We start from the raw sequence: 220137 nt of genomic DNA, 5'->3' as shown, positions 1-220137 counted from the left end.
TGCGAGATTGGCCGTTGCCGTTGGCCTGCTGCTGCGGCGCGCGCGCCGGGCGGTCGCCTTGCGGCTTGGCGCCGTCGCCGCGCTTGCCGCGGCCACCACCGGCGTTGTCGCCCTTGTTCTCGCGGATGCGCTGCATCATTTCCTGGCGCGCGGCCTTGGCAGCGGCGGCCATCACGTCGCGGCTCGGCGGCTTGCCCGCGCCGCCCCACAGCGTCTGGCGGCCCATCGCGATGGGCTCCGCGCGCTCGCCGGGCTCGGGGCCGAAGCCCTCGATCGTCTCGACGCGGATCTCCTGCTTGGTGAAGCGCTCGATTTCCTGCATGAAGCCTTCCTCGTCCAGCGAGACGAGGCTGACGGCCTGGCCTTCCTTGCCCGCGCGGCCGGTGCGGCCGATGCGGTGCACGTAGTCCTCGGGCACGTTCGGGATCTCGTAGTTCACCACGTGCGGCAGGTCGTCGATGTCGATGCCGCGCGCGGCGATGTCGGTGGCGACCAGCGCGCGGATCTCGCCGGTCTTGAAGCCGGCCAGCGCCTGCGTGCGTGCGCCCTGGCTCTTGTTGCCGTGCAGGGCCATCGCGGTGACGCCGTTCTTGTTCAGGAATTCGGCGACGTTGTTGGCGCCGAACTTGGTGCGCGTGAACACCAGCACCTGGCTCCAGTCGTGCTGCTGGATGATGTGCGCCAGCAGCTGCTTCTTCTTGCCGCGGCCGACCGGGTGCACGTGCTGGGTGATGCGCTGCACCGTCGTGTTGCGCGGTGTGACCTGGATGCTACGGGGATCCCGCAACAGGTTGTTAGCAAGGTCACGAATCTCATCCGAGAACGTGGCCGAGAACAGCAGGCTCTGCTTCTCTTTCGGCACCAGCGCCAGGATCTTCTTCACGTCGTGGATGAAGCCCATGTCCAGCATGCGATCGGCTTCGTCCAGCACGAGCATCTCGACGGTGGACAGGTCCAGGTTGCCGTGCTGCTGCAGGTCCAGCAGGCGGCCCGGCGTCGCGACGAGGATGTCGACGCCCTTGCGGATGCGGTCGATCTGCGGGTTCATGCCCACGCCGCCGAAGATCACGGCCGACGTCAGCGGCAGGTACTTGCCGTAGGTGCGCACGGACTCTTCCACCTGGGCGGCGAGTTCGCGCGTGGGCGTCAGCACGAGGGCGGCGATGCCGTCCTTGCCGAACTTGTTGGTCTTGCCCTGGCCCTTGGAGAGCTTGTGCAGCAGAGGCAGCGTGAAGGCCGCGGTCTTGCCGGTGCCGGTCTGTGCGCCGGCAAGCAGGTCATGGCCCTGGAGCACGGCGGGGATCGCCTGGGCCTGGATGGGCGTGGGGGTTTCGTACCCTTGTTCCCGCACGGCCTTGAGGATGGCGGGGGCCAGATTCAGTTCGTCAAAAGTCATCGTAGAGCGCCTGGCTTGGCGCAAAGCATCGGCCCGGTGGCATGACGCGACGGTCAGTGCCAAGTCAGTCGGGAGCAGATGAGTTGGGATCGGGAGGTGGCCGGGCCTGTGCTGGCCGGCGCTCCCCAGCGGATTCGCTGAGCCCCGGGGACGACTGCAGCCCGCGGGGAAGACGCATTGTCTCATGCTTCTCACCGACGAGCTCGGTGGCCATAATCGGCCCACCATGGCGAAGGCACTCAAGCTCAAACTCGGTGTCGCCGACGACCCGACGGCCCTGCAACCGTCGCTGAACGATTGCCTCTCGACGGTCCTGCAGCAGGCCGAGCACCTGATGGCCGAAGTGCTGCAGGGGCTCGTCAAGGGCACCGCCCCGGTCGGCCCGCAAAGCGTCGCCGCCTTCCAGCATCCCGCCACCAAGGTCGCCGTGCTCGAACTCGAGCGCGCGGCGCCGGCGGTGAAAGCCACCTTCCGCAAGGAACTCACGCGCATCGTCTACGAAGGCGGCGGCAAGGACCAGGTGCAGACCGAAGTGCTGCGCTACGAGGACCTGCAGCTGTTCGGCGACGACGAACTGGACCAGAGCATCGAGGTCGCTCGCGCGCAGCAGGAGGTCTCGCTGGCCGTCGACGACGTGCTGCCCACGGTCGATGCGCTGGTCAGCACGCTCATGGGCTGGCGCACCATCCAGCCCGGCCTGAACCCGATCCGCCCCGAGGTGTTCGTGCGCGCGATGCAGGCGACGCTGGCCGGGCACGTGAAGGACACGCAGTCGCGCGAAGTGATCATCGCGCCCGCCGGCGGCCTGCTCGGCGCGAACCTTCGCCGCCTGTACCGCGAGGTCGGCGACTGGCTGCTGTCCACCGGCGTGGAACCCGGGGTGCCGCTGGGCGGCCCCAAGCTGCACGGCCCCGGCGGCACCACGCCGGCGATCGGCGCGATGGCCAAGACCATGCTCAACCTGGACCGGCTGCGCAAGCTGCTGGCCGGCGACTTCGACGCGCCCAAGGGCAAGCAGGAGTTCCTGCACACGGTGCCCGCGTCGTTGTCGATGCTGCAGGAACTCAAGCAGGTCGACGCGCTGGTCAAGCGCCTCGAGCAGCGGCCCAAGCCGACCACCGCGCCGCAGCCGCCGGTCGACATGCTGGCGGAGGCGCCCAAACACGAAGCGGCACCCACCGCGCGCCTGGGCCATCAGCTGGGCGAGGAAGTGCTGCGGCTGATGTTCGACACGCTCGCGCAGGACCAGCGCCTGCTGCCCGCGCTGAAGGAACAACTGCGCGTCTTCGAGCCGGTGGTGGCGAAACTCGCCCAGCAGGACTCGCGGTTCTTCGCCGACCGCACGCATCCGGCGCGCCAGTTCCTGGACAAGATCACCCAGCGCAGCCTCGCGTTCAAGAGCGAATCCGACGAAGGCTGGCGCCGCTTCATGCAGACGGTGCAGTACGCCGCCCACTGGCTCACGACCAGCAAGGTCGTCGACGGCGACACCTTCGGCGAACTGCTGGACCATGTGCAGTCGGTGTGGAGCGGCCACGACAGCACCGTGCGCCAGCGCCGCGAGGAAGCGGCCCGCGCGCTGCTGCACGCCGAGCAGCGCAACCTGCTGGCGCAGAAGCTCGCGCAGGACTTCGAGCAGGCCTGCCACGGCCTGGACGTGGCGCCCTTCGTGCAGGACTTCCTGCGCGGCTCGTGGGCGCAGGTCGTCGCCGAGGCGCAGCTCACCTGCACCGACGGCTCGGATGATCCGTTCGGCTACCGCGCGCTGGTCGAGGACCTCGTGTGGAGCGTGCAGAAGGCCACCGCGCAGCGCCATCGCGCGCGCCGCCTGACGCAGATGGTGCCGGGCCTGGTCGACCAGCTGCGCGAAGGCCTGCAGCGCATCCACTATCCGGCCGAGCTGAGCCAGCGCTTCTTCGACAGCCTCGCCACCGTGCACGCCGCCGCGATGCAGGGAGCGGAGGACGAGGACGCGCAGCGCGCGGCGCAGGTCGTCGAACGCCAGCCCGCGCAGGCGCCCGTGGAGGAGCCCTGGCTCGCGGACGACGAGGCGCAGGAATCGGGCTGGCATTCGGTGCTGCCCGAGGACCTGCTCGAAGCGGTGGTCGAAGCGGCGCCGGCCTCGCCCGAGCCGCATCCGGCCGGCGAGCTGCGCACCGGCACCTGGGCCGAACTGATGGTGGAAGGGCAGTGGACCCGCGTGCAGCTCACCTGGGCCAGCCCGCACGGCACGCTGTTCATGTTCACCGCGCTCGCGGGCACCGCGCACTCGATGTCGCGCCGCACGCTGGACCGCCTGCGCTCGCAGGGGCTGCTGCGCGTGGTCGCCGAGCGCAACGTGGTCGACGACGCGCTCGACCAGGTCGCCAAGGCGGCGCTCAAGAACAGCCTGGACGGCAAGCAGGGCTGACCGGCCGATGGCCGCGCGTCCGCTGCGCCTGGTCTTCGCCACCGTCGGTTCGCGCGGCGACGTGCAGCCGATGCTCGCGCTGGCTCTGCATGCGCAGGCCCGCGGCCACCACGTCACGCTGGCGGCGCCGCCCGACTTCGGCGACGGGGTCCGTGGCCGCGGCGTCGCGTTCCAGGAGCTCGGGCGCGACATGCAGTCGTTCCTGGCCTCCCATCCCGAGGTGATGACCGGCAACTCGCGGCAGATGCTGCGCGTCGTCGAACGCTACTTCGCGGAGGAGGTGCCCAGGCAGGTGCGGCAGCTGGTCCCGGTGGCGCAGGTGTCCGACGCCGTCGTGTGGGCAGGACTGGCGGGATCTGCCGTCACCGTCGCCGAGAAGCTGCGCATTCCCGCCATCGGCATCCTGTACACCAGCAGCGTGCTGCCCTCGGGCGACCACCCGCCGCCGTCGATGCCGCTGTATGGCGCGCCGCGCTGGGTGAACCGGCTGCTGTGGGCGATCGACCGGCGCGTGGGCGAACGTGCGTTCGGCACGCCACTGCACGCGGTGCGCGCGGAGCTCGGGCTACCCAGGCGCAGCGTGCGCGAGCAGCTGTTCGACAACTCCGACTTCATCCTCGCGGCCGACGAGGGACTGTTCCCGCTGCCTTCGGACTGGTCCCGGCCGATCACGCGCAGCACGTCGATCTTCCTGGACGACCCGCGCGAGCTCGATGCCGACCTGCTGGCGTGGCTCGATGCGGGCGAGCCGCCCGTCTTCGCCGGCTTCGGCAGCATGAGCGGCCCGGGTCCGCAACGCGCCGCTCGCGCATTCGTCGAGGCGCTCGCCGCCGGCGGACGGCGCGGCCTGGTCGGCTCGGGCTGGGCGGGTGTCGGCGCCGACCTGCCCACGGGCTGGCGCCGCGTCGGCGACGTGCCACATGCCAAGCTGTTCCCGCGACTGGCGGCCGTGGTCCACCACGGTGGGGCCGGCACGACGGCGGCGGCCTTGCGCGCGGGTGTGCCGCAGGTCGTGCTGCCGCTGTTCCTGGACCAGCACCACCATGGCCATGCCGTGCACCGGGCGGGGCTGGGGCCGAAGCCGATGCGCATGGAACGCGTCACGGCGCCGCAGCTCCGGGCGATGGTGGAGACCGCGCTGCGCGTGCCGACGGCAGCGCTGCAGGCCGCCGCCCGGCGGCTGGCGCAGCGTGACGCACGGGCCGAGATCGTCGACGCGATCGAGCGCCGCGCCGGCTGAGCCGGCCCCGATCCGCCACGCGGCGGATAATGGCCGGTTTCGCTGAGCAAAGAACAGTTCCCGCACACCATGGCCCAGTACGTCTACACCATGAACCGCGTCGGCAAGATCGTGCCGCCGAAGCGGCAGATCCTGAAGGACATCTCGCTGTCCTTCTTCCCCGGCGCCAAGATCGGCGTGCTCGGCCTCAACGGCTCGGGCAAGTCGACCCTCCTAAAGATCATGGCCGGCATCGACACCGAGATCGAGGGCGAAGCCACGCCGATGCCGGGCCTGAAGATCGGATACCTCCCCCAGGAGCCGCAGCTCGAGCCCGGGCAGACCGTGCGCGAAGCCGTCGAGGGCGGCATGGGCGAGGTCGCGTCGGCCAAGCAGCGGCTGGAGGAGATCTACGCCGCCTACGCCGAGCCGGACGCCGACTTCGACAAGCTGTCGGAAGAGCAGCAGAAGCTGGAAGCGGTGATCGCCGCCGCCGGCGCCGAGGGTGATTCCGAGCACATGCTCGAGATCGCCGCCGACGCGCTGCGCCTGCCGCCGTGGGACGCCGTCATCAAGAACCTGTCGGGTGGCGAGAAGCGCCGCGTCGCGCTGTGCCGCCTGCTGCTGTCCAAGCCGGACATGCTGCTGCTCGACGAGCCCACCAACCACCTGGACGCCGAGTCCGTGGAATGGCTGGAGCAGTTCCTCGCGCGCTTCCCGGGCACCGTGGTGGGCATCACCCACGACCGCTACTTCCTGGACAACGCCGCCGAGTGGATCCTGGAACTCGACCGCGGCCGCGGCATCCCGTGGAAGGGCAACTACAGCACCTGGCTGGAGCAGAAGGAAGCGCGCCTGGAAGCCGAGCAGAAGGGCGAGGAAGCGCACGCCAAGGCGATGAAGCGCGAGCTGGAATGGGTGCGCAAGAACGCCAAGGGCCGCCAGTCCAAGAGCAAGGCGCGCCTGGCGCGCTTCGAGGAACTGAGCGACATCGACTACCAGCGCCGCAACGAGACCAACGAGATCTTCATCCCGGTCGCCGAGCGCCTAGGCAACGAAGTGATCGAGTTCGAGAACGTCTCGAAGTCCTTCGGTGATCGCCTCCTGATCGACAACCTGAGCTTCAAGGTGCCCGCGGGTGCCATCGTCGGCATCATCGGCCCCAACGGTGCCGGCAAGTCGACGCTGTTCAAGATGATCGCTGGCCGCGAGCAGCCCGATTCGGGCACCGTGAAGATCGGCAAGACGGTGCAGATGTCGTTCGTCGACCAGAGCCGCGACGACCTTTCCGCGGAGAAGACGGTGTGGGAAGACGTCTCCGGCGGCCTCGACATCATCAACGTCGGCAAGTTCCAGATGGCCAGCCGCGCGTACTGCGGCCGCTTCAACTTCAACGGCGGCGACCAGCAGAAGAAGGTCGGCACGCTGTCGGGGGGCGAGCGCGGCCGCCTGCACCTGGCCAAGACGCTGCTGCAGGGCGCCAACGTGCTGCTGCTGGACGAACCCTCGAACGACCTCGACGTCGAGACGCTGCGCGCGCTGGAAGACGCGCTGCTGGAGTTCGCGGGCAGCGTGATGGTCATCAGCCACGACCGCTGGTTCCTCGACCGCATCGCGACGCACATCCTGGCGGCCGAAGGCGACTCGCAGTGGGTGTTCTTCGACGGCAACTACCAGGAGTACGAAGCCGACAAGAAGAAGCGCCTGGGCGAGGAAGGTGCCAAGCCCAAGCGCGTGCGGTTCAAGGCGCTGAAGTAAAGCCAGGAAGCGATGGATTCCCGCCTGCGCGGGAATGACGCCTGGCCGTCGTCCCCGCGGAGGCCGGGACCCACCGCTTCCTTCCGGTGCTCAGCAGGGCGCCGCGGCGCTGCCCACCGTGGTGCCGCCGCTGCTGGGCGTGCCGGCGCCGGCGCCCATCGAACCGCCGCTCGCGCCAAGCGTGCTGCCGCTGCCGGAACTGCCGGTCGTGCCGGCGCTGCTGCCCATCGTGGTGCTGCCGGGGGTGGAACTGCTGCCGCTCGCGCCCATTGTCGAGCTCGCGCCGGGGCTGCTGTCCGCGCTTCCGGTGCTGCCGCCGCCCACGCCGGCCGTGGTGCTGCTGCCGGTGCTCGCGCCCGGCAGGTTCGACGAGCTGCCGGCACTGGCGCTGGCGCCCGGGGTCGCATTCGATCCGGTGCTGCCCGAGGCGCCCATCGTCGAGCCCGTCGTGCTGCCCGCGCTGGCCGTGTTCGCGCACCCGGTGTTGCCCATCGTGCTGCCGGTCGCCATGCCGCTGCTCGCGCCGGGCGACGTGCCCGTGCTGGGGCTCGTGCTGCTGGTGTCGCCCGAAGCGCCCGTCGTCCCGCCGGTGCCCGCGCTGCCCGTGGAGCCGCTGGTCTGCGCCACGGCCGCCGTGCACAGCGCCGCCGCGGCGGCGAGGATGCTGAGGTGCTTGCCCAAGGTCATCTGGAGTCCTTTCGAGGTTGCGAAGCCTTGAAGGCGGCAATCCGCATGCCTGCTGGGCGTCTGGAACGCTGCGCTATAACGGTCGGAAGAGTTCGCCGCCATGGCGACCGACAGCGTCACCACCGCCAACTCCACTTACCGCGCCTGCATCAAGGAAGCGGGTGCCGAAGGCCGCGAGCTGATGCTCGCCGCGATCCGCCGCGCGCGCGAGTCGCTGGGCCTGCGCTCCGGGCGCGCCCGTGATGCGGCCGGGCGGCAGCGGCTGCACGAAGCCGTCGCCCTGCTGGACCGGCACGAAGTCGCGCTGGCCGCCGCCTACCCGCAAGCCTTGCTGATCGAATTCGCGGGCGCGATCGCCGATGCCGGTGCGCGCGGCAAGGGCGGCGCGCTGAGCTTCGCGGACCTGGAGCTGGTCGACGACGACCAGGTGCAGGAATCGGTCGAAGTCGTGCGCACGCAGCAGGCCGTGGCTCTGGAGCGTGCTGCCGCACACGACACCCGCCGCCGCTGCACGGCTGGCGCGCCGCCTGCCGGCGCTGCTCGAGACCTTGCAGGCCGGGCTGAAGTCTGCCGGCTATGCGCAGGTGCAGGTGCGCCGGTTCCTGGACCGCCTGGGCGACCTGCACCAGCGTGCGCTGAAGGGCCAGGCCGCGGTGCCGTCCGAAGGCGACGTGCGTTCGCGCGGCCGCACCGCGGTGGAGCAGTTGCTCGGCCCGATGCTGGACCCGGACGCGTGGATCGCGCCGGCGGAGGCGCAGGACTCCGGCTTCATGGATCCGTCCACGCGCGCGCCGCTGTTCCAGGCGACGCAGGCCGGCTTCGCGACCACGTCGGCCGCCGCCACCGCCGGCGCCGTGTTGCCGCTGGCGCTCTCGGTCGGGCACTGGGTCGAACTGCAGCAGGAGGGCGGGCACGTGCTGCGATGGCAGTTCACGTGGGCCAGCCCGCACGGCACGCTGATGCTGTTCACCGATGCCGCCGGCAAGACGCACTCGATGACGCCGCGGCTTGCGCAGGCGATGGCCGAGGCGGGAACGATGCGGCTGGTCGCTTCGGGTGCGGTGGTGGACGGCGCGCTGGACGCCGTGGCCGACGCCGCGCTGCGCAACTCGCTGGATACCTTCAGGCCCTGACGGTGTTCGCCAGCCGCGAGCGCACCAGGTCGATGTTCGACCGCAACGCGTACAGCTCGTCGGCATAGGACAGCGGCACGTTCACCCGCGCGACGCGATGCTCGAGCGCGTCGAGTTCGCGCGCGAGCTCGGGTGCGTTCTCGGGCTCCTGCGCGCGCCGCTCCTCGATGTCGCGCAGCTGCGCGTACCAGCGGAACACGCGCCGGCGGATGCGGAACGTGTACAGCGGCGGCACGATGCGCGACAGCGGCAGCAGCACCGCGATGATGATGCCCAGCGCCAACCACATGCGCTCGACCAGGTTGGCCAGCCAGAACGGAAGGTAGCGCTGCAGGAAAGGCATGCCGCCCTGGATGGCGCGCTCGGCCTCGCGGGCCACCGGGAATTCGGACTGCTCGATCGACGGGAACGCGCGCGCCCGGTTGAACCAGCCGGCCGACCCGTGCAGGTTGCGCGCCGCCTGCGCGAACAGCTGTACCAGCGCCGGGTGCGTCGTGTCGCGGGAGAGGAGCGCGGTCGTCGTGGCGACCAGCCGCACGTCCTGCGGCGGCAGGTCGCGCGCCAGGTCGACGATGCCGCGCGGCAGCACCACCGGCGCCAGGAACGGCAGCCGGCGCGAATAGGCCTCGTTCTGGGCGAAGTCCATCAGCTTGACGCCCGGCGTCAGCAGCAGCATCTGCACCATGGCCGATTCCGGCGCGGAGGCGAACACGATGGCGTCGATCTCGTGGTTGACGAAGGCGACGGTGGCCGGCGTTTCCTCCAGTTGCGACACGGTGATCGCCGACAGGTCGATGCGGTTGGCCTCGAACAGCTGCCGCATCAGGCGGGGCACGCCGCTGCCGCGGCCGCCGGTGTTCACGCGCAGGCCCGCCAGGTCGCTCAGGGTATGCAGCGTGCCGTCCTGCGCCTTCTTCTTCGCGGCGTCTTCCCAGTAGAACAGCCACACCGGCTCGAGGAACAGGCTGCCCAGCGACTGCAGGCCGGCCGTGCGCTTGGCCACTTCCTCCTCGCTGCGGCCCGACGTCGTGCCGCCCTGCACGAAGCCCAGGTCGACCTTGCCCTCGCGCAGCATGCGTGCGTTCTCCGAGGAGCCCGCGGTGGGCACCAGGTCGACCTGGATGCGGTAGCGCGCCAGTTCGGCCTGGTAGCGCTTGCCGAACTCGTCGTACGCGCTCTGCGCAGGGCCGGTCGCCAGTCGCACGCGCTTGGGCGGATTCGGGTCGAGCCACAGGTACGCGAGCACCAGCAGGGCGATGGCCAGCACCGCCACCGGCCCGGCGGAGATCAGCAGGTCGCGCACCGACACGACCGTGTCGCGCACGGCCTGGGTCATCTTGCGGCGGGCAGGTCGCATGCGGCAGGAAGGTGTAGCGAGCCGAGGGTGAGGCTGCGCGCCGTGAGCACGGCGCGCACCGTGGCGCGCGCGACGGCTTCCGCAGCCAGTGTCGCCAGCAGCAGCATGTCGGGGGGGCGTCCGCTGGTGCCGGTGCCGAGGGCGAACAGCGTGTCGCCGTCGAGCATGGTGTGGGCCGGGCGGATCGCGCGGGCGAAGCCGTCGTGGCCCGCCATCGCGAGGCGCTGCGCCTGCGCCTTGGTGAGCACGGCGTCGGTGGCGACGACGCCGATCGTGGTGTTGGTGCCGGCCAGCAGCCGCCGCGGCGCTTCGCCGGCGAGCAGGGCGGTGCGCGTGTCGCGCAGCGCGCGGCCATCGGGCGTGCGCGCGCCGGCGAGCAGCGTGCCGGTCTCGGGATCCAGCACGTCGCCGACCGCATTGCACGCGACCAGCGCGCCGACCGTGAAGCCGCCGGCGCGAACCGAGGCGGTGCCGATGCCGCCCTTCATCGCGAGGTCGAGGCCGAACACCTTGCCGACGACGGCGCCCGTGCCCGCGCCGACGCAGCCTTCGGCGGGTGGCTGCGCGGACGCTGCTTCGCAGGCCGCTTCGCCGGCGGCCGCATCGGGCCGGATCGACGCATCGCCGACGTGCAGGTCGAACAGGACCGCGGCCGGCACGATGGGGACGCGCGCGACGCCGACGTCGAGGCCGATGCCCTGGCGATCGAGCCAGAGCATCACGCCGCCGGCGGCGTCGAGGCCCCAGGCGGAGCCGCCGGACAGCAGCACCGCATGCACGCGGTCGACGAGGTTGGCGGGAGCGAGCAGGTCGGTTTCGCGCGTTCCCGGCGCGGCGCCGCGGACATCGACGCCGCCGACGGCGCCGGCCCGCGCGAGCACCACGGTGCAGCCGGTGGGGCGCTGCGTGGCGGTCCAGTGGCCGACCTCCAGTCCCGCGACGTCGGTGATCGCGCCAGCGGGCGGGGAAGCGGAAGTCATGCTTGGCATGGCGCAGCCCATCATAGCCGTCAGGTCGGGTGCAGGACGTGTCCCACAGATCCAGCGCGTCGGCACCGACATTCGCCCAACGCTGGGCTTCCTACAGTGGGCGGAGTACCGGCGGCCGCCGGCCCACCACGAACACCACGGAGCAAGCGATGAACAGCGAGACCAGCAACCAGAATCCCTTCCCGACCAGCGCCAGCCAGGGTGGCGGCGCCGACTCGGGCAAAGTGCAGCGCGTGGCGCAGAAGGCTCACGAGGCGATCGACCGCCTGCAGGAGTCCATCGGCACGGGCAGCGACAAGATGATGGGCTGGCAGCAGGAGTACGGCGACATGGCGCGCGAGCAGGTCCGCGCCAGCCCGATCGCCGCCCTCGGCGTCGCGTTCGCCGTCGGCATCGTGTTCTCCAAGCTCTTCATGCGCTGAGCTCAGCTGGCGCATGAAAAAAGGCCGGGCGATGCCCGGCCTTTTCGTTGGGAGTGCGCGCTGGTCAGTCGCGCACGCGGATCTTGCCTTCGCGCACGAAGCGGTCGAACTCGTCGCGCGTGATCGCGGCGGAGTTGGGTTCCCCGTCCTCGACCCAGCCCAACGTGGCGCTGTCGTCCGCCAGCTCGATGTCGACCGGGCCGTCCGGGATCGGCAGCAACATGCCGTCGCCTGCGCGAAAGCTGACGTCGCCGTGGATGAGGGCTTGCTGGGACATGGCGTGCTCCTTTCGTCTGTCCGTGTGGCCCCATTGAGCCAGCAGGACAAGCCGATTTCTGTCAGCGGATGCCTCCAGGCGGTGCGAGCGGCGGTTGGGTTCGCGCGTGCGCCGGGATGGAATCGGGAGGAAGCTCAACGCAGAGGTCGCAGGGCAAGCGCAGAGACCGCGGAGCAGCGACCGTCGTCCCCGCGGAGGCGGGGACCCATCGCTTCCACGAGTGGGCCGTGAAGTCGGAAGCGATGGATTCCCGCCTCCGCGGGAATGACGACGTTCGGCAGCGCCGCCCGCGCTAGCGCGAGTAGCCGCCGTCGTCCTTCGTGCCCTTGCGGCCGCTCTCCTGCCACGCAGTGCGTTGGCCCACCAGCGCCGCGAGTGCTTCCAGTTCCTCGTCGGTGTGGTTGATCGCCTTGGCCGGCGTGAGCACACGGCCGTCCCTGGGTTGCACCTCGCCCCAGAACGCCTGGTGGTAGGTCGACCGCGACACGAGGCGGTCGGGGCCGGCGGCCATGTCGACCACGCCGTAGCAGTTGCAGAAGTAGCTGCGCATCTGCTGCTCGGGGAACACCTCGGTGTAGACGCCCGTGCCGCGGATGCCCGCGGTGAGCGTCGGCGTGACGATGCGGCGCGGTTCGCCCTTGCCCCAGACGCTGGCCACCGCGCCGGTCACCAGCCGCAGCAGGCTCACGGCGTTGAGCGTGTTGCCGCGCTCGACCTGCAACCGCGTGTTCTGCCGCACCTGGAAGGCCGCACTGCCGATGACGAACACCAGCGTGCTGCCCGGGCCGGTCTGCAGCTCGTCGCCGGTCTGGATGACGGTGTCGCGCGTGACCGGGAGGCCATTGAGCGTGGCGTCGCCACGCAATTCAACGATGTTGCTGCGCCGCTGCGCGAACGCGCTGCCGAACCCACCTGCGGCGGTCCAGGCGGCGGCGGCTTGCAGGAAGCCGCGGCGCTGGAACCAGAGGACTTCCGCTTCGGTGCGTCCTTGCAGGTGGTGCTGGGTCATGGCGATGCTCCGTCGAGGGGCTGGGAAGTCCCTGGGGCTGGGTCCGCGGTGAAGCTGTCGCGGAAGGTGAAGTAGGTCGACGCCATCATCATCGACGCGACGGCGATCAGCAGCGGCCCGGCGACGAACGCGCCGCCCAGCGGACCGACGGCCTTCGCCAGCACCAGCAGCACCCCCATCGCCAGGGCGACGACCGCGGACCAGGCCAGGCCGAAGGTGACGAAGGCGCCCAGGTTGCGCCACAGCGCGACGACGCTGAAGAACAGCGCCTTGGTCGCCGGCACCCCGTGCCAGTGCGACAGCGCCGGCGCATAGCAAAAGAGGATGCTGACAGGCAGCTGCACCAGCGTGGCCACCAGCCGCGCCGGCGTGAACAGCAGCAGCGGGTCGTCCTCCGGCGCCTGCGCCGGCATCGGGAACAGCAGCGACACGCCCAGCACCAGCACCAGGATGATCAGCGCGTGCGCCACCCCCAGTTGCAGCAGCACGCGCGTGCGCTCGCGCCCCTGGCGAAAGCCTGCGAACAGGCGGCTGGGCAAGGCGATGCGGCCTTCGGCGGCGTCACGCGTGGCCACCATGAAGCCCAGCGCGCCCGCGGGCACCAGCACCAGCGCGAACCCGAGGCCGACGACCGGGACCATGGCCAGCAGGACGATGCTGAACCAGTACATGAAGAACAGGCCCGAGAACGCGAGCGGCTGGCGCGCGAAGGTCTGGATGCCGAGACGGACCCAGGCGATGCCGGTGCGCGGCGGGACGACGAGGAGTTTCATGGAGGGACGCTGGGCAGGGGCCCCGCAGCGCGGAGCCTGGCCAATTTAACGCATCGACCGGTCCGCGCTCTCAGGCGGCGACCGGGTGCTCGACGCGGTGGCGCAGGACGCGCTCGAAATGCGAAGGGTCGTGCGGCTGCAGCAGCGAGGCCTCGCGCGGCAGGTGCAGGTCCCACAGGCGCGAGATCCAGAAGCGCAGCGCGCCGGCGCGCAGCATCGCCGGCAGCAGGCGCCGCTCGGCGGCCTGCAGCGGACGCACGCGGTCGTACGCGTCCAGCAGCGCGCGAGCACGCACGTCGTCGTGCGCGCCCGTGGCCAGGTCGATGCACCAGTCGTTCAGGCACACGGCCAGGTCGAACAGCCAGGTGTCGACGCCGGCGAAGTAGAAGTCGAACAGGCCGGTGAGCGCGCCCTCCTGGAACATCACGTTGTCGCGGAACAGGTCCGCGTGCACGGCGCCGCGCGGCAATGCGGTGGCCGCGGACGAGGCCGCAATGTGGTTCTGGTAGGCCAGTTCGCTGCGCAACAGCGCGGCCTGCGCCTCGTCGACGAAGGGCAGCACCACGGGCACGGTCTCGTTCCACCAGGGCAGCGCGCGCAGGTTGGGCTGCGTCAGCGGGAAGTCGCGCGCGGCCAGGTGCATGCGCGCGAGCATCTCGCCGACGGCGGCGCAATGGGCGGCGGTGGGCTGCAGCTCGCTGCGGCCGGCCAGCCTGTCGACGATGGCCGCGGGCTTGCCGCACAGCAGGTGCACCAGGTCGCCGGCAGCGTCGGCCTGCGGGTCGGGCACCGGGATGCCGTGCTGCGCCAGGTGCTTCATCAGGCGCAGGTAGAACGGCAGCTGCTGCGCGGTGAGCCGCTCGAACAGCGTCAGCACCCACTCGGTGCGCTGGCCGTCCTGCTCCGTCGTGGCGAAGTAGTTGGTGTTCTCGATGCCGCCCTGGATGCCGCGCAGCTCGACGAGGTCGCCCAGGCCCAGCCGTGCGAACAGGCTGCGTGCGTCGTCCTCCGGAACCTCGGTGTAGACCGCCATCGCGCGCGGCGGCTCAGAACTTCAGGACGGTCCAGGAACGCGTGCCGCCCGTTTCCGAGCTGCCACTGCGGTCCTGGCGATCGCGCTGCCGGCCCGGCTTCGTGGGCTCGACCTGGTACTCGGGCACGTCGGCCTTGGGCTGGACGGTGATGGTCTGCGTCTGCCCGCCCACGCGCAGTTCCTCGATGCGGCTGCCGGCGTCCTCGTGGACGATGCGCTCGATCTTCTGGTTGCGCCGCCCCGGCGCGGCCGGGTCGTCCTGGGCATGGACGGCCGCTGCTGCGGCGATCAGGGCGAAGGCAAGGGCGGAGCGCATGGGCTTCATTGTAGGCCCGGCACAATCAGGGCATGAGCGACAACGAAGCGACCGGCCACCCCAAGACGCTGCTGCTGGTGGACGGATCGAGCTACCTGTACCGCGCGTTCCATGCGATGCCCGACCTGCGGGCGGTGCCCGGGGATCCCACGAGCCCGGCCACGGGGGCGATCCGCGGGATGATCAACATGATGCAGAAGCTGCGCAAGGACGTGCGCGCCGACTATGCGGCGTGCGTGTTCGACGCGCCGGGAAAGACCTTCCGCGACGACCTGTACCCGGACTACAAGGCCAACCGCTCGCCGATGCCGCCCGAGCTGCGCACGCAGATCGAGCCGATCCACGAAGTGGTGCGCCTCCTCGGCTGGAAGGTGCTGAACGTGCCCGGCGTGGAAGCCGACGACGTGATCGGCACGCTGTCGTGCATGGCGACCGCGCGCGGACTGCGCACCGTCATCTCGTCGGGCGACAAGGACCTGTCGCAGCTGGTGAACGAGCACGTGATGGTGATCGACACCATGAACGACAAGGTGCGCGACCTGGCTGGCGTCGAGGCCGAGTTCGGCGTGCCGCCGCGGCTGATGGTCGACTACCAGGCGCTGGTGGGCGACAGCGTGGACAACGTGCCGGGCGTCGACAAGGTCGGGCCGAAGACGGCGGTCAAGCTGCTGACCGAATTCGGTTCGCTCGACGCGCTGATCGAACGCGCGGCGGACGTGAAGGGGGCCGTCGGCGAGAACCTGCGCAAGGCGCTCGGCTGGCTGCCCACCGGCCGCGAGCTGCTGCGCATCAAGCAGGACTGCGACCTACAGGACCACATCCCCGGCCTGCCGGAGCTGGAGGACATCCGCATCGGCGGGCAGGACGTCGAGAAGCTCAAGGTCTTCTACGAGAAGTACGGCCTGCGTGGCCTGGTCAAGCAGCTGGAGGCGCACGACGTCCCGCCGGAACTGCTGGAGGAGCACCGCTCGCAGAAGAAGGTCGGCGCGGGGCCCGGCCCCGGCGGCCTGTTCGAGGAGCCGGACCTGTCGGGGCTGTCGCGGGCGACCAACCTCCAGTACGAAACCATCATCGCCTGGGAGCAGTTCGACGCCTGGCTGCCCAAGCTGCTGGCAGCCGACCTGGTGGCGTTGGACACCGAGACCAATTCGCTGGACGAGATGCAGGCCGAGATCATCGGCCTGTCGTTCTCGACCGAGCCCGGCGTGGCCGCGTACATCCCGCTGGCGCACAGCTACGCGGGCGCGCCCGACCAGCTGCCGCGCGACGAGGTGCTCGCGCGCCTGAAGCCCTGGCTGGAAGACGCCTCGCGCGCCAAGCTGGGCCAGCACGTGAAGTACGACCGCCACGTGTTCGCCAACCACGGCATCGAGGTGCGGGGCTACGTGCACGACACCATGCTGCAAAGCTACGTGCTGGAAGTGCACAAGCCGCACTCGCTGGCGTCGCTGGCCGAGCGGCACCTGGGCCGCAGCGGCATCGACTTCGAGACCATCGCCGGCAAGGGCGCGCACCAGATCCCGTTCCAGCAGGTGCCGATCGACAAGGCGGCCGAGTACTCGTGCGAGGACTCCGACCAGTGCCTGGACGTGCACCAGTGCCTGTGGCCGAAGCTGGAACGCGACCCGAAGCTGAAGTTCATCTACGACCTGGAGATGAAGAGCAGCGAGACGCTGTTCCGCATCGAGCGGCACGGCGTGCTGATCGACGCCGGGCTGCTGGCGCGCCAGAGCCACGAGATGGGGCAGCGCATCCTGCAACTGGAAAAGGAAGCGCACGACCTCGCCGGCCAGCCATTCAACCTTGGCAGCCCCAAGCAGATCGGCGAGATCTTCTTCACCAAGCTGGGCCTGCCGGTGGTGAAGAAGACCGCGAGCGGCGCGCCGAGCACGGACGAGGAAGTGCTGGAGAAGCTGGCCGAGGACTACCCGCTGCCCGCGAAGATCCTCGAGCACCGCGGCCTCTCCAAGCTGAAGGGCACGTACACGGACAAGCTGCCGCAGATGGTGCATCCGCGGACCGGGCGAGTGCACACGCACTATGCGCAGGCCGTCGCGGTGACGGGCCGGCTGTCGTCCAACGATCCCAACCTGCAGAACATCCCGGTGAAGACGGCCGAGGGCCGCCGCATCCGCGAGGCCTTCATCGCGCCGGCCGGGCACCGCATCGCCAGCGCCGACTACAGCCAGATCGAGCTGCGCATCATGGCCCACCTGTCGGAGGACCCGGCGCTGCTGCGCGCGTTCAACGAAGGCCTGGACGTGCACCGCGCCACGGCCAGCGAGGTGTTCGGCGTCGAACCTGCCCAGGTGTCGAGCGAGCAGCGCCGCTATGCGAAGGTCATCAACTTCGGCCTGATCTACGGCATGAGCAGCTTCGGGCTGGCGCGCAACCTCGGCATCGAGACCAAGGCCGCGGCCGCGTACATCGACCGCTACTTCCAACGCTATCCCGGCGTCAAGCAGTACATGGACGAGACGCGCGCGTCGGCCAAGGAGCGCGGCTACGTCGAGACCGTGTTCGGCCGCCGGCTGTACCTGCCCGAGATCAACTCGCCCAACGGCCCGCGTCGCGGCGGCGCCGAGCGGCAGGCGATCAACGCACCGATGCAGGGCACCGCCGCCGACCTGATCAAGCTGTCGATGGTTCGCATCCAGGACCTGCTCGACCAGCAGGGCAAGGGCACGAAGATGATCATGCAGGTGCACGACGAACTGGTGTTCGAGGTGCCCGAGGACGAGGTCGAGTGGGTGCGTGCCGAGGTGCCGCGCCACATGGCCGGCGTGGCCGAACTGCGCGTGCCCCTGCTCGCGGAGATCGGGATCGGCGAGAACTGGGAGAAGGCGCACTGACGCGCGTGCGGCCGCGCACGTGAAGGAGTTGGCACCGCCGAGCCCTGTGCCCGGCCGCTGGCGCTTTCGACAGCGCCGTGACAGCCCCCGACCGTATGATCCGCGCGTCCATGGCGAAGCCTCCCACTCCCAACCCGTTCGTTCCCTTCTTCCCGGGGGATCGCGCGACCGCGCCGATGGCGCTGGAGGAGGAGAGCGAGTCGGCCTGGCAGCGGTTCCAGGAGTTGCACGACGCGCACCAGCAGCCGTTCGCGCCCACCGAGCCGGCCCAGGCGCCCACATCGGCGCGCAGCTTCATGGCGACGCAGCCGCTCGACCGCGCATCGACGCTTCCCGCCAAGCCGGCCCCCGTGTCGCGCAGGACGCTCACGCTCGACCAGGTGATGGTGCTCGCGCGGCGCAACAACCGCGCCTGCCCGATGCCCGGTGCGTGGGCCCAACTGGTCACGCTGTTGCCGTCGCGCGAACAGCGCGGCAGCACCATCGCGCCGCCGCCGCCCATCGACGGCCCGGCATGGGGCGCGGTCTCACCGATGCAGAAGCGCCTGCGCCTGCGCGACCAGATCGAATGGGCCGAGCAGGCCGGCGTGCTGGCGGTCGTGCACGACTTCCTGGCCGCCCTGCCCGAGGAGCAGTGGCTGCACATGTGACGCTGCGCGGCCTTCGCCGCGGCTTCGTCTCAATGTGTGTAGCGTGCTTGTGGCCCCTGCGGCCCACGCCTATAACGGGGCGCGTGTTCAGGGTGTCTGCGACGCCACCACCGACAGGTCCAGCGGCGTGGCCCACGGGTCGCCTGCCATGCCGGCGATGACCCCGTAGAACAGCGAGCACGTCACGACGACCGCTGCCAGTGCGGCGGTCGCCCGCAGCAACGACGAAAGCGGGGACTCTGGGTCATGGTGCATGGTGGAACTCCTTGTCGGTGGCCAGCAAGCGTGGGCGGCACCCGCTGAAGGCGCATGAAGGCGTGCTGAATGGAGCTGAATCGTCCTGAGCCCGTGCATGCGTGGCGGTGCGGCGACCTCGTGATCGACCCGCACCGGCGCGCGGTGCTCCGCGGCGGCCATCCGTGTCCCCTTGGTGCCCGCGCGTTCGACGTGCTGGTGGCGCTGGTCGAGCGCAGCGACCGCGTCGTCGGCAAGCACGAACTGCTCGACCTGATCTGGCCCGACAGCGTGGTCGAGGAGAACAACCTGCAGGTCCACATCAGTGCGCTGCGCAAGCTGATGGGACCGGGGGCGATCGCCACGGTGCCCGGCCGCGGCTACCGCTTCACCGCACCGGTGCAGCCGTCGCACGCCGCCGGCTTCGCGTGGCACCAGCGTGCCGGGTCGCCGGTGCTGGCGCTGCGCCCCCGCTTCTGCGCGTTCGTCGTCGCCAGCCTCGATGGCTTCGTCGCGCGCGAGGATGGCGGGCTGGACTGGTTGCAGGAGGCCAGCACCCGCATGCCGCCCGGCGAGGATTGCGGCTACGGCGCTTTCCTCGACGGCGTCGACATGCTCGTGATGGGCCGCCGCACGTTCGAGCGCGTGCGCTCGACGCCGCCGTGGCCGTACCCGGCCAAGCCGGTGCATGTCCTCAGTCGCAGCCTGGACGGCGTGCCGGCCGGGCCCGCGGGCGACGTGACGATCAGCGCGGAGCCGCCGGGCAACCTCGCGAAGCGCCTGCAGCAGCAAGGCATGGGGCGGGTGTCGGTCGACGGCGGCAAGACGCTGCTGGCCTTCCTGCGCGAGGGCCTGCTGGACGAACTGGTGGTGACGACGATCCCCGTGCTGCTTGGGCGCGGCCGCCCGCTGTTCGGGCCGGTGGAACGCGACACCGCGTACACGCACGCCGGCACGCGCACCTGGCCGTTCGGGTTCGTGCAGTCGACGTGGCGGCGGGCTTGATCGGCGGAAGGGATTTCGCAAGACGCGCACACCGGCGCCTTCGCGCCGCCGTCGTCCCCGCGGAGGCGGGGACCCATCGCTTCCCCGATCAACGAGGATGGAAGCGATGGATTCCCGCCTTCGCGGGAATGACGGGCGTGAGCGCTGACCCTAGAGCAGCCCGCGCGCCAGCACGGCCGCGCGCACGTCCGCCGGCCCGCGCACGAGCACGGCGTCGATGCCGAGCGCCTTCGCTGCGTCGACGTTGTCCTGCAGGTCGTCGAAGAACAGCACCTCGCCCGGCGCCAGCGAGAGCACGTCCAGCACGTGGCGGAAGCTCTCGGGCGACGGCTTGCGGTGGCCGATCTCGTGCGAGACGAACACGCGGTCGAAGCGCGGCAGCAGCGCCGGGAACACGCGGCCGATCGCGTCGACGTGCGTCGCGTTGGTGTTCGACAGGGCATGGCACGGCACGCCGCGGGCACGCAGCGCGTCGATGACGTCCAGCGTCTCCGCGATCTCGTGCAGCAGGATCGCGTTCCAGCCCGCCTCGACGTGCGCGTCGTCGCACTGCAGGCCGAGCGTCTCGCGCAGATGCCCGAAGTAGCCCGCAGCGGGCAGGTGCCCGGTCTCGTGGCGGCGGAACGGCTCGTCGACGACGAAGCGTCGGCGCACCTCGGCTGGGGGATGCACCGAGCGCGCGGCCCAGTGCGCGAGGGCGGGTTCCCAGTCGACGTGGAGGACGACGTTGCCGAGGTCGAAGAGGGTGGCGTGGAGGGGCATGGGCCGACTCTACAGGGCCAGGAACGCCGCACGATGGACAGTTCCAGCGAGGAACGGAGCTCAGCGCCGCTGGTAGAACGTGAATCTTCCAATCTTGCGGACCGGATGCAAGGACGCCAACTCCCGTCCGAAGGCAGGATCCTGCGAGAGGTAGTCCAGGAAATCGAAGTCGTCCGGCATCTCCCGGGGATGGTTTTCGACGATGACGATATCGGGGCGATTCCTGACGAAATCCTCCACGAGAGTGGCACGCAGACGCTTCTCGGTTCCGTGTTCGTGCTGCAAGATCGACGCGGAGAGCAACTGCATGACCGGCAGCCGCGATGCATTGCTGTTTCCCGGCAGCGTGACGAGCGGGTAGATGGTGCGGACCGTGTTCGATAGGACAACGATCTTCCCTCCGCCCAGCTCCTCGACCAGGGGCCGGAACGCAGGAAGAAAGGGGTTCGCCCTCAAGGCGAGGAAGGGCGTGGCGGCGAGCAAGGCCGCGTTGGCAAGGACGACGACCGTCGTCAGGGTGCCGGTGGCCGTCAAGCGCGACACGGCCGCTCCGAGTGCGAGCAGCGAGATCGCGAAGAACGGGTACCAGTGGTAGCTCCAACCCTTCGCTTGGGTCGCTGCGGAGAGCGCGAAGCCCAGTGCCGCGCAAGAGAGCACCGAGGCCGATGCTGGACGGGCGTTCCGCGCGATCAGCGACGCGAGCAGGCACCCGCATCCCAGTTGGAAGTTGAACTCGTGCAGGAATGCCCACGGGGAAATGCCGAGGAAATTGAACGCGTAGATCTTCGCCAGCATTCCCGCCATCGCGATGTATTGGGGGGCGATCAGGGCGACAGCTGCACCGTAGACCGCAAGAGATCCGGCGAACGCGATGATGGTGGCCTTGCATGGCCGCTTGTTCAGGAGCAGCCATCCTTCCACAAGCATCGGGACGAGCAGGAAATGAGGTTTGATGAGAAGTCCCATGGCTGCCGGCAGCGCGACGCCGAGACGCACGCCCCGCGCGGGCGGGGTGCCCTGGAAGCGCAGCATGGCGGTCGCGATGTACGGGAGCGATGCCAGCAGGGCGAGGTGTTCACGCTGGCCGAAGTCGTACGCCGCCGCCGGAGCCGCCGCTAGCCAGACCACGAGGCGCAGGGACGAACCTGCCCGCAGGAGGCGTGCGGTGGCGACCACCGAGCCGGCCGCAGCCAGGATCACCACGACCCGGAACAGGTCGCCGATGTTCAGCCGGAGCAGGTCGGCGGCTGCTGCGAAGGGAATCCCGATCCAGGCGATCAGCGGTGGGCTCACGTCGATGACGTCGACGTAATGGCGGGCGCCGAGCCGAATCTGGTCGCTGACGGACAGTAGCCATGCGACATCGTGGTTGATCGGATACATGAACACCGATACGGCACCCATGCAGATGCAAGCGACGAAGAGCGCATCGGCTTCGATGCTGTAGTTCACGGGGCGGGCGAGGCTCGCGCTGGATTCCATGGCGAGTCCATTACACCGCCGACCGGCAGGCGAATGGATGGGTGAAATGTCCTGCGTCGAGCGACCCGCCGCTGGTGTCGTGCGGGCTGGGGACATCTGTCATTGGTCGGGCATGACATGTCTGCGATGCAACTCGCGGCTGGGTCATGCGCAATGCAGGAATGAAGCGACTCTTCGCCGTGCCCGGTGACACCGTTCCAAAGTCTTCCTCGGCGGAGGGCAGGTCACCGGGGACGCGAGAATTGGTCGACGCCTACAGATGCGCCATCGGGCGGGACGCCGCATTCCATGCGTTCGTGGCTGCCTATGCCGCGGCTGCGTTCCTGTTCGCCGGCACTCTGGGTGTTGCCCAGAAGCTCGCCCCGCTGACTTATGTGCGGCCGATTGCAGCGCTGCTGCCGTTCGGTCTGTGGTTGATCGTGGTCCTGCAGGCGTTGCGAGCGTTGCGCTCGCCAACACCCTTGCTGGACTGGCGCAACAAGCTCCTGGCCATCTTCAACCCGGAGGTCTCCGCCGGCCTGCTGCTCTTCGGCAGCCTTTCGGTTTTCATCGGTGTCTTCTCCTCGGTGAAGACGATGCTGCCGGATGTCACGCCCTTCTTTGCGGACCCGTTCCTGGCGGGTGTCGACCGTGCCCTGCATTTCGGGCGGGATCCGTGGACGTTGACGCTAGCCGTCCCGATGCTGACGAATGCCCTCGAACTCCTGTATGCAGTCGTGTGGGGGGTGGTCCTCACAGGCTCGATGCTGGCGGTGCTTCTGCTGCCTCAATTGAGGCAGGCCCGCAGGCAGTACGTGTGGACTTTCCTCCTGACCTGGCCATTGCTGGGGAACGTGCTGGCCTGTGCGTTGCTTTCGGCTGGCCCGACCTTCTATCAGCGGGTGACCGGCGGGCACCAGTTCGCGAGCATGGTGGACTATCTCCAGCAGCACTCGATCCTGCAAAAGCATGCCCGCGAGTTCCTGTGGAACATGTACGTGAGCGGCGATGTCGTGGCCGGCGCGGGGATCTCGGCATTCCCTTCGATGCACGTTGCCACGACAACCTTGTTCCTGCTGCTGGCGACCCATGTCAGCCGCACCTGGATGTGGGTGGCGGGAACGTTCCTCCTGCTGATCCTTGTCGGCTCGGTGCACCTGGGCTGGCACTACGCCGTGGACGGCTACTTCTCGATCGCCGCGACGGTCCTGGTCTGGTGGATGGTTGGCCGGACGCTCGCCTCCAAGTCGTGAGGTCGGCGAAGGAATCCGCGGCACGAGAGGCGACGGGATCACCCGCCTGCAGCGTCAAGCCGCCTGGCGGGTTGATCATTTCGGTCCCGCCAGCGTGTCGGCGACGGTCTCCGGAAGCCATCGCCGGTGGTCGATGCGGATCGGGCGCGCGCCATGCGGACGCGACTTGCGCTTCGCCGCCCCTGCCCGCCGCTGCAAGCCTTCCGGCTTGGCCACGGTCTCGATCAGGTAGCGCGGCCGCTTCTTGCTCTCCATGTAGATCTTGCCGATGTACTCCCCCAGCATGCCGACGCAGAACAGTTGCACGCCGCCCAGGAAGAAGATCGGGAGGATCGTGGATGCCCAGCCGGGGACGGCCTCGGCCAACGTCAGGCGGACGGCCAATGCCCAGCCCGCCAGCCCGACGCATGCCAGCGACAGTCCCATGCCCACCACGGTGATGGCCCGCAACGGCGCGATCGAGAAGGACGTGATGCCGTCCAGCGCGAACTCGATCATCCGGCGCAGCGGGTACTTGGACACCCCGGCCCGGCGCGGGCGCCGGTCGTAATGCACGGCGCAGCTGCGCAAGCCCAGGAGGGGAACCACGCCTCGCAGGAACAGGTTGATCTCGCCGAAGCGCTGCAGGTAGTCGATGGCTCGCCGGCCGAGAAGGCGGTAATCGGCGTGGTCGAAGACGGTCGGCACCCCGAGTGCGGACAGGAGCCGGTAGAACCCGCGGGCCGTCACGCGCTTGAACCAGCTGTCGCTGTCACGCCGCGCCCTCACGCCGTACACGACCTCGCAGCCCTGGAGATAGGCGTCGACCATCCGTTCGATCGCGGTTTCGTCGTCCTGCAGGTCGGCATCGATGGTTACCACCGCGTCCGCACGCGAGCAAGACATTCCCGCCAGCAGCGCGTTCTGGTGGCCGCAATTGCGGCTCAGCTTCACGCCGGTCACGGGCGAGCCGCCCTGCACCCAGGCCTCGATCAGCTGCCAGGTGGAATCGCGGCTGCCGTCGTCGACAAACACGATGTGGCTCCGAGGAGAGATCTTCGCCTTGGCGACCAGCGCGGCTCGCACGGCGAGGAGGCGGCTGCATGTCTCGCACAGCACGTCCTGTTCGTTGAAGCAGGGAACCACGATCGACAGGATCGTCGATGCTGCTGGCATGGGTGCAACCTGCATGGCCGGACTCAGGCGGCGACGAGGAACAGCCCGAGCAGCACTAGGCCGGTGCCGGCTGCACTGCGGGGGGACAGTTGTTCGCCCAGGAGCGCCAAGGCGAGGAGATTGACCAGGACGTACGTCAGGGCGGTGAACGGGTACAGCGCGGTCAGCGGGACCTCGGCCAACGCGCGGATCCAGGACAGCGTGCCGGCCGCGTACAGCAACAGCCCGAGCAGGATGCCGGCATTGAGGAAGTCGGCGACACCGCTCCGGCCCGCCGCGCCCCACTTGAGGCTGACCTGGCCGAGTGCTGCCAGCACGGCCCCGAGCACCGCCAACGCGAGCATCGGCGCCTTCATCGGTGCTGCTCCTGGATGACGGCGCGGACCCCGTTCAGCAGTGCATGCTTGGCGCGCGCGAGGCGGGTCACGAGCATCGGCGACAGCATCGAGAGCAGCCGTTTGCGGGCGCGGTACGGGAGCGGCGAAACGTCCGGCAGCGGGGTCCCGGCGGGCACACGCTTCGCCCGCACCGCATCCGGCAGGCCGCCGATCGCGTCATGGCGGACGAACAGGAGAAGGTTGTAGCGGTACCAGGGTTCCACCGTCGCGGCGCTGTCGCGCAGCCAGGGACGCAAGCAGTCGAACACGGCATAGCCGCGAGACTGGAACAGGCCGCGCCATTCCTCGGCAGGGCGCTCGTTGATGTGGTTTTCGCCCCCCTGTCCCGGCGCGGCCGCTGAGAACAGGACCATCGGCGAGTGCGCCACGAGGTTGTCGACGAGCGTTCCGCTGGCGGCAGGCGGCAAGTGCTCGGCGACTTCCAGGCATTGCACCAGCCCGAACTGGCGTCCGAGACGGAAGGGGCTTGCGACGTCCAGCGGACGGAAGTCGCCCGGGTCGAACAGCAGCTGGCTCGCGGGCACGTAGTCCCCGTCCACGCCGACGCAGTCCCTCACGCCATTCTCGCGCCACGCCGCCACCCACGCGCCGGCGCCGCAGCCCACGTCCAGAACGCTGGCCGGTCGCAGGTGGTCCAGGGCGAGCGGCACGACGACCGAGGCCGACGAGGACGACCCCACCTGCTGGTAGGCGTAGAAGCTGGCCGGGTATTGGTAGCGATGTATCACGGCTGGTTCCCCTGTCGCTCGTCGCGGGCGTGGACGACTGCGGTGCTGTCGGCGTAGACGCGGCGCCATCCCGGCATCCGGTCGAGCGCTGCCACGGCCGGCTGGCCCACGGGAAAGATCGTCCACGAGATTGCGTACTTCTCCAGCAGGGAAGGCAATGCGTCGCTCGTCGCGAGATCGGCGGCATCGGCGTACTGCCGGATGAACTGGTCGCGAAACAGGTCCGAACGGCCGTCGATGAAGTCCGGAATGCCCGAATAGATCAGGAACCCGCCCCAGGCATAGGAGTTGAAGACCGGTCCGGCGATGCCGGCTTCCTTGACGGCTTTCAGCGCCCCCACCGGCGCCGCGGATAGCGGCAACTGGACGGGCCGGGCGCGGGCCAGCGCGGCCGAGGCGCCAGCCACGACCACGGCCGCGACGGCCGCAGCCCAGATCCCGGCGGGCTGCGCTAGGCGTGCCAGCAGCGCATCCGCGCGAGCCGGCCGGCCCGGCGTGGGACTCGCCTGCCGCCATTGGGCGCCGAAAGGACCGGCGACGATCAGCGGGCTGATCAGCCCGAGCAACTCGATGCTGCGCAGATGCTTCAAGGCCAGGTGCACGAAGCCAAGAAGCAGGACCAGTCGCAGCGCTGGAAGGCGAAGGCCCTGGTGCAGGACCAGTGCAAGCCCTCCGAGCAACCAGAGTTCCAGCGCCTGGTACTGGTGGAAGTTGGGCGACGCCCATTCCGCCACGCGGTCCAGGGCGTACGCATCTTCGGCCAGGACTTGCCACGTGAACAGGAACCCGGCGGGCCCGTTCGGGGTCAGCGAGGCGCAGCCCACCGCCGCGAGCAGGAAGGCACCCCAGGAGAGCGCAACCTGCCGCCGGCCCCGGGCGCCTGGCGCTTCGAGCACTGCCTCGACGGCGAGGAACGCGGCGACCGCGATCCCCAATGTGAACCCGCCATGGGCATTGGCCCAGACCCACATGACGGGCAGCAGCCACGGGGACGGGGCCCGCCTGAGGTCGCGTGCATGGAAGATCCCGACCATCCAGGCGACCAGCAGAGGCATCGCGACGATGTGCGGCCGGGCCAGCAGGTGGCCCGCGACCATCAGGAGGGCCACGAACGAGAAGAGCAGAGCGCGCAGCGGTTCGACGTTCCTCAGGAGGGCGCGCGTGAGAAGCGCGATGCTGGTCCCGAAGCAGAGTGCGGTTACGGCGATGACCCCGTCCCATCCCGCGGCATCGTGGGCGGCGGCAAGGACCACCTGGGACAGCCATTCCTGCGCCGTCCATGGCGCGCCGGGCATGCTGTGCGAGAACGGGTCCTGCAAGGGAACGGCCAGGTGCCGCAGGATCCATTGCCCGGTCGCGACGTGGGAGAAGGTGTCCCCGTCGAGCAGGAGCTTCTGGTTGACATGGCCTTGGTACAGCGCGAAGAGGCTGGCGTAGGCCCCGGTCAGCAAAGTCCACGACGGGAGCCACGCGGGGCGGGAGGGAAGCCCGGCATGCACGCCGGCGGGCACGGGGACCTCGAGGTGCTCCATGCCGCTCACCGGCCACGAGTCAGCATCGGCAGGACCGTCCGGATGATGGTGATCAGGGCCGGCCCCAGGACGACCATGATCACGGACGGGAAGATGAACAGCACCAGCGGGACCAGCATCTTGGTCGGGATCTTGGCTGCCCGCTCCTCCGCGGCCACCTGCCTCTTGTAGCGCAGGTCGTCCGAGAACACGCGCAGCGAGTCGGCGACGCTGGTGCCGAACTTGTCCGCCTGCGTGAGCATCGTGGCGAAGGTGCCGATCTCCTCGATGCCGGTGCGCAGGGCCAGGTTGCGCAGCGCCTGCTCGCGCGTGCCGCCGGCGCGCATCTCGAGGTTGGTCAGGTGCAGCTCCTCCGCCAGCGCCACGCTCTTGCGCCGGATCTCCTCGGCGACCTTGACGAGGCCCGCGTCCAGCCCCAGCCCCGCCTCGACGCAGACGAGCATCAGGTCGGCGGCGTCCGGGAAGGTTTCGAAGATCTCGCGCTGGCGTTCCTTGCGCTTGAAGTGGACGACGAGGTTCGGCAGGTAGCAGCCGAACAGGGCGCTGACCAGAACCACCAGCAGGAGGGTCAGTCCGGAGGCGGTGCCGAAGGTGCGCAGCAGCACGAAGGTCAGGCCGGCGAAGAGCAGGGGCAGGGCGGCCTTCGCACCGAAGTACAGCATCCGCGCGTCGTCGCGGCGGAAGCCGGCGTTGAGGAATCTCTGGCGTAGTGGCGAGTTGGCCCAGTCACCGCGCGGGGCCGCGAGCCTCGCGAACGGGCCGGCCACCCTGACGAAGGTCTCGGTCCAGGTCGAGTCGGGCGCGGCCGGCGCGAACCCGCTGAGGCGCCGCTGGGTGCGCGTCGGCGTGTAGTACGCGACGGCGGCCGCCGCGGCGAGGACCACGCAAAGGAAGACGAGCGCGGAGATGACGATCATGGCTGGCCTCCTAGACCCGGATGCGGACGATCTTGCGCATGAGCACCGCGCCCAGCGCCATCAGGACCAGCATGTACTTGACGATCGTGATGCCGAGTGGATCGGTCCACAGCACGCTCATGAACTTGGGGTTGGCCAGGTTCAGGACGAACGCGAGGGCGAACGGCATCAGTCCGAGGATCCAGGCGGACAGCCGGCCTTCCGACGAGAGCACCTTGACCTTGGCCAGCAGCTTGGCGCGCTGGCGGATCAGGCTGCTCAGGCCGGTGAGGATCTCGGTCAGGTTGCCACCGGACTCGCGCTGGATCAGCACCGCGACGACGAAGTAGCGCAGGTCGGTGATCTGGACGCGTTCGCTCAGGTTCGTCAGCGCCTGGTGCATGGAGACGCCGAAATTCATCTGGTCGTGCACGGTGCGGAACTCGCCCGCGATGGGCTCCGCCGTCTCCTCCCCGGCCATCTTCAGCGCCGCGGTGAATGCATGGCCGGCGCGCAGCGCGCGCGTCATGAGGTCCAAGGTGTCGGGGAGCTGCCGCTCGATGGTGGCCAGCCGGCGCGACCGCGCACGCAGCACGTACAGCAGCGGCAACGAGCCGGCAACGGCGGCCATGGCGGGCTTGAGGAATCCCGAGAAGTTGATCAGCTGGTCGGCCAGCGTCCACCCGACGACGGTGCACCCCACCATCGCCAGCAGCACGCCGGAGACCGTCCAGCTCAGCCCCGACTGCTGCAGCATGCGATCAAGGTGCCGCATCCGCGGCATGCGCTGCAGTGTCCGCTCGAAGGCGGGCAGCTCGCTCAGCATGCGCTGTTTGAGGAGCTGGCTCTGCCCGCTGCGGTCCCTGGTCGCGGCCAGCGACGCCAGGCGTCGCTTCAGGCGGGTGGCCTCCGCGCCCCTGGACGATCTCCAGAGCAGGTACAGGCTCTCGATCAGGAGCAAGGTGGCCGTGAAGGCGAGCACCACCAGCACCAGGAACTCGTTGTTGCCGAGGTTCTGCATGGCGCCTCCCTCACTGCAGCCGCCGCTGCGGGTCGAACATCCCGTCGGGCAGCACCACCCCGAACGCGCGCAGGCGGTCGCTGAACTTGGGCCGCACGCCCGTGGCCTGGAAGAAGCCCTCCACCAGGCTGTCCTTGCCGATGCCGGTCTGCCGGAACGTGAAGATCTCCTGCATCGTGATCACCTCGCCTTCCATGCCGGTGATCTCCTGGATGCTGGTCACCTTGCGCCGGCCGTCGATCAGGCGGAGCACCTGCACGACCACCGTGATCGCCGAGGCAATCTGCTGCCGCGCTGCCTTGTGCGGCAGGTTCAGGTTCGCCATGCCAATCATGTTCTCCAGTCGCGCGATGGCGTCGCGTGGCGTGTTGGCGTGGATCGTGGTGAGCGAGCCCTCGTGGCCGGTGTTCATGGCCTGCAGCATGTCGAAGGCTTCCGCTCCGCGCACCTCGCCAATGATGATGCGGTCGGGGCGCATTCGCAGCGCGTTGCGCACGAGGGCGCGCTGGGTCACCTCGCCCTTGCCCTCGATGTTCATCGGCCGGGTTTCCATGCGGACCACGTGCGGCTGCTGCATCTGCAGTTCCGCCGCGTCCTCGATGGTCACCACCCGCTCCACCTCCGGGATGTAGCCGGACAGGATGTTCAGCAGCGTGGTCTTGCCGGCCCCCGTGCCGCCGGAGATCAGCATGTTGACCTTGGACTTGATCAGCCCCTCGAGCATCAGCGCCATGTCCGGCGTCATCGTCTTGAGCGAGTCGCCGATGAGGTTCTCCATCTTCAGCGGCGTGCGCCCGAAGCGGCGGATCGACATCATCGGCCCGTCCAGCGCGATCGGCGGGATGACGGCGTTGACGCGCGAGCCGTCGGGCAGGCGGGCGTCGACCATGGGGCTGGATTCGTCGATGCGGCGGCCGACCAGCGACACGATCTTGTCGATGATCCGCAGCAGGTGCTTCTCGTCGGTGAACGTGACGTTCGTCAGCTCCAGCCGGCCGCGGCGCTCGACGTAGATCCGGCTGTACGAATTGACCAAGATGTCCGAGACGGTGGGGTCGGCCATCAGCAGTTCCAACGGGCCGAAACCGAGCATCTCGTGCTGGATGTCGCGGATCAGGGTCCCGCGCTCGGCGTCGTTGACGACGGCCTGCTCCTCCTGCAGCAGGCGCTCGACCATCGTCGCGATTTCCTGGCGCAGCGCGTCCGGCGACAGCATCTCCAGCGCCGACAGGTCGAACTTGTCCAGCAGTTTCAGGTGGATGCGTCCCTTGATGGCCTTGTACGAATCCGCCGCGGGCGCGGGCGAGCCGGCCGGCGTCGGCAGCACGGGCTCGGCGGCGGCGCTTCCGCCATTGAGCTTGGCGCGAAGGGTCAGCATGCCGGCGTTGCCCGAGGACGTGGTGGCGATGGGCGGGATGGACGACATCAGGCTCTCCGGAAGAGGCGCCCGAGGAGGCCGCGAGCGTCCTCCTGGCGCGGGCTCAGGGATTGCGCGAAGTCCACGAGCGCCTTGGCTACGCTGCTGGAACGCGCGGACGTGGCGATCGGGTCGGCGTGGTTGATGGACGCGCTGACGTCCTTGTACGCGTTGGGCACGGTCCGCACGGTGAGCCCGCCGAGGGCCCGCTGGATCTCCTCGACCCCGATCTCGGCGGAACGCTCGAAGCGGTTGACGACCAGTTCGGAGCGTTCGGCCGGGTAGCCGAGGGCCCGGAACGCGTCCAGCATCCTGCGCGCGTTGCGCAGGTCCGCGAGGGACGACTGCATGACGCCGAAGATGCGCCAGGCGTGGTCGAAGGCCCGGATCGCGATCGTGTCCAGGTTCCGGGCCACGTCGACCACGACGAAGTCGTAGTTCGCGACCGCGACGTCCAGGATCGCCTCGACGTGCTCGGGCTTGACCTCCACGCCCTGCGCCATGTCTTCGGGCGCGGAGAGGACGCTGTAGTTGGGGGCGACCTTCACCGTGCTCGCGGCGAGCAGCGAAGCGTCGAGGCGCCCGATGTCGCGCGCGACGTTCGCGATCGTCGACGTGGCCGAGCCGTCGTGCACGAAGGACAGCGCGTCGCCGAACTGCAGGTTCAGGTCGACGAGCAGCACGCTGCCGCGCTCGGCGAGCTGCCAGGCGAGGTTGGTCGCCAGGAAGGTCGCGCCGCTGCCGCCCTTGCACGGCACGAAGGCGAGGACGCGGCCGGTCTTCTGCGGCGAACTGGCGGCCAGCTTGCTCTCGATCCGGTCGAGCGCGGCCTCGAGCGCCTCGCGCGGTGCGGGCGACGGCAATACTTCGCGCACGCCCGCCCGCATGGAGTTGATCAGGAACTCCGGCGTGTGGATGGAGCACATCAGGAGGACGACCGTGCCGGGATGGCGGGCGGTGACGTCCTCGACGTGCGACAGCTCGGCGACGTCGCAGCAGATGCCGTCGACCAGCATCACGTCCGGCCGGTCGCGGTCGGCGATGTCGCGCATTCGGCTCTTGCCGCCTTCGTGGAGCACGACGGCGTGGCCCCGGCCCTCGGCGACCTGGCGGATGTCCTGCAGGTGGCCGGGGTGGGGCGAGATGGCTGCGATCTTCATGGGATTTCCTTGCTCACGGGCAGTACGTGTCGGCGTTGGGATCCTGGCGCATGTCCTCGCGCGTCAGGTAGGTGGCGAAGTCCGGCATCGGGATCGCTCCGACGCGGGCCAGGCCGGCGATGGGTGACATGAAGTTGTAGTTCATGCCGGTGACGCTCACTCGCACGCCGACGCACGTGGTGGGGCTGCAGCCCGGCGGGTCCCACGCGACGTTGGCGGTGGTGATCTGGGGGACGAGTGCCTGCATCCTCGCGACGACCGCGGGCGCATTGCCGGTGTTGCCGCAGACGGCGGCGTAACGCGCCCCCGCGCGCGTCGCCTCGCTGGCCGAGCTCCAGGCGAACATCATCCGCGCGAAGTCGAGGATGGCCAGCATGACCGCGAGGAAGGCGATGAGCACCAGCGCGAATTCGACCGCGGTGGCACCGTGCTGCCTGATCTTCATGGTGCGCTCCTCAGGGGGCGGGCGCCGGCGGCGGTCCGAACGCGCTGCGCATCGTGGCCGTGATGTCGGAAAACACGATGGGGGGAAATATCACGCCGAAGGCGGTCGTGAACATGGAGCGGAACTGGTAGCCGGTCACGCCGACGCGCACCGTGTTGATGATCGGCGTGGCGCCGGCCTGGTCCCACTGCGGCGCCATGACGTTGGCCATCGTCAGGTTGCGCAGCAAGGGCCTCGCTCCCTGCCCCGGCTGGATCGTCCCGTAGACGATGAGGTTCGCGGCTTCGGCCTGGTGCGTGCCCACGTTCTGCGTCGCGAGGTAGCGCGCGGCCACGCGCACCGACTTGGAGATCGCCTGGTACTCGTACAGCGCGCGGCCGAACTCCGTTGTGGTGAACGTCAGGACCAGCAGGAAGGGCAGGATGAGCGCGAATTCGACAAGCGCCACGCCACCTTGCTTGTTCTTGCGCATTGGAGCCTCCTAGCGGACGAGGACGGGAACGAGGGGCCCCGCGGCGCCGCCGGGCAGGCCCGCGGTGGTGCAGGGGCTGGAGGGGCTCCCGGCCGACCCGATGATTTCCAGGCGCACGTCGTCATTCGGCCCGCTCATGGGGTGCAGCAGCAGGATGCACAGGTAGTCCCTCACCCTGTTGGCGTCGTCGAGGACGGGCACCGTCGCAATGCGGCGGTCGGAGGACCCGTAGCGGGCGTACTCGCCGTTCGCGCCCGGCGTCGCCACCACCTGGAAGCTGTTCAGCTGGTTCTGCGTGTTGTAGACGATCGTGCTGCCGTGCCGGATGTCGGTGCCGATGTCGTCGTACGAGGCGTTGACGCTTCGCTTGGTGGCGAAGTTCTGCGCGGAGGCATGCGAGGCCGCGGGATTCGGCGTCCCGTTCCAGGCGCAACAGTAGACGGTCGTGCTGCCGTCCGCCAGCGTGATGGGCGTCGCGTTGGTCCAGTTGCCGGCCGGTGACGCGTTGCGCGGCCTGTAGGAATAGCCGGAGTAGTCCGGGCGATGCAGCTGGTGGTCGACGTTGTTCTTGTAGATGCCGAACCGGTAGTTCCAGACCGTGTCGACGCCGGTCTTCGCGCCCGGCGTGCCCAGCTGGTCGCCGATGCGCGTGTTGCACACGCCGCCTTCGAGCTGGTCCTTGGTCGCGCGCGCATTGGTGCTGCCGTCCAGGTTGTACCAGCCGAACTCGCCGCTGCCGGGGTTGCGGGTGCCCCAGACGATCACCCACTGGCCCGGCACGAAGCCGTACAGCGGTGGCGAGCCCGCGCCGGCCTTTACGGCCACGGGGATCGGGCAGGCGGTCTGCGAACTTCCGCGTTTCGCGATCGCCCGAGCGCCGACGTCGTGCGTGGCCGGGAACGTGGCGAAGTCGCCGGAGAACGCGGCCATCGCGCGAAGGAGCCACAGGCGCACGTCCGGCTGCACGTGGGAGCACTCCGCATACGTCGCGGCCGCGTCGCTCGTCGTCAGCGTGAACGAGGTGTTGTAGAACGTGATCTCGGCGTCCGTGACCTTGCCTTTGCCGTCCCACGTGGGCGACTGCAGGTTCACCGAGTTCAGGTTGGCGGCCGTGATGCCTGCGCTGCGTGCGCGGTTGACGGCATTGGGCTGCAGGTCCAGTTCCTGCGCCGCCGACAGGGCGCAGCTGTCGAGGGCCGTCTGCAGTTCCGTCTTGACGATGAACAGCCGCCCGAAGTCGAGGGCGAATCCCATGAAGCCAAGCAGGAACAGCAGCATCAGGGCCATCGTGATGATGGTGGCCCCGCGTTGCTGGTGGCGACGGGCTTTGCGGTGCATGGCTGCCCCCACGTGGTGGAGGGTCCCCGGCGGTGCCGGGGCCCTCGACCGGTGTGGCCTTACGCGCAGGCCGAGCCGTTCGTGAGGCAGGTGCCGACCCGGGTGATGAAGTCGGCGAAGTTGCTGCCGGTCAGGTCGCGCAGTGCGACAACCAGTGTGATCGAGACGACCGCGATGATCAGCGCGTACTCGATGACCTGGGCGCCTTCTTCGTCCTTGCCGAAGGCCTGCACGGTTTGAATGAGCTTGTCCATGAAACACCTCTTGAAAGTTGAATGGAAGGGAAAAAGAATGGATGGAAGTTCAGGTTCGTCGTTGGCATGGCTTGTCGTGCGGCGTCCTCCTTTCCGACGGAATCCGTCCCGGTGGTTGTCGATGCGGCGCGATCAGCGCGCCGCGCCCGTGGCGATGCTTCCGCCGATGTTGATGACGTTGACGGGCGGTGGCGGCCTCTTGAAGGAGTCCTGGTAGCGGTCGCCCGCGTTCTTCGCCGCCGCCCCATCCATGCCCTGCACGTCGTTGGTGCTGGGCTGCGGGTTGAGCGTCTGCGCCAGCCTCGCGTTGCGTACCGCATCGCCGAAGCGCAGGTCGTAGTTGGGCGTCGGCGAGATCGCGCAGCCGGCGAGGAGCGCGGCTGCGGCGAGGATCAGGGGAGGGCGGGTCATGGGGTCTCCAGTTCAAGGACGGGTGGGCGCGGGCGCGGCTGCGGGCGGCTGCGGGGCGACGGGTTGCGGCGCGGGCGCCGGGGCCTTGCCTTCGCCGGAGCCATTCCAGACCGCGTCGCCGTAGGTCGGCGCCACGTGGTTGTCGGTCGGCAGGGCGACCGGCGCGGTCAGCGGCTTCACCAGGTGCGGCGTGACGACGAACATCAGCTCGGTCTGGTCGGTCTGGAACTCCGTCGAGCGGAACAGCGCGCCCACGACCGGCGCTTCGCCCAGACCGGGGAATTTGTCCAGTGCCGCGGTCATGTTGTTCTTGATCAGGCCCGCGACCGCGAAGCTCTGGCCGTCGGCGAGCTGCACGGTGGTGTCGACCTGCCGTGCGGTGAGGCTGGGCAGCACGGAAGTCACTCCGCCCACCGTCGTGAACGGGCTGCCGGTCTGGGACAGCTCGGACACCTCGGAGACGACCTTCAGGTTGATGCGGCCGTCCAGCACGGTCGGCGTGAAGCGCAGGCTCACCCCGAAGTTCTTCTCCTCCAGCGTGATCACGGGCGCGCCGTTCGCGCCCGTCGACTGCGCGACGGGGATGAAGATGCGGCCGCCGGAGAGGAAGCTGGCCGGCTGCCCGCTGATGGCCATGATGTTCGGCTCCGCCAGCACGCGCACGATCCCGTCGTTCTTGACCGCGTCGAACCCGGTGACGGAGGCGTTCTTGCTGATCGTGGAGGGCTTGAAGGAGATGAGGCCGTCCGAGTCGATGGCGATGCCACCCGCCGTCGCGGTTGCCGATCCCGCCGAGTTGGCCGCGCCAGCGGTCGCCGTGCCGCCGATCGCGGTCGCGGCCAAGGCCCCGCCGAAACGGGCTGCGAGGCCCGGGGCCCCGCCGATGATCCCGGACAGCAGGCTGATGCTGCCGTCCTGCGAACGCACGGCCCGCGTGAAATCGAGCCCGAAACGGCTCAGCAGGGTCTTGCTGACTTCGGCGATCTTCACCTCGAGCATCACCTGCTGCGGCGCCGTGACGCGCATCATGTTCACGACCTTCTTGCCGTCGCCGTAGGCGCCCGCGAGGCTCAGCACGTGCTCAAGCTTGATGGCGTCGCTCACGGCTCCGGTCAGCACGATCGCGTTGTCGGCGCCGCGGACTTTCACGCCCGACTCCTCTGGCATCAGCTCGGACAACTTCGCCTGCAGCGTGCCGGGGTCGATCGTGACGACCAGGTCCTTCACGATGCAGCGGCCGTCGTTGGCCTGGAGGATCACGTTCATCGAGCCGGTGCGGCGGCCGAGGAAGAACAACTCGGTGGGGCTGAGGAGCGTGACGTCCGATTCGGCGACGCCGTCGGATCCGCCACCCGTCTGCGAGCCTTGCGCCGGTGCGCCGGGGGCCGGTGCGCCGGGTGCCGGCGCGCCAGGGCCCGCGGTGCCCGGCCGGGTGGGCGCGCCATCAGGCCGACCTGCACGGCTGCCCGCGGTGCCGCCGACGATCAGCCGCGCCACCGGGAAGGGAAGGCGCACCACTTGCGACTTGCCCAGCATCAGCGACATCGGTGGGTCCACGACGACGTTGGTGCAGGGGCGCACCCTCGCGTCACCCGCGCCTGCATTGGTCCGCGCGGCGCGGGCGGGCGCCGCGCGCGCGGCGGGACGCTCGGCGGTGTCTGCCTGGGCCACCACCACCGGCCGGAGTTTTTCTTGCTGCGCACCCTGCCTGGACTGCGCGACGTCCGGAGCCGCCGGCGGTGCGGCTGCTTCCACCTGGGCAGGACCCGCGGCCACCAGCACGACGTCCGCCGCCTTGGGTCGCTCCGGTTCCAGTACCGGCCCAGCCGTCGCGCGGCGGATGAACGGGGGCTGCCGACCACCGTCCGTGGGGGCCTCGGCCTGGGCCGGAGCGAAGCCGGCGGCGAGCGTTGCGGCCAGCAAGGCCGGAGGTGCGTAGCGCATGTGGATCTCCCTGAGCGTGTGTTCGTGTTGTTGCGATCCGTGCGCAGGCCTAGAAGCACTGCGTGGCGCTCGCCGCGTTGCGGATCACCTCGACGCAATCGCGTGGCGCCGGCGCCGGCGCCGGCCGCGGACGCGGGGCCGGGGCGGGCGGCGCCTTGGCGACGACTTCCTTCATGCCGAGGAGCTGCGCGCGCGTGACACCGGCGGTGGCCAGCTTCGCGCCATCGAGCTGGTTGCGCAGGACGAGCGACAGCGTGCCGACGCTGCGCGCCAGGTCCAGCTTCTCCGCATCAGCCGGGCTCAGCTCGAGCGTGACGGCATTCACGACCTTGGGCTTCAGGTCGTCGCGGCTCGCCTCTTGCGCGACGGCGAGGACCAGCACCTTCTCCAGGACCAGCCGGCTGATCGAGTCCTGCCGGTTGCTGGCGTGCTCCTGCTGCATGTTGACCATCACGTCGACGTAGTTGCCCGGCAGCGCGAAGCCGGCGACGCCCACCACGTCATTGACCCGCACCGTCATGGCCCGCTTCCCCTCCGCGATGACGGCCGAGAGCCCGCCCTTCGTGCCGACCGGCGCCAACTTGCGTTCGACGATCGCGTCACCGCGGAGCACGCCAACCTTGACGACGCGGTCCTCGAGCGCCTTCAGGTCGCTGAACGCGCCGGGCGGCATCGAGCCGCTCGGCCAGTCGACCAGGTTGACCATCTGCGAGTTGATCCGGCTGCCCAGCTCGATGTCGACCGCGGCGACCGCGACCTTGGACGAGAGGTTCCCGCGCTGCGCGACCCAGCGCGCGGCGTAGAGCGCGGCGCCCAGCCCGAACAGGACGGCCAGGACCAGCAGGACGAGGGCTTTGGCATTTCGCATGGGACGCTCCTGGAGGTGAAGGGGATCTCAGGTCAGGCCGAACTGGCGGGCGAGCAGGAAGGCGGAGGTGCCGATGCAGATGCACAGCCCGTAGGGCAGCTTGCCCACGGAGGCGGCCGGCGATGCCAGGGGCTGGCGCACGGTGCCGGCCGGCGTCCGAAGCACGCCGACGATGAAGTACACGTTCTGCAGGAGCCGCCCGAGCGAGCCTTGCCAGGCCGCGACCAGCAATGCGGCAACGCCGCCCGCCATCGCGACATAGGCGAGCGCATGCAGCGTCGGCAGCGGACCCAGGAACGCGCCGACAGCGGCCATCAACTTGACGTCGCCAGCGCCCAGCACGCGAACCAACCAGAGCGGCAGCAGGAGCACCAGGCCGACAAGCGCGCCGACGACCGAATCGCCCACCCCTTGCGTGATTCGCGGCGCGATGCTCGCGCTCACCAGCAACCCGCAGACCATCCCGCTGACCGTCAACCAGTTCGGGATCCGCATCGTGCGCACGTCGATCACCGCCGCCGCCACGAGAAGCGCAATCAGCAACCCCGTGCGCGGGTCCAGCACCAGCATCGCCAGCAAGTCCAGGAAAGCTCGGAGTTCGTCCATCGGGTGGGTCTTTCGTTGCGACCCACTCTAGGCAGCGGCCCTAGCCGCCGCATGGCTTCCATGTCCCGGGACGGGTGGTACAGGTGCCCCGCGCTCGGCAGGTGCTCAGTCCAGTTCGGACAGGCGGGCGTGGTGGAGGCGCAGCGCGACGCCGTCGGTGTCCGGGTCGATGGCGCGCTCGACGCGTACCACCTCGCCGGCGGCGGTGAACTTCAGGCCGACGGGCGGCACGGCGAATTCGAGCCGCACCCAGTCATCGAACGGGGTGCCTGCCGGCACGATGAGGTACAGGCCGCCCCGGCTCACGTCACGGGTCTGCGCGGGCGTGCCATCGGCCAGGACGACCGGCAGCTGGATCGCCTCGCGGGGGGTGAGTCGGCGCTCTGTGGCCATCATCCGGATTGTTGATGGTGGACCTGCGCCGGTCATGGGCGGTTCCCACGCCGCGGGCCAGCGAAATGTCCTGCCCCTGCGCATCCGTGGCGCAGCGGTTTGTCATGCGCGGCGCATCTCGACAGCAACATTTCGCATGCGCTACGTCTGCAACGCAATGCAAATGGGTTACGCGAAAGCCGATGTTGTTCGTAGGATGGCTCCGACTTCAACGCACGAGACAGCCATGCACATCGATTCCAGCTTGCATGTGATTCAGGTGATGGTCGTCGCCCCCGCGATGCTCGCGTGGGGATTGGAACGGTTGATCCAGTCGGGCCGGCCGCAATTCGAGGTCGCAGGCGTCGCGTGCGGACGCGAAGAGGCGGAAGACCTGTTGCGACGGCAGAAGCCGGACGTCGTCGCGCTGGACCTCGACGCCGGCTACGGCAACGAAGCGCTGGCGGAGTTGAAGGCGATGAGTTCCGCGTCCTTCGTCGCGCTCACCTCATCGAGCGACACCGCGATGCTGGACCAGGCGGTCGTCGCCGGCGTGCGCGGCATCGTGCGCAAGAGCGACCCGCCCGGGGCGCTGCTCAAGGCGATCGAGCGCGTGCAGGCGGGCGAGCTGTGGATCGACCGCGGCGCGGCCGGCCGCATCTTCATGGAGCTGGCCCGGCGCAACACGCGGCATGCCAACGACCCCGAGCAGATCAAGATGGCGACCCTCACGACGCGCGAGCGCCAGCTGATCGCCGCCGTCACCAGCGACGCGTCGGCACCGGGCAAGACGATCGCGCGGCGGCTGTCGATCAGCGAGCACACGCTGCGCAACCACCTGAGCTCGATCTACGGCAAGCTGGGGCTGTGCAACCGCGTCGACCTGTACGCGTACGCCACCCGGCACGGGCTGAACCAGCACTGAGCTGCGCACAAGCGGAGTGGTCGTCATTGCCGCGGAGGCGGGAATCCACCGCTTCCGCGTCCTGCCGTCGCGTTCAATGGAAGCGATGGATCCCCGCCTTCGCGGGGATGACGGAAGAACCTATTTCCGCTCCGACCACTGGACACCGCCGGTGGCCCAGTCGTGGCGCTTGATGTCGAACAGCAGGATGTCGACCGCCTCGGGCTTGCTGCCCAGGGTGTCGACCACGGCCTGCGTCAGCGCCTGCACCAGCGCCTTCTTCTGTTCGAGGGTGCGGCCTTCCAGCAGTTCGACGCGCAGCGTGGGCATGGGGATTCTCCTTCTCGTGGCAAAGTGGCGATCGTAGCGGCCCGTATAGTCGCGCCTGCCGTTGACCCAGGAGGAGAGCGTGGCGCGCGAGGAACCGAGGACCGATCTGCCGGCGTGGCCGGAGGGCGCGCGCGCATGACGCTGCTGGCCATCCTGCTCGCCACCCTGGCCGCCGGCATCGGCAGCGTGTGGATCGCCGCCGGCCTCATGCGCCTGCCCGCCGATCTCGCGCACGCGCAGGACAGCGGGGCGCAGCACCTGCTCAGCCTGGCGGCCGGCGCCTTGCTCGCGACCGCGTTCATGCACCTGCTGCCGGAGGCGTTCGAGCACGGCACGGGCGCGCAGCCACTGTTCGCCACGCTGCTGGTGGGCGTCGTGTTCTTCTTCCTGCTGGACAAGGCCGAGCTCTGGCACCACGGGCATGAGCACCACCACGGCCATGACCATGACCATGCGCACCACCACGCGCACGACCACGAGGGCGCGCGCCACGGCCACGCGGCGCCGCGCTCCGGCGGCTGGGCCGTGCTGGCGGGCGACAGCGTGCATTGCTTCGGCGACGGCGTCCTGATCGCGTCGGCTTGCATGGCGGACCTGCGGCTGGGCCTGGTGGCCGCCGTCGCCGTCCTCGCGCACGAGGTGCCGCACCACATCGGCGACCTCGCCGTCGTGCGCCAGAGCACCGGCCGTTCGGCGCTGGTGAAGGTCTCGCTCGCCGGTGCCGTGACGCCGCTGGGCGGCCTCGTCGGCTGGTGGCTCGTCGGCCGCCTCGACGGCCTGCTGCCGTACCTGCTCGTCGTCGCCGCCAGCAGCTTCATCTACGTGGCGCTCGCGGACCTGGTGCCGCAACTGCAGCGGCGCCTCGGTGCGCGCGAGACGATCACGCAAGTGCTGTGGCTCGGCGGCGGCATCGTGCTGGTCGCCCTCGTGGGCCAGCTCGTGCACGCGCACTGAGCGCCCACCGCTTCCTACAGCTTTCGGTCCGCCGTCCGACACCCGTCGGGACGGCACGGTCCTACTGTCGTCCATTGGGGCGTGGCGCCATCGCGCCCGCACGCACGACAGGAGAACCGACATGGCATCACGGGACTGGGACGACGCCGAGCGCCGCCAGGGGCGCTGGCAGCAGCAGGACGACAACCGCAACTCGCAACGCGACGAAGGCCGCGGCGGCGCGCAGCGCGGGCAGGGCGGCCAGGGCAACCAGGGCGGTGGCTGGGAGTCCGCACGCGGCTACGGCGACATGGGCTCCCAGCAGTCGGGCGGCTACGGCGGCTACGGCGGTGAGCAGCACGGCCCGGCGCGCGAAGGCGGCGCGGGCGGCCAGCACGGCTACGCGCGAGGCGGCGCCGAGTACGGTGGCGAGTTCAGCGGTGGTTGGGGCCGCGGTGGACAAGGCGGTTACGGCGGCCAGGGCGGCTACGGCGGGCAAGGTGGCTATGGTGGCCAGGGTGGCTACATGGGCGGCCAGAGCGGTGGCGGCGGCTGGGGTCCGGCGCAGCAGCACCAGCAGGGGCGCCCGGGCCACGAAGAAGGCATGCGCCACGAGCAGGGCTACGGGCAGCAGTACGGCCAGCCTTACGGGGGCATGGGCGCGCAGTACGGGCAGGGTGGCACCGGCAGCAGCTACGGCCAGGGCGGCTACGGCAGCCAGGGCGGGCAGTGGGGCGGCCAGCAAGGCCAGTCGGCTGGGCCACAGCACCAGCAGGGCATGCACTCGCAAGGCCACTGGGGCCAGGGCGAGATGGGCGGCCAGCACTTCCAGGGCGGCTACCCGCAGGGCACCGGCTGGCAGGCCGGCCAGCAGCCGTACCAGCGCGGTGGCGCGCAGGGCTACGACCCGATGCAGCAGCACCACCACGACCCGGACTACCACCAGTGGCGCGAGGAGCAGATCCGCAACCTCGACAACGATTACCACACGTGGCGCCAGGACCGGTACCGCAAGTTCTCCGACGAATTCAACAGCTGGCGTGCCAGCCGCAGCGGCGGTCAAGGGCAGAACACCGGCGTGCCGGAGCGCGGTTCCACCGGCGGCAACTTCGGGCCCACCGGCGGCGCGACGGGCTCGCAGCAGGGCCAGGGCTACGGCGGCGGCTCGCAGCAGCACGGCGGCGCGACCTCGCACCAGGGCAGCGGGGCCAGTGGGGCCGGCGGCTCGGGCGGCGGCGACCTGCGCGGCTCCAGCGGCACGGGCTCGGCGGGCAGCACGATGAGCGGATCGTCGTCCGCATCGACGGGCCAGCAATCACAACCCGGCGCCAGCACCGCCAGCGGCAGCAGCAACCCGGGCACGCCGGGCGCGGGCGGCCGCAAGTGACGAACGACAACCGATTCCAGACCGGCGGTGGAACCACCGCCATCCACAACCAAGGGAGCTTCTCCATGCGCATCCACCACCCCCTCTCCGCCGTCGCCATCGCGATGGCCCTGTCCGTCGGCGCCGCCCAGGCGCAATCGCAGCCCGCGGCGCCGCAGGCCCAGTCGTCCGGCAGCGGCGGCGCCGGCAGCTCGATGACCGGCGGCCGCTCGGCGCCCGCCGCCCAGAAGGGCGAAGGCACGCAGCAGCGCGAGACCAGGAAGGACGACAAGCTGGCCAGCAGCGACCGCAAGTTCGTCGAGAAGGCCGCCGGCAGCGGCATGTTCGAGGTCCAGGTGTCGCAGCTGGCGACCTCGCGCGCCGGCAGCCCGGACGTCAAGAGCTTCGCCGGCATGCTGGTCGACCACCACACCAAGGCCAACGACGAACTCGTGCAGCTGGCCAACGCCAAGGGCGTCGAACTGCCCGCCGCGCCGCCGCGCGCCATGCGCAACGAGATCGACAAGCTGGGCAAGAAGAACGGCCAGGAGTTCGACAAGGACTACGTCCAGAACGTCGGCATCAAGGCCCACGAGAAGGACATCAAGGAGTTCGAGAAGGCCAGCAAGGACCTGAAGGATCCCGAGCTGAAGGCCTGGGCGACCAAGACGCTGCCCCAGCTGAAGGAGCACCTGGCCGCCGCCCAGAAGCTGAAGGCCGGCGGCGACAACGCCGCCATGGGCGCCGGCAAGGCGCACGACACCGGCAACCACAGCGGCGCGTCGACCAAGACCGGCGGCGGGAACGGCGCGAACAAGTCGGGCAGTTGAGATGCGAGCGCGGCGGAGCCGCGCAGCGCGTGTCATCCCGGCGAACGCCGGGATCCATCCATGACCAGGAAGTGATTTGTCATTCCGGCGCAAGCCGGAATCCATGCCGGATCGAGCATGGATTGCGGGTCAAGCCCGCAATGACAAACTCGTCCTCCGTGTTTTCTCTGCGTCCTCTGCGTTGAGCCGCGCGCAGCGCTCCACACGTGATGCGCGCAGCATCCCAGCAACGCGACAGCGTGAAGGGTCACGCCCGCCAATCCCCCGAACGCACAAGGTCAGCCGTGCCGTCCAACAATGGCGGTGCGGCAGTCGCAAGTGGCAGGAGCAGGTCGTGGGCAAGCGTGCAGTGGGCGTGGTGGTGGCGGGTCTCGCGGTCGGGGCCTTGCTGGTGGCGCGTGCGGTTCGCGCACAGGAGCCCGCGCCGGAGCCGGTCGCGCCGCTGGCCGATCCGCCCAAGCCGGCCGTCGCAGGCCGCGCCCTGGCGGCCGCGTCGGTGCCGGCGGTGCGCCGCGTCCCCGTGATCTCCTATGCGCCCGAAGCGGCGGCCAGCGCGTCGCGCCTGCCGCCGGAAGAGCGCGCGGCGCGCGTGTTCCTGCGCAGCGTGGCGCTCGCGGCCACCATCGAAGCCGAAGCCAGCCGGATGGCCATCGTGCGTGCAAATGCGCCCGCGGTGCGTTCGTTCGCCATCGACCTGCTGCAGGCGCACCAGGCCGCCGAGCCCGAGTTGCTGCGGCTGCTGCACTCGCGCGAGATGGCACCGCCGCTGATGGACATCGGCCAGCGCAAGGCGCTTCAGCGGCTGGCCAAGGCGAGCGGCGCGAAGTTCGACCGTGAGTACCTCGACCTCGTGCTGCCGCGCCAGGCCCGTGACGAGGTGGAGCAGTACGAGCGCGCGCTTCACGCCATCACCGACCCGGTGCTGCGCGCGTGGATCGAACGCCAGCTGCCGCTGCTGCGCGAGCAGCTCGCGATGGGTGACCGGCTGGGGCCCGTGAAGCGGACCGAAGCGGTCGCGCGGCGCTGAGCGTCAGCGCGCCGAGTAGCCGGCGACGCGCCAGCGGCCGTCCGGCTCGTGGACGGTGGTCACCACTTCCTCCACCGCCCGGTTGTCGAAGCGGGTGACGAACAGCACGGTGACGTACTCGCCCTTGGGCTTGCCGGGCAGCTCGGTCTTCGACACCACGTTGCTGGGCGTGCGCTCGACCATCGTGCCGACGTCGCCGCGCACCTTCGGGATGCCGTCCATCCACTTGTCCAGCGGCACCGCGTTGCGGAACATGCTGGCCGACGTTTCCCAGGCACGCCCCCAGTCGCGCCGGTCCAGCAGCGTGAGCCAGCCAGCAGCGGCGGCGCTGGCCAGGGCCTCCTGCTCCGACGTCGCCGCGGCCTGCGCCGCGGCGCTGGCCGCGGCCGCGGGCGCCGCCGCAGGGGCGGGCGCCGGTTCGGCCGTCGCGGGGGCGACCTGGATGCTGGGGCGCAGGCCCGTGCCCGACATGGCGGTCAAGCCGGACGGGGCGCTGGCCGCAGCGCGGGGCAGCTTGGCCTGCGCATGCGCGCCGGCGGCGAGCAGCAGGGCGAGGGCGGCGACGGGACCGCGGAGCCAGGAACGACGGATCACTTGCATCCGACCGAGTCTAGCGGGCGCGGTTCCCGGCCCCGCTCAGCCTTGGCCGAAACCGCCGCCACCGGGCGTGTGGATCTCGAACACGTCGCCGGGTTGCATCTCGGCCGAACCGATGTGGTCCAGCGGCTCGACGCTCCCGTCCGCGCGCACGACGCGGTTGATGCCGACCTGGCCCGGCTGGCCGCCGGCCATGCCGAACGCGCCGTGGTGGCGGCCGTTGGACAGGATGCTGGCGGTCATCGGCTCGAGGAACCGCACGCGGCGCACGCCGCCGTCGCCGCCGTGCCAGCGGCCCGCGCCACCCGAGCCGGCGCGAATCGCGTAGCTCTCCAGCCTGACCGGGAAGCGGAACTCCAGCACTTCGGGGTCGGTGAGCCGGGAGTTGGTCATGTGCGTCTGGACCACGCTGGTGCCGTCGAAGCCGTCCACCAGCGCACCGCCCGGGTCGTACACGCCGCCCGCGCCGGAGCCGCCGGAGATCGTCTCGTAGTACTGGTGGCGGGCGTTGCCGAAGGTGAAGTTGTTCATCGTGCACTGGCCGGCGGCCATCACGCCCAGCGCGCCGAACAGCGTGTTGGTGATGCAGGTCGAGGTCTCGACGTTGCCCGCCACCACCGAGGCCGGCGGGTTCGGGTTGAGCATCGAGCCGGGCGGGATGATCACCTTCAGCGGCTTCAGGCAGCCGGCGTTCAGCGGGATGTCGTCATCGACCAGCGTGCGGAACACGTACAGCACCGCCGCCATGCAGACCGCGGTCGGCGCGTTGAAGTTGTTCTGCTGCTGCGGCGAGGTGCCGGTGAAGTCGATCGTCGCGCTGCGCTCCTGGGTGTCCACGCGGATCGCGACGTGGATCCGCGCGCCGTTGTCCAGCGGCAGCGTGAACTCGCCGTCCTTCAGCCGCGTGATCACGCGACGCACCGATTCCTCCGCGTTGTCCTGCACGTGGCGCATGTAGGCCTGCACGACGTCCAGCCCGAACTGGCCGACCATGCGCCGCAGTTCCTGCACGCCCTTCTCGTTGGCGGCGATCTGCGCCTTCAGGTCGGCCAGGTTCTGCTGCGGGTTGCGGCTGGGGTATTTGCCGGACGCGAGCAGCTCCAGGATCTCCTTCTCGCGCAGCGTGCCGCGGTCGACCAGCTTGACGTTGTCCAGCTGCACGCCTTCTTCCTCGATGCGGGTGGAGAACGGCGGCATGGAGCCGGGCGTGGTGCCACCGATGTCGGCGTGGTGGCCGCGCGAGCCGACGTAGAAGGTGGGCCGTTCCTCGGCGTCCAGGTACACCGGCGTGATCACCGTGATGTCCGGCAAGTGCGTGCCCCCGTGGTACGGGTCGTTGAGCACGTACACGTCCCCCGGCTGCATCGTTCCCGCGTTCTCGCGGATCACGGTCTTGATGCTTTCGCCCATGGACCCCAGGTGCACCGGCATGTGCGGCGCGTTGGCGATCAGGTTGCCTTCGGCGTCGAACAGCGCGCACGAAAAATCCAGCCGCTCCTTGATGTTCACCGAGTAGGCGGTGTTCTGCAGCTGCAGCCCCATCTGCTCGGCGATGTTCATGAACAGGTTGTTGAACACCTCCAGCAGCACCGGGTCGACGTGGGTGCCGGCGGCGTAGCGCGCTTCGCGCGGCACCTTGCGCTCGAGCACCAGGTGGTCCAGCTCGGTCAGGCGCGCGGACCAGCCCGGCTCGACGACGGTCGTCGCGTTCTTCTCCGCGATGATCGCCGGCCCGTCCAGGCTGTCGCCCGGCCGCATGTCTTCGCGCACGACCAGCGCGGCTTCGTGCCAGCCCTCGCCGGAATGCATCCGCACCGTCTCGCGCCGCGGCACGTCGCGCGGCGGCTGCAATGCATGGCGCTGCTCCTGCGGTGCGTCTCCGGGCAGCACGGCTTCGACCGACACCGCCTCGACGATGAGACGCTTGCCCTGCATCAGGAACGCGAACCGGCGCCGGTACGCCGATTCGAAGGCGGCGGTGATCTCGCTCGCGTCGCCGAAGGGCACGACCAGCGCGGAGTCCGTGCCTTCGTAGCGCACATGCACTCGCCGGTTGACGGTGATGCCATGGCCGTCGCCGTGTTGCGCCGCCAGTTCGGCGCGCGCGGCATCGGCCAGCGCGTCGAGCTTGCCCGCGACGCTGCCCAGCGAGTCGCCGGCCAGCGGCAACTCCACCGCCTGCTCGCGGATCACGTTCTGGTCCGCCAGCCCCATGCCGTACGCGGACAGCACGCCGGCCAGCGGGTGCACGAACACGCGCGACATGCCCAGCGCATCCGCCACCAGGCAGGCGTGCTGGCCGCCGGCGCCGCCGAAGCACTGCAGCGTGTAGCGGGTGACGTCGTAGCCGCGCGCGACCGAGATCTTCTTGATGGCGTTGGCCATCTGCTGCACGGCGATGGCGATAAAGCCTTCGGCGACGTCCTCGCGCGAGCGGCCGGTGCGCTGCGCGATCTCGTCGAACTTCGTTGCCGCCGCTTCCAGGCTCAGCGCCTCGTCGCCACGCGGGCCGAACACTTTCGGGAAGTGGTGCGGCTGGATCTTGCCGAGCACCAGGTTCGCGTCGGTGACCGCGAGCGGGCCGCCGCGCCGGTAACACGCGGGTCCCGGGTTGGCGCCGGCGCTCTGCGGCCCGACGCGGAAGCGCGAACCGTCGAACTCCAGGATCGAGCCGCCGCCGGCCGCGACGGTGTGGATGCTCATCATCGGCGCGCGCATCCGCACGCCGGCCACCTGCGTCTCGAACTCGCGTTCGAACTCGCCCGCGAAGTGCGACACGTCGGTCGACGTGCCGCCCATGTCGAAGCCGATCACCTTCTCCTGCCCACCCAACTGGGCCGTGCGGGCCATGCCGACGATGCCGCCGGCGGGGCCGGACAGGATCGCGTCCTTGCCCTGGAACGCATGCGCGTCGGCCAGGCCGCCGGACGACTGCATGAAGTAAAGCGGGACGCCCGGCATTTCCGCCGCGACCTGGTCGACGTAGCGACGCAGGATCGGCGACAGGTACGCATCGACCACTGTCGTGTCGCCGCGGCTGACGAATTTCATCATCGGGCTGGTCGTGTGCGACGCGCTCACCTGCGTGAAGCCGATCTCGCGCGCGATGCGCGCGGCAGCCTCCTCGTGCGCGATGTAGCGGTAGCCGTGCATGAACACGATGGCCGTGCTGCGCAGGCCGTCCGCATGGGCGGCCTGGAGTTGCTTGCGCAAGTCGTCCTCGTCCAATGGCTGCACGACGTCACCGTGCGCGCCGATGCGCTCCTGCGCCTCGACGACGCGTGCGTACAGCAGCTCGGGCAGGACGATGTGGCGGTCGAACAGGCGCGGGCGGTTCTGGTACGCGATGCGCAGCGCGTCGCGGAAGCCGCGCGTCGTGACCAGCAGCGTCGGCTCGCCCTTGCGTTCGAGCAGCGCGTTGGTGGCGACGGTGGTGCCCATCTTCACGCACTCGACCTGCTGCGACGGGATCGTCTCGCCGTCGCGCAGGCCCAGCAGGTGGCGGATGCCGGCGACGGCCGCATCGCGGTACTGCTCGGGGTTCTCGGACAGCAGCTTGTGGGTGACCAGCGTGCCGTCGGGCTTCCTGGCGACGATGTCGGTGAAGGTGCCGCCGCGGTCGATCCAGAACTGCCAGCGGGAGGAAGAGGGGGCTTCGGCCATGCGGCCGACTTTAACGCGCGCTGTTCAGGCGAGGGCCTGCAGCAGGCGCCGGTTCACCTCGGCCGGCTCCTCGTGGTGCAGCCAGTGCGTGGCGTTCGGGAACGGCACGAGCTCGCCGTGGCGGCACAGCGCCAAGCCGGCATCCGCGAGCCCGCGGTCGAGGAACCGGTCGCGCTCGCCCCACAGCACGGTCACGGGGACGTCGATCGGCAGCGCCGGCGTCGGTGCTTCCCACGGGATCGCCCGGTACCAGTTCAGCATCGAGGCCAGCGCGCCCGGTTGCGACCACTGCGCTTCGTAGGTGCGCAGCAGGTCCTCGTCGAAAGCGCCCGTGTTGGCCGATGCCGTCAACGCGTGCCGCAACCACGCGTGGTCGCCGGCGCGCAGCAGCAGTTCCGGCACGAAGGGCACCTGGAATGCGCCGATGTACCAGCTGCGCAGCAATTGCGTCGGCCGCCGCAGCGCGTGCAGGCCCACCGTGCCCGGGTGCGGGCCGTTCATCACGACCACGTGGCGCAGCCGGTCTGCATGCGTGGTTGCGAGCCGCCACGCGATCGCCGCGCCCCAGTCGTGGCCGACCACGGACCACTTCGTCGCGCCGACGGCATCGGCCAGCGCGATCGCGTCGCGTGCCAGCAGGCCGAGCCGGTACTCGAACAGGCTGGCCGGCTTGGACGAGCCCGCGTAGCCGCGCTGGTGCGGCGCGATCACGTGGTAGCCCGCACCGGCCAGTGCCGCGATCTGCCGCCGCCACGCATCGCCCGATTCGGGAAAACCGTGCAGCAGCAGGACGAGTTCGCCGCTGTCCGGACCGCCCACCAGCGCCTCGAGACGCTGCCCGTTGACGTCGTACGTGCGCGTGCGCATGCACCAATTGTGGTCGTCGACGCTGCGTGACGGGTGCGGTCGCCACGGTCGCGTTGCGCGGGAGCTAGAGTCGCGTCATGCCTTCGTCGCCCTCCGCCGCCACCGCCGTGCGTGCCGTCGCCGGCCGCACGCCGCTGGTGTTCGACTCGCCCCACAGCGGTACGCATTACCCGGACGATTTCCGCTGCAATTGCCCGCTCGATGAGTTGCGCCGCGCCGAGGACACGCACGTCGAGAAGCTCTACGACTTCGCGCCCGGCCTGGGCATCGCCTGGATTGAGGCGCTGTTCCCGCGCAGCTACCTGGACCCCAACCGCAGCGAGCGCGACATCGACCCGAGCCTGCTCGACGGCCCCTGGACCGGCCCGATCGAAACCGACCCGTCGCAGCTGGCCAAGATCCGCCTGGGCAAGGGCCTGGTGTGGAAGAACACCGACGATGGCCGGCCGCTGTACGACCGCCTGCTGGCGCCCGCCGAGGTGCAGCGGCGCATCGACACCTGCTGGACGCCGTACCACCAGGCCGTGGCGGCCGCGATCGACGCGGCCCATGCGCGGCACGGCTACAGCATCCACCTGGACTGCCACTCGATGCCGTCGGTGGCCGGGCCGTACGCGACGGAGCACCCGGGCGTGGCGCATGCCGACATCGTGCTCGGTGACCGCGATGGCTCGACGGCGGACCCGCAGCTGACCGAGCGCCTGGCGGCGTTCCTGCGCGAGCGCGGCTACGACGTCGCGGTGAACTTCCCCTACAAGGGCGTGGAACTGATCCGCCGCTACGCCGACCCGGCGCGCCACCGGCACGGCATCCAGGTCGAGATCAACCGCAAGCTGTACATGGACGAGCAGAGCCTGGAGCTGTTGCCCTCATGGACGAAGCTGCAGGGCGACCTGCGCGCGATGTCCGAGTGGCTGTTGAAGGTGGACCCCCGAACGCTGTCATTGCGGGCTTGACCCGCAATCCAGGTCCACGAAGCTTGTCATTGCGGGCCTGACCCGCAATCCATCGTCGGGGTCGCACGGCGATGGATCCTGGCTTTCGCCGGGATGACAGCCACCGCGCTCACGCGCTCAGGCCGTCACTTCTTCTCTTTCGGCACCCGCCCCATCAGGAAGAACTCGGGGTTGGGCTGCATGTTGGAGAAGCTCGCGATGCGGTTGGACAGGCCGAAGAACGCGGTGATCGCGGCGATGTCCCAGATGTCCTCGTCGGTGAAGCCGTGCTCGTGCAACGGCTGGAAGTCGGCGTCCTCGACCTCGTGCGAGCGCAGGCAAACCTTCATCGCGAAGTCGAGCATCGCGCGCTGCCGCGGGCTGATGTCGGCCTTGCGGTAGTTCACCGCGACCTGGTCGGCCACCAGCGGCTTCTTCTCGTAGATGCGCAGGATGGCGCCGTGCGCCACGACGCAGTACAGGCACTGGTTGGCCGCGCTCGTCGTGGTGACGATCATCTCGCGCTCGCCCTTGGTCAGCCCGCTCTCGCGGCCGACGGTCTCGGGCGTCATCAGCGCGTCGTGGTACGCGAAGAACGCGCGCCATTCGGCCGGCCGGCGCGCCAGCGCGAGGAACACGTTCGGCACGAAGCCGGCTTTGTCCTGCACCTCCAGGATGCGGGCCTTGATGTCCTCGGGCACTTGCTCGAGGGTGGGGGCGGGGTAGCGGGTGGTCATGGCCGCAACGATAACCGCACCTCCAGATTCGTCATTCCCGCGGAGGCGGGAGTCCACCGCTGCGGCGCTTCATCCCCGGCGGAAGCGATGGGTCCCCGCCTCCGCGGGGACGACGGAAATCAATCGTCCCGGTACATCTTGCGCAGCAGCCGCAGCAGCGTCTTGTGCTCGCTGGGGGAGAGCCGGCGCGCCGCGTGCGCTTCCAGCTCGGCGGCTGTGCGCTCGGCTTGCCGCATCATCTTCTGGGCCGCGGCCGTGGGATGCAGGCCGGTGGCGCGGCCATCGCGCGGATGCGGCATGCGTTCGATCAGGCCGCGCTTCTCCAGCCCGCCCACCAGGCTCACCAGGTTGGGCGGCAGGATGCCCAGCGTGGTGCACAACTGCCGGGAGGTGATGCCCGGGTTGTGCACGACGAGGGACAGCACCGAGAAGTCGACCGGCCGCAGCTTGTAGACGTCCATCCGCTCGAGGAAGACCTCGATGACGGACAGCGCCGCGCGGCGCGCGTTGTAGCCGAGCAGGCCTTCCAGGAAGGTCGTGTCGACCTGCTCGACGACGGGCGGCTCGTGCCTGGCAGCCGTGGCGGGACGCGGCATCGCGAATCAGGAATCCGCGGTGAAGCCGATCTTCTTGACCAGCGGGCCCCAGCGCGTCATCTCGTCGTGCTGGCTCTTGGCCATCTCCTGCGGCGTGGAGCCCTGCGCCACCAGGCCCATGAGGGCGAGCGAGTCGACCACGCTCTTCTCCTTGAGCGCCTGGCCGATCGCCTGGTGGGCCGACGCGATCACGTTGGCGGGCGTGCCGGCCGGCGCATAGAAGCCGAACCATTCCTCGGTCGTCAGGTCGCCGAAGCCTTGCTCCGCGTAGGTCGCGACATCGGGCGTGAACGGCGTGCGCTGCGCGCCGGAGGTGGCGAGGATGCGCACCTTGCCGGCGCGATGGTTCGCCAGCGCATCGCCGGTGGGCGTGGAGCACGAGGCGAGCGTGCCGCCGATCATGTCGGCCACCGCCGGCGCGGAGCCGCGGTACGGCACGTGCTTCAGGTCGGTGCCGGTGTTCAGGCCGAGCAGGGCGCCCAGGAAGTGCGGCGTCGAGCCCGCGGCGGGCGAGCCGTAGTTGGCCTTGTCCGGATTCGCCTTGGCCCACGCGAGGTAGTCGCGCACCGTCTTCACGCTGGCCGGCACCATCGGGCCGACGCTGAGGGCGTGGGTCATGATCGCGGCGATCGAGACCGGCGCGAAGTCCTTGACCGGGTCGTAGCTGAGCTTCGTGTAGATGTGCGGGTAGATCGACATCATCGAGTACGGCGTCAGCAGCAGCGTCGTGCCATCGGGCCTGGACGCCTTCACCACTTCGCACGCGATGCGGCCGCCAGCGCCCGGCTTGTTCTCGACGACGGCCGCGTTCTTCGTGTACGCCGTGCCGCCCATGCGCTCGCCGACGCGGCGCGCGGTGGCATCGGCGGTGCCGCCCGCGGGGAAGCCGTTGACGATCTTCACCTGCTCGAACCCTTGCGCGCGCAACGCGGGCGCGACCGCGGCCAGCAGGCCGAACGCGGCGGAGGACTGGACGAACTGTCGACGGGTGCTCATGGATGTCTCCTGGTCGTGGGGAAAGCAATCAATCGGGGCTGCCGGGGGCGCGGGCCGCCCCCAGGTAGGTGTCGATGACGCGCGGGTCGCTCGCGAGGTCGCGGGCGGCGCCGTGCATGCGGATCTCACCGGTCTCCAGCACGTAGCCGTGGTCGGCGACTTCGAGCGCGGCGCGGGCGTTCTGCTCGACCAGCAGGATCGACACGCCCTGTTCGCGCAGGTGGCGGATGGTCTGGAAGATCTCTCGCACCACCAGCGGTGCGAGGCCGAGGCTGGGCTCGTCGAGCATCAAGAGCTTGGGCTGCGCCATCAGCGCGCGCCCGACGGCCAGCATCTGGCGCTCGCCGCCCGACAGCGTGCCGGCCAGCTGCGCGCGGCGTTCCTTCAGGCGCGGGAACAGGGTGTAGACGCGCTCCAGCCCGTCGCGCCAGCCCGGCACCTTCAGCCGCATCGGCCGATAGCCGCCCAGCACCAGGTTGTCCTCGACCGGCATGGTGGAGAACAGCTCGCGGCGTTCGGGCACCAATGCCAGGCCGAGCATCACGCGCTCTTCCAGCGTCGTGTCGGAGAGGTCGTGGCCATCGAAGGTGACCTGGCCGCGGAACGGCAGCAGGCCCATGAGCGCGTTCAGGGTCGTCGACTTGCCCGCGCCATTCGGGCCGATCACGGTGACGACCTGGCCGGCGGCGAGTTCGAAGCCGAGGCCGGCCAGCACCTCCGCCCGGCCGTAGCCGGCGTGCAGGTCGCGCACTTGCAGCAGCGGGGCGGCCATCAGTGCTCCGTTCCCAGGTAAGCCGCGCGCACCGCGGGGCTGGCCTGCACTTCGGCGGGCGTGCCTTCCATCAGGCGGGTGCCGAACTCCATCACGACGATGCGGTCGGTGAGGCCCATGACGAATTCCATGTCGTGCTCCACCAGCAGCAGGCTCATGCCCCCGTCGCGCAGCTGGCGCAGCACGGCGGCCAGCGCCTGCTTCTCCTTGTGGCGCAGGCCGGCGGCGGGTTCGTCCAGCAGCAGCAGGGCGGGGTCGGTGCACAGGGCGCGCGCAATTTCCATCAGGCGTTGCGGCCCGAGCGCGAGGTTGCCTGCGAGTTCGTGCATGCGGTCGGCCATGCCGATGCGCGCCAGTTGCCGCTCGGCTTCCGCGAACAGCCGCCGTTCCTCGTCGCGGTCGATCCGCAGCATCGCGCGCACGGTGCCGGCGCGGCCACGCAGGTGGCCGCCGAGCGCGACGTTCTCCAGCACGGTCATGTCCGGGATCATCTTGACGTGCTGGAAGGTGCGCGAGATGCCCAGGCGGGCGATGTCGCGCGAGGGCATGCCGGCGATCGAGCGGCCGCGCCAGCGCACGTCGCCGGCGGTGAGCGACAGCACGCCCGTCACGAGGTTGAAGGTGGTCGACTTGCCGGCGCCGTTGGGGCCGATCAGGCCGACGATGTCGCCGGCGCGAATCGAGAACCCGACGTCGTTGACGGCGACCAGGCCACCGAATTCCTTGCGCGCCTTGTCGACATCGAGCAGGGGCTCGCCGTGCACCGGCTTGTCGCGAGCATCGAGCGCGGACGCGCCGTCCCAATCGCGGCGCCCGTCCGCGCGAGGCAGCCGGCGCACGATGAAGGTCCACAGGCCGTCGGGCGCGTACTTCAGCACCACCACCAGCACCACGCCGAACACGATGGTCTCGAAGTTGCCGCTGGTGCCGATCAGGCGCGGCAGCAGCACCTGCAATTGGTCCTCGACGATCTTCACCACCGCGGCGCCCAGGAACGCGCCCCACACATGGCCGACCCCGCCCAGCACCGCCATGAACAGGTATTCGATGCCCTTGCCGAGCGAGAACGGCGACGGGTTCACCGTGCGCTGGAAGAACGCGAACAGCCAGCCCGACACGGCGGCCAGCACCGCGGCCAGCACGAAGACCGTCAGCTTGGCGCGGAAGGTGGAGATGCCCATCGCCTCGGGCATCGTGGCGCCGCCCTTGAGCGCGCGGATCGCGCGGCCGGTGCGCGAGTCGAGCAGGTTGGCGCAGCCCCAGGCGGCCAGCAGCGCGAGCAGCCACACCATCACGTGCAGGCCGCGCCCCGTGCCCAAGTCCTGGCCGAAGACGGACAGCGTCGGCACGCCCAGGAGGCCGTCGTACTTGCCCAGCCAGTCCATGTTGGCCATCGTGTAGTTGAGCGCCAGGCCCCAGGCAATGGTGGCCAGCGGCAGGTAGTGGCCCGACATGCGCAACGTGATCGCGCCCAGCAGCAATGCCGCGGCGATCGCGAGGCCGACGCCGATGACGAGCGCGAGCCACGGTGACGCCGCCAGCTTCACGGTCATGAACGCCGCGGTGTACGCGCCGACGCCGACGAAGGCGGCCTGGCCGAAGGAGGTGAGGCCCGCGACGCCGGTGAGCAGCACCAGGCCGAGCGCGACGAGCGCATAAAGGCCGATGTAGATCGACTGCGTGATCCAGAAGTCCGGCACCGGCAGCGCCGGCAGCAGGAGCATCAGCGCCGCGAAGGCGGGGAAGGCGAAGCGCCGCAGGGCAGCCATCAGTGTTCGTCCCCGTGCGGGTCGCGCAGCGAGCGCCAGAGCAGCACCGGCAGGATCGAGGAGAACACGATCACTTCCTTGAACGCGCTGGCATAGAAGGAGCCGAAGCTTTCCAGCAGGCCGACGCCCAGCGCGCCGACCAGTGCCAGCGGGTAGCTCGCGAGGCCGCCGAACACGGCGGCCACGAAGCCCTTGAGGCCGATCAGGAAGCCGCTGTCGTAGAACACGGTGGTCGTCGGGCCGATCAGCAGGCCGGACAGCGCGCCGATGAAGGCGGCCATCGTGAAGGCAAGGCGGCCGGCGGCGCTGGACGAGATGCCCATCAGGCGTGCGCCGGCGCGGTTGACGGCGGTGGCGCGCAGCGCCTTGCCGGTGAGCGTGCGGCCGAAGAACAGCCACAGCGCGACGATCAGCGCGATGGACGCCGCGAAGATGATCAGCGTCTGGCCGCTCAGCGACAGTGCGCCGGCGGAAAAGCGCTGGTCCCAGAAGCTCGGGTTGCGGAAGCCTTCGGCGCCGAAGAAGAACAGGCCGAAGCCCACCAGCGCGAAGTGCACGCCGACCGAGACGATCAGCAGCACCAGTACCGACGCGTCGGCCAGCGATTCGTAGGCGAGCCGGTAGATCAGCGAGCCGAACGGCGCGACGAGGGCCAGAGTCAGCAGCGCCTGCACCGGCAGCGGGAAATTGCGCGGGGCCGCCCACACGGCCACGGCCGACGCGAGCACCGGCCACGCCAAGGTGCGGAAGGCGCCGATCGCCAGGCGGCGCGGCGGGACGTGGTGCCGGACGCCGTTCCACAGGTCGCCCAGCACCGCGAGCACGGCCAGCACGAGCAGGAACCACACGGTCCCCGGCACCTTGCCGGCCTGGAAGAGGGCGAGCGTCAGCGCGCCGAAGGCGACGAACTCGCCCTGCGGGATGAAGATGACGCGCGTGACGGCAAACACCAGCACCGTGGCCAGCGCGAGCAGCGCATAGACGGCGCCGCTGGTCAGCCCGTCGAGGGCGAGGATGCCGGCGATGGAGAGGTCCATGGAATCTCGTTGGCCGCTGGCGCGGCGCTATGGATCCCGGCCTGCGCCGGGATGACATCCTTCAGCGGGCGGCGTCCGCCGCCCGCCGCGGATTCACTTCTCGACGACGAACTTGCCGTCGACCACCTTGAGCATCACGCCGGTCTCGTTCGTGTAGCCCCAGTGGTCGTCCTTGGTCCAGTTCATCACGCCGTGCGCGAACACGGTGCGGCCCATGGTCTCGAAGGCGTCGCGCAGCGCGGCGCGGAACTCGGGCGTGCCCGGCTTGGCCTTCTGCTTGGCGATGGGCACGGCCTTCTGCAGCGCGATGGCGGCGTCGTAGCTGTGGCCGGCGAACTGGTTGGGCGGGCCGAACTGCTTCTCGTAGTTCGTGTAGAAGTCGATCGCCACCTTCTTCGACGGGTGGCTGTCCGGCAGCTGCTGGCCGACCACCGCGGGGCCGGAGGTGACGAAGGTGCCCTCGACGGCCTTGCCGCCGATGCGCATCAGGTCGCCGGTGGCGGCGGCGTGCGTCTGGTAGACCTTGCCCTTGTAGCCGCGCTCGACCAGGCCCATCTGCGGCATCGCCGCGCCGGAGCCGGAGGCGACCACGACGATCGCATCGGGATTCGCGGACGTGAGCTTGAGGGCCTGCGGCGTCACGCTGGTGTCGGTGCGCGCGAAGCGCTCCGTGGCCACCAGCTTCATGCCGTTCTTCTCGAGCAGCGGCGTCAGCGCCTTGAGCCACAGCTCGCCGTAGGCGTCGGTGTAGCCGAGGAAGCCGATCGTCTTGACGTTCTGCTTCTTCATGTGCTCCACCATCGCGTGGGCCATGACGTCGTTGCCCTGCGGCAGGCGGAACAGCCAGGGGCTGTCGCCGCCCACGGGCGATGCGGACAGCTGCACCGTCTTCGCCTCGGTGGCCACCGGGGTCATCGCGCCGGCGACGGGCGTGAGGCAGGAGCCGATGATCAGGTCGACCTTGTCCTCGGTGACGAAGCGGCGCGCGTTGCTCACGCCCTTGCCCGGGTCGGACGCGTCGTCGAGGATGATCAGGTTGACCTTCTCGCCCGCGATCTCCTTGGGGAACAGCTTGAACTGGTTCTGCATCGGCAGGCCCAGGCCGGAGCCGGGGCCCGTCAGCGACAGGCTCACGCCGACGTTGATGTCGGCCAGCGCTGCGCCGGCGGCCGCGAGGGTGACCGCGGCGGCGATCAGGGTGCGGGCGAGTTTCATGTTCGTCTCCTGGTTGAAATCGGTCAGCGCGGCGCCATCCGCAGCGCGCCATCGAGGCGGATCACCTCGCCGTTGAGGTGCTGGTTCTTGACGATATGGCAGGCGAGCTGGGCGAACTCTTCGGGTTTGCCCAGCCGCGGCGGGAACGGGATCGAGGCGGCCAGCGACTGCTGCACCGGCTCGGGCAGTTCCTTGAGCAGCGGGGTGGCGAACAGGCCCGGCGCAATGGTGCACACGCGGATGCCGTGCTGCGCCAGGTCGCGCGCCATCGGCAGCGTCATGCCGACCAGGCCGCCCTTGGATGCGCTGTAGGCCTGCTGGCCGACCTGGCCGTCGAACGCCGCGATCGAGGCGGTGAACAGCATCACGCCGCGCTCGCCGCCGTCGAGCGGCGGCAGCTTGGCGCAGGCGGCGGCGAACAGGCGGGCGGCGTTGTACGAGCCGACCAGGTTCACGTTGATCACGCGCGCGAAGTCGTCCAGCGGCGCGGGGCCGCCGTCCTTCTGCACCACCCGCTTGGCACTGCCGATGCCGGCGATGTTCATCAGGATGCGAGCCGGGCCATGCTTCGCCTCGGCTTTCGCGAGCGCGGCCTGCATGCTGTCGGTGCTGGTGATGTCGCACTGGCAGGCAATGCCGCCGATGTCCGCGGCGACCTTTTCCGCCAGGACGGCGTTGACGTCGAGCACGGCGACCTTGGCGCCCAGCCGCGCCAGCTCGCGCGCGGTGGCCTCGCCCAAGCCGGAGGCCCCGCCGGTGACCAGTGCGGCCTGTCCCTGGATGTTCATGCGGCGGTTCCTTGCGGCTTGACGGTGAGGGGCAGGCGCTCCTCGTGGAACGCCTGCACCAGGGCGGCCCGGTGGTGCAGTACCGCGCGCTGGTTGATCGAGCCCTTGTCGGTGACCTCGCCCTTGTCGATCGAAGGCGGTTCGTGCAGCAGGTGCAGCCGCGCGACGCGCGTCGCGCTTCCGGTGGCCGCTCGCGCCAGCTCGTCGGCGACCTTCCGGAAATGCGCCTGCACGGGCGCGCTCTCCAGCACCTGCTGCAGCGAAGCGCCATCGTCCAGGCCCGCGAGCTGCCGCACCTTGGGCGTGGGGATCAGCAGCGCGCCGACCTCGTTGCGGTTCTCGCCGGTGACGACCGCGTCCTGCACGTAGGGCGCCCCGGCCGCGATGATCTTCGCGCGCAGCGGCCCGACGCTGACGAAGGTGCCGGTGGCGAGCTTGAAGTCCTCGGCGATGCGGCCGTCGAAGCGCAGGCCCAGGTGGTGGTTGCTTTCGTCGATCCAGCAGACCGCGTCGCCGGTGCGGAAGAAGCCTTCCTCGTCGAACGCTTCCGCCGTCGCCTCGGGCGCGCGCCAGTAGCCGGGCGTGATGTTCGGCCCCTTGTAGCGGACCTCGGTCTTGCCGTCGACGGGCACCAGCTTCAGCTCCATGCCGGGGCAGGGCAGGCCGATGTCGCCGGAGCGCACCTGCGGATTGGTGATGAAGATGGCGAACGGCGACGACTCGGTCATGCCGAGGCCGGTGCCCATCACGATGCGCTCGCCGAGTTCGGCTTCCTGCACCTCGTGCAGCAGGTCCCACACGGGCTGCCCGAGCGCGGCGCCGGCGTAGAAGAACATGCGAACGCGCGACAGCAGGTTGCGGCGCAGCGCGGCGTCGCTCTTCATCGCGTGGGCGATGGCCTCGAAGCCGGTGGGCACGTTGAAGTAGACGGTGGGCGCGATCTCGCGCAGGTTGCGCAACGTCTCGGCCATCAGCGCAGGCGTCGGCTTGCCGTCGTCGACGTACAGCGTGCCGCCATTCGTGAGCACCAGGCCCACGTTGTGGTTGCCGCCGAACGTGTGGTTCCACGGCAGCCAGTCCACCAGCACCGGCGGCTCCTCGGTGAGCACCGGCATCGACTGGCGCATCTGCTGCTGGTTGGCGCACCACATGCGGTGCGTGTTGATCACGCCCTTGGGCAGCTTGGTCGAGCCGCTGGTGAACAGGAACTTGGTGATCGTGTCGGGGCCGATCGCCTGCATCGCGGCGTCGACCGTCGTCGGCTCGGTGTCGAGCATCCCGCGCCAGGGCGTGACGGTGCGCCCGGGCAGGTCGCCCGCCGCGAGCACGACTTCGACGTCGGCCGGGACCGTGGCCGCGATGGCCTTGCCGTAGCGCGCGGCATCACTGGCGAACACCAGGCCCGGCGTGAGGGTGCGCAGCACGTGGCGCAGCTTGTCGAAGTCCTGGCTGATGGTGGAGTAGGCCGGCGACACCGGGCAATGCGGCACGCCGGCGTACAGGCAGCCGAGCGCGAGCAGCGCGTGCTCGAGGCCGTTCTCGCTGAGGATGGCGACGGGCCGCTCGGCCGACAGGCCGCGATCGACCAGCGCCTGGCCGATGCTGCGCGCGGCCGCGAGTGCCTGGCCGTAGGTGATGCGCTGCCAGTCACCGGTGCTGCCGTCGGCGCGCTTCTCGCGACGGGCGATCAGCAGGCGGTCGGGGTCCTGCGTCGCCCAGTGCACGAGGCGTTCGGTCATGTGCTGCGCGGGCGGTTGCAGGTCCTGCTCGGCGCGCAGGTAATGCACGCCGCCTTCGCCCGGTCGCAGGTGCGCGCGCGTGACGCCGAAGGCGAGCGGGCGGTAGCGCGGGGTGCCGGCGGCGCTCATGCCTTCTTCACCTTGTCCGCGCGGCCTTCGAGGAAGGCGCGCACGCGTTCCTTGGCTTCGGGCGCGCTCTGCACCACGGCGGACATCAGCGCTTCGGTGAGGAAGCCCTGGTCGGCGGGCTGTTCGGCGATGCGCGGCAGCGCGTGCATCAGCGCATAGTTGGTCAGGGGCGCGTTGGTCGCGATGCGTGCGGCGATCTCGAGGGCCTTGGCCAGCGCTTCGCCCTTGGGCACCAGGTACTGCGCGAAGCCGGCACGCTCGCCGTCCTGCGCGTTGTAGACGCGGCCGGTGAGCATCATGTCGGTCATGCGCGCGACGCCGATCAGGCGCGGGATGCGCACCGAGCCGCCGCCGCCGACGAAGATGCCGCGCGTGCCTTCGGGCAGCGCGTAGAACGCGGTGTCGTCCGCCACGCGGACGTGGCACGCGGCAGCAAGCTCGAGGCCACCGCCGACGACGGCGCCATGCAGCGCCGCGACGACCGGCACGCGGCCGTACTGCACCTCTTCCAGCGCGGCGTGCCACATGCGCGAGTGGTGCATGCCCTGGCCGGCGTCGCGCTCCTTGATCTCGGACAGGTCGAGGCCGGCGCAGAAGTGGTCGCCTTCACCGTCGAGCACCGCGGCGCGGACGCTGTCGGGCAGGCCGAGGAAGGTGTCGCGGATCGCGGCGACGAGCCCATCGTTGAGCGCGTTGCGCTTGGCGGGGCGGGCAAGGCGCACGACGGCGATGTCGCCGCGCAGCTCGGTGTGCAGGTCGGGGTGGGCGGTCATGCGGGACAACTCGGGGTTGGGCGGATTATGGTTATCGCGAATAATCAAACAGCCTCCGGAGTTACCCTGCCCATGGACCACGCCAACCTCATCGCCATCGACATCCACACGCACGCCGAGGTGAGTTGCTGGAACCCGTTCGACAACTACGGCGAGGAGTACGACCGCGCCGCCGACAAGTACTTCCGCAGCAGCCGGCGGCCGACCATCGCCGAGACGATCGCGTACTACCGCGAGAAGAAGATCGGGCTGGTGATGTTCACCGTGGACAGCGAGTCCAACCTGGGCCGCCGCCGCATCCCGAACGAGGAGATCGCGCAGGCCGCGCGCGAGAACGCGGACATGATGATGGCGTTCGCCAGCATCGATCCGCACAAGGGGAAGATGGGCGCGCGCGAGGCCGAACGCCTGATCGCCAAGGAAGGCGTGAAGGGCTTCAAGTTCCACCCGACGGTGCAGGGCTTCCATCCGTACGACCGGATGGCGTGGCCGATCTACGAGGTGCTGGACGCGCACAAGATGCCGGTGATCTTCCACACCGGCCACTCGGGCATCGGCTCCGGCATGCGTTGCGGCGGCGGCCTGCGTCTCGAGTACAGCAACCCGATGCACCTGGATGACGTCGCGATCGACTTCCCCGACATGCAGATCGTGATGGCGCACCCGAGCTTCCCGTGGCAGGACGAGGCGTTGTCCGTCGCCACGCACAAGCCCAACGTGTGGATCGACCTCTCGGGCTGGAGCCCGAAGTACTTCCCCAAGCAGCTGGTGCAGTACGCCAACACGCTGCTGAAGGACCGCGTGCTGTTCGGCAGCGACTACCCGCTGATCACGCCGGAGCGCTGGATGAAGGACTTCGAGGAAGCGGGGTTCAAGCCGGAGGTGATGCCGGGGATCCTCAAGGGCAACGCGGTGCGGTTGCTGGGGCTGGCCTGAACTCTCGTCGTCCCCGCCTGCGCGGGAATGACGAAGTGGACGCAACTCAAGCGCACGCACCACCTTCGCGCATGCGCTCCAACGCCGAGCGCATCGACGCAAGTCCATGAAACCGGATGGGTTGCAGCAGCGACGGGATGACGCACCCATTCGCGCGTCGCGCGAGGCGTTCTGCAGGTGCGTCTTGTGCCGCAAACACGCGCGCCGCGCAAGCGTCTTTACGCGACGCGCGCGCCGTCTTTCTCACTCGCGTGGCATGCGCCGACAGGGCATTCACCGAGCAACTTTTCCGCTTCAATTTCCTCTATGGTTCACCTACAGTGAAGTCCGACGTTCACCTACACCTCGTGCATGCCTGAGCAACACCGCTGCAGTAAAGTGTTTTGGACGTCACCGGCGCGCAGCGACCCGCGCAGCCACCGGCAACCGTAGCCCAAGGAGTTCCCTCATGGATGTGGTTCGCAATTTCCTGGCACGTTACGAACAGACGCGCGAGGAGGAGATGTCGCTCGAGGAATACCTCGAGCTGTGTCGCAAGGACCGCATGGCCTACGCCACCGCCGCCGAGCGCATGCTGGCGGCCATCGGCGAACCCGAGATGATCGACACGCGGCACGACTCGCGTCTGTCACGCATCTTCGGCAACAAGGTCATCCGCGTCTATCCCGCCTTCAAGGATTTCTACGGCATGGAGGAGCCGATCGAGCAGGTCGTCTCCCACTTCCGCCACGCCTCGCAAGGCCTCGAAGAGAAGAAGCAGATCCTGTACCTGCTGGGGCCCGTGGGCGGCGGCAAGTCGTCGATCGCCGAGCGCCTGAAGCAGCTGATGGAGCAGGTGCCCTTCTACGCGATCAAGGGATCGCCGGTGAACGAGTCGCCGCTGGGCCTGTTCTCCAACGACGAGGACGGCCCGCTGCTGGAGCAGCAGTTCGGCATCCCGCGCCGCTACACGCAGCGCATCATGTCGCCGTGGGCCGTCAAGCGCCTCGAGGAATACGGCGGCGACGTCCGCAAATTCCGCGTCGTCAAGCGCTATCCGTCCATCCTCAAGCAGGTCGGCGTCGCCAAGACCGAGCCGGGCGACGAGAACAACCAGGACATCAGCTCGCTGGTCGGCAAGGTCGACATCCGCAAGCTGGAGTCGTTCGCGCAGGACGACACCGACGCCTACAGCTACTCCGGCGGCTTGTGCCTGGCCAACCAGGGCCTGCTGGAATTCGTCGAGATGTTCAAGGCGCCGATCAAGGTGCTGCACCCGCTGCTGACGGCCACCCAGGAAGGCAACTTCAAGGGCACCGAAGGCTTCGGCGCGATCCCGTTCGACGGCATCGTGATGGCGCACAGCAACGAGTCGGAGTGGAAGGCGTTCAAGAACAACAAGAACAACGAAGCCTTCCTGGACCGCATCTACATCGTCAAGGTGCCGTACTGCCTGCGCGTCACCGAGGAAGTGAAGATCTACGACAAGCTGATCCGCAACTCCTCGCTCAAGGACGCGGTGTGCGCCCCCGGCACGCTGAAGATGATGGCGCAGTTCTCGGTGCTCACGCGCCTGAAGGAGCCGGAAAACAGCAGCATCTTCAGCAAGATGCTGATCTACGACGGTGACAACCTGAAGGACACCGATCCCAAGGCCAAGAGCTACCAGGAGTATCGCGACTACGCCGGCGTGGACGAGGGCATGACGGGCATCAGCACGCGCTTCGCGTTCAAGATCCTGTCCAAGGTCTTCAACTTCGACAGCAACGAGATCGCCGCCAATCCGGTGCACCTGATGTACGTGCTCGAGCAGCAGATCGAGCGCGAGCAGTTCCCGGCCGAGACCGAGCAGAAGTACCTGGCCTACATCAAGGAGCACCTGGCCACGCGGTATGCCGAATTCATCGGCAAGGAAATCCAGACCGCGTACCTGGAGTCCTATTCCGAGTACGGCCAGAACATCTTCGACCGCTACGTCACCTACGCCGACTTCTGGATCCAGGACCAGGAGTTCCGCGACACCGACACCGGCGAGATCTTCGACCGCGCGGCGCTGAACGCCGAACTGGAGAAAATCGAGAAGCCCGCGGGCCTGTCCAATCCCAAGGACTTCCGCAACGAGATCGTCAACTTCGTGCTGCGCGCGCGCGCCAACAACGGCGGCAAGAACCCGGTGTGGACCAGCTACGAGAAGCTGCGCACCGTCATCGAGAAGAAGATGTTCTCCAACACGGAGGACCTGCTCCCGGTGATCAGCTTCAACGCCAAGGCCAGCGCCGACGAACAGAAGAAGCACGAGGACTTCGTCAACCGCATGGTGGAGAAGGGGTACACCCATCGCCAGGTGCGGCTGCTCTGCGAGTGGTACCTCCGCGTCCGCAAGAGTTCCTGATGCAGTAACCAGCCAACCGGAGCACCAGCGCCCGTGGCTTCCCTACCGAAACCGGAGCGCTCGTCGCTCCACCAGGTCATCGACCGCCGGCTGTCCGGCAAGAACAAGTCGATCGGCAACCGGGAGCGGTTCCTGCGCCGCTACCGCGAGCAGATCAAGGAAGCCGTGCGCAAGGCCGTCGGCGACCGCTCGATCCACAACATCGAGGAAGGCGCCGACATCTCGCTGCCCAAGCGCGACGTGTCCGAGCCCGTCTTCGGCCACGGCCCCGGTGGCAGCCGCGAGATGGTGCACCCGGGCAACCAGGAATACGTGCGCGGCGACAAGATCCCGCGGCCGCGCGGCGGCCAGGGCGGCGGGGGCGGCAGCAGCGCGTCGCCCGACGGCACCGGCGAGGACGACTTCACCTTCCGCATCACGCGGGAGGAGTTCATGAACTACTTCTTCGACGACCTGGCGCTGCCGCGGATGATCCGCACGCAGCTGCTCGCGGACGTCCCGGAGTGGAAGTACCGCCGCGCCGGCGTCGTCAGCGAAGGCAACCCGACCAGCCTGCACATCGTGCGCTCGATGCGCACCGGCCTGGCGCGCCGCATCGCCATGGGCGGCGACGCGCGCCGGCAACTGAAGCGCGCCGAGGAACACCTGGCGCTGCTGCAGTCGCGGCCCGACACGCCGGCGCGCGAGATCGAGGCGCTGCAGGCCGAGATCGAAGAGTTGCGCCAGCGCCTCAAGCGCGTGCCGTTCCTGGACCCGTTCGACCTGCGCTACCGCAACCGCGTGCGCGAGCCGCTGCCCACCAGCAAGGCGGTGATGTTCTGCCTGATGGACGTCAGCGGCTCGATGGACGAGGCGCGCAAGGACCTGGCCAAGCGCTTTTTCATCCTGCTGTACCTCTTCCTCACGCGGCACTACAAGCAGACCGACGTCATCTTCATCCGCCACCACACGCAGGCGCAGGAGGTGACCGAGGACGAGTTCTTCCACGCCACCGAAAGCGGCGGCACCGTGGTGAGCAGCGCGCTGATCCTGATGAACGAGATCATCCGCGAGCGCTACATGGGCAGCGAATGGAACATCTACGGCGCGCAGGCCTCGGACGGCGACAACTGGCAGCAGGATTCCAGCAAGTGCCGCGAGATCCTCGACGGCAAGCTGCTGCCGCTGGTGCGCTACTTCGCGTACGTGCAGGTGGCCGACGAGGACCAGAACCTGTGGGAGGAGTACACGCGCGTGCGTGATTCCAACGTCAACTTCGCGATGCAGAAGATCGTGACGCCGGCGCAGATCTTCCCGGTGTTCCGCGACCTGTTCAGGAAGAACCCGATCGGGGTGCCGGCGACATGACGAACCCCGCCGCCGTCACCCCCTCCGATCTCGGCCGCAAGCCGCGCCTGCCGCAGGCTTCGGACTGGACCTTCGAGCTGATCGAGGAGTACTTCACCGCCATCCGCCAGTGCGCGGAAAGCTTCAAGCTGGACACCTACCCGACGCAGCTGGAAGTGATCTCCGCCGAGCAGATGCTCGACGCCTACGCGTCCGTCGGCATGCCGGTGAACTACCGGCACTGGTCGTTCGGCAAGCAGTTCATCTCCAGCGAGAAGAACTACCGCCGCGGCCACATGGGGCTGGCCTACGAGATCGTGATCAACAGCGACCCGTGCATCGCCTACCTGATGGAGGAGAACACGCTGCCCATGCAGGCGCTGGTGATCGCGCATGCCTGTTTCGGCCACAACTCCTTCTTCAAGGGAAACTACCTGTTCCGCATGTGGACGGACGCGTCGTCGATCATCGACTACCTGGTCTACGCGCGGCAGTACATCAGCGAGTGCGAGGAACGCCACGGCCTCGACGCGGTCGAGGAAGTGCTGGACGCCTGCCACGCGCTGATGAACTACGGCGTCGACCGCTACCGCCGGCCGCAGAAGATCAGCATGGTCGAGGAGGAGATCCGCCGCAAGGACCGCGAGGCCTACCTGCAGCAGCAGGTCAACGACCTTTGGCGCACGCTGCCGCGCCAGGCCGGCAAGCAGGAGAAGAAGGAGAAGCGCCGCTTCCCCGAGGAGCCGCAGGAGAACATCCTGTACTTCATCGAGAAGAACGCGCCGCTGCTCGAACCGTGGCAGCGCGAGGTGGTGCGCATCGTGCGCAAGGTGGCGCAGTACTTCTACCCGCAACGGCAGACGCAGGTGATGAACGAGGGCTGGGCCACGTTCTGGCACTACACGCTGCTCAACACGATGTACGACCAGGGCCAGCTGGGCGACGGGCAGATGATGGAAATCCTGTCGTCGCACACCAACGTGGTGTTCCAGCCGCCGGTGACCGACCCGCGCTATTCGGGCATCAACCCGTACGCGCTCGGCTTCGCGATGTTCACGGACCTCAAGCGCATCTGCATCGACCCGACGCCCGAGGACCGCGAGTGGTTCCCCGACTTCGCGGGCAGCGGCGACTGGCTGAAGACGCTGGACTACGCGATGCGGCACTTCAAGGACGAGAGCTTCATCGGCCAGTACCTGTCGCCCAAGCTGATGCGCGACTTCCGCTTCTTCAACATCGTCGACGACGCCAGCCAGCGCGAGCTGGAAGTCGCCGCCATCCACGACGACCTGGGCTACAAGCGCGTGCGCGAGGCGCTGTCCAAGCAGTACGACCTGAACTGGCGCGAGCCCAACATCCAGGTGTGGAACGTCAACCTGCGCGGCGACCGCTCGCTGACGCTGCGCCACACGCGCCACAACGACCGGCCGCTGGACAACGGCGCCGAGGAAGTCGTCAAGCACGTCGCCCGCCTGTGGGGCTTCCGCGTGCGGCTGGAAAGCGTGGACAACCACGACCGCGTGCTGCAGCACTGGGAAGTGACGCCGCCGCAGGCGCACCACTGAGGCCTGGCGGGGGCCGACGTGACCGTCGTCGAAGGCGCGGTGTGGACGGTCGGCCATTCCACGCATTCCTTCCCCGGGTTCCTCGCCATCCTGCAGGCGCACGGCATCGAGACCGTCGCCGACGTCCGCCGCTTCCCCGGCTCACGCCGGCATCCGCAGTTCGGCGGTGAAGCGCTGGCCGCCTCGCTGGAAGCCAATGGCATCGCGTACCACTGGTTCACGGAACTCGGCGGCCGCCGCCGCCCGGACTTCGAAGACGAAGAGGGCAGCGGCTGGCGGCATCCGTCCTTCCGCGCCTATGCGCAGCACCTGCAGTCCGACGAGTTCGCGCGCGGGTTGGCGGCGCTGCTGCATGTGGGGCAGGCGACGCGCACGGCCGTCATGTGCTCGGAGCTGCTCTGGTGGCGCTGCCACCGGCGGCTGATTGCGGATGCGCTCGTGGTGAGCGGGTGGGAGGTGACGCACATCCTTGGGGTGAACGAGGAGAGTGCGCACCGGGTGGCGGCGCCGGCGGTGATGGAGGGGGAGGGGCTGACCTATGTCGCGGCGAAAGCGGGATGCCGCTGCTGAACCCGCGCGTCAACGAACGCGGCACTCTGCGCCGTCTCAAGGCGATCGGTGCAGGCGCGGCGCGGACAGCGCTTCCAGGCTTTCCGCGATGGCGGCTTCCACCGCCGGCCATCGACCCGCGACAGGGCTCGCGGCGAGCTGCTTCTGCAGCGCCCGCAGGTCCTTCACGCTGGGTGCGACGCGGACCTGCGCGATCGCCGCGGTCGCGTTCCCGGCGCGCAGGAGCGCGACGATCTTGCCGGGCCAGGGGGAGGGTGATGCCAAGGTCGATCCATGAAGTTCGTGGACAGGCTGCCACACCGGTCGCGGCCGCGTCAATGCGAAAGGGGGGCCACCGCTGCACACGCCGTTACGTGTGAGACACGCGGGGGCGGTGAGCTTCGCCCACGATGGGTCAGGAGCCGCCATGAACCCCTTTGCCATCGACCCCGGCCAGCGCCCGCCGCCTGGGAACACACCCAACGAAGCCCGAATCCGGAGGCCCGCATGAGGGCGACCGCGCTGCGGGCCGTGCACACGCTCGACAAGAGCGACATCCTGCAGGTATCCAACGACGCCCGCTTCTTCCACGTCACGGAGGTCGAGCGTGTGAGCCCCGAGCAGGACGCCCGCTACAAGGTGATGCTGCGATCGGCGGACGGCGACTCCCGCATCACCCTGGTGCGGGAAGGCCGCGAGATGGTGCTGGCGGTGCCGCGGCCGCCGATCCCCTTGCGCCGGGCGTGGTAGGCGAACGCGATGGACCACGACGATGCTGCCCAGCCCCTGAAGGTCGCGATCGAGTTCGCCCGCGCCGAGGAAGCCGAGGCGCTGCGCCGGGCCTACCTGCTGCGCTCCGACGGCGTCGAGCAGGTCGCGTTCCGGCGCGCGGTCTGCGAAGCGGTCCTGCAGCATGCCGAAGTGGTCCGCCTGCAGCTGGCGCTCAGGCACTGCACGCACTAGCAGGTCACCGCCGCCGCCACGCTGCATCGGAACGGCGCCTTGCGCCTTGGAGATCGAAATGAACCTCAACCCCCTCCGCCTTGCGGTCGCCGCGGCCGCGTTCTGCGCGGGGACCGCGCCGGCCGCCGATCGGGCACCGCCTGCGCACGACGCGGTGAGCGTCGACCTGTCCCGTCTCGCGCCAGCGATGGCGCAGCGCATGAACCTGGACGAAAGCAGGATGCCGCTGAGCCTGCTCGTGCCCGCCGCGGTGGCGGCCGAAGCCTGCGCCGTCCCCGTCGCCCGGATCGCCCCGGCCGGCTGCCAGGCGTCAGTGCACTCCGGTGCGCTGGATCGCGTGCTCGCCGCGAGGATGGAGGCGGACGCGCCGTCCCCCGACGAACCGGCCCGCGCGCGCCCCTGAGCACCGCGCAACGCAAGCGCCCGGCAAGACAGCCCCTTCGTTCAAGCCGGCGAGGCGCCGGTGCCGAACAATCGTGCGCACTGGAGCATGCGCATGAACCTGGTTCGCCGATCGATCACCGTCCTGGCCGCCCTCCTGCTCTCGCAGGCCGCACGGGCGTCCATGGGACTTGCAGAGCTGCCGGCCGATGCCACCTCCGGCCCGGTCACCGTCTTCTACCCGGCCGAAGCCGCTGAATCCCGCGTCGAACGCGGCCCTTTCCACTTCGCAGCAGCGGCGGACGCGCTGCCCCTGGCAGGCAACCGCCGCCTCATCGTCATCTCCCACGGTTCTCCCTCGTCGCCCTGGGTGCACACCGACCTGGCCCGCGCGCTGGTCGATGCCGGCTTCACGGTCGCGATGCCCGAGCACGAAGGCGACAACGCCCGCAGCCATCCCGACTCGGGGCCGACCAGCTGGAAGCGGCGGCCGCTCGAGGTGAGCCGCGCCATCGACCGCCTCGTGCGGGAACCGCGGTGGAGCAGGGCGCTGGACTTCGACGCGGTCGGCATGTTCGGCATGTCCGCCGGCGGGCACACGGCACTGGTGCTGGCGGGCGGCCGCTGGTCGCCGTCGCGCTTGCTGGCGCATTGCCAGGAGCATCTCGACGAGGACTTCCACACTTGCGCCGGGCCGTCGTTCGCGCTGAGTGGCGGCCTGCTCGACGGGCCGAAGAAGGCGGTCGTGCGGACCGTCATCGGCTCGAAACTGGCAGACCCGACCAGCTACGGCCACGTCGATCCGCGCATCAGCGCGATCGTCGCCGGCGTGCCGTTCGCGGCCGACTTCGACCTGGAGTCGCTGCGCCAACCGGCAGCGGCCCTGGCGATCGTTTCCGCCCGCCGGGACAGCTGGCTGGTTCCGCGATTCCACAGCGACGCCGTGCTTGCCGCGTGCCAAGGCTGCTTGCACCTGCTGGACCTGCCCACCGGCGGCCACGGAGCGCTGATCAGCCCCTTGCCGCCCGACCTGTCCGGTGACGTGCGGTCGCTCGTCGCCGACCCGCCGGCGTTCCGCCGCGACGTGGAAGTGCCGAAGCTCAACGCCGCGGTGACGGCGTTCTTTCGGCAGCGCTTGCTCAGGTGAGGGGGCCGCCGCTCACCATCCACGGCTTGCCGAACCTGTCGGTGCACATGCCGAAGGCCTCGGCCCAGAAGGTTTTCGCCATCGGCATGGTGACGTTGCCGCCCTCTGCCAGCTTGTCGAACACGCGCCGCGCCTCGACCGCCGTCGGGTACTGCAGCACCAGCGAGAAGCCGCCGGGCTGCTGGTACATCGCCGGCGGCGAGTCCGAAGCCATCAGCGTGCGGCCGTCGGGCAGCGAGAGCGCACCGTGCATGACGTGGTCCGGGTTGATGGGGCCGCAGGACGGGTCGGCCGGCATCGGCGACTGCCCATAGGTCATCAACGCCTGCACCTTGGCGCCGAGCACCTGCTCGTAGAAGCGCAGGGCCTCGGCGCAGCGGCCGTCGAAGAAGATGTAGATGTCGAGCATTCGGGTCTCCTGGTGGGCGACGGGACGTCCGTCTGCCGCTACGACGTTCGACCCAGGCTGGAATCGACAGGGCGCGCTGCGAATCGGGGTTTGTCCGAGGCCGCCAGGCGAGCACGACCGGGCGCAGCCGGGCAGCATCGGGACCATGGACCTCATGACCGGATTCCCCCCGCCCGCGGACCAGCGGGCCACGCTGGCCAACTGGCGCACGCCGCCCTTCAACCGCTGGGCCTTCCATCACGTCAGCGAGCTCGTGCCGTCGGCGTTCGTGCGCGGCGCGGCGAGCGCGACCCCTTGGCAGCTCGAACCCCGGGATCTCGATGGATTCCGGCTCGAGCACCGCGGCCGCCACTTCGACTTTCGCGGCTGGCTCGACCAGACGTTCACCGATTCGTTCGTCGTCCTCAGGGACGGCAAGCTCGCCTTCGAAACCTATGCCGGCGGCCAGGACGCCGCGACGCCGCACATCTGGATGTCGGTGTCCAAGTCCGTCCTCGGACTGGTCGCCGGCATCGCGGTGGGTCGCGGTCAGCTCGACGTCGACGCGCGGCTGGAAACGATCGTCCCGGAGTTGGAGGGCAGCGCCTTCGCCGGCGCCACCGTGCGCGACGCGCTCGACATGCGCGTGGGCATCCACTTCGACGAGGACTACCACGCGAGGTCGGGCCCGATCATCGAGTACCGCAAGGCGCACCTCTGGGATCCGCTGCCCGTCGGCGAGCAGCCATCCGACCTGCGCAGCTTCCTGTGCACGCTGAAGGAGCGCGATGGCGAGCACGGCGGCCGCTTCCACTACGTCTCGCCCAACACCGACCTGCTCGGCTGGGTGCTGGAACGCGCGACCGGCACGCGCTACGCGGACCTGGTGAGCGACACGTTGTGGAAGCCGATTGGCGCCGAGCGCGACGCCTACATCACGGTCGACCGGTTCGGCGCGCCGCGCTGCGCGGGTGGGTTCTGCGCCACCCCGCGCGACATGGCGCGCCTGGGCCGGCTCTTCGTCACCGGCGGCCGGCAGGGCAGCGAACAGGTCGTCCCGGAAGCCTGGATCCGCGACATCGTCGGCTTCGATGGCGAGCAGGCGTGGCAGGCCGGCGACTTCTTCGACCTGTTCTCCCGCGCGCCCATGCACTACCGCAGCAAGTGGTACGTGCTGCACGGGCCGCAGCCGCTGGTGTTCGGCGTCGGCGTGTTCGGCCAGCACCTGTTCATCGATCCCGCCGCGGACCTCGTCATCGCGATGTGCGCCTCGCAGCCGCTGCCGCTGGACGAGAGTTTCGTCGCGCTGACGATGGCAGGCGTGGAGCAGCTGCGCGCCATCTTCCAGTGAGGCCATGTCCGCCGCCCGCCTCGCCGTGCTGACCGCCCTGGTCATGCTGGCGTTCGCCGGCAATTCGCTGCTCTGCCGCCTCGCGCTCAAGGGCACCGCCATCGACCCGGCCAGCTTCACCGCCGTTCGCATCGTGTGCGGTGCCGCGGTGCTGGTGGCGATCGCGCAGTGGCGGCGCGCACCCGCGCACCGCGCCGGGACGTGGACGGCGGCGTTCGTCCTGTTTGCCTATGCCGCGACGTTCTCGTACGCGTACGTGTCGCTCACTGCGGGCACGGGCGCGCTGCTGCTGTTCGCGGCCGTGCAGGCCACGATGATCGGCTGGGGCGTGTGGCGGGGCGAGCGCCTGGGCCTGGTGCAAGTGGGTGGCCTGGTGCTGGCCGCCGGCGGCCTCGTCGGGCTGGTATTGCCCGGCCTGTCGGCGCCGCCGCTGGGCGCGTCGCTGCTCATGATCGCGTCCGGCATCGCCTGGGGCGCCTATTCCCTGCTCGGCAAGGGCAAGGGCGATCCGACGCAGGTCACGGCCGGCAATTTCCTGCGCGGCGTGGTGCCCGCCGCGGCCCTGGCACTGCTCACGCTGGCGTCCGCCACCTGGGACCCGCGCGGCGTCGCCTACGCCACTGCGTCGGGGGCGCTCACGTCGGGGCTTGGATACGTACTCTGGTACTCGGTGTTGCCCAGGCTACGGGCGACCAACGCGGCCATCGTGCAGCTGAGCGTGCCGGTGATCGCGGCGTTCGGGGGCGTGCTGTTCCTGTCCGAAGGGCTGAGCTTGCGGCTGGCGCTGGCGTCGGTTGCGGTGCTGGGCGGCATTGCGCTTGTCATCGCGGCACCGCGCCCGGCACGCCCTGCCTGACCGCTGTGCAGCGGGATGGATTCCGGTTAGCGCCGGAATGCCTGGTCGGGGGTGTCCTTGCGGTTGTCGAGAATCGCCTCGCTCGTTCGTCGTGCTGGCGGGCGGGTCCGATCGGGGCCCGCTCACCAGCAACAAGGAAAGGCGACATGAAACTGCTTCTGACCTCCGCAGGCATCCACAACCCCAGCATCCGCGAGGCGCTCGTCGGCCTGCTCGGCAAGCCCATCGCCGACAGCCATGCCCTGTGCATCCCGACGGCGGGCTATGGCCATCCGATGATGTCGCCGCTGCACTCCTGGCGCTTCGTCAGCGGCCAGGAGGCGCGGTGCCCGATGACCGAGCTCGGGTGGAAGTCGATCGGCTTGCTGGAGCTCACGGCGCTGCCGACCTCATCTCGCGAGCGCTGGACGTCGTGGGTGCGCGAGGCCGACGTGCTGCTGGTCAACGGGGGCGACGCGCTGTACCTGGCGTACTGGATGCGGCAGTCCGGCCTGGCGGACCTGCTGCCGGCGCTCGAGCGAACGGTCTGGGTCGGCCTGAGCGCCGGCAGCATGGTGATGGCGCCGCGCGTCGGCGACTTCTTCATCGAGGCCAGGCCGCCCCTCACGGGCGAGGACCGCGCGCTGGGGCTGGTCGACTTCTCGATCTTCCCGCACCTGGCGCATCCGGACCTGCCCGACAACTCGATGGCCAATGCGGAGCGCTGGGCCGCCGACATCGGCGGTCCGGCCTACGCCATCGACGACGAGACGGCGATCGAGGTGGTCGACGGCCGCGTGCGCGTGGTGTCCGAAGGCGCCTGGAAGTACTTCCCGGGGTGAAGCGTGATCAGCGCGGCAGCGCGTCGTGCACGGCCTGCTTGAACCGCGGCCAGTAGGGCAGGCCGGAGCCCAGGTAGCGCTGCGTCATCAGCACCAGCCCGAACTTGTCCTTGGGCGCGAGCATCCAGCGCGTCGCCGACATGCCGCTCCATTGCACGTCGCCGGGCTCCGCGGCCGGATCGGCGTCGGTGCGTTCGCGGAACACGGAAGCAGCGAAGCTGTGGCCGCGGCCGGGCAGGGTGGAGTCGGGGAACGCCATGGGCATTCCCGGCGGCAGTTGGTCCAGCGTCACGTAGCGCATCGTGTCCGGCTGCAGCAGAGGGGCGCCGCCGCGGGCCAGCGCCTGCACCAGCCGCGTGTAGTCGTCCAGCGAGGACACGAGGCCGCCACCCGGATTCAGGCGCGCCACCGGCTTGCGGTAGGCGCCTTCGTAGGGAAGGTGCTCCGCGTTGCGGAGCCCCGGTTTGGACGGGTCGGCCGCATCGCCGACGTAGTGCGTGGCCAGCCGGTGCTGCTGCTCCGCCGGCACCCAGAAGGCCGTGTCCCTCATGCCGAGCGGCTCGTACAGGTGCCGCTGGAAGTACTGGTCCAGCGGCAGGCCCGACACCACTTCGACCAGGCGCCCCACCACGTCGGTCGACACGCCGTAGTGCCACGCCGACCCGGGCTCGAACAGCAGCGGCAGCGTGCCCAGCGCGTCCATCTGTTCCGCCAGCGTCGTGAACGGGCTGCTGACCTTTGCGGCGGCGTAGGCGCGGGCGATCGGCGTCTGTGGTGCGAGGAAGGAGTACGTGAGGCCCGCGGTGTGCGTCAGCACGTGGCGCACGCGCACCGGTTCGCGCGCGGGCTTGGCCGAGTCGAGCGGCGCGTCGGGAGCGGCCAGCACCTGCAGCTTCGCGAGCGCCGGGATGTAGTCACCCACCGGGTCGTCGAAGCCGAACTTCCCCTGTTCCCACAACTGCAGCGCCGCGATGCTGGCGAGCAGCTTGGTGCACGAGAAGATGCGGAACAGGTGGTCCTCGCGCATCGGCTCGCGGCGCTCGAGGTCCGCGAAGCCGACGCAGCGGCGGGCGACGACTTCGCCGCCGCGGATGATCGTGTAGTTGAAGCCGGGGAAGCGGCCGCCGTCCACTTCGTCCTGCAGGGCGGCGTCGATGGTGTCGAACTGCATGGACGAACTCTAGCCGCATCGGCGTGGTTCAATGTGCTCCCAGGAGACATGCACGCTGGGTTGGCAGATCGCATGCGGGGAGGGGACATGATGGGACTTCGTCGTTGGTGGTGCTGCTGCGCCGTGCTCTGCATGCTGCTGGCTGGCTGCACCCAGGCCAACTTCCTCGATTCGATCGCTACGCACGACCAGCAGTCGGCCGCGCGCACGACCATCGACCAGCTTCGCGCCCGCAACTTCATTGCGATCGAACCGACCCTGGACCCGTCCGTGTTCGGTGCCGAGCCGCGCGTGCTGCTGCAGGAGATGGCTGCGCACGTGCCTGCGGAAGCCCCGAAGTCCGTCAAGCTCATCGGGGCCTTCAGGCAGATCTCCAACGGCGTCGAGCGCCTGAACCTGTCGTTCGAATACGAGTACGCGAGCAGCTGGATGCTGGCGAACGTGGCGACCGAAAGCCGGGCGGGCCGTCGCACGATCATCGGTTTCAACATCTACCCGCGGACGCAGTCGCTGGAGGACGAACACCGCTTCCGTCTGGCGGGCAAGCCGCTCCCGCACTACCTGGTGCTGGCGGCCGCCGTCGCCGCCGGCGCCTTCTCCGTCGCGGTGGCCGTCGTGTGCCTGTTCACGCGCGCGCTTCCACGCCGGTGGCTGTGGACGCTGGCCAGCCTGGTGGGGCTCACACAGTTCGCGTTCAACTGGACAACGGGGCAGTGGGACTTCAAGCTGTTCTTCTTCAACGTTCCGCCCGTCGGTGCTTTCGCTCCCGTCTACGGTCCGTGGATGGTGACCGTGGCGCTGCCGGTCGGCGCTGCGATTGCGCTCGTCAAGCGCGCGCGGGCGCTTCGTCGCGCGGCTGCCCCGTCCTGAAGCTAGGGCTTCACGAACCGCAGCACGAATTCGTCCTTGGGCATGGCGGGCTCCGGCGTCTCGCGGTCGCGCGGGTCGTTGGGGTTGCGCAGGAAGTCGCCGCGGCGCTCGAGGCGGAAGCCGGCAGCTTCCACTTCGCGCACGACGAACGCCTCCTCCACGCGGTGCAGCGTGCCCGATTCGGAGATGCCGGTGCCGGGACGGCCCGAGTGGTCGGCGATGACGTAGCTGCCGCCGGGCTTGAGCGCCTCGAAGACGGCGCGATTGAGCCTGGTGCGATCGACGCCCATGTGGCCGAAGTCGTGGTAGTTGAACATCAGCGTCACGAGGTCGAGGCGGCCATGCGCTTCCGCCGGCACCGGGTCGTCGAACGGCCGCACCACCGGCACCAGCACGCCCGCGAGTGCGGGGTTCGCAGTCCGCTGCGCGAGTGTCGGCATCGGCGCCGGTCCGGTGCTGGTGGGAGGGGGCGGCGTCGGTGCATTGGCCGGCGGCGGCAGGCGTTGCGCGTACACCTTGCCCGAAGGCCCGACCGCGCGCGCCAGCAATTCACTCGTGTAGCCGCGTCCCGCACTGATGTCCGCGACCACCATCCCCGGCTGCACGCCGACGAAGGCCAGCGTCTCGACCGGCTTGCGGCGCTCGTCGTTGCGACGGTCGGCGGCCGCGCGGTCGGGCGCCGCGACGATCGCCGCGTAGCGCGCAGGGTCGACGGGAGGCGCCGGGGGCGGCGGCGTGGTGCAGGCGGCCAGCAGGCACGCGAGAAAGGCGGTGGTGACGAGGCGCATGGGAATCTCCTGGTCGGTGGGGACATTGTGCGGCTTCGTCATTCCCGCGAAGGCGGGAATCCACCGCGTCCGCCTTCGATCGCGATTCGAGTGGAAGCGATGGGTCCGCGCCTCCGCGGGGACGACGGACCCAGTCGTAGACTGTCGGCAGCCCGTCCGCCATGTCCCACCCGCCCGCAGCCCCCTACCGCGGCGATTTCATCGCCTGGCCGGGCGTGTGCGGCTTCATCGGTGAAGGTGGTGCCGGCGGGCCGGCGATCCAGCCGCACGCGCACTACGCGATCCAGCTGGCTCTGGGCGCACCGAAGGGCTTGCGCGTCCAGCACGGCCGCCACGCCGAGTGGCAGGCGTGCGCCGGCGCGCTGGTGCCTTCACGATCGACCCACACCATCGACGTCACCGCCTGCGAATTCAGCCTGGTGCTCTTCATCGAACCCGAAACGCCCGCCGGCCGCGCGCTGGCGGCGCGCCTGCAGGGTCGCCCCGAGCTGTTGCCCGATGAGGTCCTCGCCTGCAGCGACCGCCTGGCCCATGCGTGGCGCGTCGAGCGCAGCCACGACGCGGTGCGCGAGGTGTGCACGCAACTGCTGCAATCGCTGTCCGGGACGGCGGCGCCGCAGCCTTCGGACCCGCGCGTGCTCGCGGCCATCGAACGCATCCACCAGCACGTCGTCCAGCCCATCACGTTGCCGGAGCTTGCGCAGGCCGCGCACCTGTCGCCCGGCCGCTTCCGGCACCTGTTCGTGGAGCAGACCGGCATGCCGCTGCGCACCTACGTGCTTTGGCGGCGGCTACTGCACGTCTGGACGCTGCTCACCGAAGGTGAATCGCTGGCCGGCGCGGCGCACGCGGCGGGCTTCGCCGATTCCGCGCACCTGTCGCGCACCGCGCGCACCATGTTTGGCCTGCCGCCGTCCGTGTTGCAGGTGAAGGGGCCGCTCAGCACCGCGCGACGGGAAGCGGCGCTTCAGCGAGCCACGACGACAGGACCCGTCAGCGTCTGGAGGAAGGCCGCCAGGTCGGCCACATCCGCCGGCGACAGCTGAATCGGCCGCCGCTCGGCGTGCTGCTCGCCGGGCCGCGCGAGTTCGCTGTGGCCCAGCACCGCCTTCGGCGACTCCGCGTAGTGCTGCACCACTTCACGCAGCGAGGCGAACTGCCCCGCGTGCATGTACGGCGCGCGCTCGGCGACGTTGCGCAGGCTCGGCGTGCGGAAGGCCGCCAGCTGCGCCGCATCGTCGGCCGCGAGGAACTGCAGCTCGCCGCATTGCCCCGGCTTCGCATCGCTGTAGCGTCCCAGGCAGTTGAACTCGTCGGCCAGCAGCTTCTTCACCCCGTCGGCGCGGCCGCGATCCGGCTTCGCGCGATCGAGCGGCGGAACGCCCGTGTTGTGGAAGGCGTGGTCCGTCATCAACGGGCCGTTGTGGCAGGTGACGCACTGGCCCTTGCCGAGGAACAGCCGCAGCCCGCGCACCTCCTGCTGCGACAGCACGTCCTGCGCGCGCGCATCGCCGCTGACCGTCGCCTGCGCGTACCGGTCGAAGCGCGACTCGCCGACCGAGATCGTGCGTTCGAAGGCCGCGATCGACTTGCCCATGTTGGCGAACACGCGGTTCACGGCGTCGCGCTTCCCGGGTGCCAGCGCATTCCAGGCGGCGCGTTCGGCGTCGGTGCCGTTGGGGGACGCATCGGCCGGCAACGCGGCCAGGTCGGGCAGGGGACCGAACACCTGCTGGTACTGCGCGCGGTATTGCTCCTGCACCAGGCGCACGAAGCGCACGCGGTTGCCGCCGTGCTCGGCGGCGTCTTCCAGCGGGCCGAGCGCCTGCGACCACGCGCTGTCCTTGCGCCCGTCCCAGAACAGGAAGGGCGAGTGCATCGCGCCGGCCACCGGCATCGTGCGCCGCTTGCCGGTGCCGACGCCCTGGCCGAGCGGGCGCCCGTCCTGGAACTGCTTGTCGGCCGAGTGGCAGCTGGCGCACGACACCTGGCCGTTGCGGCTCAGGCGCGTGTCCTCGAACAGCGCGCGGCCGAACGCGGCGGCGTCCGTGCGCTGCTCGTAGGCGTTGGACGTATCGGTGCGGCGCGGCCCCGCTTCCTTCAGCCGCATCGACGCGAGCAGCGCCACCTCCTCGGCGTTCCAGCGATCGCGCATTGCGGCACTGCCTGCCGATTGCGCCGCGACCGCCGTCACGACGAGGGCAGCGAGGAGGGCGAGCACCCTGGCGGCCCAAGGCAGGCGCACGGTGAACGCGGCGCGGTTCATTGCCGCACCGTGGGCGGGTTCACGACGGTGTTGAACGTGACCTGGTCCGCGCCTTGCGGGCCGCGGATGTCCAGCTTCACTTCCCACCAGCCCGTCATGCTGAACTTCATGCCCTCGAGCTGGTAGGTGCCGTCGGCGAGTTCGCGCGTCACGCGCGGCTTGGTCGGCAGGCCGTGGCCGTGCTGCGGCATGCCGCCGTCCACCGCGAAGGTGGCGCCGTGCACCGGCTGCCCCTGCGGCGTCGCGAGCTTGACGGTCCAGCTGTGCATCTGGTTGATCGCGGGCGCCTGCGCGGGCGGCACGAGCGCCACGCGGTAGGTGCCGGCCTTCGTCGGCTTGTCGAGCGCGAGGTCCAGGTCCTTGGGCGTCGCGCAGCCCGCAACGGCGAGGGCGGTCGCCGCGACGACACCGGCGATCGCCGCCGCAGCGGCGTCGCGCCAGCCGTGGCGCGGTGCCCCGCCACCCGCGGCTTCGAGCGCCTGTTGCAGGTCCGGCGCGATCGGCATCGGCTTCCAGCCCGGCACGTCGGCGCCGCCGGTGTTGCCGCGGGGCACGAAGCCGATCGCAGTGAGCAGCGCGGCGCCGACGAGGCGCCAGCCCTGGCCGAATGTTTCCTGCCCGAGGCCGTGGCGGACGGCGAAGCGGGCCATGCGCCAGTGCACCCGCACGTGCTCGATGGTGGCGGGCTGGCCGAGCACGTGCGCGCGCTCGAGGTGGCGGAAGGCGGTGTCGAACTGGCCGCGGGCTTCGGCGGCGACGGCCGCGTCGAGTTCGGCCTGCACGAAGGGGCGGATGCGGGTGGCGAAGGTCGTCATGGGTGTGCTCCTGGGGTGGGGATTCGATGCCCAGGAGTCTCCGCCGCGCGGGCGCGCGGGTCTTGAACGCAGCGGCTGCCCGCGCAGCCCTTTCGTTCAAGCGCGGGCTACAGGTTGGTCTGGTCCGCCGGTGTCGACGCAGGCAGGGTCACGCCTTCGCCGCTGCCGTCCACCAGCGGCGCCCGCCAGTCCAGGCCCGTGGTGAAGCTGGTCATCGTCAGCGACCCCATGGCGCCGCCGGTCACGAAGGGGTGCGACGTCTCGCCCGCCTGCGCGCAGAGGCCCGCGAAGTAGTAGAGCGGCATGAAGTGCTCGGGCGTGGGTGCGCTCATGGCGTAGTCCGGATGCCGCGGCGCGTCGACCAGCGCGGCGGGGTCGATGGCCATCACGCGCTGGACTTCCGCATCGAACCGCTCGGCCCAGTCGAACGCGCCTTCCGGATGGCGCCGGTCCATCCGCCGCAGGTTGTGCACGACGTTGCCGCTGCCGACGATGAACACGCCGCGTTCGCGCAGCGGCGCCAGGGCGCGCCCGATCTCGACGTGCCGCTCGGGCGGCTCCTCCGCATGCAGCGAGAGTTGCACGACGGGGATGTCGGCATCGGGGGCGACGTGCGCGAGCACGGACCATGTGCCGTGGTCCAGGCCCCAGCTCTCCTGGTCCAGCACCACGTGCTTGGTGCCGAGCAGCCCCTCGATCTCGCGCGCCACGTCCGGCGCGCCCGGGGCCGGGTAGTCGAACTCGAACAGTTCGCGAGGGAAGCCGTAGAAGTCGTGGATGACGCGCGGCCGTTCCATGGCCGTCACGGCGGTGGCCTTGATGAACCAGTGCGCGGAGATGCACAGGATCGCGCGCGGCCGCGGGAGGCGCCGGCCCAGGTCGCGCCAGGCTTCCGTGAAGCGGTTGCGCTCCAGCGTGTTCATCGGGCTGCCGTGGCCGATGAAGGCGGCAGGCATGCGCAGCGGTGTCGCTTGCGTCGTGGCTTCCATGGCGAACCCCTCGTGCCGATCGTGCTGGCGGCGCTGGCCAGTCTACGGCTGCGACACGATGCGCGACAGGGCGCCATGGTGGGCCAGCTCACGCAACAGGACCACGTCGGCGACCCGCTCGGGGTCGCTGGCCTGGCCGCGTGCCACGGCCTCATGCATGCGGGAGAACTCGGCTTCGACCTGCTCGACCGTGAGGCCCCCGTCCACACCGGACAGCGCGCGAGCGCGGCCGCACGGGTCGTGGAGGCGCAGCTCGAGCGAGTGCAGCCGGCGCGCGAACGGCATCAACCAGTCCTCCGAGCGCTCGATGGCCATTTCGATGCCCGCTTCGCGCAGCCGGTCGCCCGCGGCGGGCAGGAGGACGGCAGCGCCGCCTTCGAGACGCGACACGACCTCGCCGTCGAGCCGCAACTCGTACGCATCGGGCAGCAGGCAGAGGACCAGGTCGGGCATTCATCGGCCACTCTACATCGCGCGCCGCGGGCGCATCGCCACCTGCTACGCTGGCCCGCATCCATGGACGACAACCAGATCCAGCCGCCGCCGTCCTTCGTGGTGCTGTTCACCACCCCCGGCGGCCACCGCCTCACCGAACCGATGGCGCACGTGCGCGAGCGCTACGAGCTGTGCGAGGACATGGCGCAGATGCTCACCGAGCAGGCCGGCACGCTGCAGTTCAAGACCGGCGGCAGCGAGCGCGACGTGCTGTCGGCGATCGCCCAGGCGCTGTCGGGCGACGAGGCGCCGCTCGATGCCGGGGAAACCGGCTGGGTGCTGTCGCGGCTGGCGGAGCTGCTGGGGTGGGAGCCGTTGCCCCCAGCACCGGACCGCTGAGAATCGTCGACCCCGCGGAGCCGGGGACCCACCGCTTCCATGCATTCGAAGCCGGAAGCGGTGGATTCCCGCCTCGGCGGGAATGACGGATCAGGGCGTCTCGACGCGCCCGTCCGGGTGCCGCGCGAAGCGCTTGATCTCCGGCCCGTGCACTGGCGCAGGCGTGTCCCACGGCCAGCCGCCGAACTGCGTGCGCTGGTAGTCGCGGAACGCCTGCATCACCTGCTCCTGCGTGTTCATCACGAAGGGGCCATGCTGCGCCACGGGCTCGCCGATCGGACGGCCCTGCAGCAGCAGGAGTTCGGCGCCCTCGCTGCCGGCCACCAGCTCCACGGACGCGGACGCCGTGAGCTCCAGCCCCGTCGCGTCGGCCACCTGCGTGCCGGCGACCTGGCCCGCGCCACGGAACAGGTACAGCACGCGCCGCGTTCCCGCGCCTTGCGACGGCGGCAGCGTCCAGCGCGCACCGGGCTCCATGCGGATCGTCCAGATCGCGACGTCGGCGTTCTCGCGCGAGGCCCAGGAGTCCTTCGGCGGCGCCAACGGCCGACCTGCGCCGTCGAGCGCACCCGCGACCACGCGCACGTGGGTCGTGCGGCCGGCGTCGTCCTTCGCCGCCAGCTCCGGGATGTCGCCGGACCAGAACATCGTGAACGCGGGGTCGGCCAACTTCGACGCGCCCGGCAGGTTCAGCCAGATCTGGAACAGCTCGGCCGGGTTCGGCGCGTCCTCGCGCAGCAGCGGGAAGGTCTCCGAGTGCACGACGCCGCGGCCCGCGGTGAGCCACTGCACGTCGCCCTGGCCGTAGCGCGCGGCGGCGCCGAGCGAGTCGGCGTGGTCGACGTAGCCGCTGCGCATCACCGTCACCGTCTCGAAGCCTCGGTGCGGGTGGCCCGGAAAGCCCGGCACGTCCTCGCCGTGGTACATGCTCCAGCCGTCCTTGCCGCTGAAGTCAGCGCCGATCGAGCGGCCCTGCAGCGAGGCGTTCGGCCCGAACTTGCCGTTGCCGGCCGGGTAGTGGTCCACGTGGTGCACGCAGAACAGGAACGGGTCGAGGGTGGGCCACACGCCGGGGCCGAGCGCGAACTGGCGGAGGATGGGGGAAGTGGTCATGGGTGGAAGATAAGTGCTGCGGGGCCGGCGACAAGTCCTGCCGGTGGAACGCTGAGTTCCGCGGCTAGAAGCGCTCTTGCGGCGCGAGGTAGCGCCACTGTCCGGCCGGCAGCGCGGCCATCGGCACGCGGCCGATGCGGATGCGGCGCAGCGACGTCACGCGCAGCCCGACCTGCTCGCACATCCACGGCACGACCTCGGGGCGGATGTTCTTCAGGGCGAAGCGCAGCCGCTGCTCGCTCTGCCAGCTCACCTTGGCCGGCGGAAGGCGCTGGCCTTCGAACAGCAGGCCGCCGCCCGACAGCCGCTCCAGGCCACCCGGCGCGATGGTGCCGTCGACCTGCACGACCAGTTCCTGCTCCAGCAGCGCCGCGTCCTCGCGCAGCTTGCGCACGATGCGCCCGTCCTGGCTGAAGACGCACAGGCCTTCGGCGGCGGGGGGCAGGGGCAGCAACTCCTGCAGGCCGACCGCATGGCTCTTGAGGCGGCGGATCCCGGACGTGTCGCCGTCCCAGTGGGCCGAGGCGGCCAGCAGCGCCAACGCGTCGGCGGTGGCAATGCCCGCCGGCTTGTGCAGCAGCATCGTCGCGGGCATCGGCGGTTGCAGCTTTGCCTTCGGGTCGACCTCGACGCGTTGTCCGGGCAGCACGCGCGCCTGCGGTTCCTCGACGATTTGCCCATCGACGCGCACCCAGCCTTCGGCGACGTACTGCTCGGCCTCGCGGCGCGAGCAGGGCACGAGGGCGGCGACGACCTTGGCGATGCGTTGCGGTTCGTCAGCCATGGGCCACCGCCGAGAAGAAGGCCAGCTTGTCCGCGCGCGGCAGCGCCTTCAGGCGCAGTTCCGCGCGCAACGCGTCCCCCTTGTTCGGGTACTCGCGGGCCGCGAGAACGCGCAGCGGCGGCCGCGCCCGCGTGAACTTCGCGCCGGTGCCCCAGAGGTGCTGGAAGAAGCGCTGCTCCACGTCGCGCGCGATGCCGGCGTAGTACACGCCGCCCTCGCACTCGAGCAGGTAGAGCCAGTAGGGCAGGTCGGCTTGCGCGCGCGGTTCGTCCATGGCCCGCATTGTCGCGGGCGAGGCGGCTCGTTCAGGACGGCCCGTAGCCGGGCTTCTTGTACAGCCGGTCCATCGCGGGGGCGATCTCCGGTTTGTAGACCTGCTGCATCCACTCGGCAGACGCGACCTCCTCGATCGCGACCGAGATGGAGTCCTCGGTGGAACCGCAGTTCTTCTGCAGCGCCGCAACGATGTCGCGCGCGAGATCGGCCTTCTGCTGCTCGCTCCGGCCCGGCCAGAGCTTGACGACGACGTGGGGCATGGAACCTCCTGCTGGGGCGCGCAGCATCCCATGCCGGGCTCCGGCTGTCGAGCCGACGCAGCGCCCCGCGGCGCCGACGCCCTTCCCCGGCCGATGCCTACAGGCCGGCCCCGCCGTCGCGTTCAAGCTTGCCCGTTTCGCGCTCAGAAGCGCGAGGACCCCCATGGATTCCAACGACGACCTGTCCATCAGCAGGCGCAACCTCCTGCTCGCCAGCGCGGCCACGGCCGCGGTGGGCGTGCCCGCCGGCTCGGCCGCGCAAGGCGTACCGCAGCTGCAGGAGCCGCCACTGTCCACCGCGCGCGTCACGCTGGACGTGAACGGCACTGCCCGCACGCTCGAGCTGGACACGCGCACCACGCTGCTCGACGCACTGCGCGAGCACATGCACCTGACGGGCACCAAGAAGGGCTGCGACCAAGGCCAGTGCGGGGCCTGCACGGTCCTGGTGGACGGCCGCCGCGTCGTCTCGTGCCTCACGCTGGCGGTGATGAACGAAGGCGCGAAGGTGACGACGATCGAGGGCCTGGGCACGCCGGCCAGGCCGCATGCCCTGCAGGCTGCGTTCGTGAAGCACGACGGCTTCCAGTGCGGCTACTGCACGCCGGGACAGATCTGCTCGGCGGTCGGCATGCTGGACGAGGTCAAGCGCGGCGTGCCCAGTCATGCGGCCGAAGACATCGTCGCCAAGCCGCTGCTGTCGGCCGCCGAGTTGCGTGAGCGCATGAGCGGCAACCTCTGCCGGTGCGGCGCGTACTCGAACATCGCCGAAGCGATCGGCGAGGTCGCGGGAGCGAAGGCATGAAGGCGTTCAGCTACGAGCGCGCCGCCACGCCGGCGCAGGCCGCCGCCGCGGCAACGAAGCCGGGCGCGAAGTTCGTCGCCGGCGGCACCAACCTGCTGGACCTGATGAAGCTGCAGATCGAGGCGCCCGTGCACCTGGTCGACATCAACGGCGTCGGCCTCGACAAGATCGAGCGCACGCCCGACGGCGGGCTGCGCATCGGCGCGCTGGTGCGCAACGCCGACCTCGCGACCGACGCGCGCGTGCGCAAGGACTACGGCGTGCTCGCCCGCGCGCTGGTGGCCGGCGCTTCGGGCCAGCTGCGCAACATGGCCACCACCGGCGGCAACCTGCTGCAGCGCACGCGCTGCCCCTACTTCTACGACACCAACATGCCGTGCAACAAGCGCGTGCCGGGCAGCGGCTGCTCGGCGATCGGCGGCTTCAGCCGCCAGCACGCGGTGGTCGGCTCCAGCGATGCCTGCATCGCGACGCACCCGAGCGACATGGCCGTCGCGATGCGGGCGCTCGACGCCAGCGTTGAGGCAGTGAACGCGGCGGGCCGCATGCGCGTGATCCCGATCGCCGATTTCCACAAGCTGCCGGGCAGCACGCCGCACATCGAGACGGCGCTGGAACCCGGCGAGTTGATCACGGCTGTCACGCTGCCCGAGCCGGTCGGCGGGCGGCATCTCTATCGCAAGGTGCGCGACCGTGCCTCGTATGCGTTCGCGCTGGTGAGCGTGGCCGCGATCGTGCAGAAGGACGGCACCGGGCGCGTCGCCCTCGGCGGTGTCGCGCACAAGCCGTGGCGTGTGGAGGCGGCCGATGCGCTGCTGCCGCGCGGATCGAAAGCGGTTGCGGATGCGCTGTTCAATGGTGCGCGACCTACCGAGCAGAACGCCTTCAAGTTGCCATTGGCCGAGCGCACCATCGCCGCCGTGCTGGAGCAGGCGAGGGGCCGCGCATGAAGTTCGACACCCCCGCCACCACCAACCCGATCGACCAGGGCAAGGTCGTCGGCCAGCCGGTCGACCGCATCGACGGCCTGCTCAAGGCCACCGGCACCGCGCCGTACGCGTACGAGCGCCACGACGTGGCGCCGAACGCGGCCTACGGCTGGATCATCGGCGCCGCCATCGGCAAGGGCCGCATCAAGTCGATGGACCTCGACGCGGCGCGCCGCGCGCCCGGCGTGATCGCCATCGTCACCGCGCAGGACGCGGGCCCGCTCGGCAAGGGCCGGCGCAACACGGCCAAGCTGCTCGGCGGGCCGGAGATCGACCACTACCACCAGGCCGTCGCCGTCGTCGTGGCCGAAACCTTCGAGCAGGCGCGCGCCGCGGCGTCGCTGGTGCGCATCGACTACGAGCGCACCGACGGCCGCTTCGACCTGGCCAAGGGCAGGGACGGCGCGATCGAGCCCGGGAAGGAGGAAGCGGACACGGCGGTCGGCGACTTCGCCGGCGCGTTCGCGTCCGCCGAAGTGAAGGTCGACGCGACCTACACCACGCCCGACGAGTCGCACGCGATGATGGAACCTCACGCGACCATCGCGGCGTGGAACGGCGACCAGCTCACCGTGTGGACCTCGAACCAGATGGTCGACTGGGGCCGCACCGACCTGGCGGCCACGCTGAAGATGCCCAAGGACAAGGTGCGGCTGGTGTCGCCCTTCGTCGGCGGCGGGTTCGGCGGCAAGCTGTTCCTCCGCGCCGACGCGCTGATGGCGGCGCTGGCCGCGCGCGCCGCGCGGCGGCCGGTGAAGATCGCGCTGCAGCGGTCGCTGATGCCGAACAACACGACGCACCGGCCGGCGACCATCCAGCGCGTGCGCATCGGGGCTCGGCGCGACGGCACCATCACCGCGATCGCGCACGAGGCCTGGTCGGGCGACCTGCCGCAAGGCGAGCCCGACAGCGCCGTGCACCAGACGCGCATGCTGTACGCGGGCGCCCATCGCATGACCGCGACGCGGCTGGCCACGCTGGACCTGCCGGAATCGAACGCGATGCGGGCCCCCGGGGAAGCCACCGGCCACATGGCGCTCGAAATCGCGATGGACGAACTCGCGGAAGCGCTGGGCATGGACCCGGTGCAGCTGCGCATCAGGAACGACACGCAGGTCGTGCCCGACTTCACCGGCGGGAAGGCCAAGGACGACCCGCAGGGGCAGAAGGGCGACTCGTCCAAGGGCGGCGAGCCGCGCGCCGGCCATCCGTTCTCCAAGCGGCAGTTCGTGCAGTGCCTGCAGCTCGGGGCCGAAAAGTTCGGCTGGAACAAGCGCGTCGCCCAGCCGGGGCAGGTGCGCGATGGCCGCTGGCTGGTGGGGCTGGGCATGGCGGGCGCGTACCGCGGGGCGCCGACCACCAAGTCGGCAGCGCGCGTGCGGCTGGATGCGCGCGGCATGGTCATCGTCGAAACCGACATGACCGACATCGGTACCGGCAGCTACACCATCCTCGGCCAGACCGCCGCCGAGATGCTGGGCGTGCCGCTGCGCAGCGTGTTCGTGCGCCTGGGTGATTCGGACTTCCCGGTGTCGTCCGGGTCGGGCGGGCAATTCGGCGCGGCCAGTTCGACGGCGGGCGTGTACGCCGCCTGCGTGAAGCTGCGCGAGGCGATCGCGCAGCGCATGGGCGTCGACCCGGCGGCCGCGAGCTTCGTCGATGGCCAGGTGCGCGCGGGCAGCCACAGCGTGGCACTGCGCCAGCTGGCCGCGCAGGGCGAACTGGTCGGCGAGGACGCGATGGAGTTCGGCGAGCTGTCCAAGAAGACGCAGCAGGGCACCTTCGGCGCGCACTTCGTCGAGGTGGGCGTGGATGCGTTCACGGCCGAAGTGCGCGTGCGCCGCATGCTGGCCGTCTGCGCCGCCGGCCGCATCCTGAACCCGAAGACGGCGCGCAGCCAGGTGATTGGCGCGATGACGATGGGTGTCGGCGCCGCGCTGATGGAGGAACTGGCGGTCGACAAGCGCCTGGGCTTCTTCGTCAACCACGACCTCGCCAGCTACGAGGTGCCGGTGCATGCGGACATCCCGCACCAGGACGTGATCTTCCTCGACGAGGTCGATCCGATGGCGACGCCGCTGAAGGCCAAGGGCGTGGGCGAACTGGGCATCTGCGGCGTGAGCGCCGCGGTGGCGAACGCGATCCACAACGCGACCGGCGTGCGCGTGCGCGACTACCCGATCACGCTGGACAAGATCCTGCGCGGGCGCTCGCCCGTGGCCTGACGCCGTCGCGTGCGGCACACTGGCGGCGCCGGCCACGCGGCCGGGAAGGGGATCGCGCATGCGCCGCTGGTTCGCCCGTTTCCTGGTCACCCAGCTGGTGCTGGCCGTCGTCGCGGTGGTGGTCGCCTGGTGGATCCTGCAGCAGCCGCCCTTCGGTGCACCGATGGAGGGCGCCCGCCTGGCCCGCGCGCAGGCCAATCCGCAGTGGCGCGACGGCCGCTTCGTCAACCTCGAGCCCGAGACGCCGACCAGCCTGGCGTCGATGGGCGACTACCTGGTGCGCCAGTTCTCCGGCGACGAGGTCCGCGAGCCGCCCAAGCCGCTGCCCATCGTCGCCGTCGACAAGGCGGCGCTGGCGGCGCCGCCCGCAGCGAGCGGCTTGCGCGCGTTCTGGCTCGGGCACGCGAGCACCTTCGTCGAGATCGACGGCCAGCGGCTGCTGCTCGATCCGGTGTTCGCCGATGTCGTGTCGCCGTTGCCCGTCGGGCCGCACCGCTTCCACGAGCCGCCGATCGCGCTGGCCGACCTGCCCAAGATCGACGCCGTGCTGGTCTCGCACGACCACTACGACCACCTGGACATGGACACGGTGCAGTTCCTTGCGCAGCGCGGCACGCGCTTCTTCGTGCCGCTGGGCATCGGCGCGCACCTGCAACGCTGGGGCGTGCCGCCGGCGCAGATCGCGGAGCTGGAATGGTGGCAGGAAAGCCGGCTCGGTGAAGTACGCATCGTCTCGACGCCGACTCGGCACTACTCGGGCCGCGGAATCAACGACCGCAGCGCCACGCTGTGGACCAGCTGGTCGGTGGTCGGGCCGCAGCACCGCTTCTTCTACAGCGGCGACACCGGCTACGCGAAGGTGTTCCAGGAGATCGGCTCGCGCTTCGGGCCGTTCGACATGGCGTTCGTGAAGATCGGCGCGTACGGCCCGGGCCAGTCGTGGACCGACATTCACATGACCCCCGAGCAGGCGGTGCAGGTGCACCGTGACGTGCGCGGCAAGCGGATGGTCCCGGTGCACTGGGCGACGTTCAACCTCGCGTACCACGACTGGGACGAGCCGATCCGCCGCACGGGGGCTGCGGCCTCGAAAGCGGGCGTGGAACTGGCGACGCCGCAACTGGGCGAGTGGGTCGACGTCGGCCAGCCTCCGCCGACGGTGCGCTGGTGGGAGCAGGTGCGCTGAGCGCCGCTCAGTGCAGCCCGGTGGCACGCCACCCGAGCAGCACGATGCAGGCGATCCCGAGCAACAGCGACAGCGCCTTCCAGAACAGCACCGGATCGCGTTCGGCCAGCGCTGGCTTGCGGAGGGTCGGTGCATGCGGGGGCGGGTGGCTCAGCGCATGCACGAATTCGTCGGCATCGGCAAAGCGTCGCGAGGCATCGGGATGCAAGGCCTTCACCAGCGCGTCGTCGATCCACGCGGGAACGTCCGGCCGCAGCGGCCCCAGCGGCCGGTAGCGCATGCGGCGCTGCGCGGCTTCGCTGCGGTCGCGCGCCATCGTGGTGTCGTACGGCAGCTGGCCGCACAGCAGGTGGTAGGCGAGGGCGGCGAGCGAGAACAGGTCCGACCGCGCCGAGCCCGGCGCACCACGCAGGCATTCGGGCGCCATGAACTGCAACGTGCCTTCGACGCGGCCGTCGCCGTCGCGATCGTCGTGCAGCCCCGCGACCTGCACCGAGCCGAAGTCGATGATCCGCGCCGTGCCCGTCGCGTCGACGATCACGTTCTCGGGCCGCAGGTCGCCGTGCACCATCGCCAGCCGGTGCAGCGCGCGCAGGCCGCGGGCGAGTTGCGCCACCAGCGAACGCACGGAGTCCAGCGCGGGCTTGGGATGGTCCAGGCGCCACTGCGCCAGGGTCGGTCCTTCGAGGTACTCGAACGCGACGTACAGGCTGCTGCGCGGCTGGTCGAGGCGGCGCGGCTGCAGCAGGTGCGGGCTGGAGACGCGCCGCGCGACCCATTCCTCCAGCAGGAAGCGCTCGCGCCAGCGTGCGTCGTCCCCGGCTTCGGTGGACGGCACCTTGAGCGCGACCCGCTCCTGCGTCGTCTCGTCCACCGCGAGCCAGACGTGGCTGCGCGCCGACGCGTGCAGCGGCCGCACGATGCGCAGGCCGTCGACCAGCATGCGGGGCGATAGCTCGGGCGGCAGGGGCAGGGCGGCGGCGAGTTGCTGCAGCTCGCTGCGCTCGGCCGCCGGCACCTGGTCGATGCGCACGATCTGCGCGGTGACATTGTCGTCGCTGCCGGCGTCCAGCGCCGCCTGCACGATGGCAGTGGCAGCCGCCTGCGGGTCCGCATGCGAGGCGAGTAGCGCCGCAATCGCGCCTGGCCGCAGGAACGCATGCACGCCGTCGGTGGCCAGCACGAACGTATCGCCCTCCGCCAGCGGCAGCATGCGGTGGTCGATCTCCACCTGGTCCGCGATGCCCAGCGCTCGGCCGAGGTAGGTGCGGCCGCCGCCGGCAGGCAGGCTGTGGTCGATGGTGAGCGGCTCGAGCGACGTGCCGTGCAGCTGCCACACGCGCGCATCACCGACATGGAAGACGTGCGCGGTGCGTCCGTGCAGCACCAGCGCGCTGAAGGTGCACACCCAGCCGCGGTCCTTGTCCCAGCGGCCGGCCCCCTGCTGCGTCTGCGCGAACAGCCAGCTGTTGATGGCCGCCAGCACGCGCTGCGCCGAGTGGCGGACCGACCAGGCGTCCGGCGTGCAGTAGTAGTCGTCGAGGAAGCCGGTGACCGCGCACTGGCTGGCGAGATGGCCCGCCTCGCTGCTGCTGATGCCGTCGGCCAGGGCGACGACCACGCCCTTCGCCGACAAGGCGGCACCGGTGGGAACGGCGGCGCCGCAGCAATCCTGGTTGCCGGGCTTGCGGCCGGCGTCGCCGTGCTGGCCGACGCGCACCCGCAGCCCGGTGGCCGCCATCAGGCGACGCGCTTGAGCAGCGCCGCGCCTTCAGTGTCGCGCTTGGGCGCCGTGCGCAGGTGCGTGGCGTACAGCGTCAGGCCGGTGAATGCGAGGCCGCCCACCAGGTTGCCCAGCACGGTGGGGATCTCGTTCCAGACCAGGTAGTCGAGGATCGTGAAGTGCGCGCCGAGCAGCAGGCCCGAGGGGAACAGGAACATGTTCACGATGGAGTGCTCGAACACCATGTAGAAGAACAGCATGATGGGCATCCACATCGCGATGACCTTGCCGCTGACGTGCGTGGAGATCATGGCGCCGACCACGCCGGCCGAGACCATCCAGTTGCATAGCATGCCGCGGACGAACAGCGTCAGCATGCCGGACGCGCCGTACTTCTGGTAGCCCAGTGTGCGGTTTTCGCCCACCACGCCGATCGCCTTGCCGACGGCGTTGGGCTCGGTGGAGAAGCCGTAGGTGACGTAGATCGCCATCATCACCGCGACGGTGAACGCGCCGGCGAAGTTGCCGCAGGCCACCAGGCCCCAGTTGCGCAGCACGCCCTGGAGCGTGACGCCGGGCCGCTTGTCGATCAGCGCCAGCGGCGCCAGCACGAACACGCCCGTGAGCAGGTCGAAGCCGAACAGGTAGAGCATGACGAAGCCGACCGGAAACAGCACCGCGCCGAGCAGCGGCTGGCCGGTCTGCACGTTGATGGTGACGGCGAACCAGGCCGCGAGCGCGAGGATGGCACCGGCCATGTAGGCACGCACGAGCGTGTCGCGGGTCGACATGAAGATCTTGGATTCGCCGGCATCGACCATCTTGCTGACGAATTCGGCGGGCGCGAGGTAGGCCACTTGGACACTCCTTGAAAGGGAGAAGGACAGGAAACGGCGTGCGACCCGGTGGCTGGATGCACTGCGCTGTGCATCGGGGCGCACGCCGTTGTGCGCTGGTGGCGACGGCTCATCGCCGCGCCGCAGTGGCCGAGATCGGATGGGTTCTCGCAAGCACCGTGCCAGTCGCCGGGGCCCGGCCGCGCTGTCCTGCCTGGGGCACGATGCACGCGCCGGGTGCGGGAAGACCGCCATGCGCGCGCCCCGCGCCCCGCGCCGGGGCGCTCTACACTCCGGCCTTTCGTCGTTCCGGCAGGAGTTCCATGACCCCCACGCGCAAGCCCGTCACCCTGCACCGCCTGCGTGCGATGCACGGCGACGGCGAGAAGATCAGCATGCTCACGTGCTACGACGCGACCTTCGCGCGCGTGCTCGACGATGCCGGCGTCGACTGCCTGCTCGTCGGTGATTCGCTGGGCATGGTGCTGCAGGGCCACACCAGCACGGTGCCGGTCACGCTCGAGGAAATGGCCTACCACGTGCGCTGCGTCGCGCGCGGCAACCGCACCGCCTGCGTCATCGGCGACCTGCCGTTCGGCAGCTACCAGTCGTCCATCGCGCAAGCGATCGACAGCGCGTCGGCGCTCATGCAGGCGGGCGCCCACATGGTCAAGCTCGAGGGCGGCGGCTGGACCGCGCCGGTCGTGCGCGCGCTGGTCGAGCGCGGCATCCCGGTCTGCGCGCACCTCGGCCTGACGCCGCAATCCGTCCACGCGCTGGGCGGCTGGCGCGTGCAGGGCCGCGAAGAGAGCGGCGCGGCCACGCTGATGGCGCACGCGAAGGAACTGGCCGACGCCGGCGCCACGATGCTGGTGCTGGAACTCGTGACGTCGGCCGTCGGCACCGAGGTCACCAAGGCGATCGGCATTCCCACCATCGGCATCGGCGCCGGCCCCGACTGCAGCGGCCAGGTGCTGGTGCTGCACGACGCGCTCGGGATGGCCGAGAGGCCGGCGCGCTTCGTGCGCAACTTCATGGCCGAAGGCGGCGGCATCACGGAAGCCGCGCGCCGTTACGTCGCGGCGGTGAAGGATGGCAGCTTCCCGGAGACGGGCACGCACACGTACTGAACCGCATGCGCATCGTCCACACCCTGCCCGAATTGCGCGAAGCGCTGTCCGCTCACCGCGCGCCGGCCGTCGTGCCGACCATGGGCAACCTGCACGCCGGCCACCTGGCGCTGGTGAAGCAGGCCAAGCCGCTGGGCGACGTCACCGTGGCCAGCATCTTCGTCAACCGGTTGCAGTTCCTGCCGCACGAGGACTTCGACCGCTACCCGCGCACGCTGCAGGCCGACGCCGCGCAGCTGGAATCGGCGGGCTGCGACCTGGTGTTCGCGCCGGCGGAGGACGAGTTCTATCCGGAGCCGCAGACCTTCAAGGTGCATCCGGACCCGAAGCTCGCCGACATCCTGGAGGGGCAGTTCCGTCCCGGCTTTTTCACCGGCGTGGCGACGGTGGTCACCAAGCTGTTCATGGCCGTGCAGCCACGCTTCGCGGTGTTCGGGAAGAAGGACTACCAGCAGCTGATGGTGATCCGCCAGCTGGTGCGCCAGTTCGCGATGCCCATCACCATCGTGGCGGGCGAGACGCAACGCGCGGACGACGGCCTGGCGCTGTCATCGCGCAATGGGTACCTCTCTGCAGCCGAGCGCGCCGAGGCCGTGCAGCTGTCGCTGGCGTTGAAGCGCATGGGCGAGCAGGTGCGCGCCGGCGTCGATGTCGGGCGCGTGGAAGTCGAAGCGATGGCCGCCCTCGAGCAGCGCGGCTGGAAGCCCGACTACATGGTCGTGCGCCGCCGCGACGACCTGCAGGCGCCGGCCGCCGGCGATACGTCGCTCGTTGCGCTCGGCGCCGCCAAGCTGGGCGCCACGCGCCTGATCGACAACCTGGAGTTCTGAAGCGGCACCCTACACTGGGGGCCATGCCTTCTCCCGATCCCGCGCAGCCCCCGGCGCCCAGCGCGCCGCAGCCGCTGGCAGGCGTCCGCGTCGTCGAATTCACCCACATGGTCATGGGGCCGATCTGCGGCCTGGTGCTCGCCGACCTCGGCGCCGAGGTCATCAAGGTCGAGCCGGTGGACGGCGACCGCACGCGGCACCTGCTGGGCGCGGGCGCCGGCTTCTTTCCGCTGTTCAACCGCAACAAGAAGAGCATCGCGTTGGACCTGCGCACGCCCGAAGGGGTGGAAGTCGCTCGCAAGCTGTGCGCGGGCGCCGACGTCGTCGCCGAGAACTTCAAGCCCGGCACGATGGTCAAGTACGGGCTGGACTACGCCAGCCTGTCCGCCACCAACCCGAAGCTGGTGTACGTGAGCCTGAAAGGCTTCCTGCCCGGCCCGTACGAGCACCGCACGGCGCTCGACGAGGTGGTGCAGATGATGGGCGGGCTGGCGTACATGACCGGCCGCCCGGGCGATCCTCTGCGTGCCGGATCGAGCGTGAACGACATCATGGGCGGCATGTTCGGCGCCATCGGCGTGCTCGGCGCGCTGCTACAGCGGGGCATCACGGGCCGCGGCATGGAGGTGCAGAGCGGCCTGTACGAGAACAACATCTTCCTGGTGGGCCAGCACATGATGCAGTTCGCCATCACGGGCCAGCCGCCCGCGCCGATGCCCGACCGCATCTCGGCCTGGGGGGTGTACGACGTGTTCACGGTGAAGGACGGCGAGCAGATCTTCCTGGCGGCGGTCAGCGACGCGCAGTGGAAGGTGTTCTGCCAGGCGTTGGGCTTCGACGACCTGCTGGCGGACGCGGCCTACGCCACCAACAACAACCGCGTGCGGATGCGGCCCACGATGATGCCGATCCTGCGCGAGCGGCTGGCGCAGCGTACGGCCGACGACCTCACGCGGATCTTCGAAGCGCACGGGCTGCCGTTCGCGCCGATCCGCAAGCCCGAGGAGTTGCTGGACGACCCGCACCTGCTGGCCACCGGTGGCCTGGCCGACGTGCGCCTGACCGATGGTCCCAAGGCGGGCGAGATGGCCAAGGCGACGCTGGTGCCGTTCACGCTCGATGGCCAGCGGCTCGGCGTGCGCATGCACCCGCCGCAGATGGGCGAGCACGGCGACGAGGTGCTGCGCGGGCTCGGGTATTCGGACGCGGACATCGAGCGGCTGCGCGCGCAGCACGTGGTCGGCTGAGCGCTGGCTAGCATCGCGGCTTCACGACAGGAGGGCACCATGGACAAGCGACACTTCCTCGGCACGCTCGCCGCCGGCGCGGCGCTGCCGCTGGCAGGCGAGGCGGCGCCCCGGCTCCCGGGCAACAAGGGCCCCACGCTGCTCACCGTCACGGGCGCGATCAACCGCACGAACCGCGGCCCCTTCGACGGCGTGCTGGACCAGATGATGGCCAAGCAGAAGCTCGCCTTCGACAAGGCGTACGCGTTCGACTTCGCCGCGCTGGCTTCGCTGCCCGCCGTCACGATCCGTCCGACGCTGGAGTACGACAGCAAGGTGCACCAGTTGAAGGGACCGCTGCTGGCGACGGTGCTGCGAGCCGCCGGCGCGACGGGCAGCAACGTGCTGATGCGAGCGGTCGATGGCTACGCGCCCGGCATCAGCGTCGCCGACGCACAGAAGTACCGCTTCATCGTCGCCACGCACCTGGACGGCAAGCCCATGCCGCTCGGTGGCCTCGGCCCGCTGTGGGCCGTCTACGAAGCCGACCAGTTCCCCGAGATGGCCGCCAAGCCCGTCGACCAGCGCTTCGCGCAGTGTCCCTGGGGGCTGTACCACGTGGAAGTGAAGGCCTGAGGTTCACACTGGTTGTCCTTGCGGGCTTGACCCGCAATCCACGCGAAGGGGCGATAGCCCCGCATGGATTCCGGCCTTCGCCGGAACGACAACCGCCGGCGTCCTGCCACGCGCCGGCTCGTTCGTCAACGCCCTGCATGCGTGATGACGCGCCGCGCGCGGCGCGCGACAAACGCGACTGTCTTCACAAGGAGCGACAGACGCATGCAAACCATTGAATCGAGCACCTTGCGCCGGCGCGGCTGGCTGGCGCTTTGCATCGGCTCGCTGCTCGCCGCGTGCGGCGGCGGCGACCCCGGCACCGCCGTGTGGGACCAGGTCGCGTGGAACGACGCCACCTGGCAATGAGAACCATCGAACCAGGAACATCCACCATGCAAGTCCCGCACATCTTTTCCCCCGGCTTCCCGTCCAAGGCGAACGAAGTCAACGAGAACTTCGCCGCGCTGGCCGCAGCCATCACCGACCTGGAGGCGCGCGTGGCCGCCGTGGAAGGCGCCGCGCCGATCCCGGGCAAGTACTTCCTCATGGGATACCAGACCGGCCTGATCCCGGGTGGGCCGGGCGGCGCCGTCATCGAAGGCATCGTCTACACCGGCAACCTGACGCTGGGTGACGGCACCACCTCCGGCAACGTGTCTGCGGCGATCACCGAGTCGAAGAACGAACTGCACATCAGCCCGAGCGGGTCGGGGCGGCAGTTCGTGCAGACGCCGGAAACGATCGAAGGCAGCTGGAACACCACCAGCGGCGCCGCGCTGGCGCTGGTCATGCCCAGCGATCCGGGCCAGCCGCCGCGCACGCTGCGCTTCGCGCGGGGCGCCGGCCGCCTGTTCATCGGCAACCACCTGAACGCTGGCGACGGCTCCAGCGTGATGCTGTTCCTGATCCGCACGGGCAACCTCTGATCCGGCCGCGGGAGCGCTGGGGGCCGAATGCGAGCGGCGCATCGTGGCCTGGCCCGCCAAGCGCGGCGGAACGCGTCGGTGCGGTGCCGACGCACCGGAAGGCAGCCGTCCTGCCCAAGGTGCCGCCAGGTGCGGGGACGATGGACGGCGATGAAGGCAGAACGGTTCAGCAATTTCCACGCAGGCTTCTTCCAGTCGATCGACGACCCTTGCTGCATCCTGCAAGTGACCGCGTCCGGGGCGCTTCGCTTGGTCGAAGCCAACCCGGCGTTCACCGACGAGGCACTGCTCGAGGACGCGCAGTGGCACCACGTGCTGCACGAAGTCGCGGTCGGCTGCGGCGAGTTGCGCTTCTGCCTGCGCCGTGGCCCAGCCTGGATCGAGGCGCATGCATTCCGGCTGCAGGACGGTCCGGAGCCCGTGCTGGGCTTGCGCCTGCGCGACGTGACCCAGCAGAGCATCGGCGTGGAGAAGCTGATCGGCGCCCGCCGCATCGGCACGGTGGGCGTCCTCGTCTGGGGCGAGAACTTCGGGCTGGTCGACGTCAACGAGGGCTTCCAGGCCATGAGCGGCTTCAGTGCCGCCGAGGCGATCGGCAAGACCTGGCAGGAGCTCACCCCGCCCGAGTTCCACGAAGCGTCCTGGGACGCGGTGCGCCAAGTGCTGACGCTGGGCGAGGCCGTCCCGTACGAGAAGCAGTACTACCGCAAGGACGGCTCGCGCTGGTGGGGGCTGTTCGCCCCGCGGCGCATCGGCGACAAGGTCGTGGAGTTCGTGCTCGACGTGACGGAGCGGCGCAACGCGGAGGAAGCGCTGCGCGACGCGGGCCGCCGCAAGGACGAATTCCTGGCGACCCTGGCGCACGAGCTGCGCAACCCGCTCGCGCCGATCAAGAACGGGCTGCAGATCCTTCTGCGCACCACGCCGGCGGAAGCACCGGCGCAGCGCACGCTGCACGTGATGGACCGGCAGCTCGACCACCTGCTGCGGCTGGTGAACGACCTGCTGGACGTCGCCCGCATCAGCGCGGGCAAGGTGCGCATCGTGCGCGAGGTCGTGTCCATCGGCGACACGGTCGCCCGCAGCGTCGAGGCCGTGCAGCCGCTGGTGGACGCGCGCGGCCACCGGCTCACCGTCGTCCTGCCGTCGCACGACGTTCTGCTGCAGGGCGACCGGGACCGGCTGGCCCAGGTGTTCTCGAACCTGCTGTCCAACGCGGTGAAGTACACGCCGCCGGGCGGCGCGATCCGCATCGAGACGTCGGTGGACCAGGGCGAGGTGTGCGTCGCGATCAGCGACACGGGCGTCGGCATCCCGCCGGAGCAGCAGTCCGCGGTGTTCGAACTGTTCACCCAGGTCCGCGGCCACCAGCCGCATTCCGAAGGCGGGCTTGGCATCGGCCTGGCGCTGGTGCGCAGCCTGGTGGGCATGCACGGCGGCCGGGTGGAAGTGCGCAGCGGGGGCGTGGGGCAGGGCAGCACCTTCACCGTGTGCCTGCCCAAGCCGGGCGCGCCGCCGCCGTCGTCGGGCGACGCCGCGGACGATGCCGACCCGGTCAGCTCGGTCCCGCCCCGGCGCATCCTGCTTGCGGACGACAACGTCGATGCCGTGGAGATGCTGGCGAGCCTGCTGCGCTCGGCGGGGCACGAGGTCGTGACCACGTTCGGCGGACACGAGGCCGTGACGGCCGCGGCGTCGTGGCATCCCGAAGTGGCGTTCCTCGACATCGGCATGCCCGGCGTGGACGGCCTCGAGGCTGCGCGCCGCATCCGCGCCCATCCCGGGCTGGCGGACGTGCGGCTGGTGGCGCTCACGGGTTGGGGCCAGGTCGCCGATCGCGAGCGCACGCGCGTCGCCGGGTTCGACCTGCACCTGGTCAAACCGCTCACGGCCGAGGGATTGCGAGCCGCGTTGTCGATCGCCGCCGGCGTGGACGAGCCTGCGCCGGCGTGACGCTCAGGCGGTGCGGATCACCGTGATGTGCTCGGTGCCGCTTTCGGGCAGCCACACCTCGCCCTTGCGCCCGAGGATCTGGCGCACGTTGGCGCCATCGCGCTCGAGCGCATGGCGCTCGAACTTCTCCGTCTTCGGGTCGAACGAGTAGATCGCGTTGCCGGCCCACTCGCTGATCCAGGCGATGTCGCGATCGTCCACGTACACCGCGTACACCTGCGTGCGTTCGCCCGGCGGCTTCCACGCCTTCCAGCTGTTGTTGCGCGGGTCGTGCATCGACAGCTGGCCGCTGTTCCATTCGCTGACCCAGAGGCGGCCCTGGCTGTCGCTCCACACGCGCCGCGCGCCCTGGTCCTTGGTCGGCGGCTCCACGACGTGCACCTCGCCGGTGGCGCGATCGATGCGCGCGATGTGCGATCCCGCGAGCGATGCGTACCAGACGTCGCCCGACGGCGTGCTGGTGATGCCGTACGCGCCGCGGCCGCGCGGCGCCGGCCTGGCCATCACCTGGCCCGTCTTGACCGCGACCTTGCCGATGTAGCCCGACTGGCCGGTGAACCACAGGTCGCCGTTGCCGTCGAAGGCGCAGGTGTTGAGGTTGGTGTACCCCGTGCCTGCGGGCAGCGGGTACAGCGCCACCTTGCGGTCGGGCCAGGTCACGCGCGCAATCGCGTTCTGGCCGCTGTCGGTGATCCACGCGGCCTTGTCCGGCCCCTGGACCACGCCGTGCGGGGATGAGCCGCTGCCCAGCGGGATGAGGTCGGTGCGGCCGGTCGATGGCTCGAACCAGCCGAGGTGGCCGGTCGCCTGCGCGGTGAACCACACGCCGCCGTCGGGCGCCGGTGCCACGTCGTGGATGCCGGTGCGGCGATGGGTCGCGAGCTTCCAGCTCTGGAGCTTGCCGGCCGCGTGGGCCGGGGCCGCGATGCCGGCCAGCGGCCCGAAGGCCGCGATCGCCAGCAGGTCACGCCGGTGCAGGGACATGGCGCCTCCTAGATGAAGGCGCATTGTGTCGCCGCAGCGGCGCTTCGTCATCCGTGGCGAGGTGTCAGCCGAGCTTCGCCAGGATGTCGCCCATCTCGTCGCGCGTGAACGCGCGCATCGTCTGGAAGCGCACGTTGCCGGCCTTGCCGATGGTCAGGCCGAACGTGGCGAAGGCCTTCTCGTCCGGCGCCTCCCACAGCACGACCATGTCGTACTTGCCCTGGGTCCAGTGGATGGATTTCATCTCGATGCCGGCCTTCTTGGCCTGCTCGCGCACCGCGTCGGCGCGGCTGGTGGTCTCGCGGATGCCGCGCATGCCCTGCTCGGTGAACTTGCCGAGCGTGATGTAGGTCGCCATGGCCGTCTCCTGCAATGAGGGGCGGCAACTCTAGGTCACGGGAGGCGAAAGGCAAGGGACAAGCGCCTTGCGCCTGTCCCGCCGGAACCCACGCCGCCCATCAGTAGCGGTAGGGGTTGCGCGGGCGCCGGTCGTAGCGGTCCGGCACGCCATCGCCGTCACGGTCGCGCTGGTGGTAGCGCGGCACCGGTTGCTGGTACACCACCTGCGGCTCGGCCGGCACCGGCACGTAGCCGACGCAGCCTGCCAGCACCGAAGCGCCGGCCACGGCACCGATCAACAGAATCGTTCGTCGCATGAGAGCCTCCTTTGTGGAGGCCCCATTAGGGCAGCACGAAGTGAACCGCACGTGAACCGCAGTGCAGAGCTTTGGACTGCTGCCGTTCCGAAGGACGCGTTCGGGCGGCGTTAGCGGCCGCCCCAGACTTCCTCGGCCGTCTCGACCACGAGGCGCAGCTTGTTGCGCTGGTCCTCGACCGCGATGTTGTTGCCGTGCACGGTGCTGGAGAAGCCGCACTGCGGCGACAACGCCAGTTGTTCGAGCGGCGCGTGCTTCGCGGCTTCGTCGATGCGGCGCTTGAGCGTGTCCTTGTTCTCCAGCTGGCCGAACTTGGTCGTCACGAGGCCGAGCACCACGGTCTTGCCCTTGGGCAGGTAGCGCAGCGGGCGGAAGTCGCCGGAGCGGTCGTCGTCGTACTCCATGAAGTACGCGTCGATGTCCATCTCCTTGAGCAGCGCTTCGGCGACCGGCTCGTAGTTGCCCTGCGCCGCGAACGTGCTCTTGAAGTTGCCGCGGCACAGGTGCATCGCCAGCAGCATGCCCTGCGGCTTCTGCGCGACGACCTTGTTGATGAACTTCGCGTAGCGGTGCGGCAGTTCGTCGGGATCGTCGCCGCGCTGGCGCGCCGCCTCGCGCATCTTCTCGTCGCACAGGTAGGCGAGGTTGGTGTCGTCCATCTGCACGTAGCGGCAGCCGGCCGCGTAGAGCGAGCGCAGTTCGTCGCCATAGGCCTGCGCGACGTCGTCGTAGAACGCGGGATCCAGCTCCGGATAGGCGTCGCGGCTGATGCCGGCGCGGCCGCCGCGGAAGTGCAGCATGGTGGGCGAGGGGATCGTCACCTTTGGCGTGTTGCCGGCGGCGACCTGCGACTTCAGGTACTCGAAGTCGGCCTTCTGGATGTCCTTGGCATGCCGCACCTTGTCGACCACGCGGATCACCGGCGGCGCCAGTTCCTCGCTGCCATCGGGCTTGCGGATGGTGACCGGGATGTCGGTCTTGACGCCCCCGAGCTGCTCGAGGAAGTCGATGTGGAAGTAGGTGCGGCGGAACTCGCCGTCGGTGATGCTCTTGAGGCCGATCGATTGCTGGAACTGCACGATCTCGGCGATCGCCTTGTCTTCCACTTCGCGCAGTTGCTGCGGCGTGATCTCGCCCTTGGCCTTCTTCTCGCGGGCTTCGAGGAGGTATTGCGGGCGCAGGAAGCTGCCGACGTGGTCGTAGCGGGCGGGCAGGCTCATCATGGTGGTGCTCCGGTGAGGGGACGCATGGTATCCGGCATGGCGAGGGCATGGATATGCCTAAACTGGATAGCTGATAGACCCCGGCCCGGCTTGGCCGCGTCGCGATGGCGTGACCAGAATCCGCACCGAATCGCGCGCCCGCGCGAGGGCCGACCACGAGGAGACCTCCATGCACAAGCGAACCGTCCTGCACGCTGCCGTCGCGGCGGCGCTGCTGTCCACCGCCGGCCTGGCCGGCGCGCAGCAGGCGCCTTTCAAGATCGGCCTGATCCTGCCGATGACCGGCCAGCAGGCCACCACCGGCCGCCAGATCGAAGCGGCCGCGAAGCTGTGGATGGCGCAGAACGGCGACACCGTCGCGGGCCGCAAGATCGAGCTCATCGTCAAGGACGACACCAGCCTGCCGGACGTCACGCGCCGCCTGGCGCAGGAGCTGGTGGTCAACGAGAAGGTCGACGTGCTGGCCGGCATGGGCATCACGCCGTCGGCCATGGCCACCGCGCCGATCGCCACGCAGTCGAAGACGCCGCTGGTGGTGATGGCCGCCGCGACGTCCAGCATCACGGAAGCCTCGCCCTTCATCGTGCGCACCAGCTTCACGCTGCCGCAGGTGTCGGTGGCGCTGGCCGACTGGGCGCCCAGGAACGGCATCAAGAACGTCGTCACGCTGGTCACCGACTACGGCCCGGGCCTGGACGCCGAGAAGTTCTTCAAGAGCCGCTTCGAGTTCAACGGCGGCAAGGTGCCCGAGTCGCTGCGCGTGCCGCTGCGCAACCCGGACTTCGCGCCCTTCCTGCAGAAGGTGCGTGACCTCAAGCCCGACGCGCTGTTCGTGTTCGTGCCCTCGGGCGCGGGCGCCGCGGTGATGAAGCAGTTCGGCGAGCGCGGCATGGACAAGGCCGGCATCAAGCTGATCGCCACGGGGGATGTGACGGACGACGACCAGCTCAACGACATGGGCGACGTCGCCCTGGGCGTGGTCAGCTCGCACCACTACTCGGCGGCGCACCCGTCGGCGGCGAACAAGAAGTTCGTCGAGGCCTTCCAGAAGGCCAACAAGGCCATGCGCCCGAACTTCATGGCCGTCGGCGGCTACGACGGCATGCGCGTGATCTACGAAGCGCTGAAGAAGACCGGCGGCAAGGGCGGCGGCCAGGCGCTGGTCGACGCCATGAAGGGCCAGATCTTCGAAAGCCCTCGCGGCCCCGTGTTCATCGACGCCCAAACGCGCGACATCGTCCAGAACGTCTACCTGCGCAAGGTGGAGAAGAAGGACGGCCAGCTGTGGAACGCCGAGTTCGACGTGATCAAGGATGTGAAGGATCCGGGGAAGTCGAAGTAACGCGCTGCTTGTCATTGCGGGCTTGACCCGCAATCCATCGCTGCGCCCCCGGAACGCCCGGGGGTGCTGAGGACTGGATGCCGGGTCGAGCCCGGCATGACAATGGTTCCCCATGCTCACCATCCTCTTCGACGGCATCGCCTACGGCATGCTGCTGTTCATCCTGGCCCTGGGGCTGGCGGTGACCATGGGGCTGATGAACTTCATCAACCTCGCGCATGGCGCGTTCGCGATGGTGGGTGGGTACATCACCGTGCTGCTGATGCAGAAGGCGGGCGTGCCGTTCCTCCTCTGCCTGCCGCTCGCGTTCCTCGGGTCGGCGCTGCTCGGTGGCGTGCTCGAACGCACGCTGTACCGGCCGCTGTACCGCAAGCCGCACCTGGACCAGGTGCTGTTCTCGATCGGGCTGACCTTCATGGCCGTCGCAGCGGTCGACTACTTCGTCGGCTCGACGCAGCAGATCCTGCACCTGCCCGACTGGCTGCGCGGCCGCACCGAACTCGGCGAGGGCGCGTGGACGCTGGGCATGGGCCACTACCGGCTGTTCATCATCGCGGTGTGCGCGGCGCTCACCATCGTGCTGCAGGCGGTGCTCACGCGCACGCGCTTCGGTGCGCGCCTGCGGGCCTCGGTCGATGACCAGCGTGTCGCCGCGGGCCTGGGCATCAACGTCAACGTGGTGTTCCTCTCGACGTTCGCGTTCGGCAGCGGCCTGGCGGGGCTGGGCGGCGCTCTCGGCGCCGAAGTGCTCGGCCTCGATCCGGCGTTCCCGCTCAAGTACATGATCTATTTCCTGATCGTCGTCGCCGTCGGCGGAACGTCATCGATCACGGGGCCGCTGTGCGCGGCGCTGCTGCTGGGCATCGCCGACGTGGCGGGCAAGTACTACATCCCGAAGATGGGCGCGTTCATCGTCTACACGCTGATGATCGTCATCCTGGTCTGGCGGCCGCAGGGGCTGTTCGTGCGGCAAGGGGGCAAGGCGTGAACCCGCAGCGTTCGCTGCTGGCTGCGTCGCGCTGGCGCTGGTGGGAGCCGCTGCTGTGGATCGCGGCGTTCGCCGCGCCCTTCGTGCTGCCGCGGCACGCCGCCATCGTCAACGAGATCGCGATCACGGCGCTGTTCGCACTGTCGCTGGACCTGATCCTGGGCTTCACCGGCATCGTGTCGCTGGGGCATGCGGCGTTCTTCGGCTTCGGCGCGTATGCGGCGGCGCTGCTGGCCAAGCACTTCATCGGCGATCCGCTGGTCGGCCTGGCCGTGGCGGTCGCGGGCTCGACGGTGCTCGGGGCGATCTTCAGCTTGACCATCCAGCGCGGCACGGATCTCACGCGGCTGATGGTCACCCTGGGCGCGGCGCTGATCCTGCTGGAGCTGGCGAACAAGCTCGACTGGCTCACCGGCGGCGCCGACGGCTTGCAAGGCGTGACCATCGCGCCGCTGCTCGGGCGCTTCGAATTCGACCTGGCCGGCAAGACGGCCGCTTGCTACTCCCTCGCCGTGCTGCTGGTCGCGTTCCTGCTGCTGCGCCGCCTGGTGCGCTCGCCCTTCGGCGCCACGCTGATGGCGATCCGCGACAACCGGCTGCGCGCGATGGCCATCGGCATTCCGGTCGCGTCGCGCCTGTCCGCCGCGTACACGATCGCCGCCGGCCTGGCCGGCGCCGCCGGCGCGCTGCTGGCGCAGACCACCGGCTTCGCGTCGCTCGACGTCTTTGCCTTCGACCGCTCGGCCGACACACTGCTGATCCTGGTGGTCGGCGGCACCGGCTGGCTGTACGGCGGCGTGCTGGGCGCCGTGGTGTTCAAGCTGCTGCAGGACCTGCTGTCGTCCATCACGCCGCAGTACTGGACGTTCTGGCTGGGGCTGTTCCTGGTGGTGCTGGTGCTGGTGGGACGGGACCGGCTGCTGAAGCCGTGGACGTGGGTGAAGGGGAAAAAGTCCGCGACATCGGGGCGGAGCCATGCCTGACCACGTCCTCACCTGCGAGCGCCTCGTCAAGCGCTTCGGCGGCATCACGGCCACCGACGACGTGACGCTGCGGCTGGAGCGCGGCGCGCGGCATGCGCTGATCGGGCCGAACGGCGCCGGCAAGACGACGCTGGTGAACCTGCTCACCGGCGTGCTGGAGCCGACCTCGGGCCGCATCGCGCTGGAAGGCGAGGACATCTCCAAACTGGCGCCGCACAAGCGCGTGCACCGCGGCCTGGTGCGCACGTTCCAGATCAACCAGCTGTTCCCGTCCATGACGCCGCTGCAGACGCTGGCGCTGGTCATCGCGCAGCAGCGCAGGCAGGGCGCGCGGTTCTGGCAGCCGCTGGGCCGTGACGAAGAAGTGGTGATGCGCGCCAGCCAGTTGCTGGAGCAGTTCCGCCTCGCCGAGGTGAAGGACGTCCCCACCGAGCACCTCGCGTACGGCAAGCGCCGCCTGCTGGAAATCGCGATCGCGCTGGCATGCGAGCCGCGCGTGCTGCTGCTGGACGAACCCGTCGCGGGCGTGCCGGCCGGGGAACGCGAGGACATCCTGCAGACGGTCGCCGCGCTGCCGGCCGACGTGTCGGTGCTGCTGATCGAGCACGACATGGACCTGGTCTTCAGCTTCGCGCGCCGCATGACGGTGCTGGTGAACGGCGCGGTGCTGACCGAAGGCACGCCCGACGAGATCGCGGCCGATCCGCGCGTGCGCGAGGTCTACCTGGGCCACGGCGAGGAAGCGCATGCCTGAACTGCTGCGCGTCGACGGCCTGTCCGCCGGCTACGGCGAAGCCGTGGTGCTGCAGGACGTGGCGTTCTCGCTCGACGAAGGGGAGACGCTGGCGCTGCTGGGGCGCAACGGCACCGGCAAGACGACGCTGATCAACACGCTCGCCGGCGCGACGCGCCAGCATGCCGGCACCTTGACCTTGGCCGGCGCGGCCTTGCACAAGCTCGCGCCGCACCAGCGCGCCGCGGCGGGCATCGGCTGGGTGCCGCAGGAGCGCAACATCTTCAAGTCGCTGACCGTGCACGAGAACCTCGCGGCGGTCGCGCGGCCCGGCAAGTGGACGCCCGACGGCGTGTACGCGATGTTCCCGCGGCTGGCCGAGCGCAAGGGCAACCTGGGCACGCAGCTCTCGGGCGGCGAGCAGCAGATGCTGGCCGTCGCCCGCGCGCTGGTGCTGAACCCCAGGCTGCTGCTGCTCGACGAGCCGCTGGAAGGCCTGGCGCCGATCATCGTGGAGGAGCTGCTGCGCGCCATCCGCCGCATCACCCGCGACGAGGGGCTGTCGGCCATCATCGTGGAGCAGCACCCGCAAGCGATCCTCGCCATCTCCGACCGCGCCGTCGTCCTGGATCGCGGCACCGTGGTCCACCGCGGGAGCGCGACGGAGTTGCGTGCCGACCAGGCACTGCTGGACCGCTTGCTGGGCGTGGCTCGCTGAAAGCGGGGGCAGAACAGCCGAACGCAGAGGACACGGAGCAAGCGCAGGGAACGCAGAAGAATTCAAAGAAAATGGTTGAAATGCTTCTTCCGTGTCCTCTGCGCTTGCTCTGCGTCCTCTGCGTTCGGATGCCCGCCTTCCACCCATGTTCGATCGCCGCACGCTCCTGATCGCAGCCACGCTGCCCCTCGTCGCCCGCGCGCAGGACAGGTTTCCGGTGCGACCGCTGCGGCTGGTCGTGCCGAATGCACCGGGTGGCGCGGCAGACATCACGGCGCGGACCATTGGTCAGGCGATCGGTGCCACGCTCGGCCAGCCGGTCGTGGTCGACAACCGGCCGGGCGCCGGCGGTGTCGTCGCCGGTGAGCTCGTCGCGCGCGCGGAGCCGGACGGGCACACGCTGCTCCTCGTCTCCAGCGGCACGGCCGTCAGCGCCTCGCTGTTCAAGTCGCTACCGTTCGATGCGCTGAAGGACTTCGCGCCCGTCTCGCTGCTGGCGACCTTCGACCTCGTCCTCACGGTTGCCGAGGGCGGCCGCTTCGGTTCGCTGCAGGACCTGCTCGCGTGGGCGCGCGCCAACCCGGGCAAGCTGAACATCGGCACGCCGCAAGTCGGCACCACGCAGCACCTGGCGGCGGAGCTGTTCAAGGCCAGCGCCGGCATCGACGCGCAGGTGGTGCCGTTCAACGGCACGCCGCCGGTGATCACCGCGGTGCGGGCCGGGCAGGTCGATGCGCAGGTCGACATCCTCGGGCCGCTGCTCGGGCAGATCCAGTCCAGGGCGCTGCGCGCCATCGCCGTCTTCGGTGACAAGCGCGCGCCGCAACTGCCGCAGGTGCCGGCCGCGCGTGAAGCGGGCGGCTCGCTCGCGACCTTCCAGGCCAGTTCATGGAACGGACTTGCCGTGCCGGCGCGCACGCCGGCCGCGATCGTCGACCGCCTGAACGCCGAAGTGAACAAGGCCCTCGCGCTGCCCGACGTGCAGCGCAAGCTGGCCGACCTCAACCTCCGACCGCAAGGCAGCACCCCCGCGCAGCTGCGCGAGCACCTGGCCGCCGACATCCGCCGCTGGTCCGACGTGATCGAGCGTGCGCGCATTCCCAAACAGTAGGACCCCACCATGCAGATCCAACGCATCGGCCTCATCGGCTACGGCGAAGTCGGCAAGATCTTCAGCGCCGGCCTGAAGGACAAGCCCGGCATCCAGCAGGTCGCCGCCTGGGACCTCAAGTTCACGCAGGCCGCGCAGCGCGAGCGCGAACTGGCGCATGCACAGCAGGCCGGTATCACGGCGCAGCCGTCGATGCAGGCGCTGTGCGAGGCGAGCGACCTCGTGATCTCCGCCGTCACGGCGTCGAACACACTCGCGGTCGCGCGGGAGGCCGCGCCCTTCCTGCGTCCTGGCACGGTGTTCCTCGACCTGAATTCCGCCTCGCCGGGCACCAAGCAGCAAGCCGCTGCGTTGGTCGATGCGCGCGGCGCGCACTACGTGGAGGCGGGCGTGATGACCTCGGTGCCACCGTACGGCATCCGCGTGCCGATGCTGCTCGGCGGCGCACAGGCGCAAGCGCTGGCGACCTTGCTGCAAGGCTGGGGCATGGACGCGAAGGCGGTGTCACCCAAGCTGGGCGTCGCGAGCGCGATCAAGATGTGCCGCAGCGTGATGATCAAGGGCCTGGAGGCGCTGGTCATCGAGAGCTATTCGACGGCGCGCCAGTACGGCGTCGAAGACCACGTGCTGCCCACGCTGGCCGAGACCTTCCCCTCGATCGACTGGCCGCAGCAGGGTGCGTACTTCTTCAGCCGCGTCGCGCAGCATGGCAAGCGCCGCGCCGAGGAGATGCGCGAATCGGCCACCACCGTGCGCGAGGCGGGCTTCGAACCCTTCATGGCCAGCGCCATCGCGCAGAAGCACCAATGGGTCGCCGACGCGGCCGCCGCCGGGGTGTTCCAGGACGTGCCGAAGGACGCGCCCTGGCAGGCCTATGCCGATGCGCTGATCGCCGCGCGCAAGAAGGGCTGATGGGATCGGTCCTCGCGATCACCGGGCCGATCTACCTGGTCCTCGCGGCGGGCTACGTCGCCACGCGTGGCGGGCTGTTCCAGCGCGCCGAGATGCGGATCTTCGGCAAGTACGTGATCCACCTGGCATTGCCGGCGCTGCTGTTCAACGCGCTGTCGCAGCGCAGCGTCGGCGAGGTGCTCAACCCCGTGTTCATCGTGGCCTATGCGGGCGGGGCGCTGGTCGCGATGGCGTTCGGCATCGTGTGGGCGCGCAAGGTCACCGGCAAGTCGATCTCCGCGTCGGCGATCAGCGGCATGGGCATGTCGTGCCCGAACAGCGGCTTCATCGGCTTCCCGCTGGTCGCGCAGCTGTTCGGCGGCGCGACGGCGGGCGTCGGCCTGGCGCTGGCGATGATCGTGGAGAACTTCCTGCTGCTGCCCTTGGCACTGGCCATCGCCGACAGCGACACGGGCGACGCCCCTGCGGGCAGCACGCGTGGCGAGCGCATTCGGGCCGCGCTGGCGCAGTCGGGCCGCGGCCTCGTGCGCAACCCCATGATCCACGGCATCGTCGCCGGCTTCGTGTTCTCGCTGTTCGGCTGGCAACTGCCCGAACCAGTCGCGAAGGCGGTCAACCTGTTCGCGATGTCGACGGCGGCCGTGTCGCTGATGGTGATCGGCGGCTCGCTGGCGGGCATCCACATCGGCAGGCTGTGGCGCGACGTCACCGTGATCGCCCTGGGCAAGCTGCTGTTCCATCCGCTGGCGACGCTGGCCTTGGTGTGGCTGCTGCCGCCGATGCAGCGCGAGCTGCAGGTGGCCGTCGTCGTGATGGCCGCCGTGCCGATGCTCGGGATCTACCCCATCCTCGCCCAGAAGCACGGCCACGACTCGATGGCCGCGGCGGCGCAGCTGGGAACGACGGTGGCGGGGTTCTTCACGTTGACCGGGCTGGTGTGGGCGTTGCGCGGGTGAAAGCGAAGGAGACTTGTCGTCACCGCGTTCGCGGGAACGACGAACCAGGACAGCCGCTCGCGGCAGGCCGCCTGTTCCCTCAGAACATCAGCGCCACCACGTACACCCCGATCATCATGAAGGCCAGCACGAACTTGGCCAGCATGCCGGCCATCAGGCCGAGCCAGGTCGAGATGCCGACGTGCAGCGCGCGCCCGTGGTCGCGGCGGGCCAGGTACTCGCCGACGGCGGCGCCCACCAGCGGCATGATGAAGATGCCCACGATCCCCATGAACAGGCCGGCCACGGTGCCGACCGCCGCGCCGACGATCGCCTGCTTGCTGGCGCCGGCGCGCCTGGCGCCCAGCATCGCGGCGACATAGTCCATTGCCCACGCGAGCAGGGCCAGCACCACGACGACGCTGACGGCGAACCAGCCGACGCGGGTGAAGTCGTCGATCCAGGCGCCCAGCAGGATGCCCGCCAGCACGAGCAGCGTGCCGGGCAGCGCCGGCAGCACGATGCCCGCGAGCCCCGCGGCGATCAGCACGGTGCTCAGGAGCCACAGGACGTTGGTGTTCATGGCGCAGGCACTCTACCTGCGGCGGCGCGCCGGCCGGCCGTCACTTGGTCCACAGGAGCCATGCGGTCGTCCAGCCGACGGCCAGCGCGAGCAGGGGGATCGGCAGCAGCCAGCGCAGGTGCCGCAGCGGCAGCGCGAGCAGCAGGCCCACGGTCAGCAGCGCGGTCGGGTCGGGGAGGGCGCCCGCGACTTCGGCTCGCGTCCAGCCATGTCCCGCGAGTGGTGCGAGCAGGGGGGACGCCACCGCAGCGGCGGCGGCGATGACGAGTCCCGCCTGGCGGCGTCCGCGCGAAGGCGCCGGGCCGGCCGCGCTGCCCAGGGCGAGCAGCAGCACGGCCTGCACCGCGAAGGCGGCGGCCATCCACGAGGCGCCGGTGTTGATGGTGGAAAACCGCTCCCACAGGAACGCCCACGCGACCCAGATCCACGCGAGGGCCGGCACGGCGGTGATCGCGCCCTGCAGCGTCGATCCGCGCACCGCCGTTGTCGCGACGAGAACGACGGCCGCCAGCACGAGCAGCGGCTGCAGCGGCCACAACTCCATGTTCCAGCCATCGACCAGACGGCCCCAGCTGCGGGCCGAGAACATCAGGAAGTCCGACGGCCGGTAGGTCCACCACTCGGACATGGCTCACAGGCGCGTGATGTGGCGCGCGATGCGCTGGCGCGTCGCCTCGTCCGGCAGCGGCTCGCTGGCCGCCGCGAGGTTCTCGCGCACGTGGGCGACGCTGGTGGTCGCCGGGATCGCGCACGTCACCGCCGGGTGGCTGACGATGTGCTTGAGCACCAGTTGCGCCCAGCTCGTGCACTGCAGGTCGGCGGCGAAAGGCGGCAAGGGGTGGCGTGCCAGCCGCCGCAGCAGGTCGCCTTCCTGGAACGGCCGGTTCACCAGCACTGCGACGCCGCGCTCGCGCGCCAGGGGCAGCAGGCGTTCGTCGGCCTCGCGGTCCACCGGGTTGTAGGTCAGCTGGATGAAGTCGAGGCGCTGCCCGCGCAGGATCTTCTCGAACTCGGCGTGGCGCCGGCCTTCGGAGGTCGTGATGCCGACGTAGCGCACGCGCCCGGCGCGCTTCATCTCCTGCAGCAGCGGCAGCTGGCGCTCCCAGGCCAGCAGGTTGTGGACCTGCAGCAGGTCGAAGCGCGGCACCTGCCAATGCTGGCGCGACGCTTCCACCTGCGCCTCGCCGTCGCCCGAGGTCCAGACCTTGTCGGCGGCGAACAGCGCCTTGGGCATGCCCAGGCCCCGCACCGCCTCGCCGACCACGGGCTGCGACGAGCCGTACATGGGCGACGAGTCGATCAGCCGCCCGCCCGCGGCGAAGAAGGCCCGCACGACGTCGGCCGACTGCCGGCGCCCCACCGGGTCGCGGCCGACGTTGAACGTGATCCAGGTGCCCAGGCCCACGAGCGGCAGCTGCTCGCCGGTCGAGGGGATCGGCCGCGCCAGCGGCGCAGCGTCGGCCGCGCCCGCGAGCACGGGCCAGCCCAGCAGCGTGAGCGCGGTGCGGCGGCGCATGCGGCAGCGTAGCAGCGCCCGTGCCGGGCGTGGGCCGACGGGGAGGAATCGGACGCGACAGCCGTCGTCTTCGCGGAGGCGGGGACCCATCGCTTTCATGGCGGCGTCGAACGCGGAAGCGATGGATTCCCGCCTTCGCGGGGATGACGAAGAAGGCCCCCGCGGGAATGACGAGCTAGGCGTGCGGCACCACTTGCGGCGCCGTGTCGCGGATCAGCTTGAGCGTCGCTTCCTGCACCGGCGTGGCAGGGCGCTGCAGGCTGGTCGCCAGCGACAGCCGGATGTGCATCGGCGGCGACCCGATCTGCTGCGCGGTGAACGCCGACGGCCGCGGCGAATGGAGCAGGGCGTTGCGCGAGAGGATCGCGCAGCCGGCGCCGTCGCGCACCAGGTCCAGGATCGCCTGCACGCCGTCGATCTCGAGCGCGACCTCGGGCTTGCGGCCGATGGCGGCCATCGCGGACTCGACGTGCATGCGGATCGCGTTCGGACGCGTGGGGATCACGAGCGGCAAGCCGGCGACGTCGTCCAGCGTCACCGGCCCGGGCGGCGGGTCCTCGTGCAGGCCGGGCGGCCGCGCGCGCACCAGCAGCAACTCCTCGTCCATCAGCGCCGTCGCATCGAGCTCGCGCGTCGTCTGCGCGTTGTAGAGGACCGCGATGTCGAGGCGGCCGCTCACCAGGCCGGCTTCGAGCGAGTGGGAGAGGCCTTCGCTGATCGAGAGCCGCGCGTCCGGCATCTGCTCGCGGAACGCGCGCGTGAGCGGCACGGTCAGCACGCGCGCGACGCTGTTGGGCAGGCCGACGGCGACGCGGCCCGACAGGCCACCGCGCAGGCGCCCCAGGTCCTCCTTGGCGCGCTGCACCTGGTGCAGGATGCCGCGGCCATGCTCCAGCAGCGTCTTGCCCGCTTCGGTGGGCACGGCGCCGCGGCCGTTGCGCACCAGCAGGGTCTGGCGCAGCTCGACTTCGAGCAGCCGCACCTGCCGGCTCAGGGCGGGTTGCGCCACGTCGAGCTCGATGGCAGCCCGCGTGAAGCTGCCGAGCTCGGCCACGCGAACGAAGTACTCCAGCTGCCGCAAATCCATGCCCAAAGTGTAGTGGGGCCCTGCAGCCATGCCCCTTTGTTCTAGCTGATAGCCGGGGCCGGAACTTGGCCCGGCGGGGGGCGCCGCCCAGAATGCGTCCATGCTGATCCCCTTGCGAGGCATCTCGTCGATGGCGACGCGGGCCGTCCTGGCCGAACTCGCCGTCGCGTACGAGCGCCAGACGACCTGCCCGGTGCGGATCGAATCGGTCGGCGGCGTCGACGCGGCCAAGCGCGTGCAGGCGGGCGAGACCTTCGACGTCGTGCTGCTCGCCGCGGAGGCCATCGACAAGTTGCTGGCGTCTGGCCACGCCACGGGCGCGCGCGTGGACCTGTTCCGGTCCGAAGTGGCCGTCGCCGTGCAGGCCGGCGCAGCGACTCCCGACATCGGCAGCGAAGACGCGTTGAAGGCCGCCGTGCTCGCCGCGCCCACCATCGGCTATTCGACCGGCCCCAGCGGAACCGCATTGCTGAAGCTGTTCGAGCGCTGGGGTATCGCCGCCGAGATGCAGGCCCGCACGGTGCAGGCGCCGCCCGGCGTGCCGGTCGGCTCGCTCGTGGCCGACGGCAAGGTGGCGCTGGGATTCCAGCAATCCAGCGAACTGAAGGACCTGGCCGGCATCACCGTGCTCGGCGCGTTGCCCGACCCGGTGCGCATCACGACCATCTTTTCCGGCGCGGTGTGCGCGACCAGCCAGCAGGCGCACGCCGCGCAGGACCTGCTCGCGTTCCTCGCCTCGCCGGCGAGCACCGACATCAAACGACGGCACGGCATGGAGCCGGCCTGACCCCGAGGAGAGCGAAAGAATGATCATCGACTGCCACGGCCACTACACGACGGCGCCCAAGCCGCTGGAAGAGTGGCGCAACCAGCAGATCGCCGGCATCAAGGATCCGTCCGTGATGCCCAAGACGAGCCAGCTGAAGATCTCCGACGACCAGATCCGCGAGTCGATCGAGGCGAACCAGCTGCGCCTGATGAAGGAGCGCGGCAACGACCTGACGCTGTTCTCGCCGCGCGCCAGTTTCATGGCGCACCACATCGGCGACTTCCAGGTGTCCAGCACCTGGGCGGCGATCTGCAACGAGCTTTGCTTCCGCGTGTCGCAGCTGTTCCCGGACCACTTCGTGCCGGTGGCGATGCTGCCGCAGTCGCCGGGCGTGGACCCCAAGACCTGCATCCCGGAGATGGAGAAGTGCATCCGCGAGTACGGCGCGGTGGGCATCAACCTGAACCCGGATCCGTCGGGCGGCCACTGGACGTCGCCGCCGTTGACGGACCGCCACTGGTACCCGATCTACGAGAAGATGGTCGAGCACGACGTGCCGGCCATGGTCCACGTCAGCACCTCGTGCAACGCGTGCTTCCACACGACGGGCGCGCACTACATCAACGCCGACACGACGGCGTTCATGCAGTTGATCCAGGGCGACCTGTTCAAGGACTTCCCGCAACTGCGCTTCATCATCCCGCACGGCGGCGGCGCGGTGCCCTACCACTGGGGCCGCTACCGCGGACTGGCGCAGGAGATGAAGCGCCCGCCGCTGGACACCCACGTGATGAACAACGTGTTCTTCGACACCTGCGTGTACCACCAGCCGGGCATCGACCTGCTGAACACCGTGATCCCGGTGAAGAACGTGCTGTTCGCCAGCGAGATGATCGGTGCCGTCCGCGGCGTCGACCCGACGACGGGCAACTACTACGACGACACCAAGCGCTACATCGACGCGTCGACGATCCTGTCCGCCGCCGAGAAAGCGGCGATCTTCGAGGGCAACGCGCGCCGCGTGTTCCCGCGGCTGGACGCGCGATTGAAGTCGCGCGGGCATTGAACCTGGAGCATCCATGTACGAACTAGGCGTCGTCTATCGCAACATCCAGCGCGCGGACCGCAAGGTCGCGGACCAGCTGGCGCAGTACGGCACGGCCACGGTCCATGAGGCGCTGGGGCGCGTCGGGCTGCTGCAGCCGTCCATGCGCCCGATCTATCCGGGGGCGCAGGTCTCCGGCACGGCGGTCACGGTGCTGCTGCAGCCGGGAGACAACTGGATGCTGCACGTCGTCGCCGAGCAGATCCAGCCGGGTGACATCGTCGTTGCCGCCTGCACGGCGGAGAACACGGACGGCTTCTTCGGCGACCTGCTCGCCACGTCGTTCAAGTCGCGCGGCGCCCGTGCGCTGGTCATCGACGCCGGCTGCCGCGACGTGAAGACGCTGCAGGAGATGGGCTTCCCAGTGTGGTCCAAGGCGATCAGTGCCAAGGGCACCGTCAAGGCAACGCTGGGCTCGGTGAACATCCCGGTCGTCTGCGCCGGTGCGCTGGTGCACCCGGGCGACGTCATCGTCGCCGACGACGACGGCGTGGTGTGCGTGCCGGCCGCGATGGCGCAGAAGACGCTCGACGCGGCCGCCGCGCGCGAAGCCAACGAAGGCGAGAAGCGCGCCAAGCTGGCATCCGGCGTGCTCGGCCTCGACATGTACAAGATGCGCGAGCCGCTCGCCAAGGCCGGCCTGCGCTACATCGACTGAGATGGCCCGCACGCGTCGCCTTCTGCTGCTGTCGTCCGCGCTGCTGCTCGCGGCCTGCGCGTCCGCGCCAGCCGTCGACCCGATCCTGAACCATGCGCTCGCGCCGACCGGCACGCTGCGCGTGGGCGTCGCCGCCGGCGCACCGGCGGCCTTGACCCGCGACCTCGGCGAGGTGCTGGCGGGCGAGATCGGCGTGCCGCCGCAGGTGGTGGCGTTCGATCGCGCCGCGCAGGTCGTCGACGCAATGAAGGCCGGGCAGGTCGACTTCAGCTGCCTGGAAGGCGGCGAGCCGCGCGCCCGCGACGTCGACTTCGCGTACCCGCTGGTGCGACTGCGCAGCGGATTCCTCGCGATGGCGATCCCGAAGGGCCGCGACCCGGCCGCCGTCGCCTACCTGTCCCACCTGGGCGAGCGGCTGCGCTCGGACGGGCGCCTGGCCGCCATGGTCGCGCGTGCCGGCCTGCGCGGCGCGACGACGACGATCCACTGAGCCTCACCAAGCGAACGAGATGACCCAAGGCAAACCCACCAGCGGCGGTTTCGAGAAGACGCCCGGCTGGCTCGACTGGTACGACGGCCCCAGCCAGCCGCGCTTTCGCGTGCCGGCCGGCAGCGTCGACGCGCACTGCCACGTGTTCGGGCCGGGTGCGCAGTTCCCGTATGCGCCCGAGCGCAAGTACACGCCGTGCGACGCGAGCAAGGAACAGCTGTTCGCCCTGCGCGACCACCTGGGATTCGCCCGCAACGTCATCGTGCAGGCCACCTGCCATGGCGCGGACAACCGCGCGCTGCTCGACGCGCTGCAGTCGTCGGACGGCAAGGCTCGTGGCGTCGTGACGGTCAAGCGCACCGTCACCGACGACGAATTGCACCTGATGCACGCCGCCGGCGTGCGCGGCGTGCGCTTCAACTTCGTCAAGCGGCTGGTGGATTTCACGCCCAAGGACGAATTGCTGGAGATCGCCGGCCGCATCGCGCCGCTGGGCTGGCACGTGGTGATCTACTTCGAGGCGGTGGACCTGCCCGAGCTGTGGGACTTCTTCACCAGCCTGCCGACCACGGTGGTGGTGGACCACATGGGCCGGCCCGATGTCGGCAAGCCGCTGGATGGCCCGGAGTTCGGCCTGTTCCTGAAGTTCATGCGCGAGCATCCCAACGTGTGGAGCAAGGTGAGCTGCCCGGAACGGCTGTCGGTCAGCGGGCCGCCCGCGCTCGACGGCCAACAGGCCGCGTACAAGGACGTGGTGCCGTTCGCGCGCAAGGTGGTGGAGACATTCCCCGACCGCGTGCTGTGGGGCACCGACTGGCCGCACCCCAACCTGAAGGGCCACATGCCCGACGACGGCTTGCTGGTCGATTTCATCCCGCACATCGCGACCACGGCCGACTTGCAGCGCAAGCTGCTCGTGGACAACCCGATGCGCCTCTACTGGCCGGAGGAGGCCTGAGATGCCCCTGGACAAACCGTACAAGGACGTGCCCGGCACGACCATCTTCGACGCCGAGCAGAGCCGCAAGGGCTACTGGCTGAACCAGTTCGCCATGTCGCTGATGAAGGCCGAGAACCGCGAGCGCTTCAAGAAGGACGAGCGCGCCTACCTGGACGAATGGTCGATGACCGAGGACCAGAAGCAGGCCGTGCTGGCGCGCGACATGAACCGCATGATCGCGCTGGGCGGCAACATCTACTTCCTGGCCAAGATCGGCGCCACCGACGGCAAGAGCTTCCAGCAGATGGCCGGCTCGATGACCGGCATGACGGAAGAGGAGTACCGCAACATGATGATCGCCGGGGGCCGCGACCCCAAGTGGGGCAGGGAACTGTGAGCCCCCACGCTCCTCACTTCGTGTACTCGCTGCCCCCCGAGGGGGCTTTTGCCTCCTAGAGGCGGCTCGTCGGAGGCAAGGAAATGGCCCGAATCACCGCATCCGTCTTCACCTCGCACGTGCCGGCCATCGGCGCGGCGATGGATCTGGGCAAGACCGCCGAGCCGTACTGGCAGAAGGTCTTCGCCGGCTACGACTTCAGCCGCCAGTGGATGAAGGACAACCAGCCCGACGTCGTGCTGCTGGTGTTCAACGACCATGCGACGGCGTTCAGCCTCGACATGATCCCGACCTTCGCCATCGGCACGGCCGCGCACTACAAGGTAGCCGACGAAGGCTGGGGGCCGCGGCCCGTGCCCGACGTCGAAGGAGCGCCGGAGCTCGCCGCGCACATCGCGCAGTCGGTGATCCAGCAGGACTTCGACCTCACGCTGGTCAACAGGATGGACGTGGACCACGGCCTGACCGTCCCGCTGTCGCTGCTGTGCGGCCAGCCGAAGCAGTGGCCGTTCAAGGTCATTCCGTTCGCGGTGAACGTCGTGCAGTACCCGGTTCCCAGCGGCATGCGGTGCTTCCGCCTGGGGCAGGCGCTGCGCAAGGCGATCGAGTCCTTCGACGAGGACCTGAACGTGCAGGTCTGGGGCACGGGCGGCATGAGCCACCAGCTGCAGGGCCCGCGCGCCGGCCTGATCAACAAGGAGTGGGACAACCGCTTCCTCGACCGGCTGATCGACGATCCCGAAGGACTCGCCTCCGTGCCGCACATCGACTACGTGCGGGAGGCGGGCAGCGAGGGGATCGAGCTGGTGATGTGGCTGATCGCGCGCGGCGCGATGGCCGATGTCGCCGGTGGCCCGAAGCCGAAGCTGCGCCACCGCTTCTATCACGTGCCCGCGTCGAACACGGCGGTAGGGCACCTGATCCTGGAGAGCTGACTCGGTTGTCATTGCGGGCTCGACCCGCAATCCATGCTTGCATCGGCATGGATTCCGGCTTCCGCCGGAATGACAAGCCGGTTATTTCACCAGCAACACCGGCACGTTGGCTTGCGACAGCACGCGCTGCGCGACGCTGCCCATCACCGCGCGGCCCAGCGGGCCGTAGCCGTGGGTGCCCATCACGATGAGGTGCGCGCCTTGCTTGGTCGCACCGGCGACGATCGTTGCCGCGGGCTCGCCGACCTTCCAGTCGCAACGGAACGCGATGCCCTTGCGCTCCAGGTACTTGCGGATCGGCGCCAGCACCTTCTCGGCCTCCTCCCGCTGGTAGTCGTTCGCCATGGCGGCGCCGACCATCGTGCGCACCCGCGGCGGCAGCGCGGGCTGCACGTTCAGCACCAGCAACTCGTCGTCCGGGCCGGCCAGCGATTCATGGGTGGACAGGAAGGCGAGCGCCTTCTTGGTGAACTTGCTGCCGTCGGCCGCGAAGAGGATGCGCATGGGATCTCCAGGGTGGTTTCAGAAATTGACGGTGGCCAGCTGCTCGGCGACGATGCAGGACCAGCCGGGGTGGCGCTCCTCGATGTCGCGGCGCAGGCTGTCGGCGGCCACGGGCTCGCCATGGACGAGGTGCACGGACCGGGGCGCGTGCGGCAGCCGGTCCAGCCAGTGCAGCAGCTCGCCCCGGTCGGCGTGCGCGGACATGGCGCCCAGCGAGGCGATCTCGGCGCGGACCGGGACGTGCTGGCCATGGATCTTCACGTCGCGCAAGCCCGCGGCGAGCGTGGCGCCGCGCGTGCCGGCCGCCTGGTAGCCGACCAGCAGCACGGTGTTGCGGCGGTCCGGCAGGAAGGCCTCGAGGTGGTGCACCACGCGGCCGCCGGTGGCCATGCCGCTGGCGGACACGATCACCGACGGCATGCGCAGCTCGCGCAACGACATGGATTCCTCGACCGACTGCACGAAGCGGGCCTGGTGGCACATCGCCTCGCACGCCGCGTTGTCCAGGCGGTGCTCGTCACGGTACTTGGCGTACAGCTGCGTGACGTCCGTCGCCATCGGGCTGTCGAGGAACACCGGCAGGTCCGGCGGGATGCGTCCCTGCCCCTTCAGGCGCGCCAGCAGGTGCAGCACCAGTTGCGCCCGCCCGACGGCAAACGCAGGGATGACGACCATGCCGCCGCGGGCCGCCGTGCGCACGACGACGCGCGCGAGCTCGTCCTCCGGCTGGACGTCCTCGTGGTCGCGGTCGCCGTAGGTGCTCTCCATCACGACATGGTCGGCCGCCGGCGGTGCGTCCGGCGGCTCCATCAGCGGGTCGGCGTTGCGGCCGAGATCGCCGGAGAACAGCACGCTGCCGCCGTCCCACGCCAGGTGCACGCTCGCAGCGCCCAGGATGTGTCCTGCGCGGACGAAGCGTGCCTTCAGGCCGGGAACCGGCGTGAACGGCTCGTCGAAGCGCACCGCTTCCAGCAGCGACAGCGACGCCCGCGCGTTCGCTTCCGTGTACAGCGGCAGGGCCGGGCGGTGCTTCGACAGGCCGTGCCGGTTGGCGTAGGCCGCGTCTTCCTCCTGCAGGTGCCCGGAATCGGGCAGCAGCAGGCCGGCGAGGTCGCGCGTCGCCGGCGTGCAGAACACCGGCCCGCGGAAGCCGTGCTTCGCGAGCGCGGGGATGTAGCCGCTGTGGTCGATGTGGGCGTGGGTGAGCACGACGGCGTCGATCGAGGCGGGCGGCACGGGGAAGGGCGCCCAGTTGCGCAGCCGCAGCTGCTTGAGGCCCTGGAACAGGCCGCAGTCCACCAGCAGCCGGCGGCCGCCGTGCTCGAGCAGGAAGCGCGACCCGGTGACCGTGCCGGCGCCGCCGAGGAAGGTGAGCCGCATGGGATTACCTCAACACCAGCACGGGGACGGTGGAGTGCGTCAGCACGTGCAGCGTCTCGCTGCCCAGCAGCACGCGGCCGATGCCGCGGCGGCCGTGCGAGGCCATCACGACCAGGTCGCACTCGTACTTGGTCGCCGCCGCGATGACGCTGTCGGCAACCAGGTCGGACCGCAGGATGACGCCGCGCGCCTTCACGCCGGCCGCGTCGGCCTGCGCCGCGGCCTGGTCGACCAGCGCCTGGCCCTGCTCGCCCCACTGCCGCTCGATGCGGGCGATCTCGCCGTGCTCGTACGCGATCGCGCCTTCGAAGTAGCTGGTGGGGTAGAGCGGCACGACGTGCAGGACGACCAGCTCGGCACGCATCGCCGTCGCGAGGTCGATTGCGGCCTGCAGGGCCTTGGCCGAGAGGTCCGAGCCGTCGGTGGTGACGAGGAGGCGTGAGTACATGGCAGGTCTCCGGATGCATGAAGCGTAGGCGCGTGTCCCGGGGGATGTCTTGATGCAAATCAACTCCTCCGTGCGCCGGCGCACCTACGCTCGCCTGCATGGTTGCTTCGACCGTCCCCCTGCCGCTGCCCGCTGCTGACCTTCGGGCGGCGCCCGAGCCCGCGGACTGGGAGGCGTTCAGCCGCCCGCTGGCCGGCCGCGAGGGCTGGTGGGAGTCGTACATCGCCATCGACGGCATGCACTGCGCGGCCTGCACGCTCACCACCGAGCAGGCGATCGGCGCCGTCCCCGGCGTGGAATCGGTGCAGGTCAACGGCGGCAGTGCCACGGCGCGGGTGGTCTGGACACCGAACCGCTGCGCGCCGCAGGCCTGGTTCGACGCGCTGGCGCGCGCCGGCTACAGCGGCTTGCCCGCGGGGGACGAACTGGCGGCCGTGCCGCGCCGCCAGGCGCAGCGCCGGCTGCTGTGGCGCTGGCTGGTGGCGGGCTTCTGCATGATGCAGGTGATGATGTACGCGACGCCTGCGTACATCGCCGCGCCGGGCGAGATCACGCCGGACGTGCAGGCGCTGCTGCGCTGGGCGTCGTGGATGCTGACCGTGCCGGTGCTGGCGTTCTCCTGCTGGCCGTTCTTCGCGTCGGCGCTGCGCGACCTGCGCCACGGCCGCATCGGCATGGACGTGCCGGTGGCGCTGGGCATCCTGATCGCGTTCGGCGCCAGCAGCCTCGCGACCATCGATCCGACGGGGCCGCTGGGGCGCGACGTCTGGTACGACTCGGTGGCGATGTTCGTGTTCTTCCTGCTGTCCGGCCGCCTGCTCGAACAGCGGCTGCGCGACCGCACGGCCGGCGCCCTGGATGCGCTGATGCGGCGCGTGCCGCCGACCGCCGAGCGGCGCCGTGCGGACGACGGCAGCTGGGAACGCGTCGCGGTCCGCCGGCTGCGCGTCGGCGATGTCGTCCGCACGCTGCCCGGCGAGGCTTTCGCCGCCGATGGCACGGTGCTCGAAGGCAGCAGCCGCGTCGACGAGGCCCTGCTCACGGGCGAATCGCAGCCGGTGGCGCGCGCCACGGGCGACGCGGTGATCGCCGGTAGCCACAACCTGGCGGCGCCGCTCGTGCTGCGCGTGGACCGCGTCGGCGGGGACACGCGCTTCGCGGGCATCGTCGCGCTGATGGAGCGCGCCGCCGTCGACAAGCCGGCGCTGGCGCGCGCCGCGGACCGCATCGCGGGGCCGTTCCTCCTGGGGGTGCTGGTGGCCGCCGCCGCGGCGGCCGCGGCGTGGTGGAGCACCGATCCCGCGCACGCGATCGACATCGCCGTCGCCGTGCTGATCGTGACGTGCCCCTGCGCGCTGTCGCTCGCCACGCCGGCCGCGACGCTTGCGGCCGCAGGCGCGCTGGCGCGGCGCGGCATCCTCGTGCGCCAGCTGGACGCGTTCGAGGCCGCGGCCCGCATCGACACGGCGGTGTTCGACAAGACCGGCACGCTCACCAGCGACCGGCTGGCGGTCACCGGCATCCGCTCGCGGGCCGGCGTCACGGGCGACGAGGCACTGCAGGTCGCGGCGGCGCTGGGCGCGCAGTCGCTGCATCCGGTGTCGCAGGCGCTGGTGCGCGCCGCGGCCGGCAGCGTCGAGACCGCCACGCAGGTGCATGAAGTGGCGGGCCAGGGCGTCGAAGGCGTTGTCGCCGGCCGCGGTGTCGTGCGGCTCGGCTCCGCCGGCTGGTGCGGCGTGGCCGACGACGCGGACGGCACGCAAGTCCACCTGGCCGACGCCCCCGGCTGGCTGGCGACGTTCACGCTGGACGAGCCGCTGCGCGACGACGCGCTCGCTGCCGTCAGCGACCTTCAGGAGCGCGGGGTGGACGTGCACCTGCTGTCCGGCGACCGACCCGCAGCCGTCCAGCGCCTGGCCGCACGCGTCGCCATCGTCGACGCGCGTGGTGCCCAGTCGCCCGAAGACAAGCTCGCGCAGGTCGCCGACCTGCAGCAGCAAGGCCACCGCGTCGCCATGGCCGGCGACGGCCTGAACGATGGCCCCGTGCTCGCGCGCGCCGACGTGGCATTCGCGATGGGGCAGGGCGCGCCGCTGGCGCAGACGCGGTCCGACTTCATCGTGCTGGGCGGACAGCTCGCCGCCATCCCGGCCGTGCTGGCGCTCGCGCGCCGCACCCGCCGCGTCGTGCGGCAGAACCTGGCCTGGGCCGCCGCCTACAACGCCATCTGCGTGCCGCTCGCGCTCGCCGGCTGGATGCCGCCCTGGCTCGCGGGCCTGGGCATGGCGCTCAGCTCGCTCGCCGTCGTCGCCAATGCCGCGCGCCTGGCGCGAGCCTGACACCATGGACATCCTCTTCCTCCTCATCCCCCTGTCCGTCGGCCTGGGCCTGCTGATCCTCGGCGCGCTGGCGTGGGCGGTGTGGCGGGGTCAGTTCGAGTCGCTCGAGGCCGAAGGCGAACGGATCCTGCGCGACGAGAGCTGAAGGCGGACTCCCGAACGCAGAGATCGCAGGGCAAGCGCAGAGGACGCGGAAGCAGACCATTGAATGATTCTTCTGCGATCTCCGCGCTTGCCCTGCGGCCTCTGCGTTCCGGAGTTCTTGCCGGCTGCGAACGAGCCACTTGACGTGCATCAACCCGACCGGGGCGCCGCGACGGGACACTGCCAAGGTCACGATCAAAGGCTCCCGATGGACGACAACAAGCAAGCAGCGGCGGTGGCGTACACCGACACGGTGGTGCGCCAGTTCTCGCTGATGGCGGTGGTCTGGGGCGTGGTGGGCATGGCCGTCGGCGTGTTCATCGCGGCGCAGCTCGCCTGGCCGGAACTCAATTTCGGCATTCCCTGGCTCAGCTACGGGCGCCTGCGCCCGCTGCACACCAACGCGGTGATCTTCGCGTTCGGCGGCTGCGCGCTGTTCGCCAGCAGCTACTGGTGCGTGCAGCGCACGTCGCACGTGCCGCTGTTCCTGCCCAAGCTGGCGTCGTTCACGTTCTGGGCCTGGCAGGTGGTGATCGTGGCCGCCGCCATCAGCCTGCCGCTGGGCTACACGCAGGGCAAGGAGTACGCGGAACTCGAGTGGCCGATCGACATCGTGATCGCGGCCGTGTGGATCTCGTACGCGATCGTCTTCTTCGGCACCATCGGCAAGCGCAAGGTGCGCCACATCTACGTGGCCAACTGGTTCTACGGCTCGTTCATCATCGCCATCGCGGTGCTGCACCTGGTGAACAGCGCCGCGATCCCGGCCGGCTGGATGAAGTCGTACAGCGCGTACGCCGGCGTGCAGGACGCGATGGTGCAGTGGTGGTACGGCCATAACGCCGTGGGCTTCTACCTCACCGCCGCCTTCCTCGGGATGATGTATTACTTCATCCCGAAGCAGGCCGAGCGCCCGGTCTACAGCTACCGGCTGTCCATCGTCCACTTCTGGGCGCTGATCTTCACGTACATGTGGGCCGGCCCGCACCACCTGCACTTCACCGCGCTGCCGGACTGGACCCAGTCGGTGGGCATGCTGTTCTCGCTGATCCTGCTGGCGCCCAGCTGGGGCGGGATGATCAACGGGATGATGACGCTGTCGGGCGCGTGGCACAAACTGCGCGACGACCCGGTGCTGCGCTTCATGATCGTCGCGCTGTCCTTCTACGGCATGGCGACCTTCGAAGGCCCGCTGATGTCGATCAAGACCGTGAACGCGCTGTCGCACTACACGGACTGGACGGTCGGCCACGTGCACGCCGGCGCGCTGGGCTGGGTCGGCCTGATCACGATGGGCACGCTGTACTACCTGATCCCGCGCCTGTTCGGCCAGAAGAAGATGTACTCGGTCCCGGCCATCGAGCTGCACTTCTGGATCTCCACCGTCGGCATCGTGCTGTACATCGCCGCGATGTGGATCGCCGGCGTGATGCAGGGCCTGATGTGGCGCGCGGTGAACACCGACGGCACGCTGACCTACACCTTCGTCGAATCGGTCAAGGCGACCTATCCCTTCTACGTGATCCGCGTCACCGGCGGCCTGCTGTACCTGGCCGGGATGCTCGTGATGGCATGGAACACGTGGATGACGGTGGCGGGCGGCCGCGCGGTGCGCGTTCCCGTGCCGATGCCCCAGGCGGCCTGAAGCGAGACACCAAGCCATGAGCACTTCCAACACCCCCACCGGTTTCACCCACGAGCGGGTCGAGACCAGCAACTTCCTGATGATCGTGCTGATCCTGCTGGTCGTCGCCGTCGGCGGCCTGGTGGAGATCGTCCCGTTGTTCTTCCAGAAGTCGACCACGCAGGCGATCCAGGGCGTCGAGCCGCCCACCGCGCTGCAGGTGGTCGGCCGCGACATCTACGTGCGCGAGGGTTGCTACAACTGCCACTCGCAGATGATCCGGCCGCTGCGCGCCGAGACGCTGCGCTACGGCCACTACTCGGTGGCCGGGGAATCGGTTTACGACCACCCGTTCCAGTGGGGCAGCAAGCGCACGGGCCCCGACCTGGCGCGCGTGGGCGGCAAGTACTCGGACGAGTGGCACCGCATCCACCTGAACAACCCGCGCGACGTGGTGCCCGAGTCGAACATGCCGGCCTACACCTGGCTGGAGAAGACGCCCGCGGACCACGCCAGCGCCGCCACGCACATGAAGGCGCTGCGCGCCGTCGGCGTGCCGTTCACCGACGAGCAGGTCGCCAAGGCGGCGGCCGAGGTCAAGGGCAAGAGCGAGATGGACGCGCTGGTCGCGTACCTGCAGTCGCTCGGCCTGGCGCTGAAGTGAGAGGGAGCCGGGACATGGACGTCAACACCCTGCGCATCCTGGCCACGCTGGCCTGCTTCGCCACCTTCATCGCCATCCTGGCCTGGGCGTATGCCCGGTCCAACCGCGCCCGCTTCGAGGAAGACGCGCGCATCCCCCTGCTGGACGACTGATCATGAGCGACTTCACCGCGAATTTCTGGTCGGTCTACGTGGCCGGCATCACCCTGGCGGGCATCGTCGCCTGCCTGCTGCTGCTGTGGATCACGGCGCGCAAGAAGATCGTCTCGGCGGCCGACAACACCACCGGCCACGTCTGGGACGAGGACCTGACCGAGATGAACAACCCGATGCCGCGCTGGTGGATGTGGCTGTTCGTCATCACCGCCGTCTTCTCGCTGCTGTACCTGGCGTTCTATCCGGGCCTGGGGACCTACCAGGGCAGCCTCGGGTGGTCGTCGCGCGGCGCCTACGACGCCGAGGTCGAGGAAGCCAACCGCCAGCTCGCGCCGCTGTACGCGCAGTTCACGGCGCGCAAGGTGGAGGAAGTCGCCGGCGACGCGGCCGCGATGGCCATCGGCGAGCGGCTGTTCATGAACAACTGCGCGCAGTGCCACGGTTCCGACGCGCGCGGCAGCAAGGGCTTCCCGAACCTCGCCGATGCCGACTGGCTGCACGGCGGCACGCCCGACAAGATCGTCGAGACCATCAACGCCGGCCGCCAGGGCGCCATGCCCCCGATGGCCGCGGCCGTGGGTTCCGCCGACGACGTCAAGAACGTCGCCAACTACGTGCTGTCGCTGTCCGGTGCGCCGCACGACTCGCTGCGCGCCCAGCTGGGCAAGAGCAAGTTCACAGCCTGTGCCGCCTGCCATGGCATGGACGGCAAGGGCAACCCCGCGATGGGCGCGCCCAACCTCACGGACGACGTCTGGCTGCACGGCTATGGCGAGCAGGCCATCATCGCCATGGTCAACAACGGCAAGACCAACGTCATGCCCGCCCAGCACGGCAAGCTGACCGACGCGCAGATCCACGTGCTGGCGTCGTATGTGTGGGGGCTGTCGAACAAGCCGGTGGTGGTGAAACCCTGAGGCGGCCTTCCGTCGTCCCCGCGGAGGCGGGGACCCATCGCTTCCACCTCGTGAGCGTCGGGAAGACGGAAGCGGTGGATTCCCGCCTCCGCGGGAATGACGTGGGACTGATCTAGCGCAAACACGGCATCCCGGGTGGCGCGCACCATCGTGGTGTCCACCATGCAGCACCAGAAAGTCATCCCCATCGTCCCCGTGCCGGCCGCGCCCGAGGAGACCGTGTCGCTCTACGAGGCGCACAAGAAGGTCTATCCCCGCAGCGTCACGGGCCTGTTCGCGCGCTGGCGGTGGGCGTTCGTGTGGCTGACGCAGATCGTGTTCTACGGGCTGCCGTGGCTGTCGTGGGGCACGGAGAACGGCAGCCGGCAGGCGGTGCTGTTCGACCTGGCGGCACGGCGCTTCTACCTGTTCGGGGAGGTGCTGTATCCGCAGGACTTCATCTACCTCACGGGCCTGCTGGTCGCCAGCGCGCTGCTGCTGTTCCTGTTCACCGCGGTGGCGGGGCGGCTGTGGTGCGGCTTCGCGTGCCCGCAGACGGTCTACACGGAGATCTTCCTGTGGATCGAGCGGCACGTCGAAGGCGACCGCCCGCAGCGGCTGAAGCTGGACGGCAGCAGCTTCAGCACCGAGAAGCTGGTGAAGAAGTCGTTCAAGCACCTCGCGTGGATGAGCGTGGCGATGTGGACCGGCGTCACGTTCGTGGGCTACTTCACGCCGGTGCGCGAACTGGGGATGGAGTTCCTGCAGACGCGCATGGACTCGTGGGAAGTGTTCTGGGTGTTCTTCTACGCCGCGGCCACCTACGGCAACGCCGGCTTCCTGCGCGAGCAGGTGTGCAAGTACATGTGCCCGTATGCGCGCTTCCAGAGCGCGATGTTCGACAAGGACACGCTGATCGTCAGCTACGACGCCGCGCGCGGCGACCCGCGCGGCACCCGCGGCCGCCGCGACGACTTCCAGGCCAGGGGGCTGGGCTCGTGCATCGACTGCGGGCTGTGCGTGCAGGTGTGCCCGACCGGCATCGACATCCGCAACGGCCTGCAGTACGAGTGCATCAGCTGCGCCGCCTGCGTCGACGTGTGCGACACGGTGATGGACAAGATGGAGTACCCGCGCGGGCTGATCCGCTTCAGCACGCAGCAGGCGCTGGACAAGGGCTGGACCGGCCGCGACATCGTGCGCCGCGTGCTGCGCCCGCGCATCCTGGTCTACGCGACCGTCCTCGCCGCGCTCTGCATGGGCCTGGCGATCAGCCTGGCGCTGCGCACGCCGCTGAGGGTGGACGTGGTGCGCGACCGCGCCTCGCTGGCGCGCATCGTGGCCGGCGGCAAGCTGGAGAACGTCTACCGGCTGCAGGTGATGAACGCGACCGAGGAGACGCAGCGCTACCGCATCGGCGCGGAAGGCCTGCCGGGCCTGGCGATCGCCTCGGACGACGAGGTGAGCGTCGGCCCGGCCGAGTCGCGCTGGGTCGCCGTGCGCCTGCAACTCCCGTACGGGGCCGCGCCCGCGGGTTCGCACGCCATCCATTTCACGATCGAGGGGCAGGGCGGGGCGCACGTGCGCGAGAAATCCGTCTTCATCGTCCCGCGCTGACCCGAGGAGACTCCATGCCCCGCCCGACGCAATCCACCTCCCTCCCCGAGCCCTGGTGGCGCCATGGCCTGGTGTGGCTGGTGCTGTCCGGCCCGATCGTGGTCGTGCTCGCCTCGATCGTCACCTTCTGGCTGGCCGCGCACGGTGCCGACGTGCTGGCCGACGACGCCCGCCCGCGCGCCCCGGTGCAGCGCCAGGCCGTGCACGAGCGAGCACTGCTGCCGGCGCAGCAGGCCCGCAACCACGCGGCCACGCCCGCGGCCGAAGCGCCCTGAATCGCCATGCTCGCGCGCAAGATGCTCTGGATCGCCTGGCCCGCGTTCCTCGCCGCCTGCCTGCTGCAGGCGCTGGTGTTCGCGCTGGTCGACCCGCACGACGTGCAGTGGCTGCACGGGACGCTGGCGTGGTCGCGGCAGGCGGTCCATGCCGTCGCGTTCTTCGCCTTCTGGGTCATCAGCATGGGGGCCTGCGCGCTGACCACGCTGCTGCGCCTGACCCCGAACGAGGTGAACCAGTGCCCCTTCGCCCCTGCGCGCCGGCCGCCGGGCTGCCCGGGGCAGGTGGACGTGCGCGACGCCTGACCGGCGGTGGCCGACCCGGCCCGCGGCGGCGGTGCTGTAAATTCGGCCGGCCATGCCCTCCCGGTTCCACCATGCCGACTCCGAAGGCGTCGCCGCCCGCCTGGCCGGCCTCCTCGATTCCGCCATGGACGGCATCCTGTCCATCGACGAAGGCCAGGTCATCGTCCTGTACAACCGCGCCGCCGAGAAGATCTTCGGCTGGACCGCCGCCGAGGCGCTGGGCCAGCGGCTCGAGATGCTGCTGCCCGAACGCCACCGCGCCGGGCACGCTGGCATGGTGGCGCGCTTCGGGACCACCGGCGTCACCACCCGCCGCATGGGCGACGGCACCACGATCACGGGCTTGCGCAAGGACGGCAGCGTGTTCCCGATGGACGCCTCGATCTCGCAGCTGGACACGGGGCACGGCAAGGTCTACACGGTGATCCTGCGCGACGTGTCCGAGCGCGTGCGGGCGCGCCAGGAACTGGCCGCGTTCGCCGCCGAGGCCAGCGGCGTGCGCGAGCAGGAGAAGAGCCGCATCGCGCGCGAACTGCACGACGAGCTCGCCCAGTCGCTCACTGCGCTGAAGATGGACACCATCTGGGTGCGCGACAACCTGCGCGCGGATCCCACCGCCGCGGCGGCCAAGCTCGATGCGATGGTCGCGTTGCTCGACCAGAGCGTGGCGTCCACGCGCCGCATTGCCGCCGACCTGCGCCCGCTGGTCCTCGACGACCTGGGCCTGGCTGCCGCCATCGAGTGGGTGGCCCACGGCTTCCAGCAGCGCACCGGCGTCCCGTGCGAGCTGGACATGGACGAGGATCTCGATTTGCCGGAGCCGTACGCGACGGCCGTGTTCCGCATCGTGCAGGAATCCCTGGCGAACGTCGCCAAGCATGCGCAGGCCAGCAAGGTGCAGGTGCGCGTCGCGCAAGAGGGCAACCGCATGGTGCTCTCGGTGCAGGACGACGGCCGCGGCTTCGTCACCGGCGAGCCGCGCAAGCCGCAGTCGCTGGGCCTGGCCGGCCTGCGCGAGCGGGCGCAGCTGCTCAGCGGCGAGGTGCGGGTGACCAGCGCGCCGGGCGAGGGCACGCGCGTCGAGGCGCGCATTCCCGTGCAGGAGGCCGCATGACGATCCGGCTGGTGCTGGCCGACGACCACGCCATCGTGCGCGAGGGCCTCAAGCGCATCGTCGGCGACGTGGGCGACCTGCAGGTGGTGGGCGAAGCGGCCGACGGCACCGAGGTGATGCAGCGCGTGCGCGAGCTGGACTTCGACGTGCTGGTGCTGGACCTGTCGATGCCGGGCCGCAGCGGCATGGAGCTGATCAAGCTGGTGAAGGCCGAGAAGCCCAGGCTGCGCATCCTGGTGCTGTCGATGCACCAGGAGACGCAGTACGCGGTGCGCGCGATCAAGTCGGGCGCCAGCGGCTACCTCACCAAGGAAAGTGCGCCCGCGCAGCTGGAGCAGGCGCTGCGCAAGATCGCTGCCGGCGGCGCCTACGTCAGCACCGAAGTGGCGGAGCAGCTCGCGCTGGGCGCGATGCCCGGCGGTGCCGCGGCGGCGACCCACGAGGCACTGTCGGACCGCGAGTTCGACGTGCTGCGGCGGTTGGCGATCGGCGACTCGGTCACGGACGTCGCCAGCGCGCTGAACCTGTCGGTGAAGACGGTGAGCAGCCACAAGGCCAACGCGATGGCCAAGCTGGGCCTGCACAACCAGACCGACCTGGTGCGCTACGCGCTGCGCCACGGGCTGATCGAGCCCTAAACCAGCCCCTCGGAATTTTCCGAGCCGGGTTCGGAGCGGCCGCAGCCGCGAACCGGAATCCACCGAGGCGGCGTTTCAGCCCGCGCCGATGGCCGCGACCGCCCTCGGCCGGCACAGTGGAGCCCATGCCCAGCGCCACTGCCGCCACCCCCCTGCGAGTGTTCCTCGCGGACGACTCCGGCCCGATCCGCGCCCGCGTCGCCCAGCTGCTGTCGGGCCGCGAGATGGCCGTCGTCGGCGAAGGCGCCACGCCGCAGGCCTGCATCGACGGCATCCTGGCCGCCCACCCCGACGTCGTCGTGCTGGACGTGCAGCTCGAGGGCGGCACCGGCCTGCAGGTGCTGCGCGCCGTGCGCGAAGCGCAGCCGGGCATCGAATTCGTCGTGCTGTCCAACAGCGCCAGCGAGCCGTACCGCCGCCGCTACCTCGGCGCCGGCGCCCGCTGGTTCCTCGACAAGAGCAGCGAGTTCGACCAGCTCGCCGCCGCGCTCGCCGCCACCCGTCACTGATCCTCCGGAGCCTCCATGACCGCCGCCACCCTGTCCCAGCCCAGCACCGTCCCCGTGCAGTTCACGCCCCGTCCCGCGCGCGGCGCGCCCGCCACGCTCACCACGGCGTGCTCCAGCTGCCACCTGAAGGAGCTGTGCCTGCCTTGCGGCATGAGCGGCCCGACGGTCGATCGCCTGGACGGGCTGCGCTTCGCCCGCCGCCGCGTGAAGGCGGGCCAGCCGCTGTACCGCGCCGGCGACGCCTTCCAGTTCATCTACGCGGTGCGCAGCGGCACGTTCAGGTCCAGCCTGGCCGCCGCCGACGGCCGCGAGCAGGTCAGCGGCTTCTCGATCGCCGGCGAACTGCTGGGCCTGGACGGCCTCGCGCAGGGCCGCCACGCGAGCACCGCGACCGCGCTGGAGGACGCCGAGATCTGCGCGATCCCGTACGACCACCTGATGGAACTGTCGACCGGCAGCCCGGACCTGCAGAAAGCCGTCGGCCGGCTGATGAGCCGCGAGATCGTGCGCGAGCACGGCCTGATGCTGCTGCTGGGCAGCATGAACGCCGAGGAGCGCCTGGCCGCCTTCCTGCTGAACGTGTCGCAGCGCATGAAGGTGCGCGGCTGGTCGCCGAGCGAGTTCCACCTGCGCATGTCGCGCGCCGAGATCGGCAGCTACCTGGGCATGAAGCTGGAGACGGTCAGCCGCACCTTCTCGGCGTTCGTGCAGCAGGGGCTGCTGGAGGTCGACAAGCGCCACATCCGCATCCTCGACCTGGAGCGCCTGGCGCGCACCGTCGAATCGCGCGTGCACTGAGCGCGGCGGCTTGATGCTTGTCAACACGCACGCCCCGCTCGAGGCGCAAAGTGGCACCGTGACCACCGACACCCCCGCCGTCCTCCCCGCCGAGATCCTGCGCCGCTTCGACGTCAACGGGCCGCGCTACACCTCGTACCCGACCGCCGACCGCTTCGTGGAGGCGTGGGGGCCGGCCGACCACCACCGGATGCTGGAACAGCGCCGCGACGGTGCGACCGCCGCCTTGCGCCAGCCGCTGTCGCTGTACGTGCACATCCCGTTCTGCGAATCGATCTGCTACTACTGCGCCTGCAACAAGATCATCACGCGCCAGCATGGCCGCGTGCAGCCGTACCTGGAACTGCTGGAGCGCGAGGCGCGCCTGCACACGGACGTGATCGGCACCGGCCAGTCGGTGAGCCAGCTGCACCTGGGTGGCGGCACCCCCACCTTCCTCGGCGACGAGGAGTTGTCGCAACTCGTGGCCATGCTGCGGCGCCACTTCGACCTGGTCGCCGGTGGCGAGTTCTCGGTGGAAGTGGACCCGCGCACCGTGACCCGCGAGCGGCTCGCGCACCTGGCGCGCCTGGGCTTCAACCGCCTGAGCTTCGGCGTGCAGGACTTCGATCCGCGCGTGCAGCAGGCCGTGCACCGCGTGCAGCCGTACGAGCAGGTCGCCGAACTGGTGGACGCTTCGCGCGAGATCGGCTTCGAATCGATCAACGTCGACCTGATCTACGGCCTGCCGCTGCAGACGCCCGAGTCGTTCGCGGTCACGCTGGAGCGCCTGCGCACGCTCCGCCCGGACCGCGTGGCGCTGTATGGCTATGCGCACCTGCCCGAGCGCTTCAAGCCGCAGCGGCGCATCGTGCCGGCCGAACTGCCCGATGCCGCGTCTAAGCTGGCGATGCTGTCGCAGTCGATCGACGCGCTCGCGCACGCCGGCTACGTGTACGTCGGCATGGACCACTTCGCGCTGCCGGAGGACTCGCTGGCGGTCGCCAAGCGGCAGGGCCGGCTGCACCGCAACTTCCAGGGCTACAGCACGCAGCCTGACAGCGACCTGGTCTCGCTGGGCGTGTCCGCCATCAGCCGCATCGGCGCCAGCTTCTCGCAGAACGCGAAGACGATGGACGAGTACCGCGACCTGCTGGACCAAGGCCAGCTGCCGGTGGTGCGGGGCCTCGCGCTGGACCGCGACGACCTCGTGCGCCGGGCCGTGATCATGGGCCTGATGTGCCAGGGCCAGGTCCTGTTCGAGGACATCGAGCTGGCCTGGCTGGTGGACTTCCGCAGCTACTTCGCCAGCGAGCTGCAGCGGCTGCGCGACATGCAGGCCATGGGCCTGGTGACCGTGGACGACACCGGCATCCAGGTGACCGCCGCCGGCTGGTACGTGGTGCGCGCGATCGGCATGGTGTTCGACCGCTACCTGCAGTCGGACCGCCAGCGCAACCGCTTCTCGCGCATCCTCTGATGGCCCTCGGCCTCGCCACGACCGCGTTCGTGATGGGGCTCGCGGGCGGCCCGCACTGCGCGGCCATGTGCGGCGCGGCCTGCGCGGGCATTGCACGGGCGGGGCAGGGCAACGTCGCGGCACGGGCGCGCGTGTTCCAGTTCGGGCGCATCGTCGGCTATTCCGCCGCCGGTGCGGTCGTCGCCTCGGGAGCGCAGGCGCTCGGCTGGCTGGCGACGCAGGCTGCGGCGTTGCGGCCTGCGTGGACGCTGATGCATCTCGCCGTGCTGGCCTGGGGCCTGGTGCTCCTGGTGCAGGCACGGCAGCCGGCCTGGCTGGATGGCTTCGGGCGTGGCGTCTGGACGCGCGTGCGGCCCGGCGTCGGCGCGCGCGGCGGTGCGTTCGGGGCCGGGGTGCTGTGGACGTTCATGCCGTGCGGGCTGCTGTACTCGGCCCTGCTGGTGGCGTCGCTGGCCGATGGGCCGGTGCAGGGCGCCGCCACCATGGCGCTGTTCGCGATCGGCAGTGGGCTCGGGCTTTGGCTCGCGCCGAAGCTGTTCCTGTGGCTGGCGGGGCAGGGCCATCGCTGGCGGCAGGTGGGTGGCACTCGCCTGGCTGGTGCGTTGCTGGTCGGCGTCGCCGTGTGGGCCTTGTGGGCGGACACGCTCCGTCGCATCGCGGTGTACTGCGGGCTATAAGCCCTTGTTCTAGCTGTTAGCCCCCGGCGCCGGTTCCGGTCGCGTTGGGCCGCGCCGCACAATCGGCGGAACAAGGAGAGTTCCATGACGCAACCGCTGCGCATCGCGCTGGCCGGCGCCGGCGCCTTCGGCCAGAAGCACCTCGACGCCCTGAAGCTGATCGACGGCGTGCAGGTCACGTCGGTGATCGGCCGCGAGCTGGACAAGACCAGGGAGGTCGCGTCCAAGTACGGCATCGGCCACGTCGCGACGGACCTGGCCGCGACGCTCAAGCGCGACGACGTCGATGCGGTGATCCTGTGCACGCCGACGCAGATGCACGCGTCGCAGGCGATCGCCTGCCTGCAGGCCGGCAAGCACGTGCAGGTGGAGATTCCGCTATGCGACAAGCTGTCGGACGGGCAGGCGGTGGTGGACCTGCAGAAGAAGACCGGCCTGGTCGCGATGGTGGGCCACACGCGACGCTTCAACCCCAGCCACCAGTACGTGCACCGCAAGATCGCGGCCGGCGAGTTCCACATCCAGCAGATGGACGTGCAGACGTACTTCTTCCGCCGCACGAACATGAATGCGCTGGGCCAGCCGCGCAGCTGGACCGACCACCTGCTGTGGCACCACGCCGCGCACACCGTGGACCTGTTCCAGTACCAGACTGGCAGCCGCGTGGTGAAGGCGAACGCGATCCAGGGCCCGATCCATCCGGCGCTGGGCATCGCGATGGACATGAGCATCCAGCTGCAGGCCGGGAACGGCGCCATCTGCACGCTGTCGCTCTCGTTCAACAACGACGGCCCGCTGGGCACGTTCTTCCGCTACATCGGCGACACCGCGACGTTCATCGCGCGCTACGACGACCTGTTCAACGGCAAGGACGAGAAGATCGACGTGTCCAAGGTCGATGTCTCGATGAACGGCATCGAGTTGCAGGACCGCGAGTTCGTCGCCGCCATCCGCGAGAAACGCGAACCGAACGCGAGCGTGGCGAAGGTACTGCCTTGCTACGAGGTGCTGCACCAGTTGGAGCAGCAGCTGCAGTAGATGTCATTCCGGCGAAAGCCGGAATCCATGCTCGTCCTCGCACCGGTGCTGCTCGCGCGAGCCGGCGAGCACGTCAGGCGGCGCCTGCCGGGTCCTCATGCTCCGTCTCTCCGTTGCGCGGCCTCTCGCTGCCTCTGCGAACAGTCGCGCTGTGCTTGGCGGGCGCGGGGCCGCCGCGGTCGGCTCACGCGGAGGACATTCGCCCAACGGAATGCACCTCGGCGCGAGCCCGGGGCGAAGGGCGCTTGGGCGACGGTCGGCGGCGCATGAGCATGGATTCCGGCTTTCGCCGGAATGACAAAGGCGGAGGCGATCGATCCCCGCCTTCGCGGGGATGACGGAACGGGGCGGCGGGTACAATTCATGCCGAGGCGCTGGGGGGCGCCTTCCCGCACAAGAGGCTCTCACCCTCGTCACAAGTCTTCACGACCTGGCAGTCCATCCTGTTTCGTCGGCCCCCTGCGCGGGAACGGGCCACATGCGAAAAGGAACCTGTCATGGTGTTTCCCACCACATCCCCTTCCGATCGCGCCCGCCGGCGCGAACTGGCGCGCGGCGCGCGCGATGCGTTTCCGCCCATGGGCGTGTACGCGATCCGCAACCTGGCCACGGGCGACGTGCGCGTCGCTTCCAGCCGCAACGTGCCGGGTGCGATCAACCGCTTGCTGTTCGAGCTGCGCCAGCGAGGCCACCGCGACCGCGCGCTGCAGGGCGCCTGGAACCGCCTGGGCGAGCAGGGCGTGCGCGTCGACGTGCTGGAGATGGTGCGCGAGCGCACCGATCCCGCGTTCGACCACGACGCCGAACTCGCGGACCTGCTCGCGCTGTGGACGCAGGAATTCGCGGCGGGAGGTGTGCAATGAGCGCGCTCGCGTTTTGCCTCGGCCTGCACCGGGCCGGCGCAAGCCTGCAACGCAAGCTCGACGAGGACCTCGGCTTCTTCCACGGCATCGGCTGGGACGACTTCGTGCTGATGTCGCTGCTGGACACGTGTCGCGACGGCGTGCCGCTCGCGCAGCTGGCGCAATCGCTGCGCATCAGCCCATCGGCAGCGCTGCGCCGCCTGCCGCCGCTCGAGAAGACCGGCCTCGTCGCGCGCGAACGCAGCGGCGGACTGCGCGCCGTGCTGCGCCCGGGCGGTGCCCGCCTGGTGCGCGAAGCGCGCGAGACCGCGGCGGCGATCTGCGAGCAGGCGCTGCGCGGCGACACCGCGCTGCCCACCGCAGCCGGCCTGCTGGAGCGCCTGGCGACGAGCCCGGCGCTGCGCACCGCATGAGCGCCGCCGTCGAGGAGCTGAAGACGCGCGCCCGCGTGCGGCTCAATGCAATGCGCCGCGAGGGCCAGGACGGCAAGCTGCGCGAGCAACTGCACGAGGTGGCAGGCGAGGTCGGCTTCACGCAGTGGGAGCACGCGCGTCGCGTGCTCTCCGGCGAAGCGGTTGCCGGCGAGGACGTCGGCACCTTCTGGTATGCGCCGCGCACCAGTTCGTACCTGAACGAATGGTTCGCGGACCTGGCGCAGGCGCTGGCGGCCCATGCGCGCTCGCGTGGCGGCGTGCTGCTGCCGTACAAGCGGCAGTTCGTGATCGTGCAGCCGGACTTCCTCCGTGAACTGGCACTCGATCCGCACGACCCTGCCATCGCAGAAGCGGGCCGCGATCTCGTGCGCGCGTACGGATCATCCGCATGGCACGCGCTCGCGGCGCAGCGGGTGCGGGCGCCGCGCTCGAGCTTCGAAGGCGGCTAAGCTTCCCGCATGCAACAGCGAACCATCGGTCCCTTCACCGTCCCGGCCATCGGCCTGGGCTGCATGAACCTGAGCCACGCCTACGGGACGCCGCCGTCGGCGGAGCAGGGCGAGCGCGTGCTGCTCGCCGCGCTCGACGCCGGCGTGACGCTGTTCGACACGGCGGCGCTGTACGGCTTCGGCGCCAACGAGACGCTGGTCGGCCGCGTGCTGAAGGCGCACCGGAGCGACATCGTCCTGTGCAGCAAGGGCGGCCTGGCCGGCGTGACGGGCGACGATGGCGTCACGCGCCGCGTGATCGACGGCCGTCCGGAGGCGCTGCGACGCAACTGCGAGGACAGCCTGCGCCGCCTGCAGACCGACGTCATCGACGTCTACTACCTGCACCGCTGGGACAAGCAGGTGCCGATCGAGGAGAGCGTCGGCGCGATGAGCCGGCTCGTGGAGCAGGGCAAGGTGCGCCACCTGGGCCTGTCCGAGGTGTCCGCCGCGACGCTGCGCAAGGGGCACGCGGTGCATCCGATCACAGCGCTGCAGACCGAGTACTCGCTGTGGACGCGCAACCCCGAGATCGCGGTGCTCGACGCCTGCCGCGAACTGGGCGTCACTTTCGTGGCGTTCAGCCCGGTCGCGCGCGGCTTCCTGTGCGATGCGCTGCACGACGTCGGCACGCTGGACGCGAAGGACATCCGCCGCTCGATGCCGCGCTTCGCGCCCGACCACTACGCCAGGAACCTGGCGCTGCTGCCCGGCTACAAGGCGCTGGCGCGCGAGGCGGGCTGCACGCCGGCGCAGTTGGCGATCGCGTGGCTGCTGCACAAGGCGCCGCACATCCTGCCGATCCCCGGCACGACGTCGGTGGAGCACCTGGACGAGGACCTCGCAGCGGGTGACATGAAGCTCGACGCGGGCCTGCTCGCGCGCCTCGAAGAGCACATCAACCAGCGCACGGTGAGCGGCAACCGCTATTCCGAGCAGGCGCGCCGCGAGGTCGACACCGAGGAATTCCCCGGCGACTGAAGGGCCGGATGCGCGCGGCCGGGTGGCGTGCTACGGTGGCCTTCCGTTCGATCCACAGGAGAGCCCCATGGCCGCCATCCACGATCTCGCGAAGGATTTCGTCCGCCTCTGCCAGGAAGGGCAGTTCGAGGAAGCGGGCAAGCGCTACTGGTCCGACCGCATCGTCTCGCTGGAGCCGATGGAAGGGCCGATGGCCCGCAGCGAAGGCCTGCAGGCCGTGCTGGCCAAGGGCGAGTGGTGGTACCAGAACCACGAGATCCACCAGGTCACCAGCGACGGGCCGTACGTGCACGGCAACCAGTTCGCCGTGAAGTTCATCATGGACGTCACGCCGAAGACGGGCGACGCCGCCGGCAAGAAGCTCCACATGGAGGAGATCGGCCTCTACACCGTGCAGGACGGCAAGATCACCGAGGAGCGGTTCTTCTTCGGCGGCTGAACGCCTCAGTGTCTCTCCGCCGCCGCCGCCGTCAGCATCTGGTCGGTCTTGGCGATCGCCATCGCGGACAGCAGGAAGGTGATGTGGATCACCGTCTGCGCGATCAGCACGCGGTCGCTGTAGTTGGCCGCGTTGATGAAGGTCTTGAGCAGGTGGATCGAGCTGATGCCGATGATCGCGGTGGCCAGCTTGACCTTCAGCACCGACGCGTTGACGTGGCTCAGCCACTCGGGCTGGTCGGGGTGGCCTTCCAGGTTCATGCGGCTGACGAAGGTCTCGTAGCCGCCGACGATCACCATGATGAGCAGGTTGGAGATCATCACCACGTCGATCAGCGCCAGCACCACCAGCATGATCATGGTCTCGTTCAGCGACGTGACCTCGGCGCCCGGGCGGTAGCCGATGCTGTTGATCAACTGCTGCAAGGCGGCCTGGCTGCCGGCGGCGGCCTCCACCAGGTGCCACAGTTCGAGCAGGAAGTGCACGACGTACACGCCCTGGGCCACGATCAGGCCCACGTACAGCGGCAGCTGCAGCCAGCGGCTGGCGAAGATCATGGAGGGCAGGGGGCGCAGGGGCGAGTGCGGGCCCTTGGTGAAATTGGAGTCGGCCATTGGTTCTCGTTCGAAGGTGCGCGCGGATTGTAGGTTTCCCCAGTGGCCGCTCCGTGAACCGCCGCTCCTTAGTAAGCTCCAAGCCAGTCAGAGCCCTGTAAGTGCCTGATTCGACAGTCCGCCCCGAACATCCGGAGACCAAGCCATGAGCGCCATCGAATCCGTCCTGGTCGAAAACCGTGTCTTCCCGCCGCCCCCGGCCGCCGTCGACGGCGCCCGCATCGCCGGCATGCCCGCCTACGAGGCGCTGTGCAAGGAAGCCGAGCGCGACTTCGAGGGGTTCTGGGCCCGGCAGGCGCGCGAGAACGTGCAGTGGACCAGGCCGTTCACCAGGACGCTGGATGAATCGAACGCGCCGTTCTACAAGTGGTTCGACGACGGCGAGCTCAATGCGTCCGCCAACTGCCTGGACCGGCACGTCGGCACGCCGGTGGAGAACAAGACCGCCATCGTGTTCGAGTCCGACGACGGGCAGGTCACCAACGTCACGTACAAGGACCTGCTGGCGCGCGTCAGCCGCTTCGCCAACGCGCTGAAGGCGCAGGGCATCCGCAAGGGCGACCGCGTCATCATCTACATGCCGATGACGGTCGAAGGCGTGGTCGCGATGCAGGCCTGCGCGCGCATCGGCGCGACGCACTCGGTGGTGTTCGGCGGCTTCTCGGCCAAGGCGCTCAACGAACGCATCATCGACGCCGGCGCGGTGGCGGTCATCACGGCGAACTACCAGATGCGCGGTGGCAAGGAGCTGCCGCTCAAGGCCATCGTCGACGAGGGCATCGGCATGGGCGGCTGCGACACGCTCAAGACGGTTCTGGTGTTCATGCGCACGCCGACCCGGTGCGAGATGGTGGCCGGCCGCGACAAGACCTTCGACGAGGTTCTGAAGGGCCAGCCGGACCAGTGCGCGCCGGTGCCGGTGAATGCGGAGCACCCGCTGTTCATCCTCTACACCTCCGGCTCCACCGGCAAGCCCAAGGGCGTGCAGCACTCCACCGGCGGCTACCTGCTGTGGGCCAAGCTCACGATGGACTGGACCTTCGACATCCGGCCCAAGGACGTGTTCTGGTGCACGGCCGACATCGGCTGGATCACCGGCCACACCTACGTCGCCTACGGGCCGCTGGCCGCCGGCGCGACGCAGGTGATGTTCGAGGGCATCCCGACCTTCCCGCACGCGGGCCGCTTCTGGCAGATGATCGAGAAGCACAAGGTCACCGTGTTCTACACGGCGCCGACCGCGATCCGTTCGCTGATCAAGGCCAGCGAGACCGACGAGAAGGTGCACCCGAAGAACTGGGACCTGTCGTCGCTGCGCATCCTGGGCAGCGTCGGCGAGCCGATCAATCCCGAAGCGTGGATGTGGTACCACCGGAACGTCGGCAACGAGCGTTGCCCGATCATGGACACGTTCTGGCAGACCGAGACCGGCGGCCACGTCATCACGCCGCTGCCTGGCGCGACGCCGCTGGTGCCCGGCTCGTGCACGCTGCCGCTGCCCGGCATCATGGCCGCCATCGTCGACGAGACCGGCAAGGACATCCCGAACGGCTCCGGCGGCATGCTCGTGATCAAGCGCCCGTGGCCATCGATGATCCGCACCATCTGGGGCGACCCGGAGCGGTTCAGGAAAAGCTACTTCCCGGAGGAGTTGGGCGGCAAGACCTACCTGGCCGGCGACGGCGCGGTGCGCGACGCCAAGACCACCTACTTCCGCATCACCGGCCGCATCGACGACGTGCTGAACGTGTCGGGCCACCGCCTGGGCACGATGGAGATCGAGAGCGCGCTGGTCAGCAAGACCGACCTCGTGGCGGAAGCCGCCGTGGTGGGGCGCCCCGACGACCTGACCGGCGAGGCGATCTGCGCGTTCGTGGTGCTCAAGCGCCCGCGCCCGACCGGCGAGGAGGCCAAGCAGATCGCGACCGAGCTGCGCAACTGGGTGGCCAAGGAGATCGGCCCGATCGCCAAGCCCAAGGACATCCGCTTCGGCGACAACCTGCCCAAGACCCGCAGCGGCAAGATCATGCGCCGCCTGCTGCGCAGCATCGCCAAGGGCGAGGCGATCACGCAGGACACGTCGACACTGGAGAATCCAGCGATTCTCGAGCAGTTGGCGGAGCGGCTTTAAGGCGGGGACTTGTCATTGCGGGCTTGACCCGCAATCCACACGAAGGTGCGCGAGCGCCGCATGGATTCCGGCGGTCGCCGGAATGACAAGGCTGGCCGCCCGGGCCAGCGCCTCACCTCAGCGTCAGCACCCAGGCCGCCAACTTCTTGGCCTCGGGTTCGGTGACCTGCGTGTTGGGTGGCATGGGGTTGGGGCCCCAGGCGCCGCTGCTGCCCCTGAGGATCTTGCCGGCGAGCATGTCGGCGGCATTGGGCTGCGACGCATAGCGCGCGCCGATGGACCTGAACGAGGGGCCGAGCACCTTGTGCTCGACGGCGTGGCAACTCAGGCAGTTCTTGCTGGTGGCCAGCGCGAGGTCGGCGGACGCGGGCGCCGCGGCCACCGCGAGCAGCAGTGGCAGCAGGACCCGCGCGCCGGGTGTCATTTCTGCGTCAGCACCCAGGCCGCGAGCTTCTTGGCTTCGGCCTCGGTCACGTTGTTCGGCGGCATGGGGATGGAGCCCCACACGCCGGAGCCGCCCTTCTGGATCTTGGCCGCGAGCTTGTCGGCTGCGTCCTTCTGGCCGGCGTACTTGCCCGCGACGTCCTTGTACGAGGGGCCGACCAGCTTCTTGTCGACGGCGTGGCAGGACATGCAGTTCTTGGACTGCGCGAGGGCCAGGTCCGCCAGGGCGGGGCCGGCAACGGCCATCGAGGTGGCCAGCACGAACAGGGCACGTTTCATGGAAGGACTTTCCTGTGGTTGCGTTACGATGCTCAACGTCATTGTAGTGAGGGCAGTTGACCCGCCAGGAGCGCTGTCCTCGGAGCCCCGCCAAAGGGGCGCGGAGAATCCGGCATGTTGTTCCTGGGCATCGGCCTCATCCTGCTCGCACTCAAGTACTTCGAAATCGATCCGGTCGCGGCCTGGTCATGGTGGGTCGTTCTGTCTCCCTTCGCCCTCGCCGTCGCCTGGTGGTCCTGGGCCGACTGGTCCGGCTACACCAAGCGCCGCGCGATGGACCGGGAGAACGCCCGCAAGCAGGCTCGCCTGGACAAACAACGAGAAGCTATCGGCATCGTGAAGCGCAAGCGCTGAACGAACGCTGAATGGCCCCGGCGCCCGGGGCCGCGGGTCTCCTAGCCCAGTTGGACGTGCTTGCGGTGCAGCGGCACCAGCGCCGGCCCTTCGGCCACCGTCCCGTCGGGGCGGAACCGGCTTCCGTGGCACGGGCAATCCCAGCTCGTCTCGACGCTGTTCCAGCGCACCTTGCATCCCATGTGCGTGCACACGGGTGAGACGGCGAACAACTCGCCATCGGGTGCGCGGTAGGCCGCGAAGGTCTCGCCCCCTGCCTCCACGATCGCGCTGTCGCCAGGAGCGAGGGACGACAGGTGCTCGTGCTGCGGGCGCGTCAGGTAGTCCTTCACCAGCGTGCTGGCGGTCGTGAGGTTCTCCTCCACCAGCGTGCTTGCGCCCTTGGCCGGCGTGAAGCGTCCCGGCTCGCACCGCTTGCCGAAGGCGTCAGGCTGCCCCGAGATCTCGGCGGCCAGCAGCCGTGCCGCTACCGTGCCCCAGGTCAGGCCATCGGTCGAAAAGCCGGTCGCGATGAAGCAGCCGGAGTGGTCGCGCCCGATGTAGGGCAGGCCGTGGTGGGAGCGGTAGTTCTGCGCCGACCAGCGATGCCGCGTCGGCCCGGGCTGCAGCATCTGCGTGGCGAGCGTCTCGACGGCCAGCAACGACGCCTTGGCGTTGTGCACGCCGACCTTCTGCTCCGGGCCGGCGGCGATGACGTAGCGGCGACCCTCATGCGCCAGCGTGCGGATCGACAGGCCTTGCTCGCCCGACCACCAGAAGATGCCCGGCCCCGGATCCGTCGCGCCCATCTCGAAGGCGACGACGTATTCGCGGTGCACCGGCATCTCGGCGTGGACCAGGTGCACGCCCTTGGGCGAGTGCGTGGCCAACACGATCTCGGCGGCCTTCACGGAGCCGGTGGCCGTGGTAGCGACGCGCGCCTTCGCATCGAGCTCGATCACGCGCGAGTGTTCGTGCAGCGAGGCGCCCGCCTTCGCGGCACGCTGCGCGAGCGCCAGCGTGTACGCCTGCGGCTGGAACTGCGCCTGGTCCTCGAGCACCATCACCGGTCCGCGCGGTTGCGGCAGGCCGGGCCGCACGCCCGCTTCGTCGAGCCGCGCCAGGCAGCCGAGTTGCGCCAGCGCCTGCTGCTCCGACTCGACGTCCGCATTGCCGTCCAGGTCGCGCGACCACAGCACCAGCGGGCAGCGCGTGAAGTGCGCGTTCGGCAGGTCGCGGCACTGCTGCTCGATGAAGTCGATCGCCGCCTTGCGCTGCTGCACCACCTCGCGGGCGACGGTTTCGTCCCATGTCGACTGCACGGACGAGATGCCGTCGGTGGTCGTGACGTAGAGGTTGCCCGTCGAGTGCCCCGTCGTGCCGCCGCCGATCTCGTCCGCTTCCAGCAGCACGACCTTGCGTCCCTGCTGGGCCAGCAGCAGCGCGGTCGTCACGCCCGTGATGCCGCCCCCGACGACGAGCACGTCGCACTGCACGTCCGCCTGCAGCATGGCGAAGCCGGCGCCGGTCGCGGTGGCGCGCCAGACGGATGTGGTGTCCATGGGGTCTCCTGGGTGGAAACCGATGCTAGGACGGGGCTTCGGCGCGGCTTTGTAGGACAGGTGCGCAGCGCTGTCGCGCTGCTGGCAGCCTCAACGCAGAGGACGCAGAAGGCAGACAGAAGCCACAGAGAAGACAACGATGATTTCTGCGTTGAGAAACGGCGCGCAAGCGCCGCCCAACTCAGAAAGCGTCCAGCACCGCGCCCTTCGACGCGCTGGAAGCATTGAACGCGAACTTGGCTTGCACGCCGCGGGTGTAGCGCGGGGCGGGTGCCTTCCACTTGGCGCGGCGCTTGGCGAGTTCGGCGTCGTCCACGTTCAGCTGCAGCTTCAACTGGTGCGCGTCGATGGTGATGGAGTCGCCTTCGTTCACCAGCGCGATCGTGCCGCCCGCCGCGGCCTCGGGTGCGACGTGGCCGACCACCATGCCCCAGGTGCCGCCTGAGAAGCGGCCGTCGGTGATCAGGCCGACGCTCTCGCCGAGGCCGGCGCCGATCAGCGCACCGGTCGGCGCGAGCATCTCGGGCATGCCAGGGCCACCCTTGGGACCGAGGTAGCGCAGCACCATCACGTCGCCGGCCTGGATCTTGCCGTCGAGGATCGCCTGCAGCGCCGACTGCTCGTCGTCGAACACGCGCGCCGGGCCGGTGATCACCGGGTTCTTCAGGCCGGTGATCTTCGCCACCGCGCCTTCGGGTGACAGGTTGCCCTTGAGGATCGCGAGATGCCCCTGCTCGTACATCGGGTCGTCGATCGGGCGGATCACCTCCTGCCCCTTCGGCGCCTGGTCCGGGATGTCCTCCAGCGTCTCGGCGATCGTCTTGCCGGTGATGGTCATGCAGTCGCCGTGCAGCAGGCCGGCGTTGAGCAGCAGCTTCATCACCTGCGGGATGCCGCCGGCGCGGTGCAGGTCGACCGCGAGGAAGCGGCCCGACGGCTTGAGGTCGCAGATCACCGGCGTCTTCTGGCGGATCCGCTCGAAGTCGTCGATGGTCCACTCGACGCCGGCCGCATGCGCGATGGCCAGGAAGTGCAGCACCGCGTTGGTCGAGCCGCCGGTGGCCATGATCACGGTCACGGCGTTCTCGATCGCTTTCTTGGTGACGATGTCGCGCGGCTTCAGGTCCTTCTTGATCGCCTCGAGCAGCACCTTCGCCGATTCCTTGGCCGAGTTCTGCTTCTCGTCGTGCGGGTTCGCCATCGTGGAGGAGTAGGGCAGCGACATGCCCATCGCCTCGAACGCCGAACTCATGGTGTTGGCGGTGTACATGCCGCCGCAGGAGCCGGTGCCCGGGATCGCGCGCTGCTCGATTTCCTTCAGGTCGCCGTCGCTCAGCTTGCCGGCGGCGTTCTGGCCGACCGCCTCGAACACGCTGACGATGTTCAGGTCCTGGTCCTTCCACCGGCCGGGGAGGATGGTGCCGCCGTACACGTAGATCGACGGCACGTTGGCGCGCAGCATGCCCATCATCCCGCCGGGCATGTTCTTGTCGCAGCCGCCCACCACCACGACGCCGTCCATCCACTGGCCCTGCACGCAGGTCTCGATGCAATCGGCGATGACCTCGCGGCTGACCAGCGAGTACTTCATGCCCTCGGTGCCCATCGCCATGCCGTCGCTGATGGTCGGCGTGCCGAAGATCTGTGCGTTGCCGCCGGCTTCCTCGATGCCCGCGACCGCCGCGTCGGCCAGCTTCTGCAGGCCGCTGTTGCACGGCGTGATCGTGCTGTGGCCGTTGGCGACCCCGACCATGGGCTTGCCGAAATCCTTCTCCTGGTACCCCATGGCGTAGTACATGGAGCGGTTCGGCGCGCGCGCCTTGCCCTGGGTGATGTTGTCGCTGCGCAGGTGCAGGCGGATCGGTTGCTCGGCCATGGCTTGTCTCCGGAAGGGGGAGCCAGTCTACGGGTGCGTGCTGATTCGCTCCAATCCATTTTCCAGCAGCGATTAATATGCGCGGCGTATGAGCAAGCCCGTCGTGGAGTTGCGCCTGTGGCGCCAGTTCGTCGCCGTCGCCGAGACGCTGCACTTCGGCCGCGCCGCCGTGCGGCTGCACATGACGCAGCCGCCGCTGACGCAGGCGATCGCGCAGCTGGAAAGCGTGCTCGGCGTGCGCCTGTTCGACCGCACCAAGCGCAGCGTGCAGCTCACCGACGCCGGCGCCGCGTTGCTCGCGCCAGCGCGCGACCTGCTGTCGCGGGCTCAGGCCCTTCCGGCGACCGCCCGTGCGGCGGCATCGGGCGACGCGGGCCGGCTGCGCCTGGCGTTCGTCTCGACGGTGGGCTACAGCTTCCTGCCGCGCTGGGTGCGCGAGTTCCGCGCCCAGCATCCCGGCGTGCATCTCGAGTTGCTCGAGGCCACGGCCGACGTGCAGTTGCCGGCGCTGGAGCGCGGCGACCTCGACGCGGGCTTGCTGCTGCATTCGCCGGGCTTCGCGCCGGCCGGCTTCGAGCACCTGCGGATCTCGCGCGAGCCGCTCGTGCTGGCGCTGCCCGAGCCGCATCCGCTGGCCTCCGCGCGGTCGGTCTCGCTGCCGCGCGTGCTCGCCGAGCCGCTGGTGATGTTCCCGCGCCGCATCCTGCCGTCGCTGCACGACGCGGTCTTCGGGCTGTACCACGCGGCCGGGCGCGAACCGCAGGTCGCGCAGGAGGCGATCCAGATGCAGACGATCGTCAATCTCGTGTCCGCCGGCCTGGGCATCGCGTGGGTGCCGCAAAGCGTGCGCGAGTTCCAGCGGCAGGGCGTCGTCTATCGCTCGCCGCCGGGACGCGCCGGCGTGCCGCAGTGCGAGACCACGCTGGCCTGGCGCGGCGCGGCGGCGGGACCCCTGGCGCGCTTTGTCGAGTTCGCGCGCCGGCAAGCCTCGGCGCACTGACTGCGCGGCACAATCGCCGCATGGTTCTCCAGTTCCCGCAGATCGACCCGATCGCCTTTCGCGTCGGCCCGCTGGCCGTGCACTGGTACGGCATCACGTACCTCGTCGCGTTCGGCCTGTTCCTCTTCCTGGCGCACCGCCGCTTGCGGCACGAGCCGTATGCGTCGATCCAGGGGCCGGGCGCCTGGAGCCGGCGCGACATCGACGACATGCTGTTCCTCGGCGTGATGGGCGTCATCGTCGGCGGCCGCCTGGGCTACTGCCTGTTCTACAAGCCGGCGTACTACGCGATGAACCCGCTGGAGATCTTCGCGGTGTGGAAGGGTGGCATGAGCTTCCACGGCGGCATGCTCGGCGTGATCCTGTCGCAGGTCTGGTTCTCGCATTCGCGCCGCAAGCCGTACTGGCAGGTGATGGACTTCGTCGCGCCGTGCGTGCCGCTCGGTCTGGCGTCGGGTCGCGTGGGCAATTTCATCAACGGCGAGTTGTGGGGCCGGCTCGCCGATCCCTCGCTGCCGTGGGCCATGGTGTTCCCGCAGGCGGGCCCGCAACCGCGGCATCCGTCGCAGGTCTACCAGTTCCTGCTCGAGGGCGTGCTGCTGTGGGTGCTGCTGTGGATCTACGCGCGGCGCAATCCGCGCGAAGGGCAGGTGTCGGCCGCGTTCCTGGTCAGCTACGGCTTCTTCCGCTTCGTCGCCGAGTACTACCGCGAGCCCGACGCGCACCTCGAATGGCTCGCGCAGCAGACCGGCCTGTCGATGGGCCAGTGGCTGTGCGTGCCGATGATGGTCGCCGGCGTGCTGCTGTGGGTCTGGGCGCAAAAGCGGCAGCCGCGCGCCCTCGTGGCGCGCTGACCGTCGTCGGCCGTCGGCGGGCCCCGACGCACCCGCGACAACGAACCCGTCGTTCCCGCGGAGGCGGGAACCCACCGCTTCCCGGCCTTCGTGCGAAGCGAAGCGATGGATGCCCGCCTTCGCGGGCATGACGGAGAACACCGCGCACCATGGCCCTGTGAGGACGGCAAGCAACGCGACCGCGCCGCCGTCCCCGTGTTTACCCGCGAGAGTGCTTGCAAGCCGCGCCCAAGTCCCCATAATTACGCGTAATTACGAAACCTGCACCATGCGTCTCGTCCACAGCTCGCTCCACCAGGAAGTCGCCGACCGCCTGCGCGAGCGCATCTTCGACGGCGGGCTGGCGCCCGGCGTATTCGTCGACGAGATCGCGCTGTGCGAGGACATGGGCATCTCCCGCACGCCGCTGCGCGAGGCGCTCAAGGTGCTGACGGCGGAAGGGCTGGTGCGGCACGAACCGCGGCGCGGCTGCTTCGTGGCCGAGGTCACCGAGCAGGACCTGGACGAGATCTTCCCGGTCATCGCGCTGCTGGAAGGGCGTTGCGCGCACGAGGCGGCGCTGCATGCGAGCGACGCCGACCTGCAGGAACTCGAGGCGCTGCACGACAAGCTGGCGCGCAGCGCGAAGACGAAGCGCATCAACGACTACTACGCGACCAACTTCGCGATCCACGAGGCGATCATCCAGCTGGCCGGCAACCGCTGGCTCGCGCAGGTGATCACCGACTTGCGCAAGATCGTCAAGCTCGCGCGCCTGCAGCAGCTGCACGCGCCGGGGCGGCTGGAGCAGAGCCTGTCCGAGCACCTGGCGGTGTTCGCTGCGCTGAAGGCCCGCGACGCCGAAGGGGCGGAAGCGGCCATGCGCACCCATCTGACACGGCAGCGCGGTGCGCTGCGCGACCTGTCCCGCGGCCAACGCACGAGGATCGCTTCATGAGAACCGAATGGATGTCGCGCAGCGTTTCGTTCCTGCGCCCGGGGCTCGAAGCCAAGGCCGTCGCCTCGGCCGAAGCCGTCGCGCCCGCGGTGCCGCGCACGACGCGCGAGCGGCTGCAGGCGACCCTGCGGCGCAACCAGGAAGCGCTGTCGCCCCGCGTCCTGCGCCGCACGCTGTCCGAGCTGCAGGCCATCGTCGATCCCCGCATCAGCGAAGTCGAGGCTTCGCGCCGGGCGTGCGAGTTCGCGCAGTGGTACGTCAAGGCCGGCGCCGAGGAGCGCCGCGACTGCTGGCTGCTGATGGCCGAGCAGTTCGCGCCCGACGCGCAGAAGGCCAAGGCCGCGCGGGTGCAGTACGAAGCCGCCATCGGCACGACGGATGAAGCCGCCGCGGAGATCCGCCTGCGTCGCGCGATGCTGTCGCCGCGCGCGCGCCTGCTGCAACGCTTCGCCGGCTACCCCGAAGGCGTGCGGTTCCTGGTCGACCTGCGTGCCGAGCTGCTGCCGCACCTGAAGTCCGACAAGCGCCTGCTGCCGCTGGACGCGGAGCTGGAGCACCTGTTCTCGACCTGGTTCGACGTCGCGTTCCTCGAGCTGCGCACGCTCAGCTGGGACTCGCCCGCGTCGATGATCGAGAAGTTGATCAAGTACGAGGCGGTGCACGAGATCCGCAGCTGGTCGGACGCGAAGAACCGGCTGGACAGCGACCGGCGCTGCTACGCGTTCTTCCACGCGCGGCTGCCGGACGAGCCGCTGATCTTCGTCGAGGTGGCGCTCACCACCGAGATCAGCGCCAGCATCGAGCCGCTGCTGGACGAGAGCGCCGCACCCGCGGACCTGGCCAAGGCGACCACCGCGATCTTCTATTCGATCAGCAACACGCAGACCGGCCTGCGCGGCGTGAGCTTCGGCGACTCGCTGATCAAGCACGTGGTCGAGACGCTGAAGGCGGAATTCCCGCGGCTGAAGACGTTCGCGACGCTGTCGCCGATCCCGGGCCTGCGCGCCTGGATGCAGAAGCACGCGCCGGCGGACCTGCTCGCGCACCTGGACCAGCCGCTCGCGCTGCCGCCGAAGTCGCCGCACCGCACGCAACTGCTCGCGTGGGCGGCACGCTACCTCGGGCGCGAGATGGACGGCGGGCGCCCGGTGGACCCCGTCGCGCGGTTCCATTTGGGCAATGGGGCCCGCGTGGAACGCCTGAACTGGGGCGCCGATCCCTCGCCCAAGGGCTTGAAGCAGTCTTATGGCCTCATGGTGAATTACCTGTACGACCCCAAGCGGCTGGACAAGCACCGCGCGATGCTGTCCGGCGGGCAAATCCCGATTTCAGGCGCCATCGAAGACCTGTACGGTTGAGCCCTTTCCCGACAGCTTTCCAAGCACAACAGGAGACATCCCCAATGCAGAAGTCCGGCATCAACCGGCGCGACGTCCTGCGCGCCGCCTCCCTCGCCACCGTCAGCCCGTTCGCGTTCGCGCAAGGTGGCAGCGGCTGGCCGACCAAGCCGGTCATGATGGTCGTGCCGTTCCCGGCCGGCGGCGGCACCGACGCCTTCGCCCGCCCGCTGGCGGCGCAGTTCGCCAAGCAGACCGGCAAGCAGCTGGTGATCGACAACAAGGGCGGCGCCGGCGGCACCGTGGGCGCCACCATCGCGTCACGCGCGGCGCCGGACGGCTACAACCTGTTCATGGGCGCGGTGCACCACACCATCGCCCCGTCGATGTACCCGCGCCTCGACTACGACCTCGAAAAGGACTTCGTGCCGATCACGCTGGTGGCCAGCGTGCCGCAGGTGGTCGTCGTCAACCCGAAGCGGATCGAGTCGAAGGACTTCAAGTCGTTCCTGGACCTGATGCGCCGCAACCCGGGCAAGTACAACTACGGCTCCGCGGGCAGCGGCACCTCGCACCACCTCGCGGGCGAGTTGTTCAAGCAGCAGACCAAGACCTTCATCACCCACATCCCGTACCGCGGCGCCGGTCCGGCGCTGCAGGACCTCATCTCGGGGAACGTCGACATGATGTTCGACGGCCTGGGCTCGTCGGCCGCGCACATCAAGGGCGGCCGCATCAAGGCGCTGATGGTATCGGGCAACAAGCGCAACGCCGCGATCCCCGACGTGCCGTGCGCCGCCGAAGTGGGCCTGCCGGACTACACCGTCACCACCTGGTACGGCCTGTGGGCGCCCAAGGGCACGCCGGCCGACATCACGGCCCACGTCGCCGACGAGATCCGCAAGGCGATGCAGACCGACGAACTCAAGGCCATCTGGGCGCAGCAGGGCGCGGAATTCCCCAACCTGTCGCAGCAGCAGTTCGGCCAGTTCGTCTCCAGCGAAGTCAAGCGCTGGTCCGCGGTCGTCAAGGCCTCGGGCGCCAAGCTGGACTAAGGGCCGCCATGCCAGGAGAGGTCCGCCTCGCGGGCGAAGGCCCGGTCGCGCGGGTGGTCCTCTCGCATCCGGGCAAGCTCAATGCCATGTCCCGGGCGATGTGGCGCCAGCTGCGCGAGATCTTCGTGCGGCTGCAGGCCGATCGCGGCTGCCGCTGCATCGTGGTCGCGGGCGAGGGCGACGCCTTCTGCGCCGGCGGCGACATTTCCGAGTACGAGCAGTTCCGCTTCGACGAAGCGTCGCTGCGCGCCTTCCACGAGGACGACGTCTGGGGCGGCCTGTCCGCCGTGCAGGACTGCGACGTGCCGGTGGTGGCAGCGATCCGCGGCGCCTGCATGGGCGCCGGCGTGGAGATCGCCAGCTGCTGCGACATCCGCATCGCGTCGTCCGAGGCCAGCTTCGGCGCGCCCATCGCGCGCCTGGGCTTCCCGATGGCGCCGCGCGAGGCGCAGGTCGTGGCCGCCGCCGTCGGCGAAGCCACGGCGCGGCAACTGCTGCTGGAAGCCGCGGTGCTCGACGCCGCCGAGATGAAGGCGCGCGGCTTCGTGCAGCACCTGTGCGATCCCGCGAAGGTCGAGGCCCAGGTGCAAGCCGTCACCAGCCGCATCGCCTCGCTCGCGCCGGGCGCGGCGCGTGCCAACAAGCGAACGTTGCGTGCCGTGCGCGACCGGCACGATCCCGCGCGGCGTGACGCCGCGCTGCAGGAGCTGGCCGGTGCGTATCGCTATGCTCCCGACCCCGAACACCGGGAAGGCATCGCCGCCTTCCTCGCCAAGCGCAAGCCCGACTTCCGATGACCGCCAACGCCAACCTGTTCGCCGCGCTGCGCGCGGCTTTCCCTGCCGACCTCGATGCCACCGCGGTCGAGACCGACGACGAACTGCGCTACAGCTGGCGCGACCTGGACCGCGCCAGCGCAATGCTGGCCAACCTGCTCGACTCGCTCGACCTGCCGGCCGGCTCGCGCATCGCGGTGCAGGTCGACAAGTCGGTCGAGGCGATGCTGCTGTACCTGGCCGTGCTGCGCGCCGGCCATGTGTTCCTGCCGCTCAACACGGCCTACCAGAGCGCGGAGATCGAGTACTTCGTGCGCAACGCCGAACCCGCGGTGGTCGTGTGCAGCCCGAAGAACTTCGGCTGGGTCAGCAAGATCGCGTTCCAGGCCGGCACGCGCAACGTGTTCACGCTGGGCGACGACCGCACCGGCTCGCTGCTGGACCGCGCCGCGGTGCAAAGCGACGTGCACCAGGCCGTGCAGCGCCAGGCCGACGACCTGGCGGCCATCCTCTACACCAGCGGAACGACGGGGCGCAGCAAGGGCGCGATGCTCACGCACGGCAACCTGCTGTCCAACGCGCAGGTGCTCAAGGATTACTGGGGCTGGACCGAAGGCGACGTGCTGGTGCACGCGCTGCCCATCTTCCACGTGCACGGCCTGTTCGTCGCCATCCACGGCGCGCTGCTCAATGGCAGCCGCATCCTGTGGCATGCGAGGTTCGATCCGAAGCGCGTCATCGCCGACCTGCCGCGCGCGACCGTGTTCATGGGCGTGCCGACGCTGTATGTGCGCATGCTGGCTGAAGCAGCGCTGACGAAGGAGCAGTGCGCGTCGATGCGGCTGTTCATCGCGGGCTCGGCGCCGCTGCTGCCGGAGACGTTCAACGCCTGGCGCGAGCGCACCGGCCACACCATCCTCGAGCGCTACGGCATGAGCGAGACGATCATGCTGACGTCCAACCCGTACCGGACGAAGGACGGCGAGCGCCGCCCCGGCACCGTCGGCTTCCCGCTGCCGGGCGTGGGTCTGCGCGTGTGCAACGACCAGGACCGCGAAGTGGCGCAAGGCGAGATCGGCGGCATCCAGGTGAAGGGGCCGAACGTGTTCAAGGGCTACTGGCGCATGCCGGAGAAGACGGCCGAGGAGTTCACCAAGGACGGCTGGTTCAAGACCGGGGACGTCGGCAAGATCGACGACCGCGGCTACGTGCACATCGTCGGCCGCAGCAAGGACCTGATCATCAGTGGCGGCTACAACGTGTACCCGGCCGAGATCGAGGGCTACATCAACGAGATGCCCGGCGTCGCCGAGAGCGCGCTGGTGGGCGTGCCGCACCCGGACTTCGGCGAAGTGGGCGTGGCGGTCGTCGTGCCGAAGGCGGGCGCGCAGGTGCAGGCCGACGCCGTCGTCGCCGCGCTCAAGTCCAGGCTCGCCAACTTCAAGATCCCCAAGAAATGCTTCGTGGTGCCGGAGCTTCCGCGCAACACCATGGGCAAGGTGCAGAAGAACCTGCTGCGCGAGCAGCATCGTGACCTGTTCCGGTAGAGCTCCCGGGAAGCGCTGCCGAGGCTAGACTGCCGAGGTGCGTCCGTTCTTCGAACCGGCGAGCATCCGGGCCCGCCTGGTGCTGCTCGTGCTCTGCGTGTGGCTGCCGGCGGTCGTCGGGCTGGCCTTGCAGGCCTTCGACGGCTACACGCGCGAGAACAAGGCGCTGCGCGACGACCTGCGCGACCAGGCCGAAGCCCTGAGCGCGGCCATCGACGCGGAGCTCCTGCGGCGCCAGTCCCTTGCGCTGGCCCTCGCGGCGTCCCCCGCCTTGCGGGCGAACGACCTCGAAGCGTTCCAGGCCGAGGCGGCCACCGCCGTGAAGGACACGGGCGATGCCGTGGTCCTGGTCGATCGGCGGACCCAGTTCTTCTACACGCGGCGCCCCGACGAGGGACCGGTGGCGCGCCCCGTCGATGCGCCCTTCGTCGAGTCCGGGGCCGCCGTCGCCTTCATCCCGCAGGCGCCGGTCTCGGGCCGGCCGCGTGTCTCGGTGTACGTGCCGGAAGCCGGCCACCAGCCGCCGCGCTATGACGTCGGCATCCCGTTCCCGCTGGAGGAGATCCAGCGCCTGATCCAGCGCCAGCGCTATCCCGAGTCCAGCATCGCGTCTGTCATCGACGCGCAGCAGCGCGTCATGGGGCGGCTGCGCGACAACGAGCGCTGGGTGGGCACCCAGGCCAGCTTCACCCCGCTGCGCCAGCTGGCGCAGCGCCGCGCCAGTGGCTTCATCGAAACGGTGACGCTGGATGGCGTCCCGTCGCTGACTTACCTGGCGTCGCCCGGCAAGCACGGCTGGACCGCTGTGGTCGCGCAGCCGCTGTCGATGCTGACCGCCACGGCGTGGCGGCTCGCGCTGCAGACCGTCGCCACGTCGGCGGCGCTGCTGGCCATCGGCCTGGCGATCGCGCTGGTCGCCGCGCGTCGCATCAGCGTGCCCGTTCGCGCGCTCGAAGCTGCCGCGGGCGAACTGCTGGCGCAGCGCGTCCCCGGGCACCTGCACACCGGCGTGCGCGAGATCGACGGTGTCGGCGCGGTGTTGCACGACGCGGGCGTCCGCGCCCGCGAATCGGAGCGCGTGCTGGAAACGCGCATCAACGCCGCGGTCAGCGAAGCGCGCCAGGCGGAAGCGCGCCTGTTCGAGGCGCGCAAGCACGAGGCGATCGGCCGGCTCACCGGCGGCGTCGCGCACGACTTCAACAACCTGCTGCAGACCATCTCCATCGGCATCCAGGTCGTGCAGCGGTCGGTGCCCGAAGGGGCGTCCTCGCGCGCGCTGCAGGCCGCGCTGGCGGCCTGCACGCGTGCCGCCGACCTGGTGCGCCAGATGCTCGCCTTCGGCCGCGCGCAGCAACTGCGCCCGCAGCCCGTCGATCTCGCCGACCTGATGCTGCGAAGCCGCGAACTGACCGGCAAGGCGGTGGGCGAGCGCATCGAGTTCGGCGCCGACATCCAGCCGGGCCTGCCCGCGGTGCTGGCGGATCCGACGCAGCTGGAACTGGCGCTGCTGAACCTGGTGTTCAACGCGCGCGATGCGATGGCCGACGGCGGCAGGATCCTCGTGCGCGCGCGCACCGCGTCCGCCAGCGTAGCGGGGCTCGAGAGCGACATGCAGTTCGTCCGCATCGACGTGCAGGACACCGGGCACGGCATGGACGCGGACACGCTGGCGCGCGTGTTCGAGCCTTACTTCACGACCAAGCCGGTCGGCGCGGGCAGCGGCCTGGGGCTGCCGCAGGTGCAGGCGTTCGCGCGGCAGTCGGGCGGCGAGGTGCGCATCGCCAGCTCGAAGGGAGTCGGCACCACGGTGAGCATGTTCCTGCCGGTCGCTCTGGGCGCCGACTTGCCCGAGGCCCTGGAGCCGGCCCGCGGGCGTCGCTCGACCCGCGCGCTGCGTGTGCTGATGGTGGAGGACGACATCCTGGTGGCGTCCGTCGTGCCGCCGGCGCTGGAGCACGAAGGGCACCAGGTGACGCTGTGCCGCACGGCGGACGAAGCGCGGCAGCTGCTCGCGCAGGGTTTCGGCGCCGACGTGCTGTTCACCGACGTCGTCATGCCGGGCACGATGACCGGCCTGGAGCTCGTCGCGTGGTGCACGGAGAACCGGCCCGACGTGCCCGCGCTCGTGGCGACCGGCTACTCGGCGCGGCCGCCGGACGGGGCCTGGAAGCTGCTGCGCAAGCCGTACGCGATCGAGGACCTGCTGGACGCCCTCGACACCGCCACGGCCGAGGGCCAGCCGGCCTGAACGCCCGGCGTCGGCTCAGGCCTGCTGCGACGCGATCTGCCGCAGCGCCTGCTCGAACGCCTCGGGCGGCTGCCCGCCCTGGATCAGGTACTTGTCGTTGACGACGACCGAGGGCACGGCCTGGATGCCGCTTTGCTGCCACATGCGCTCGGCCGCTCGCACCTCGTTGGCGTACGTGCCTTGCTCGAGCACTTCGCGCGCCTGCGCCATGTCGAGGCCGGCGCCTTGCACGGCATCGAGCAGCACGGCGGGGTCGGACACGTTGCGCGCTTCGGTGAAGTAGGCCGCGAGCAGCGCCTTCTTCAGCCGCACCTGCGCATCGCCATCGAGCGTGCCGGCCCAGTGCAGCAGCCGGTGCGCGTCGAAGGTGTTCCACACCCGTCCGCGACCGGCCTTGCGGAAGTCGAAGCCGACCGCCGCACCGCGCTCGACGATCGCGGCCCAGTTGGTCGCCTGCTGCTCGGGCGTCGAGCCGTACTTCTGCGCCAGGTGCTCGCCGATGTCCTGGCCTTCCGGCCCCATCTGCGGGTTGAGTTCGAACGGTTGCAGATGCAGGTCGGCCCGGACTTCGCCGTCCAGGCGCTGCAGGGCGGTTTCCAGCGAGGACAGCCCTACGGCGCACCAGGGACAGGCCACGTCGGACACGACGTCGATCTTGAGGGTGGCGGTCATGCGGTGATCGTAGTGCGCGCGCAAAGGCCCTGCGTGCCGTGAGCCAGGCCCGCACGGCCGGGCAGAAAGATACCCGCCGGGCGGCGCGCGCAGGTTCCAGTCAGCTTCCACTTTGCACAATCGGCGCGTTGGTGCATGGCTCCCCTTCAGGTGGGAAAAGTGCTTGGCCTGAACATGCACCAATGTTCAGACACCCCCGCGGGCGCAGGCCCCGGGGGTCTTTTTCTTGCCGTCAGCCCAGGCTGGGCAGGCCCTTGCGGTGCAGGTCCGCGCGCGTGAACGGCTTGGTCCGCCCGCTGAGCTTGAGCGACACCCTGGTCACGATCTCGTGCGAAGGCAGCAGCACCGGCTCGTGCGGCATCAGGCCGAGCCACAAGGCCAGCACGCCGGCCAGGACGGGCGGCAGCGTGAACTCCGCGCCTTCCCGCAGCGCGTGCATGGCCGCGGCACTGGCCAGCGCACCCAGCGTGAAGCCCAGCACGATCTCCGACGGCGAGTGGGCATCCACGCGGACGCGCGACACCGCCACGAGCGCCGCCAGCGCATAGGCGAAGGCGATCACGACCGCGCGCAGGCGGGGGCGGCCGCGGCCCATCAGCGCCCAGGCCAGCATCGGGTACACGGCCGCCGCGAACATGGCGTGGCCGGAGAAGCCGGTGAAGTCCAGGCTGGCGATGCCCAGCCCGAAGCCGAGGAAGGCGATCTTGGACGCAGTGGTCACCGCGACCGCGATGCCCAGCGGCAGCACCCACGCGGCGGCGGCGCGCCACTCGCGCGTGGTGGCCAGCAGCCCGACGGCGATGAGCGCCGCGCAGGGCAGCAGGATGCCGGCTTCGCCGAAGCGGGTGATGGTGGTCCAGAACGGGGAAGCAAGGTGCGCGTGCATGCCGGGCCGAATGCTACCGGCCCCAGGGGGCCGGCAGGGCGCTCAGCGCTTGGCGCGCGCCAGCAGCTGCTCCAGCACGTCGATCTCGGCCGGCTTGACCAGGTGCTCGTCGAAGCCCGCGTCGCGCGTGCGCTGCCGGTCTTCGGTCTGGCCCCAGCCGGTCAGCGCGACCAGCAGCATGCGGCCGCGCTGCGGGTGCTGTGCCAGGCGCCGCGCGACTTCGTAGCCGTCCATGCCGGGCATGCCCAGGTCGAGCAGCATCAGGTCTGGCATCAAGGCATCGACCGCGGTGACCGCGTCCGGCCCGCCGTACACGACACGCGTGGTGGCGCCCATCATCTCGAGCATGTAGGCCAGGCTGTCGGCGGCGTCATGGTTGTCGTCGACCACCAGCACCGACGGCCCCGCGGCCGGTGCCGCGCGCTCCGAACCTTCGCTCGACGGGTCCGCACCGCCCGCGCCTCCCGTGACCGGCAGGCGCACTTCGAACGTGCTGCCCTTCCCATCGCCTTCGCTGTTCGCTCGCACGGTGCCTCCATGAAGTTCGACCAGGCTGCGCACGATCGACAGGCCGATGCCCAGGCCGCCCTGCGCGCGCGCCGCCGACCGGTCGACCTGCACGAAGGGCTGGAAGACTTCCTCCAGCATCTCGCGCGCCAGGCCGATGCCGTTGTCCTGCACCTGCACGACGGCGAAGTGGCCGTCGCGCCAGCCGCGCAGCGCGATGTGGCCGCCGGGCTCGGTGTACTTGGCCGCGTTGTTCAGCAGGTTGCTGAACACCTGCCCCAGCCGCAGCGGGTCGCCGTCCGCGCACTGCCCGGCGAGGTCGTCGACCTCCACGTGCAGCGAGTGGCGCGCGGCGTCGACCACGGGGCGGCTGCTCTCGGCCGCGGCATGCAGCACGTCGGCCATGTCCTGCGGGCTGCGCTGCAGCACCACCTTGCCCGAGGTGATGCGCGACACCTCCAGCAGGTCGTCGACCAGCCGCACGAGCTGGTCGATCTGCCGCTTCATCATGGCCTGCACGCGCAAGCCGCCGTCCGGGCCGCCGCCCATCGCGAGCAGCTGCACCCCGTTGCGCAGGGGCGCGAGCGGGTTGCGCAGCTCGTGCGCGAGCGTGGCGATGAACTGGTCCTTGCGCCGCTCCACCTGCTGCAGCGCGGCGTGCGCCTGCGCCAGCGCCTCGGCGTTGCGCTTGAAGTCGTCGATGTCGGTGGAGGTGCCGTACCAGCGCACCACGCGGCCGCGGTCGTCGCGGATCGGCACCGCGCGCGTGAGCCACCACCGGTAGACGCCGTCGCGCGCGTTGCGCACCCGGAACTCGCTCGTCATGGGCTGTCCCGTGCCGAGCGCGTGCCGCCACAGCTGCATCATCCGGTCGAAGTCGTCCGGGTGGACGACGGCGGTCATGTCGGCTTCGGTCGCGGTCGGTCGCCCCGTGTAGCGCTCCCACTGCTGGTTCAGGTACAGCATCTGGCCGTGCCGGTCCGCGACGTAGACGATCTGCGGCATCGACTCGGCCATCTCGCGCAGGCGCCGCTCGCTTTCGCGCTGGCGCTGCTGCACGGTGGCGCGCTCGAATGCTTCCCAGCACCGTTGCGCGACGGCCTGCACCAGCGCCGTCTCGTCCTCGGTCCAGGCGCGCGGCTGCAACTGGTGCGCCGCGATGCAGGCGACGATGCGGCCGGACCGCAGGATGCCGGCGGACAGGCTGGCCGCGATGCCGCGCTGCCGGTACGTGGTGCGCTGCTCGCCCAGCCGCTCGTCCTGCTGCACGTCGGCGACCACGAACGGGCGCCCCTCGCGGTACAGCCGCAACTGGTCCGCGTGGAAGTGCCGCAGCCGCATGCGCGACAGCCGCGCCGGCGTGATGCCGTCGGCGTGGAACTCGCCGTGCAGCGTGACGCTGTCCTGGCCCTCGTCGACCAGCGCCCAGATGCAGCGGTCGGCGCGCAGGTGCTCGCCGAGCGCGCCCACGGCGGCGGTCAGCACCTCCCCGGGATCTTCCAGCTGCTGCAGCAGCTGGCCCAGCTCGGACAGGAAGCGCTGGCGCTCCTCGCCACGGCGCAGCGACTGCTCCATCAGGCGGCTTTGCAGGACGTCGCGGAAGTAGAACGACAGGCCACCGGAAGCCACCGGGTACACGCTGCACTCGAACCAGCCGGCCAGCGAGTGGTAGGGACCGTCGACCTTCTGCGGCTCGCGCTGCGCCATCGCGCGGCGGAACGGCTGCTCGAAGGGCGAGCCGAGCAGCTCCGGGAACAGCTCCCACAGCGGGCGGCCGAGCAACATGTCGCGCGAGCGGTCGTAGATCGCCTCCGCCGCCGCGTTCACGTACGTCATGCGCCAGTCGGCGTCCACCGCGATGAAGCCCTCGCCGATGCTCTCGAGCACCTGCTGCACTTCCCCGCGCAGTTGCTGCTCGCGCTGCATCGCTTCGCTGCGCACCTGCGACAGGCGCAGCAGGCCCGACACGCGCGCGAGCAGCTCGCGGGCCTGGAACGGCTTGACCAGGAAATCATCGGCGCCGGTGTCCAGCGCCTCCAGCCGTGCCTCGTCGCCCGCATTGGCCGACAGCATGATCACGGGCAGGGTGGACGTGGACGCGTCCGTACGCAGGCGCCGCAGCAGCTGCAGGCCGTCCATGCGGGCCATCATCACGTCGGTGATCACCAGGTCGGGCACGTGCTCGGCGATGCGCTGCAGCGCCTGCCAGCCGTCCGAAGCCGTGCGCACGTCGTGCTCGCGTCCCAGCAGCCGCTGCAGGTAGCCGCGCATGTCGGCGTTGTCATCGACCAGCAGGACGTCGGCACGCTGCCGGATGCCGGGCCGCGCGTCGAGCGGCACCGATGGTTCCTCCACCGCGAGCGCGTGGGTCGACGACGCATCGCTGCCGAACCAGGCCTCCACGTCGTCAAGCCAGCCACTGGGCGGCGACAGCTGCGCGGCCGCGGGGCTGTGGTCGACCTGCTCGTGCGGCAGGTGCGCATGGCCGTAGGGCAGTTCGAGGCTGAAGGTGCTGCCGGCGCCCAGCCAGCTTTGCACTTCGGGCGCGGCGTGGTGGATGCGGGCGAGTTCGGCGACCAGCGCGAGCCCGATGCCCGAGCCCTCGATGCTGCGGCCCTGCGCGCCTTCGACGCGGTAGAAGCGCTCGAAGACATGCGGCAGGGCGGCTTGCGGGATGCCAAGGCCGGTGTCGGTGACCTCCAGCCGTGCGCCGCCGCCGGTGTCACGCACCCGCACGCGCACGCTGCCGGCGGGCGTGTACTTGATGGCGTTGGCCAGCAGGTTGAAGACGATCTTCTCCAGCATGGCGCGGTCCACGTACACGGGCCGGGGCAGCGGCGGGCAGTCGACCTGCAGCTCGAGCCCGCCGCGCCGCGCGGCCGAATCGAAGAAGCTCGCCAGTTCGGCGACCGCGCGGGCGAAGTCGATCGGCTGGAACTGCGCTTCCATGCGGCCGGCTTCGATGCGCGAGAAATCCAGCAGCGTTTCGACCATGCGCTGGAGCCGGCGGCCGTTGCGCTGCGCGAGTTCCAGCGCGCGGCGCGTCTCGCCGTCGGCCGGGCCCGCTGCCAGCAGGTCGGCCAGCGGTCCCAGCATCAACGTGAGCGGCGTGCGCAGCTCGTGGCTGACGTTGGAGAAGAAGGTGGTCTTGGCGCGGTCGAGCTCGGCGAGCGACGCGGCGCGCTGCTGCTCCTGCTGCAACGCGCGCGCGTCCGCGATCGCACTGCCCACGCGCTGTGCCACGAGCGCGAGGTAGTCGCCGTACTCGGGGTCGACCGGACGGCGCGGGTTGAGCCCGAAGACGAGGAAGCCGCCGGGCCCCGCCGCGTCCGGGGCGGGCAGCGGCACCACCATCGCATCGAGCACCGGCTCGGGCCAAGGGCCGGCGTCGACCAGGGCGACGCGATCGATGCGGTCGACGTGCTGGGGCTGCCGCGACGCGGCGACGTCCAGGAACGGCCACGGGCCGTCGGCGTCGAGCGCCTGCAGCTGCGGCGCGAGCGCCGAGCCGGCCACGGCGCCGGTGCTGGCGACGAGGCGCACCGCGCCGCCTTCTTGCAGGTAGAACAGCACGAAGGGCAGGTCGTGCGCGTTGCCCGCCAGCGCGGCCGCCGCGGATTCGCAGGCATGCACGGGATTGCGCGAGTCGAGCACGGCCGCCGAGACCGCCCCCAGGCTCTTCAGGCGGCGCTCGCCGAGCACGCGCTGCGTGTCGTCGGTGCAGGTGCAGAACACGCCGCCGACCTCGCCGTCGTCGTCGAAGCAGGGGCTGTACGAGAAGGTGAAGTAGGTTTCCTCGGCGTAGCCCTTGCGCTGCATCACGAGCAGCACGCGGTCGTTCCAGGTGGACGCGCCGCGCCGCAGGACGGCTTCCGCCTGCGGGCCGACCACGTCCCAGATTTCGGCCCAGGTCTCGCGCGCGGGCCGGCCGAGCGCCCAGGGATGCCGCGGACCGAGCGCGTCGATGTAGGCGTCGTTGTAGATCGCGACCAGCTCCGGCCCCCACCAGATGAACATCGGGTACCGCGAGCCGATCACCAGGCGCACGGCGCTCTTCAGGCTCTGCGGCCAGGTTTCGGCCGCGCCGAGCGGAGTCGATGCCCAGTCGAAGCCGGAGATCGCCGCCGCCATGTCGCTGGCGGCGATCGCCTCGGCGCGGGCCGTCGGGCCGGCGAGCAGCGACGCGGGCGGCGCGACGGGGCGCACGGGTGTCACGGGCTCGGCTCGGAGGGACTCGCTCATGGCTGGAAGGGTGGTGGCAACCGCCGCGTGGAACAGCTATTGAGCCTCGGCGCGGGCGGCAAATCAAACGTGCAGCGCGCTCGCGGCGCCGCTAAGGATGAGCCGGCCGGCGCCGGAGCTTCACTGCGTGGAGGGGCGGGTTCCCATGGCGTCGCGCCAGGCCTGCGCGACGATGGACGAGCACTCGACGGACTGCTGCCAGCCGGCCAGCATGAAAGCCGCCTGGACGGCGAAGAACTCACCGGGGTTGGTCGCCAGGCGCAGCTTGCGCGCGGCCTCCTGTTGCAGCAGGCCGGTGCTCTGCGCGATGTGCTGCTGCACGTCGCTGCCGGCACGCACCATGGTGTCCGCCGCGCGGGTGAGCGCGGCCAGGGGCTGGTCCTGGCGGGTCGTGCGGGCGGTGGGGCGGTCGCGTTCGACGCGCGAGGTGGTCTTGCGGCTTCCGTTGCGGGCCATGTCGTCTCCTCGGTCCTGCGGGGAGAGGCAGTCTAGGCAGTCGGCAACTCAGCCATGAACCCGACAGTGCAAGAAATTGTTGTGGTGCGCTGCCGTGTCGCCAGCGCGGCCGTTCAGGACGCGGCCCGCACCACGTAGCGCACGAAGTCGTCGGCTTGCGTGAAGCTGTCGTACAGGGCCCGTGCCGGCGCGTTGTCGCGGCGGGTCATCCAGTACAGGCGGGCCCAGCCTTCCGCACGCATCGCATTGCGCAGCCACTCGAGCAGGGCGCGGCCGACGCCACGTCCCCGCGCTTGCGCGTCGACGAACAGGTCTTCGAGGTAGCACACAGGCTGCGTCTCCCAGGTGTTCTCGTGCACCACGCAGTGCGCGAAGCCCACCACCATGCCGTCCAGCTCCGCGACGATGCACATCACCGCCGAATCCGGATCGAGGATGCGCTTCCACGTGCGCTGCGTCACAGCGTCGGGCACCTTCGCCTCGTAGAAATCGCAGTAGTCGCGCCACAGGCGGCGCCACGTGGATTCGTCGTTGGGCAGCAGCGAGCGGATGACGAGCGACATGCGGGCATTGTGCCCCGCCGCCTCAGCCGAGCAGGCCCGCCAGGATTTCGTAGGAGCGCAGGCGCGCGGCGTGGTCGAAGATCTGCGAGGTCACCATCACCTCGTCGGCTTGCGTGCGCTCGATGAACTCGCGCAGGCCGCGCCGCACCGTGTCCGCGGAACCGGTCGCCGTGCACGCGAGGACGCTGTCCAGCATCGCCTTCTCGGCCGGCGCGAGGTGGTTCGCGTAGCCGGGCAACGGCGGCGGGAGCGGCGTCGGCCGGCCGGTGCGCAGGTTGACGAACGCCTGCTGCATGGAGGTCGCCAGCAACTGCGCCTCGGCGTCGGTGTCGGCGGCGAAGACGTTGAAGCCCAGCATCACGTGCGGCTTGTCCAGGAACTGGGAAGGCTTGAAGGTGGAGCGGTACACCTCCAGCGCGTCCATCAGTTGCGCAGGGGCGAAGTGCGAAGCGAAGGCGTACGGGAGGCCCAGCATCGCGGCGAGCTGGGCGCCGAACAGGCTCGAGCCGAGGATCCACACCGGCACCTTGGCACCGCGTCCGGGCACGGCACGGATCACTTGCCGCGGCTCGTCGGAGAGGAAGTCCAGCAGTTCCACCACGTCGTGCGGGAACTGGTCGGGGTCGGTGTCGAGGCGGCGGCGCAAGGCGCGGGCCGTCGCTTGGTCCGATCCCGGTGCGCGGCCCAGGCCCAGGTCGATGCGACCCGGATAGAGCGCCTCGAGCGTGCCGAACTGCTCGGCGATCACCAGCGGCGAGTGGTTGGGCAGCATGATCCCGCCGGCGCCGACGCGGATCGTGCGCGTCTGCTGGGCCACGTGCCCGATCAGCACCGCCGTCGCCGCGCTGGCGATGCCCGGCATGCCGTGGTGCTCGGCCAGCCAGTAGCGCCGGTAGCCGAGCGCCTCCGCGTGCTGCGCCAGCTCCACGGTGTGGCGAAACGATTGGGCGGCGTCGCCGCCCTGGGTGATCGGTGCAAGGTCGAGGACGGAGAGCGTGGCCATCGGTGGCAGATGGGGACGTTGGGAGCAGTCGCAAGGGCACTTCCACGGTGTCATTCCGGCGAAAACCGGAATCCATGCTCGTGCTGGCACCGGTGCGGCTCGCGCGAGCCGGCGAGCGCATCAGGCGGTGCCTGCCGGGTCCTCATGCTCCGTCTCTCCGTTGCGCGGCTTCTCGCTGTCGCGAGCGCCTCTGAACTCGCGCCCAGGCCCCGCGCCCGCGCGCATCACTCGACCATCGAAAATCGGACCTGCGGGCACCGCCTGACACGCTCACCGGATCGCGCTTCGCCCGCGGCTTCTTCCGGCAGGGCGCCACTGGCGCTCTCCTTCCGCTTCGCACTCGGCGCGGGTCCAAAGAGCAGCTTGGGCGACCGATGTTGCACTGGCAGGCACGGATTGCGGGTCGAGCCCGCAATGACATTCGCCGCTCTGGGTTCAGCGCGCCAGCTGCCGCGCCAGCAACACCGCCGCGTGCACCGCTTCGCGCTGGGCGCCGTCGTGGATCTGGTGGCGGCAGCTGGTGCCGTCGGCCACGACGATGGCGTCAGGGGACTGGCGCACGGCGGGCAGCAGGCTCAGTTCGGCCATTGCCATCGACACGTCGTGGTGCGACGCCTCGTAGCCGAACGCGCCGGCCATGCCGCAGCAGCTGCTTTCGATCAGCGAGGGCTTGGCACCCGGGATCAGTTGCAGCAGCTTCATCACCGGCGACACGGCGTCGAACGCCTTCTGGTGGCAGTGGCCGTGCACGAGGATCGGCCGGTCGACGGGGCGCAGCTTGGCCTGCAGGCCATCGAGTTGGCCGGCGGCGAGTTCGCGCGCGAGGAATTCCTCGAGGAGGAGGGCGCTGGCCGCGATCGCCTGCGCGTCCTCCCCAAGGCCCAGTGACAGGTGCTCGTCGCGCAGCGTGAGCAGGCACGAGGGCTCCAGGCCGACGATCGCAATGCCGCGGCGGGCGAAGTCGGACAGGGCGGCGACGACTTCGCGTGCCTTCGTGCGAGCCGCGTCCACGTCGCCGACCGCCAGGTGGGTGCGCCCGCAGCACAGGTGCTTGCCGTCGTCCTGCTGCTTGGCGGCGACGTGCACCGTGTAGCCGGCTGCTTGCAGCACTTGCAGGGCAGCGGTGGCATTCGCGGATTCGAAGAAGCCGTTGAACGTGTCGACGAACAGCACGACCGGCTTGGCGGCCGCGAGCACTTCGTCGCGGGTCGCTGTCCCGTGCGGCTGGTTGAAGAAATGCTGCGACTGCCATTCGGGCAGGCTGCGCCGCGCCGAGAAGCCGAGCAGCTTCTCCCCGAGCCAGGCGAGTGGCGGAATGCGGTTGCGCAGGTTCAGGAGGCCGGCGAACTTCGCAGCGCTGCGCGCGTAGTCCGGCAACCCCGCGATCAGCTTGTCCTTCAATGACCGGCCATGCTTCGCATGCCAGTGATGCAGGAATTCGACCTTCATCTTGGCCATGTCGACGCCCGTGGGGCAATCGCGCTTGCAGCCCTTGCAGGACACACAGAGATCCAACGCATCGCGCACCGCGGGTTGGGCCAGGCCTTCCGGCCCCAGCTGCCCCGACACCGCCAGCCGCAGCGTGTTGGCGCGCCCGCGCGTCAGGTGCTGCTCGTCGCGCGTGACGCGGTAGCTCGGGCACATCGTCCCGGCGTCGAACTTGCGGCAGTGCCCGTTGTTGTTGCACATCTCCACCGCCTTGGCGAAGCCACCGGCGGGATCGCCACCGGTGCCGGGCGCGGTGGTGCGCTCGGTCATCGGGTCGTTCTGCACGTCCCACGCACGCCAGTCGAGCGCGGGCTGCAGCGGGATGACCTTGTACGAGGGCGGGAAGCGCATCAGCCGCGTGTCGTCCATGCGCGGCGCGTCGACGATGCGGCGCGGGCAGAACAGCGCGTCCGGATCGAACAGCCGCTTGATCTGCGTGAAGGCTTCGGTCACCTTGGGGCCGAACTGCCACCGGATCCACTCGCCGCGGCACAGGCCGTCGCCGTGCTCGCCGCTGTAGGCGCCGCGGTACTGGCGCACCAGCGTGCTGGCTTCCTCCGCGATCGCGCGCATCTTCGGCGCGCCTTCGCGCCGCATGTCCAGGATCGGGCGCACGTGCAGCGTGCCGACCGACGCATGCGCGTACCAGGTCCCGCGCGAGCCGTGCCGGCGGAACACCTGCGTGAGGGCGTCCGTGTACTCGGCCAGGTGCTCCAGCGGCACGGCGCAGTCCTCGATGAAGCTCACCGGCTTGCCGTCGCCCTTGAGGCTCATCATGATGTTGAGGCCCGCCTTGCGCACGTCCCACAGCGCCTTCTGCGCCGTGTCGTCTTCCATGCGGACCACGGCACCGGGCAGGCCCAGGTCGCCCATCAGCTCGACGAGCCGATCGAGGTGCTTGACCAGCGGTGCCTTCTCGGCGCCGGAGAACTCCACCAGCAGCACCGCGTCGGGCTTGCCGATCACCGCGCCGCGCACGACCGGCGCGAACGCCGGGTTCTGCAGCGCCAGCTCGATCATCGTGCGGTCCACGAGTTCGACCGCCGTCAGCGTTCCATCGCCCAGCTTCACGATGTGCTGCGCCGTGTCCATCGCCTTGTAGAAGGTCGGGAAGTTCACGACGCCCAGCACCTTGGCCTTGGGCAGCGGCGACAGCTGCAGCGTGAGGCTGCGGGTGAGGGCGAGCGTGCCCTCGCTGCCCACCAGCAGGTGCGCCAGGTTCACCGATCCGTCCTGCGTGTACGGCTTGGGATTCTGGTTGCGGAAGACGTCCAGGTTGTAGCCGGCGACGCGGCGCAGCACCTTCGGCCAGTGCGCGTCGATCTCGGGCGCCAGGCCCTCGGCCATCGCTCGCACCTGCTCGCCCATCGTGCGCACCCAGCCCGTCGATTCCTCGAAGCGGCCGAAGCGATGCAGCTGGCCGTCGGGCGTCCAGGCTTCCATGCCCAGCACGTTGTGGACCATGTTGCCCCACGCGATGCTGCGGCTGCCGCAGGAGTTGTTGCCCGCCATGCCGCCGAGCGTGGCCTGCGCGCTGGTGGACACGTCGACCGGGTACCAGAGGCCGTGCTGCTTCAGCTGCGCGTTCAGGTGGTCGAGGACGAGGCCGGGCTCCACCACCGCCGTGCGCGCCTGCGGATCGACCGCCAGCACCTTGCGCACGTGCCGGGAGTGGTCGATGACGAGGCCGGCGCCGACGGTCTGCCCGCACTGGCTGGTGCCGCTGCCGCGCGGGACGATCGGCACGCGCAGGTCGCGGCAGATGTCGATGGCGGCGTGCACGTCTTCCGCGGTGCGGGGCACGAAGACGCCGACCGGCATCTCCTGGTAGATCGAGGCGTCGGTGGCGTAGCGGCCGCGATCGGCGGGGGTGAACAGCACCTCGCCCTGCGTCTCGCGCGCCAGGCGCTCGGCCAGGCGGCCGGCCACCTCGTTGCTGATGGCGGCGACGCGTTCGTAGGCGGAGCCGGCGGCTTCGCGCGCCACCGACACGGGCAGCGGCGCGTTCATCGCGCCCCCTGGCGCTGGGGCGCTCGCGCGGCCTCGAGCTGCTCCAGCACGACGGCCAGCTTGTTCTGCAGGTGCGACGCGAGCACCTCCCGCATCGCGGCGACGTCGCGCCGCGCGAGCGCTTCGATCATCTTCTCGTGTTCCTGCATCGCGGCCGCCCACTTGGCGCCGTCCTGGTTGGAGCGGAAGCGCAGCGCCTGCAGCCGCGCGTTGATGCGGTCGTAGGTGGCGCTGAGCACCGGGTTCTTGGCGGCCGCGTTGATGGCGCGGTGGATCCGTGCGTTGAGCCGGTAGTAGGCGGACAGGTCCTGCCGCGTGTAGGCCGCCAGCATCTCGTAGTGCATGGCGCGGATTTCGGCGAGCTCCTCGTCCGTGATGCGCTTCGCGGCCAATTCGCCGGACAGCGCTTCCAGGCCCGCCATCACCTCGAAGGTGTCGCGCACGGACTGCTCATCCATGGACACGGCGACGGCGCCGCGGTGCGGCAGCAGCTCGACCAGGCCTTCGGCGGCCAGCCGCTTGATTGCTTCGCGCAGCGGGGTGCGCGAGCAGTCCAGCGCCTCGCACAGCTGCCGCTCATTGAGCTTCGCACCCGGCGGGATGCGGCCTTCCACGAGCATCTGGCGCAGGCGCAGGGCCACCTGCTCGTGCAGGCTGCCGCGCGGGATGGCGATCACGTCGGCGGTCATGGGAACGATTTTGTATGCAAAAAAGCCTAGTGTCCAACCCCGAGTCTAGGGCGATTTCCGCTTGACGCGGCCATTTTGTATGCAAAACTGGCACCCATGCTGACGCTCGACTTCCATCCCACCGGACGCCATTTCCTGTCCATCCCGGGGCCCTCGCCGGTGCCGGACCGCATCCTGCGGGCGATGAGCCTGCCCACCATCGACCACCGCGGCCCCGAATTCGCGGTGCTCGGCAAGCGCGTGCTCTCCGGCATCCAGCAGGTGTTCCGCACCCGGCAGCCGGTCGTCATCTACCCGGGCTCGGGCACCGGTGCATGGGAAGCGGCACTGTGCAACGTGCTGTCGCCCGGCGACGCCGTGCTGATGTACGAGACCGGCCAGTTTGCCGCGCTGTGGCACAAGATGGCCGTGCGCCTCGGGTTGAAGACCGAGGTGCTGGGCCTGCCCGGCGCCGAGAACTGGCGCCGCGGCGTGCAGGCCGACCTGATCGAGAAGCGCCTGCGCGCCGACACGCAGCACGAGATCAAGGCCGTCTGCGTCGTGCACAACGAGACGTCGACCGGCGTCACCAGCGACATCCAGGCCGTGCGCCGCGCCATCGACGCCTGCAAGCATCCCGCGCTGCTGCTCGTGGACACCATTTCCGGGCTCGGCTCGGCCGAGTACCAGCACGACGCCTGGGGCGTGGACGTGTCGATCTCCGGGTCGCAGAAGGGCCTGATGCTGCCGCCCGGCCTGGGCTTCAACGCGCTGTCGGCGCGTGCGATCGAGGCGAGCAAGACCGCGCGCATGCCCAAGGCCTACTGGGCGTGGGACGAGATGGTCGAGATGAACAAGACCGGCTACTTCCCCACCACGCCGAACACCAACCTGCTGTACGGCCTGGCCGAAGCCTGCGACATGCTGCTGCAGCAGGACGGCGGGCTGGACGCCGTGTGGGCGCGCCACCAGCGCTGGGCCGAAGGCGTGCGCACCGCCGTGCGCGCGTGGGGCCTGGAGATCCAGTGCGCCGATCCGGCCGTGTATTCGCCCGTGCTCACCGGCGTGGTGACGCCCGAAGGCGTCGACGCCGACAAGGTGCGCCAGGTGATCTGGGAACGCTTCGACCTGTCGCTGGGCACCGGCCTGGGCAAGGTGAAGGGCCGCATGTTCCGCATCGGCCACCTCGGTGACTGCAACGACCTGACCCTGATGGCGGCCCTGTCGGGCAGCGAGATGGGCCTGAAGCTGGCGGGCGTCAAGCTTGCCAGTTCCGGCGTGCAGGCCGCGATGGAATACTTCGCCGGCCACCCGGCGACAGCAGTGCTGAAGAAGGCGGCCTGACCATCGAAGGTCGGGACGCCGCAGGCGTCACGTTTTCACTTTGTCCGGAGGACATTCACACATGCAACGCAGAACCTTCACGGCCGGCGTCGCGGCCTCCATCGCGGCGCCGCTCGCGTTCGCGCAGGGCGACATCCCGAAGGGTCCGATCCGCATCATCGTGGGCTTCTCGCCCGGCGGCGGCACCGACATCCTCGCGCGCGTCATCGGCCAGAAGCTCAATGACATGTGGAACACGCAGGTCATCGTCGAGAACAAGGCGGGCGCCTCGGGCACGATCGCGGCCGACTACGTGGCCAAGCAGCCCGGCGACGGCACCACGCTGCTGATGGCGCACATCAACAGCCAGGCCATCACGCCCGCGCTGCAGCGGGTGAACTACGACCCGGCCCGGGACTTCCAGCCGATCATGCTGGTGGGCATCACGCCCAACCTGCTGATCTGCAACGAGCAGCAGCCCGCCAAGACGGTGCACGACCTGGTCGAGCTGTGCCGCAAGAACCCGGGCAAGGTGAGCTTCGGTTCGGCGGGCACCGGCAGCGCGCAGCACCTGGCGCTGGAGATGTTCATGCTGGCCGCCAAGGTCAAGGCGATCCACGTGCCGTACAAGGGCTCCGGCCCGATGCTCACCGACCTGATCGGCGGCCAGATCCAGTACAGCTTCGACACGATGACGGCGGCGACGCCGCACGTGAAGAGCGGCAAGGCGATCCCGCTCGCGCAGACCCGCCAGCAGCGCGTGAAGGCCTATCCCAACGTGCCGACGATGGCCGAGTCCGGCTTCCCCGGCTTCGAGGCGACCACCTGGTACGGCCTGGTCGGCCCCGCCAAGATGCCCGCCGCGATGGCCAAGCGCATGAACGAGGACATGAACAAGGTCATGCAGATGCCCGACGTGGTCGAGAAGCTCGAAGCGTCCGGCGCGTCCGAAGGCGGCGGCTCGCCCGAGAAGTTCGGCGAATTCATGAAGGTCGAACAGGCCAAGTGGGCCAAGGTGATCAAGGACGGCGGCGTCAAGGGCGACGCCTGAAGTCGGGAGCGGACATCCGAACGCAGAGGACGCAGAGCAGGCGCAGAGGCCACAGAAGGAATCCACAGTGATTGGTTTCTTCTGCGTCCTCTGCGCTTGCTCCGCGAACTCTGCGTTCGGGAGTCCGTCTTCGAAGTAAGCAATGAAGCAACCACTTCCCCTGGAGGGCGTCCGCGTCCTCGACATCAGCCAGGTCATGGCCGGTCCCTTCGCCTGCATGCTGCTGGGCGACCTCGGGGCCGACGTCATCAAGATCGAGCCGCCGGGCAGCGGCGACCAGACGCGCGGCGCGATGGGGTTCAAGCTGAAGGGCGCCGACAGCCTCGGCTTCCTCAACATGAACCGCAACAAGCGCAGCATCGCGGTCGACCTCAAGACGGAGGCGGGCAAGCAGGTCGTGCTGCGCCTGGCCAAGGACGCCGACATCCTGGTCGAGAACTACCGTCCTGGCGCGATGCGGCGGCTGGGCCTGGGCTACGACGTGCTGAAGGAAGTCAACCCGCGGCTCGTCTACACCAGCATCAGCGGCTTCGGCCAGACCGGGCCCTGGGCCGACCGGCCCGGCTTCGACCTGATGGCGCAGGCGATGTCCGGCGTGATGAGCGTCACCGGCTACCCCGACTCGCCCCCCGTGAAGTGCGGCGTGCCGGTGGCCGACATCGGCTGCGCGCTGTTCGCGGTGTACGCGACGCTGGCGGCGTACATCGGCGCCAGGAACACCGGGCAAGGGCAGTACGTGGACGCGGCGCTGTTCGATGCGGCGATGGCGTTCTCGGTCTGGGACATCTGCGACTACTGGGGCACGGGCAAGCCGCCGCAGCCGCTGGGCACGTCCAACAAGATGACCGCGCCGTACCAGGCGATGGCGGCCAGCGATGGGCACTTCGTCATGGGCGCCAACAACCAGAAGCTGTGGGAAAAGCTCTGCCAGCTGATGCGGCGCGAAGACCTGCTGCGCGACGGCCGCTTCGCCACCATCGCGCTGCGCCTGGCCAACCGGCCCGCGCTGCAGGACGAGCTGGAAGCGACGTTCCGCACGCAGCCCAAGGACTTCTGGGTCGAGCTGCTGCTGGCCAACGGCATCCCCGCCGGCCCCATCCTGTCGTACCCCGAGGCGTTCGACAGCGAGCATGCCGCTGCGCGTGGCATGAAGATGGAGATCGAGCACCCGGTGGAAGGGCGCGTGAACAACATCGGCTTCCCCGTGAAGCTCTCCGCCACCCCGCAGCAGGTGCGCCGCCATCCGCCGCTGCTGGGCGAGCACACGCGCGAGGTGCTGGCCGAGATGGGGATCGGCGACGAGGAATTCACGCGCTTGCGCGCTGACGGCGCCTTCGGCGCCTGATCGTCTCAACACAGAGGACGCAGAGGGAAGAGAGAGGCCACAGAGGACTACTCGATGAAAATCCTTCTTGTCTCTTCTGTGTCCTCTCTCCGTCCTCTGTGTCCTCTGTATTGAAGAGAGCCGAAGCGTGAGCGAAGGCGAAGTCCACCTCCTGATCGACGGTCCCATCGCGTCCGTCACCTTCGATCGCCCCGACGCACGCAACGCAATGACGTGGGCGATGTACGAGCAGCTCACGCGCATCTGCGAGCAGCTGCAGGCGGACTCGTCGGTGCGCGTCGTGCGCTTTCGCGGTGCGGGCGGGCAGGCGTTCGTGGCGGGCACGGACATCGCGCAGTTCCAGGCGTTCACCGGCGGAGACGACGGCGTGGCGTACGAGAAGCGCATCGACGCCTGCGTGGGGCTGGTCGAAGCGCTGCCCATGCCCACCGTGGCCGTGCTCGAAGGCTGGGCGATCGGCGGTGGACTGGCGCTGGCGACCGCGTGCGATTTCCGCATCGCCACGCCGGGCACCAGGCTGGGTGTGCCGATCGCACGCACGCTGGGCAACTGCCTGTCGGCGGCCAACGTGGCGCGGCTCGTCGCGGCGCTGGGGCGGCCGCGCGCCGAGCGCGTGCTGCTGCTGGCCGACCTGCTGTCGGCGGAGGAGGCGCACGCGGCCGGCTACCTCCTGGAGCTCGCCGGGCCCGACGCAATCGATGCCGCGAGCGACAAGCTTTGCGGCAAGCTGGCGTCGCTGGCGCCGGTCACGCAGCGCGTCAGCAAGCACGCGCTCAACCGCCTGCTGCACGCGCAGCTGCCGGACATCGACGACCTGGTGCGCGCCGCCTACGGCAGCGACGACTTCGCGGAAGGCGTTCGCGCCTTCGTGGAGAAGCGGCCCCCGCGCTGGTCCGGCCGCTGAGCCGCATCGCTGGCGCCGTCCTACGGCGCGCCGTCGACACGCTTCCTAGCATGGGTGCAACCGCGAGAGGCATCCCATGGCAGACGTGCGTCACCCCAACGGCCGCGACCCGGTCGACCTGAGCGAATCCGTCCTCGGCGAGGAGGACCCCGGCGCGTCGGTGGACCTGGCCGTGCGGTCTCCCGGCGCCAGCGACCAGCCCGCCGGCGCCGCCGGTGCACGCGCGGCCGGCCCGACGCCGCCGATGGCGCCCGGTGACGAGGCGCCCCCCGGCACGCCGGGCACCGGTGAAGACCTGTGCCGCGCCTGCGGCGGCACCGGCATCCTCAACGGCAGCGCCTGCCCCGAGTGCGAGGGCACCGGCAAGGTCACCGTCGGCATCGGCGGCGCGTGATCGCCGGGCGGCTGCCGCGCAAGCGCAGGCTGCCGCTCGCCACCGGCGCGATCGAGTACGTCCTGTCGGGGCGCGGCCCGGCCACGCTGGTGCTGTTCAACGGCGCGGGCGTGACGCTCGAGGGCTGGTCGCGCCTGTATCCCGACATCGAGCGGCTCGGCCGCGTCGTGGCCTGGAACCGGTTCGGCACCGGCGCCAGCACGCCACCGCGCGGTGCGCAGGACGGATTGCAGGTCGTGGCGACCGCGCGCGAGGTGTTGCGCCGCCTGTCGCTCGAGCCGCCGTACGTGCTGGTGGGGCACTCGCTCGGCGGCCTGCATGCGCAGCTGTTCGCGCGCCGCCACTCGGAGGAGGTGGCCGGCGTGGTGCTGCTGGAAGCCACGCACCCGCGCGACCGCGAGCTGCTGCACGGCCACGAGCCGCAACTCGCGAAGGTGCTGGGCAAGCTGCTGTCGATCCCGCAGCAGCTGTTCCGGCCCAACCTGCATGCGGAACTGGACTGGCTGGACGAAGCCGCGGACGAAGTGGAAGCGGCCGGCCCTTTCCCTTCCGTGCCGCTGGCCGTGGTGAGCGGTGGCAACGATCCCCCGCGCTGGCTGGTGCCGCCCTCGGCGCTGCGCATCCGGCGGCGCCACCAGAAGGAGCTCGCGCTGCTGTCGCCGCTGGGGATGCACGCCGTCGCGCGACGCAGCGGCCATTTCCCGCAGATCACGCAGCCGTCGCTCGTCGTCGATGCGATCCGCAGCGTGGTGCATGCGGCGGCGCCTGGCGCACCGCGGGTCCCGTCATGACGGGCAAAGGCCGCTGCGCGCCCAAGCGGGCACGCAGCGGCCTTCATCGAGACGCCGGAAGCGCCTTCAGTTGCGGTCGGCGCGGGCGGCGCGGCGCTGGTCGTCGGTGCCGTTGGCGGCACCGGCGCCGGAGCGGCGGGTGTCGGCGTCGCCCGACTGGGTGCGGGTGTTGCGCGTGTCGACGTCGACGCCCGGGACGCCCGAGTTCGGGCCGCGATCCTTCGTGTTCACGTCCACGTCGATGCCGGGCGCGCCGCGGCGCACTTCCTGGTTGCTGCTGACGGAGCCGGTGCCGCTGGGGCTGGTCGGCGTGTTCTGCGCGAAGGCGGTGGAAGCGAGCAGCGCGATGGCGGCGGCGGTGATGGCTTGTTTCATGGAAGAACTCCCTTTCAGTTGAGGGCTCCATCCTTGCCTCCCCTCGCGCATGGGAAAGTGGGACAACGGCCGGGCTGGCTGTCGGAAGCGCCCGCACGGCCGCGCCGGAAACTCACACGCCGCACGGGCGTGCGGCGTTCGGCGGAAACCTGGAGTTTCAGTTCGTCTTCGCGTGCGCGAACTTGCGCGTGACTTGCATCACGCGCAGCTGGTCATCGACGTTGCCGACGCCGGCGACCGACGACGCGACGCGGGCGGCTTCGACCTTTTCCTTCGGGTCCAGGACGATGCCGGAGAGCGTGACGCGGCCCTCGCGCGCGGTGACGTGCACGTCGACCTCCGACGTGGAGCTGTTGGCGCGCAGGGCGGCGCGCACGCGGGCGCTGAGCGCCAGGCCGGCGAGCACCGCGCGGGTGTCGTCGGTCTCCTGGAAGTCGGGCCGCGCCGCCATGTGCAGGATGGTGTCGGCGCAGGTGTCGACCGAAACCCGGTCGGTGTTGAGCACCACGTCGTAGAGCAGGGGATCGCCCCAGGTCACGTTGAACAGCGACTGCATGCGCGCGGTGTGCGCGCCGTCGCTGCGGCGCACTTCGTCCTCGGCGGCGGCGCGGTCCAGGCCGGTGTCGTCCATGACCCACTGCACGCGCGAGGCGAACGGGCGCGTGATGCGCACGCGCAGCACGTGGCGCACCGGCCGCAGCAGGCAGGTGGCGCCCCAGCCGCGCAGCACGACGTTGCCGCGCTCGGCCTGGGCGAACACTTCCTCGGCGGTGAAGGCGGCGACGTCGCGCGGATCGGCCGCGCGGCGTTCGCGCAAGCCGGCCTTGCCTTCGCGCAGCCGGCGCACCAGGCTGTGCGGCACCTGCATGCGGCCCGCGATGTTGTCGACGATCTCGTTCGACAGCACCGTCAGCTTGCCGACTTCGCCAAGGCGCAAGGCGACGTCCTTGGCCAGCGACCCCATCTCCTGCGTGAGCGCGATGACCGGCATGTGGCGTCCTCCAGGTTCAGTCGACGGGTTGTTCGGCGGCGAACTGCTGCGCCTTGGGCTTGCGCACCTTGGCCAGCGCCTTGGAGATCAGCGGCCACACCAGCAGCAGCAGCGCCAGCCCGGTGATGGTGCCCACCAGCGGGTTGGACACCATGATCGACAGGTCGCCCTGCGACACCAGCATCGCCTGGCGGAACGAGTCCTCGGCCTTGTCGCCCAGCACCAGCGCCAGCACCAGCGGCGCGAGCGGATAGTCGAGCTTCTTGAAGATGTAGCCGACCAGGCCGAACAGCAGCATCAGCCACACGTCCAGCATCGCGTTGTGCACCGTGTAGGCGCCGATGGCGCAGATGACCACGATGATGGGCGCGATGATCGAGAACGGGATGCGCAGGATCGACGCGAACAGCGGCACCGTGGTCAGCACCACGATCAGGCCGGCGATGTTGCCCAGGTACATGCTGGCGATCAGGCCCCAGACGAAGTCCTTCTGCTCGACGAACAGCAGCGGGCCGGGCTGCAGGCCCCAGATCAGCAGGCCGCCCAGCAGCACGGCCGCCGTCGGCGAGCCGGGGATGCCCAGCGCCAGCATCGGCAGCAGCGCGCTGGTGCCGGCGGCGTGCGCCGCGGTTTCGGGCGCGACCACGCCTTCGAGCTGGCCGGTGCCGAACTTGGCGCCGTCGCGCGACATCTTCTTGGCCAGGCCGTAGCTCATGAAGGAAGCGGGCGTCGCGCCGCCGGGCGTGATGCCCATCCAGATGCCCACGAGCGCGCTGCGCAGCGACGTCATCCAGTACCGGGGCAGCTGCTTCCAGGTCTCGAACACCACCTTCGGGTTGATCTTGGCGGACTTGCCGGAGAAGGCGAGGCCTTCTTCCATCGACAGCAGGATCTCGCCGATGCCGAACAGGCCGATCACGGCGATCAGGAAGTCGAAGCCGCGCATCAGCTCCTCGATCCCGAAGGTCAGGCGCAGCTGGCCCGTGACCGTGTCCATGCCGACCGCGGCGAGCGCGAAGCCGATGCCCATGGACGCGAGGATCTTGAACGGCGAGCCCTTGCCCATGCCCACGAAGCTGCAGAACGTCAGCAGGTAGACCGCGAAGAACTCCGGTGGACCGAACTGCAGCGCGAACTTGGCCACCAGCGGCGCCAGGAAGGTGATCATGATCACCGCCAGCAGCGCACCGATGAAGGACGACGTGAACGCCGCGGTCAGCGCGGCGCCCGCCTGCCCCTGCTGCGCCATCGGGTAGCCGTCGAAGGTGGTGGCCACCGACCACGGCTCGCCCGGGATGTTGAACAGGATCGACGTGATGGCGCCGCCGAACAGGGCGCCCCAGTAGATGCACGACAGCATGATGATCGCCGAGGTGGGCGACATCGAGAACGTGAGCGGCAGCAGGATGGCGACGCCGTTGGCGCCGCCCAGGCCGGGCAGCACGCCGATCAGCACGCCGAGCGTGATGCCGACCATCATGAGCAGCAGGTTGGTCGGCGTCAGGATGACGCTGAAGCCGTGGAGCAGGGCGCTGATTTCGTTCATGCGTGGAAATCCGGGAGATCAGTAGCCGAGGAAGCGCAGCGGATCCATCAGGCCCTTGTACAGGGGCACCTTGAACCACACTTCGAACATCGCGAAGAACAGCGCGCTGAACACCAGCGCCACCACCACGCTCTTGAGGGGCGAGAACTTGCCCAGGATGATCATGAAGCCGGCGATGTAGATCGCCGAGGCGATGTACAGGCCCAGCACCCAGATGGCGGCGACGTAGATGCCCGCGGGCACCAGCACGGTCAGCACGCGCTTGATCTGTTCGCCGTCGGCGAACACCTCGCCGTCGCCGCGACCCGCGCGCATCGTCTGCCAGATCGTGCCGGCCGAGGCGATGCACAGGATCAGGCCGATGTAGAAGGGGAAGTAGCCGGCGCCCGGACCGTCGCTGGTCCAGCCCGAGCCGAGATTGCGGCTGCCGAACAGCACGGTGAGGCCGAAAGCGAAGATGAGCACCGCGATGAAGATCTCGACGGTGAACGTGGCCACGCCGCGCGAGCCGGTGGCGGCGGTGTCCTGCTGGTCCATGGGGGAGGGCTCCTGCCGCGGTTCGCGGCCTGTGGGTTCAAGACTGCAGGGCGCGCGGGCGATGGCCCGCGGCCCCCGGGGGCGGGCTTACTTGGCCAGCCAGCCGTTGTCCTTCATCAGGTCGCGGTGGGTCTGCTCGGCCTTGCCCAGCCACTCGGTGAACTTGTCGCCGTCCATCGACGTCTGGTTGAAGGCGCCCTTGTTCATGTAGTCCTTCCACTCGGGCGTCTCGCGCACCTTCTTGAGCAGGTCGACGTAGTACTGGGTCTGCTCCTTCGTGACGCCGGGCGCCATGAAGATGCCGCGCAGCATCGTGTACGTGGTGGGGATGCCCGCTTCGCTGCAGGTGGGCACGTCGCCCCAGGCCTGCGAGTCGGTGATCTTGTCCTTGTACGGCATGCGCTTCTCGTCGAACACGCACAGCGCCCGGACCTGGTTGGCGCGCCACTGGGCCACGGCCTCGATCGGGTTGTTCACCGTCGAATCCACGTGCTTGCCCACCAGCTGCACGGCCACTTCGCCGCCGCCCTTGAACGGCACGTAGATGAACTTGGTGCCGGTGGCCTTCTCGATGGCGGCGGTGATGATCTGGTCTTCCTGCTTGGAGCCGGTGCCGCCCATCTTCATCTTGCTCGGGCCGGCCTTCTTGACCGCCTCGACGTAGTCCTTGGCGGACTTGTACGGCGTGTCGGCGTTGACCCACAGCACGAAGTTGTCCAGCGCCATCATCGTCACCGGCGTCATGTCGCGCCAGTTGAACGGCACGCCGGTCGCGAGCGGCGTCGTGAACAGGTTGGACAGCGTCACGACGATCTTGTGGGGGTCGCCCTTGGCGTTCTTGACGTCGAGGAAGCCCTCGGCGCCGGCGCCGCCGGACTTGTTGACGACCACCAGCGGCTGCTTCATCAGGTTGTGCTTGACCACGACGCCCTGGATGAGGCGGGCCATCTGGTCGGCACCACCGCCGGTGCCTGCGGGCACGACGAACTCGACGGGCTTGGCGGGTTCCCAGGCCGCGAAGGCGGGCGCCGCGAACGACGCTGCCGCCGCGAGGGCGAAGACGGTCGGGACCGACCGGACAAGTGCATTGAGTTTCAGCATGGCACGCTCCTTGGTGTGGACTCGCGGTCACGCTCCCCGTGAGCCGCGGCACCTGCGAATGTCGCTCCGCAGTGCCCCGCGCGAGCAGGGGGTTTGCCCGGAGAAATGCGTGCGTGCGTGCACCTGATGCGCCTTGAAACTTGACCTAAGTCAAGGTTGGCGGCGCACCTCTTGACCGCGGTCAACGAAGCAGGAAATACGCGGCGAGACCGTAGAGCACGAACGCGAACGCGCGCTTGAGCGGCGTGATGTCCATGCGGTGTGCCGTGCGCGCGCCCAGCGGCGCGAGCAGCATGCTCGCGAGCGAGATCACGATGAGCCCCGGCAGGTACAGGTAGCCCACCGCCCCGGGCGGCAACTGCGGCAGCGAGCGGCCCGCCCACACGTAGCCGATGGTGCCGGCGAGCGCGATCGGGAAGCCGAGCGCCGACGACGTGCCGACGGCCTGGTGGATGCGCACGTTGCACCACGTCATGAATGGCACCGAGATGAACGCGCCGCCGGCGCCGACCATCGACGACAGCCAGCCGATCGCGACGCCGACGCCGAACGTGGGCAGCGGGCCGGGCAGCGTGCGCGAGGGCTCGGGCTTGCGATTGAGCAGCATCTGCGTCGCGGAGAACGCGACGAACACGGCGAACACGATGCCCAGGACCTTGCCGGGGAGCGCGACGGCGAGTTGCGCGCCCAGCAGCGAGCCGGCGAGGATGCCGGGCGCGAGCACTTTCACCACCGGCCACAGCACCGCATCGCGCTTGGCGTGTGCGCGGACCGAGGACAGCGAGGTGAAGCAGATCGTCGCAAGCGACGTCGCGACTGCGGCCTTGACGGTGTAGTCCGGCGGGAAGCCGCGGTGCGTGAGGATGATGGTGACGAACGGCACCATGATCATCCCGCCGCCGATGCCCAGCAGCCCGGCGAGGAAGCCCGTGCAGATGCCGATCAGCGCCAGCTCGGCGATCAGTTGCGATTCGATCGGCGGCATCCGCCGCGCCCCTCTCGTTCTCGTTCTTGTCGTCGTGGCCGCGCGCCGCGCGAGGGCGGCGGCCGGAAGAAGGCGTCTGCAGTTGCCACCGGGCCGCAGCCTGAACCAGGGGTTCAGGTGGGCGAGGTCAACCTGATGTTGGGATCATCTGACGCGAGACGTTCACGCTCACCAGGTTTGTTCCAAGCCCTTGCTCAGAGAGCATTGGTTCAAGGACATAAAGGCCCGGCACGCACTGCAGACGAGGCCATTGTAGGTGCTGGGTCACGCGGTTGGGGCCACGCGGGGCGTAAGACACCGACGCATTCGCGGTGTTGCCTTGACGAGCTTGACGAACTCAGATCAGGCGCCCGTCGTCGCCGAGCGCGCGGTCGAGACGGTGCAGCAGCGACGCGAGGCGCGGGTCGGACGCGCCGTCGGCGACGGGAGCGGGCATCGCGCGCGGCGCCGCGACTTCGCGGTCCGCGACGTCGAAGGCGAGGTTCAGCGCGGCGAGCACCGCGATGCGGTCGCGCGCCTTCACCTTGCCGGCGTCGCGGATGCGGCACATGGCGGTGTCGACCTTCTCGACGGCCTCGAGCAGGCGGCCTTCGCCGCCCTCGGGACAGCCGAGCAGGTAGCTCTGGCCCATGATCTGGACTTCGATCTGCTTGGTGGCGGCCATGCGGAAAAGACTCAAGCGGCGGACTTGAACTCGGGCAGCCGCTCGAGCAGGGCGTCGACGCGCGAGCGGGCCGCCGACAGGCGCGACTTGAGCGAGTCGCGCTCCTGCGTCAGCGCCTCGACCTGCTGCACGAGCAGGGCGTTGGTGCGTTGCAGTTCCTCATAGCGAACGAGCAGGCGCTCGACGCGTTCGGCGATCTGGTCGACCTGGGAGGCACTGGCCATAGGTGGGACCATTGTAGGGTTCGGGTGCGCTGTTGCATCTAGAATCACCTGGTTGGTGCTCGCGGTGTGGTTCGCATGCCGCAGTTCAACGGGAAGCAGGGAGCCCAGTGCCACATCGCGCACGAAAGCCAACCTGCGCTGCCCCCGCAACGGTAAGCGGTCGGGTGCCCACGAGGGCGCCCCGTCCCATCAGACAAGCCACTGGCGTCGCGCGTCACCGCGTGCCGGGAAGGCGATGGAGGCGAACCGCCAGCCCGGATACCGGCCAACGAGGCGGCCGCGCCCTGCGCGCGGCCATGGTGCCCATTGCCGGCGGGGAAGCCGGCCCGGGTTGCTTTCGTTCGAGTGTCTCCATGGTTCCCACCCTCTCCCTTCGCCGCGCGGGCGTTCCGTTCGCGCTTTCGCTCCTGTCCTGCGCCGCGTTCGCCCAGGCGCAACTGCCTGGCGTCGTCGTCACGGCCAGTCGCACCGAGCAGCGCGTGCAGGATGCGCTGCCGTCCACCACCGTGCTCACGCGCGCCGACATCGACGCCGCGCAGACACCCGACCTGCCGACGCTGCTGCAGCGCGTGGCGGGCCTCGAGCTGACGCAAGTCGGCGGCACCGGCACGGTCGCCGGCGTGTCGCTGCGCGGCGCCGAGACGCGCCACACGCTGGTGCTGGTCGACGGCGTGCCGATCAACAACCTCAACTTCGGCCTGCCGGCGTTGGAGCACCTGTCGCTCGTCGACGTCGAGCGCATCGAGGTCGTGCGGGGCAACGTCTCCAGCCTGTACGGCAGCGCCGCGTTGGGCGGCGTGATCCAGGTGTTCACGCGCCGGCCGGCCGGCACGCCCACGGCCAACGTCACGATCCAGGGCGGCTCGCGCGGCCTCGTGCAGGCGACGGCGTCGGGCAGCGTGAAGCTCGCGTCCGGCACCGGCCTGCGCGCCGACGTCGAGTCGCTGCGCGAGCGCGGCTTCGATGCGACCAACCACGTCGAACTGCCCGGCACCAACCCGGACCGCGACGGCTACCGGCGCAACGCCGCGGGCTTCGCGATCACGCAGGACATTGCCGGCGGCCACAGCCTCGGCCTGCGCCTGCGCGAGGCACGCGGCCGCAGCGAGTTCGACAGCCAGTTCGGCCCGGCGACCCAGCCCGACGAATCGCGCTCGGTGGAGCAGAGCGCCGTCCTCGAAGGCCGCGCCAAGGTCACCGACAACCTGGCCCTGGATCTCGCGCTGACCCACGCCGCCGACAAGCTCGATGCCGACGTCAGCGCGTTCCCGTTCTTCGTGCATTCGCGCAGCGATGGCGTGCAGGCCAGCCTGCAATGGCAGGTCACTCCCGGCCAGCGCGTGACGGCGGGGGTGGAGCACACGCGCCAGCAGCTGTCGAGCGACACGACGTACGCGCGGCCCGACCGTAACCAGGACAGCGCGCGGCTGGGCTACACACTCGCCAGCGGCCCGCACCAGGCGCAGCTGAACGTGCGACAGGACCGCTACACCACCTTCGGCACCGCGAACACGTGGCTGGCCGCGTACGGCTACCAGCTCACCGACGCCTGGCGCCTGGGCGCGTCGGCGTCCACCGGCTTCAATGCGCCGACGTTCAACGACCTGTATTACCCCTTCGGCGGCAATCCCGCGCTGCGCCCGGAGCGGCTGCGCGCGCGTGAAGTCGCGCTGCAGTACGCGGCGGCAGGGCAGGTGGTGCGCGCCACCGTATTCGACAACCGCTACACCGACCTGTTCGGCTTCGACGATTCCTTCAACCGCATCAACATCGGCCACGCACGCACCAAGGGTGTGGAGCTGACGTGGAGCGGCCGCGTCGGCAACTACGCGATCGACGTCGGCCTCACCAGCCAGGACCCGCGCGACGAGGACACCGGCGAGCGGCTGCAACGGCGCGCGAAGACGCTGGCCAAGCTGGGTGTCTCGCGCGAGATGGGGCCATGGCAATGGGGCGCCAACCTGCGCACCAGCGACAGCCGCTCCGATGCGGGCCAGGTGCTGGGCAGCTACGCGGTGCTCGACCTCACGACGAGCTACCGGGTGACGCCCGAGGTGCGCGTGTTCGGCCGCGTCGAGAATGCGGGGGATCGCCAGTACGAAACGGTGTACGGCTACCGGCAACCGGGCCGCGGCGTGTTCGTCGGCCTGGCCTGGCAACCGCGCCTCTGAGAATCCATCGATGCCCGCCTCCACCTCCGCCGCCTACGCGCCCTCGCGCATCGTCTGCCTCACCGAGGAGACGACCGAGTGGCTGTACCTGCTGGGCGAGGAGGCGCGCATCGTGGGCATCTCCGGCTACACGGTGCGCCCGCGCCGTGCGCGCGAGGACAAGCCCAAGGTCAGCGCGTTCCTGTCCGCGAAGATCGACAAGATCCTCGCGCTGGAGCCCGACTGCGTGTTCGGCTTCTCCGACCTGCAGGCCGACATCGCGTCGGCGCTCATCCGCCACGGCGTCCAGGTGACGGTGTTCAACCAGCGCAGCGTGGACGAGATCTTCGCGATGCTGTGGCAGGTCGCTTCGCTGGTCGGCCGGGCGGAGAAGGGCGAGGAGCTGCTCGCCGGCATGCGGACCCGGCTCGTAGCGATCCGCGCTGCCGCCGCGGCGTTGCCGCGCCGTCCCCGCGTGTTCTTCGAGGAATGGGACGAGCCCGCCATCAGCTGCATCCGCTGGGTGAGCGAGCTGGTGGGCATCGCCGGCGGCGACGACGTCTTTCCCGAACTCGCGACCCAGGCGCTCGGCAAGGACCGCATCGTCGCGGACCCGCTGGAGATCGTGCGCCGCAACCCGGACATCATCGTCGGCTCGTGGTGCGGCAAGAAGTTCCGGCCCGAGCGGGTCGCCGCGCGGCCCGGCTGGGCCGGCGTGAATGCCGTGAAGGACGGGCAATTGTTCGAAGTGAAATCGGCCGACATCCTGCAGCCCGGCCCCGCGGCCCTGACCGACGGCGTCGAGCAGTTGCATCGCATCGTGCTGCGCTGGGCGCAGGACCACGCATGAAGCGGCTGCTCGCGCTCCTGCTCCTCGCCTTTGCGTCGATCGCCTCCGCGGCCGTCACGGTCATCGACGACCGCGGCACCAGCGTCACGCTGCCGCAGCCGCCGAAGCGCGTCGTGACGCTGCTGCCGTCGCTGACGGAGACCGTCTGCCAGCTCGAGGCTTGCGACCGGCTGGTCGGCGTCGACGATTTCTCCAACTGGCCGGAGACCGTGAGGAAGCTGCCGCGCGTGGGCGGCGTCAACGACGCGCAGGTCGAGCGCATCGTCGGCCTCAAGCCCGACGTGGTGCTGCTGTCGTCCACCGCGCGCGTGCTGCCGCGACTGCAGCAGCTGGGCGTGCCGGTGGTGGGACTGGACATCAAGACGCTGGACGACGTGCGGCGCGTCTCGCGCACCATCGCGCAGCTGCTGGACGTCGGCGGCGCCGACCGCCTGTGGTGGCAGATGCAGGACGGCATCGACGCCGCGGTGCGCAGCGTGCCCGACACGATGCGCGGCGCCAGCGTGTACTTCGAGCTGAGCGACGGCGCGTACGCCGCCAGCGAGTCGTCGCACATCGGCCAGCTGCTCACGCGCCTGGGCGTGCGCAACATCGTGCCGGGGAGCCTGGGCTCCGTGCCCAAGCTCAATCCCGAGTTCGTCGTGCGCGCCAACCCGCAGGTGATCATGCTGTTCGAGCGCGATCGGCCCACGCTCGCCCGCCGCCCCGGCTGGTCGCGCATCCGCGCCATCCACGACAACCGGGTGTGCGCGTTCACCGACGCGCAGGCCGATGCCATCGCGCGGCCCGGCCCGCGCCTGGCCACCGGCGCCCAACTGCTCGCGGACTGCCTGGCCGGCCGCCTCACGCCGAAGCGATGAAGCCGCGCGTGTCGCCCGCGACGCTGGCTGCGCTGCTGGTGCTGGCAACGGCGGCGCTTGTCGTGCTCGGGTTGTGCGTCGGCTCGGTCGGCTGGGAACCACCGTGGAACGGCGCCGGCCCCGGCGATGCCGTCGTCTGGGACATCCGGCTGCCGCGCAGCGTCGGTGCCTGGTTCGCGGGCGCGCTGCTCGGGCTCGGCGGCGCCGTCGCGCAAGGCCTGTTCCGCAATCCACTCGCCGATCCGTACCTGCTGGGCAGCGCATCCGGCGCGTCGCTCGGAGTCGCGCTGTTCCTGTTCGCGATGGGCGGCGCGGGTGCGTCGGGCGCATGGTGGGCGCAACTCGGGCTGGCCGTCGGCGGTTTCGCCGGCGCGTTGGGTGCGGTGCTGGTCACGCTGGTGCTCGCCCGCGGCGTGCAGCAGACGCTGCGCCTGCTGCTGGCCGGCGTCGTCGTCGGCATGGTGTTCGGTGCGCTGACCTCGCTCGTGATGCTGTGGGCGCCCGAGGTGCTGCGGCCGCTGCAAGGCTTCCTGCTCGGCTCGACCGCCTTCATCGGCTGGAGCGGTGCGGCGCTGATGGCGGTGCTGCTCGTGCTGATGATCGTCGCGGCGATCGCGCTGAGTCCCGGCATCGACGCGCTGTCGCTTGGCGAAGCGACGGCCGCCAGCCTGGGCGTGCCGCTGCACGCGCTGCGACTGGGCCTGGTGGCCGTGATGGCGCTGGCGACCGGCGCGGCCGTCGCGCAGGTCGGCCTGGTGGCGTTCATCGGGCTGGTCGCGCCGCACCTCGTGCGCTCGGTCGTGCTGCCCACGTACCGCTGGCTGCTGCCGCTGGCGACGCTCACCGGTGGCGTGCTGCTGCTGGCCGCCGACGTCGGTTCGCGCTGGCTGCTCGCGCCGCAGGAATTGCCGGTCGGCCTGCTCACCGCGCTGCTGGGTGGCGGCTACCTGCTGTGGCTGATGCACCGGAGGCCGCTGTGAGCGCGCCCGCGTTCGAGGCCCGCGGCTTGCGCGTGGCGCTCGCGGGGCGCGAGGTTCTGCATGGCGTCGACCTGCAAGTGCCCGCCGGCCGCTGGATGGCGGTCGTCGGCCCCAACGGCGCGGGCAAGACGACGCTGCTGAAGGCACTGGCGCAATTGCTGCCTGCCAGCGGCGACCTGCGCATGCTGGGGCGCGACGCGCGCACCTGGTCCGCTCGTGACCGGGCGCTGGCCCTGAGCTGGATGGGGCAGGGCGAGGGCGGCGCCGCGGACCTGCGCGCGTGGGACGTCGTGATGCTCGGCCGCCTGCCGCACCAGCGCTGGCTGGCGTCGCCGTCCGCCGCCGACGTCGCCGCCGCCGAAGCGGCGATGCGCGAGACGCACTGCTGGGACTGGCGCGAGCGCCCGCTCGGCCAGCTGTCCGGTGGCGAGCGCCAGCGCGTGCTGCTCGCGCGCGCCCTCGCGGTCGGCGCGCCGCTGCTGCTGATGGACGAACCGCTCGCCAACCTCGATCCCCCGCACCAGGCCGACTGGCTCGCCCTGGTCCGCCGCCTCGTCATCCAGGGCCGCACGGTGGTCAGCGTCCTGCACGAATTGACCATCGCGCTGCAAGCCGATGACCTGCTCGTCCTGCAAGACGGCCGCGTCGCCCACCACGGCCCCTGCGCCGAACGCGCGACGCACGAGGCGCTGGCGCGTGTCTTCGGCGGGCGCGTGCACGTGCGCGCGGTGGATGGCAGCTGGGTGGCGGTGCTTCGCGCCTGAGGATGCGGCGCTTCGCGCCTGTGCGGTGCTGCGCACCTGGAGCTTCAACGCAGAGGACAGAAGGCAGGCAGAAGCCACAGAAAGATCCATGGATCCTTCCGCGCTTCTGTCCCCTTTCTGCGTCCTCTGCGTTGAAAGATGCCAGCGCCGCAAGGCGCGCCCCGCAGCAATGGCCCCTTCGGGTCAATCCCCAGTGTGGCTCAACGCGGGGCGGACTATCCTGTCTCGATCACGGGCCATCGCGAAGGGCACTTGCATGTACAACCGCATCCTCTTGGCTTACGACGGCAGCGATGCCGGCCAGAAGGCGCTGCTCGACTGCCAGGAGCTCGCGCTGTGGTCCCATGCCGAGCTGTTCCTCGTGGCGGTCATGCCTTCGGCGATGAGTTTCGTCGGGCTCGAAGGCGGCGTCTACGACGTCGAACTGGAAGAGCGCGAACGCGCCAAGTACCAGGCGATCCTCGACGACGGCCTGCGCCGGCTGTCGCAGGGCGGCTATGCCGCCAAGGGCGAGGTCGTCACGGGCGAGGCGATCGACGAGATCAGCAAGTTCGCCCGCAAGGTCGAAGCCAACCTCATCGTCGTCGGCCACAAGCACCTCGACAGCTGGGCCGCCCGGTGGTGGCGTGGTTCCATCTCCGGTGCGCTCATCGAGCACGCGCCCTGCAGCGTGCTCTGCGTGATCACGCACTAGGCGCTCCCGCGGCCGCGGGTTCGCGAACTCCCACACGCAGAAGTCGCAGAAGAAGCACGGAAGTCGCAGAAGGGAATCCTTGATGGGGTTCTTCTGCGACCTCCGCGCTGTTCTGCGACCTCTGCGTTTGGGCGTCCGCTTTCCACCCAACTTTGCAAAGCAGACACATCCGCGCCGCGCGTGCGACACGCCACGCGCGCAGAGTGGCGGCGTCAATTCTCCCGCGGCCGCGGATTGGCACGATCGCCGACAGGCGGCCTCGCGGCCCGTTGCTAAGCTCGGCGGCTGCCGAGCCTCCCGATTCCAAGGACAACGATGCCCGCCGACCTCCCGCCCGACCGTGCACCCGCTCCCGTGACCGCCGGGCCGCCGCCGCGGCGCTTCGGCCGCTTCGGGCTGGGGATCGGCGCGCTGGTCGCGGTGTTCGTCGTGGCGGCGCTGGCCGTTGGCGGCTGGTACCTCACCCAGCCGGCCAACACGGCGTCGGCCGGGCCGGGCGGTGCGCCCGGCGCCGGGGGCGGCGGGCGGGGCGGTGGTGCAGGGGGCGGCGGTGCGCGTGGCGGGCCGCCGACGACCGTCGGCGTCGCGACGGCGGAGCGCAGCAACCTGAGCGTGACGCTGGAGGCGCTCGGCACCGTCACGCCGGTGGCGACCGTGCGCGTGCGGCCGCAGGTCGGCGGCGTGCTGCAGGAGATCCGCTACCAGGAAGGCCAGATGGTCAAGAAGGGCGACCTGCTGGCCACCATCGACCCGCGACCGTTCGAGATGGCGCTGCAGCAGGCCACGGGCAACCGCATGCGCGACGAGGCGCAGCTGGACGCCGCGCGCGTGCAGCTCAAGCGCTTCCAGACGCTGCTGCAGCAGGACTCCATCGCGCGGCAGGAGGTCGACACCCAGGCCGCGCTGGTCAAGCAGCTGGAAGCGGGCGTCGTCGTCGACAAGGCCAATGAAGGCACGGCGCGCCTGAACCTCTCGTACACCCGCATCACGGCGCCGGTGGGCGGCCGCGTGGGCCTGCGGCCGGTGGACGTCGGCAACGTGATCGGCACCGGCGATGCGAACGGCGTCGCGGTGATCACGCAGCTGTCGCCCATCGACGTGCAGTTCTCGGTGCCGCAGGACCAGGTCAATGCCGTCCTGGGCAACGGCAACGCGCCGATGGCGGTCAAGGCGCTGGATCGCACGCGCAGCCAGGTGCTGGACAGCGGCACCTTCGCGTCGCTGGACAACGCGGTCGATCCGCAAACCGGGACCGTGAAGGCCAAGGCGCGCTTCGCGAACGCCAAGGGCCTGCTGTTCCCCAGCCAGTTCGTCAACGTGCAGCTGCAACTGCGCACGATCGAAGGCGCGGTGACCGTCCCCGTCAACGCCGTGCGCCAGGGCCCCAACGGCGACCAGGTGTTCGTCATCAATCCGGACCGCACGGTCACGCTGCGCCAGGTGCAGCGCGGCCAGACGACGGTGGACAAGATCCAGGTCGTGAAGGGCCTGGAGGCGGGCGAGCGCGTCGTCACCGAAGGCGCCGACCGGCTGCGCGACGGCGGCCGCGTGGTGCTGCCCGGCGATGCGCCGGCGCAAGGCGGCCGCGGCGCGGGGGGCCGCGGCAACGGCGGCGGCCGCGCGCCGCAGGACGGCAACGCGCCCGCCGCGTCGGCGCCGGCGCCGGCTGCTTCCGCGACGGCGGGCCAGCGCACGACGCGCGAGCAGGGCGCGGCTGCCACCAATGCCGCGCCTGCGCAGGCTGCACAAGCTGCGCCCCGCGCGGCCGGTCCCACGCCCGAGCAGCGCCAGCGCATGCTCGACTCGGTCGCCGGCGATCCCGAGCAACTGGAGCGCCGCAGGAAATTCCTCGAAGCGCTGGACCGTGGCGACCCGCAGGCGCTGGAGCGCTGGCAGCAGATGCAGCAACGGCGCGAGCGGCAGGGGCAGGGGCAGTGATGGGGTTCCCGCATCTCCGCTTGCAGCGGAGAAAGGATCCGGATTGAGCCCCTCCCGCCCCTTCATCCTCCGCCCCGTCGCCACGTCGCTGCTGATGCTGGCGATCGTGCTGGCGGGGCTGGTCGGCTTGCGGTTCCTGCCGCTATCGGCGCTGCCGCAGGTGGACTACCCGACCATCCAGGTGCAGACGCTGTACCCGGGCGCGAGCCCGGAGGTGATGGCGCAAACGGTCACGGCGCCGCTGGAGCGGCAGTTCGGCCAGATGCCGGGCCTGTCGCGCATGAGTTCCACCAGCGCGGCCGGCGTGTCGATCGTCACCTTGCAGTTCGGCCTCGGCCTGCAACTCGACGTCGCCGAGCAGCAGGTGCAGGCCGCCATCAACGCCGGCGGTTCGCTCCTGCCGGCGGACCTGCCCGCGCCACCGGTGTACGCGAAGGTCAATCCGGCCGACGCACCGGTGCTGACGCTCGCCGTCACCTCCGACACGCTGCCGCTGACCGAGGTGCAGAACATCGTCAACACACGCCTCGCGCTGAAGATCAGCCAGGTCAGCGGCGTCGGCCTCGTCACGCTCTCGGGCGGGCAGCGGCCCGCGGTGCGCATCCAGGTCGACACGCGGGCCCTGGCGGCCAACGGCCTGGGCCTGGACAACGTGCGCAGCGCCATCACCGCGGCGAACGCCAACGCCGCCAAGGGCAGCATCGACGGGCCGACCCGCTCCTGGAGCATCAACTCGAACGACCAGCTGCTCAAGGCCGAGGACTACGCGCAGCTGGTCGTCTCGTACCGCAACAACGCGCCGGTGCGGCTGGCCGACGTCGCGCAGGTGGTCAGCAGCGCCGAGAACGTGCGGCTGGGTGCATGGGCCGGCGTCCACGACGCGGACGGCGGGAAGCTGCAGCCGGCGATCGTCGTCAACGTGCAGCGCCAGCCCGGCGCCAACGTGATCCAGACGGTCGACGCCATCAAGCAGCGCCTGCCCGAACTCACCGCCAGCCTCCCCGCCGGCCTGAACGTGCAGGTCCTGTCCGATCGCACCAGCGGCATCCGCGCTTCCGTGCACCACGTGCAATTGGAACTGCTGCTGTCCGTCGTGCTGGTGGTGCTGGTGATCTTCGCGTTCCTGCACAGCCCGCGCGCGACCATCATCGCCAGCCTGTCGGTGCCGGTGTCGCTGATCGGCACCTGCGGCGTCATGCTGCTCATGGGCTACAGCCTGAACAACCTCTCGCTGATGGCCCTGACGATCGCCACCGGCTTCGTCGTCGACGATGCCATCGTGATGATCGAGAACATCTCGCGCCACATCGAGGACGGCATGCCGCCGATGGAGGCGGCGCTCAAGGGCGCCGGCGAGATCGGCTTCACCATCATCTCGCTGACGGTGTCGCTGATCGCGGTGCTGATCCCGCTGCTGTTCATGGGCGACGTGGTCGGCCGCCTGTTCCGGGAGTTCGCGGTCACGCTGGCGGTCACGATCCTGATCTCGGCCGTCGTGTCGCTGACGCTGGTGCCGATGATGTCGGCGCGCTGGATCGAGGCCCACCCGGGCGGCGAAGCGGCCGGCAGCGGCCTGGGCGCGAAGATGACCCGCGCCTTCGATCGCCTGATCCACCGCTACGACGTCGCGCTCACCTGGGTGCTGGCGCGGCAGCGCGCCACGCTGCTGGTCGCGTTGCTCACGCTGGCAGTCACCGCGCTGCTGTACATCGTCATCCCCAAGGGGCTGTTCCCCACGCAGAACACCGGCCAGCTGCAGGTGCGCGTGGAGGCGTCGCAGTCGATCTCCTTCGACCGCATGGCGCAGCTGCAGCAGGAGGTGGCGAAGAAAGTGGTGGCCGACCCGGACGTGGTCAGCCTGTCCAGCATCGTCGGCGTCGACGCCGCCAACAACACGATGCTGCACACCGGCCGCCTGCTGGTGAACCTGCGCAGCGCGCGCGGCGGGCTCGAGGACACCATGGAACGCGTGCGCAAGGCCGGCGAGCAGGTGCAGGGCGCGACGTTGCGCGTGCAGCCGGTGCAGGACCTCACGATCGACGCCGAATCCGGGCCGACGCAGTACCGGTTGTCGATCGAGGGCGCGGACCAGAACCAGGTCAACGAGTGGGCGCAGCGCCTCGTGCAGCAGCTGGGCAGCGTGAAGCAGGTGCGCCACGCGGTCACCGATGCCGGCGCCACCGGCGCCGCGATGCTGGTCGACATCGACCGCGACAGCGCCGCGCGCCTGGGCATCACGGCTTCGTCGATCGACGACGCGCTGTACAGCGCGTTCGGCCAGCGCATCGTGTCGACCATCTTCACCGAGACCAACCAGTACCGCGTGGTGCTGGAGGCGCGGCAGGACGCGGTGCCCAGCCCGTCGGCGCTGTCCAACGTGATGCTGCGCGGCAGCTCGGGCAGCGCGGTGCCGCTGTCGACCATCGCCCGGCTGGTGGAACAGCGCGCGCCGCTGCAGGTCGTGCACGTCGCGCAGTACCCCGCCGCCACCGTCGGCTTCGACACGGCGCCCGGCGTGTCGCTCGGCACCGCGGTGGACGCGGTGCGCGCGACCGCGAAGGAGATGGGATTCCCGGGCGCTTTGACGCTGAACTTCCTCGGGGCCTCGGGCGCGTACGAAGCGTCGCTGTCCAACCAGCTGTGGCTGATCCTGGCGGCGGTGGTGTGCGTCTACATCGTGCTGGGCGTGCTGTACGAGAGCTACGTGCACCCGGTGACGATCCTGTCGACGCTGCCGTCGGCGGGCGTCGGCGCGCTGCTGATGCTGATGCTCACCGGCAACGACCTGGGCGTGATCGGCATCATCGGCATCATCCTGCTGATCGGCATCGTGAAGAAGAACGCGATCATGATGATCGACTTCGCGCTCGATGCCGAACGCAACGAGGGCAAGGCGCCGGGCGAAGCGATCCACCAGGCCGCGCTGCTGCGCTTCCGCCCGATCCTGATGACGACGCTGGCCGCGCTGTTCGCCGCCGTGCCGCTGATGCTCGGCTGGGGCGAGGGCGCCGAACTGCGCCGCCCGCTGGGCATCGCGATCTTCGGCGGGCTGGTGGTGAGCCAGCTGCTGACGCTGTTCACGACGCCGGTGATCTACCTGTGGTTCGACCGGTTGGGGCAGGGGTGGCGGAAGACACCCTCACCCCAACCCTCTCCCGCAAGCGGGAGAGGGAGCGAAGAGGTTCGCGCATGAACTTGAGCGCACCCTTCGTCCGCCGCCCCGTCGCGACGGTGCTGCTCACCATCTGGATCGCGCTGGCGGGCATCGCGGCGTTCTTCGTGCTGCCGGTCGCGCCGCTGCCGCAGGTGGACTTTCCGGTCATCTCGGTCAGCGCCAGCATCCCCGGCGCCAGCCCGGAGAACATGGCGAGCGCGGTGGCGACGCCGCTGGAACGAAGGCTGGGCACCATCGCGGGCGTCAACGAGATGACGTCCAGCAGCGGGCTGGGCTCCTCGCGCATCAGCCTGCAGTTCGAGCTCAATCGCAACATCGACGCGGCCGCGCGCGAGGTGCAGGCGGCCATCAACGCGACGCGCGCCGACCTGCCGTCGACGCTGCGCAGCAATCCGACCTACCGCAAGGCCAACCCGTCGGCGGCACCGGTGATCATCCTGGCGCTCACGTCGCCCAAGCGCACCCCGGGCCAGATCTACGACGAGGTGTCCAACCTCGTGCAGCAGAAGATCGCGCAGGTGCAGGGCGTGGGCGACGTCGAGATCGGCGGCGGCGCGGCGCCGGCGGTGCGCGTCGAACTGTCGCCCTATGCGTTGAACAACGCCGGCATCTCGGCCGAGGACGTGCGGGCCGCCATCCAGTCCAGCAGCGCCAACCGCCCCAAGGGCCAGGTGGAGGTCGAGGGCAAGCGGCTGCAGATCTACACGCGCAACAGCGCCGGCGGCGGCCGCACCGCCGCCGACTACAAGGGGCTGGTGGTCGCGTGGCGCAACGGCTCGGCCGTGCGGCTGGACGACATCGCCGAGGTCACCGACAGCGTGGAGAACGTCAACACGCTGGGCCTGTTCAACGGCGAGCCGGCCGTCATCGTGCTGGTGACGCTGCAACCCGGCGCCAACGTCATCACCACCGTCGACGGCGTGCGCGCGCTGCTGCCCGAGCTGCAAGAGGAGCTGCCGCAGGACGTGAAGATCCAGGTCGCGTCGGACCGCACGACGTCCATCCGCGCCGCGCTGCACGAGGTGGAGATCACGCTCGCCATCGCGGTCCTGCTGGTGGTGCTGGTGGTCAGCGCCTTCTTGCGCAGCGCCCGCGCGACGCTCATCCCGGCCATCGCCACCGTCGTCTCGCTGCTGGGCACCTTCGGCGTGATGTACCTGCTGGGCTTCTCGCTGAACAACCTGTCGCTGATGGCGCTGACCGTGGCCACCGGCTTCGTGGTCGACGACGCCATCGTGGTGCTGGAGAACACCGCCCGCCACATGGAAGCGGGCATGGACCGCTTCGCCGCCGCGCTGCTGGGCGCGCGCGAGGTCGGCTTCACCGTGCTGTCGATCAGCCTGTCGCTGGTGGCCGTGTTCATCCCGCTGCTGTTCATGGGCGGCCAGGTAGGCCGCCTATTCCGCGAATTCGCGGTGACGCTGTCGGCGGCCGTGATGATCTCGCTGGTCATCTCGCTGACCACCACGCCGATGCTCTGCGCGTGGCTGCTGCGGCCGGGGACCGGCCACAAGCCGGCCGGCCGCATCGGCCGCTTCCTCGAACGCGCGTTCGCCGGCGTGCAGCACGCGTATGCGCTGAGCCTGGACTGGGCGCTGCAGGCGCGCTGGTTCGTGCTGGCGATCCTGGTGGCCATCATCGGCATCAATGCCTGGCTGCTGGTGAAGATTCCCAAGGGCTTCTTCCCGCAGCAGGACACCGGCCAGTTCAACGGCGGGCTGCGGGCCGACCAGAGCATTTCGTTCCAGGCGATGCAGGACAAGCTGCGCCAGCTGGTGAACATCATCCGCAACGACCCGGCGGTCGACACGGTGGTGGGCTTCACCGGCGGCAGCCGCGCGGGCGGCGGCTTCGTGTTCGTCAACCTGAAGCCCGCGTCGCAGCGGCCGCCGAACGAGCGGGCGCAAGCCGTCATCCAGCGGCTGCGGCCGCAGCTGGCCAGCGTCTCGGGCATCAGCCTGTTCCTCAACCCGGTGCAGGACCTGCGCATGGGCGCGCGCTCGGCCAACTCGACCTACCAGTACACGCTCAAGAGCGACAACGTCGCCGACCTGAAGAAGTGGGCGACGCGGCTGGCCGAGGCGATGAAGCAGCAGCCGGCGCTGATCGACGTCGACACCGACCAGCAGGACAACGGCATCGAGACGTACGTCGAAGTCGACAAGGACAGCGCGGCGCGCCTGGGCATCAGCTCGCGCGACATCGACAACGCGATGTACAACTTCTTCGGCCAGCGGCAGGTCTCCACGATCTACGGCGACCTGAACCAGTACAAGGTGATCCTAGGCGTGGCGCAGCGCTACGCGCGCAGTCCCGAGGCGCTGCGCGACGTGTACGTGCCGGCGAAGAACGTCGCCGCGGCGTCCAGCATCGCGGGGGCGGTCACCAGCAGCGGCGCATCGTCGACCACCACGGGCGCGGGTTCGACGGCCACTGGAGCGGCCACGGCGGGGTCGACGTCTTCCAGCGGCGCGTCCTCGGGCGTGAATCCCTCCCTGCGCGACCAGTCCAGCGGCACGGCGCTCAGCACCAGCACCACGGTCATGGTGCCGCTCGCGGCGATCGCCACGCTGAAGGAACGCGCCGCGCCCACCTCGGTGAGCCACCAGGACGCGGAGCTGGCGACCACGATCTCCTACAACCTGGCCGAGGGCTTCACGCTCGCGGACAGCCAGGCGGCCGTGCGCGCCGCCGAAGCGGCGATCGCGATGCCGAACAACGTGCGCGGCAGCTTCCAGGGCACGGCGCGCGCCGCGCAGGAATCCAACCAGCAGCAGCCGCTGCTGATCCTGGCGGCGCTGGTGGTGATCTACATCGTGCTGGGCGTGTTGTACGAGAGCCTGGTGCACCCGATCACGGTGCTGTCGACGCTGCCCTCGGCGGGCGTCGGCGCGGTGCTCGCGCTGCTGATCGCCAAGCTCGACTTCTCGATCATGGCGCTGATCGGGGTGTTCCTGCTGATCGGCATCGTGAAGAAGAACGCGATCCTGATCATCGACTTCGCGCTCGACGCCGAGCGGTCGCGCGGCCTGTCGCCGCTGGAGGCGGTGCGCGAAGCCTGCCTGCTGCGCTTCCGCCCGATCCTGATGACGACGCTGGCCGCCGCGCTCGGTGCACTGCCGCTGGCCATCGGCTTCGGCGAAGGCGCCGAGTTGCGCCGCCCGTTGGGCATCGCGGTGATCGGCGGCCTGGTCGCCAGCCAGCTGGTGACGCTGCTGACCACGCCGGTGGTCTACCTGCTGATGGACAAGCTGCGCCGGCGCAGCCCGAACGAACAACTCCTCGCCCGGCACCACGAACCGGAACCTGCATGAAACGACACTGCATCGCCCTCGCCGCGGCGCTGGCCCTCGCCGGTTGCGCCGTCGGCCCGCGCTACGAAGGCGCGCCGCCGATCGAGAACATGCCCGCCGGCTTCAAGGAAGCCGGTGGCGACTGGGTCGCCGCGCAGCCGCAGGACGTCGAGCGCGGCCCGTGGTGGGACCTGTTCCAGGACCCGCAGCTGTCGCAGCTGGCGGCGCGCGTGGAGGTGTCCAACCAGAACGTCGCGGCCGCGGTCGCCTCGTACCAGCAGGCGCGCGCGCTCGTCGCGCAGCAGCGCGCCGGCCTGTTCCCGACCCTCTCGCTCGGTGCCGACGGCAGCCGCAGCGGCGCCCGCGGCGCGTCGACGGCGACGACCGCCAGCGGCGCGACGGTGTCGGTGGGCGGCGGCGGCCCGCGCAACAGCGTCTCGGTCGACATCGGCGGCAGCTGGGAGCCGGACGTCTGGGGCCGCCTCGCGGCCGGCGTGTCGCAGGCCCGCGCAGGCGAGCAGGCCAGCCTGGCCGACCTCGCGGCCGCGCGGCTGTCGGCGCAGGGCGAACTCGCCACCAACTACTTCAACCTGCGCGCGCTCGACGTGCAGCGCGACCTGCAGGCGCGCACCGTCGCCGGCTACGAGCGCACGGTGACCGTCACGCAGAACCGCTACAACGCCGGCATCGCCGCGCGCACCGACCTGCTGCAGGCGCAGACGCAACTGGCCAACGCGCGCGCCGACCTGCTGGACCTGCAACGCCAGCGTGCGTCCGCGGAACATGCGATCGCAGTGCTGGTCGGCCAGCCGCCCGCGAGCTTCTCGATCCCCGCCGAGCCCGCGTGGAAGCCGCAAGTGCCGAACGTCCCCGGCGTGCTGCCGTCGAGGCTGCTGCAGCGCCGCCCGGACATCGCGGCGGCGGAGCGGCGCGTCGCCTCGGCCAACGAGCAGATCGGCATCGCGCGCTCGGCGTACTTCCCCAGCCTGCGCCTGACCGCGTCGGTCGGGTCGGGCGGGAGCGCGGTGGCGGACCTGTTCAGCGCGTCGTCGCTGGTGTGGAGCCTGGGCCTGTCGGCGGCGCAGACGTTGTTCAACGCCGGCCTCACGGCGGCGCAGGTCGAAGGGGCGCAGGCGGGTTATGCGCAGTCGGTGGCGCGCTACCGGCAGGCGGTGCTGGCCGCGTTCCAGCAGGTCGAGGACCAGTTGTCGGCGACGCGCGTGCTGGCCGACCAGGTGGCCTTGCGCGAGGAGGCCAGCCGCGCCGCGGACCTGGTGGAGCAGCAGGTGCTCAATCGCTACCAGGCCGGGCAGGTCGCGTTCACGGAAGTGATCAACGCGCAGAACACGGCGGCCAATGCGCGCCGCGCGCTGGTGCAGTTGCAGGCGAGCCGGCAGGCTTCGGCGGTGGCGATGATCCAGGCGCTGGGCGGCGGCTGGCAGGGCATGCAGGCCGAAGGCGCGGTGGCGCAGCCCGCGGCGCGCTGATCAGCGTTCGAGCAGGAACGCGCCCAGGCGCAGGCCGAACCAGGTCATCACGAGCGAGCCGGCCAGGTGCAGCGCCGCGAGCGTGAGCGCGTGCGCGGGCCGGTCGGCCTGCATCAGCTGCACGGTTTCCATCGAGAAGGTGGAGAAGGTGGTCAGCGCGCCGAGGAAGCCCGTGATCAGCGCGAGGCGCCACGCCGGGTCGATCTCCGGGTGCGCCTGGAACACGGCGACCAGCACGCCAATGAGCCAGCCGCCCACGAGATTGGCGACCAGCGTGCCCATGGGCAGCCAGTGCGTGCCCGCGTTGAGCCACAGCGACAGGCCCCAGCGCGCGAGCGCGCCCATCGAGGCCCCGATGCACAGCAGCGCGACGGGCAGCATCGCGCCGCGTCAGGCCTGGTGGCGGCCCATCAGCGACAGCATGCCGGCCTCGAGGCCTTCCATGCGCGTCGCCAGCGTGGGAGCCGCTTCCTTGGCGACCTTCATGTAGCGCTCGAAGGTCACCGCGACCTTTTCCCGGTCCGGGTGCGTCAGCAGCAGGCTGGCGAGCGCCGCCTGCAGCACCTGCACCTGGGCCACCAGCGCGAACTGGTTGTCCTTCAGCGCGTTGATGTTGTCGCCATGCTCGGCGAGCTGTTCCTGCAGTTGGTTGTCGTCCATGTGCGCCAATGTAGCAGGGGAAGAAAACGGACTTCCGGAACGCAGAGGACGCAGAGCAAGCGCAGAGGTCGCAGAAGGAATGCATCGATATTGAACTGCTTTCTTCTGCGTCTTCTGCGCTTGCTCTGCGACTCCTGCGTCAGGGAGTCCGCCTTCAAGCCGCCGGAGGCGGCGTTTTCGGTTCGTAGTCGCAATAGGCCCGCACCGCGCACCGCCAGCACTGGGGCAGGCGGGCGACGCAGACGTAGCGGCCGTGCAGGATCAGCCAGTGGTGGGCGTCGTGCAGGTACTTGGGCGGCACGCGTTCGAGCAGCTTCAGCTCCACCTGCAGCGGGTCCTTGCCGGGCGCGAGGCCGGTGCGGTTGCTCACGCGGAAGATGTGCGTGTCCACCGCCATGGTCGGTTCGCCGAACGCGACGTTCAGCACCACGTTGGCCGTCTTGCGGCCGACGCCGGGCAGCGCCTCCAGCTCCTCGCGCGTGCCGGGCACCTTGCCGTCGTGCTTCTCGACCAGGATCCGGCAGGTCTCCACCAGGTTGCGCGCCTTGGTGCGGTACAGGCCGATCGTCTTGATGTAGCCCTCGAGGCCCTCGACGCCCAGCGCCAGGATCTTCTGCGGCGTGCCCGCCACCGGGAACAGCCGCCGCGTCGCCTTGTTCACGCCCGCGTCGGTGGCCTGCGCGGACAGCAGCACCGCCGCCAGCAGCTCGAACACGCTGGTGTATTCCAGCTCCGTCTCGGGGGAGGGATTGGCCGCCTGCAGCGTGGCGAAGAAGGGCTCGACGTCGGCATCTTTCACGGGGCACGAGTGTAGGCGGCGGGGACCGTCATGCGCCTGCAAGCGAAAGCGGCGGCCGCGGGCGACAATCGCCGCGTGAAGGAAGCAGTGTGTCCCTGACCACGCGCGTCGCCGGCTGGCGCGCGCGGGCCGCCGCCACGTTGCGCCGCCCGCTGGTGCGCGAGGGAGCTCTCGAAGCCGTGCCGATGGCCTTCGGCGTCGCCGCCTGGGGCGTGGTCGCGGGCGTCGCGATGGCCAAGAGCGGCATGGGCGTGCCGCTGGCGGTGTTCATGTCGTTGGCGGTCTACGCGGGCTCGGCGCAGATCGCGTCGCTGCCGCTGATCGCGGCCGGCGCGCCCGTGTGGGTGGTCTGGGCGACCACGCTGTGCGTGAGCCTGCGCTTCATGGCCTTCAGCTACCACTACCGGCCGTTCTTCATGCACCTGCCGCGCGGCAAGCGCATGGCGCTGAGCTTCCTCATGGGCGACACCAACTTCGCGCTGTTCATGCGGCGCTACGACAAGCCCGAGCCTGGCCAGCCGTATGAGGAGTACTTCCTCGGCAGTTCGCTCATCACCTTCGGCGTGTGGCAGGCGTCGATCATCACCGGCATCGTCGCCGGCGCCGGCATCCCTGCGTCGTGGGGCCTGGGCTTCGCCGGCACGATGGCGCTGCTGGCGCTGACGTGCACGCAACTGCGCAGCCCGATCACCTGGGTGGCGGCGGTGGTCGCGGCCTGCGCCGCGGTGGCGGCGTACGCGCTGCCGCTGAAGCTGAACATCCTGGTCGCCATTGCCGCCGCCATCGCCATCGGCGCGCTGGCTGATCGCTTGCCGGCGTTCCCGAAGGGCAGGGCATGAGCCAGTTGGAAATCTTCGTCACCACCATCGGCATGGCGCTGATCACGCTGCTGTGCCGGGCGTTCTTCCTGGTCCCGAAGGACGACCTGCCCATGCCCGCGTGGCTGCGCGAAGGCCTGCGCTACGCCCCGATCGCGGCGCTGTCCGCGGTCGTCGCACCCGAACTGGTCCTGACGCAGGGTGCGCTGACCACCTGGCACGACGCGCGCATCTTCGGTGCGCTGGCCGGCCTCGCGTACTACGCCTGGCGCCAAAGCCTGTTCGGCACCATCGTCTGCGGCACGGGCGTGATGCTGGCGCTGCGGTTCGGGGTGGGGTGGTAGGCGCACCACCGGCATTCCCGCGCCGTTGTCTTGTCATTCCGGCGCCGTTGTCTGTCATTCCGGCGAAAGCCGGAATCCATGCTCGTGCAACCCTGGTGCTCCTCGCCGGATCGCGCTTCGCCAGCGCCTTCTTCCGGCAGGGCGCAAGACTGGCGCTCTGCCTCCGCTTCGGCGCCCGGCAGGGTTCGTGACGAGGATGGATCCCGGCTTTCGCCGGAATGAGAAAGGGCGCGAGATACTCCGCCATGGACGTGCTGGTGCAGATCCTGTTGCTCTTCGTGGCGGCCGTGCTGCTGGCGGCGGCCGCGCGGAAGGTCGGCGCGCCGTATCCGGTGTTCCTCGCGCTCGGCGGCGTGTTGCTCGCGCTGGTGCCCAGCACGCCGGAACTGAACCTGCCGCCGGACCTGGTGCTGGCGATCTTCGTCGCGCCGATCCTGGTCGACGCGGGCTACGACGCCTCGCTGCGCGACCTGCGCGACAACTGGGCGCCGCTCTTCAGCCTGGTCGTGGTCGCGGTGGGCCTGACCACCGCCGCCGTGGCGGTCGTCGCGCACGCACTGGTGCCGGACTTGCCCTGGGCCGCGGCGATCACGCTGGGCGCCATCGTCGCGCCACCCGACGCGGTGGCCGCCACCGCGGTGCTGCGGCCGCTGCACCCGCCGCAGCGCATCCTGGGCATCCTCGAAGGCGAAAGCCTGCTGAACGACGCCAGCGCGCTGATGATCTATCGCCTGGCGGTCGGGGCCGTTGCTGCAGGCGGCTTCTCCGTGCAGGCCGTGGCGCCGGCCTTCCTGCTGGGCGTGCTGGGCAGCCTGGTCGCCGGGCCGGTGCTCGGCTGGATCGTGGAACGCCTGCTCGAACGCGTGCAGCACATCCCGACGGCGATCATCCTGCAGTTCATCAGCGCGTTCGGCGTGTGGGTGCTGGCCGAGCACGCCGGCCTGTCGGCCGTGCTCACCACGGTGTGCTTCGCGATGACGCTCGGGCGTCTCGCTCCCGCGCGCGTGCCCGGCCGCATCCGCATCCCGACCAACGCCGTCTGGGCCACCGTGGTGTTCGCGCTGAACATCTTCGCCTTCATCTTCATCGGCCTGCAGATCCGGCCGGTGCTGGTGGACCTGGCGCCGCAGGCGCGCGAGCACTACCTGTCGGTCGCCGGCGCGGTGCTGGTGACCGTGATCGTGGTGCGGATGGCCTGGCACATGGCCTTCAACGCGGTCGTGCGCTGGCGCGACCGGCGCTTCGGCTTCGAGCCGTCGCGGCTGAAGCTGCGTCCCACCGTCGGCAGCGGCCTGGTGATCTCCTGGGCGGGCATGCGCGGCATCGTCACGCTGGCGGCCGCCCTGGCCCTGCCGGCGGACTTTCCCGCGCGCGACCTGATCCTGCTGACGGCGTTCTCCGTCGTGCTGGGCACGCTGCTGATCCAAGGCCTGACGCTCAAGGCCTTGCTGCGGGCGCTGCGCTTCCACGATGGCGATCCCGTGGCCCGGGAAGAGCAGCTGGCGCGTGAGCGGATGCTGCAGGCTGCCTTCGCTCAACTGCCGGCGGGCGAGTCGCTGGCGGTGGACCGGGTGCGCCAGGACCTCAAGCTGCGGCTGGGCCGCCACGAAGGCACGCCGCGCGCGGCATTCGCGCGCGAGCACGACGAGCGCCATCGCGCGGCCCTGCGTGCGGCGCGCGACGTGCTGCTGGTGATGCGCGACGCCGGCGAGATCGGCGACGACGCCTTCCACACGCTGGAGAACGACCTCGACTCGCTGGAGGTGTCGGAGCCGCTGCGCGCCGCGAACGCGGACGCGACGGAGTAGGGCCGGAAGATGGACGCGATGGATTCCCGCCTCCGCGGGCGAACTCCCGTCGTCCCCGCGGAGGCGGGGACCCACCGCTTCCGCTTCCAGGGCACGATGAAGATGGAAGCGATGGATTCCCGCCTTCGCGGGAATGACGGAGGGGCGCCTCCGCGGGAATGAACGAATCAGGCACGCACCGTCACCACGACGGCTTCGATGCGGCCTTCGATTTCGCCGTTCCCGAAGCGGCGCGCGAGTTCGGCTTCGGCCGCGTCCGTCGCGCGTTCCAGCCCACCCGGGTCGAGGGCCTCGATCTCGCCCCGCAGCGGTGTGCCCTGGCAGTAGGCGATCGCAGGGATGCGTGGCGACACCGCGCGGCTGGTGAAGGCGACCGTCTCGAACACCGGCGCGTCCGTGAAACCCGCCGCCGCGAGATCACGGGCGAGGCCGGGCGTGTCGTGGTGCCCATGCGGAGTGCGCGCGAGGAAGCGCGGCGGATCCTGCGGGTACAGCACGGCCAGCGCACTCGTCACCGCATCGGCGAACTCGTTCGCTTCGATCGCGCTCCAGACATTGAACGCGAACAGCCCGCCGGGCCGCAGCACCCGCCGCACTTGCGCGAACGCCTTCGCCTTGTCGGGAAAGAACATGGCGCCGAACTGGCAAACGACGGCCTCGAACGAGCCGGCCTCGAACGGCAGTTGCATCGCATCGGCTTGCCGCCACGTCACGGGGCGCTCGGTACCGATGCGCGCGGCCTCCTCGAGCATGCCGGGGTTGAGGTCGGTCGCGACGATGGTGGCCGACGGCTCGAGCATCACCGCAAGCTGTCGCGTGACGACGCCGGTGCCGGCGGCGATCTCGAGCACGCTTCGAGGCGCCGCTTTCGCCACGCGCGCCGCGAGATCGACGGCGTACGGCTCGAAGATGAGCGGCACCAGGTAGCGTTCGTAGAACGCGGCCACCGAGCCGGTGAAGGCGGTATCGACGCTGGTGGACATGCGAGCTCCCCGCAGCAGCAAAGGCGAACGATTCTCGCCCTTGCCGTGCAGCCGAGCTACGCGATCTTGCAGCGCGCGACCTTCTCCGCGTCCCAGTCCAGTCCGGTGCCCGGCTGGTCCGGGATCTGCCAGTGGCCGTCGACCACGCGCACCGGCTCCTGCAGGATCGGGTCGGTCCAGTCGACGTACTCGAGGAAGTGCCGCGTGGGCGTCGCCGCCAGCAGGTGCGCGCTGGGCTCGGGCATCAGGTGCGAGCTCATGGGGATGCCGTGCGCTTCGGCGATGCCGGCCGCTTGCATCCAGCCGGTGACACCGCCGATGCGAGCGACGTCCGGCATCACGAGATCGCACGCCTTGGCGTCGAGCGCGCGCACCAGGTCCTTCGGCCCGTCGAAGTTCTCGCCCAGTTGCAGCGGCAGGGACAGGTCGTGCGCGATCTGCGCGTTGCCGGCGAGGTCGTCGTGGCGGATCGGCTCCTCCAGCCACGCCACGCCTTCGTCCTGCAGGGCGCGGCCGCGCAGCAGCGCTTCGCGGCGCGACAGCGCCTGGTTGTAGTCGACCAGCAGCTGCACGTCGTCGGGCAGGCGCATGCGCACCGCGCGCGTGACGGCGAGGTCCTCCGCGAGCGTCGCGTATCCAAGTCTCAGCTTGACCGCGCGAAAACCGCCTTCGAGCAATTGCTCTGCCTCGTCCGCTGCGGCTTCGGGCGCCATGAGACCGAGCCCGCAGGAGTTGTAGACAGGGATGGGCCGTGGCTGCGCGCCGAGCATCGTGGCCAGCGGCAGGCCGGCGGCGATCGCCATCGCGTCCCACAGCGCCATGTCGAACGCCGACAGCGCCATGCGCGCCATGCCGGTGACGCCGAGGAGGGCGAATCGGCGCTGCAAGGTCGCGGCGAACTCCACCGGCGCGATGCGCTGGCCGTGCACGATCGACGCCGCGTCTTCGATCAGGTCGGCGATCGGGCGCGCGGCGCTGCGGCGGTAGCAAAAGATGTACGCGTGCCCCGTGACGCCTTCGTCGGTGTGCACGTCGACCAGCAGCAGCGGCGCGGCGCGCACCGTGGCGGCACTGGTGCCCAGCACGAAGCGCAGCGGCACTTCGACCGCGGTGCAGCTGACACCCCGCAGCCGCAGCGCCGGGTGGCGCACCGCGTCAGCCACGCGAGCCGCCTTCCGCATGCAGCGCCAGGATGTCGGCGATGGCGCGGTTGCACGGCGTGGGCACGCCCTTGGCCTGGCCCAGTTGCACCACGCCGCCGGACAGCCAGCGCACCTCCAGCTTGTTGCCGCGCTGCAGGTCGTGGTGCATCGACGAGGTCATCTCGGGCGACACCGTGTCGGCGCGCTGCAATGCCGCCTGCAGCGTGTCGGCGGGCAGGTCGACGCCCTGCGCGCGGCCGACCGCGATCACTTCGGCCATCACGTCGGACAGGAAGGCGCGGGTCTGCGGGTTGGAGCGGATCGGGCCGATGGTGTGGCGCATCGACGTGGTGGTCCCCGACAGGCCGACCAGGAACACGTACTTCAGCCAGATCTCGCGCAGGATGTTGTCCGACAGCTCGGCATTGATGCCGCCGGCCTTGCACGCGGCCAGCAACGCCTTCCCCCGCTCGGACAGAGAGCGGTCGAATTCGCCGAACAGCAGGCGCTGCATCGGGCCCGTCTGCTTGATCACGCCGGGCGCCTCGATCGTCGTCGCGACGTAGCCGACGCCGCCCATGATCTGCTGTGCGGGGAAAGCAGCACGCAGGTAGTCGTCCTTGAGCACGCCGTTCTGGAACGAGATGATCGCCGTCTGCGGCCCGACCATCGGCCGCATCTGCGCGATGGCCTGCTCGGTGTCCCAGAGCTTGACGCCCAGCATCACGACGTCGACCGGGCCGACGTCGGCCGGGTTGTCGGTCGCATGCAGTTTCTGCACGTGCATCGGCTCCGGGCCGTCGATGCGCAGGCCTTGGTCGCGCATCGCCTGCAGGTGCTTGCCGCGCGCGATGAAATGCACGTCCGCGCCGCCCAGCGCCAGCCGCGCGCCGAAGTAACCGCCGAGGCCGCCCGAGCCCATGATGCCGATCCGCATGCCGTCTCCGTCCGTGTGTGTGGGGATGAGCCGCGGTTATAGCGGGTGGGCCAAACCCGGTGCCACATGCGGGGGAAGCGGTCTAGCATCCGCATTTCCCACGAGACAAGGAGCCGAGCCATGGCAGGCAGGAAGAACATCGTGTGCCTCTGGTACGACGGCACGGCGGAAGAGGCGGCGCGCTTCTACGCCGAGACCTTTCCGGACAGCAGCGTCGATGCCGTGCACCGCGCGCCGGGCGACTACCCGTCGGGCAAGGAAGGCGACGTCATCACGGTCGAGTTCACGGTGATGGGCATCCCGTGCCTGGGCCTGAACGGCGGGCCGGCCTTCAGGCACAACGAGGCGTTCTCGTTCCAGGTCGCCACCGACGACCAGGCCGAGACCGACCGCTACTGGAACGCGATCGTCGGCAACGGCGGCCAGGAAAGCGCCTGCGGCTGGTGCAAGGACCGCTGGGGGCTGAACTGGCAGATCACCCCGCGCGTGCTGACCGAAGGCATCACCACCCCCGACCGCGCGGCGGCCAAGCGCGTGTTCGAGGCAATGATGGGGATGCGCAAGATCAACGTGGCGGCGATCGAACGGGCCCTGCGGGGGTGATGCGCGGCGCCGTCGCGCCGCTGGCGCGCAAGCGCGTCCGGTGCTGGGCAGCGGCGCACGGAATGTTTGGGCAAATGCAGGAGACGACATGGACGAGAAGAAGCTGAATGCGGCCGGGCTGGCGACACGGCGCGAGGTGTTGGGCGCGGCGTATGTCGACGGCGCGGTGAAGAACGCGGATGCGTTCAACGACGACATGCAGGTGCTCGTCACGCAATATTGCTGGAACGACATCTGGAACCGCCCGGGCCTGGACCGCAAGACGCGCAGCCTGTTGAACCTGGCGATGCTCACGGCACTGAACCGCCCGCACGAACTGAAGCTGCACGTGCGCGGCGCGTTGAACAACGGCGTCACGCGCGAGGAGATCAAGGAAGTGTTCCTGCAGGCCGCCATCTACTGCGGCGTGCCGGCGGCGATCGACAGCTTCCGCATCGCGCGCGAAGTGATCGACGGGAAGGATGGGCACTGACGCGGGTAGAGTGGTGATCCTGCCTCCGGGCTAAGGTGGTCCGCATGCCTGATTTCAAGACCCTCCTGGTCCGCAAGGACGCGTCCAACCCGCGCATCGCGCGCATCGTCCTCAACCGCCCCGATCGGTTGAACGCGATCAACGAAGACATGCCGCGCGAGATCCGCGCGGCGGTGGAGTGGGCGAACGCCGACGACGGGGTGCACGTCATCGTGCTCGAGGGCGCGGGCAAGGGCTTCTGCGGCGGCTACGACCTCGGGTACTTCGGCCAGGGCGAGGTCGACCATCCGTGCCAGCAGGAACGCTTCCCGTGGGACCCGATGGTCGACTACGCGTACATGAAGCGGAACACCGACGACTTCATGGCGCTGTGGCGCAGCGCCAAGCCGACGATCTGCAAGGTGCACGGCTACGCGGCCGCGGGCGGCAGCGACATCGCGCTGTGCTGCGACCTGCTCGTGATGGCCGAGGATGCGCGCATCGGCTACATGCCCACCCGCGTGTGGGGCTGCCCGACGACGGCGATGTGGACCTTCCGCGTCGGCCCCACGCGCGCCAAGCAGCTGATGTTCACCGGCGACACCATCGACGGCCGCACCGCGCTCGCGTGGGGGCTGGCGAACGAGGTCGTGCCGGCCGGGCAGCTCGAAGAAGCGACGCTGCGCCTCGCCAACCGCATCGCCGGCGTGCCGCGCGGCCATCTCGCGATGCACAAGATGGTCGTCAACAACGTGATGCTCACCATGGGCCTGGAGCAGACGCAGCAGCTCGCGACGGTGTTCGACGGCATCACCCGCCACAACCCGGAGGGGATGTGGTTCCGCCGTTATGCGCAGACAGAAGGCTTCAAGGCCGCCGTCCAGTGGCGCGACAGCGGCCAGCCGATCCCCGAAGGCGACGAGGCGAGGGCGCTGGTGCGCGACATGGATGCCAAGCGAGCGCCTTGACTTCATCGCCGGCTTGTCTCCAACGCGGTGGGAAATAAGACGTCGTACGACATAATCCGCCCGTGACCGCCGTTCTTGCCCGCCGCTCCCTCACTGCCGACCTGGTCCAGGCGCTGGGCGACCGCATCCGCGACGGGCGGCTCGCCGCGGGGAGCAAGCTGCCGACCGAGGGCGAGATCATGGAGGAGTTCGGCGTCAGCCGGACCGTCGTGCGCGAGGCGATCTCGCGCCTGTCGGCGGCCGGCATGGTCGAGACGCGGCATGGCGTGGGCACCTTCGTGATCGGGCATGGCGACGCGGGGTCGTTCCGCATCGCGCCCAACCAGGTCGCCACGCTCAGGGACGTGATCGCGGTGCTCGAACTGCGCATCGGCGTCGAGACCGAATGCGCTGCGCTGGCAGCCCAGCGCCGCACGACGGCCAACCTGAAGGCGCTGCGCACCGCGCTGGACGCCTTCAGCAAGGCGCTGGCCGACGGGCGCGACGCCGTCGGGCCCGACTACCAGTTCCACCTGGAGATCGCGCGTGCGACCCAGAACGCCCGCTTCGCCGACCTGATGGCGACGCTGGGCGGCACCATGATCCCGCGCGCGCGGCTCGAAGCCTCGCAGCCCGCGACGCCCGAGCGGCTCGAGTACCTGCAGCGGGTGAACATCGAACACGAATCCATCCTGGCCGCCATCGAGCGCCAGGACGCCGACGGCGCGCGCGCGGCGATGCGCACGCACCTGGCGAACAGCAAGGAGAGAAGGCAGAGACTGGCGGCGGCTGCGAAGCGCTAGGCGGGGTACTTTGTCATCCGGCGAAGCCGGGATCCATGCGGGGCGTTGCCCCTTCGTGTGGATTGCGGTCGAGCCCGCAATGACAACCCCAAGTTGTCATTCCGGCGAACGCCGGTATCCATGCCGGGGTGACAAGAAAAACCGCAGCCCATCTGCTCTCCATGTTGTACGATGTCTTATCTCTAACGCCGACTCCGCGATGACGCCCCACGACCTCAAGACGGCCCTCTCCAGTGGCCTGCTGTCCTTTCCCCTGACCGACTTCAACGCCGACCTTCGCTTCAATCCGAGGGGCTACACCGAGCGCCTCGAGTGGCTGATGCCCTATGGCGCAACGGTCCTGTTCGCGGCCGGCGGCACGGGCGAGTTCTTCTCGCTGGAGCCGCAGGAATACGCGCAGGTGATCAAGACGGCCGCCGAGACCTGCAAGGGCCGCGTGCCGATCGTCGGCGGCGCCGGTGGCGGCACCACGCTGGCCATCAAGTACGCGCAGGAAGCCGAGCGCAACGGCGCGCAGGGCGTGTTGCTGCTGCCGCATTACCTGACCGAAGCGTCGCAGGACGGCCTGGTGCGCCACGTCGAGGCGGTATGCAAGAGCGTGAAGATCGGCGTCATCGTCTACAACCGCGGCGCGACGAAGCTCACCGCGGACTCGCTGGCCCGCCTGGCCGAGCGCTGCCCGAACCTCATCGGCTTCAAGGACGGCCTTGGCGACATCGAACGCATCGTCTCCATCCGCCAGAAGCTGGGCGACCGCTTCGTCTACATCGGCGGCATGCCGACGCACGAGGTCTATGCCAACGCGTACAAGGCGCTCGGCGTACCCACGTATTCGTCGGCGGTGTTCAACTTCGTCCCGCGCACCGCGCTGGAGTTCTACAACGCGTACTGGAGCGGCGACACGGTCACCACCGGCCGCCTGCTCGACGAGTTCTTCCTGCCCTACCTCGCGATCCGCAACAAGGGCGAGGGCTACGCGGTCTCGATCGTGAAGGCCGGCGCCACCATCGTCGGCAAGACCGCCGGCCCGGTGCGCCCGCCGATCTCGGACCTCAAGCCGCAGGAAGTCGAGGAACTCGCGGCGCTGATCCGCAAGCTCGGCCCGCAGTGACGCCATCCCATCCAACCACAAGGAGACAAGCCCCATGTTGAAGAAGACGCTCGCCGGCCTCGCGCTGGCTGCCGCGGCCGCCACCAGCGCGATGGCCGCGTATCCCGAGAAGCCGGTGACGCTGGTCGTGCCGTTCCCCCCCGGTGGCTCCACCGACGCCATCGCGCGCGTGATCGCGCAAGAGCTGCCCAAGAAGCTGGGCGGCACCTGGGTGGTGGACAACAAGCCGGGTGCCACCGGCACCATCGGCGCCGCGTTCGTCAAGCGCGCCGCCCCGGACGGCTACACGCTGTTCGTGTCGTCGCTCGGCCCGTTCGTGATCGCGCCGCACCTGATCAAGGCCGTGCAGTACGACGCGCTGAAGGACCTGGACCCGATCACGGTCGCCGTGCAGGCGCCCAACGTGCTCGTGGTGCCCGCCAGTTCGCCGTACAAGAACGTCGCCGAGCTGATTGCCGGCCTGAAGAAGACGCCGGGCAAGATCAGCTTCGCCTCGTCGGGCGCCGGCTCGTCCGACCACCTGTCGGCCGAACTGTTCTGGCAGCAGACCGACACTTCCGGCGTGCACATCCCCTACAAGGGCGGCGGCCCCGCCATCAACGACCTGCTGGGCGCGCAAGTCGATGCCGCGTTCGTGAACATCAACAGCATCATCAGCCACATCAAGGCGGGCAAGGTGCGTGCGCTGGGCGTCGCGAGCGAGAAGCGCAACACGTTGCTGCCCGATCTGCCCACGCTGGCCGAGCAGGGCGTCAAGGGCGCCGAAGTGCAGTCCTGGCAAGCCGTCGCCGGCCCCAAGGGCCTGCCCGCGGAGGTCAAGACCAAGGTGCGTGACGCGATCGCGTCGATCCTGAACGACCCGGCCGTCAAGGACAAGCTCGTGGCGCAGGGCTTCGAGATCGTGGCCGACACGCCCGAGCACTTCGCGAAGTTCCAGGCCGCCGAGTTCGCGCGCTGGAAGAACCTGATCGAAACGCGCAAGATCACTGCTGATTGAAGAAGCTTGTCATTGCGGGCTTGACCCGCAATCCATGCCCGGACCAGCATGGATTCCGGCGGTCGCCGGAATGACAATCCCTTTGTGACCATGACCTCCAAGCCCCACCGCATCCAGATGCACCCCGCCGACAACGTCGCGATCGTCGCGAACGATGGCGGGTTGGGGCCGGGTGCGAAGTTCGACGATGGCCTCGTGGTGCGCGATCGCGTGCCGCAGGGGCACAAGGTCGCGCTGGTCGACATTCCGTCCGGTGGCGCTGTGCGCCGCTACGACGTGACCATCGGCTATGCCGTCAAGGACATTCCCGCGGGCAGCTGGGTGCACGAGCGGCTGCTGAAGATGCCGCCGGCGCGCGAGCTGCACGACTTGCCGATGGCCACGCGCGGCGCCCAGGCGCTGGAGCCGCTCGAGGGCTACACCTTCGAGGGCTACCGCAACGCCGACGGCAGCGTCGGCACGCGCAACCTGCTGGCCATCACGCAGACCGTGCAGTGCGTCGCCGGCGTCGCGCGCGTGGCGGCCGAGCGCATCCGCTCGGAGCTGCTGCACCGCTATCCCAACGTGGACGGCGTCGTGCCGCTGGAGCACAGCTACGGCTGCGGCGTGGCGATCGATGCCGTCGATGCCGAGATCCCGATCCGCACGCTGCGCCACATCGCCCAGAACCCCAATTTCGGCGGCGAGATGCTCGTCGTCAGCCTGGGCTGCGAGAAGCTGCAGCCCGAACGGCTCTTGCCGCCCGGCTCGATCCCGATCGGCCCCGAGGGCCTGGACATCGTGCGCCTGCAGGACGAGCAGCACGTGGGCTTCATGTCCATGGTCGACTCGGTCGTGCGGCAGGCGATCCCGCACCTCGAGCGCCTGAACGCGCGCCAGCGCCAGACCTTGCCCGCCAGCGAACTGGTGGTCGGCGTGCAGTGCGGCGGCAGCGACGCGTTCAGCGGCGTGACGGCCAATCCAGCCGTCGGCCACTGCACCGACCTGCTGGTGCGTGCCGGGGCGACGGTCATGTTCTCCGAGACGACCGAGGTGCGCGACGCGGTCGAGCAGTTGACGGCCCGCGCCGTCACGCCCGAGGTCGCGCAGGCGATCACGCGCGAGATGGCGTGGTACGACGAGTACCTGCAGCGCGGCGACGTCGACCGCAGCGCGAACACAACCCCCGGCAACAAGGCCGGTGGCCTGTCCAACATCGTCGAGAAGGCGATGGGCTCGATCATCAAGTCGGGCTCGGTGCCGATCTCCGGCGTGCTCGCGCCCGGCGAGAAGCTACCCGACGGCCACAAGGGCCTGTTCTACGCCGCCACGCCCGCCAGCGATTTCATCTGCGGCACGCTGCAGCTGGCCGCCGGCATGAACCTGCACGTGTTCACCACTGGCCGCGGCACGCCGTACGGCCTGGCCGAAGCGCCGGTGATCAAGGTGGGCACGCGCACCGACCTCGCGCGCCGCTGGCACGACCTGATCGACCTCAACGCAGGCGCCGTCGCCGATGGCGAAGCGACCGTGGAGGAGATGGGCTGGGAACTGTTCCGCCTGATGCTGGACGTCGCCAGCGGCCGCCGCCGCACCTGGGCCGAGCGCTGGAAGCTGCACAACTCGCTGGTGCTGTTCAATCCGGCGCCGATCACATGAGTCGCGAGTGGACGCGGACCCCACTGGCCCGTCATCCCCGCGGAGGCGGGGATCCATCGCTTCCCATTCGACACCTTCAAACGCGGAAGCGGTGGAATCCAGCCCCCGCCTTCGCGGGGGCAATGCCTGAACTCGCGGGAATGACAAAAAAACCATGACCTCTCCCACCATCAAGCACATGCGCGTCGTCCCCGTCGCCGGCCGCGACGGCATGCTGCTCAATCTCTCGGGCGCGCACGCGCCGTTCTTCACCCGCAACGTGGTGCTCGTCACCGACAGCGCCGGCAACACCGGCCTCGGCGAAGTGCCCGGCGGCGAGAAGATCCGCCAGACGCTGGAAGACGCGCGGCCACTCGTCGAAGGCCAGCCGATCGCCAACCTGCAGACGATCCTGAACGCGATGCGCACGAAGTTTGCGGATCGCGACTCGGGTGGCCGCGGGCTGCAAACGTTCGACCTGCGCACCACCATCCACGCGGTCACTGCGGTGGAGTCCGCACTGCTCGACCTGCAAGGCCAGTTCATGGGCCTGCCCGTCGCGGCGCTGCTGGGCGAAGGCATGCAGCGCGAGGCGGTGCAGATGCTCGGCTACCTGTTCTTCGTCGGCGATCGCCAAAAGACGAACCTTCCGTACGCCAGCGAGCCGGACGCGCAGGACGACTGGCTGCGCCTGCGGCACGAGGTAGCGCTGACGCCCGAGGCGGTGGTGCGGCTGGCCGACGCGGCGCAGAAGCGGTATGGCTTCGAGGACTTCAAGCTGAAAGGCGGCGTGCTTGCGGGCGATGCCGAAGTCGATGCCGTCACGGCGTTGCACGAGCGCTTTCCCGAAGCGCGCGTCACGCTGGACCCCAATGGCGCCTGGCCGCTCAAGGAAGCCATCCGCCTGGGCAAGAAGATGCAGGGCGTCGTCGCGTACGCCGAGGACCCGTGCGGCGCGGAAGAGGGCTTCAGCGGCCGCGAGGTGATGGCGGAGTTCCGCCGCGCCACCGGCCTGCCGACGGCGACCAACATGGTCGCCACCGATTGGCGCCAGCTGGCGCATTCCCTCGCGCTGCAGTCGGTCGACATTCCGCTGGCCGATCCGCATTTCTGGACCATGGCCGGCTCGGTGCGCGTCGCGCAAACCTGCCGCGACTGGGGCCTCACGTGGGGCTCGCATTCGAACAACCACTTCGACATCTCGCTGGCGATGTTCACCCACGTCGGCGCCGCGGCGCCGGGCAAGGTCACCGCGATCGACACCCACTGGATCTGGCAGGACGGCCAGCGATTGACGAAGGACCCGCTGCGGATCGAAGGCGGCTACGTGCAGGTGCCGAAGAAGCCGGGGCTCGGGATCGAGATCGACGAGGGCGAGCTGGAGAAGGCGAACGCGCTGTACCAGCAGCACGGCCTCGGCGCCCGCGACGACGCGATCGCGATGCAGTTCCTGGTGCCGGGCTGGAAGTTCGATCCGAAGCGGCCTTGCCTGGTGCGCTGAGTTCCGCCGTCCCCGCGGAGGCGGGGACCCAACGCTTCCATTCCGTGCATCGATGAAGGCGGAAGCGGTGGATTCCCGCCTTCGCGGGAATGACGGCCTGGCTGCGGAATGACGGGCGGGGCGGCTAAGCCGCGCTCACCAACCCCCGCCCCGCAAAGAACTCGCTGAGGTTGTCCAGCACCCGCTGCCCCATCGCCTTGCGCGTCTCCACCGTCGCGCTCGCGATGTGCGGCACCAGCACGACGTTGTCGAGCGCAAAGAACCCTTCGGGCACCCGCGGCTCGTACTCGAACACGTCCAGCGCCGCACCGCCGATCGACTTCGCCTGCAGCGCGCGCAGCAGCGCCTGCTCGTCGATCACCGTCCCGCGCGCGATGTTGACCAGGAAGCCCTGGGGGCCCAGCGCGTCCAGCACTTGCGCGTTCACGAGGTGCCGCGTCTCGGGTCCACCGGTCGTGGCGATCACGAGAAAGTCCGCCCACCGCGCCAGCGCCACCAACGACGGCTCGAAGCCGTAGTCCACCCCGGCGACCGGTCGCCGCCCCGAGTACCGCACCTGCATCCCGAACCCGCCCGCACGCTGGGCCACCGCCTGCCCGATGCGCCCCAGCCCCAGGATCCCCAGCTTCGCGTGGCTCACCTGCCGCCCGAGCGGGAACGCCGCCGGCGGCTTCTGCACCCATTGCCCGGCGCGCACGTAGCGATCGCCTTCGGGAATGCGCCGGCCGATCGACAGCAGCAGCCCGAACGCGAGATCGGCCACGCAGTCGGTCAGCACGTCGGGCGTGTAGCCCACCGGGATGCCGCGCGCCTGGGCGGCGGGCACGTCCAGCGTGTCCAGGCCGACGCCGAAGCTGGAGATCACGCGCAGGTTCGGCAGCCGCGCGAGCAGCGCCTGGTCGAAGCCGGCCCGCGCCGACGTCACCAGGCCGTCGATCGACGCGCCGTGCTGCGCCAGCAACGCCTCGCGCGCGGGCCCGGCGGGGGGCAGCTGGTGCACCGTGTAGGTTTCGGCCAGGTGCCGGTCGACGTCGGGGAGGAGGGCGATGGCTTGCAGCAGGACGGGGCGGGTCATGCGGGCATTGTCGGCCATCGATCCGGCCGTCCCGCGAGCGCGATTGCTGCAGCGGAGGGCAGGACTGTCGTGCGCAGTTGGCATGCAAACCCATCCACGCCGCCGCACCATAATCCGCGGATGACCACCCGCCGCACCCTCCTGCTGGCCACGGCCGCCGCCGCCACCGCGCCGGCCTGGGGCCAGGCCCACTTCCCCAACAAGCCGATCCGCCTGGTCGTGCCGTTCCCCGCGGGCGGCGCCACCGACATCTTCGGCCGTGCGGTGTCGCAGAAGCTGGGCGAAAAGCTCGGCGGCACGGTGGTCGTCGACAACAAGCCGGGCGCGGGCGGCACCATCGGCTCGGACCTCGCGGCGAAAGCGGCGCCGGACGGCTACACGCTGCTGCTGGCCACGACCAGCACGCACGCGATCGGCCCCAGCTTCGCGGCGAACAAGCTGCCTTACGACGCGGTGGCCGACTTCACCCCGATCGCCCACGTGGGCAACGCGCCCAACCTGATGATCGTGCCCAAGGACGCGCCGGCCAACTCGGTCAAGGAATGGATCGCGTACGCCCGCAAGAACCCGGGCAGGCTCAATTACGCGAGCAGCGGCAACGGCACCATCGTCCACCTCAGTGGCGAGTACTTCAAGGCGCAGACCGGGCTGTTCCTCGTCCACATCCCGTACCGCGGCACGGCGCTCGCGATGCCGGACCTGATCAGCGGCAAGATCGACCTGCTGTTCGACAACGTCGCCAGCGCGCTGCCGCACCTGAAGGAAGGCCGCGTGAAGGCGCTGGGCATCAGCAGCCTGAAGCGCTCGCCGCTGTTCCCCGACATGCCGACCATCAGCGAGACCGTGCCGGGCTATGACGTGGTCACCTGGTTCGGGCTGTACGGCCCCAAGGGCGTTCCGGCCGACCTGGTTGCGCGCATCAACAAGGCACTGAACGAGGCACTGCTCGAGGCCGACGTGAAGGACCGTCTCGCGCGCCTGGGCATCGAGCCCGTGGGCGGCACGCCGCAGCAGTTCGCCGCGATGGCGGATGCCGATCGCGCCAAGTGGAAGAAGATCATCACCGAGCGGAAATTGACGTCCGACTGACGTCGTCGTCCCCGCGGAGGCGGGGACCCATCGCTTCCGTGTCCACGGAACTGATGGAAGCGATGGATTCCCGCCTTCGCGGGAATGACGGACCTGGAGAGACCATGCACTTCGACTTCACCAACCCCTATCCCACCACCCGCATCCCCGTCTTCGCGCGCAACGTCGTGTCGACCTCGCACCCGCTGGGTGCGCAGGCCGGCCTGCGCATGCTGTGGAAGGGCGGCAATGCGGTCGATGCCGCCATCGCCGCGGCCGCCGCGATGACCATCGTCGAGCCGGTCAGCAACGGCCTGGGCAGCGACGCGTTCGCGATCCTGTGGGACGGCAAGGAACTGCACGGCCTCAACGCGTCCGGTCCCGCGCCGCAAGGCTGGACGCCGCAGTACTTCCGCAAGAAGTACGGGGACGGTGCGACGACCCCGCCCAAGCGCGGCGTCGACTCGGTCAGCGTCCCCGGCGCCGTGGGCGCGTGGCAGGCGCTGTCGGCCAAATTCGGCAAGCTGCCGTTCGCCGACCTGCTGCAGCCCGCCATCGAGATCGCCGAGCGCGGCTACCTGCTGCCGCCGGTGGTGCAGGGCAAGTGGGAGGCGCCGATCGCCGAACTGGGCCAGCAGCCGGGCTTCGCGCAGAGCTTCCTGCCGCGCGGTCGCGCGCCGAAGGTGGGCGAGCTGTTCCAGTTCCCGGCCGCCGCGCGCGCGCTCCGCCTGATTGCGGAGACCCAGGGCGAGGCCTACTACCGCGGCGAGATCGGCGAGACGGTCGCGCGCTACCTGCGCGACAACGGCGGCGTGATGGCCGCCAGCGACTTCGCCAACTACAAGCCCGAGTGGGTCAAGCCGATCGCCAAGGACTACCGCGGCTACACGCTGCACGAGATCCCGCCGAACGGGCAGGGCATCGCGGCGCTGATGGCGCTGGGCATCCTGGAGAACTTCGACATCGCGTCGATGCCGGTCGACGGCCCCGAGTCGCAGCACCTGCAGATCGAGGCGATGAAGCTCGCGTTCGCCGACGTGTACGAGCACGTGTCGGACCTGGCGTCGATGAAGGTCACGCCGGCGCAGCTGCTGGACGACGGCTACCTGGCGCAGCGCGCCAAGCTGATCGACCGCAAGAAGGCGCAGGACTTCAAGGCCGGCAACCCGGTCAAGGGCGGCACGATCTACCTGACCGCCGCCGACGAGAACGGGATGATGGTCAGCTTCATCCAGAGCAACTACATGGGCTTCGGCTCGGGCGTCGTCGAGCCCACGTTCGGCATCAGCCTGCAGAACCGCGGCCACGGTTTCTCGCTGCGCGAGGGCAGCCCGAACATCGTGGAGCCCGGCAAGCGGCCGTTCCACACCATCATCCCGGCCTTCCTCACCCAGGACGGCCAGCCGGTGATGTCGTTCGGCGTCATGGGCGGCAACATGCAGCCGCAGGGCCACCTGCAGACACTGGTGCGAATGCTCGACTACAAGCAGAACCCGCAGGCCGCGTGCGACGCGCCGCGCTGGCGCTTCAACGCCGGCTTCGAGATCAACGTCGAGCACCAGATGGATGCCGCGACGGTGAACGAACTGCGCTCGCGCGGCCACGTCATGGAAGTCATCAACGACAGCTACCAGGACTTCGGCGCCGGCCAGTTCATCTGGCGCGCGGGCGACCCGAAGTCCGAGGGCTATCTGTGCGCGTCCGACTCGCGCCGCGACGGCCAGGTCGCGGGCTACTGAGCACCGGCTGAGCCACCGGCCCGGACGGGCTGTCCCAGCACAGCGCCGCCTCCTACAGCGGCACGGCCGTTGCCTGCGGAGGATGTGACACCTCCTCTGCAGGGGACGCCCTTCTTGGATGCGCAGGTCCGCGGCGACACCCAGCCAGGCATTCGACCCGGCCGGGCACGCTCACGCCCGCGCGAGCTGAGCCTCTACACGCTGCTCACGCTGGTGCCGCTGCTGGCGCTGCTGCCGATGCTGGTGTTCAGTGCCTACCTGCTGTACCTGTTCAGCGAACAGACCCGGATCGGGGCGTACCGCGAACTCGGCGCGACCAACGCGGCCCTCGCCACGCTGGTCGAGCGCGAGATCGACCAGGTGCACCAGACGCTCGCCTTCGTCGGCCAAGGCGTGCTGGGGGCCGGACCGCGGTCGGCCCAGGCACGGCAGTTGCTCAGCACCGCCGCCAACTCGCAGCTGGGCATGGTCGGCGTGGCGGTGATCGCGCCCGACGGCGAGGTGCTGGCGCGCTATCCGGACATCGGGGGACCCGCGCATCTGGCGTTGGATCCGGACCAGCGCGAGGCGTTGTTCGCGGGCCGTTTCGTCCTGTCGAACCTGCAGGTCCGCGGCATCACGGGCCGACCCGGGCTGATGGCCAACCAGGCCGTCGCCGCCGCGGACGGCACGATGGCGATCGTCAGCGCGGAGATCGCGACGGAGCACCTGGTCATGCTGATGCGCGACCAGCTCGCGCAGCGTGGTGCGATCGGGACCTTGCTGGACAGCGGCCGGCGCATCGTCGCGCGCACGCACCAACCGGAGGCCTGGGTGGGGCAGATGCCCAGCAAGCCGGCGCTGGATGCGTTGAACTCGGAATCCGTGGGCATCCAGCGCTTCGCGAACGCCGAAGGCACCGAGTACGTGTGGGCCTGGTCCACGCTGGCGCAGAACTGGAGCCTGCTGGTGGGCGTGCCCGCGCGCGACGTGGACCTGGCACTGCGCCGCTCGATGCGGCAGCTGCTGGTGGTCGGTGCCATCGTGCTGCTGCTCAGCGTGGGCGCGACGATGCTGGTGGCGCGGCGCATCGCGCGATCGGTGGACCGCATGGAAGCGGGCATGCAGGACATTGCCGAGGGCAACGTCACGCCGCGTTCGCACAGCGGCATCCGGCAGCTCGACCAGCTGTACGACGCGCTGGTCGATGCCGGTCGCCACGTCGCGCAGTCGCTCGCGGCCGAACGCGAGGCCCGGGAACTCGCCGACGACGCCAACCGGCAGAAGGACGTGTTCATCGCCACCCTGTCGCACGAGCTGCGCAACCCGCTGGCGCCGATCCGGTCGGCCGGCGGCGTGCTGAGCACCGGCCGCGTCCCGCAGGAGCGGACCAAGCAGCTGGGCGAAATGGTCGAGCGCAACGTCGCGGCGCTCGCGCGGCTGCTGGACGACCTGCTGGACCTGTCACGCGTCACCACCGGCCGCATCGAGCTGCGCATGGGGCGCGTCGAGCTGCAGTTGATCGTGGAAAGCGCCCTGGAGACGGTGCGGCCGCTGCTCGATGCGGCGGGCCACCAGTTGCGGGTGGACCTGCCGCCGGAGCCTGTCACGCTGCAAGGCGACCACGTGCGGCTGGTGCAGGTGTTCGCGAACCTGCTGGCCAATGCCGCCAAGTACACCGACCCGGGCGGCTCGATCGAGGTGACCGCCCAGGTGCATGGCCCGGTCGTGCGCGTGTGCGTGATCGACAACGGCATCGGCCTGGCGCCGCACGACGCCGAGCGCATCTTCGGCCGCTTCGAACAGGTGCGTGACGCGTCATCGCGCGCCCAGGGCGGGTTGGGGATCGGCCTGGCGCTGGTGCGCAGCCTGGTCGACATGCACGGCGGCCGCGCGTGGGTCCGCAGCGCCGGCGTGGGGCAGGGCAGTACGTTCGTGGTGGAGTTGCCGGTGGTGCCTTGAGCTGTCATTCCGGCGAAAGCCGGAATCCATGCCGGGCTTGCGCCCCTTCGTGTGGAAGCGACAGGCCGTCAGGCCGCCTGCTGCTCCAGCACCGCCAGCACGTTCTTCGCCGCTCCCACGCCCATGTGGATGTAGGCATCGGCGGTCACGCCGCCGATGTGCGGACTGAGCACGATGTTCGGCTCGCCGTGGAACGGATGCCCGGCGGCCATGGGTTCGACGGCGAAGCTGTCGAGGCCCGCAGCCGCGACATGACCCGAGCGCACGGCCTCCAGCAAGGCGGCTTCGTCCACCAGGCCACCGCGCGCCGTGTTCACCAGCAGCACGCCGCGCTTGCAGGCCTGCAGCGTGGTCGCGTTCACGAGCTGGCGGTTGTCGTCGGTCAGCGGGCAGTGCAGGGAGATCGCATCGGACTCGCGCCACAGCGTGGGCAGGTCCACGACCTCGATGTGATCCGGCAGGTCCTTCGCGAACGGATCGAAGCCCAGCACGCGCATGCCCATCGCATCGCACATGCGCGCGAAGCGGCGGCCGATCGCGCCGAGGCCGACGAGGCCGACCGTGCGGCCGCCCAGCTCGATGCTCTTGTGCGTGGCCTTGTCCCAGTGGCCGGCATGCATGCGCGCGTTGAGCTGCACGACCGACTTCGCGCAGGCAAGGAGCAGCGCGAGCGCCTGTTCCGCGACCGCGGCCGCATTGGCCCCGACGGCCGCACGCACCTCGATGCCGCGCGCCGCGGCCGCGACCTTGTCGATCGTGTCCGTGCCGCTGCCATGCTTGGAAATCACGCGCAGCGATGGCGCCGCGTCCATCACCGCGGCGCCGAGCTTGCCGTAGCGCACGATGATCGCGACCGGGTCGTGGCGCTTGCACAGGGCCACGAGGTCGTCCTCCGTCGGCGTCTTTCCGGCGTACACGATCTCGAAGTCGCGCAGCAGCTCGAGCGCCTGCGGCGCCAGGTCGGCGCCGGTGACGATCAGCGAACGCGTCACAGCGTCTCGCCTTCCTTCAGCACGCCCGCGGCGCGCAACGCCGGCAGCAGCCAGGCGGCGGCGGTGTTGCCCTGGCCGATCTGCGCGATGCGGGCGGCCTCGTCCTCGACCTTCTTGCGCGCCAGCGGCAGCAGGCCCTCGACGCGTTCGCGCTCGATGGCGACCACGCCGTCGGCATCGGCGACGACCAGGTCGCCCGAGCGCACCGTCACGCCGCCGATGCACACCGGGTGGCCGATGCGGCCGGCGACGTTCTTGGTCGGGCCGTTCGGGTTCGTGCCGACGGAGAAGACGGGGTAGTCCATCTCGTCGATCTCGAGGCTGTCGCGCACGGCGCCGTCGATGACGACTCCGGCCAGGCCCAGCTTCCTGCACGCGGTCATCATGATGGTGCCCATCAGCGCCGCGGTCTGGTCGCCCTTGCCGTCGATGACCAGCACGTCGCCCGGCTTGGCCAGCGAAATGGCGGCATGGATCATCAGGTTGTCGCCGGGGCGCACGTCGACGGTCAGCGCCGGGCCGGCCAGCTTCATGCGCGGGCGCAGCGCGGCGATGCGGCCGTGCAGCGCGCCGCGGCGGCCGTTGACGTCGGCCAGGATCGCGGCCTGGTACTGCGAGGCCTGGTGCACCAGGTCGGCGGAAACGCGCGGGAAGTCGCGCACGATGTCGGTGGTCATGTCAGGTCCTGCTGGTCAGTCGATCTTGGCGCCGGACTCCTTGACGATCTTTCCCCAGCGGGCGATGTCGTCGTGGATCAATTTCGCGAATTGCTCGGGGGTGCTGCCCGCGACGTCGGCACCCTGGTCGCCCAGCTTCTTGGACAGCTCGGGATCCTTCAGCGCCTTGTTGATGTCGGCGTTGAGCTTGGCGACGACGTCCTTGGGCAGGTTCGCCGGGCCCAGGATGCCGAACCACGTGACGGCTTCGAAGCCCTTGTAGCCCGACTCGGCGATCGTGGGCACCTGCGGCAGGTCGTTCACGCGCTGCAGCGAGGTGACGGCCAGCGCGCGCATCTTGCCGCTCTTGATGTGGCCGATCAGCGTGGGAATCGACGACACGTACAGCTGCACCTGGCCGCTGATGACGTCGGTCACGCCCTGCGACGCGCCCTTGTACGGGATGTGCGTCAGCTTGACGTTGGCGGCCTTCTGGAACGACTCCGCGGCCAGGTGGGCCACCGTGCCGTTGCCCGACGTGGCGAAGTTGACGCTGCCCGGATTGGCCTTGGAGGCCTTCACGACATCGTCGAGCGTCTTGAACGGCGATGCCGCGCTGGCGACGATCACCAGCGGCGCGCTGGCGACCAGGCTCACCGGCGTCAGGTCCTTGACCGAGTCGTACGGCAGCTTCGAATACAGGGTCGGGTTGATGGCCAGGTTGCTGGTCTGGCCCATCACCAGCGTGTAGCCGTCGGGCGCCGACTTGGCCGCCGCATCGACGCCAAGGTTGCCGCCCGAACCCGGCTTGTTGTCCACCACGAAGGTGTACCCCGAGGCCTGCAGCTTGTTGGCGACTTCGCGCGTGATGATGTCCGTGCCGCCGCCGGCCGGGAAGGGCACGACCAGGCGGATCGGCTTGGCGGGCCAGCCTTGCGCGAACGCGGTGGTGGTGGCGAGGGTGGCGGCCGCAATGGCGAGCGCTGCACGTCGGGTGATCTGCATCGGTTGTCTCCGGTGGGGAGCCGGCATCGTAGAAGTGCGTTGCGGTGCATACAATGCCGTTTCACACAGCGGACCATGGTGCGGGATGCGCAACGCGAGGACGTCGAAGCAGGAACAGCCGGCCGAGGGCGGCGTCGCCGCCGTGACGCGGGCGCTCTCGTTGATGGAAGCCTTTGCGGTCGGTGAGTCGACGCTCCCGCTCGCCGAGCTCAGTCGCCGTGCCGGCATGCACAAGACCACGGTGCTGCGCCTGGCGCGCACGCTGGCGCAATCGCAGTACATGGTGCAGACCGAGGACGGCCAGTGGCGGCTCGGGCCGGCCGCGGGCTGGCTCGGTGCGCGCTACCAGGCAGGCTTCGACGTCAACAACGTGGTCGAGCCCGCGCTGCACCAGCTGGTGAAGGACACCGGCGAGAGCGCGTCGTTCTACGTGCGCGAGGGCGACATCCGCTCGTGCGTCGCGCGGGTCGAGGGACCGCGGTCCGTGCGCCACAACGTGCGCGTTGGCGAACGCCTGCCGCTGGATCGCGGCGCGCCGGGGCGGGTGATCCTGGCGTTCAGCGGCGCCAAGGGCGAGCCGTACGAAGCGATCCGCGAGCGGGGCTTCCACATCTCGCTCGGCGAGCGCGAAGCCGAGGTGGCCAGCGTCGCCGCGCCCGTGTTCGGCCTGGGCTGGCGCCTGCTCGGGTCGATGTGCATTTCGGGGCCGAGTTCGCGGCTGACGAAGGCGCTGCTGGAGAAGCATGCGAAAGCCGTGATCCGCGCGGCCAACCAGCTGTCGTATGCGCTTGCCGGCAGCCGGTCGGCGCAGACGCCGGCGGCGGTGTCGCGGTGGCACCCGTAGATCGTTGTCATTCCGGCCAAGGCCGGAATCCGTGCGGGGCTCGCGCCCCTTCGCGTGGATTGCGGGTCGAGCCCGCAATGACAACTCCCAGGATCAAGCCCGCAATGACAGGAGGTAGGTCGCACCCCGCCGCGCCATCGGCGCCGCGACCAGCACCAGCGGGAGCGCCACGATCCAACCGCGCACCCAAGCACCCAGCCACAAGCGGATCAACTCGGGGCCATTCCCGGCCGCATGCCACGTCGACAGCCCCGCGATCACCAGTGACATGAACCCGGACAGCAGCGCGGCGGTGAGCAACTGCTCGGCAGATGGCTTCTTCATGCCGCCACCTCCGCTTCCGCCGCGAATGCCAGCCGCTGCAGCGCCTGCGCGAAGTGCATCCCGAACAGGCGCGCACCGCGCAAGTCGCCGGGCGTGAACGCATCGGCGGCCGCGCCGTGCGCCGCTTGCGCCATCAGCCCGGTCCACGAGCCGAGCCGGTTCGCCGCCTGCTCCACCGGCACACCCGAGTGCTGTTCCGGCATCACCGGGTTGCCGACCCACTGCATGCCGTGCTGCATCGCGAACGTGAGCATCGAGATCAGCGTCGACTGCTTGTCGCCTGCGGGCAGCGACGACACGGTGAAGCCCGCGGCAAGCTTGCCGCGCAAAGCCTGCTCGCGCCACAGGCCGCCGGTCGCGTCCATGAAGGTCTTGAACGGGCCCGACACGCCGCCCAGGTAGGTGGGCGATCCGAGCAGGATGCCTTCGTAGCGCGTGAGCAGGCGCGGGTTCGCGATGACGTCCTGTGCGCGCAGCACGTGCACCTGCGCGAGCCCGGTGTCGTCGGCGCCCGCCGCGACGTGGCGGGCGATGTGTTCGGTGTGGCCGTGGCCCGAGTGGTAGACGAGGGCGATCTGGTTCATGAATGTTCTCCTGGTGAGGTGCGCTCAATGCGCGATGAATGCGATGCAGGCGGCGGCCAGGTACAGGCCGATGCCGAACACCGTGTGGTTGGCCACACTGCGCGCGACGTTGCGCAGCGGCGTGGGGGTTTTCGATGCGGCGATGCCGGCGCCCATCGAGGGCTGCATCACCAGCAGCGGTGCAGCGACGGTGGCGAAGCCCGTGAGTAGCGCCGGGACGAGCGTCGGCTGCGCGGTCCAAGGCGTGCCTTGCGTGAGCACGAGCACTGCCGCGAACGCCACGCCGGTCGCGTAGTGCACGGCCCATCCGAGTGCCCGCTCGCCGGGGATCGCCGGGCTG

The 220137-nt window shown here is 70.0% G+C and carries 221 protein-coding genes and 1 riboswitch (2 of these 222 running past the window's edge); of the genes, 119 read left to right on the top strand and 102 right to left on the bottom strand.

The features are described from left to right. A protein-coding gene (locus I8E28_RS15670; protein WP_200788995.1) for a DEAD/DEAH box helicase crosses the window boundary here: on the bottom strand, nucleotides 1-1396 show its 5' portion. 365 nt of this gene lie to the left of the window's left edge; 1396 of the gene's 1761 nt are visible here — the first part of the coding sequence; it begins with the start codon at nucleotides 1394-1396; its stop codon lies off the left edge, out of view. Between the two features lie 226 nt (nucleotides 1397-1622). Between I8E28_RS15670 and I8E28_RS15665 the strand changes: the two genes are divergently transcribed. The 4 genes from I8E28_RS15665 to I8E28_RS15650 all read left to right on the top strand — a co-directional run bounded on the left by I8E28_RS15665 (nucleotide 1623) and on the right by I8E28_RS15650 (nucleotide 7501). Then, complete coding sequence (locus I8E28_RS15665; RefSeq protein WP_200788994.1) at nucleotides 1623-3806, top strand: DUF1631 family protein; 2184 nt, start codon at nucleotides 1623-1625, stop codon at nucleotides 3804-3806. Between the two features lie 7 nt (nucleotides 3807-3813). Beyond that, complete coding sequence (locus tag I8E28_RS15660; protein ID WP_200788993.1) at nucleotides 3814-5046, top strand: glycosyltransferase; 1233 nt, start codon at nucleotides 3814-3816, stop codon at nucleotides 5044-5046. A gap of 69 nt (nucleotides 5047-5115) precedes the next feature. Then, nucleotides 5116-6783, top strand: a complete 1668-nt coding sequence (gene ettA, locus I8E28_RS15655) for an energy-dependent translational throttle protein EttA (protein ID WP_200788992.1) — start codon at nucleotides 5116-5118, stop codon at nucleotides 6781-6783. Between the two features lie 118 nt (nucleotides 6784-6901). After that, nucleotides 6902-7501 (top strand): hypothetical protein, encoded by a 600-nt coding sequence (locus I8E28_RS15650; RefSeq protein ID WP_200788991.1) that lies wholly within the window; start codon nucleotides 6902-6904, stop codon nucleotides 7499-7501. Nucleotides 7502-7543: 42 nt separating this feature from the next. On the opposite strand, the gene I8E28_RS15645 is transcribed toward I8E28_RS15650, so the two are convergent. Further along, nucleotides 7544-7963, bottom strand: coding sequence for a hypothetical protein (locus I8E28_RS15645; RefSeq protein ID WP_200788990.1), 420 nt, complete (start codon nucleotides 7961-7963; stop codon nucleotides 7544-7546). Between I8E28_RS15645 and I8E28_RS15640 the strand changes: the two genes are divergently transcribed. After that, the gene (locus I8E28_RS15640; RefSeq protein WP_200788989.1) at nucleotides 7950-8603 is read left to right on the top strand and encodes a DUF1631 family protein; all 654 of its coding nucleotides are present in this window, start codon (nucleotides 7950-7952) and stop codon (nucleotides 8601-8603) included. The genes I8E28_RS15645 and I8E28_RS15640 overlap by 14 nt on opposite strands. Here I8E28_RS15640 and I8E28_RS15635 read toward each other — a convergent pair. Both I8E28_RS15635 and I8E28_RS15630 read right to left on the bottom strand, forming a co-directional pair. Next, nucleotides 8593-9939, bottom strand: a complete 1347-nt coding sequence (locus tag I8E28_RS15635) for a TAXI family TRAP transporter solute-binding subunit (RefSeq protein WP_200790421.1) — start codon at nucleotides 9937-9939, stop codon at nucleotides 8593-8595. The genes I8E28_RS15640 and I8E28_RS15635 overlap by 11 nt on opposite strands. Then, nucleotides 9936-10940: a P1 family peptidase gene (locus I8E28_RS15630; protein WP_420850220.1), complete on the bottom strand. Its 1005-nt coding sequence runs from the start codon at nucleotides 10938-10940 to the stop codon at nucleotides 9936-9938. Before I8E28_RS15630 ends, I8E28_RS15635 begins: the two co-directional genes overlap by 4 nt. 158 nt (nucleotides 10941-11098) lie before the next feature. Between I8E28_RS15630 and I8E28_RS15625 the strand changes: the two genes are divergently transcribed. Next, on the top strand, nucleotides 11099-11371 hold the full coding sequence (locus tag I8E28_RS15625) for a hypothetical protein (RefSeq protein ID WP_200788987.1): 273 nt from the start codon (nucleotides 11099-11101) through the stop codon (nucleotides 11369-11371). Between the two features lie 64 nt (nucleotides 11372-11435). On the opposite strand, the gene I8E28_RS15620 is transcribed toward I8E28_RS15625, so the two are convergent. The 5 genes from I8E28_RS15620 to I8E28_RS15600 form a co-directional block, all read right to left on the bottom strand. Then, nucleotides 11436-11648, bottom strand: coding sequence for a hypothetical protein (locus tag I8E28_RS15620; RefSeq protein ID WP_200788986.1), 213 nt, complete (start codon nucleotides 11646-11648; stop codon nucleotides 11436-11438). A gap of 292 nt (nucleotides 11649-11940) precedes the next feature. Then, complete coding sequence (locus I8E28_RS15615) at nucleotides 11941-12657, bottom strand: twin-arginine translocation signal domain-containing protein (protein ID WP_200788985.1); 717 nt, start codon at nucleotides 12655-12657, stop codon at nucleotides 11941-11943. Further along, nucleotides 12654-13430: a BPSS1780 family membrane protein gene (locus tag I8E28_RS15610; protein ID WP_200788984.1), complete on the bottom strand. Its 777-nt coding sequence runs from the start codon at nucleotides 13428-13430 to the stop codon at nucleotides 12654-12656. The genes I8E28_RS15615 and I8E28_RS15610 overlap by 4 nt, the downstream gene beginning before the upstream one ends. 70 nt (nucleotides 13431-13500) lie before the next feature. Next, nucleotides 13501-14463 carry a homoserine kinase gene (locus I8E28_RS15605; protein WP_200788983.1) on the bottom strand — a complete coding sequence of 321 codons (963 nt, stop codon included), beginning with the start codon at nucleotides 14461-14463 and terminating at the stop codon, nucleotides 13501-13503. Between the two features lie 13 nt (nucleotides 14464-14476). Next, nucleotides 14477-14779 carry a hypothetical protein gene (locus I8E28_RS15600; protein WP_200788982.1) on the bottom strand — a complete coding sequence of 101 codons (303 nt, stop codon included), beginning with the start codon at nucleotides 14777-14779 and terminating at the stop codon, nucleotides 14477-14479. A gap of 32 nt (nucleotides 14780-14811) precedes the next feature. Between I8E28_RS15600 and polA the strand changes: the two genes are divergently transcribed. Continuing rightward, a complete protein-coding gene (gene polA / locus I8E28_RS15595) occupies nucleotides 14812-17631 on the top strand; it encodes a DNA polymerase I (protein WP_200788981.1) in 2820 nt (939 codons plus the stop codon). A gap of 110 nt (nucleotides 17632-17741) precedes the next feature. After that, nucleotides 17742-18281, top strand: coding sequence for a hypothetical protein (locus I8E28_RS15590; RefSeq protein WP_200788980.1), 540 nt, complete (start codon nucleotides 17742-17744; stop codon nucleotides 18279-18281). An 87-nt stretch (nucleotides 18282-18368) separates the two neighbouring features. Here I8E28_RS15590 and I8E28_RS15585 read toward each other — a convergent pair whose 3' ends face one another. Next, complete coding sequence (locus I8E28_RS15585) at nucleotides 18369-18536, bottom strand: hypothetical protein (protein ID WP_200788979.1); 168 nt, start codon at nucleotides 18534-18536, stop codon at nucleotides 18369-18371. Between the two features lie 69 nt (nucleotides 18537-18605). On the opposite strand from I8E28_RS15585, the gene I8E28_RS15580 reads away from it, so the two are divergent. Continuing rightward, nucleotides 18606-19520, top strand: a complete 915-nt coding sequence (locus I8E28_RS15580) for a winged helix-turn-helix domain-containing protein (protein ID WP_239027250.1) — start codon at nucleotides 18606-18608, stop codon at nucleotides 19518-19520. Nucleotides 19521-19670: 150 nt separating this feature from the next. Here I8E28_RS15580 and I8E28_RS15575 read toward each other — a convergent pair whose 3' ends face one another. Together I8E28_RS15575 and I8E28_RS15570 are read right to left on the bottom strand one after the other, a co-directional pair. Next, nucleotides 19671-20282 carry an HAD family hydrolase gene (locus tag I8E28_RS15575; protein ID WP_200788978.1) on the bottom strand — a complete coding sequence of 204 codons (612 nt, stop codon included), beginning with the start codon at nucleotides 20280-20282 and terminating at the stop codon, nucleotides 19671-19673. Between the two features lie 60 nt (nucleotides 20283-20342). Further along, the gene (locus I8E28_RS15570; protein WP_200788977.1) at nucleotides 20343-21764 is read right to left on the bottom strand and encodes a hypothetical protein; all 1422 of its coding nucleotides are present in this window, start codon (nucleotides 21762-21764) and stop codon (nucleotides 20343-20345) included. 161 nt (nucleotides 21765-21925) lie between these two features. Here I8E28_RS15570 and I8E28_RS15565 point away from each other — a divergent pair, with 161 nt between their 5' ends. After that, nucleotides 21926-22996: a phosphatase PAP2 family protein gene (locus I8E28_RS15565; RefSeq protein WP_200788976.1), complete on the top strand. Its 1071-nt coding sequence runs from the start codon at nucleotides 21926-21928 to the stop codon at nucleotides 22994-22996. A gap of 75 nt (nucleotides 22997-23071) precedes the next feature. On the opposite strand, the gene I8E28_RS15560 is transcribed toward I8E28_RS15565, so the two are convergent. The 17 genes from I8E28_RS15560 to I8E28_RS15480 form a co-directional block, all read right to left on the bottom strand. Further along, on the bottom strand, nucleotides 23072-24151 hold the full coding sequence (locus I8E28_RS15560) for a glycosyltransferase family 2 protein (protein WP_200788975.1): 1080 nt from the start codon (nucleotides 24149-24151) through the stop codon (nucleotides 23072-23074). 23 nt (nucleotides 24152-24174) lie between these two features. Next, nucleotides 24175-24507, bottom strand: a complete 333-nt coding sequence (locus I8E28_RS15555) for an EamA family transporter (protein ID WP_200788974.1) — start codon at nucleotides 24505-24507, stop codon at nucleotides 24175-24177. Next, nucleotides 24504-25277 (bottom strand): methyltransferase domain-containing protein, encoded by a 774-nt coding sequence (locus tag I8E28_RS15550; protein WP_200788973.1) that lies wholly within the window; start codon nucleotides 25275-25277, stop codon nucleotides 24504-24506. The genes I8E28_RS15555 and I8E28_RS15550 overlap by 4 nt, the downstream gene beginning before the upstream one ends. Then, complete coding sequence (locus I8E28_RS15545; protein WP_200788972.1) at nucleotides 25274-26809, bottom strand: hypothetical protein; 1536 nt, start codon at nucleotides 26807-26809, stop codon at nucleotides 25274-25276. Before I8E28_RS15545 ends, I8E28_RS15550 begins: the two co-directional genes overlap by 4 nt. Before the next feature lie 5 nt (nucleotides 26810-26814). Further along, entirely contained in the window at nucleotides 26815-27726 is a 912-nt protein-coding gene (locus I8E28_RS15540; RefSeq protein WP_200788971.1) for a type II secretion system F family protein, read from the bottom strand. A 10-nt stretch (nucleotides 27727-27736) separates the two neighbouring features. Continuing rightward, a complete protein-coding gene (locus tag I8E28_RS15535) occupies nucleotides 27737-28726 on the bottom strand; it encodes a type II secretion system F family protein (protein WP_200788970.1) in 990 nt (329 codons plus the stop codon). A 10-nt stretch (nucleotides 28727-28736) separates the two neighbouring features. Continuing rightward, nucleotides 28737-30104: a TadA family conjugal transfer-associated ATPase gene (locus tag I8E28_RS15530; RefSeq protein WP_200790419.1), complete on the bottom strand. Its 1368-nt coding sequence runs from the start codon at nucleotides 30102-30104 to the stop codon at nucleotides 28737-28739. Between the two features lie 47 nt (nucleotides 30105-30151). Then, nucleotides 30152-31303 (bottom strand): CpaE/TadZ family protein, encoded by a 1152-nt coding sequence (locus I8E28_RS15525; RefSeq protein WP_200788969.1) that lies wholly within the window; start codon nucleotides 31301-31303, stop codon nucleotides 30152-30154. Between the two features lie 13 nt (nucleotides 31304-31316). Further along, nucleotides 31317-31748, bottom strand: a complete 432-nt coding sequence (locus I8E28_RS15520; protein WP_200788968.1) for a TadE/TadG family type IV pilus assembly protein — start codon at nucleotides 31746-31748, stop codon at nucleotides 31317-31319. Between the two features lie 10 nt (nucleotides 31749-31758). Continuing rightward, complete coding sequence (locus I8E28_RS15515; protein WP_200788967.1) at nucleotides 31759-32220, bottom strand: TadE/TadG family type IV pilus assembly protein; 462 nt, start codon at nucleotides 32218-32220, stop codon at nucleotides 31759-31761. A gap of 9 nt (nucleotides 32221-32229) precedes the next feature. Further along, entirely contained in the window at nucleotides 32230-33558 is a 1329-nt protein-coding gene (locus tag I8E28_RS15510; RefSeq protein WP_200788966.1) for a pilus assembly protein TadG-related protein, read from the bottom strand. A gap of 59 nt (nucleotides 33559-33617) precedes the next feature. Beyond that, nucleotides 33618-33812, bottom strand: coding sequence for a Flp family type IVb pilin (locus I8E28_RS15505; protein ID WP_200788965.1), 195 nt, complete (start codon nucleotides 33810-33812; stop codon nucleotides 33618-33620). A 132-nt stretch (nucleotides 33813-33944) separates the two neighbouring features. After that, nucleotides 33945-34223: a hypothetical protein gene (locus tag I8E28_RS15500; RefSeq protein ID WP_200788964.1), complete on the bottom strand. Its 279-nt coding sequence runs from the start codon at nucleotides 34221-34223 to the stop codon at nucleotides 33945-33947. A gap of 12 nt (nucleotides 34224-34235) precedes the next feature. Continuing rightward, nucleotides 34236-36167, bottom strand: coding sequence for a type II and III secretion system protein family protein (locus tag I8E28_RS15495; protein WP_239027248.1), 1932 nt, complete (start codon nucleotides 36165-36167; stop codon nucleotides 34236-34238). A 49-nt stretch (nucleotides 36168-36216) separates the two neighbouring features. Further along, nucleotides 36217-37035, bottom strand: coding sequence for a Flp pilus assembly protein CpaB (gene cpaB, locus I8E28_RS15490; RefSeq protein WP_200788963.1), 819 nt, complete (start codon nucleotides 37033-37035; stop codon nucleotides 36217-36219). 27 nt (nucleotides 37036-37062) lie between these two features. After that, nucleotides 37063-37641: an A24 family peptidase gene (locus tag I8E28_RS15485; protein ID WP_200788962.1), complete on the bottom strand. Its 579-nt coding sequence runs from the start codon at nucleotides 37639-37641 to the stop codon at nucleotides 37063-37065. 105 nt (nucleotides 37642-37746) lie between these two features. Next, nucleotides 37747-38034: a PilZ domain-containing protein gene (locus I8E28_RS15480; RefSeq protein WP_200788961.1), complete on the bottom strand. Its 288-nt coding sequence runs from the start codon at nucleotides 38032-38034 to the stop codon at nucleotides 37747-37749. Between the two features lie 226 nt (nucleotides 38035-38260). On the opposite strand from I8E28_RS15480, the gene I8E28_RS15475 reads away from it, so the two are divergent. Continuing rightward, nucleotides 38261-38938, top strand: a complete 678-nt coding sequence (locus I8E28_RS15475) for a LuxR C-terminal-related transcriptional regulator (protein WP_200788960.1) — start codon at nucleotides 38261-38263, stop codon at nucleotides 38936-38938. Between the two features lie 120 nt (nucleotides 38939-39058). On the opposite strand, the gene I8E28_RS20970 is transcribed toward I8E28_RS15475, so the two are convergent. Continuing rightward, the gene (locus tag I8E28_RS20970) at nucleotides 39059-39247 is read right to left on the bottom strand and encodes a 4-oxalocrotonate tautomerase (protein ID WP_200788959.1); all 189 of its coding nucleotides are present in this window, start codon (nucleotides 39245-39247) and stop codon (nucleotides 39059-39061) included. Between the two features lie 135 nt (nucleotides 39248-39382). On the opposite strand from I8E28_RS20970, the gene I8E28_RS15465 reads away from it, so the two are divergent. From I8E28_RS15465 to I8E28_RS20885, 4 genes are all read left to right on the top strand, one after another. Beyond that, nucleotides 39383-40201 carry a ZIP family metal transporter gene (locus I8E28_RS15465; protein ID WP_200788958.1) on the top strand — a complete coding sequence of 273 codons (819 nt, stop codon included), beginning with the start codon at nucleotides 39383-39385 and terminating at the stop codon, nucleotides 40199-40201. A gap of 121 nt (nucleotides 40202-40322) precedes the next feature. Next, nucleotides 40323-41567, top strand: a complete 1245-nt coding sequence (locus tag I8E28_RS15460; protein ID WP_200788957.1) for a hypothetical protein — start codon at nucleotides 40323-40325, stop codon at nucleotides 41565-41567. Between the two features lie 65 nt (nucleotides 41568-41632). Further along, complete coding sequence (locus I8E28_RS15455) at nucleotides 41633-42376, top strand: DUF4142 domain-containing protein (RefSeq protein WP_200788956.1); 744 nt, start codon at nucleotides 41633-41635, stop codon at nucleotides 42374-42376. A gap of 334 nt (nucleotides 42377-42710) precedes the next feature. Continuing rightward, the gene (locus I8E28_RS20885; RefSeq protein WP_200788955.1) at nucleotides 42711-43403 is read left to right on the top strand and encodes a DUF4142 domain-containing protein; all 693 of its coding nucleotides are present in this window, start codon (nucleotides 42711-42713) and stop codon (nucleotides 43401-43403) included. A gap of 3 nt (nucleotides 43404-43406) precedes the next feature. On the opposite strand, the gene I8E28_RS15445 is transcribed toward I8E28_RS20885, so the two are convergent. From I8E28_RS15445 to I8E28_RS15435, 3 genes are read right to left on the bottom strand one after another with little or no spacing between them, the layout of a single operon-like run. Continuing rightward, nucleotides 43407-44003: a DUF4019 domain-containing protein gene (locus I8E28_RS15445; protein ID WP_200788954.1), complete on the bottom strand. Its 597-nt coding sequence runs from the start codon at nucleotides 44001-44003 to the stop codon at nucleotides 43407-43409. Nucleotides 44004-44039: 36 nt separating this feature from the next. Beyond that, nucleotides 44040-47663, bottom strand: coding sequence for a hydantoinase B/oxoprolinase family protein (locus I8E28_RS15440; protein ID WP_200788953.1), 3624 nt, complete (start codon nucleotides 47661-47663; stop codon nucleotides 44040-44042). A 24-nt stretch (nucleotides 47664-47687) separates the two neighbouring features. Next, a complete protein-coding gene (locus tag I8E28_RS15435; protein WP_200788952.1) occupies nucleotides 47688-48530 on the bottom strand; it encodes an alpha/beta fold hydrolase in 843 nt (280 codons plus the stop codon). A gap of 77 nt (nucleotides 48531-48607) precedes the next feature. On the opposite strand from I8E28_RS15435, the gene I8E28_RS15430 reads away from it, so the two are divergent. Then, nucleotides 48608-49486 (top strand): N-formylglutamate amidohydrolase, encoded by an 879-nt coding sequence (locus I8E28_RS15430; RefSeq protein WP_200788951.1) that lies wholly within the window; start codon nucleotides 48608-48610, stop codon nucleotides 49484-49486. 125 nt (nucleotides 49487-49611) lie between these two features. On the opposite strand, the gene I8E28_RS15425 is transcribed toward I8E28_RS15430, so the two are convergent. The 10 genes from I8E28_RS15425 to I8E28_RS15380 all read right to left on the bottom strand — a co-directional run bounded on the left by I8E28_RS15425 (nucleotide 49612) and on the right by I8E28_RS15380 (nucleotide 60016). Further along, nucleotides 49612-50202 carry a peroxidase-related enzyme gene (locus tag I8E28_RS15425; RefSeq protein ID WP_200788950.1) on the bottom strand — a complete coding sequence of 197 codons (591 nt, stop codon included), beginning with the start codon at nucleotides 50200-50202 and terminating at the stop codon, nucleotides 49612-49614. Nucleotides 50203-50321: 119 nt separating this feature from the next. Then, nucleotides 50322-50798, bottom strand: coding sequence for a MarR family winged helix-turn-helix transcriptional regulator (locus I8E28_RS15420; RefSeq protein ID WP_200788949.1), 477 nt, complete (start codon nucleotides 50796-50798; stop codon nucleotides 50322-50324). A 6-nt stretch (nucleotides 50799-50804) separates the two neighbouring features. Continuing rightward, entirely contained in the window at nucleotides 50805-51794 is a 990-nt protein-coding gene (locus I8E28_RS15415) for a Bug family tripartite tricarboxylate transporter substrate binding protein (protein WP_200788948.1), read from the bottom strand. A gap of 28 nt (nucleotides 51795-51822) precedes the next feature. Further along, the gene (locus I8E28_RS15410) at nucleotides 51823-52566 is read right to left on the bottom strand and encodes an ABC transporter ATP-binding protein (RefSeq protein WP_200788947.1); all 744 of its coding nucleotides are present in this window, start codon (nucleotides 52564-52566) and stop codon (nucleotides 51823-51825) included. Further along, nucleotides 52566-54335: a branched-chain amino acid ABC transporter ATP-binding protein/permease gene (locus I8E28_RS15405; protein ID WP_200788946.1), complete on the bottom strand. Its 1770-nt coding sequence runs from the start codon at nucleotides 54333-54335 to the stop codon at nucleotides 52566-52568. Before I8E28_RS15405 ends, I8E28_RS15410 begins: the two co-directional genes overlap by 1 nt. Continuing rightward, on the bottom strand, nucleotides 54335-55372 hold the full coding sequence (locus I8E28_RS15400) for a branched-chain amino acid ABC transporter permease (protein ID WP_200788945.1): 1038 nt from the start codon (nucleotides 55370-55372) through the stop codon (nucleotides 54335-54337). The genes I8E28_RS15405 and I8E28_RS15400 overlap by 1 nt, the downstream gene beginning before the upstream one ends. Nucleotides 55373-55465: 93 nt before the next feature. Further along, complete coding sequence (locus I8E28_RS15395; RefSeq protein WP_200788944.1) at nucleotides 55466-56587, bottom strand: ABC transporter substrate-binding protein; 1122 nt, start codon at nucleotides 56585-56587, stop codon at nucleotides 55466-55468. A 23-nt stretch (nucleotides 56588-56610) separates the two neighbouring features. After that, nucleotides 56611-57375 (bottom strand): SDR family NAD(P)-dependent oxidoreductase, encoded by a 765-nt coding sequence (locus tag I8E28_RS15390; protein WP_200788943.1) that lies wholly within the window; start codon nucleotides 57373-57375, stop codon nucleotides 56611-56613. Continuing rightward, nucleotides 57372-59243 (bottom strand): feruloyl-CoA synthase, encoded by a 1872-nt coding sequence (locus I8E28_RS15385; protein WP_200788942.1) that lies wholly within the window; start codon nucleotides 59241-59243, stop codon nucleotides 57372-57374. The genes I8E28_RS15390 and I8E28_RS15385 overlap by 4 nt, the downstream gene beginning before the upstream one ends. Then, complete coding sequence (locus I8E28_RS15380; protein WP_200788941.1) at nucleotides 59240-60016, bottom strand: crotonase/enoyl-CoA hydratase family protein; 777 nt, start codon at nucleotides 60014-60016, stop codon at nucleotides 59240-59242. Before I8E28_RS15380 ends, I8E28_RS15385 begins: the two co-directional genes overlap by 4 nt. 72 nt (nucleotides 60017-60088) lie before the next feature. On the opposite strand from I8E28_RS15380, the gene I8E28_RS15375 reads away from it, so the two are divergent. From I8E28_RS15375 to I8E28_RS15355, 5 genes are all read left to right on the top strand, one after another. Then, nucleotides 60089-60952, top strand: a complete 864-nt coding sequence (locus I8E28_RS15375) for an amidohydrolase family protein (protein WP_200788940.1) — start codon at nucleotides 60089-60091, stop codon at nucleotides 60950-60952. A 448-nt stretch (nucleotides 60953-61400) separates the two neighbouring features. Then, nucleotides 61401-63323 carry a PrkA family serine protein kinase gene (locus tag I8E28_RS15370; RefSeq protein ID WP_200788939.1) on the top strand — a complete coding sequence of 641 codons (1923 nt, stop codon included), beginning with the start codon at nucleotides 61401-61403 and terminating at the stop codon, nucleotides 63321-63323. Nucleotides 63324-63356: 33 nt separating this feature from the next. Further along, the gene (locus I8E28_RS15365; protein ID WP_200788938.1) at nucleotides 63357-64670 is read left to right on the top strand and encodes a DUF444 family protein; all 1314 of its coding nucleotides are present in this window, start codon (nucleotides 63357-63359) and stop codon (nucleotides 64668-64670) included. Beyond that, nucleotides 64667-66214, top strand: coding sequence for a SpoVR family protein (locus I8E28_RS15360; RefSeq protein ID WP_200788937.1), 1548 nt, complete (start codon nucleotides 64667-64669; stop codon nucleotides 66212-66214). Before I8E28_RS15365 ends, I8E28_RS15360 begins: the two co-directional genes overlap by 4 nt. An 18-nt stretch (nucleotides 66215-66232) precedes the next feature. Further along, a complete protein-coding gene (locus I8E28_RS15355) occupies nucleotides 66233-66784 on the top strand; it encodes a DUF488 family protein (protein ID WP_200788936.1) in 552 nt (183 codons plus the stop codon). 36 nt (nucleotides 66785-66820) lie between these two features. Here I8E28_RS15355 and I8E28_RS15350 read toward each other — a convergent pair whose 3' ends face one another. Further along, nucleotides 66821-67048, bottom strand: coding sequence for a hypothetical protein (locus I8E28_RS15350; RefSeq protein WP_200788935.1), 228 nt, complete (start codon nucleotides 67046-67048; stop codon nucleotides 66821-66823). A 222-nt stretch (nucleotides 67049-67270) separates the two neighbouring features. Here I8E28_RS15350 and I8E28_RS15345 point away from each other — a divergent pair, with 222 nt between their 5' ends. The 4 genes from I8E28_RS15345 to I8E28_RS15330 all read left to right on the top strand — a co-directional run bounded on the left by I8E28_RS15345 (nucleotide 67271) and on the right by I8E28_RS15330 (nucleotide 69254). Continuing rightward, on the top strand, nucleotides 67271-67513 hold the full coding sequence (locus tag I8E28_RS15345; protein WP_200788934.1) for a hypothetical protein: 243 nt from the start codon (nucleotides 67271-67273) through the stop codon (nucleotides 67511-67513). A gap of 9 nt (nucleotides 67514-67522) precedes the next feature. Next, the gene (locus I8E28_RS15340; protein ID WP_200788933.1) at nucleotides 67523-67726 is read left to right on the top strand and encodes a hypothetical protein; all 204 of its coding nucleotides are present in this window, start codon (nucleotides 67523-67525) and stop codon (nucleotides 67724-67726) included. A gap of 58 nt (nucleotides 67727-67784) precedes the next feature. Beyond that, nucleotides 67785-68129, top strand: a complete 345-nt coding sequence (locus tag I8E28_RS15335; protein WP_200788932.1) for a hypothetical protein — start codon at nucleotides 67785-67787, stop codon at nucleotides 68127-68129. A 93-nt stretch (nucleotides 68130-68222) separates the two neighbouring features. Next, the gene (locus tag I8E28_RS15330) at nucleotides 68223-69254 is read left to right on the top strand and encodes an alpha/beta hydrolase family protein (protein WP_200788931.1); all 1032 of its coding nucleotides are present in this window, start codon (nucleotides 68223-68225) and stop codon (nucleotides 69252-69254) included. Here I8E28_RS15330 and I8E28_RS15325 read toward each other — a convergent pair. Continuing rightward, entirely contained in the window at nucleotides 69247-69663 is a 417-nt protein-coding gene (locus I8E28_RS15325; RefSeq protein ID WP_200788930.1) for a VOC family protein, read from the bottom strand. The two genes, I8E28_RS15330 and I8E28_RS15325, sit on opposite strands and share 8 nt — an antisense overlap. A 154-nt stretch (nucleotides 69664-69817) precedes the next feature. Between I8E28_RS15325 and I8E28_RS15320 the strand changes: the two genes are divergently transcribed. The 3 genes from I8E28_RS15320 to I8E28_RS15310 all read left to right on the top strand — a co-directional run bounded on the left by I8E28_RS15320 (nucleotide 69818) and on the right by I8E28_RS15310 (nucleotide 72670). Continuing rightward, nucleotides 69818-70993, top strand: a complete 1176-nt coding sequence (locus tag I8E28_RS15320) for a serine hydrolase domain-containing protein (RefSeq protein WP_200788929.1) — start codon at nucleotides 69818-69820, stop codon at nucleotides 70991-70993. A 4-nt stretch (nucleotides 70994-70997) separates the two neighbouring features. Then, a complete protein-coding gene (locus I8E28_RS15315) occupies nucleotides 70998-71849 on the top strand; it encodes a DMT family transporter (protein WP_200788928.1) in 852 nt (283 codons plus the stop codon). 146 nt (nucleotides 71850-71995) lie between these two features. After that, on the top strand, nucleotides 71996-72670 hold the full coding sequence (locus tag I8E28_RS15310) for a Type 1 glutamine amidotransferase-like domain-containing protein (RefSeq protein ID WP_200788927.1): 675 nt from the start codon (nucleotides 71996-71998) through the stop codon (nucleotides 72668-72670). 7 nt (nucleotides 72671-72677) lie between these two features. On the opposite strand, the gene I8E28_RS15305 is transcribed toward I8E28_RS15310, so the two are convergent. Further along, nucleotides 72678-73841 carry a serine hydrolase domain-containing protein gene (locus I8E28_RS15305; protein WP_200788926.1) on the bottom strand — a complete coding sequence of 388 codons (1164 nt, stop codon included), beginning with the start codon at nucleotides 73839-73841 and terminating at the stop codon, nucleotides 72678-72680. Between the two features lie 90 nt (nucleotides 73842-73931). Here I8E28_RS15305 and I8E28_RS15300 point away from each other — a divergent pair, with 90 nt between their 5' ends. Beyond that, nucleotides 73932-74711 (top strand): hypothetical protein, encoded by a 780-nt coding sequence (locus I8E28_RS15300; RefSeq protein ID WP_200788925.1) that lies wholly within the window; start codon nucleotides 73932-73934, stop codon nucleotides 74709-74711. A 2-nt stretch (nucleotides 74712-74713) separates the two neighbouring features. On the opposite strand, the gene I8E28_RS15295 is transcribed toward I8E28_RS15300, so the two are convergent. Then, on the bottom strand, nucleotides 74714-75499 hold the full coding sequence (locus I8E28_RS15295) for a class I SAM-dependent methyltransferase (RefSeq protein ID WP_200788924.1): 786 nt from the start codon (nucleotides 75497-75499) through the stop codon (nucleotides 74714-74716). A gap of 161 nt (nucleotides 75500-75660) precedes the next feature. Here I8E28_RS15295 and I8E28_RS15290 point away from each other — a divergent pair, with 161 nt between their 5' ends. Further along, entirely contained in the window at nucleotides 75661-76545 is an 885-nt protein-coding gene (locus I8E28_RS15290) for a helix-turn-helix domain-containing protein (protein WP_200788923.1), read from the top strand. Here the strand turns inward: I8E28_RS15290 and I8E28_RS15285 are convergent. The 4 genes from I8E28_RS15285 to I8E28_RS15270 all read right to left on the bottom strand — a co-directional run bounded on the left by I8E28_RS15285 (nucleotide 76467) and on the right by I8E28_RS15270 (nucleotide 80022). Continuing rightward, nucleotides 76467-77765 carry a cytochrome-c peroxidase gene (locus I8E28_RS15285; protein ID WP_200788922.1) on the bottom strand — a complete coding sequence of 433 codons (1299 nt, stop codon included), beginning with the start codon at nucleotides 77763-77765 and terminating at the stop codon, nucleotides 76467-76469. The genes I8E28_RS15290 and I8E28_RS15285 overlap by 79 nt on opposite strands. Further along, entirely contained in the window at nucleotides 77762-78580 is an 819-nt protein-coding gene (locus tag I8E28_RS15280; protein WP_200788921.1) for a DUF3703 domain-containing protein, read from the bottom strand. The genes I8E28_RS15285 and I8E28_RS15280 overlap by 4 nt, the downstream gene beginning before the upstream one ends. Before the next feature lie 107 nt (nucleotides 78581-78687). Continuing rightward, a complete protein-coding gene (ygiD, locus tag I8E28_RS15275) occupies nucleotides 78688-79569 on the bottom strand; it encodes a 4,5-DOPA-extradiol-dioxygenase (RefSeq protein ID WP_200788920.1) in 882 nt (293 codons plus the stop codon). A 42-nt stretch (nucleotides 79570-79611) separates the two neighbouring features. Beyond that, nucleotides 79612-80022: a hypothetical protein gene (locus I8E28_RS15270; RefSeq protein ID WP_200788919.1), complete on the bottom strand. Its 411-nt coding sequence runs from the start codon at nucleotides 80020-80022 to the stop codon at nucleotides 79612-79614. Between the two features lie 63 nt (nucleotides 80023-80085). Between I8E28_RS15270 and I8E28_RS15265 the strand changes: the two genes are divergently transcribed. Next, on the top strand, nucleotides 80086-80403 hold the full coding sequence (locus I8E28_RS15265; RefSeq protein WP_200788918.1) for an ATPase with chaperone activity: 318 nt from the start codon (nucleotides 80086-80088) through the stop codon (nucleotides 80401-80403). Nucleotides 80404-80493: 90 nt separating this feature from the next. Here the strand turns inward: I8E28_RS15265 and I8E28_RS15260 are convergent, their stop codons facing one another. The 4 genes from I8E28_RS15260 to I8E28_RS15245 form a co-directional block, all read right to left on the bottom strand. Beyond that, nucleotides 80494-81516 (bottom strand): pirin family protein, encoded by a 1023-nt coding sequence (locus I8E28_RS15260; protein WP_200788917.1) that lies wholly within the window; start codon nucleotides 81514-81516, stop codon nucleotides 80494-80496. Between the two features lie 64 nt (nucleotides 81517-81580). Next, on the bottom strand, nucleotides 81581-82300 hold the full coding sequence (locus tag I8E28_RS15255; protein ID WP_200788916.1) for an RNA pseudouridine synthase: 720 nt from the start codon (nucleotides 82298-82300) through the stop codon (nucleotides 81581-81583). Beyond that, complete coding sequence (locus tag I8E28_RS15250; RefSeq protein ID WP_200788915.1) at nucleotides 82293-82574, bottom strand: GIY-YIG nuclease family protein; 282 nt, start codon at nucleotides 82572-82574, stop codon at nucleotides 82293-82295. The genes I8E28_RS15255 and I8E28_RS15250 overlap by 8 nt, the downstream gene beginning before the upstream one ends. A gap of 31 nt (nucleotides 82575-82605) precedes the next feature. Further along, nucleotides 82606-82836 carry a tautomerase family protein gene (locus tag I8E28_RS15245; protein ID WP_200788914.1) on the bottom strand — a complete coding sequence of 77 codons (231 nt, stop codon included), beginning with the start codon at nucleotides 82834-82836 and terminating at the stop codon, nucleotides 82606-82608. Nucleotides 82837-82999: 163 nt separating this feature from the next. On the opposite strand from I8E28_RS15245, the gene paoA reads away from it, so the two are divergent. Genes paoA through I8E28_RS15225 form a run of 4 tightly spaced genes read left to right on the top strand, consistent with a single transcriptional unit; the run spans nucleotide 83000 to nucleotide 88041 of the window. Further along, entirely contained in the window at nucleotides 83000-83641 is a 642-nt protein-coding gene (gene paoA, locus I8E28_RS15240; protein WP_200788913.1) for an aldehyde dehydrogenase iron-sulfur subunit PaoA, read from the top strand. Then, the gene (locus I8E28_RS15235; protein WP_200788912.1) at nucleotides 83638-84591 is read left to right on the top strand and encodes an FAD binding domain-containing protein; all 954 of its coding nucleotides are present in this window, start codon (nucleotides 83638-83640) and stop codon (nucleotides 84589-84591) included. Before paoA ends, I8E28_RS15235 begins: the two co-directional genes overlap by 4 nt. Beyond that, entirely contained in the window at nucleotides 84588-86855 is a 2268-nt protein-coding gene (locus I8E28_RS15230) for a xanthine dehydrogenase family protein molybdopterin-binding subunit (protein ID WP_200788911.1), read from the top strand. The genes I8E28_RS15235 and I8E28_RS15230 overlap by 4 nt, the downstream gene beginning before the upstream one ends. 58 nt (nucleotides 86856-86913) lie before the next feature. Beyond that, nucleotides 86914-88041 (top strand): MBL fold metallo-hydrolase, encoded by a 1128-nt coding sequence (locus I8E28_RS15225; protein WP_200788910.1) that lies wholly within the window; start codon nucleotides 86914-86916, stop codon nucleotides 88039-88041. A gap of 7 nt (nucleotides 88042-88048) precedes the next feature. Here the strand turns inward: I8E28_RS15225 and I8E28_RS15220 are convergent, their stop codons facing one another. After that, nucleotides 88049-89782: a bifunctional protein-serine/threonine kinase/phosphatase gene (locus I8E28_RS15220; RefSeq protein WP_200788909.1), complete on the bottom strand. Its 1734-nt coding sequence runs from the start codon at nucleotides 89780-89782 to the stop codon at nucleotides 88049-88051. Next, nucleotides 89782-90621, bottom strand: a complete 840-nt coding sequence (locus tag I8E28_RS15215; RefSeq protein WP_200788908.1) for a formate/nitrite transporter family protein — start codon at nucleotides 90619-90621, stop codon at nucleotides 89782-89784. Before I8E28_RS15215 ends, I8E28_RS15220 begins: the two co-directional genes overlap by 1 nt. 302 nt (nucleotides 90622-90923) lie before the next feature. On the opposite strand from I8E28_RS15215, the gene panB reads away from it, so the two are divergent. From panB to I8E28_RS15180, 7 genes are all read left to right on the top strand, one after another. After that, nucleotides 90924-91730 (top strand): 3-methyl-2-oxobutanoate hydroxymethyltransferase, encoded by an 807-nt coding sequence (gene panB, locus I8E28_RS15210; protein ID WP_200788907.1) that lies wholly within the window; start codon nucleotides 90924-90926, stop codon nucleotides 91728-91730. Nucleotides 91731-91735: 5 nt separating this feature from the next. Beyond that, on the top strand, nucleotides 91736-92560 hold the full coding sequence (gene panC / locus I8E28_RS15205) for a pantoate--beta-alanine ligase (protein ID WP_200788906.1): 825 nt from the start codon (nucleotides 91736-91738) through the stop codon (nucleotides 92558-92560). A gap of 23 nt (nucleotides 92561-92583) precedes the next feature. Then, complete coding sequence (locus tag I8E28_RS15200) at nucleotides 92584-93807, top strand: CaiB/BaiF CoA transferase family protein (protein WP_200788905.1); 1224 nt, start codon at nucleotides 92584-92586, stop codon at nucleotides 93805-93807. A 39-nt stretch (nucleotides 93808-93846) separates the two neighbouring features. Continuing rightward, entirely contained in the window at nucleotides 93847-94422 is a 576-nt protein-coding gene (locus tag I8E28_RS15195; RefSeq protein WP_200788904.1) for a putative pterin-binding protein, read from the top strand. A 204-nt stretch (nucleotides 94423-94626) separates the two neighbouring features. Then, the gene (locus I8E28_RS15190) at nucleotides 94627-94770 is read left to right on the top strand and encodes a hypothetical protein (RefSeq protein ID WP_200788903.1); all 144 of its coding nucleotides are present in this window, start codon (nucleotides 94627-94629) and stop codon (nucleotides 94768-94770) included. Between the two features lie 26 nt (nucleotides 94771-94796). Continuing rightward, entirely contained in the window at nucleotides 94797-95330 is a 534-nt protein-coding gene (locus I8E28_RS15185; protein ID WP_200788902.1) for a hypothetical protein, read from the top strand. Between the two features lie 150 nt (nucleotides 95331-95480). Continuing rightward, entirely contained in the window at nucleotides 95481-97283 is a 1803-nt protein-coding gene (locus I8E28_RS15180; RefSeq protein ID WP_200788901.1) for a hybrid sensor histidine kinase/response regulator, read from the top strand. A gap of 3 nt (nucleotides 97284-97286) precedes the next feature. Here I8E28_RS15180 and I8E28_RS15175 read toward each other — a convergent pair whose 3' ends face one another. The 4 genes from I8E28_RS15175 to I8E28_RS15160 all read right to left on the bottom strand — a co-directional run bounded on the left by I8E28_RS15175 (nucleotide 97287) and on the right by I8E28_RS15160 (nucleotide 100146). Beyond that, nucleotides 97287-98267, bottom strand: coding sequence for a Vgb family protein (locus I8E28_RS15175; protein WP_200788900.1), 981 nt, complete (start codon nucleotides 98265-98267; stop codon nucleotides 97287-97289). Between the two features lie 64 nt (nucleotides 98268-98331). Next, the gene (locus tag I8E28_RS15170) at nucleotides 98332-98625 is read right to left on the bottom strand and encodes a GYD domain-containing protein (RefSeq protein WP_200788899.1); all 294 of its coding nucleotides are present in this window, start codon (nucleotides 98623-98625) and stop codon (nucleotides 98332-98334) included. Nucleotides 98626-98725: 100 nt separating this feature from the next. Further along, entirely contained in the window at nucleotides 98726-98923 is a 198-nt protein-coding gene (locus I8E28_RS15165) for a hypothetical protein (protein WP_200788898.1), read from the bottom strand. 110 nt (nucleotides 98924-99033) lie between these two features. Next, complete coding sequence (locus tag I8E28_RS15160; RefSeq protein ID WP_239027247.1) at nucleotides 99034-100146, bottom strand: 5-methyltetrahydropteroyltriglutamate--homocysteine S-methyltransferase; 1113 nt, start codon at nucleotides 100144-100146, stop codon at nucleotides 99034-99036. Nucleotides 100147-100315: 169 nt separating this feature from the next. On the opposite strand from I8E28_RS15160, the gene I8E28_RS15155 reads away from it, so the two are divergent. The 8 genes from I8E28_RS15155 to I8E28_RS15120 all read left to right on the top strand — a co-directional run bounded on the left by I8E28_RS15155 (nucleotide 100316) and on the right by I8E28_RS15120 (nucleotide 107889). Further along, complete coding sequence (locus tag I8E28_RS15155; RefSeq protein ID WP_200788897.1) at nucleotides 100316-101488, top strand: ABC transporter substrate-binding protein; 1173 nt, start codon at nucleotides 100316-100318, stop codon at nucleotides 101486-101488. Between the two features lie 112 nt (nucleotides 101489-101600). Next, nucleotides 101601-102476 (top strand): branched-chain amino acid ABC transporter permease, encoded by an 876-nt coding sequence (locus I8E28_RS15150; protein WP_200788896.1) that lies wholly within the window; start codon nucleotides 101601-101603, stop codon nucleotides 102474-102476. Beyond that, nucleotides 102473-103459, top strand: coding sequence for an ABC transporter permease subunit (locus tag I8E28_RS15145; RefSeq protein ID WP_200788895.1), 987 nt, complete (start codon nucleotides 102473-102475; stop codon nucleotides 103457-103459). The genes I8E28_RS15150 and I8E28_RS15145 overlap by 4 nt, the downstream gene beginning before the upstream one ends. Further along, nucleotides 103452-104213: an ABC transporter ATP-binding protein gene (locus I8E28_RS15140; protein WP_200788894.1), complete on the top strand. Its 762-nt coding sequence runs from the start codon at nucleotides 103452-103454 to the stop codon at nucleotides 104211-104213. The genes I8E28_RS15145 and I8E28_RS15140 overlap by 8 nt, the downstream gene beginning before the upstream one ends. After that, nucleotides 104206-104910, top strand: coding sequence for an ABC transporter ATP-binding protein (locus I8E28_RS15135; RefSeq protein WP_200788893.1), 705 nt, complete (start codon nucleotides 104206-104208; stop codon nucleotides 104908-104910). Before I8E28_RS15140 ends, I8E28_RS15135 begins: the two co-directional genes overlap by 8 nt. A 145-nt stretch (nucleotides 104911-105055) precedes the next feature. Beyond that, the gene (locus I8E28_RS15130) at nucleotides 105056-106021 is read left to right on the top strand and encodes a Bug family tripartite tricarboxylate transporter substrate binding protein (protein ID WP_200788892.1); all 966 of its coding nucleotides are present in this window, start codon (nucleotides 105056-105058) and stop codon (nucleotides 106019-106021) included. A 9-nt stretch (nucleotides 106022-106030) separates the two neighbouring features. Then, complete coding sequence (locus I8E28_RS15125; protein ID WP_200788891.1) at nucleotides 106031-106933, top strand: NAD(P)-dependent oxidoreductase; 903 nt, start codon at nucleotides 106031-106033, stop codon at nucleotides 106931-106933. Then, nucleotides 106933-107889 (top strand): AEC family transporter, encoded by a 957-nt coding sequence (locus I8E28_RS15120; RefSeq protein WP_200788890.1) that lies wholly within the window; start codon nucleotides 106933-106935, stop codon nucleotides 107887-107889. Before I8E28_RS15125 ends, I8E28_RS15120 begins: the two co-directional genes overlap by 1 nt. Nucleotides 107890-107968: 79 nt before the next feature. Here I8E28_RS15120 and I8E28_RS15115 read toward each other — a convergent pair whose 3' ends face one another. The 4 genes from I8E28_RS15115 to I8E28_RS15100 form a co-directional block, all read right to left on the bottom strand. Next, a complete protein-coding gene (locus tag I8E28_RS15115; RefSeq protein ID WP_200788889.1) occupies nucleotides 107969-108451 on the bottom strand; it encodes a DUF456 domain-containing protein in 483 nt (160 codons plus the stop codon). Between the two features lie 40 nt (nucleotides 108452-108491). After that, entirely contained in the window at nucleotides 108492-109079 is a 588-nt protein-coding gene (locus tag I8E28_RS15110) for a DUF6064 family protein (RefSeq protein WP_200788888.1), read from the bottom strand. Between the two features lie 3 nt (nucleotides 109080-109082). Beyond that, nucleotides 109083-109967, bottom strand: a complete 885-nt coding sequence (locus I8E28_RS15105) for an aldo/keto reductase (protein WP_200788887.1) — start codon at nucleotides 109965-109967, stop codon at nucleotides 109083-109085. Between the two features lie 175 nt (nucleotides 109968-110142). Further along, the gene (locus I8E28_RS15100) at nucleotides 110143-111054 is read right to left on the bottom strand and encodes a LysR substrate-binding domain-containing protein (RefSeq protein WP_200788886.1); all 912 of its coding nucleotides are present in this window, start codon (nucleotides 111052-111054) and stop codon (nucleotides 110143-110145) included. Nucleotides 111055-111154: 100 nt separating this feature from the next. On the opposite strand from I8E28_RS15100, the gene I8E28_RS15095 reads away from it, so the two are divergent. From I8E28_RS15095 to I8E28_RS15065, 7 genes are all read left to right on the top strand, one after another. After that, on the top strand, nucleotides 111155-111841 hold the full coding sequence (locus I8E28_RS15095; protein WP_200788885.1) for a substrate-binding domain-containing protein: 687 nt from the start codon (nucleotides 111155-111157) through the stop codon (nucleotides 111839-111841). A 19-nt stretch (nucleotides 111842-111860) separates the two neighbouring features. After that, nucleotides 111861-112889: an amidohydrolase family protein gene (locus tag I8E28_RS15090; RefSeq protein ID WP_200788884.1), complete on the top strand. Its 1029-nt coding sequence runs from the start codon at nucleotides 111861-111863 to the stop codon at nucleotides 112887-112889. A gap of 13 nt (nucleotides 112890-112902) precedes the next feature. Further along, on the top strand, nucleotides 112903-113586 hold the full coding sequence (gene ligK, locus I8E28_RS15085; protein WP_200788883.1) for a 4-carboxy-4-hydroxy-2-oxoadipate aldolase/oxaloacetate decarboxylase: 684 nt from the start codon (nucleotides 112903-112905) through the stop codon (nucleotides 113584-113586). A gap of 1 nt (nucleotide 113587) precedes the next feature. After that, nucleotides 113588-114076 (top strand): type 2 periplasmic-binding domain-containing protein, encoded by a 489-nt coding sequence (locus tag I8E28_RS15080; protein ID WP_200788882.1) that lies wholly within the window; start codon nucleotides 113588-113590, stop codon nucleotides 114074-114076. A gap of 19 nt (nucleotides 114077-114095) precedes the next feature. Beyond that, nucleotides 114096-115034 carry an amidohydrolase family protein gene (locus I8E28_RS15075; RefSeq protein ID WP_200788881.1) on the top strand — a complete coding sequence of 313 codons (939 nt, stop codon included), beginning with the start codon at nucleotides 114096-114098 and terminating at the stop codon, nucleotides 115032-115034. Between the two features lies 1 nt (nucleotide 115035). Beyond that, entirely contained in the window at nucleotides 115036-115413 is a 378-nt protein-coding gene (gene ligA, locus I8E28_RS15070; protein WP_200788880.1) for a protocatechuate 4,5-dioxygenase subunit alpha, read from the top strand. Nucleotides 115414-115496: 83 nt separating this feature from the next. After that, nucleotides 115497-116348 carry a class III extradiol dioxygenase subunit beta gene (locus I8E28_RS15065; protein WP_200788879.1) on the top strand — a complete coding sequence of 284 codons (852 nt, stop codon included), beginning with the start codon at nucleotides 115497-115499 and terminating at the stop codon, nucleotides 116346-116348. An 81-nt stretch (nucleotides 116349-116429) separates the two neighbouring features. Here I8E28_RS15065 and I8E28_RS15060 read toward each other — a convergent pair whose 3' ends face one another. The 3 genes from I8E28_RS15060 to I8E28_RS15050 are packed head-to-tail and all read right to left on the bottom strand — an operon-like array spanning nucleotide 116430 to nucleotide 118680. Further along, on the bottom strand, nucleotides 116430-116852 hold the full coding sequence (locus I8E28_RS15060) for a universal stress protein (RefSeq protein ID WP_200788878.1): 423 nt from the start codon (nucleotides 116850-116852) through the stop codon (nucleotides 116430-116432). An 18-nt stretch (nucleotides 116853-116870) separates the two neighbouring features. After that, nucleotides 116871-118232: an MBL fold metallo-hydrolase gene (locus I8E28_RS15055; RefSeq protein ID WP_200788877.1), complete on the bottom strand. Its 1362-nt coding sequence runs from the start codon at nucleotides 118230-118232 to the stop codon at nucleotides 116871-116873. Between the two features lie 4 nt (nucleotides 118233-118236). Continuing rightward, nucleotides 118237-118680 carry a universal stress protein gene (locus I8E28_RS15050; RefSeq protein WP_200788876.1) on the bottom strand — a complete coding sequence of 148 codons (444 nt, stop codon included), beginning with the start codon at nucleotides 118678-118680 and terminating at the stop codon, nucleotides 118237-118239. Between the two features lie 98 nt (nucleotides 118681-118778). Here I8E28_RS15050 and I8E28_RS15045 point away from each other — a divergent pair, with 98 nt between their 5' ends. The 21 genes from I8E28_RS15045 to I8E28_RS14945 all read left to right on the top strand — a co-directional run bounded on the left by I8E28_RS15045 (nucleotide 118779) and on the right by I8E28_RS14945 (nucleotide 136138). Then, entirely contained in the window at nucleotides 118779-121019 is a 2241-nt protein-coding gene (locus I8E28_RS15045; protein WP_200788875.1) for a heavy metal translocating P-type ATPase, read from the top strand. A gap of 4 nt (nucleotides 121020-121023) precedes the next feature. Further along, nucleotides 121024-121164: a cbb3-type cytochrome oxidase assembly protein CcoS gene (gene ccoS, locus I8E28_RS15040; protein WP_200788874.1), complete on the top strand. Its 141-nt coding sequence runs from the start codon at nucleotides 121024-121026 to the stop codon at nucleotides 121162-121164. A 207-nt stretch (nucleotides 121165-121371) separates the two neighbouring features. Continuing rightward, entirely contained in the window at nucleotides 121372-122808 is a 1437-nt protein-coding gene (gene ccoN, locus I8E28_RS15035; RefSeq protein WP_200788873.1) for a cytochrome-c oxidase, cbb3-type subunit I, read from the top strand. Nucleotides 122809-122824: 16 nt separating this feature from the next. Continuing rightward, a complete protein-coding gene (ccoO, locus tag I8E28_RS15030; RefSeq protein ID WP_200788872.1) occupies nucleotides 122825-123451 on the top strand; it encodes a cytochrome-c oxidase, cbb3-type subunit II in 627 nt (208 codons plus the stop codon). A gap of 14 nt (nucleotides 123452-123465) precedes the next feature. Next, nucleotides 123466-123603, top strand: a complete 138-nt coding sequence (locus tag I8E28_RS15025) for a cbb3-type cytochrome oxidase subunit 3 (RefSeq protein ID WP_200788871.1) — start codon at nucleotides 123466-123468, stop codon at nucleotides 123601-123603. 2 nt (nucleotides 123604-123605) lie between these two features. Next, on the top strand, nucleotides 123606-124523 hold the full coding sequence (gene ccoP, locus I8E28_RS15020; RefSeq protein ID WP_200788870.1) for a cytochrome-c oxidase, cbb3-type subunit III: 918 nt from the start codon (nucleotides 123606-123608) through the stop codon (nucleotides 124521-124523). A gap of 162 nt (nucleotides 124524-124685) precedes the next feature. Continuing rightward, complete coding sequence (ccoG, locus tag I8E28_RS15015) at nucleotides 124686-126119, top strand: cytochrome c oxidase accessory protein CcoG (protein WP_200788869.1); 1434 nt, start codon at nucleotides 124686-124688, stop codon at nucleotides 126117-126119. A gap of 14 nt (nucleotides 126120-126133) precedes the next feature. Beyond that, complete coding sequence (locus tag I8E28_RS15010; RefSeq protein WP_200788868.1) at nucleotides 126134-126394, top strand: nitrogen fixation protein FixH; 261 nt, start codon at nucleotides 126134-126136, stop codon at nucleotides 126392-126394. Between the two features lie 6 nt (nucleotides 126395-126400). Next, the gene (locus tag I8E28_RS15005; RefSeq protein WP_200788867.1) at nucleotides 126401-126700 is read left to right on the top strand and encodes a hypothetical protein; all 300 of its coding nucleotides are present in this window, start codon (nucleotides 126401-126403) and stop codon (nucleotides 126698-126700) included. Nucleotides 126701-126752: 52 nt separating this feature from the next. Further along, nucleotides 126753-127814, top strand: coding sequence for a PAS domain-containing sensor histidine kinase (locus I8E28_RS15000; protein ID WP_200788866.1), 1062 nt, complete (start codon nucleotides 126753-126755; stop codon nucleotides 127812-127814). Beyond that, on the top strand, nucleotides 127811-128452 hold the full coding sequence (locus I8E28_RS14995) for a response regulator (RefSeq protein WP_200788865.1): 642 nt from the start codon (nucleotides 127811-127813) through the stop codon (nucleotides 128450-128452). The genes I8E28_RS15000 and I8E28_RS14995 overlap by 4 nt, the downstream gene beginning before the upstream one ends. Before the next feature lie 125 nt (nucleotides 128453-128577). Next, entirely contained in the window at nucleotides 128578-128961 is a 384-nt protein-coding gene (locus I8E28_RS14990) for a response regulator (protein ID WP_200788864.1), read from the top strand. A gap of 15 nt (nucleotides 128962-128976) precedes the next feature. After that, complete coding sequence (locus tag I8E28_RS14985) at nucleotides 128977-129759, top strand: helix-turn-helix domain-containing protein (RefSeq protein WP_200788863.1); 783 nt, start codon at nucleotides 128977-128979, stop codon at nucleotides 129757-129759. A gap of 58 nt (nucleotides 129760-129817) precedes the next feature. Further along, a complete protein-coding gene (gene hemN, locus I8E28_RS14980; RefSeq protein ID WP_338050791.1) occupies nucleotides 129818-131218 on the top strand; it encodes an oxygen-independent coproporphyrinogen III oxidase in 1401 nt (466 codons plus the stop codon). Beyond that, nucleotides 131218-131895 carry a sulfite exporter TauE/SafE family protein gene (locus tag I8E28_RS14975; protein ID WP_200788862.1) on the top strand — a complete coding sequence of 226 codons (678 nt, stop codon included), beginning with the start codon at nucleotides 131218-131220 and terminating at the stop codon, nucleotides 131893-131895. The genes hemN and I8E28_RS14975 overlap by 1 nt, the downstream gene beginning before the upstream one ends. Nucleotides 131896-131979: 84 nt before the next feature. Next, on the top strand, nucleotides 131980-132933 hold the full coding sequence (locus I8E28_RS14970) for a Gfo/Idh/MocA family oxidoreductase (protein WP_200788861.1): 954 nt from the start codon (nucleotides 131980-131982) through the stop codon (nucleotides 132931-132933). 497 nt (nucleotides 132934-133430) lie between these two features. Then, entirely contained in the window at nucleotides 133431-133796 is a 366-nt protein-coding gene (locus tag I8E28_RS14965; protein ID WP_200788860.1) for a GIY-YIG nuclease family protein, read from the top strand. Continuing rightward, nucleotides 133793-134209 carry a helix-turn-helix domain-containing protein gene (locus I8E28_RS14960; protein ID WP_200788859.1) on the top strand — a complete coding sequence of 139 codons (417 nt, stop codon included), beginning with the start codon at nucleotides 133793-133795 and terminating at the stop codon, nucleotides 134207-134209. The genes I8E28_RS14965 and I8E28_RS14960 overlap by 4 nt, the downstream gene beginning before the upstream one ends. Next, complete coding sequence (locus I8E28_RS14955) at nucleotides 134206-134679, top strand: hypothetical protein (protein ID WP_200788858.1); 474 nt, start codon at nucleotides 134206-134208, stop codon at nucleotides 134677-134679. The genes I8E28_RS14960 and I8E28_RS14955 overlap by 4 nt, the downstream gene beginning before the upstream one ends. A gap of 9 nt (nucleotides 134680-134688) precedes the next feature. Further along, nucleotides 134689-135699, top strand: a complete 1011-nt coding sequence (locus I8E28_RS14950) for an aldo/keto reductase (RefSeq protein WP_200788857.1) — start codon at nucleotides 134689-134691, stop codon at nucleotides 135697-135699. Nucleotides 135700-135766: 67 nt separating this feature from the next. Continuing rightward, the gene (locus tag I8E28_RS14945; RefSeq protein ID WP_200788856.1) at nucleotides 135767-136138 is read left to right on the top strand and encodes a nuclear transport factor 2 family protein; all 372 of its coding nucleotides are present in this window, start codon (nucleotides 135767-135769) and stop codon (nucleotides 136136-136138) included. A gap of 5 nt (nucleotides 136139-136143) precedes the next feature. Here I8E28_RS14945 and I8E28_RS14940 read toward each other — a convergent pair whose 3' ends face one another. Next, entirely contained in the window at nucleotides 136144-136752 is a 609-nt protein-coding gene (locus I8E28_RS14940; protein ID WP_200788855.1) for a YqhA family protein, read from the bottom strand. Nucleotides 136753-136897: 145 nt separating this feature from the next. Here I8E28_RS14940 and acs point away from each other — a divergent pair, with 145 nt between their 5' ends. After that, the gene (gene acs / locus I8E28_RS14935) at nucleotides 136898-138883 is read left to right on the top strand and encodes an acetate--CoA ligase (protein WP_200788854.1); all 1986 of its coding nucleotides are present in this window, start codon (nucleotides 136898-136900) and stop codon (nucleotides 138881-138883) included. Nucleotides 138884-138995: 112 nt separating this feature from the next. Here acs and I8E28_RS14930 read toward each other — a convergent pair whose 3' ends face one another. After that, on the bottom strand, nucleotides 138996-139307 hold the full coding sequence (locus tag I8E28_RS14930; protein WP_200788853.1) for a c-type cytochrome: 312 nt from the start codon (nucleotides 139305-139307) through the stop codon (nucleotides 138996-138998). After that, nucleotides 139304-139606, bottom strand: a complete 303-nt coding sequence (locus tag I8E28_RS14925) for a c-type cytochrome (protein ID WP_200788852.1) — start codon at nucleotides 139604-139606, stop codon at nucleotides 139304-139306. The genes I8E28_RS14930 and I8E28_RS14925 overlap by 4 nt, the downstream gene beginning before the upstream one ends. A 114-nt stretch (nucleotides 139607-139720) precedes the next feature. Between I8E28_RS14925 and I8E28_RS14920 the strand changes: the two genes are divergently transcribed. Next, nucleotides 139721-139960 (top strand): TIGR04438 family Trp-rich protein, encoded by a 240-nt coding sequence (locus I8E28_RS14920; protein WP_200788851.1) that lies wholly within the window; start codon nucleotides 139721-139723, stop codon nucleotides 139958-139960. A gap of 41 nt (nucleotides 139961-140001) precedes the next feature. Here I8E28_RS14920 and I8E28_RS14915 read toward each other — a convergent pair whose 3' ends face one another. Then, entirely contained in the window at nucleotides 140002-141501 is a 1500-nt protein-coding gene (locus I8E28_RS14915; protein ID WP_200788850.1) for an FAD-dependent oxidoreductase, read from the bottom strand. Nucleotides 141502-141682: 181 nt separating this feature from the next. Further along, a complete protein-coding gene (gene ilvD, locus I8E28_RS14910) occupies nucleotides 141683-143377 on the bottom strand; it encodes a dihydroxy-acid dehydratase (RefSeq protein ID WP_200788849.1) in 1695 nt (564 codons plus the stop codon). 88 nt (nucleotides 143378-143465) lie between these two features. Here ilvD and I8E28_RS14905 point away from each other — a divergent pair, with 88 nt between their 5' ends. The 8 genes from I8E28_RS14905 (at nucleotide 143466) to I8E28_RS20965 (ending at nucleotide 153131) form a co-directional block, all read left to right on the top strand. Then, nucleotides 143466-144377, top strand: coding sequence for a LysR family transcriptional regulator (locus I8E28_RS14905; RefSeq protein ID WP_200788848.1), 912 nt, complete (start codon nucleotides 143466-143468; stop codon nucleotides 144375-144377). A 20-nt stretch (nucleotides 144378-144397) separates the two neighbouring features. Further along, the gene (gene lgt, locus I8E28_RS14900) at nucleotides 144398-145231 is read left to right on the top strand and encodes a prolipoprotein diacylglyceryl transferase (RefSeq protein WP_200788847.1); all 834 of its coding nucleotides are present in this window, start codon (nucleotides 144398-144400) and stop codon (nucleotides 145229-145231) included. Nucleotides 145232-145499: 268 nt separating this feature from the next. Then, nucleotides 145500-146168 (top strand): GntR family transcriptional regulator, encoded by a 669-nt coding sequence (locus tag I8E28_RS14895; RefSeq protein WP_200788846.1) that lies wholly within the window; start codon nucleotides 145500-145502, stop codon nucleotides 146166-146168. Beyond that, complete coding sequence (locus I8E28_RS14890) at nucleotides 146165-147526, top strand: malonyl-CoA decarboxylase (RefSeq protein WP_200788845.1); 1362 nt, start codon at nucleotides 146165-146167, stop codon at nucleotides 147524-147526. The genes I8E28_RS14895 and I8E28_RS14890 overlap by 4 nt, the downstream gene beginning before the upstream one ends. Nucleotides 147527-147570: 44 nt before the next feature. Next, the gene (locus tag I8E28_RS14885; RefSeq protein ID WP_200788844.1) at nucleotides 147571-148560 is read left to right on the top strand and encodes a Bug family tripartite tricarboxylate transporter substrate binding protein; all 990 of its coding nucleotides are present in this window, start codon (nucleotides 147571-147573) and stop codon (nucleotides 148558-148560) included. Between the two features lie 8 nt (nucleotides 148561-148568). Next, nucleotides 148569-149357 carry an enoyl-CoA hydratase/isomerase family protein gene (locus I8E28_RS14880; protein ID WP_200788843.1) on the top strand — a complete coding sequence of 263 codons (789 nt, stop codon included), beginning with the start codon at nucleotides 148569-148571 and terminating at the stop codon, nucleotides 149355-149357. Next, nucleotides 149354-150883 (top strand): malonate--CoA ligase, encoded by a 1530-nt coding sequence (locus I8E28_RS14875; RefSeq protein WP_200788842.1) that lies wholly within the window; start codon nucleotides 149354-149356, stop codon nucleotides 150881-150883. The genes I8E28_RS14880 and I8E28_RS14875 overlap by 4 nt, the downstream gene beginning before the upstream one ends. A 37-nt stretch (nucleotides 150884-150920) precedes the next feature. Continuing rightward, nucleotides 150921-153131: an ATP-binding protein gene (locus tag I8E28_RS20965; protein WP_200788841.1), complete on the top strand. Its 2211-nt coding sequence runs from the start codon at nucleotides 150921-150923 to the stop codon at nucleotides 153129-153131. Between the two features lie 15 nt (nucleotides 153132-153146). Here the strand turns inward: I8E28_RS20965 and I8E28_RS14865 are convergent, their stop codons facing one another. The 8 genes from I8E28_RS14865 to I8E28_RS14830 all read right to left on the bottom strand — a co-directional run bounded on the left by I8E28_RS14865 (nucleotide 153147) and on the right by I8E28_RS14830 (nucleotide 165647). Beyond that, on the bottom strand, nucleotides 153147-153803 hold the full coding sequence (locus tag I8E28_RS14865; RefSeq protein WP_200788840.1) for a DsbA family oxidoreductase: 657 nt from the start codon (nucleotides 153801-153803) through the stop codon (nucleotides 153147-153149). A gap of 232 nt (nucleotides 153804-154035) precedes the next feature. Further along, on the bottom strand, nucleotides 154036-154689 hold the full coding sequence (locus I8E28_RS14860; RefSeq protein ID WP_200788839.1) for a phosphatase PAP2 family protein: 654 nt from the start codon (nucleotides 154687-154689) through the stop codon (nucleotides 154036-154038). A 42-nt stretch (nucleotides 154690-154731) separates the two neighbouring features. Next, a complete protein-coding gene (locus tag I8E28_RS14855; RefSeq protein WP_200788838.1) occupies nucleotides 154732-159438 on the bottom strand; it encodes an ATP-binding protein in 4707 nt (1568 codons plus the stop codon). Between the two features lie 120 nt (nucleotides 159439-159558). After that, nucleotides 159559-159894: a hypothetical protein gene (locus tag I8E28_RS14850; protein WP_200788837.1), complete on the bottom strand. Its 336-nt coding sequence runs from the start codon at nucleotides 159892-159894 to the stop codon at nucleotides 159559-159561. Between the two features lie 113 nt (nucleotides 159895-160007). Continuing rightward, nucleotides 160008-160457: a GNAT family N-acetyltransferase gene (locus I8E28_RS14845; protein ID WP_200788836.1), complete on the bottom strand. Its 450-nt coding sequence runs from the start codon at nucleotides 160455-160457 to the stop codon at nucleotides 160008-160010. 22 nt (nucleotides 160458-160479) lie between these two features. Next, nucleotides 160480-161460, bottom strand: a complete 981-nt coding sequence (locus I8E28_RS14840; RefSeq protein WP_200788835.1) for an LLM class flavin-dependent oxidoreductase — start codon at nucleotides 161458-161460, stop codon at nucleotides 160480-160482. A gap of 435 nt (nucleotides 161461-161895) precedes the next feature. Beyond that, nucleotides 161896-164958, bottom strand: coding sequence for an FAD-binding and (Fe-S)-binding domain-containing protein (locus tag I8E28_RS14835; RefSeq protein ID WP_200788834.1), 3063 nt, complete (start codon nucleotides 164956-164958; stop codon nucleotides 161896-161898). Beyond that, nucleotides 164955-165647, bottom strand: coding sequence for a GntR family transcriptional regulator (locus I8E28_RS14830; protein WP_200788833.1), 693 nt, complete (start codon nucleotides 165645-165647; stop codon nucleotides 164955-164957). The genes I8E28_RS14835 and I8E28_RS14830 overlap by 4 nt, the downstream gene beginning before the upstream one ends. Before the next feature lie 96 nt (nucleotides 165648-165743). On the opposite strand from I8E28_RS14830, the gene I8E28_RS14825 reads away from it, so the two are divergent. The 6 genes from I8E28_RS14825 to I8E28_RS14800 all read left to right on the top strand — a co-directional run bounded on the left by I8E28_RS14825 (nucleotide 165744) and on the right by I8E28_RS14800 (nucleotide 171434). Continuing rightward, nucleotides 165744-166970 carry a pyridoxal-phosphate-dependent aminotransferase family protein gene (locus I8E28_RS14825; RefSeq protein WP_200788832.1) on the top strand — a complete coding sequence of 409 codons (1227 nt, stop codon included), beginning with the start codon at nucleotides 165744-165746 and terminating at the stop codon, nucleotides 166968-166970. 61 nt (nucleotides 166971-167031) lie between these two features. Further along, on the top strand, nucleotides 167032-168000 hold the full coding sequence (locus I8E28_RS14820; protein WP_200788831.1) for a Bug family tripartite tricarboxylate transporter substrate binding protein: 969 nt from the start codon (nucleotides 167032-167034) through the stop codon (nucleotides 167998-168000). A 142-nt stretch (nucleotides 168001-168142) separates the two neighbouring features. Then, nucleotides 168143-169345 (top strand): CaiB/BaiF CoA transferase family protein, encoded by a 1203-nt coding sequence (locus I8E28_RS14815; protein WP_200788830.1) that lies wholly within the window; start codon nucleotides 168143-168145, stop codon nucleotides 169343-169345. Between the two features lie 127 nt (nucleotides 169346-169472). Further along, nucleotides 169473-170249 (top strand): enoyl-CoA hydratase, encoded by a 777-nt coding sequence (locus I8E28_RS14810; RefSeq protein WP_200788829.1) that lies wholly within the window; start codon nucleotides 169473-169475, stop codon nucleotides 170247-170249. Nucleotides 170250-170325: 76 nt separating this feature from the next. Next, the gene (locus I8E28_RS14805) at nucleotides 170326-170643 is read left to right on the top strand and encodes a hypothetical protein (RefSeq protein WP_200790472.1); all 318 of its coding nucleotides are present in this window, start codon (nucleotides 170326-170328) and stop codon (nucleotides 170641-170643) included. Beyond that, nucleotides 170640-171434, top strand: coding sequence for an alpha/beta fold hydrolase (locus I8E28_RS14800; protein ID WP_200788828.1), 795 nt, complete (start codon nucleotides 170640-170642; stop codon nucleotides 171432-171434). Before I8E28_RS14805 ends, I8E28_RS14800 begins: the two co-directional genes overlap by 4 nt. 66 nt (nucleotides 171435-171500) lie before the next feature. Here the strand turns inward: I8E28_RS14800 and I8E28_RS14795 are convergent, their stop codons facing one another. The 8 genes from I8E28_RS14795 to I8E28_RS14760 form a co-directional block, all read right to left on the bottom strand. Beyond that, nucleotides 171501-171809, bottom strand: coding sequence for a hypothetical protein (locus tag I8E28_RS14795; protein ID WP_200788827.1), 309 nt, complete (start codon nucleotides 171807-171809; stop codon nucleotides 171501-171503). Between the two features lie 157 nt (nucleotides 171810-171966). Then, nucleotides 171967-172800, bottom strand: coding sequence for a cytidylate kinase family protein (locus tag I8E28_RS14790; protein ID WP_200788826.1), 834 nt, complete (start codon nucleotides 172798-172800; stop codon nucleotides 171967-171969). A gap of 16 nt (nucleotides 172801-172816) precedes the next feature. After that, nucleotides 172817-174346, bottom strand: a complete 1530-nt coding sequence (locus I8E28_RS14785) for a tripartite tricarboxylate transporter permease (protein ID WP_200788825.1) — start codon at nucleotides 174344-174346, stop codon at nucleotides 172817-172819. 18 nt (nucleotides 174347-174364) lie between these two features. Further along, on the bottom strand, nucleotides 174365-174883 hold the full coding sequence (locus I8E28_RS14780) for a tripartite tricarboxylate transporter TctB family protein (protein WP_200788824.1): 519 nt from the start codon (nucleotides 174881-174883) through the stop codon (nucleotides 174365-174367). Nucleotides 174884-174970: 87 nt separating this feature from the next. After that, entirely contained in the window at nucleotides 174971-175984 is a 1014-nt protein-coding gene (locus I8E28_RS14775; RefSeq protein ID WP_200788823.1) for a Bug family tripartite tricarboxylate transporter substrate binding protein, read from the bottom strand. Nucleotides 175985-176165: 181 nt separating this feature from the next. Further along, nucleotides 176166-176969 (bottom strand): sulfite exporter TauE/SafE family protein, encoded by an 804-nt coding sequence (locus I8E28_RS14770; RefSeq protein ID WP_200788822.1) that lies wholly within the window; start codon nucleotides 176967-176969, stop codon nucleotides 176166-176168. Nucleotides 176970-177306: 337 nt separating this feature from the next. After that, on the bottom strand, nucleotides 177307-177633 hold the full coding sequence (locus tag I8E28_RS14765) for a cell division protein ZapA (protein WP_200788820.1): 327 nt from the start codon (nucleotides 177631-177633) through the stop codon (nucleotides 177307-177309). Nucleotides 177634-177644: 11 nt separating this feature from the next. Next, on the bottom strand, nucleotides 177645-177857 hold the full coding sequence (locus I8E28_RS14760) for a DUF904 domain-containing protein (protein WP_200788818.1): 213 nt from the start codon (nucleotides 177855-177857) through the stop codon (nucleotides 177645-177647). A gap of 36 nt (nucleotides 177858-177893) precedes the next feature. After that, nucleotides 177894-178141, top strand: a riboswitch (cobalamin riboswitch). A gap of 69 nt (nucleotides 178142-178210) precedes the next feature. Here I8E28_RS14760 and I8E28_RS14755 point away from each other — a divergent pair. The 10 genes from I8E28_RS14755 (at nucleotide 178211) to I8E28_RS14710 (ending at nucleotide 194048) form a co-directional block, all read left to right on the top strand. After that, nucleotides 178211-180028: a TonB-dependent receptor domain-containing protein gene (locus I8E28_RS14755; RefSeq protein ID WP_200788816.1), complete on the top strand. Its 1818-nt coding sequence runs from the start codon at nucleotides 178211-178213 to the stop codon at nucleotides 180026-180028. A gap of 10 nt (nucleotides 180029-180038) precedes the next feature. Then, on the top strand, nucleotides 180039-180857 hold the full coding sequence (locus I8E28_RS14750; protein WP_200788814.1) for an ABC transporter substrate-binding protein: 819 nt from the start codon (nucleotides 180039-180041) through the stop codon (nucleotides 180855-180857). Further along, nucleotides 180854-181717, top strand: a complete 864-nt coding sequence (locus tag I8E28_RS14745; RefSeq protein WP_200788812.1) for an ABC transporter substrate-binding protein — start codon at nucleotides 180854-180856, stop codon at nucleotides 181715-181717. The genes I8E28_RS14750 and I8E28_RS14745 overlap by 4 nt, the downstream gene beginning before the upstream one ends. Continuing rightward, nucleotides 181714-182697, top strand: coding sequence for a FecCD family ABC transporter permease (locus tag I8E28_RS14740; protein ID WP_200788810.1), 984 nt, complete (start codon nucleotides 181714-181716; stop codon nucleotides 182695-182697). Before I8E28_RS14745 ends, I8E28_RS14740 begins: the two co-directional genes overlap by 4 nt. Further along, on the top strand, nucleotides 182694-183461 hold the full coding sequence (locus tag I8E28_RS14735) for an ATP-binding cassette domain-containing protein (RefSeq protein WP_200788808.1): 768 nt from the start codon (nucleotides 182694-182696) through the stop codon (nucleotides 183459-183461). Before I8E28_RS14740 ends, I8E28_RS14735 begins: the two co-directional genes overlap by 4 nt. 256 nt (nucleotides 183462-183717) lie before the next feature. Next, nucleotides 183718-184155: a universal stress protein gene (locus I8E28_RS14730; protein WP_200788806.1), complete on the top strand. Its 438-nt coding sequence runs from the start codon at nucleotides 183718-183720 to the stop codon at nucleotides 184153-184155. Between the two features lie 315 nt (nucleotides 184156-184470). Beyond that, the gene (locus I8E28_RS14725) at nucleotides 184471-186093 is read left to right on the top strand and encodes an efflux RND transporter periplasmic adaptor subunit (protein ID WP_200788804.1); all 1623 of its coding nucleotides are present in this window, start codon (nucleotides 184471-184473) and stop codon (nucleotides 186091-186093) included. 43 nt (nucleotides 186094-186136) lie between these two features. Next, entirely contained in the window at nucleotides 186137-189286 is a 3150-nt protein-coding gene (locus tag I8E28_RS14720; protein WP_200788802.1) for an efflux RND transporter permease subunit, read from the top strand. Continuing rightward, nucleotides 189283-192582, top strand: coding sequence for an efflux RND transporter permease subunit (locus tag I8E28_RS14715; protein WP_200788800.1), 3300 nt, complete (start codon nucleotides 189283-189285; stop codon nucleotides 192580-192582). The genes I8E28_RS14720 and I8E28_RS14715 overlap by 4 nt, the downstream gene beginning before the upstream one ends. Further along, a complete protein-coding gene (locus I8E28_RS14710) occupies nucleotides 192579-194048 on the top strand; it encodes an efflux transporter outer membrane subunit (protein WP_200788798.1) in 1470 nt (489 codons plus the stop codon). The genes I8E28_RS14715 and I8E28_RS14710 overlap by 4 nt, the downstream gene beginning before the upstream one ends. On the opposite strand, the gene crcB is transcribed toward I8E28_RS14710, so the two are convergent. The 3 genes from crcB to nth form a co-directional block, all read right to left on the bottom strand. Further along, nucleotides 194049-194429 (bottom strand): fluoride efflux transporter CrcB, encoded by a 381-nt coding sequence (gene crcB, locus I8E28_RS14705; protein WP_200788796.1) that lies wholly within the window; start codon nucleotides 194427-194429, stop codon nucleotides 194049-194051. A gap of 9 nt (nucleotides 194430-194438) precedes the next feature. Further along, on the bottom strand, nucleotides 194439-194708 hold the full coding sequence (locus I8E28_RS14700) for a hypothetical protein (protein ID WP_200788795.1): 270 nt from the start codon (nucleotides 194706-194708) through the stop codon (nucleotides 194439-194441). A gap of 154 nt (nucleotides 194709-194862) precedes the next feature. Continuing rightward, on the bottom strand, nucleotides 194863-195507 hold the full coding sequence (nth, locus tag I8E28_RS14695; RefSeq protein WP_200788793.1) for an endonuclease III: 645 nt from the start codon (nucleotides 195505-195507) through the stop codon (nucleotides 194863-194865). Between the two features lie 89 nt (nucleotides 195508-195596). On the opposite strand from nth, the gene I8E28_RS14690 reads away from it, so the two are divergent. The 3 genes from I8E28_RS14690 (at nucleotide 195597) to I8E28_RS14680 (ending at nucleotide 198477) form a co-directional block, all read left to right on the top strand. After that, nucleotides 195597-196346, top strand: coding sequence for an AzlC family ABC transporter permease (locus I8E28_RS14690; RefSeq protein WP_338050790.1), 750 nt, complete (start codon nucleotides 195597-195599; stop codon nucleotides 196344-196346). Further along, the gene (locus tag I8E28_RS14685) at nucleotides 196343-196669 is read left to right on the top strand and encodes an AzlD domain-containing protein (protein WP_200788791.1); all 327 of its coding nucleotides are present in this window, start codon (nucleotides 196343-196345) and stop codon (nucleotides 196667-196669) included. Before I8E28_RS14690 ends, I8E28_RS14685 begins: the two co-directional genes overlap by 4 nt. A gap of 245 nt (nucleotides 196670-196914) precedes the next feature. Then, nucleotides 196915-198477, top strand: a complete 1563-nt coding sequence (locus I8E28_RS14680; protein WP_200788790.1) for a cation:proton antiporter — start codon at nucleotides 196915-196917, stop codon at nucleotides 198475-198477. Nucleotides 198478-198644: 167 nt separating this feature from the next. Here I8E28_RS14680 and I8E28_RS14675 read toward each other — a convergent pair whose 3' ends face one another. The 3 genes from I8E28_RS14675 to I8E28_RS14665 are packed head-to-tail and all read right to left on the bottom strand — an operon-like array spanning nucleotide 198645 to nucleotide 201539. Then, the gene (locus I8E28_RS14675) at nucleotides 198645-199460 is read right to left on the bottom strand and encodes a class I SAM-dependent methyltransferase (RefSeq protein WP_200788788.1); all 816 of its coding nucleotides are present in this window, start codon (nucleotides 199458-199460) and stop codon (nucleotides 198645-198647) included. A gap of 56 nt (nucleotides 199461-199516) precedes the next feature. After that, on the bottom strand, nucleotides 199517-200623 hold the full coding sequence (locus tag I8E28_RS14670) for an enolase C-terminal domain-like protein (protein WP_338050789.1): 1107 nt from the start codon (nucleotides 200621-200623) through the stop codon (nucleotides 199517-199519). Next, nucleotides 200616-201539, bottom strand: a complete 924-nt coding sequence (locus I8E28_RS14665) for a ketopantoate reductase family protein (protein WP_200788785.1) — start codon at nucleotides 201537-201539, stop codon at nucleotides 200616-200618. Before I8E28_RS14665 ends, I8E28_RS14670 begins: the two co-directional genes overlap by 8 nt. Nucleotides 201540-201659: 120 nt before the next feature. Here I8E28_RS14665 and I8E28_RS14660 point away from each other — a divergent pair, with 120 nt between their 5' ends. The 8 genes from I8E28_RS14660 to gudD all read left to right on the top strand — a co-directional run bounded on the left by I8E28_RS14660 (nucleotide 201660) and on the right by gudD (nucleotide 209569). After that, complete coding sequence (locus I8E28_RS14660) at nucleotides 201660-202142, top strand: VOC family protein (RefSeq protein ID WP_200788783.1); 483 nt, start codon at nucleotides 201660-201662, stop codon at nucleotides 202140-202142. Between the two features lie 88 nt (nucleotides 202143-202230). Next, a complete protein-coding gene (locus I8E28_RS14655; protein WP_200788780.1) occupies nucleotides 202231-202614 on the top strand; it encodes a carboxymuconolactone decarboxylase family protein in 384 nt (127 codons plus the stop codon). A gap of 44 nt (nucleotides 202615-202658) precedes the next feature. Further along, entirely contained in the window at nucleotides 202659-203561 is a 903-nt protein-coding gene (locus I8E28_RS14650; RefSeq protein WP_200788779.1) for a crotonase/enoyl-CoA hydratase family protein, read from the top strand. Between the two features lie 62 nt (nucleotides 203562-203623). Further along, entirely contained in the window at nucleotides 203624-204343 is a 720-nt protein-coding gene (locus I8E28_RS14645; protein WP_200788778.1) for an FCD domain-containing protein, read from the top strand. 199 nt (nucleotides 204344-204542) lie between these two features. Beyond that, nucleotides 204543-205454 carry a 5-dehydro-4-deoxyglucarate dehydratase gene (gene kdgD / locus I8E28_RS14640; protein ID WP_200788777.1) on the top strand — a complete coding sequence of 304 codons (912 nt, stop codon included), beginning with the start codon at nucleotides 204543-204545 and terminating at the stop codon, nucleotides 205452-205454. Between the two features lie 37 nt (nucleotides 205455-205491). Further along, nucleotides 205492-206451, top strand: coding sequence for a Bug family tripartite tricarboxylate transporter substrate binding protein (locus tag I8E28_RS14635; protein ID WP_200790414.1), 960 nt, complete (start codon nucleotides 205492-205494; stop codon nucleotides 206449-206451). Between the two features lie 90 nt (nucleotides 206452-206541). Then, complete coding sequence (gene garD, locus I8E28_RS14630; protein ID WP_200788776.1) at nucleotides 206542-208089, top strand: galactarate dehydratase; 1548 nt, start codon at nucleotides 206542-206544, stop codon at nucleotides 208087-208089. 154 nt (nucleotides 208090-208243) lie between these two features. Beyond that, nucleotides 208244-209569: a glucarate dehydratase gene (gene gudD, locus I8E28_RS14625; RefSeq protein WP_200788775.1), complete on the top strand. Its 1326-nt coding sequence runs from the start codon at nucleotides 208244-208246 to the stop codon at nucleotides 209567-209569. Nucleotides 209570-209693: 124 nt separating this feature from the next. On the opposite strand, the gene I8E28_RS14620 is transcribed toward gudD, so the two are convergent. Then, nucleotides 209694-210644, bottom strand: coding sequence for a 2-hydroxyacid dehydrogenase (locus tag I8E28_RS14620; RefSeq protein WP_200788774.1), 951 nt, complete (start codon nucleotides 210642-210644; stop codon nucleotides 209694-209696). A 120-nt stretch (nucleotides 210645-210764) separates the two neighbouring features. Here I8E28_RS14620 and I8E28_RS14615 point away from each other — a divergent pair, with 120 nt between their 5' ends. The 3 genes from I8E28_RS14615 to I8E28_RS14605 all read left to right on the top strand — a co-directional run bounded on the left by I8E28_RS14615 (nucleotide 210765) and on the right by I8E28_RS14605 (nucleotide 215392). Further along, nucleotides 210765-211733 carry a Bug family tripartite tricarboxylate transporter substrate binding protein gene (locus I8E28_RS14615; RefSeq protein ID WP_200788773.1) on the top strand — a complete coding sequence of 323 codons (969 nt, stop codon included), beginning with the start codon at nucleotides 210765-210767 and terminating at the stop codon, nucleotides 211731-211733. Between the two features lie 104 nt (nucleotides 211734-211837). Beyond that, complete coding sequence (locus I8E28_RS14610; RefSeq protein ID WP_200788772.1) at nucleotides 211838-213451, top strand: gamma-glutamyltransferase family protein; 1614 nt, start codon at nucleotides 211838-211840, stop codon at nucleotides 213449-213451. Nucleotides 213452-213565: 114 nt separating this feature from the next. Next, on the top strand, nucleotides 213566-215392 hold the full coding sequence (locus I8E28_RS14605) for a sensor histidine kinase (RefSeq protein WP_200788771.1): 1827 nt from the start codon (nucleotides 213566-213568) through the stop codon (nucleotides 215390-215392). 68 nt (nucleotides 215393-215460) lie between these two features. On the opposite strand, the gene I8E28_RS14600 is transcribed toward I8E28_RS14605, so the two are convergent. The 3 genes from I8E28_RS14600 to I8E28_RS14590 are packed head-to-tail and all read right to left on the bottom strand — an operon-like array spanning nucleotide 215461 to nucleotide 218045. Next, a complete protein-coding gene (locus I8E28_RS14600; RefSeq protein ID WP_200788770.1) occupies nucleotides 215461-216384 on the bottom strand; it encodes an NAD(P)-dependent oxidoreductase in 924 nt (307 codons plus the stop codon). Beyond that, on the bottom strand, nucleotides 216381-217061 hold the full coding sequence (locus I8E28_RS14595) for an RraA family protein (RefSeq protein WP_200788769.1): 681 nt from the start codon (nucleotides 217059-217061) through the stop codon (nucleotides 216381-216383). The genes I8E28_RS14600 and I8E28_RS14595 overlap by 4 nt, the downstream gene beginning before the upstream one ends. A gap of 15 nt (nucleotides 217062-217076) precedes the next feature. Beyond that, on the bottom strand, nucleotides 217077-218045 hold the full coding sequence (locus tag I8E28_RS14590) for a tripartite tricarboxylate transporter substrate binding protein (protein WP_200788768.1): 969 nt from the start codon (nucleotides 218043-218045) through the stop codon (nucleotides 217077-217079). An 85-nt stretch (nucleotides 218046-218130) separates the two neighbouring features. On the opposite strand from I8E28_RS14590, the gene I8E28_RS14585 reads away from it, so the two are divergent. Beyond that, nucleotides 218131-218889, top strand: coding sequence for an IclR family transcriptional regulator (locus I8E28_RS14585; protein ID WP_200788767.1), 759 nt, complete (start codon nucleotides 218131-218133; stop codon nucleotides 218887-218889). 93 nt (nucleotides 218890-218982) lie between these two features. On the opposite strand, the gene I8E28_RS14580 is transcribed toward I8E28_RS14585, so the two are convergent. The 3 genes in view from I8E28_RS14580 to I8E28_RS14570 are tightly spaced (at most 24 nt apart) and all read right to left on the bottom strand, a layout consistent with a single transcriptional unit that may run on beyond the window. Then, nucleotides 218983-219213: a DUF2798 domain-containing protein gene (locus I8E28_RS14580; RefSeq protein WP_200788766.1), complete on the bottom strand. Its 231-nt coding sequence runs from the start codon at nucleotides 219211-219213 to the stop codon at nucleotides 218983-218985. Further along, nucleotides 219210-219797, bottom strand: coding sequence for a flavodoxin family protein (locus I8E28_RS14575; RefSeq protein ID WP_200788765.1), 588 nt, complete (start codon nucleotides 219795-219797; stop codon nucleotides 219210-219212). The genes I8E28_RS14580 and I8E28_RS14575 overlap by 4 nt, the downstream gene beginning before the upstream one ends. A 24-nt stretch (nucleotides 219798-219821) precedes the next feature. Further along, nucleotides 219822-220137, bottom strand: the 3' portion of a protein-coding gene (locus tag I8E28_RS14570; RefSeq protein ID WP_200788764.1) for a DUF2938 domain-containing protein. 179 nt of this gene lie beyond the right edge of the window; only the last 316 of its 495 coding nucleotides appear in the window; the start codon falls outside the window, past its right edge — the gene reads right to left on this strand; it ends in the stop codon at nucleotides 219822-219824.

It is taken from the genome of Ramlibacter algicola (genome assembly GCF_016641735.1).
GTDB classification, from domain to species: domain Bacteria; phylum Pseudomonadota; class Gammaproteobacteria; order Burkholderiales; family Burkholderiaceae_C; genus Ramlibacter; species Ramlibacter algicola.
Note: the sequence above shows the minus strand (reverse complement) of the source record. Positions and strands in the feature narration are given on the sequence as shown.

Bases quoted from the DNA above. Each gene is read 5' to 3' on its own strand.
- I8E28_RS15665 (WP_200788994.1), top strand. From the start codon at position 1,623: ATGGCGAAGGCACTCAAGCTCAAACTCGGTGTCGCCGACGACCCGACG.
- I8E28_RS15660 (WP_200788993.1), top strand. From the start codon at position 3,814: ATGGCCGCGCGTCCGCTGCGCCTGGTCTTCGCCACCGTCGGTTCGCGC.
- ettA (WP_200788992.1), top strand. From the start codon at position 5,116: ATGGCCCAGTACGTCTACACCATGAACCGCGTCGGCAAGATCGTGCCG.
- I8E28_RS15635 (WP_200790421.1), bottom strand. From the start codon at position 9,939: ATGACCCAGGCCGTGCGCGACACGGTCGTGTCGGTGCGCGACCTGCTG.
- I8E28_RS15630 (WP_420850220.1), bottom strand. From the start codon at position 10,940: ATGACTTCCGCTTCCCCGCCCGCTGGCGCGATCACCGACGTCGCGGGA.
- I8E28_RS15625 (WP_200788987.1), top strand. From the start codon at position 11,099: ATGAACAGCGAGACCAGCAACCAGAATCCCTTCCCGACCAGCGCCAGC.
- I8E28_RS15620 (WP_200788986.1), bottom strand. From the start codon at position 11,648: ATGTCCCAGCAAGCCCTCATCCACGGCGACGTCAGCTTTCGCGCAGGC.
- I8E28_RS15615 (WP_200788985.1), bottom strand. From the start codon at position 12,657: ATGACCCAGCACCACCTGCAAGGACGCACCGAAGCGGAAGTCCTCTGG.
- I8E28_RS15610 (WP_200788984.1), bottom strand. From the start codon at position 13,430: ATGAAACTCCTCGTCGTCCCGCCGCGCACCGGCATCGCCTGGGTCCGT.
- I8E28_RS15605 (WP_200788983.1), bottom strand. From the start codon at position 14,463: ATGGCGGTCTACACCGAGGTTCCGGAGGACGACGCACGCAGCCTGTTC.
- I8E28_RS15600 (WP_200788982.1), bottom strand. From the start codon at position 14,779: ATGCGCTCCGCCCTTGCCTTCGCCCTGATCGCCGCAGCAGCGGCCGTC.
- polA (WP_200788981.1), top strand. From the start codon at position 14,812: ATGAGCGACAACGAAGCGACCGGCCACCCCAAGACGCTGCTGCTGGTG.
- I8E28_RS15590 (WP_200788980.1), top strand. From the start codon at position 17,742: ATGGCGAAGCCTCCCACTCCCAACCCGTTCGTTCCCTTCTTCCCGGGG.
- I8E28_RS15585 (WP_200788979.1), bottom strand. From the start codon at position 18,536: ATGCACCATGACCCAGAGTCCCCGCTTTCGTCGTTGCTGCGGGCGACC.
- I8E28_RS15580 (WP_239027250.1), top strand. From the start codon at position 18,606: ATGGAGCTGAATCGTCCTGAGCCCGTGCATGCGTGGCGGTGCGGCGAC.
- I8E28_RS15575 (WP_200788978.1), bottom strand. From the start codon at position 20,282: ATGCCCCTCCACGCCACCCTCTTCGACCTCGGCAACGTCGTCCTCCAC.
- I8E28_RS15570 (WP_200788977.1), bottom strand. From the start codon at position 21,764: ATGGAATCCAGCGCGAGCCTCGCCCGCCCCGTGAACTACAGCATCGAA.
- I8E28_RS15565 (WP_200788976.1), top strand. From the start codon at position 21,926: ATGAAGCGACTCTTCGCCGTGCCCGGTGACACCGTTCCAAAGTCTTCC.
- I8E28_RS15560 (WP_200788975.1), bottom strand. From the start codon at position 24,151: ATGCCAGCAGCATCGACGATCCTGTCGATCGTGGTTCCCTGCTTCAAC.
- I8E28_RS15555 (WP_200788974.1), bottom strand. From the start codon at position 24,507: ATGAAGGCGCCGATGCTCGCGTTGGCGGTGCTCGGGGCCGTGCTGGCA.
- I8E28_RS15545 (WP_200788972.1), bottom strand. From the start codon at position 26,809: ATGGAGCACCTCGAGGTCCCCGTGCCCGCCGGCGTGCATGCCGGGCTT.
- I8E28_RS15540 (WP_200788971.1), bottom strand. From the start codon at position 27,726: ATGATCGTCATCTCCGCGCTCGTCTTCCTTTGCGTGGTCCTCGCCGCG.
- I8E28_RS15535 (WP_200788970.1), bottom strand. From the start codon at position 28,726: ATGCAGAACCTCGGCAACAACGAGTTCCTGGTGCTGGTGGTGCTCGCC.
- I8E28_RS15530 (WP_200790419.1), bottom strand. From the start codon at position 30,104: ATGCTGACCCTTCGCGCCAAGCTCAATGGCGGAAGCGCCGCCGCCGAG.
- I8E28_RS15525 (WP_200788969.1), bottom strand. From the start codon at position 31,303: ATGAAGATCGCAGCCATCTCGCCCCACCCCGGCCACCTGCAGGACATC.
- I8E28_RS15520 (WP_200788968.1), bottom strand. From the start codon at position 31,748: ATGAAGATCAGGCAGCACGGTGCCACCGCGGTCGAATTCGCGCTGGTG.
- I8E28_RS15515 (WP_200788967.1), bottom strand. From the start codon at position 32,220: ATGCGCAAGAACAAGCAAGGTGGCGTGGCGCTTGTCGAATTCGCGCTC.
- I8E28_RS15510 (WP_200788966.1), bottom strand. From the start codon at position 33,558: ATGCACCGCAAAGCCCGTCGCCACCAGCAACGCGGGGCCACCATCATC.
- I8E28_RS15505 (WP_200788965.1), bottom strand. From the start codon at position 33,812: ATGGACAAGCTCATTCAAACCGTGCAGGCCTTCGGCAAGGACGAAGAA.
- I8E28_RS15500 (WP_200788964.1), bottom strand. From the start codon at position 34,223: ATGACCCGCCCTCCCCTGATCCTCGCCGCAGCCGCGCTCCTCGCCGGC.
- I8E28_RS15495 (WP_239027248.1), bottom strand. From the start codon at position 36,167: ATGCGCTACGCACCTCCGGCCTTGCTGGCCGCAACGCTCGCCGCCGGC.
- cpaB (WP_200788963.1), bottom strand. From the start codon at position 37,035: ATGCGAAATGCCAAAGCCCTCGTCCTGCTGGTCCTGGCCGTCCTGTTC.
- I8E28_RS15485 (WP_200788962.1), bottom strand. From the start codon at position 37,641: ATGGACGAACTCCGAGCTTTCCTGGACTTGCTGGCGATGCTGGTGCTG.
- I8E28_RS15480 (WP_200788961.1), bottom strand. From the start codon at position 38,034: ATGGCCACAGAGCGCCGACTCACCCCCCGCGAGGCGATCCAGCTGCCG.
- I8E28_RS15475 (WP_200788960.1), top strand. From the start codon at position 38,261: ATGCACATCGATTCCAGCTTGCATGTGATTCAGGTGATGGTCGTCGCC.
- I8E28_RS20970 (WP_200788959.1), bottom strand. From the start codon at position 39,247: ATGCCCACGCTGCGCGTCGAACTGCTGGAAGGCCGCACCCTCGAACAG.
- I8E28_RS15465 (WP_200788958.1), top strand. From the start codon at position 39,383: ATGACGCTGCTGGCCATCCTGCTCGCCACCCTGGCCGCCGGCATCGGC.
- I8E28_RS15460 (WP_200788957.1), top strand. From the start codon at position 40,323: ATGGCATCACGGGACTGGGACGACGCCGAGCGCCGCCAGGGGCGCTGG.
- I8E28_RS15455 (WP_200788956.1), top strand. From the start codon at position 41,633: ATGCGCATCCACCACCCCCTCTCCGCCGTCGCCATCGCGATGGCCCTG.
- I8E28_RS15445 (WP_200788954.1), bottom strand. From the start codon at position 44,003: ATGCAAGTGATCCGTCGTTCCTGGCTCCGCGGTCCCGTCGCCGCCCTC.
- I8E28_RS15440 (WP_200788953.1), bottom strand. From the start codon at position 47,663: ATGGCCGAAGCCCCCTCTTCCTCCCGCTGGCAGTTCTGGATCGACCGC.
- I8E28_RS15435 (WP_200788952.1), bottom strand. From the start codon at position 48,530: ATGCGCACGCGCACGTACGACGTCAACGGGCAGCGTCTCGAGGCGCTG.
- I8E28_RS15430 (WP_200788951.1), top strand. From the start codon at position 48,608: ATGCCTTCGTCGCCCTCCGCCGCCACCGCCGTGCGTGCCGTCGCCGGC.
- I8E28_RS15425 (WP_200788950.1), bottom strand. From the start codon at position 50,202: ATGACCACCCGCTACCCCGCCCCCACCCTCGAGCAAGTGCCCGAGGAC.
- I8E28_RS15420 (WP_200788949.1), bottom strand. From the start codon at position 50,798: ATGCCGCGTCCCGCCACGGCTGCCAGGCACGAGCCGCCCGTCGTCGAG.
- I8E28_RS15415 (WP_200788948.1), bottom strand. From the start codon at position 51,794: ATGAGCACCCGTCGACAGTTCGTCCAGTCCTCCGCCGCGTTCGGCCTG.
- I8E28_RS15410 (WP_200788947.1), bottom strand. From the start codon at position 52,566: ATGGCCGCCCCGCTGCTGCAAGTGCGCGACCTGCACGCCGGCTACGGC.
- I8E28_RS15405 (WP_200788946.1), bottom strand. From the start codon at position 54,335: ATGGCTGCCCTGCGGCGCTTCGCCTTCCCCGCCTTCGCGGCGCTGATG.
- I8E28_RS15400 (WP_200788945.1), bottom strand. From the start codon at position 55,372: ATGGACCTCTCCATCGCCGGCATCCTCGCCCTCGACGGGCTGACCAGC.
- I8E28_RS15395 (WP_200788944.1), bottom strand. From the start codon at position 56,587: ATGAAACTCGCCCGCACCCTGATCGCCGCCGCGGTCACCCTCGCGGCC.
- I8E28_RS15390 (WP_200788943.1), bottom strand. From the start codon at position 57,375: ATGAACATCCAGGGACAGGCCGCACTGGTCACCGGCGGGGCCTCCGGC.
- I8E28_RS15385 (WP_200788942.1), bottom strand. From the start codon at position 59,243: ATGAGCGCCGCCGGCACCCCGCGCTACCGCCCGCTCGCCTTCGGCGTC.
- I8E28_RS15380 (WP_200788941.1), bottom strand. From the start codon at position 60,016: ATGACCGCCCACCCCGACCTGCACACCGAGCTGCGCGGCGACATCGCC.
- I8E28_RS15375 (WP_200788940.1), top strand. From the start codon at position 60,089: ATGGACCACGCCAACCTCATCGCCATCGACATCCACACGCACGCCGAG.
- I8E28_RS15370 (WP_200788939.1), top strand. From the start codon at position 61,401: ATGGATGTGGTTCGCAATTTCCTGGCACGTTACGAACAGACGCGCGAG.
- I8E28_RS15360 (WP_200788937.1), top strand. From the start codon at position 64,667: ATGACGAACCCCGCCGCCGTCACCCCCTCCGATCTCGGCCGCAAGCCG.
- I8E28_RS15345 (WP_200788934.1), top strand. From the start codon at position 67,271: ATGAGGGCGACCGCGCTGCGGGCCGTGCACACGCTCGACAAGAGCGAC.
- I8E28_RS15340 (WP_200788933.1), top strand. From the start codon at position 67,523: ATGGACCACGACGATGCTGCCCAGCCCCTGAAGGTCGCGATCGAGTTC.
- I8E28_RS15335 (WP_200788932.1), top strand. From the start codon at position 67,785: ATGAACCTCAACCCCCTCCGCCTTGCGGTCGCCGCGGCCGCGTTCTGC.
- I8E28_RS15330 (WP_200788931.1), top strand. From the start codon at position 68,223: ATGAACCTGGTTCGCCGATCGATCACCGTCCTGGCCGCCCTCCTGCTC.
- I8E28_RS15325 (WP_200788930.1), bottom strand. From the start codon at position 69,663: ATGCTCGACATCTACATCTTCTTCGACGGCCGCTGCGCCGAGGCCCTG.
- I8E28_RS15320 (WP_200788929.1), top strand. From the start codon at position 69,818: ATGACCGGATTCCCCCCGCCCGCGGACCAGCGGGCCACGCTGGCCAAC.
- I8E28_RS15315 (WP_200788928.1), top strand. From the start codon at position 70,998: ATGTCCGCCGCCCGCCTCGCCGTGCTGACCGCCCTGGTCATGCTGGCG.
- I8E28_RS15310 (WP_200788927.1), top strand. From the start codon at position 71,996: ATGAAACTGCTTCTGACCTCCGCAGGCATCCACAACCCCAGCATCCGC.
- I8E28_RS15305 (WP_200788926.1), bottom strand. From the start codon at position 73,841: ATGCAGTTCGACACCATCGACGCCGCCCTGCAGGACGAAGTGGACGGC.
- I8E28_RS15300 (WP_200788925.1), top strand. From the start codon at position 73,932: ATGGGACTTCGTCGTTGGTGGTGCTGCTGCGCCGTGCTCTGCATGCTG.
- I8E28_RS15295 (WP_200788924.1), bottom strand. From the start codon at position 75,499: ATGCGCCTCGTCACCACCGCCTTTCTCGCGTGCCTGCTGGCCGCCTGC.
- I8E28_RS15290 (WP_200788923.1), top strand. From the start codon at position 75,661: ATGTCCCACCCGCCCGCAGCCCCCTACCGCGGCGATTTCATCGCCTGG.
- I8E28_RS15285 (WP_200788922.1), bottom strand. From the start codon at position 77,765: ATGAACCGCGCCGCGTTCACCGTGCGCCTGCCTTGGGCCGCCAGGGTG.
- I8E28_RS15280 (WP_200788921.1), bottom strand. From the start codon at position 78,580: ATGACGACCTTCGCCACCCGCATCCGCCCCTTCGTGCAGGCCGAACTC.
- ygiD (WP_200788920.1), bottom strand. From the start codon at position 79,569: ATGGAAGCCACGACGCAAGCGACACCGCTGCGCATGCCTGCCGCCTTC.
- I8E28_RS15270 (WP_200788919.1), bottom strand. From the start codon at position 80,022: ATGCCCGACCTGGTCCTCTGCCTGCTGCCCGATGCGTACGAGTTGCGG.
- I8E28_RS15265 (WP_200788918.1), top strand. From the start codon at position 80,086: ATGGACGACAACCAGATCCAGCCGCCGCCGTCCTTCGTGGTGCTGTTC.
- I8E28_RS15260 (WP_200788917.1), bottom strand. From the start codon at position 81,516: ATGACCACTTCCCCCATCCTCCGCCAGTTCGCGCTCGGCCCCGGCGTG.
- I8E28_RS15255 (WP_200788916.1), bottom strand. From the start codon at position 82,300: ATGGCTGACGAACCGCAACGCATCGCCAAGGTCGTCGCCGCCCTCGTG.
- I8E28_RS15250 (WP_200788915.1), bottom strand. From the start codon at position 82,574: ATGGACGAACCGCGCGCGCAAGCCGACCTGCCCTACTGGCTCTACCTG.
- I8E28_RS15245 (WP_200788914.1), bottom strand. From the start codon at position 82,836: ATGCCCCACGTCGTCGTCAAGCTCTGGCCGGGCCGGAGCGAGCAGCAG.
- paoA (WP_200788913.1), top strand. From the start codon at position 83,000: ATGGATTCCAACGACGACCTGTCCATCAGCAGGCGCAACCTCCTGCTC.
- I8E28_RS15235 (WP_200788912.1), top strand. From the start codon at position 83,638: ATGAAGGCGTTCAGCTACGAGCGCGCCGCCACGCCGGCGCAGGCCGCC.
- I8E28_RS15230 (WP_200788911.1), top strand. From the start codon at position 84,588: ATGAAGTTCGACACCCCCGCCACCACCAACCCGATCGACCAGGGCAAG.
- I8E28_RS15225 (WP_200788910.1), top strand. From the start codon at position 86,914: ATGCGCCGCTGGTTCGCCCGTTTCCTGGTCACCCAGCTGGTGCTGGCC.
- I8E28_RS15220 (WP_200788909.1), bottom strand. From the start codon at position 89,782: ATGGCGGCCACCGGGCTGCGGGTGCGCGTCGGCCAGCACGGCGACGCC.
- panB (WP_200788907.1), top strand. From the start codon at position 90,924: ATGACCCCCACGCGCAAGCCCGTCACCCTGCACCGCCTGCGTGCGATG.
- panC (WP_200788906.1), top strand. From the start codon at position 91,736: ATGCGCATCGTCCACACCCTGCCCGAATTGCGCGAAGCGCTGTCCGCT.
- I8E28_RS15200 (WP_200788905.1), top strand. From the start codon at position 92,584: ATGCCTTCTCCCGATCCCGCGCAGCCCCCGGCGCCCAGCGCGCCGCAG.
- I8E28_RS15195 (WP_200788904.1), top strand. From the start codon at position 93,847: ATGGACAAGCGACACTTCCTCGGCACGCTCGCCGCCGGCGCGGCGCTG.
- I8E28_RS15190 (WP_200788903.1), top strand. From the start codon at position 94,627: ATGCAAACCATTGAATCGAGCACCTTGCGCCGGCGCGGCTGGCTGGCG.
- I8E28_RS15185 (WP_200788902.1), top strand. From the start codon at position 94,797: ATGCAAGTCCCGCACATCTTTTCCCCCGGCTTCCCGTCCAAGGCGAAC.
- I8E28_RS15180 (WP_200788901.1), top strand. From the start codon at position 95,481: ATGAAGGCAGAACGGTTCAGCAATTTCCACGCAGGCTTCTTCCAGTCG.
- I8E28_RS15175 (WP_200788900.1), bottom strand. From the start codon at position 98,267: ATGTCCCTGCACCGGCGTGACCTGCTGGCGATCGCGGCCTTCGGGCCG.
- I8E28_RS15170 (WP_200788899.1), bottom strand. From the start codon at position 98,625: ATGGCGACCTACATCACGCTCGGCAAGTTCACCGAGCAGGGCATGCGC.
- I8E28_RS15165 (WP_200788898.1), bottom strand. From the start codon at position 98,923: ATGCGACGAACGATTCTGTTGATCGGTGCCGTGGCCGGCGCTTCGGTG.
- I8E28_RS15160 (WP_239027247.1), bottom strand. From the start codon at position 100,146: ATGATGAGCCTGCCCGCCCGCTACGACCACGTCGGCAGCTTCCTGCGC.
- I8E28_RS15155 (WP_200788897.1), top strand. From the start codon at position 100,316: ATGCACAAGCGAACCGTCCTGCACGCTGCCGTCGCGGCGGCGCTGCTG.
- I8E28_RS15150 (WP_200788896.1), top strand. From the start codon at position 101,601: ATGCTCACCATCCTCTTCGACGGCATCGCCTACGGCATGCTGCTGTTC.
- I8E28_RS15140 (WP_200788894.1), top strand. From the start codon at position 103,452: ATGCCTGACCACGTCCTCACCTGCGAGCGCCTCGTCAAGCGCTTCGGC.
- I8E28_RS15135 (WP_200788893.1), top strand. From the start codon at position 104,206: ATGCCTGAACTGCTGCGCGTCGACGGCCTGTCCGCCGGCTACGGCGAA.
- I8E28_RS15130 (WP_200788892.1), top strand. From the start codon at position 105,056: ATGTTCGATCGCCGCACGCTCCTGATCGCAGCCACGCTGCCCCTCGTC.
- I8E28_RS15125 (WP_200788891.1), top strand. From the start codon at position 106,031: ATGCAGATCCAACGCATCGGCCTCATCGGCTACGGCGAAGTCGGCAAG.
- I8E28_RS15120 (WP_200788890.1), top strand. From the start codon at position 106,933: ATGGGATCGGTCCTCGCGATCACCGGGCCGATCTACCTGGTCCTCGCG.
- I8E28_RS15115 (WP_200788889.1), bottom strand. From the start codon at position 108,451: ATGAACACCAACGTCCTGTGGCTCCTGAGCACCGTGCTGATCGCCGCG.
- I8E28_RS15110 (WP_200788888.1), bottom strand. From the start codon at position 109,079: ATGTCCGAGTGGTGGACCTACCGGCCGTCGGACTTCCTGATGTTCTCG.
- I8E28_RS15105 (WP_200788887.1), bottom strand. From the start codon at position 109,967: ATGCGCCGCCGCACCGCGCTCACGCTGCTGGGCTGGCCCGTGCTCGCG.
- I8E28_RS15100 (WP_200788886.1), bottom strand. From the start codon at position 111,054: ATGGATTTGCGGCAGCTGGAGTACTTCGTTCGCGTGGCCGAGCTCGGC.
- I8E28_RS15095 (WP_200788885.1), top strand. From the start codon at position 111,155: ATGCTGATCCCCTTGCGAGGCATCTCGTCGATGGCGACGCGGGCCGTC.
- I8E28_RS15090 (WP_200788884.1), top strand. From the start codon at position 111,861: ATGATCATCGACTGCCACGGCCACTACACGACGGCGCCCAAGCCGCTG.
- ligK (WP_200788883.1), top strand. From the start codon at position 112,903: ATGTACGAACTAGGCGTCGTCTATCGCAACATCCAGCGCGCGGACCGC.
- I8E28_RS15080 (WP_200788882.1), top strand. From the start codon at position 113,588: ATGGCCCGCACGCGTCGCCTTCTGCTGCTGTCGTCCGCGCTGCTGCTC.
- I8E28_RS15075 (WP_200788881.1), top strand. From the start codon at position 114,096: ATGACCCAAGGCAAACCCACCAGCGGCGGTTTCGAGAAGACGCCCGGC.
- ligA (WP_200788880.1), top strand. From the start codon at position 115,036: ATGCCCCTGGACAAACCGTACAAGGACGTGCCCGGCACGACCATCTTC.
- I8E28_RS15065 (WP_200788879.1), top strand. From the start codon at position 115,497: ATGGCCCGAATCACCGCATCCGTCTTCACCTCGCACGTGCCGGCCATC.
- I8E28_RS15060 (WP_200788878.1), bottom strand. From the start codon at position 116,852: ATGCGCATCCTCTTCGCGGCCGACGGCAGCAAGTTCACCAAGAAGGCG.
- I8E28_RS15055 (WP_200788877.1), bottom strand. From the start codon at position 118,232: ATGCGGCTCACCTTCCTCGGCGGCGCCGGCACGGTCACCGGGTCGCGC.
- I8E28_RS15050 (WP_200788876.1), bottom strand. From the start codon at position 118,680: ATGTACTCACGCCTCCTCGTCACCACCGACGGCTCGGACCTCTCGGCC.
- I8E28_RS15045 (WP_200788875.1), top strand. From the start codon at position 118,779: ATGGTTGCTTCGACCGTCCCCCTGCCGCTGCCCGCTGCTGACCTTCGG.
- ccoS (WP_200788874.1), top strand. From the start codon at position 121,024: ATGGACATCCTCTTCCTCCTCATCCCCCTGTCCGTCGGCCTGGGCCTG.
- ccoN (WP_200788873.1), top strand. From the start codon at position 121,372: ATGGACGACAACAAGCAAGCAGCGGCGGTGGCGTACACCGACACGGTG.
- ccoO (WP_200788872.1), top strand. From the start codon at position 122,825: ATGAGCACTTCCAACACCCCCACCGGTTTCACCCACGAGCGGGTCGAG.
- I8E28_RS15025 (WP_200788871.1), top strand. From the start codon at position 123,466: ATGGACGTCAACACCCTGCGCATCCTGGCCACGCTGGCCTGCTTCGCC.
- ccoP (WP_200788870.1), top strand. From the start codon at position 123,606: ATGAGCGACTTCACCGCGAATTTCTGGTCGGTCTACGTGGCCGGCATC.
- ccoG (WP_200788869.1), top strand. From the start codon at position 124,686: ATGCAGCACCAGAAAGTCATCCCCATCGTCCCCGTGCCGGCCGCGCCC.
- I8E28_RS15010 (WP_200788868.1), top strand. From the start codon at position 126,134: ATGCCCCGCCCGACGCAATCCACCTCCCTCCCCGAGCCCTGGTGGCGC.
- I8E28_RS15005 (WP_200788867.1), top strand. From the start codon at position 126,401: ATGCTCGCGCGCAAGATGCTCTGGATCGCCTGGCCCGCGTTCCTCGCC.
- I8E28_RS15000 (WP_200788866.1), top strand. From the start codon at position 126,753: ATGCCCTCCCGGTTCCACCATGCCGACTCCGAAGGCGTCGCCGCCCGC.
- I8E28_RS14995 (WP_200788865.1), top strand. From the start codon at position 127,811: ATGACGATCCGGCTGGTGCTGGCCGACGACCACGCCATCGTGCGCGAG.
- I8E28_RS14990 (WP_200788864.1), top strand. From the start codon at position 128,578: ATGCCCAGCGCCACTGCCGCCACCCCCCTGCGAGTGTTCCTCGCGGAC.
- I8E28_RS14985 (WP_200788863.1), top strand. From the start codon at position 128,977: ATGACCGCCGCCACCCTGTCCCAGCCCAGCACCGTCCCCGTGCAGTTC.
- I8E28_RS14975 (WP_200788862.1), top strand. From the start codon at position 131,218: ATGGCCCTCGGCCTCGCCACGACCGCGTTCGTGATGGGGCTCGCGGGC.
- I8E28_RS14970 (WP_200788861.1), top strand. From the start codon at position 131,980: ATGACGCAACCGCTGCGCATCGCGCTGGCCGGCGCCGGCGCCTTCGGC.
- I8E28_RS14965 (WP_200788860.1), top strand. From the start codon at position 133,431: ATGGTGTTTCCCACCACATCCCCTTCCGATCGCGCCCGCCGGCGCGAA.
- I8E28_RS14960 (WP_200788859.1), top strand. From the start codon at position 133,793: ATGAGCGCGCTCGCGTTTTGCCTCGGCCTGCACCGGGCCGGCGCAAGC.
- I8E28_RS14955 (WP_200788858.1), top strand. From the start codon at position 134,206: ATGAGCGCCGCCGTCGAGGAGCTGAAGACGCGCGCCCGCGTGCGGCTC.
- I8E28_RS14950 (WP_200788857.1), top strand. From the start codon at position 134,689: ATGCAACAGCGAACCATCGGTCCCTTCACCGTCCCGGCCATCGGCCTG.
- I8E28_RS14945 (WP_200788856.1), top strand. From the start codon at position 135,767: ATGGCCGCCATCCACGATCTCGCGAAGGATTTCGTCCGCCTCTGCCAG.
- I8E28_RS14940 (WP_200788855.1), bottom strand. From the start codon at position 136,752: ATGGCCGACTCCAATTTCACCAAGGGCCCGCACTCGCCCCTGCGCCCC.
- acs (WP_200788854.1), top strand. From the start codon at position 136,898: ATGAGCGCCATCGAATCCGTCCTGGTCGAAAACCGTGTCTTCCCGCCG.
- I8E28_RS14930 (WP_200788853.1), bottom strand. From the start codon at position 139,307: ATGACACCCGGCGCGCGGGTCCTGCTGCCACTGCTGCTCGCGGTGGCC.
- I8E28_RS14925 (WP_200788852.1), bottom strand. From the start codon at position 139,606: ATGAAACGTGCCCTGTTCGTGCTGGCCACCTCGATGGCCGTTGCCGGC.
- I8E28_RS14920 (WP_200788851.1), top strand. From the start codon at position 139,721: ATGTTGTTCCTGGGCATCGGCCTCATCCTGCTCGCACTCAAGTACTTC.
- I8E28_RS14915 (WP_200788850.1), bottom strand. From the start codon at position 141,501: ATGGACACCACATCCGTCTGGCGCGCCACCGCGACCGGCGCCGGCTTC.
- ilvD (WP_200788849.1), bottom strand. From the start codon at position 143,377: ATGGCCGAGCAACCGATCCGCCTGCACCTGCGCAGCGACAACATCACC.
- I8E28_RS14905 (WP_200788848.1), top strand. From the start codon at position 143,466: ATGAGCAAGCCCGTCGTGGAGTTGCGCCTGTGGCGCCAGTTCGTCGCC.
- lgt (WP_200788847.1), top strand. From the start codon at position 144,398: ATGGTTCTCCAGTTCCCGCAGATCGACCCGATCGCCTTTCGCGTCGGC.
- I8E28_RS14895 (WP_200788846.1), top strand. From the start codon at position 145,500: ATGCGTCTCGTCCACAGCTCGCTCCACCAGGAAGTCGCCGACCGCCTG.
- I8E28_RS14890 (WP_200788845.1), top strand. From the start codon at position 146,165: ATGAGAACCGAATGGATGTCGCGCAGCGTTTCGTTCCTGCGCCCGGGG.
- I8E28_RS14885 (WP_200788844.1), top strand. From the start codon at position 147,571: ATGCAGAAGTCCGGCATCAACCGGCGCGACGTCCTGCGCGCCGCCTCC.
- I8E28_RS14880 (WP_200788843.1), top strand. From the start codon at position 148,569: ATGCCAGGAGAGGTCCGCCTCGCGGGCGAAGGCCCGGTCGCGCGGGTG.
- I8E28_RS14875 (WP_200788842.1), top strand. From the start codon at position 149,354: ATGACCGCCAACGCCAACCTGTTCGCCGCGCTGCGCGCGGCTTTCCCT.
- I8E28_RS14865 (WP_200788840.1), bottom strand. From the start codon at position 153,803: ATGACCGCCACCCTCAAGATCGACGTCGTGTCCGACGTGGCCTGTCCC.
- I8E28_RS14860 (WP_200788839.1), bottom strand. From the start codon at position 154,689: ATGCACGCGCACCTTGCTTCCCCGTTCTGGACCACCATCACCCGCTTC.
- I8E28_RS14855 (WP_200788838.1), bottom strand. From the start codon at position 159,438: ATGAGCGAGTCCCTCCGAGCCGAGCCCGTGACACCCGTGCGCCCCGTC.
- I8E28_RS14850 (WP_200788837.1), bottom strand. From the start codon at position 159,894: ATGGCCCGCAACGGAAGCCGCAAGACCACCTCGCGCGTCGAACGCGAC.
- I8E28_RS14845 (WP_200788836.1), bottom strand. From the start codon at position 160,457: ATGTCGCTCGTCATCCGCTCGCTGCTGCCCAACGACGAATCCACGTGG.
- I8E28_RS14840 (WP_200788835.1), bottom strand. From the start codon at position 161,460: ATGGCCACGCTCTCCGTCCTCGACCTTGCACCGATCACCCAGGGCGGC.
- I8E28_RS14835 (WP_200788834.1), bottom strand. From the start codon at position 164,958: ATGAACGCGCCGCTGCCCGTGTCGGTGGCGCGCGAAGCCGCCGGCTCC.
- I8E28_RS14830 (WP_200788833.1), bottom strand. From the start codon at position 165,647: ATGACCGCCGACGTGATCGCCATCCCGCGCGGCAGCCTGCACGAGCAG.
- I8E28_RS14825 (WP_200788832.1), top strand. From the start codon at position 165,744: ATGCTGACGCTCGACTTCCATCCCACCGGACGCCATTTCCTGTCCATC.
- I8E28_RS14820 (WP_200788831.1), top strand. From the start codon at position 167,032: ATGCAACGCAGAACCTTCACGGCCGGCGTCGCGGCCTCCATCGCGGCG.
- I8E28_RS14815 (WP_200788830.1), top strand. From the start codon at position 168,143: ATGAAGCAACCACTTCCCCTGGAGGGCGTCCGCGTCCTCGACATCAGC.
- I8E28_RS14805 (WP_200790472.1), top strand. From the start codon at position 170,326: ATGGCAGACGTGCGTCACCCCAACGGCCGCGACCCGGTCGACCTGAGC.
- I8E28_RS14795 (WP_200788827.1), bottom strand. From the start codon at position 171,809: ATGAAACAAGCCATCACCGCCGCCGCCATCGCGCTGCTCGCTTCCACC.
- I8E28_RS14790 (WP_200788826.1), bottom strand. From the start codon at position 172,800: ATGCCGGTCATCGCGCTCACGCAGGAGATGGGGTCGCTGGCCAAGGAC.
- I8E28_RS14785 (WP_200788825.1), bottom strand. From the start codon at position 174,346: ATGAACGAAATCAGCGCCCTGCTCCACGGCTTCAGCGTCATCCTGACG.
- I8E28_RS14780 (WP_200788824.1), bottom strand. From the start codon at position 174,883: ATGGACCAGCAGGACACCGCCGCCACCGGCTCGCGCGGCGTGGCCACG.
- I8E28_RS14775 (WP_200788823.1), bottom strand. From the start codon at position 175,984: ATGCTGAAACTCAATGCACTTGTCCGGTCGGTCCCGACCGTCTTCGCC.
- I8E28_RS14770 (WP_200788822.1), bottom strand. From the start codon at position 176,969: ATGCCGCCGATCGAATCGCAACTGATCGCCGAGCTGGCGCTGATCGGC.
- I8E28_RS14765 (WP_200788820.1), bottom strand. From the start codon at position 177,633: ATGGCCGCCACCAAGCAGATCGAAGTCCAGATCATGGGCCAGAGCTAC.
- I8E28_RS14760 (WP_200788818.1), bottom strand. From the start codon at position 177,857: ATGGCCAGTGCCTCCCAGGTCGACCAGATCGCCGAACGCGTCGAGCGC.
- I8E28_RS14755 (WP_200788816.1), top strand. From the start codon at position 178,211: ATGGTTCCCACCCTCTCCCTTCGCCGCGCGGGCGTTCCGTTCGCGCTT.
- I8E28_RS14750 (WP_200788814.1), top strand. From the start codon at position 180,039: ATGCCCGCCTCCACCTCCGCCGCCTACGCGCCCTCGCGCATCGTCTGC.
- I8E28_RS14745 (WP_200788812.1), top strand. From the start codon at position 180,854: ATGAAGCGGCTGCTCGCGCTCCTGCTCCTCGCCTTTGCGTCGATCGCC.
- I8E28_RS14740 (WP_200788810.1), top strand. From the start codon at position 181,714: ATGAAGCCGCGCGTGTCGCCCGCGACGCTGGCTGCGCTGCTGGTGCTG.
- I8E28_RS14730 (WP_200788806.1), top strand. From the start codon at position 183,718: ATGTACAACCGCATCCTCTTGGCTTACGACGGCAGCGATGCCGGCCAG.
- I8E28_RS14725 (WP_200788804.1), top strand. From the start codon at position 184,471: ATGCCCGCCGACCTCCCGCCCGACCGTGCACCCGCTCCCGTGACCGCC.
- I8E28_RS14715 (WP_200788800.1), top strand. From the start codon at position 189,283: ATGAACTTGAGCGCACCCTTCGTCCGCCGCCCCGTCGCGACGGTGCTG.
- I8E28_RS14710 (WP_200788798.1), top strand. From the start codon at position 192,579: ATGAAACGACACTGCATCGCCCTCGCCGCGGCGCTGGCCCTCGCCGGT.
- crcB (WP_200788796.1), bottom strand. From the start codon at position 194,429: ATGCTGCCCGTCGCGCTGCTGTGCATCGGGGCCTCGATGGGCGCGCTC.
- I8E28_RS14700 (WP_200788795.1), bottom strand. From the start codon at position 194,708: ATGGACGACAACCAACTGCAGGAACAGCTCGCCGAGCATGGCGACAAC.
- I8E28_RS14685 (WP_200788791.1), top strand. From the start codon at position 196,343: ATGAGCCAGTTGGAAATCTTCGTCACCACCATCGGCATGGCGCTGATC.
- I8E28_RS14680 (WP_200788790.1), top strand. From the start codon at position 196,915: ATGGACGTGCTGGTGCAGATCCTGTTGCTCTTCGTGGCGGCCGTGCTG.
- I8E28_RS14675 (WP_200788788.1), bottom strand. From the start codon at position 199,460: ATGTCCACCAGCGTCGATACCGCCTTCACCGGCTCGGTGGCCGCGTTC.
- I8E28_RS14665 (WP_200788785.1), bottom strand. From the start codon at position 201,539: ATGCGGATCGGCATCATGGGCTCGGGCGGCCTCGGCGGTTACTTCGGC.
- I8E28_RS14660 (WP_200788783.1), top strand. From the start codon at position 201,660: ATGGCAGGCAGGAAGAACATCGTGTGCCTCTGGTACGACGGCACGGCG.
- I8E28_RS14655 (WP_200788780.1), top strand. From the start codon at position 202,231: ATGGACGAGAAGAAGCTGAATGCGGCCGGGCTGGCGACACGGCGCGAG.
- I8E28_RS14650 (WP_200788779.1), top strand. From the start codon at position 202,659: ATGCCTGATTTCAAGACCCTCCTGGTCCGCAAGGACGCGTCCAACCCG.
- kdgD (WP_200788777.1), top strand. From the start codon at position 204,543: ATGACGCCCCACGACCTCAAGACGGCCCTCTCCAGTGGCCTGCTGTCC.
- garD (WP_200788776.1), top strand. From the start codon at position 206,542: ATGACCTCCAAGCCCCACCGCATCCAGATGCACCCCGCCGACAACGTC.
- gudD (WP_200788775.1), top strand. From the start codon at position 208,244: ATGACCTCTCCCACCATCAAGCACATGCGCGTCGTCCCCGTCGCCGGC.
- I8E28_RS14620 (WP_200788774.1), bottom strand. From the start codon at position 210,644: ATGACCCGCCCCGTCCTGCTGCAAGCCATCGCCCTCCTCCCCGACGTC.
- I8E28_RS14615 (WP_200788773.1), top strand. From the start codon at position 210,765: ATGACCACCCGCCGCACCCTCCTGCTGGCCACGGCCGCCGCCGCCACC.
- I8E28_RS14610 (WP_200788772.1), top strand. From the start codon at position 211,838: ATGCACTTCGACTTCACCAACCCCTATCCCACCACCCGCATCCCCGTC.
- I8E28_RS14595 (WP_200788769.1), bottom strand. From the start codon at position 217,061: ATGACCACCGACATCGTGCGCGACTTCCCGCGCGTTTCCGCCGACCTG.
- I8E28_RS14590 (WP_200788768.1), bottom strand. From the start codon at position 218,045: ATGCAGATCACCCGACGTGCAGCGCTCGCCATTGCGGCCGCCACCCTC.
- I8E28_RS14585 (WP_200788767.1), top strand. From the start codon at position 218,131: ATGCGCAACGCGAGGACGTCGAAGCAGGAACAGCCGGCCGAGGGCGGC.
- I8E28_RS14580 (WP_200788766.1), bottom strand. From the start codon at position 219,213: ATGAAGAAGCCATCTGCCGAGCAGTTGCTCACCGCCGCGCTGCTGTCC.
- I8E28_RS14575 (WP_200788765.1), bottom strand. From the start codon at position 219,797: ATGAACCAGATCGCCCTCGTCTACCACTCGGGCCACGGCCACACCGAA.